Source organism: Prochlorococcus sp. MIT2308 (genome assembly GCF_059772345.1).
On the sequence record NZ_CM186283.1, the window covers coordinates 1,299,426 to 1,527,098 of the forward strand.

The window sequence follows — 227,673 nt, forward strand, 5'->3', positions numbered from 1 at the left end:
ATCGTCTGGAAGCCATTCATCATCCTTTCTGCGCTCCGAAACCTGAGGATATTGGTGCATCAAAAAACTTATGGAAAGACAAATTACCCAGATCAAATGCACAAGCGTATGATCTAGTTCTCAATGGACTAGAGATTGGTGGAGGATCTTTAAGAATTCACAACTCGGAACTTCAAAAAACTGTACTTGAAGTAATTGGCCTATCTAGGGATGAGGCAGAAGAGCAATTTGGTTTTTTAATTGATGCACTTTCAATGGGTGCTCCTCCACATGGTGGAATTGCATTTGGACTTGACAGAATAGTTATGCTTTTAGCCAATGAAGATTCAATTAGAGATACTATTGCCTTCCCAAAAACACAACAAGCTCGTTGTTCCATGGCTAAAGCTCCTGCAACGGTAGAAAACAAACAATTAGAAGACCTCCATATATCCTCGACTTGGATCGAACCTGATTAAATTGGTAGAAATTAGCAGCAAAAATATTATCCTAAAGAGAAAATATGTAAATTACTTGGCGTTTAGCTGGATCAAGGTAGCTTAAAGAATGATTGAAAAGTAAATGGCAAAATTTGTTTTCGTCACTGGTGGTGTAGTTTCAAGCATTGGCAAAGGAATTGTTGCCGCAAGTCTTGGCAGACTACTGAAGTCAAAAGGGTACAGTGTATCGATTTTGAAGCTTGACCCCTATCTAAACGTTGATCCTGGGACGATGAGCCCATTTCAACATGGAGAAGTTTTTGTAACTGAAGACGGTGCTGAAACTGATTTAGATCTTGGGCATTATGAGCGCTTTACAGATACTGCAATGTCAAGACTAAACAGTGTAACAACAGGTTCCATTTATCAAGCTGTTATAAATAAAGAAAGACGAGGTGACTATGAGGGAAGAACAGTTCAAGTTATCCCTCACATCACTCGTGAAATTCGCGAGAGAATTAATCGTGTAGCAGATAATAGTGGTGCAGATGTCGTAATTTCAGAAATTGGAGGAACAGTTGGAGATATCGAATCTCTACCTTTTCTTGAGGCAATAAGAGAATTTAAAGGGGATGTAAAAAGAAACGATGTTGTTTATGTTCACGTCACATTATTGCCTTACATTGGTACCTCTGGAGAAATTAAAACCAAGCCAACACAGCACTCTGTTAAAGAATTACGTTCTATAGGTATTCAGCCAGATATTTTAGTTTGTCGCAGTGATAGGCCTATTAATGATGATTTAAAAAATAAAATAGGTGGTTTCTGTGGAGTTAACTCTGATGCGGTTATAGCATCTCTTGATGCTGACAGTATTTACTCAGTACCATTAGCTCTCAAAGATGAAGGACTTTGTAAAGAAGTATTAGATCGCTTGGATCTGGATGATCATGAAAGTGATTTAAAAGACTGGGAACAATTAGTTCATAAATTGCGCAATCCAGGTCCTTCTGTCAAAGTCGCATTAGTTGGTAAATATGTACAATTAAATGATGCCTACTTATCAGTAGTTGAAGCATTACGTCATGCATGTATCTCGCAAGATGTATCACTAGATCTTCACTGGATCAATGCGGAAAACATCGAATCAGAGGGAGCAGAAAAACTACTTCAGGGAATGGACGCAATTGTCGTTCCTGGAGGTTTTGGTAACCGAGGCGTAAATGGGAAAATAGCTGCTATCAGATGGGCAAGGGAGCAAAGAGTCCCTTTTCTGGGACTTTGCTTAGGTATGCAATGTGCTGTCATTGAGTGGGCTCGCAATTTAGCTGGTTTAGAGGATGCATCTAGTGCCGAACTAAATCCAAATTCAAAACACCCTGTAATTCACTTACTGCCAGAGCAACAAGACGTAGTTGATCTAGGAGGAACAATGAGATTAGGAGTATATCCTTGTAGACTTCAAACCAACACAACAGGGCAAAGTTTATATAACGAAGAAGTTGTTTACGAAAGGCATAGACATCGTTATGAGTTCAATAATTCATATAGGACTCTCCTAATGGAATCTGGTTATGTAATTAGTGGTACTTCACCTGATGGTCGGTTGGTAGAACTAATAGAATTAAAAAATCATCCTTTTTTTCTTGCATGTCAATATCATCCAGAATTTCTCTCAAGGCCAGGGAAACCACACCCTTTATTTAGTGGCTTGATTCAAGCGGCACAATTACGCGTACCATCCTCACCAAATGAGGCATTCAATCCACAATCAAAAATTACTGAAAAAAAATCTCTAGAACAGCAATAAATGGAACCATCTCTACCAGTAGTGGAATGTTTTCATTCTCTACAAGGCGAAGGAGAACATGCTGGTAGAAGCGCTTACTTCATTAGATTAGCTAGTTGTAAAGTTGGATGTCCTTGGTGTGATACGAAATATTCATGGAATTCCGAACTTCATCCACAAAAAAGTTTGATAGATTTATCAATTAACACAGCTAAAGCTCAAAAAGAAGGTGCGGCTTTTGTTGTAATCACTGGAGGTGAGCCATTACATCATAATTTAGATCATCTATGCAGAGAAATTAGGAAGTCTACACTCAACCTAGAAAAAAAATCTATTCCCATTCATCTCGAAACCAGTGGCGTAGATAGATTAAGTGGCAACCCAGATTGGATAACATTATCTCCTAAACGGCATTCTCCTCCACGCCTTGATAATCTCTTATCTTGCCAAGAATTAAAAGTTGTTGTACATAATGCTGATGATTTACTTTTTGCTAAAACAATGAATAATTTAATAAAAAACAATGGAAACATTAAGCCTCAATTATTTTTGCAAGCTGGATGGGACAATGAAGAGGGTCAAACACTCGCAATCAAATTTGTAAAAAATAATCCTGATTGGAGATTAAGCATGCAAACTCACAAATGGCTAGGTGTACTCTAACAATCTAGATAAATGAGATTTTGCTTCATTAGATTTAAAAAAAAATAATGATTGAACAGACTACAATTGCATTACTTTCCGGAGGAATCGATTCGGCTACAGCTGCTTGTATTGCTGTGGAAGCTGGGCAAAAAGTAATTGGTTTATCATTTGATTATGGCCAACGACATTTGAAAGAATTACAAGCAGCAGCAGATTTAGCAAAAGATTTAAATCTTGAAGATCATTTAACAATCAAGATTGATTTATCTTCTTGGGGTGGATCCTCCTTAACCGACACGTCACAAAAAATACCTACTAAAGGCATACAAAAAAATACCATTCCTAACACTTACGTTCCAGGTAGAAACACAATCTTTGTTGCTATTGGGTTAAGTCTTGCAGAGGCTCGTGGTGCAAATCGAATAGCATTAGGCATCAATGCAATGGATTATTCTGGATATCCAGATTGTAGACCGGATTATTTAGAGGCATATCAAGAATTAGCTAACTTATCCAGCAGAGTAGGGCGCGAGGGGAAAGGTATAAAACTATGGGCTCCACTACTAAATTGGGAAAAAACAACAATCTTTAAAGAGGCATTACGCTTACAAATTCCTATAGAAAAAACATGGAGTTGCTATCAAGGTAAAAGTAAACCATGTGGTATATGTGATAGTTGTCGTATTAGAGATAAAGCATTAAAAGAAATAGGTCGAGAAGATCTATGTAGTCAAGATATCTTGTGAATAAGATTAAACGACAACTATGTCAGTGGGAATCACCTGAGCTAGTAGCTCAAAAATTAATTCAAGAATGGGGAGAGGCTGGATTTATATGGCTTGATGGTGATGGGAGTGATTTAGGTCGATGGGTTACCTTAGGAATTAATCCTTTAAAGCAATTTTGTTCTAGAGAATTAGAAATTTCAAAAACGAATTCAAATCCTTTTCAAATTTTACGCGAATTACCGCCAGGGCATTGGACTGGTTGGCTGAGTTATGAAGCTGCATCATGGACAGAACCACAAAATCCATGGGAAACAAGTTCTATGGCAACTTTATGGATAGCCTCCCATGACCCTATATTAAAATTTGATCTACAAAAGCAAGAGCTATGGCTAGAAGGCCAAGATCAAAAACGCCTATCAATAATGAAAAATTTTCTAAACAGTACTTTTCATCAAAAGCTTTCCAAAATAGACACTGAAACTACAAAAAAAAAAGAAAGCAAGCATCGTATCCCACTAGGGTCCTGGGAATGGAAATTAACAAATCAAGAATATTCTGAAAGAGTTGATCAGATCAAAAAATGGATTGCTAACGGTGATATTTTTCAAGCCAATCTAACTACCTCTTGCCAAGCCCCATTACCAAAATCCATGCGTCCACTAGACGTATATTCAAAACTAAAAGAATGCTCTCCTTCTCCATTTGCAGGAGTAATTATCGGAGATCAATTAGCAAAAGGAGAAGCTATTATATCAACTTCGCCAGAACGATTTCTAAAAGCTTTACCTAGTGGTGAGGTAGAAACAAGACCAATCAAAGGGACTAGACCCAGAGATAAAGATCCAGAAAAAGATGCAGATTGGGCAGCAGAGCTTATTTGTAGCACAAAAGATCATGCTGAAAACGTAATGATTGTAGATCTATTAAGAAATGATCTTGGAAGAGTATGCCAACCTGGCTCAATCAAGGTCCCTCATCTACTTGTTTTAGAGAGCTATTCTCAAGTTCATCATCTAACTTCAGTTGTGAGAGGTAAGCTCATGACAAATAAAACTTGGGTAGACTTACTGGAAGCCTGCTGGCCAGGTGGCTCAATAACAGGAGCACCCAAGCTTAGAGCATGTAAAAGATTGTATGAACTTGAGCCAACAGCAAGAGGTCCTTATTGTGGGTCAATATTAAATATCAATTGGAATGGAGTCTTTGACAGCAATATTCTTATTCGATCTTTAATGGTTAAAGAATCCTCTATCACTGCTCATGCTGGATGTGGAATTGTTGCAGATTCAGATAGCAAAAAAGAAGCTGAAGAAATGAATTGGAAATTAATGCCACTTTTAAAAGCATTAACATGATTAACAATAAAAGCAAAAAATTAGGCTGGATTAATGGTCACTGGGGAATCTTCAATGATTTAAAAGTCCCAATTAATGATCGAGGACTGAACTTTGCGGATGGTATCTTTGAAACGATTTTAATTTTGAATGGGGAGCCACAGCTTCTAGATCAGCATTTAAATAGATGGGAAAAAAGTGCATGTATCTTAGAAATGAATTCACCACCATCCAAAGAATGGTTAATTTCACTCATTGAAGATGGAATTAATCGAGCACAATTAAATAATATAAATGGAGTCATTCGTATTAATTGGACTAGAGGACAATCTAAACAACGTGGAATTGATATCAGTCAAACAAGCCAGCATAGTTTTTGGTTGGAGATGGATTCTTATCAACCAAATTTTGAATCTATATCTACTATGATTAGTCAAACTGAAAGAAGGAATTCTTTTAGCCGTTTAAGTAATTGTAAAACATTTTTTTATAGCCAAGGAATTCAAGCACGCTTAGAAGCGAAAAATGCAGGCTTTAATGATGCAATATTATTAAATAGTCAAGGTGAAATATGTTGCTCCACTACAGCAAATATATTAGTGAAAAGAGGAAATCATTGGTTGACCCCACCATCTAATAGTGGTTGTCTACCTGGCATAATGCGTCAACGAGGAATTGATTTAAATATAATAAAAGAGAACATCATAGAGACCACACCTCAAGATAATGATGAATGGTTCTTAATTAATAGTTTGAGTTGTCGGCCAATTAAACAGATAAATAAAAAAAAGTTGAGGGTCAAAACAAATCCTAGAGACTTTTGGCTAAACCTATTGAAATCTACAGAGAGTGATTGTCGCTTTTAACTAGATTGGAATTGGAAACGTAACATCAGCAGGTGGAGGAGAACAAGCCTCTACTTGGAAATTAACAACAGACCCTATTACAACGATAGAGGGAGAGATGAAATTTTCGGCTTCTACTCGATCAAAAAGAGTCTCTAATGATGACTTTATAAAGCGTTGTCCAACAACAGTTCCCTGCTGAATCACGGCTGCAGGTGTAGTTGGATTCATTCCCCCAGCAATTAACTCTGTAGAGATAAACTTTAAATTATAAACACCCATATATATGACTAATCCATCACTGGATTGAGCTAGAGAGCGCCAATCAACTGCTGGACGCTTTTTATCAATTCCTTCATGTCCAGTCACAAAAGTTACTGAAGATCCAGCAAGCCTATGAGTAATAGGTATACCTAAATAAGCTGGAGCAGCGATGCCAGATGTAACTCCGGGGACAACTTGAACTGGCACACCTTTTTTAGCAAGATAGGCAGCTTCTTCCGCACCTCTACCGAATAAGAATGGATCACCTCCTTTTAATCGAACTATGCAAGAACAACTCTTAGCTAAATCAAAAAGAATACCATTCGTTTTTCTTTGAGGAACTGAATGGTGACCACGTCTCTTACCAACTGAGTGAAGTTGGCACTTTGCAGATACTAAGTTAAGCAACTCAACTGGAACTAAAGAGTCGTATACAAGAGCATCACATTGCCTAATTAATCTTTGTGCTTTAACTGTTAACAAATCAGGGTCGCCAGGGCCTGCTCCCACCAGATAAACAGTACCAAGCTGCTCTGTGGTCATGGCAAGTTTCCTAAGATATTAATAAGACCTCGATGAATCATTTCAATTTCAAGCAAAGATTTGAGCTGTTTTCCTTTACTATCAATTTCTACATTTTTATTTGGGGTTAAAAAATAAGGAATAGGAAAATAGTTCTTTTCAGCATACAAAATATCTTGGTTCCATCTGGTCCATGAATATAATGGAATGTCAAAGACATTTTCCAATGATTTTATGAAAACACTAGAGGTCTCTGAAGAAACAGGATGATGAATCAATGCAGGTTTATCAAAAGAACTATGATTATTTATCCAATCACCTATTAATGATAGCCATGGGTGAAAAGAACCTAAAAAAGGAAACAATTTAATATTTTTACCATCGTCCTGAAAACGTTTGAATATTTTTGGAACGTCATTACAGACATGAGTGCCAGGTAACAAAAACAGAGGAACCAATAACATTGATTTTTTACCAATATCAACTTGAGGTGGAACTTCTTGAGTCAAAGCCTCTATAGAAACAGATCTATTCTTAAATCTTTTTAATTGTTCTATTGTGGAAATGAGAGATGAATGAATTTCCCCACCCTTAGAGCCATGCACAAGTAAATGTAAATGATGATGAGTCTTCAGATCAGTTCTGTTCGGTAACAAAGACAACCCTTCACTAATACCTGTAAATGTATTATTAATTCCAGTTAACTCATCAAAAGCCAAATCATGACAAACCTGAGACGCTTCAGAAGTAATAGCTTCATTTGAGGAGGGAGTCCTTGTTGGAATACTATCAAGAACCAAAGAAGAAAAAGATTTAAAAGTACTTTTCATCGAGACCTATTTGTAGTGCAAGAAGTATGGAAAATGCTCAAAAATCAAACAATTAGGAGCATTGAAGAAAATGGAAGATAATACTAAAAAAAATTGAGACCAATTGAGACCGATCAATCAAAGCGATCATCTTGTTTTAGATTTAGATAAAATTAAAAAAATACTCAACGCAACGAACTTGCAAACAAAACTAAACTTTCAAAACAAACACACGAATGTCATATAAATACGAAGAATTTAAAACTTATTTAAGAAAAATAGGGAGTGGGCAATTTACAGGAAAAAGTCTAACTCGTGGAGAAACTAAAGCAGCTATCAAACTGATGCTGAAAGAAGAAGCAAGTGCAGCACAAATTGGTGGTTTCATGATTGCACATAGAATTAGACGTCCTATCCCGGAAGAATTAGCCGGGATGATTGATGCCTATATAGAACTAGGACCAAAAATTCAATCACCCAGTAATCAACGTCAACCTATATTTTTTGGGATGCCTTTTGATGGTCGAAAAAAAACTGCACCTCTATATCCTCTAACAACCTTACTATTACTAACGCAACAACAGCCTGTTATTTTGCATGGTGGTTCTCGTATGCCTGTGAAATACGGCGTTACTCATAACGAACTCTTTCAAGCCTTAGGATTAAATTTAACTGGTCTATCAATTTCTCAACTACAAAGTTTTTTCAACCATAACGAACTTGCTTTAATCCATCAGCCAGATCATTTTCCACTAGCTGAAAATTTAATACCTTATAGAGATCAAATAGGTAAACGACCACCGCTATCCAGTATGGAATTAATCTGGACATGTCATCAAGGAAAGCATCTACATATAAGTGGTTATGTTCATTCTCCAACTGAAGAAAGGCACTGGAAAACACTCGAGCTTATGGATGAAGAAAACATAATAACTGTTAAAGGACTTGAAGGTGGGATCGATCTTTCAATAAGTCGTTCATCAACAATTGGTCATTATAAAAATCAAAATGGAACAAGAGCGGTTTATCATCCCAAAGACTTTGAATATTCAGGACAAGATCTTGAATGGACCAACATCGAAGACTGGCAGAGATTTGCTTTCCAAGCTCTTAATGGAGAGGGCCCTTTAATTAAAGCACTAGAATGGAATGCTGGTATTTACTTTTTTTATGCTGGCTTAAGTTCTGATATTAAAGTTGGAATCAATAAAGCAAAGGAAGTAATCAATTCAGGATTTGCTTTAGAGCACTTAGAAAAATTAATTCAGTGGAGACAAGCAAATATTGATTCATAAGAAGACCTATTAAAAAGGCATTCAATGCAAAGTTTTTGCCATTAAATAGCGTAAAAAATGAACACCTCCTATTTGAATTTCCTCCGGAGCAGTAATTGTCCATCCATGACGTAAAAGCAATTTATAACTACATAAACTTGCCTCTGTTTTTAAATTTATAGGTCTATCTTTGAGAGTATCTTCTTCAATTTGATGTAATAAAGCTGTAGCGTGACCCTGCCGTGACGAACGCCCTCGGCAATAAAGTAATGCTAAGCGATTAGTTGGATATCTCAAAGCAAATGCTTCAATCGTCTTATTAACACAACTCACCCAACCAACTCCTTCCTTAAGAGGTTTATCTAAAATCCCAGGGAGATAAGCTAAGGAAGACCAAGCATCAATCTGTTTTTGGCTATATAAGGATTTATCACAAGTTCGAATAGCATCTTCATAAACTTCTCTCAAAGCCATTTCATCGGAACTCTCACAAGGTCGCAAATATCGATTTAGACTGTGTCTACCTAAAGATGTCAAATTCACTGACAATATGAGAGGGTGAATAAATTATGAGCTATTTGCTTTGAGAAGGCTAAAAATTCCAACACTTTTAGGAGCTTTTATAACACTTCTAGATGATCGATTAGGTGAAACTATTGTTTTACCTCTCTTACCTTTTTTATTAGAACAATTCACAACAAGCGCAACAACTCTTGGTTTCCTAACAGGAACTTATGCAATATCTCAGTTTGCTGCGGCCCCGTTAATTGGTGCCATGAGTGATCGTTTTGGACGTAAGCCTATCATGATCACATGTGTATCAGGTTCTGTAATTGGCATATGTTTATTTGCAATCACCGTGAGTCTAGATTGGGATAATTATTTACCTTTATGGGCCTCCACTTTACCTTTATCTTTACTATTTTTAGCAAGAATAATTGATGGCATAAGTGGAGGTACTGCATCTACTGCAACTACCATACTTGCAGATATATCAACTCCCGAAAATCGCGCAAAAACCTTTGGTTTGATTGGTGTAGCCTTTGGTTTGGGTTTTATTCTTGGCCCAGGATTAGGAACAGCCCTTGCTAAATTTAGTGTTACTTTACCGGTATGGGTCGCAAGCGGATTTGCAATATTTAATTTAATTTTTGTAATTTTATTTTTACCAGAAACACTGCCTAAAAATAAAAGAAATCTATTACCAAGAAAAAGAGATTTGAACCCAATTAGTCAGCTACTAATTGTATTTAAAAACCCCTTAGCTAGAAGACTTTGCTTATCATTTTTTGTCTTCTTTATGGCATTTAATGGTTTTACAGCTGTTTTAGTACTTTATTTAAAAGAAAAATTTGGATGGAGTCCTGAATTATGTAGTGCTGCTTTTATTGTAGTCGGAGTTATCGCGATGATTGTCCAAGGAGGACTCATCGGTCCTCTTGTAAAAAGATTTGGGGAATCGAGATTAACTTTTACTGGTATTGGATTTGTAATGGCAGGATGTATTCTTTTAACTCTCGCAAATACAGATACATCAATTCCTCTTGTATTCAGTGGCGTCGCAATACTTGCAATGGGAACTGGACTAGTAACGCCTAGTTTGAGAGCATTAATTTCGAGAAGACTAAGTTCTATAGGTCAAGGAGCAGTATTAGGCAATCTGCAAGGTTTACAAAGTCTAGGAACTTTTCTTGGAGCAATAGCAGCAGGGCGCTCATATGATCTTTTTGGACCGAGAAGCCCATTCTTTGGTACTATTTTGCTTCTATTAATTGTTATGTTTTTAATCTCAGGAAAAAGTCTTACTCAAAAAAAAGCAATTTCCTAGACTTATAGATGATCAAGATATTAAAATAATAATTAAAAATTGAATAAATTTGTTGTAGATATGACTACTCTAAAAATCAATAATGAAAATTATATAAATCGTGAACTAAGTTGGATTGATTTCAATAAACGTGTTTTAGAACTTGCCATAGAAGAAGAAACGCCATTACTAGAAAAAATTAAATTCAGTTCAATATTTAGTAATAATTTAGATGAATTTTTTATGGTTAGAGTCGCTTCATTAAAATCACAAGTTGAAGGAGGGATCTCAAAAAAAAGTCAAGATGGAAAATCACCTGAAGAACAACTTATTGAAATTCGAAATTATTTAGATCCAATTTTAAAGAAACAGCAATATAAAACTAAACAATATATAAAAAAAGACTTTAAAGAAAATAATTTATTCATACTCGAATATAAAGAATTAAATCAAAAACAAAAGATTTGGATAGACAACTATTTTACAACTGCCATTTTTCCAATACTTACCCCCTTAGCAGTTGACCCTGCTCATCCTTTCCCTTTTATAAGTAATCTAAGTTTAAACTTAGCTGCAATCATAGTAGATAGTGAATCAGATAAAGAACAATTTACACGTATAAAAATTCCAAAGGAGAGTATTTCTAGATTTATAAGTATTCCAATTGAACTCAATGAAAATGAATCAACAAAATATACAGGAATTGCCATTGAGCAAATTATTGCAAATAATCTATCTATGCTTTTCCCTGGAATGGATGTTAAAGAATATTCTTTCTTTCGCGTAACAAGAGATGCTGATTTAGAACTCCGAGATATTGAAGCTGATGATTTAATGAGTGCACTTCAAGAAGGTTTACGGAAGAGGCGCAAAGGAGGGGAAGTAGTAAGATTAGAAGTTTCTATAAATACACCAAAAATTATTCTTGATCTTTTACAAGAAGGAATGAACATTGACAAAGAAAATTTATATCAAATTGAGGGGCTACTAGCATTAGATGAATTAATAGAATTAACAAGATTTAATCTTCCTAAATTAAAATTTAAAGATCATCAAGGCGTTACTCATGATTTACTGAAAAATAGTCAATTGAGAGAACAAGAAGAATTAGATACTAGAAATAAAAGTAATTTTAAAAGTATATTCTCAATTGTTCGACGTAATGATTTACTAGTCCATCATCCTTATAATCTTTTTTCAACTTCAGTTGAAGAGTTTATTAATCAAGCCGCGGAAGATAAACAAGTCATGGGTATCAAAATGACCTTATATAGAATTTCCAAAGACTCATTAATTATAGATGCACTAATCAGAGCTGCTGAAAAGGGAAAGCAAGTAATGGCTCTAGTTGAATTAAAAGCAAGGTTTGATGAAGATAATAATATCCAATGGGCAAAACAATTAGAACAATCGGGTGTACATGTTGTCTATGGGGTAATTGGACTAAAAACTCACACAAAAATAGCTTTAATCATAAGAAAAGAAAAAAATAGATTAAGAACATACTTTCATATAGGAACTGGAAATTATAATTCAAAAACCTCTAGAACTTATACAGATTTTGGCTTACTATCTTGCCAACCAGAGCTTGGTCAAGATCTTATTGAATTATTTAATTACCTTACTGGATTTGCTAAACAACAATCTTATAGAAAATTATTAGTTGCACCAGTAACTCTTAGAAGTGGAATCGAAAAATTAATCGAAAGAGAGATCCATTATGCAAAAAATGGCTTACCAGCCAAGATAATAGCCAAAATGAATTCCTTGGTAGATCCAGAAATTATAAAATTACTTTATATAGCTTCACAGGAAGGAGTGAAAATTAAACTTATTATTAGAGGTATGTGTTGCCTATATCCTCAGAAAAAAGGCTTAAGCGAAAACATAACCGTCACAAGCATTATTGGTAGATTTTTAGAGCATTCAAGAATCTTCTGGTTTAATAATAATGGAAATGCAGAAGTATTTATTGGTAGTGCAGATTGGATGAGACGTAATTTAGATAGAAGAGTTGAAGCAGTTACGCCTATTGAAGACAATAAAATTAAAAGAGAAATTAAACATTTATTAGATTCTTATTTAGAAGTAAATAAAGACTCTTGGAATATGCAAAGTGATGGTAGCTACGCCAAAAATCAAATTTTGAATGATAAGAAAAAATATATTCAAGAAAAAATTATCAAGCTATACACAAAAGGAGAAAATTAAAAATTTCAAAGCTTTTCGAAAAACATTTAATCTATTTTTTCGATGCGCTTTATACCTAATTAGGCAAAAAGTCATAAATTTTTCGTTTCAATTAGTCAACTTCTCCTTATAAGTGCTACCTTCTTTATAAATCTAATTTCAAGAGGCCAGGGTGATGGGGATCCCGCTGGAATCTGCCAAAGAAGTTTCTGACGTTTCATCAGAGAATTCTAATTCGGCAAGCAAAAATCAAAAACTATCTACATCAACTGTTAGTAGTCAAAAATCACGAAGTTCTAGAAGGCAAAGTAATCGTCTAGCAACTGATGCAATAGGTTTCTATCTCACAAGTATTGGAAGAGTCCCACTTCTGACTCCTGCAGAAGAAATTGAACTTGCCCATCATGTACAACAAATGAAAGATTTGTTGAACCTTCCCCTTGAACAACGCACTACCCGTCAAAAGCACAAAATAAAAATGGGTAAGCGGGCAAGAGATCGCATGATGGCTGCAAATCTGAGACTCGTTGTAAGTGTTGCAAAAAAATATCAAAATCAAGGTTTAGAGTTACTTGATTTAGTTCAAGAAGGTGCAATTGGATTAGAGAGAGCTGTTGATAAATTTGATCCTGCAATGGGTTATAAATTCTCAACCTATGCATACTGGTGGATAAGACAAGGTATGACTCGTGCAATTGATAACAGTGCTCGAACTATTCGACTACCAATTCATATCAGCGAAAAACTCTCAAAAATGCGCCGTATATCGCGTGAATTATCTCATCGGTTTGGTAGGCAGCCAAATCGACTAGAGCTAGCAAACGCAATGGGAATCGAACCTCAAGACTTAGAAGATCTTGTGTCTCAAAGCGCGCCATGTGCGTCTCTTGATGCTCATGCTAGAGGCGAAGAGGATCGTAGCACTCTAGGAGAATTAATTCCCGACCCAAATTCTGATGAGCCCATGGAAGGGATGGATAGAAATATTCAAAAAGAACACCTTGGAGGATGGTTATCTCAATTAAATGAAAGAGAGCAAAAAATAATGAGACTTCGCTTTGGCCTTGATGGAGAAGAGCCACTGACCCTTGCTGAAATTGGAAGACAAATCAATGTGTCGAGAGAGCGTGTAAGACAACTTGAAGCAAAAGCTATTTTAAAATTGAGAGTAATGACTACTCGTCAAAACGCTGCCTAACCATTGCCTATTCAAATAGCTATTTTTGTTATTGCATTATGGATAATTATACTTTTATTGATTGCATATTTATGTAAAAGATTTTTTCCTAAAAAAGAAGAATTAAGTAGAAAAATTATTCATATTGGAACTGGGCCAGTCATTCTTTTAGCCTGGTTATTTGATATTCCAAAAAATATAGCTTTCCTAACTGCATTATTGATCACAATAGCCTTAGGTGTTAATTACCAATATCGTTTATTACCAGCTATTGAGGATATCGACAGAAAAAGTTTTGGAACAGTTGCATATGGTATCAGCATTACACTATTACTGTTACTGTTCTGGCCTCGCTATGCATCTTCCATTTCCATTGGGGTGCTATCAATGGCTTTTGGCGATGGATTAGCAGGTTTAATCGGTAGATCTATTAACTCTCCAAAATGGTCAATACTTGGTCAAACAAAATCGATTATTGGAACATTAACCATGGGAACAGTAGTAGCTATAACGACATCAATTATTTCTTCACTGAATAATTTAAGTATACAGCCTCTAGAAATAGTAGTCATTTCGCTGATAGCAACTTTTTTAGAACAAATAAGTCCTTGGGGTATTGATAATTTAACTGTTCCTATTGGAGTAACTTGTATAGGGATATGGTTCATAGGCATATAAAAAAACACCAAATTTATTTGACTGATTCAGCTAATTCCTCTAATAAAACCTCAGTTGTAGAAAAGTTTATGCATGCATCAGTAACACTTTGTCCATAAGTAAGTTTTGACAAATCTGGATTTAATTTCTGATTACCCTCAACGAGATGACTTTCAATCATTACACCCATTACATTCTTTGATCCAGCTTTTAACTGTGATGCAACTTCACGTAAAACTTCTGATTGTCTACGAAAATCTTTATTTGAGTTGCCATGACTACAATCAACCATCACTCTTCCAGGCATCTTAGATTGTGCCAATTCCTCTACAATTAAATTAATTGCCTCAAGATGATAATTAGTTCCATTTTTACCACCTCTTAGAACAAGATGACCATCTGGATTGCCTGTTGTGCTCACGATCGAAGCGTGACCATCATTATTAATTCCTAAAAAATGATGAGGTTTTGAAGCCGCTTGCATTGCATTAATCGCTATTGTTGCTGTCCCATCGGTGCCATTCTTATAACCAACTGGCATTGATAATCCAGATGCCATTTCACGATGAGTCTGACTCTCTGTCGTTCTTGCTCCGATGGCAGTCCAACTAATTAAATCAGCAATATATTGAGGAACAACTGGATCAAGTAATTCTGTTGCTGCGGGCATTCCTTTTTTGGCTAAATCAAGCAATAAACCTCTTGCTCTTCTCAAACCAGTATTAATATCATAAGAATCATCAAGATGAGGATCATTAATAAGTCCTTTCCAACCAACAGTTGTTCGAGGTTTCTCAAAATAAACACGCATGACAATTTCTAACTTCTGCTTATACTTATCCCTTAATGGAGCTAAACGATTTGCGTATTCAATAGCCGCATCAACGTCATGAACGGAACATGGTCCAACAATCACCAAAATTCTTTGATCAATACCATTAAGAATTGATTGAATATTTTTGCGAGTATTAGAAACTATTTCAGAGGCTGCCTTATCCAAAGGCAAATCTCTATGCAGTAATGCTGGTGACATTAATGGACGAGTCTCGACCACATTAAGGTCAGAGGTGCTATCCACCATTGAAAAATATGATGAGGTGGACATTTAAAGCGTGATCATAGATATAAGATTAGAGAAGTATCAGTCATAGGGGGGTAATAAGTTGCATTATTTGAATGATTGTTCAAGAAACATGCAGTTGTAAACAATGAAAACAAGAGGCTATCACTCAAATACATTCTTTATTGAGATTTAACAATGCTAAAAAGTTATTTATCACATGTTGCAGAAAGAGAAGCATTAGGGATCCCTCCGCTTCCTTTAGATGCAAAGCAGACTCAGGCTTTAACAGAGTTATTAGAAAAGCCAGACAAAGAAATCGATCACAACTTCTTACTTGATCTTCTTACCAATCGAATTCCCCCGGGAGTTGATCAAGCCTCTTATGTCAAAGCCACTTGGCTTAGTTCAATTGCTCAAGAAGAATCCAAAAGTTCATTAGTAAGTCCTTTAAAAGCAACTGAACTTTTGGGTACGATGATTGGTGGATATAATGTAGCTGCATTAATTGAAATACTCAAATCTAATAATAAAGAATTAGCAGCTTCAGCATGCTGTGGATTAAGTAATACTCTTTTAGTTTATGATGCTTTAAACGACATTTATGAATTAGCAAAAAAAAATATTTATGCAGAAAAAGTTATAAATAGTTGGTCCAATGGAGAATGGTTCACTAATAAACAACCTTTAGCTGAAGAAATAACTGTCACAGTATTTAAAGTTGAAGGAGAAACGAACACAGACGACCTCTCTCCCGCAACTCATGCCACGACCAGACCGGATATTCCTTTACATGCTCTGGCAATGCTAGAAACTCGTGATCCAAATGGTTTAAACACTATTAAAAAATTAAAAAAGAAAGGGCATGCTATTGCATATGTTGGCGATGTGGTTGGAACAGGAAGCTCGCGAAAATCAGCAATAAACTCAGTCCTTTGGCATACAGGACAAAACATACCCTTCGTACCAAATAAACGAGGGGGTGGAGTTGTAATAGGAGGCAAAATTGCTCCTATTTTTTTCAATACTGCTGAAGATTCAGGTGCACTTCCAATTGAATGTGATGTAAGCAAACTCAATACAGGAGATGTCATCACTATTTTTCCTTACAAAGGCGAAGTTAGAAAAAATCAGGATGAACCCAATGGAGGTGAACTTTTATCAAAATTTGATTTAAAACCACAAACCATTACTGATGAAGTGAGAGCAGGTGGGCGTATTCCTTTAATGATTGGAAGAGCTCTAACAGACAAAGTTAGAGCAAAATTAAAACTTTCTCCCTCCAGTCTTTTTATTCGTCCTGGCCAGCCAGCTGCATCAAAGCATGGATTTACACAAGCTCAAAAAATGGTTGGGAAAGCTTGCGGTTTAGCAGGAGTACTCCCTGGTACAAGTTGTGAACCAATAATGACAACAGTTGGGAGTCAAGACACTACTGGTCCAATGACTAGAGATGAAATGAAAGAATTAGCATGTTTAGGATTTTCTGCTGATTTAGTTATGCAGAGTTTCTGTCATACGGCTGCATATCCCAAACCCGTTGATATCAAAACTCAAAAAGAACTCCCTGATTTTTTTGCTGAGAGAGGAGGAATAGCATTAAAACCCGGTGATGGAATCATCCATAGTTGGCTAAATAGGATGCTTTTACCGGACACAGTGGGGACAGGTGGCGATAGTCATACTCGATTCCCATTGGGAATTTCATTTCCAGGAGGTTCTGGAGTCGTCGCATTTGCTGCAGCAATTGGTTCTATGCCCTTAGATATGCCGGAGTCAGTTCTTGTTCGTTTTAAAGGGTCTTTACAAACTGGCGTGACTCTAAGAGATGTAGTTAATGCCATTCCGTGGATGGCGATACAAGAAGGTCTTCTGACCGTGGAAAAAGCGAACAAAGTTAATGTGTTTAATGGAAAAATATTAGAAATTGAAGGTCTACCAAATCTAAAATTAGAACAAGCCTTTGAGTTAACGGATGCAAGTGCAGAAAGATCTTGTGCTGGATGTACTATTCAACTCTCTGAATCAACAATCAGTGAATATTTAAAAAGCAATATTGTTTTACTTAAAAATATGATTGCCAGAGGATATAAAGACGCAAGAACAATAAATAGAAGGATTAAAGACATGGAAGATTGGTTGAAAAAACCATATTTACTATCAGCCGACTCAAATGCTCAATACTCAGAAATCATCGATATAAACTTGAATGAACTCAAAGAACCTGTTTTAGCATGTCCTAATGATCCCGATAACGTCAAACTTTTAAGCGAAGTCGCAGGCACTCCCATTCAAGAAGTTTTTATTGGTTCGTGCATGACAAATATTGGGCATTATCGAGCTGCTGCAAAAATTCTTGAAGGTGAAGGAAAGATTTCAGCACGATTATGGGTATGTCCGCCAACAAGAATGGACGAAGAAATTCTAAAAAAAGAAGGATACTACGAGATATTTGAAAAAGCTGGAAGCAGAATGGAAATGCCTGGTTGTTCTCTATGTATGGGCAATCAAGCTCGTGTAGAAGATAATTCAACTGTTTTCTCAACAAGTACAAGAAATTTCAACAACAGATTAGGCAAAGGAGCTCAGGTGTTCCTAGGAAGTGCCGAGTTGGCTGCAGTTTGCGCATTATTAGGTCATATCCCTAGCACAGATGAATATCTTGAGATAGCTTCCAAAAAAGTTTCTCCTTTAACTGACGAAATATACAGATACTTAAACTTTAATGAAATACCAAACTTTATCGAAGACGGTCGTGTAATAACAAAAGAAGAAGAGGCCTCCATTTTACAAACATAAATTGAGTTAAATGATCAAAAGTAAAAGTCAAAATCCAATACAAAAAAAATCAACTCAAAGTATCAAAAGACTTCTTCAGAAGAAATGGCTAAATGTAATTCTTGCTCTAATTCTTACAGGGTTGGGAGCTGCGTTAACTGGAATATTATTTAAAACTGGAATCAATGCATTAGAAAATTATCGATCAAATCTTCTTGGATATTTACCTAGATGGATAGTCTTACCAATTTTAGGAGGATTAGGAGGATTAATCGCTGGATCAATCATTCAAAATTTTGCCCCTGCAGCTAAAGGAGCAGGAGTAAGTCACATCATTGCGTTTCTTCGCCATAAGCCAGTCCCTATGGGATTAAGAGTTGGTGTTGTAAAACTATTTACTGGAATAATTGCTATCGGCAGTGGATTCCCACTAGGACCAGAAGGCCCAGCAGTACAAATGGGAGGATCTGTCGCCTGGAAAATGGCCAAATGGCTAAAAGCCCCTATTTCATTTCGAAGAGTCATAGTTGCAGCGGGAGGAGGAGCTGGAATTGCTGCTATTTTTAGTGCACCTATTGGAGGCTTTATCTATGCAATTGAGGAACTTCTAAATTCAGCCAAACCAGTAGTTCTCTTACTAGTAATAGTAACAACATTCTGGGCTGATAGTTGCGCTGATATTTTGCAAGCGATTGGACTAGATCAAAAAGCTGGTGGATTCATTAATAATTTAGGTTTTCAATTAGAAAGAGCTTATACACCAGTAATCAAATTCTTTCCGATAGATTTTTTATACCTAATATTTTTAGGAGTCTTACTTGGATTCCTTGCAGAAATGTATTGCCAATACGTTTTAAAAATGCAACTATTAGGAAACAAATGGTTTAAAAATAAAACTGTTCAAAGAATGAGCTTATCTGGATTTTTACTTGGCTCAATATATTCAATACTTCCAGAAAGTTTTCATAATATCGAAGGATTACAAAAAATTATTGTCAATGAAAGTAATAGTTTTATGCTTGCAATAAGCATATTTTTAGTTTTATTTTTTGCGTCTGGTTTAGCAGCTGCCTCTGGAGCGCCAGGTGGTTTGTTTTATCCAATGCTCACCCTAGGAGGATCTATAGGATTGGCCAGCGGCATAGGAGTGGAAACATTAACGGGCCATGTGCCGACAACTTTTATTTTTGCAGGAATGGGCGGATTCGTATCTGGATGCTCAAGAACCCCATTAACGGCAATGTTTTTAGCTTTCGCATTAACTAAAAATCTTTTAATACTCAAGCCATTATTAATTACATGTATAGCTAGCTTTTTAACTGCCAGAATATTTAATGAACATTCAATTTATGAAAGACAGATTACAATTGAACAAGGAGAGTTGATATAGTACTTATCAAATTCTCTTTAAAAAAATATTAAAGTTTCTAGAATTATAGATCATACATCTAAGGCCTATCAATAATATCCAACCTAAGATATTTATTCGGCTATCAAATAATGGAATATCTGTCGCATGAAAACAAATAAGAATTAAAGTAGAAGTCCACCAAGCTCGATCAACTATTATATTCTCTTTTGAATTTAATCTATTAAATATTCTATAAAAACCGGAAATTATTAATAAGCTAAAAACAAATATATTAATCAAAAAAGAAACTAAAATACCATGACTAATTGCTAATTCTAAAGGCAAGTTATGGGAATGGCCATGAAATAAACCTGTTCTCAGGGGATAAATAATTGAAAAAGCTGCTGCTCCCCAACCTAACCATGGCTTTTCAAAAATTAAATTAACGGCAACTTTCCATTGGCCAATACGTGTTGCTTCAAAAGCTCTAGTGTCTACAAACTGCATATCATTTAATCTCATCCAAATAGAATCAGCAACAATACTTCTTGCAAATTGTTGAATTCCAAAATCAAAAATAGGTAAAACCGCAATTATCACTGGAATAACACAAATGAGCATTAATGGGATTAACCAACTCCATGATGCAGAACCAAAAACCAATGGTAGACCTAAAACGATTGCACCCCATGCGTTTCGAGAATCAGTTAAGATCATTGATGAAACAAAAGCAACTAAAAGTAGACAGGGAATAACTCGATTTTTTCCACAAATGAAAGGATGCAGAACGGAAGCCAAGCACAATGGCCATACACCCGCTAACCATGCAGCATTGATATTTGCATAGTCAAACAATCCAGACAATCTTCCTAATGGCTCTCCTCCAGGAGATATATACCAAATTATTAAACCATCAAAAATCTGCCAAGGACCCTCCCATCCAAACCATAGCTGACCAAAGCCAGTGATCAAAACAGGTAAACTTCCCCATACAAGACAAGAAGCGCATTTTATTCTTCTTTCAGGGGTCAACAAATATGGTTGCAAACCCCAAAAAAACCAAAAAAATGGCAACCAATTAAAAAGACCAAGCCAAGCTAGCCAACCGGTAGGAGAACGAAAACAACCAATTATCATCAAAAAAGTTACAAACACTAGCGGATAATTCCAATATTCCCTCCAATAGAAATCTCTTCTTTTTAGAGATTCATCAAAAAGAGCTACAAGCAAAAACACAAAAGAAAATAATGCACTAGAAGGCAAGCAAAAAACACCTAACTGAAAACAACTCCAGCCAATATTGTCTGAAAATTTATTTTTTTTAATTAAAGAAAACACCATTATTAATTATGTAAAAACAGCCGTTCTCCCTTTATAAACAATCACTTGTCGTCTTAAATGTAATCTTAAAGCTCTTGCTAATGCGACTCGCTCAAGATCTCGACCCTTTCTTATTAAATCTGTTACTTCATCGCGGTGACTCACATTAGATATAGTCTGTTCAATTATTGGACCAGCATCTAGATCCTCAGTAACGTAATGGGCTGTTGCGCCAATTAATTTTACTCCTCTTTCCCAAGCCTGATGATATGGTTGAGCACCTTTAAAAGCAGGAAGAAAAGAATGGTGAATATTGATGAAATGGGGAAACTTCTTTAAGAATGAACTACTTAAAATCTGCATATATTTAGCCAAAACTCCTAAATCAATTTTATATTCATTTAGCAAATCTAAAATCTTACTTTCTGAATCCGCTTTATTATTTTTATCTACTTTTATAAGCTTAAAAGGAATTGAAAAACTTGCGCAAAGTTCTTCCAAATCCGAATGATTTGAGATAACCAAAGGAATATTCATACATAATTCACCTGCCTTAACTCTCCATAAAAGATCAACCAAGCAGTGACTCTGCTTACTAACAAATATTGCAACATTCGGAAAATCTTCAGAGAAACTCAATACGGCTTTTCCATTCAACCTATTCTCAAGCAAAATTACTTCAGAATTTATTTCATCTTTATCAAGCATAAATCCATCTAAATCCCACTCTATACGACTGAGAAACAATTTTGCATCTGAATCTGTATGGTGATCAGCATGTCTAATATTCCCATTTTTACTTGCTATCCAAGTTGACAAATCACTTACAAGTCCAGGCTTATCAGGACAAATGAACTGCAAGATAACTGTTTTAATGCTCACTAAAGCGATATCCTTAAACTATTCTCTTTTTTAGACCACTCATTGAAAATTAACAAGCCAATTTCATAACATCTATGCAAACGAACAGCCAAAAAACAGACATAAAGCAAACCGAAATTTCAATTATTGGTTGTGGGATAGCAGGAATTACAACTGCGTTTTATCTAGGAAAAAAAGGTTATAAAGTAAATTTAATCGACCCAATTGTAAATTCAAAGATAAGTAATTTAAATCCTAAAAATGGAACACAAGCTAGTTTAGGTGTTCTAATGGGAAATATCTACAAAAAATCAAAAGGAAGAGCTTTCTCACTACGCAATAAGAGTATGAAGTTATGGAAAGAATGGCTTTCTGAAATAAACTATTCTGAATTTAATTTAAAATTAGAAAAACCATTAATTAAATTAGCAAGTTCTGAAAAAGAATATCAATCAATGATTCAAGTAATGAAGAATAAAAAAGAATTTGAATTTGAACTTTTAGATAAAAATTCTTTAGATTTTTGGAATTCTACATTTGAGACAAAGTTAATAGGAGGAGTAATATCTAATGAAGATGGTCGACTAAATCCAATAGAATTAATAAAAGTATTAATGCATAGTCTTGATCAAATCAAAATAAATAAAATAGAAAATACTGTTGTTAAAATAAGTAAAAATAATAAATTACATGAAAAAAAATGGAATATTAATTTAGGAAATAATAAATATATTAATCAAGATTTTGTAGTACTTTGCTCAGCATTAAATACTCAAAAACTAATAGGACCATTAGGTTATAAGATATCTTTAGAACCGATATTAGGACAAGTTGTTGAATTAGAATTAGAAGACAACGCTATTAATTGGAAAAATTGGCCTGGAATATTAAATTATCAATCTATAAACTTTATACACAATAAACCCAATCATCTACTTATGGGAGCAACTGTGGAGCGCGGCATCAGTCCAAGCCAACTTGAAAAACAAGTAATGTTAAAAATAAAAAATACTGCTCCCAAATGGATTCGAAATGCAAGAGTAAGCAATGAATGGAGTGGAATAAGAGCTAGACCAACAAACGAACCTAGTCCATTAATAAAAGAATTAGAAACTGGATTATTAATTAATACAGGACATTACAGAAACGGTATTTTGTTAGCTCCTGCATGCGCTGAATGGATTGGCCTTAAAATAGAGAACCAATAAATATAAATTTATTTTGTTTCAGTAAAGTCAGCGTCAATAACATCATCTCCATCAGGCTTATTATCAGTGCTTGAATCAGCCGCTTGTGAAGCAGAGTTTGCTTGTTGATAAACAGAAGCTCCTAATGAATACAATTCCTGTTGAAGCTCCTCTACTAAAGACTTCATGAGTTCATAATCATCTTTTTCAACAGCTTCTTTTAGCTTGATTCGTTTCTCTTCAACTTTAGTTTTCGCTTCTTCATCAACTTTGTCGCCAAGCTCACCGATTTGTTTTTCAGCTTGATAAACAAGTGTTTCAGCCTGATTTTTAATATCAATTTTTTCACGCTTATCTTTATCCGCAGAAGCATTAATTTCAGCATCTTTAACCATTTTATCAACTTCGCTATCCGACAAAGTTGAGGCACCAGTAATTGAGATGCTTTGTTCTTTACCGCTACCTTTATCTTTAGCGGTGACGCTTAGGATTCCATTAGCGTCAATATCAAAAGTCACTTCGATTTGAGGAACACCTCTGGGAGCAGGAGGAATTCCGTCTAAACGAAAAGTTCCAAGACTTTTGTTGTCGGAAGCCATCTCGCGTTCACCTTGTAAAACGTGAATTTCTACATTCGTTTGACCATCAACTGCAGTTGAATATGTTTCGGCTTTTTTAGTGGGAACAGTGGTGTTTCTTGAGATCATTTTTGTCATCACCCCACCTAAAGTTTCAACCCCAAGAGACAAAGGAGTTACATCAAGGAGCAAAATGTCTTTGACTTCACCAGCAAGAACTCCACCCTGAATAGCTGCTCCAACAGCTACGACTTCATCTGGATTAACTGTTTGGTTTGGGTCTTTCGTAGTGACTCTTTTTACCAACTCTTTCACTGCTGGCATTCGTGTAGAGCCTCCAACCATGACAATCTCATCTATTTCTCCAGTAGATAATTTTGCATCTTTTAGAGCTTGCTCGACTGGAACCCTGCAGCGATCGATAAGATTTGCTGCTAACTCTTCAAACTTTCCTCTGGTAAGTGTCAAATCTAGATGTTTAGGACCTTCAGGTGTGGCTGTTATAAAAGGAAGATTTATTTCGCTCTGAGTAGCATTTGATAATTCTATTTTCGCTTTTTCAGCTGCTTCAGTTAGACGTTGAAGGGCTTGTTTATCTTGTCGTAGATCTATACCTTCATTACTTTTGAATGTTGAGGCTAAATGGTCAACAATTGCACGATCGAAATCGTCTCCACCTAAATGAGTATCTCCAGAAGTAGAGAGAACCTCAAATACTCCGTCACCAACCTCTAAAACAGATACATCGAAAGTTCCACCACCCAAATCAAAAACTAATATTCTTTCGTTGCTTTTTTTATCTAAACCATAAGCCAAAGCAGCGGCGGTTGGCTCATTAATAATTCTAAGAACCTCTAAACCCGCAATTTTCCCCGCGTCTTTGGTTGCTTGTCTTTGTGAATCATTAAAGTACGCTGGAACAGTAATTACTGCTTGTGTTACTGTTTCACCCAAATATTTTCCTGCATCCTCAGAAAGTTTTCTCAAAACTTGAGCACTAACTTCTTCAGGAGAAAACTGTTTATCGAGTATCGGGCACTTTAATTTGACATTAGAACCTGCTTTTTCAACTCCATAACTGACTTCTTTGGATTCATCGTTTACTTCATCTACCCTTCGTCCAACAAATCTCTTTGAAGAATAAAAAGTATTTTCTGGATTCATTACCGCTTGGCGCTTCGCAATTTGTCCAACCAATTGATCTTGATTTTTTGTGTAAGCAACCACTGATGGAGTAGTTCTAAAACCCTCAGCGTTTGCGATTACAGTGGGCTTACCACCCTCCATGACAGCAACACAACTATTTGTAGTTCCAAGATCGATGCCGACTACCTTCCCCATTGGTGATTAACTCCTTTAATTTCTTTCTTTAAGTAACATCCTCGTCAGTTAGACCTGTTTGAGGCGAGGCGTGGTTCCCGAACAGTCTCTTATAAATTTCAAATCAACTTCTAAACGAAATGATTGCTATCACTGGAAAAACTAAACTAGTAGGACTTCTTGGACAGCCAGTAAATCACTCTCTTTCACCGATTATGCACAATGCGGCATATAAAGAAATGGGACTTGATTGGTGTTATTTAGCAATTCCTTGCGATAAAAAAAATATTGACGATTTAACTACAGCCCTAAGATTTGTAGATTGCAAAGGATTAAATGTAACTATTCCTCACAAGCAAGAAGTTCTTAAATCTTGCAATAAATTAACTAAAATTGCAAATGATATACAAGCAGTTAATACACTAATACCAGAAAAAAATAATCAATGGATAGGTGCAAACACTGACGTAGAAGGATTCTTGATACCATTAAAAAATCATAATTTAATGGATAAAAATGTTGTTGTCATGGGTTGTGGAGGCAGCGCAAGAGCTGTAGTTATGGGGTTAAATAGTTTAAATGTTAAAAACGTAAAAATAATTGGTAGAAATGAAATTTCATTAGATATTTTTGTAAAAAACATGCAAAACTTATTATCAAAAAACCATATATCAATTGAAGCTATTAATAATAAAGACATAAACATTAGATCACATATTAAAGAAGCCGATTTAATTGTTAATACAACTCCAATCGGAATGAATAGCCTAAACACTGAACAAAACAATATTCCTCTTGGCAATCAAATATGGGAAAGCCTCTCTAACAAGACTATTTTGTACGATTTGATTTATACTCCAAGACCAACCAATTGGTTAAAACTTGGGCAGAAAAAAAATTGTTTTACAATTGATGGTCTGGATATGCTTGTCGAGCAAGGTGCCTTATCAATAAAACTTTGGAGTGGTTTTAATAACGTGCCTACTCAAATAATGAAATCATCTGCAGAGAAACATTTAATCGTTTAATCTTAAAAAAATAAAATTTCTTATGCCTTCACCAGGAGCAAAAATATTAGGAGTTATTCTCTATATGATTCCTTGGGCTGATTCACTTACGTTTGGTAATCATTTATATATAAAGTATCCTTTTACTCAAATTACTCAAATACCTGCAATACCAATTATTTTAATAGAAAGATCAATACCTTTTGGAAATTTATTATTATTTTTAGCTATCTATATTGGACTAATAAGAAATAGTAAAATATCCTATTTTTTAAGTTTTAACGCACTGCAATCATTGTTAATTAATATTGGCATAATAATAGTCAGTTTTGTATTCGAAATTCTTTTTAGTCCTTTTCAAGACTCATTAATTATAAGAACCTTCTCTAGTACTTTATTCATTAGTCTTTTTTCAATGATTTGTTATTGTGTTTGGTCTTGCACACAAGGGAAGGAACCGGATCTGCCCATAATCAGCGAAGCAACAAAAATGCAATTGTGAAAAGTTACCACCTCGGTATAAAATCATAACTCCGTCGCTCTTAATGAGCCCAAAAGTCCTAGTCGGAAATTTTTTCCATGTCTGAAAAACCCTATTACGAAACTATGTACATTCTTCGTCCGGACATCCCGGAAGAAGAAGTAGACAGTCACATAAAAAAATATAGTGAAATTCTTGAGAAATCAGGAACTGAAGTATTAGATAGTCAAATGAGAGGGAAAAGAAGACTTGCTTATCCAATTGCTAAACATAAAGAGGGAGTATATGTGCAATTAAGTCATCAAGGCAATGGTCAGCAAGTTGCAACGTTAGAAAAAGCAATGAGGTTAAGTGAAGATGTTATTCGATACCTCACAGTTAAACAATTTGGTCCTTTGCCAACTCCAAAATCAACATCTAAAGAAGATGAACCTGAAAAATCTGAAACAGAAAAAGAAGAAGTAAAATCTACTGAAGTTAAAGCTGAATCACCTGTAGAAGAAGATAAGAAAGAAGAATCGAAAGAATAAAGATAAAGATAAGAGATAAATAAAATAAAAAATCTTACATTTTACTTGTTTATCCAAGACCAGATTCGACTGGGTAATCCCCATACATAAATAAATCCTTCAGCGGATTTGTGGTTGAATTTATCCTCACCTCCATAAGTAGACATATCTGAAACGTAAAGACTATTTTCTTGTGACTTTCGACCAATAACATCAGCATTACCCTTGAAAAGCCTCATCCTTACTATTCCATTGACATGCTTTTGAGAAAAATTAATAAATCCATCTAATGCCTCTTTTAGAGGACTAAACCAGAAACCTTTATAAACCAAGTCTGCCCATTGTCTTTCCAGATTGAATTTAGTATTTAATAAGTCAGCGGGTAAAGTTAAGCTTTCCATTTCTTGATGAGCTTTAATTAATAAAAGCAATCCTGGTGTTTCATAAATTTCTCGACTTTTAATTCCTACTACTCTGTCTTCAATAATATCCAAACGTCCAAAGCCATGTTTTCCTGCAAGGCTATTAGCTTTTTTTATAAGAGATACAGGATCCATCAATTCTCCATTAATTGCAACTGGGTAACCATTCTCAAAAAGAATGTCAACTATTTGAGCTGTATTAGGTGAATCAGCAATTGAGGAGGTAATACCAAAGACTTCATTGGATGGCATCTCAAATGGATCTTCCAGTGGCCCTGCTTCAATGCTTCTGCCCAAAAGATTCAGATCAATTGAGTAAGGATTTTTTTTACTAACAGGAGGGACTATTCCATATTTTTCTCCATAGGCAATCGTTTCTTCGCGGCTCATTCCCCATTCCCTCGCTGGTGTAAGCAATTGCAAATCAGGAGCTAAAGCTCCAATTGTTACATCAAAACGAACTTGATCATTACCTTTGCCCGTGCACCCATGAGCGACTCCATCAGCATTTACTTCCCTTGCAATTTCAACAAGTTTTTTTGCAATTAAAGGTCTAGCTAATGCTGTTGAAAGCGGATATTTACCTTGATATAGAGCATTAGACCTAATTGCTGGAAAAGCAAAATCTTCAATAAAAGGCTTTACTAAGTTGCCGACTAATGACTGCGATGCTCCGGCTGAAATAGCTTTTTTTTTGATTACATCCAACTCATCGCCCTGGCCAAGATCTGCCGCGAAAGCAATCACATGCTCAACTCCATACTCCCTCTTCAAATAGGGAATACAAACACTAGTATCTACTCCTCCTGAATAGGCCAAAACAACTTTTTTAGCTATTCCCATATGGTTCTCTCCTATAAGGAAATTCAATTCTTGTAATTAAATATAGAGAACTATTGGACAATATTTCTTATTTAGATTTTCAATGCTGATTCAAATATTTTCAAGGTGTAAAAAAATCGCAAAAAAAATACAAAATTCATTCCCAGGGCTGCTTAATAGATTTTCCTGATTGGCTTTCAGCAAAGAATCCTATGAGCCATACCGAAACAAAACCAAAAGAAGTTAACCCAAAAAAAATAAGTACATAAACTAACCAAGCATTAATATCATGACCGAAAATCAATAAATCTTGAACATCGTCATTTGTAGTAAAAATAAAAACAAGAGATGCGAACATTAAAATCACTTGAAAATTTAAGTTAAGTTAACGAATCTATTGAGAAAGATCTCCTAGCCCAAAAATAAACTAAAAGAACAATAGAAGGACCAAAAAGCAAAAACCATACTAAAAAATGATTTATGGAAAAAGGTTGAGGATGAATAAAACCAGCCACACGAAGAGAAATACTTACTAAGAAAGCCACGACCCAAGTACAAATCATCAGTGTCAGCTTTGAAGTCAGCATAAAGATTAGAAAATTAATCCATAATGCATTATGTTAATTCATCGATCAAAATCCTGATATGAGCGATCTAAAAAAAATCAATTTATCTAGTTTAGACGGTATTAATCCCGCACTAACCCGCTATGCCAGGCAAGAGCCTGCTCCTGTTCTACCTCTGCGAGAAGAACCCGATTTATTATCATGGCTAGAAACTAGTGGGAGATTAGTTTCTGATGAAGATTCGAATGATCAAGAAATAAGTACAGTAGAAGAAGAAGAACTTTCAGCTTTAATGGGAGAAAAAGAAGACTATAAAGCCGAAGAAGAACCAACAGATGAAGAGTGGGAAGATTAATTTACTAGCTTTAGTTTTGGAAAAATATAACAAGCCTTTAAATAAAAAAAAAATATCATTTTTTAATAATATTAATTCTCAAATATGTATTATGTTTGGAATAATTACATGTACATCTTTATTTTGTGATTTATATTTTGAAAATTATTCTTTGACTATTCCTTTTATAATTACAGCTCTAATATCATCATTTATTACTTGTATAAGTATTCCTATCTTAAAAAAAATAAAAATTCAGCAAATAATTAGAGAAGAAGGACCAAAGAAACATTATGTAAAACAAGGAACTCCTACTATGGGTGGAGTTTTTTTTATTCCTATAGCAATCATAATAGCTAATATTTTATTTTTAAAAAGTCAAGATTACAGAATTATTTTGACTTTGAGCTTACTCATTATATCTTTTATGTTAATAGGATTTATTGATGACTTAATAAGTTTGAAAAAAAAATTTAACACTGGTCTTACTTCAAATCAAAAATTAATTTTTCAATTTTTTATCAGTCTTATTTTTATTATTTTTTGCGAATCAAATAATTTTCTATCTAGTAATATTCAAATAGCAAATAGAATTATTAATATAGAAAATTTAATTTATCCTTTAGGAATATTTGTATTATTAGCAGAAAGCAATTCAACTAATTTGACTGATGGTTTAGATGGCTTACTAAGTGGATGTAGTGCATTAATTTTTACAGGTTTAGCAATAACTATTTTAGTAGAGAATCAAGCTTACGCTGAAACCCTTGCTCCTCTTTGCATAGTAATGGCTGGAAGTTCTATGGGTTTTCTTATTCTTAATAAACATCCTGCAAAATTATTTATGGGTGACTCAGGTTCTTTAGCTATTGGAGCATCTCTTGGTGGCATTGCACTGATATCGAATAATCTTTGGTCTCTGTTAGTTATGGGAGGAGTACTTGCAGCAGAATCAATTTCAGTAATAACTCAAGTAGGGATTTTTAAAATTTCTAAGAAAATAAAAGGGAAAGGGCATAAATTATTTTTGATGACTCCAATACATCACCATTTTGAGCTCAAAGGTAACAAAGAAACTCATATTGTGAGTAGCTTCTGGTTTGTTACATTATTATTAATAATAATCAATCTAGTATTTTTCGCTAAATCTTAATTCTTCAAATTGAACTGATGACGTATTTTACTTGGAAAGAAGAAGGGTTAACAAAGGACTGTGAAACTCTAGATTCCATGGCTGCTCGATTTGAAGAATCTGCAAGACTCATGAGAAAAATGTCAGCAGATGGCTTTAAAGTAGAAAAAAGAAACAAACGACAAATAATCACTCATATAGATTCAAAAATTTTTAATGATTGGGGCTTCGTTAGTGAAGAGCCACCATATCAACAACTTACATTAATCCTTGAAAAAGACATAAAATAAACCATTTATGTTTAAAAAATACTAAAGAGATTTAAAAATAGTAAAGGTTAATGACTTGTGAAAAATCGAAAATGTTTTAAACCATCTAAGACATCATCTTGATCATCAGAAAAGAAAACTCTTTGTTGGGTTCTCAATCCATCTAATGATGAATCATGATCAAAAGGAATAACATTAGTAGTCAATCCCCTTATTAATTCATCATCACCTTGTTGACTTGCTACAACAAGAACTTTGTCTAAAGATATGCCCCAACGTAAAGTCAAAAATCTTATTGCTTCCGCTCGTGATGCTCGTAAAGGAACAACGTCTAGGTACCAATGACATTTAAGGTGAGGAGTAGCGGCAAGTCCAGACTGCCTAAGTCTTTTTCGTACCAAAGGTAAAATTGCATGACTAGGTTCTTTTAATAAATAACTAACCTTAAAAGGACCTTGGAATTCAGTTAATTGAAGCTCTAGATACTCTTTTAAATCGAACAAAACCTTTTCTACGTCACTACGATTCCAATCAACAGATATTAAATCTTGCCAAAAAATATCTGATTTTTTTGTATCAGCGTAATAAATCTCAGTACCAGCTTGACATATCCAAACAGCAGGTATGGGTAGTTGTGTTTCTGCGTATCGATAACGGGCAGCTTTAATTGACCTACCGGTTAAAATTCCTAATTTGATATTTTTATTAAATGAATGATCTTTTAGTTTATTTCTCAATATTGATAAGCCTTTAGATTCCTCAAGATAATTATCTAAATCAAGAAATAATAGTTTATGACCAACAGGACTTGTTTCTTTAGTATTAACAAATGTCAAACGACGAGGTGCAAGAAATTTCAGACGCTTCTCCATCAATGCAATGTAATTACAAACATGAGCATCCCAACTAAAATGCCTGCTAACTCCTTCAATTCCATTGTTTCTCCAAGTGTTCCATAAAGAAGGATTTGAACCAGCAGTTTCTAACCCATCTCGAAAGGCTTCTAAATCAGTTACATCTACGAGTAGACCATTATCACAACGAGACAAAATATCCCTAGGACCTCCATCATCAGTAGTCACCATTGGCAAGCCACACGCAGCAGCTTCCAACAATGTCAAGCCAAACGGCTCAGTTAAAGCAGGATTAACAAACAATCCTTTTCTATTTGCAGTCCAACGATATATTGAGGGGATTTGCTCTCTTTTATGTTGTTTTGGAAAAGCAACTTTTCCATATAAATTATACTTATCAACCAATTCAAAAATTTGCTGAAATACTTCTCTTTGCTGTTTATCAAGCTGTCGTGCATCTTCTCGACAACCTAAAATTAAAATAAGATTATGTCTTTGCTGCAATATTGACGAACGGCCATAAGTCTCAATCAACGCAGGAATATTTTTTCTCCTTACTGCCCTTGAAATAGCTAAGAGTGGGGGAAGATTTAAATCTCTCAGAAAAGGTTTAAAAAGTTTATTTAATTCTTTTTCTTCTTTATCTAAAGCAGAATCTATTGAATGAAAACGATTCAGATCAACACCTGGTGGAATCACTACTACGTTTTTAGAGCTAAATCGCCCATAGCGAGCGTACTGTTCTTCAGCTTCCTGTTTAGTACTTGTTATGAGTAAGTTTGAATGAGCTAAAGCCAATTCCTCTGCGTCAATTCTTTTACTAATTGAGTAAGTTTGCTCTATTTGATCGTGATCTATTCCAGCAACCAATAATCTTCTGAGTTTTTCACGGCCTAATGAATGACCAGTAAAAACTAATGGCAAGCCTAATCTTCTGCTTACTAATGCTCCAACATAACCAGCGTCAGCATAATGAGCATGAATCCAATCAGGAAAGTTATTTTGTTTCCGTAATCTTTGAACCACTTGATCAGCTAAATCATCCAAATAAGGCCATAACAATTCTTTCCTGACGTAACGCTTAGGACCAAAAGGTAATCGAATAATTTCAGCACAACTTGATATCTTTTCTACGGGCTTTGAATAGTCAGAGGATACTTTCCTATCAACAATTAATCTGGTAATAAGTTCTACATGTTCAACTTCAGGTCTAGCTGCAAGTCCTTTTACTAACTCTAAAACATATAAAGTTTGCCCTCCAGTATCTGCGTCTCTGCCCAATTCAAGGTCATTTGATCGGATTAGACCGTGCAAATTTAAATGTAAAAGCCTTAAACCCAAACAAACCCTCATGTGAGTTGTTGGATAAATAATTGATTTTTTCCCCTTTAAACCTAAAGAAAGAATAATGATTTATTTAAATAAATATTAAAATTTCAAAGTGATTGCTATCACTTGATTTTAAAAATATTCATAAATCAAAATAAAAAAAAACAACTCTATACATTAAGGAATATATACAAAGCCCACTAAATATTCAACCGTTGATTGGAGGATGTAATTTCAAAACCTTTTTTAAATAATTACCTGTATGACTATTTGAATCTTTTGCTACTTCTTCTGGAGTACCCATAACAATAATTTCTCCTCCACGGTTACCTCCTTCTGGACCCATATCAATAATCCAATCTGAACATCTGATAACGTCCAAATTATGCTCAATTACAATAATTGAGTTTCCTTTATCTACCAGTCGCTGAATGACATCCATTAATTTATGAACATCATAAAAACTTAGACCAGTTGTAGGTTCATCAATTAAATAAAGAGTTTTACCAGTGGCTCTTCTAGATAATTCAGTAGCAAGTTTTACCCTTTGAGCTTCTCCTCCAGATAATGTTGGAGCAGGTTGTCCAAGCTTAATGTATCCAAGACCAACATCTAAAAGTGTTCTTAGTCTATCCGCGGCTTGAGGTATTGCTGAAAAAACGTCAACTGCTTGCTCAACTGTCATTTCTAATACATCTGAAATAGAAAAATTTTTATATTTAACTTGTAATGTCTCTCGATTAAATCGAGCTCCTTTGCATACATCGCATTGAACATAAACATCAGGAAGAAAATTCATCTCAATTACATTTACACCCTGACCACGACAAGCTTCACATCTTCCACCTTTAACATTAAAACTAAATTGCCCTGCTTGATATCCTCGAGCTTTTGCTTCATTAGAGGTAGCAAAAAGCTGACGTATAGGATCAAATGCGCCCGTATAAGTAGCCGTATTAGATCGCGGAGTTCTACCAATTGGGGATTGGTCAATAACAATAACCTTGTCAATAGATTTAATACCTTTCAGCTCTTTTAATCCTTTTGGAAAAGGAACTTTTAACCCTAAAGAGTGATTTAAAGCAGGGTGTAGTAATTCGTTTATCAGAGTACTTTTACCGCTTCCACTAACACCAGTAACAGCAACTAATCTACCTAATGGAAAATCTACTGAAACATTTTTTAGATTATTTTTATTACAATCAATTAATCGTAATTTTCTTTGAACTGAGTCTCTTCTACTAGCAGGGGTAGGTATTGATGAACGCCCACTAAGATAAGCACCAGTCAATGATTCTTTTGCATTCAACAAGCTATCGATAGATCCTTCTGCAATAATTTTTCCTCCATGGACACCAGCACCAGGACCTATATCCACCAAATAATCAGCTGCTCTTATGGTGTCTTCATCGTGTTCAACTACGACCAAAGTATTACCTAGATCACGTAGTTTTTTTAATGTAGATAATAATCGATCATTATCTCTTTGATGTAGTCCAATACTAGGTTCATCTAAAACATACAGAACTCCTGTTAAACCTGCACCTATTTGCGTAGCGAGTCTTATTCTTTGAGCTTCCCCACCAGACAAAGTCATTGCTGGTCTATCTAGAGTTAAATAATCAAGTCCAACATCTAAAAGGAATTGAAGACGTAATCGAATTTCTTTTAAAACTAATTCACCAATTTTCTTTTGTTTATAAGAAAGCAATTGATTTGAATTTTTAGTTTTCTCAAAACCCATTAATTCCTCAACATTCTTAAGTGTGGTTGAAACACTTGATGAAGTGAGATCAGTAATTGCAAATGGACCTAGTTTTACAGCAAGAGCCTCAGGACGTAATCTCTTGCCATGACAGCTTGCACAAGGAACTAATTCAAGATATTTTTCTAACTTTTGACGAACCGCTTCACCATTTGCATCCTGCAACTGTCTTTCTAAAATAGGTAAAATGCCTTCAAAAGGTCTTTTAAATCCAGAATCTTGTTTATATCTACTATCCACCTTTATTAAAATTGGCTCTTTACTACCGTTTAACAAAATATTTTTTTGCTCTTCTTTTAAATCTTTCCAAGGAGTTTTTATTTCAAAGCCAAATGCTTCACCTACTGAAAATAATAATGAAAAATAATATGAATTATCTTTATCACTCCATGGAGCAACAGCAGCGTATACCGGTAATGATGGATCAGGTACAACTCTCTCACAAGTGAATTTTTTCAAGTGACCAAGACCATGACAATCAGGACATGCTCCGTAAGGACTATTAAAGGAGAATAATCTTGGAGATAGTTCTTCAATTACGGCCCCATGAACTGGACAAGCAAAATTTTCAGAAAATAATCTTTCTCTATCAATACCTTTCGGAAGTTCTTCATTCTTTTTAGGTACTGCTTCAACTATTGCTAAGCCGTCTCCTCTTTTCAAAGTAGTGCTTAATGAATCAGTTAATCTCTCTTCGATCCCTTCTCTCGCAATTAACCTATCAACCACTACCTCAATAGAGTGAACTTGATTTTTATCTAATTCAATATTATCTGCCAATTCTCTAACTTCTTTGTTAATTCTTACTCGAACAAATCCCTCTGCAGCGAGTCCAGACAAAAGTTTTGAATGTGTTCCTTTTTTACCTCTAACAACTGGTGCAAGTAATTGATATCGAGTCCCTTCAGGAAGAGTCTTGATTTGATCAACCATCTCATCAATACTTTGAGGCTTAATTGGCCTAGAGCACTCAGGACAATGGGGTTCTCCCGCTCTTCCGAATAGCAAACGAAAATAATCCTGTATTTCCGTGACCGTTCCAACTGTTGAGCGAGGATTATGACTAGTAGATTTTTGATCAATAGAAATTGCTGGAGATAAACCTTCAATTGAATCAACATCTGGTTTATCAACCTGACCTAAAAATTGTCTTGCATAAGCTGACAGACTCTCAACATATCGCCTTTGGCCTTCAGCAAAAATCGTATCAAAAGCTAAAGAACTTTTACCACTTCCACTAACGCCTGTAAAAACGACCAATTTATTTCTTGGAATAGATAGATCAACATTTTTTAAATTGTGTTGCCTGGCACCACGAATAGTTATGACTTCTTCATTAGAAGAACCAATATTTAATGTATTTTGTTTTGAATTAGGTTTTGAACTTCCCATTAGGGAAAATTATTAATAGCTAATTGTATAAAAAAATATGCTCATCATGCAGCTTTGTGTTCCAGCAAGCTCGCCGCATAAGCATTAGCTCCTACAATTTCGCCACCAGCCAATTGAGCCAATTCTCTCTGCCTATCAGCGATTTCCTTTAAATCAATAACAGTTGATTTAGTCTTATCAGCGATAACAGTCTTTTTTAAAGAAAAATGATTATCAGCATATGCTGCAATTAATGGTTGATGAGTGACGCAAAAAACTTGCCGATGCATTGATAAGTCAGAAAGCAAATTCGCTACGTAACTACTAACTGATCCACTAACCCCCGAATCAATTTCATCAAAAATCAAGAGCTTAGATTGATCGAGAGAAGAAAAAATTGACTTTATTGCAAGAAGAACACGGGATTTCTCTCCCCCAGATGCTGTTTCAGCAAGAGGCGCTAGAGGAAGTCCTGGATTTGCTGAAAACATAAAATTAATTTTATCGATCCCGTTAATTGTTGGCTCACATTTTTCAAAAACAACTTTAAAACGAACATTAGGCATACCTAACTTTTTTAAAGTCACTATAAGTTTATCCTCAAGTTGCAAAGCAACATTTTTTCTAATGGAGGATAACTCTTTATTCGAATTATCTCTAATAATTCTTTTTTTGTGTTCTAAAGAAGAAAGCTGATTTATATTGATGGAATCATCATGTGAAGACAAGCAATTAATTAATTCATTTTTATAGCTAATAAGGTCTGGAATATTTCTATGATATTTTTTTTGATAGAATTTTAAAGTAGATAATCTAACTTGTAGATCATTTAAAAAAGTTGGATCAATGTCTAATGTTTTTTCATAATCATTAATCTGACAAATCAAGTCATTTAGATTATTCGTAATGCTATAAAAATTATCAAAAATAGGTTCAAGAGAAGAATCTATCTGAGACAATATTTTTAATTCGTTAATACAAAAATTAGCATGATCTAAAACAGATGGATATTCATCTAAACTTTCATTTAAACGAATCGATAAAGCTTTAACTCCCTCTTTTAATCTCACAAGATTTGATAAACGATTCTGATCAGTTTCTAACTTTGTTTGCTCATGAGGATCCTCTAATTTTAATTTATCTAAGTCTTCATAAATATACTCCATTTCCTCAAACTCTTTTTTTGAATCAGAGATTTTATCTCTTACTTCCTCTAGTCTTAAATTAGAGTCATGCCATATTTTCCAATCATTCTTAACTTTAGTAATGGATTCTTGAATTGCATTTAGACCTAAAGAATCAAGCAAGCTTAATTGATGTAATGAATCATTCAAAATATAAGTATCACCCTGTAGTGTAAAATCAAAAAGTAATGATCTCAATTCTGATATTTGATCTTTATTAACTAATACGCCATTAATTCTAAATCTAGATTTATATTTATTATCTTTGAAACGCCATTCCCTAGTAACAATTAATTCTTCATCAATATCAATTTCTTGATTATTTAACCAATTTTTTGTAGTTTTCAAAACAGAAAAAACACCCTCGATTGATGAAAAAACAGAACCTTTGGCTACCAATCGATTATCTGAAGTGATCTTTTTATGTGCCAATAAAGCATTTAACGTATCAAGAAATATTGATTTACCTGAACCTGTTTGCCCTGTAAAAACAGTAAATCCTTTATTAAAGTCGATCTCTAAATTTCCAAATAGAGCTATGTTATGAAAACGAAGGCTGTTTAGCATAAGTCAAAGCAATCAAAAAGACACAAACTAGGCGTAAAATGAACTAGAAGAGATGTAAAACATTGCCATACCAAAATGGCTGAAGAATTAAGCGATTTTATTGAAGCCTCAGGTCTACTTGAGTATGACCCTGTTGCTATTGACTCAATCTACAAAAAAAATCCAATTCGTCTACTCCGAAGACTTTGGCAGACACTTTTACCGATCGGTTTATTTTTACTTGGTGTTGGTTGGGAAAAATTAATTGGTTCTTTAGAAAAGGAAGAGAGAAAAACATATAGAGCAAAAGAATTTACCCAACTCCTTGTGGATTTGGGACCAGCATTCATAAAGGCTGGACAAGCACTGTCTACCAGACCAGATATCGTCCCTCAAGTAGTTCTAGAAGAGTTAGCCCAGCTTCAAGACCAGTTACCCGGATTCGACAGCAAGCTTGCCATGGCTTGTATTGAAGAAGATTTAAAAGAAAAAGTAAGCAATATTTTTATAAAAATTGATAAAAAACCAATTTCTGCCGCATCTCTCGGTCAAGTCCACAGAGCAATACTGAAAAGTGGAGAAAAAGTTGCTGTTAAAATTCAAAGGCCAGGACTAAGAGAACAAATCACATTAGATTTATACATAGTAAGAAATATAGCAATTTGGTTTAAAAATAATATCGGAATTATTAGAAGCGATCTAGTTGCATTAATCGACGAGCTAGGAAAAAGAATTTTCGAAGAAATGGATTATATAAACGAAGCTAATAATGCAGAAAAATTTAAGGAGTTGCACAGCAATAATAATAAAATTGCTGTTCCAAAAATCTACAGAAAAGCAACAAGCAGAAGAGTACTAACAATGGAATGGATAGACGGGACTAAATTAACGAATATAGAGGCAGTAAAAAAACTAGGAATCGATCCAAATGAAATGATAGAAATTGGCGTAAGTTGTAGTCTTCAACAACTAATTGAACATGGTTTTTTTCATGCGGATCCTCATCCAGGAAACATATTAGCTATGGAAGATGGGCGATTATGTTATTTAGATTTTGGGATGATGAGCAATATTACACAACAGTCAAGAGTTGGATTAATTAGGGCAGTTGTTCATTTAGTTAACAAAAGATTTGATAAACTATCTAATGACTTTGTACAGTTAGGATTTTTATCAGAAGAGGTCGATTTAAAACCTATTGCTCCTGCATTTGAAAGTGTTTTTAGCAGCGCTTTAGAAATAGGAGTAAATAAAATGGATTTCAAAGCAGTGACAGATGATATGTCTGGCATTATGTATAAATTTCCTTTTAAATTACCACCTTATTATGCATTAATTATTAGATCTTTAATAACTTTAGAGGGAATAGCACTTAGTGTTGACCCGAATTTTAAAATACTTGGAGCAGCATATCCTTACTTTGCAAGACGTCTAATGGAGGATGAAAATCCAGAACTGAGAAATAGTTTGAAAGAAATGCTATTTGATGAAAACAATCTAAAATTAGAAAGATTAGATGATCTTCTAAAAAGTGCTACTAAAGAAAAAAAGTTGAACAGTGAAAAGATTTTAGATCAAACTATTGATTTTTTATTTTCTAGTAAAGGTTTTATTCTTAGGAATGAATTGGTAAATATTTTTGCTACAAAAATCGACTCCATTGGATGGAAAACACTTATTAACCTAAATAATAAACTTCCATCAAAAATGCGATCAAAAACCATAGCAAGCTCATCTAAAATTGATACTAAAGAAATTTTTAATCTATCATCGATCAATAAAATGTTTAATACATCAAGAACAAAGCCAGGATTTAAAAGAAAATTATTATTTAAAAAATTACCAAAAATTCTAATAACTAAAGATACTTACAAGATGGGTTACGGTTTAATGAAAAAAACTTCTGAGAAAGGATTAGTTAGATTAGTAAAAGTTGCAGCTGGTGTAAAACAATAAATGAATTTAAATTACATAAATATTATACTTTTATCATTTTTATTTTTTATTCCTAGTGCAAAAAGCGCAGAGAATCTTTATCTCTATAAAGGAAATTTTAGTAGAACGATAAAGATAGAGGATTTAAATAACTTTACAAAAACAAAAAAACCAAGTAAAAAGTTAAAAAGTCTAATGAAAATTACAAATCAAAAGAATAAAGATCTGCACAAATTTTTAACTTATGAAATAGAAGTTCCTATAGAATCAAGCAGTAGATTACTGAATAGTAAAATAGGTGAAGTATTTTTGAGCAGATTATCTAAAATTATTTACCCCAATAAGATATCAAATATAAAAACAAGTACAAAAGCTATAAGATCTGGAATTATATTAAGTTCTTATAAAAATAATGAAAAAATTAATCTCATAGATTTTTTTAAAGAGTATCCAAATAAAAATGTTGCTTTAGACCTCAATGCATTAAAAAAAGGGCTCAAAAAAGTAGAATCATTAAAAGATTTAATTGATTTCTATTCAAATTCCCCTTTTCAAAAGCTAAAAGATGGAAGGTCTAGCATTTAGATTGTTTAAAAATACTTGTAAAGTAAGTGGCATTTTCTAAAAAATTTAAGAAACTGTTTTTCTCTAGTCCTAAAAAAAACAATTGGAATGGGCTGATAAATGCTTACAAACCTTGGCTACCAGTAACAAATAAAACTCCAATAATATCTTTAAATGAAGGGGGAACTCCTCTAATAGAAGTCAATTCAATAGCTAATCGAATTGGAAAAGGAGTAAAAGTATATGTGAAATATGACGGTCTCAATCCAACCGGATCATTCAAAGACAGAGGAATGACAATGGCTATTAGTAAAGCAAAAGAAAATGGTTGTGAAGCAGTAATTTGCGCAAGCACAGGTAACACATCTGCCTCTGCAGCTGCCTATGCGAGCAAAGGAGGAATGAAATCTTTTGTGATTATTCCAGACGGATATGTTGCGCAAGGAAAATTAGCTCAAGCATTAGTATATGGAGCAGAGATATTAGCCATTAAAGGAAATTTTGATAAAGCGTTAGAGATTGTAAGGGAATTGTCTGAAAAATATCCAATAACATTAGTAAATTCTGTAAATCCTTATAGATTGCAGGGACAAAAAACTGCGGCTTTTGAGATAATAGAAAATCTTGGAAATGCTCCTGATTGGTTATGTATTCCGATGGGAAATGCAGGGAATATAAGTGCATACTGGATGGGGTTTCAAGAGTTTTTTAGTGCTAATAAATCGAGGAAGCTCCCTCGGATGATGGGTTTTCAGGCAAGTGGATCTGCACCTTTAGTCGAAGGTAAAAGTATCAGCAATCCAGAAACAATTGCCACTGCAATAAGAATTGGAAATCCTGTTAACAAAGAAAAAGCATTAAAAGCAAAAGATTCAAGCAATGGTAGATTTTCTTCTGTTACTGATTCAGAAATAATTGAAGCTTATAAAATTCTTGGAAAAGAAGAAGGGATTTTCTGCGAACCGGCTAGTGCAGCTTCTGTCGCAGGCTTATTAAAAATTAAAAACGATGTTCCTAAGAACTCAACTATAGTCTGTGTATTAACAGGAAATGGCTTGAAAGATCCTGATTGCGCCATTAAAAATAACAACGCAATTTTTCATACTGGTGTAGATGCAGAAATAAGTTCAATTACAAAAAAAATAGGTTTTTAAGGATATTCAAATATCCAGTAAAGAAACTGTCTGTTGATTTTATCTGATTTTGCTTGTTTTGAATGTGGAAAAAGAAAGAAAATTTCTTTAATATTTTTTTTTCTTTTCCACAATCATTTTTATCAGTGGATAAATATGTTTTTATCCACTTTTAAAAAATCTTTTCCACAGCAAAAAATTCAGAAACACCTGATAGAATCATTGTTTTTTGAAAAAACCACAAAAACCACAAGACCTACTACTACTAATTCATTTTCATATCAAGGTTATAGAAATATACTAGTAGAAGAAATTTTTGTTTTTTTTAACGGTATTGCTTTTTTTAAATAGCTATGAAATTCTTATATCAACGGATTTTTTTGAAATTACGGAATGAAGCTAAGTTGTTCGCAATCAGATTTGAATATTGCTCTTCAGTTAGTTAGTAGGGCTATATCAAATCGACCGACACATCCAATTTTAGCAAATGTTTTGTTAGCAGCTGACGAAGTCACAGGGAAGTTACGCTTGACTGGCTTTGATTTAAGTTTAGGAATACAAACTTCAATATCAGCTTGCATAGATGAAAGTGGTGCTATTACTTTACCAGCTAAATTATTTGGGGAAATTGTTTCTAAATTATCAAATGATTCACCATTAGTTTTAACATCTGATGAGGTTAGTCAACAAGTTGAATTAACGAGTAAAAGTGGTACATATCAAGTAAGAGGAATGCTTTCTGATGATTTTCCTGATTTACCTTTAGTAGAGAGTAGTACTTCATTAAAATTAAATCCTTTATTATTATCTAATGCAATTAAATCTACATTATTTGCAAGTAGTACAGATGACGCTAAACAATTACTTACTGGTGTTAATCTTACTTTTGATGGTTATGGTATTGAGTCTGCGGCTACAGATGGACATCGACTGGCTGTATTAAATCTAAAAAATATTTTATCTCAAACAAAAGACATAAATAATTCTTCAGAATTTGATAAATTTTCTATAACATTACCATCTAAATCTTTAAGAGAAGTTGAAAAGTTTTTAAGTGCTTGTGATACTAGTCAACCTATTAATTTTTTTATTGACAAAGGACAAGTAGTTTTTATATCTCTTGATGAAATTATAACTATTAGAGCCCTAGAAGGTTCTTATCCAAATTATTCTCAATTACTACCTGATACTTTTTCTAATATATTAGAATTTGATAAAAAAGAATTTATCGCTTCATTAGAGAGAATAGCTGTTTTAGCTGATCAGCATAATAATGTTATTAAAATATCTACTGATAGTTCTGCTAAAATAATTAAAATTAGTACTGATGCTCAAGATATAGGAACTGGTTTTGAGTCTCTCCCAGTTTCTTTTAAAGGTGAATCATTTCAAATTGCATTCAATGTAAGATATTTATTAGATGGTCTTAAAGTCATAGATTCGAATCTTATTAGGTTGAGTTGCAATGGACCTACAACCCCAGCTGTATTTTCACCTATTAATAGTGATGTTAACTTTATATATTTAGTTATGCCAATTCAAATACGAAATTAATTTTGGATAAAAAAAATCAGTTATTATTAAGTGATCTATTAAAAAATAATGTTCGCTGTGAAAATGGTATTGACCATGGACCAGTAGTTAATCCATGGATGCATCCTCCTGTTCATCGTATATTAGGATTTATATCTCGTCCTTCTAATTTAAGACTTGAAAGAGAGGTTTGGAGGTTAGATCAAATAAAAGGATTAAATGAACAAGAAGTATTTGTAAAAGGACCTTGTTCTATTTCGGATAATCAAACTTTAGAACGTTTTCCTACTTTGCTAAATTCGAATGTTTTTAATAGAAATGGTCAAAGAATAGGTTTAATTGCAGATTTCCTTTTTGACTTTAAAAATGGAAAGATACAATACTATTTAGTTAGCAGAACAAATCCACTTATTCCAGGAACAAGTCGTTGGTTATTATCACTATCTAAAATTATTGATAAACAACCTGGTTCTATTTCTTGTGATATAGATTCGTTCGAAGATCTACCTATACAAAAAGCTAGTTTTAAAGAAGAATTTCTCAGCAAAAGCAGAAAATGGAAAACTCAATTTCAAGATCTTACATACAATGCTTCTGATAAACTTGAGGGATGGATTGATGATCAAATTACTGAAAGCGCATTCGACCCTATAGAAGACACTTCTAAAATTGATAGTGGTGGTGACTCATACGATGACTGGATTGATAATTTAGATATAGATAGTTCAGAAGAATTTAATAGAATGAATAAGCGATCAAGAAAAAACGATTTAGCCAATGATAAAGATCTTGATCCTTGGATTTGATCTATGACATCCTTTTCAGATAATAATGATTTTCAACAGTTAATTAATTTACCAAATTTTTTTGTTGAATACGATGTTCTATCTTCTCTAAGCCAAGAGGGGTTAAAGCAATCTGATTATGTTGAAATTTGTAGAAGACTAAAGCGACCACCAAATAGAAACGAGTTAGGAATGTTTGGTGTTATGTGGTCTGAACATTGTTGTTATCGAAATTCTCGTCCTTTACTTAAAAATTTTCCAATAACAGGGCCTAGAATACTTGTAGGTCCTGGAGAAAATGCAGGTGTTGTAGATATTGGTTGTAATCAAAAACTGGTATTTAAAATTGAAAGCCATAATCATCCATCTGCTGTAGAACCTTTTCAAGGTGCAGCAACAGGAGTAGGTGGTATTTTGAGAGATATTTTTACTATGGGAGCCAGACCAATAGCGATATTAAATGCTTTAAGATTTGGACCATTGGAAGATAAAAAAAATATCAGTTTATTAGAAGGTGTCGTAGCAGGTATCTCGCATTATGGGAATTGTGTAGGTGTTCCGACCGTAGGGGGTGAAGTTGGTTTTGATAGTAGTTATTCAGGTAATCCTTTAGTTAATGCAATGGCATTGGGTTTGATGGAAACAGATAACATAGTTTGTTCAGGAGCTAGTGGAATTGATTTTCCAGTTCTTTATGTAGGAAATACAACGGGTAGAGATGGAATGGGAGGAGCAAGTTTTGCTAGTTCGGAACTTTCAAAAACTTCTATAGATGATCGACCTGCTGTACAAGTGGGTGATCCTTTTCTTGAAAAAGGATTGATTGAAGCATGTTTAGAGGCGTTTAAAACAGGATATGTAATTGCTGCTCAGGATATGGGGGCTGCAGGTCTTACTTGTAGTTGTTCTGAAATGGCTTCAAAAGGAGAGGTAGGAATCGAATTAGATCTGGATCTTGTTCCAGCGAGAGAAAAAGGAATGACTGCATATGAATTTTTGTTGTCAGAGTCACAAGAACGAATGTTATTTGTAGTTAAACCTGGTTCAGAAAAAGAGTTAAGAAAATTATTTACGAGGTGGGGATTATATGTTGAAGTTGTAGGAAAAGTTTTAAAAGAAAAAGTTGTTAGAGTATTACATAAAGGCGAAGTTGTAGCAAATTTACCAGCATCTGCACTTGCTGATGATACACCTATAGAAAAACATTTATTATTAAAATCTACACCTGATTATTTAAAAGATCATTGGAAATGGACTGAAGATTTTTTACCTAATAATTTAAAAAATGGAACCATAAATATAAATAATAATCTATTTATTAGTTGGAATAATGTTTTATTAAATCTATTAAGTAGTCCTTCAATAGCATCAAAAAATTGGATATTTAAGCAATACGACTACCAAGTTCAATCCAATACAGTTGTTGCTCCTGGAGAAGCCGATGCAGCTGTTATAAGAATACGTTCTCAAAAAGATTTTAAAACGAAATCAAATCATAATAGAGGTATAGCATCATCAGTTGATTGTAATGATAGATGGGTGTATTTAGATCCTGAACGTGGAAGCATGGCTGCTGTTGTAGAGGCTGCTCGGAATTTAAGTTGTGTAGGAGCTGAGCCAATAGCGATTACTAATAATTTAAATTTTTCTTCTCCTGAAAAACCAGTGGGTTTTTGGCAACTATCAATGTCTTGTAAAGGTATAAGTAATGCTTGTAAAGTAATGAAGACTCCTGTTACAGGAGGCAATGTTTCCTTATATAATGATACAAAATTACCAAACGACACGGTTATACCAATACATCCCACACCCGTAATTGGTATGGTTGGTTTAATAGAAGATTTAAATAAAGTTTGTAAAAAATCTTGGATTAAAGAAAGTGATCAAATATGGATGTTAGGATTACCTTTAGAAACTAAAAGTAATCAAGATAATAGAATTTCATTATCTGCCTCATCTTATTTAGAATATATACATGGTCTTAAAACTGGAAGACCACCCGAAATAGATTTAGATTTAGAGAAACAAGTTCAATTATTTCTAAGAAATATAATTAAAAAAGATATGATTAATTCTGCACATGACTTAGGCGATGGAGGTTTAGTCGTAGCTTTAGCTGAATGTTGTATTTCTTCTGGACTTGGTGCCACTATTCAACTTCCTTTAAGTGAATCAAGATTAGATCGTTTGCTTTTTGCTGAAGGCGGAGCCAGAGTTTTAGTTAGTTGTTCATCTGAACAAACTTTAAAATTAAAAAATTACTATAAGAAGATATCCTTACAACAAGCTATAAATTTTTCAATATCATATTTAGGTACTGTAAATGATCAAAATAAATTATCAGTTTACCAAGCTAATAATTCGATTATAGATGTTGATATTCTTCATATAAAAAACACATATAAAAATGCTATTTTAAAAAAAATAGTTAAATAAAATCTCTTATGAATTATAATTTAAAAATTAAAATATCATCTATCTAACCAAGGAATATAATTATGTGTGGAATCGTAGGGGTTGTTTCTTCAGATCAATGCAATCAACAAATTTACGATAGTTTGTTATTGCTTCAGCATAGAGGTCAAGATTCCACAGGTATCGCAACGATGGATGGAAGTGTTTTTCATATTAATAAATCTAAAGGTCAAGTAAGAGAAGCTTATAGAACAAGAGATATGAGAAGCTTGATTGGAAAGGTTGGGTTAGGGCATGTTAGATACGCCACTAAAGGTGCTGCTCATCGAGAAGAGGAGGCGCAACCTTTTTATGTAAATGCTCCATATGGAATAATTCTTGTTCATAATGGCAATTTAACTAATACAAGGGAGTTAGAAAAAGAACTTTTTAAAGTTGACAGGAGGCATACAAATACTTCAAGTGATACTGAAATGTTGTTAAATGTTTTGGCAACAGAACTGAATAGTTCAATAAAAGGAAAAGATATAAACCCAGATGATCTTTTTACTGCTGTACATAGACTTCATGCAAGAGTAGAGGGATCATATGCTTCTATTGCTTTAATAGCAGGTTATGGTCTTTTAGCTTTTAGAGATCCTTTTGGGATTCGTCCCTTGGTAATTGGTAAAAGACTAAAAGAAAACAATAAACCCGAGTGGGTAATCGCTAGCGAATCATTAGTTATTGAAAATAATGATTATCAAATTGTTAGAGATGTTGAACCAGGAGAGGCGATTTTTATTACCTCTGAAGGTGAGTTTTTTTCTAAACAATGTTCAAATCATCCTCAATTATTTCCATGCTCATTTGAATATGTTTATTTAGCTAGACCTGATTCAATTATGAATGGTATTTCTGTATATGAGTCAAGGTTAAGGATGGGAGATCAGCTAGCAGAAACAATAAAAAAACAAATTTCATGCGGCGATGTAGATGTTGTAATGCCCATACCTGATTCTTCTAGACCTGCTGCTATGCAAGTAGCAAGACAGTTAGGAATTGAATATAGAGAGGGGTTTTTTAAAAATCGTTATGTTGGGAGAACTTTTATTATGCCTGGTCAATCATTACGAAAACGTTCTGTTCGTCAGAAGTTAAATGCAATGAGTACTGAATTTAAAAATAAAAATGTTTTGATAGTCGATGATTCCGTCGTTAGAGGAACAACTTCTCAGCAAATTGTTCAAATGGCAAGAAGTGCAGGCGCTAATAAGGTAACTTTTACTTCTGCTGCTCCACCAATTAGATACCCACATGTTTATGGAATTAACATGCCAAGTAGGAATGAATTGATTGCATATAATAGAAATATAAATGAAATAGAAGAGAATTTACTTATTGATAAAATGATTTATCAAGAAGTGGAAGATCTTACTAAGGCTATAATAAATAATTCTAATATTAAGGAATTAGATTTATCTTGTTTTACAGGAAAATATGTTACTGGAACAGTTACCGATGAATATTTACAGTGGGTTGAAAAAACCTCTCTATCTTAGTTTGTTTCAGGTATTATCATTGAAAAAATAGATTTTATAAATTCATTATCATTTAATTCTAGATTTAATCTTTTTTCTTTTTTATAGGAACTATTATCAATTTCATCTTTTTCTAATTTTTTATATCTATCTTTATTTGTTTTGATATAAACGGATTTATTCTTTATAAAACAATTAATTATTCTGTCATTTATTTTTTTATTGTCTTTTAAATTTATACCCATAGTTCCTAACTCTCCTTTTTGAGATACTTTTATTTCTTTTGTTTTGTGCTTAATGAAATAACCTTTGCTAGTTATTAAAACCAAGTCTTCAATCTGTTTTTCTGGAATATTTATAGCTTCAATGATATTTTCTCCTGGGAATAATTTTATTATATTGGTACCTTGAGCTAATTTTCCCATAAAGGGATAGTTTTTTTCCGTTATTTTTATTTTTATAATTCTGCCAATATTACTTATTATATATAAATAGCTATCTTCTTCACAAAGTAAACAAGATTTTAGTGTAATATTGCTTTTTAACTTTACAACCGTAGTCGATCTATTAGATATTTCGGTGATCTCATCAATTGAAACTCTTTTAAATTTTCCATCACTACTTATTAATCCTAAACTTATATTTTTTTGTTCTGGTAGCGGAATAAGATTAATTATTTCATCATTTTCTAATCCTGCAGGCAAAAAGTGTTCTAATGGACCAGGTTTTTGTCCTGCAAATTCCCATTTAAGAAGACCTATTTTACCTAGTCGACTTACAGCTAATATCTTTGGTTCATTAATAATAGGCCACATTAGCTTCGACGGTAGAATATCTTGCCTGTCTTGATTACTTTCTTTTAATTTTAATTTTTTAATTGTTATGGATGGGATTATTTTTATTTCATTATTTGATTGAATAATTATTTCAGAATCTATAGGTAATTGTTTTAGAGCATTTATTCTTTGAAGCTCTTTATTTGGTCTTTGATTCGCAAGTCTTTCTGCAATTAGTGCATCACCGCCTTCTATTAACTTTGTCTTTCTATCACCTCCAAACTTTTTTTTAAGTTCTTTAAGTTCTTTAATAAGTACTTTTAGCAATTTTTCTCTATCATTGATAATTGATTCAAGATTCTCTCTTTTATTTTTTAAGTCTTCTATCTCTTTTTTTAATGAATTCTTTTCAAGACTCGTAATCTTTTTTAATGGCATACTTAAGATTCCATCAGCTTGTCTTTCATTTATCTTTAGGTTATTAATTAAATTATTTTTAGCTTCAACTGCATCTTTAGATTTTTCAATTAAATTTATTATTTCTCTAAGATTATTAATTGCTTGGATTAGAGCTTCAACGATTTCTTGTCTATTTTTAATATTTTTTAGTAAAAATTTACTTCTAAGTAAAATAGTATTTTCTCTAAATTCTAAGAAATTATCTAATAATTTTCTTAATGTTAGTTGTACTGGTTGACCATTAACTAATGCAAGCAAAATAGCTCCAAAATTACTTTGTAAAGAAGTTTTTTGATATAAAAAATCTAGGATTTTTTCAGGATCAGAATCTCTTTTTATTTCTACAAGAATTCTCATTCCATCTCTATCACTTTCATCTCTAATATCAGCTATTCCAGAAATTTTTCCATTATTTACTAAGTCAGCTAATTTTTCAATCCAAGAAGCTTTGTTTAGTTGATATGGAAGTTCAGTAATGACAATGCCACTTCTTTTGTGTTTTCCTTTTCCAGGATTAATTTCTTCAATATGAGCAATACCTCTCATGGTTATACTTCCCCTTCCTTTTGCGTAAGTTTCTTTTATTCCATTACTTATTAAGATTTCTCCGCCTGTCGGAAAGTCGGGTCCTGGGATAAGTTCTAATAATTTTTTTTCGCTCAAGGAAGGGTTTTTTATGATCGCTATTAGACCTTCTATCACTTCGTTTAAATTATGAGGAGGAATGCTAGTAGCCATTCCAACTGCAATTCCAGCACTCCCATTTAAAAGTAAGAATGGTAATTGAGCTGGTAAAACATCTGGCTCTTGTTGAGACCCATCAAAATTGGGAGAAAAATCAACAGTTTCTTGATCTATTTCACTTAAAATTGCATCGTTAGATATTTGTGCTAGTCGAGTTTCTGTATATCTCATTGCAGCCGGTGGATCGTCATCAATTGATCCAAAGTTTCCGTGACCATCAAGAATTGGGTACCTTGAACTAAAAATTTGTACTTGTCTTACAAGAGCATCGTAAACGGCTTGATCACCATGGGGATGATATTTACCAAGAACGTCTCCAACTACACGAGCACATTTTCTATAAGGCCTATCAGGAGTCAGACCTAATTCGTGCATTGCAAAAAGAATTCTTCTTTGAACAGGCTTTAATCCGTCTCTCGCGTCTGGCAATGCTCTTCCAACGATTACGCTCATTGCGTATTCGAGATAAGAACGCTGCATTTCTTGATGCAACGATATTGGTTTCAGGCGTTCCTTGGCCATCTCTGAGTTTGTAAGAGGCCTAAATTTCTTTATTTAGGCTACTAACTAATCTGTTAAAAACCAGTTTTTTGTTAAACATTAATTTATTGGGTTTTTTCTTTGGCTTCTTTAACTGCTTTTTTCATTTCTTCCATTTTAAATAAAAGTTGTGCTGATTTTTGTAATTTCTTACCCCATAATTGCTTTGCTTGATAGTCTTTTGAAACATATTGAGGATTAGATTTTAAAGCATTTTTTGCCAAGTTCAATGATTCGACAGAGCTACTATTTGAAGAAAATAATGCTATTGCTAAAGCTAGCATTGGCTCTGCATTATTACTAATTTTTAGTGCTGATTTAAATTTTAATATAGCTTCTTTTGAATTATTTAATTCATATAAGACAAGACCTTCATTGTTAATAGATTGCCAAAAATTTGAATTAATTCTTGAAGATATTTTAAAAGCAACTAAAGCTGATTTATAATTATTTAGCATTATTTCTGCGTTGCCTAGTTGAAAATAACCTCTCTCATTTTTTGTATTGATGGATAAGCCTTTTTTTATATTAAATTTGGCTTTTTCTGGATTTTTTAAATCCATATATATATATGCTTTTCTGAAATATATACTTTCTTCTTTTGGTTTTAACTTAAGTGCTTTATTTAATGATGATAGTGCTTGATACTCTCTATTTGCTAGAACTTGCGCTTCTGCAAGACTTGTCCAGAGTTCAATTTCTTTAGGATTTAATTTAACGGCAAGTTTTAACAGTTTAATTGCTTCATTGTTTTGCCCAAACCGAATTAGTTGTATAGCTGTCTTACCTAATTGTATCGATGTAGATTTTAGTTCTTTTTGATTTGGCTCGTTAATTCTAGGAATAAATGCATTCGATGATCTAGTTATAATAGAGGATTCAAATATAACTAAACAAATTAGAAAATAATAAATTCTTGGAAAGTAATTTTTCATTTTTACTGATTATTTGAGATTGAATTTATATTTCTACGCCACATCCATGGTTTAATTCGTTTTAATGCTGATTTGTTTAAAGCTTCTTTCCACTTTGAATCACTCCAAGATAATGCATCCTTTCTGTTTATATTCATAATCCATTCAGATGGTTGTAGATCTGGTTCAGTGGTATTTGGGATATTTTTCTGATTCCATGGGCATACTTCCTGACAAATATCACAACCTGCAATCCAATTTCCCATATTGTTAATTATATTTTCTGGCAATTTTTTTTCTCTGTTTTCCAAGGTGTGATATGCCAAGCACTTATTTGCATTAACAACAAAGGGTTCTTCAATCGCTTTGGTTGGGCATGCATCAATACATTTTTCACATTCGCCGCATATTGGTTGTGAAGGTATGTCAGCTTCCAAAATTTCAGTAGATAAAAGATGACCTATGAACATCCAAGAGCCAATTTTAGAATTAATTATATTGCTATGTTTTCCAATCCACCCAATTCCAGCTTCTTCAGCCCATGCTTTGTCTAAAAAAGCATTCGTATCAACGCATATTTTCCATTTAGAGTCTGGTCTCTCTTTTTCTAAAAATAGAGCGATTTTTTTTAATTTTTTTTCAATAATTTTGTGATAATCGTTTCCCCATCCATATCTGGCAATGGATATGTCTTTAGGTGTTTTGTCAGTCTCAATATAGTAATTAAGTCCAACAGCAAGAATACTTTTTACTCCTTTAAGCATATTTTCAACATTCTTTCTTCTTGGGTTTTTCATCCATTCCATTTTTGCTTGATGTCCAGCTTGTAGCCATCTTTCTAAGGCTGCCGTTCGAAGGTTTAATCTTGAAGATCCTGGAACTTTTGCAATCCCTACTGCATCAAAGCCTTCTTTTAAAGCCTCCTCTTTAATTTTTTTTGTTAGAGCAATCGATTTCTTCGTTTTCACAAGCAGCTTTTTGAGAATAATTTTTTTACCTTTACTGAAAAGGTTTTCCAGGCAAATGCGACTTTATATGGGCCCTCAAATGCTTTCTTTTAATGTTTTATTTCTATTAATAGCTTAAATTATTTAATTAATGCACTGAATTTGGTTAGATTGTATATATATACATTGTTCGGACTCTCTTTATTTGGTGCAGTCCTCCTCTCCAAAGGAAGACCTGACTCTTGGCTCTAGGCTTCAGCAGGATCTTAAAAATGACCTCATAGCTGGTCTGTTGGTGGTTATTCCTTTAGCCACCACTATTTGGCTGTCTACGATTGTCAGCCGTTTTGTTTTGGCAATATTAACTTCGATACCAAAACAATTAAATCCCTTTATTACTCTTAATCCTTTATTGCAAGATCTAATTAATCTTGCGTTGGGCTTAACTGTCCCACTTTTGGGTATTTTATTGATAGGCTTAATGGCTAGGAACTTTGTAGGGAGATGGTTGCTTGAGTTTGGGGAAGGGACGCTTTCTCGAATACCTCTTGCGGGATCAGTTTATAAAACTCTCAAACAATTGTTAGAAACTTTTCTTAGAGATAATTCAACAAGATTCCGCAGAGTTGTTTTAGTTGAATATCCCCGTGAAGGCTTATTTAGTGTTGGTTTTGTCACAGGAATTGTTGGACCATCTCTTCAAACTGAACCAGATCAACCCTTATTAAGTGTTTTTATACCCACAGCTCCTAACCCTACAACTGGCTGGTACACCTTGGTTCCAGAAGGATCTGTTAAGGACTTAGATATATCTGTTGAAGATGCATTTAGAACAATTATTTCTGCTGGAATTGTAAATCCTGATGATAGGAACAATTCTACAAATACTTCTTTTTCTAGTTTGTTTTCTCAATTAAGAGCTTCATCTTCTTAAAGTATTTTTCAATTATAGATATGCAATTAAAATCAATTTCTAGAGAATTAGCTCTTTTGCTTCTCGGACAAATAAACAAAAAATATACTAAAAACCTCAATGTTGAAAGTCTACTTAGTCAAGCGATCGAATCTTTAACCCAGCATTGGCGTGAGCAACTAGATTTATGTGCGTCAAAATTAGAAAAAGCTAATCAGGAATTATTAGATAGTGAATTTCAAGAAGATGCAGGTTTGTTGAAAAATTGTCGTAATCATTTAAAAATTTGCCTAATTGACTCTGAGAGTATACTTAATTGTTTATCTGAAAGTATCGAATTACCAAGATTAATAGCTCTAGTTGATCAAAAAGAAATACGTGAGCTAGCTCTTAAGCGAGTTTATAAAGTTATTGATAAGCAAGAAGAGATTGATAAGAATCTTGATAGCGTCATGGAAGGTTGGCGTTTTAAAAGATTACCTAGAATTGATAGAGATATTTTGAGATTGGCATTGGTAGATTTGATTGATTTTAATACTCCTACCGCTGTTACATGTAATGAGGCTGTAAATCTAGCTAACCGATATAGCGATGAACAAGGCCGAAGAATGATTAATGGAGTTTTAAGAAATCTTCAAAATTCTAATTTAATACTTACCACGAAATGAAAGACGATTTTTCTCAGGAAGTAACAGCCTCTTTTGATAATGATAAAAGAGAGGATTCTCAACCTGCTGTAGATGAGTCTTTAGATTGGGCAAAACAAGCTTATTTACAACTTAAACAAAAACAAAAAGAGCAGAAAGAATTACTTCAAAAAGAAATTACTAAAAAAGACAAACCTAAATTAGATATTTTAGCTGTAGATAATTCTCAAGAAATTAAAGATTTAAGAGAAGAAGATGAGCCTGAACTAGGCGATTTTGATGATACTTTTACTTGGTCAGCGGAAATTTTAGCTGCACAAGGTAAAAAAATTAATCAATTTTCATTAGATGAAATTGATTGGCTTAGTAGGCTAAAACAAGGATTAGAAAAAACTCGTAAAGGTTTTGTTACAGATTTACTAGATAAATTAGGCGATGATCCACTGACGCCTGAAGTCCTTGATGATTTAGAAACTCTTTTACTTAGATCAGATGCGGGAGTTTCTGCTACTGATCAAATTTTAGATTCTTTAAGAAGGAAGTTAAACGAGGAAGTCGTTGAAGCTTCTGAAGGTTTGCGTTTTTTAAAAGAACAATTAGTTAATATTTTAGAAAAGCCAATAAAAGATAGTGGTGTTAATTTACTTTCTCCGAAAAAAGGTTTTTTGAATATTTGGATGTTAGTTGGTGTTAATGGTGTTGGTAAAACAACGACCCTTGGCAAATTAGCAAGTGTTGCAAAAAGAAGTGGTTTTTCTGCAATGATTGCTGCTGCAGATACTTTTAGAGCTGCAGCGGTTCAACAAGTAAAAGTATGGGGTACGAGAACAGGGGTTGAGGTAATTGCAAACGAATCTAAAAATGCTGATCCAGCATCGGTAGTTTTTGATGCTATTGGAGCATGTAAATCAAAGAATGTCGATTTATTATTGGTTGATACCGCAGGAAGATTACAAACGAAAAATAATTTAATGGAGGAATTAAAAAAAATTCGAAAAATTATTACCAAACTTGCTCCTACAGCAAATGTTGAATCTTTACTAGTTCTTGATTCTAGTCAAGGTCAAAATGGACTTAAGCAGGCTTTAGCGTTTGCTGAGTCAGCAGAATTAACTGGCGTAATACTTACAAAACTCGATGGATCTTCCAGAGGCGGAGTTGCGATGGCTGTTGCATCAGAAGCGAAACTTCCTGTCAGATTTATAGGTGCTGGCGAGAAGATTAGGGACTTACGACCATTTAACAGCTTTGAATTTATTGAGGCACTTTTAACTGTTCGATGAGGTCTAGAAATTTTTGGTACATGTTGCTAAATTTTAATTTCTTTGTTGCTGGAGAATAGTGAAAGAAAATTCTCCGATTTCAGAAAAAAAGTATTTTCATTCAATTAACTCTTTATCAAGTGATGCGTCTAAGTCGCTGACAGATTTAGTTAATAGTCTTTCTCAAGAGCAAGTCTTTAATCAAGACTTATTGCTTTCATTAAGCTTCGCTCTGCGTAGTTTCACTAATTTACAGCGCTTTCTTGAACTTATTCCACTTTTTGTGACTCAATTAGTTGGTGTCAAATGGGCAATTTTAATTCCTTTTCAAGATAACGGCAGTCTTTGGTGCGAACAATTGCAAATGTTTCCAACTGATCAAGATCCTGAACTGATTAGAAAATTATTTCTTTTAGAAGAAGGAAAAAAACCGGGTTTTGGGATGGAGGAAAAGAATATTGCAATATTGGATCGATTGGTTCAAAGATATTTTGATTCTTGTAATTTTATTGCTACACCAATAGTTTCTCGGGGCAGAAATAGAGGTCGATTGTACGTAATTGATAAAAAAGAGATTATTTTTGGCAGTAATGTTCATCGAAAACATATTCAAATAGTTGCTGATTTAACTGGAGTTGCGATAGAAAATGATGTCATATTTCAGGTAATTAGAAATCATGAAAAAGTTGATAGACAAATAAGTACTGGGGCTGAAATCCAATCACAATTATTACCTGATCAATGTCCAATAATTGATGGGGTTGAATTAGCTGCCTGTTGTAGGCCTGCCTTTCAAGTAGGTGGTGATTATTACGATTTTATGCCTACTCGTCCAGACTTGAATGCAGCTGCAAAATCTAGTGGTCGATGGGCTTTTGTAATTGGTGATGTTATGGGTAAAGGCGTACCTGCCGGATTGTTGATGACTATGTTGCGAGGAATGCTTCGAGCAGAAGTTTTAACAGGATTACCCCCTGATTCTATTTTGCATGATTTAAATCAATTAGCTCTTGAAGATCTAACGCAATCACATAGGTTTGTAACTTTGTTTTATTCGGATTTTGATGCGCAATCGAGAAAACTGCGTTTTGCTAATGCAGCACATAATCCTCCATTGCTTTGGAGTGCTAAGTCACAATCAATCAATCGATTGGATGCTCCTGGCCTATTAATAGGTCTTCAACCTGAAGCTGAATATGGATGTGGAGAGATTGTTCTTCAGCCTGGAGATGTTCTTCTTTATTACACCGATGGCGTTACTGATGCACCTGGTATATCAGGTGAACGTTTTGACGAAAATCGTTTGATAACTTTTTTAGATAAATTCGCTAGAGAGGGATTAGGTGCTAAAAAAATACTGAATAAACTTTTTGAAAGATTAGATGCGTTTGTTGGTGTGAGTGATCATCATCTTGAAGATGATGCATCAATGGTGGTTTTAAAAGTCAATGAAGATCAACGGTTCCTGAATTAACTTGGTAAACCTCCTGACAATTGCTAAGACTCTTGCTTTATTTGTATTAGTAATTTGGAAAATGCATTGAGCAAAACTTGGAGCGATAGATTTGACAAAGGACTAAATCCTTTTATAGAAAAATTTAATGCTTCAATTGAGTTTGATATTAATTTATTAGAGGAAGATTTGGATGGATCAATTGCTCATGCACGCATGCTTGGAATTCAAGGGATAATTACTAAGGAGGAGGCTACTAAATTAGAAAATGGTCTTCAACAAATTAGAAAGGAGGCATCTAATGGTTTGTTTCAACCTGTTATTTCTGATGAAGATGTACATTTTGCAGTAGAAAAAAAATTAATAGATTTGATAGGTCCACTTGGGAAAAAACTTCATACTGGTCGTAGTCGTAATGATCAAGTTGGAACAGATCTCAGATTATGGTTGAGAAAGCGTATTGATGAAATTGATATGGATTTGGAGCGTCTTCAGAAAGCTCTTTTTTTATTAGCAGAGCAAAATCTTCAAACACTTATTCCTGGCTATACGCATTTACAAAGAGCACAACCTTTGTCATTAGCGCATCACTTATTGGCATATGTTGAGATGGCACAAAGAGATAGAAATAGATTAATAGATGTAAGAAAACGAGTTAATATTTCACCATTGGGAGCAGCTGCTTTGGCAGGAACTTCTATTGCAATAGATAGAAAGATTACTTCTTCGGAATTACAATTTCAAGATATTTATTCTAATAGTTTAGATGCTGTCAGTGATAGAGATTTTGTCGTAGAGTTTTTAGGAGCCTCATCATTAATTATGGCTCATCTAAGTAGATTATCTGAGGAAGTTATTTTATGGGCGTCTGAAGAATTTGCATTTATTCAACTAACAGATCGATGTGCTACTGGTAGTAGTCTTATGCCCCAAAAAAAGAATCCTGACGTTCCAGAACTAGTTCGAGGAAAATCAGGGAGAGTCTTTGGGCATTTACAAGCGATGCTTACGATGATTAAAGGGTTACCGTTAGCATATAATAAAGATTTTCAGGAAGATAAAGAAGCAATCTTTGATAGCGTTAAAACTGTTAAGAATTCGTTAGTTGCAACATCAATTTTATTCGAAGAAGGTTTAATTTTTAGAAAAGAAATACTTAATCGAGCTGTTTTATCGGATTTTTCCAATGCTACAGATGTTGCCGATTATTTAGTGGCTAAAGAGATACCATTTCGAGAGGCTTATCAATTAGTTGGGCGAATTGTAAAGACTTCCATAGAGCAAGGAGTTTTATTAAAAGATATCCCTTTGGAAACATGGAAAACATTTCATAAATTTTTTGAAAAAGATATTTTTGAAAAGCTATTGCCTTCAAGTGTGGTTGAGTCACGTTTGAGTGATGGTGGGACTGGTTTTGAAAGAGTTCAAGAGCAGCTTGTTTTGTGGCGGGAAAAATTATTTAAGTAAAAAAATTGTTTTAAATCTATTTGAGGGCTTTCGGTATTAAAGTGGGCAATGATAACTCATTTTAGAGTTATTAATTTTGGCTATTCATAGCCTATTAGTTACATTTTATTTTCAGTCCAATTTTCAAGTGAGTATTTTTGTCGGCAACTTACCCTTCCGCGCTGAGCAGGAAGATGTCATTGAATTGTTTTCTCCTTTTGGGGAGGTGGCAAATTGTTCTTTACCTTTAGAACGAGATACAGGACGCAAAAGAGGTTTTGCTTTTGTTGAGATGGCTGATGAAGCAGTTGAAGCTTCAGCAATTGAATCTCTACAGGGTGCTGAGCTCATGGGCCGTCCTTTAAGAATCAACAAAGCTGAACCCAGAGGCAGTGCTCCCAGAAGAGGCGGCGGTGGCGGTTATGGCGGTGGCGGCTACGGCGGTGGCGGTTACGGCGGTGGCGGCCAAGGTGGCGGTTACGGCGGTGGCGGCTACGGCGGTGGCGGTCAAGGTGGCGGTTACGGCGGTGGCGGCTACGGCGGTGGCGGTCAAGGTGGCGGTTACGGCGGTGGCGGCTACGGTGGTGGCGGTCAAGGTGGCGGTTACGGCGGTGGCGGCTACGGCGGTGGCGGCCAAGCTGGCGGTTACGGCGGTGGCGGCTACGGCGGTGGCGGTCAAGGTGGCGGTTACGGCGGTGGCGGCTACGGCGGTGGCGGTCAAGATCAATCAGCTCAAGATAGACCTTCTGGAGCTAAAGGTTGGGAAGACCGTAGTCATGGAAATGCTTCTCAAGATGCTAATGGCTTTGATCAAGGTCGCAGTAGAAGAAGAAGAGGAGCTTCGCCTGAAGGGGCAGATGAGACAACTGCAGATTATGGCGGCGCAGAATCTTAAAGATTTTGTTCCTTTTTTTAATGCCCAGCATCTTCAAGTTGCTGGGCAATTTTTTTTAAAATAGAAACGTCAGCTTTATTATTTTGACATTTTTCGCTTAACTCTTGTCTCAATATTTTTGCATTTGGTATGTTTTCTATCAGGTTTAGGATGTGTTTAGCTATGTGCCAAAGACGTCCATCATTTTCTAAATGTTTTTGAGCAAAAGGGATAGTTTTTATTATTATTTTTGATCTAGAAAAATGTTCTTCTTGTTGTCCGAAAATCATCGAATCTATTTTAGTCCACATGAATGGACGTGAGTATGCTGCTCTCCCTATCATTGCTCCATCAAATACTTTGAGAGTTTTAATACAATCATCTATTTTATTTATTCCACCGTTAAGTTCGATAATTAATTCAGGCCTGTTTTTTTTTAATTTTTCAACTCTTTCATATTGAAGGGGTGGAATTGTTCGATTTTCTTTTGGATTTAATCCGTTTAGCCAAGCTTTTCTTGCATGAACAATAAATCTGTCTGCTCCTGCAATTGAACAAATATCAACAAATTGCATAAGGTATTCATCATTATCGAGGTTATCAATACCAAGTCTATGTTTCACTGTTATGGGGATATTGCATGATTTTTTCATTTTTTCTATGCAATTTGCGACTATTTTTGGTCTTCCCATTAGACAAGCCCCAAAGTTGCCAGATTTGACTTTTGAACTTGGGCATCCAATATTTAAATTAATTTCGTCATATCCCCAATCTTCTGCTATTTGAGCTGCCTCAGCTAAAACTTTCGGATTGTCTCCTCCCAGTTGTATGGCAATTGGATGCTCAATTTCATCAAAATCTAATAATTTATTTCTATGTTTACTGTAATGAAGTGCTTGCGCGACAATCATTTCTGTATAAAAAAGAGATTTTTTTGTGATTTGACGCATGAGAACACGAAAATGCCTATCTGTGCAATCCATCATTGGAGCAATACTTAATCTGTAATTAGCGAATTCATTTGTTTTGCAAGAGTTGGAAATCATTTTTTATGAATGAATTTTTTCAACTTTTAGAGAATATATTTTATTAATATTGGTTCAATTGAAAAATTTCTTTGAACCGTAGATTTTTAATGATTGGATTCTTGAATACTCTCTTTGGTTTTATTATCAAACCAAAAAGTGCTTTTGCTTCCTCTAAACCTATGGATAACTATAAAACTCTAACGGAAGCAGAATGGGAAACTCGTTTACCCAAAGAAGCTTTTTACGTTTTACGCAAGGAAGGAACCGAGAGACCATTCTCAAGTCCTTTAAATGATGAGAAAAGGAAAGGAGTTTTTCTTTGTGCAGGATGTGGACTCGCTTTATTTTCTTCAAAAACAAAGTTTGACAGTGGAACAGGTTGGCCAAGTTTTTTCGATCACTTACCGGATGCAATAGAGACAAAAACAGACTTCAAATTAATTGTCCCAAGAACTGAATATCACTGTCGACGATGTGGTGGGCATCAAGGGCATGTTTTTAATGATGGTCCAAGGCCAACTGGTAAGCGATATTGCAATAATGGTGTCGCTCTTGCGTTTGAAGTTGATTCGTAAATGATTTTCTTTTCTATTTAATAGGTGTGGGCTTCCGTAGCTTGTACAAAAAACCCTTTGCTATCAACATGGTTAATTAGCTGTTCGAATTATATGAATTCTGACGTGTCCTCTTCCGAACATGAATTATCACAAGATGATTCCAACGAAAACTCTGCAAGTTCTAATACGAATCATGAATCAACCCAGCAAGTTGAGGTTTCTGATAATCCGGAAGTAAAGCCTGAATTGAATACTGATTCAGTAGAAGCAACACACGAACAAATTTCAAATAACTCTGATTCAAATATTAAAGTTCCAGATACTGAAGCAAGATTGCAGCAATTAGAAAAAGAGCATGAAACTTTAAATAGCCAATATATGAGAATAGCTGCTGACTTTGATAACTTCCGAAAGCGTCAGACGCGTGATCAAGATGATCTAAAAATTCAACTTACATGCACTACTCTTAGTGAAATACTTCCTGTTGTTGATAATTTTGAAAGAGCAAGACAGCAATTAAACCCTGAGGGCGAAGAAGCGCAAGCATTGCATAGAAGTTATCAAGGACTTTATAAGCAACTAGTTGAAGTTCTTAAGCAACTAGGTGTTGCTCCCATGCGTGTCGTTGATCAGCCTTTTGATCCTTCTTTGCATGAGGCTGTTATGAGAGAGCCTAGTGATGAAAAGGCTGAGGATATTGTGATTGAAGAATTACAAAGGGGCTATCACTTGAATGGTCGTGTTTTAAGGCATGCTTTGGTCAAAGTTTCTATGGGACCAGGACCAAAAGCAGCTAATCAAGAGACTCCTGACAAGAGTGCTGAAAATCAAGAACAAAGTCAATCTTCAGAAGACTTACCCAAAGATGAGAATTAACTACATGATTATCGAAATGGAATTGAATTTGTTTAAATGAACTAATGGCTGATTTTTACGATCTATTGGGTGTCAGCAGAGATGCTGATGCTGACACTTTAAAAAGAGCTTATAGACAGCAAGCTCGGAAATATCACCCTGATGTGAACAAAGAACCAGGCGCAGAGGATAAGTTCAAAGAAATAGGTAAAGCATATGAAGTTTTAAGTGATTCTCAAAAGCGAGCTCGTTACGACCAATTTGGAGAAGCTGGAATTGGTGGGGCCGCTGGTATGCCGGACATGGGAGATATGGGCGGCTTTGCAGATTTGTTTGAGACTTTTTTTAATGGCTTTGGTGGCCCTGGTTCTCAAGGAGGTTCTCGCCCTCAAAGACGGGGACCTCAACAGGGAGATGATTTACGTTATGACCTAACGATTGATTTTGACAAAGCTATTTTTGGACAAGAAAAAGAGATCACGGTTCCTCATTTAGAAACTTGCGATATTTGCAGAGGGACTGGGGCTAAGAAAGGAATTGGTCCTGTTACTTGTTCTACATGTAGTGGTGCAGGTCAAGTAAGAAGAGCTACTCGTACACCCTTTGGAAGTTTTACCCAAGTCGCTGAATGTCCAACTTGTGGTGGCACGGGACAAGTGATAAAAGATCCTTGTAATACTTGTGGAGGGAAAGGGGTTAAACAAGTAAGAAAGAAATTAAAAATTAATATTCCTGCTGGAGTTGATAGCGGAACACGTTTAAGAGTTTCAGGAGAGGGTAATGCTGGATTAAAGGGCGGTCCCTCTGGAGATCTGTATGTCTTCTTAAAGGTTAGAAATCATCCTTCTTTAAAGAGAGATGGATTGACAATTTTATCTGATGTTAATATTAGTTACCTTCAGGCAATTTTAGGTGATACTATTGAAATAGATACTGTAGATGGCTCGACTAAATTACAAATTCCAGCAGGAACACAACCTAACTCTGTTTTGAATTTAGAAAACAAAGGAGTGCCAAAACTAGGTAATCCTGTTGCTAGAGGTAATCACCAAGTAACAGTAAAGATAAAATTACCTACAAAATTATCAGATTCTGAAAGAAATTTATTAGAAGAGTTAGCTGGGCATTACTCTGCACGGGGACCTCAACATCATTATCATAAAAGCGGTTTATTTAGTAAGTTGTTTGGAAAATAATAGTGGAAAAAAATAATGTTATTGATCATTATTTAGATTTGTGTGGCCTTACTTGTCCAGTCAATTTTGTTAAATGCTGTTTGGTGTTAGAAAACTTATCTTCTAATCAAATTTTAAAAGTAGACCTTGATATAGGCGAATCTGAAACTAGCGTGATTAATGGTTTACAAGAGAAGGGTTATAAAGTAAAGATATTGAATAAAGATTCTAAAAAAGTGACTTTAATAATATCGAGTGAAGAAAAATAAATCTAAGAATTTAAAAGGTATTGTTGTTGCACTTAAGGCAAATTTTTTAATTGTAGAAATTGACTATAAAGATTTTAAAGATGAGTTTTTTGATCAATTTCATAAAAAAATTAGACTTTTATGCACAAGAAGACGCAAATTAGATTATCACGGGCTATTTATAGATGTAGGTGACATAGTTTTTGTGGAGTCTGTAGACTATAAAAATAAAAGAGCAGTAATTTCTGAAGTTGAGCAGAGAAAAAGCTTTTTAAAACGTCCCGCCGTGGCAAACGTTACATTAGTTTCTATTTGTATCTCAGTTGATGAGCCTTTATTTGATATGGAGCAAGCAAGCCGTTTTTTATTAACAGCTGAATGTGTAAACATAAAGCCTTTGGTAGTTTTAACAAAAATAGATTTAATTACAAAAAATGATCTGATGTTATATATAAATCAATTAAAATCTTGGGGTTATGATTGTATACCAGTATCTATTCATACTTCTCAGGGTATTGATTCATTAATAGAACGATTTAGAAAAACAAAATTAACTGTTCTTGTTGGGCCATCTGGAGTAGGAAAGACAAGTTTAATTAATCAATTCATCCCAACCGTTTCATTACCAACATCATCTGTGTCCAAAAAATTAAAGAGAGGTACCCATACGACAAGACATGTCGAACTTTTTGCTATTGGAAATGGATCACTTCTTGCTGATACTCCAGGGTTTAATCGTCCAGAAATTATATGCGAGCCATCTGAGTTTGCTTATTTGTTTCCTGAGTTTCGAACTCAGTTAAGTAAGTCAAAATGCAAGTTCCGTAATTGTTTGCATAGAGATGAGCCTGGTTGTGTAATCAATAAAGATCTTGAAAGATATCCTTTTTATCGTGAGAATCTTGAGGAAATGATTAATCCTCATCTCCCATACCAGGCAGGTTAAGCTTGAATCCCCCGGTTAAATCTTCCATTCGCTCTTTCATAGTTGAAGTTGAAACTTCGTGAGCGGATTTCATAGCATCTAATATTGCTTCTTCGACTATTGCTCTTTCCTCAGAAAGAAGAGATTGATCAATTTCTACGCGTAAAGGTTTTTGATTTCCTGACATCCATATTTTTGCCCGATTGTCATTATTCGTTCCTTCTATTTCCATAACTTCAAGTTCCTCTTGAAGTTTCTGAGCATTCTGCTGAATTTGTTGAGCTTTTTTGAAAGCTTCAGTGAGTTGTCCAAAATTTGGTAGTCCGAATCCAGCCATGAGAATTTCCTATTGTTATTGATTTTAGGGTTTAAATTTAAAAGCCACATTGTTTGACTTCTGTTTCTAACAAGATTCCATAAGAATTAAACACCCTTTTTTGAATGTATTTGATCAACTCTCTGACGTCACAAGAAGAAGCATTGTTTGCATTAATTATAAAATTTGAATGTATTTTGGATATTTCAGCTCCACCACAACGAAACCCTTTTAGACCAAGTTCTTCAATTAATTTTGCAGCTTTTAAAGGTTCTGGATTTCGAAAAACACTTCCGCATGTTTGGGATTTATAAGGTTGAGTTCGTAATCTATGATTTAGGTTTTCATTAGTAACTTGTCGAATTATTTCTGTTTGACCTGACACCAACTTGAGTTGGGCTGATAAGACAATCAAGTTTTCATTTTGAAGCAGACTGTGTCGATAGCCAAAATTTAGATCCTTTCCTTTGATCATTCTGTATTCTCCTTTCAAAGACAATGTTGTAATACTTTCGAGATAGTCTGATATGCAATGTTCTTGTGCTCCTGCATTCATAACTACTGCTCCACCAATTGTGCCTGGTATCCCTACAGCCCACTCAAGTCCATGAAGTCCATTTGCAGCAGCTTTTCTGGCCAACGTAGGAAGCATTTCACCGCCAAGGACATCGATAATTCCATTGTTTTTATCAATATGTATGCCTTTGAAATTACGCATACATAAACTTAAACCTTTAATTCCTTTGTCGTTAATTAGAAGATTTGATCCAGCACCAAAAATGTTGCAGGGAATTTTTTTCTTATTTATCCAATTAATTAGATATTTAATTTCTTCGATATTTTTCGGTTGAGCAATCCATTCTGCAGGACCACCTATTCGCCAAGTAGTAAAATTTGATAATGAAATATTTTTTTCTAATTGAATACAATTCATTTATCAAGCAGCTAAATTATTTTTTATTGACTTATTATTGATTAATTTTAAAAATAGACTGGAACATATCATATTAATATCTCCTGCACCCATAATTAAAATCAAATCTTTTTCTAGAGTATTTTCTTTTATTAGTTTTAGCAGATCTTGATTATTATCTGGAGTATATATTTCTAGGTTTGGTTTTAATTTTCTTAACTCATTTCCAATAGTCTTATTATTTATTCCTTCGATTTGATCTTCTCCAGCAGAGTAGATAGGTGTTATTAAAACTAAATCGGATTTACTTAAACTTTCTGCAAATTTTTTTTGAAATTTTTTAGTTCTACTATACCTATGAGGTTGAAATATTGATACTATTCTTTCAGGTAGAATTTCGGAGAAATTATTTTTTGTATTTCTCATAGTAGAAGCAATTGATATTGCAGCATCAATTTCACTAGGGTGATGAGCATAATCTTCTACAATTAATCTGTTTTTCCATAAACCTCTATAGTCAAATCTTCTTGAGGGAAGTTGTAAATATTCAATTACTTTTTTTATATCTCTAAAAAGAATTCCAGCTACTCTACACGCAGCAATTGCACCTACTGCATTACTTAAATTGTGTATGCCGGGAATAGGTACATTGACTAGATCGATAAATTTTTCTTTTTCATAATATTCTGCAATAATTTCACATCCATTAGATTCTTTTGGAATTAGTGCAAAATCCATATCATTAGTTTCTTTAATTGAAAACCATTGAGAAGCTTTTATATTATTTTTGAGGTTTTGGCAGTCATAATTTGCAATTAAGTAATCAGAATTTTCTGCAAATTTTTTCATAGTTTTTATTACATCTTCTAGATCTTGATAATGATCAACATGCTCGAGCTCTACATTTGTGATAATGCCAATATTAGAATTAAAGTTCACTAATGATCCATCTGATTCATCTGCTTCTGCTACTAATATTTCACTATTACTAACGTTGTAATTTTTATTATATAGAGGAACAATACCACCAATTACAGCAGTGGGATCTTTTTTTAAAATTGAAAGAATAGTTGTTATGTAAGTACTTGTGGTTGTTTTACCGTGAGAACCTGAAATAACTATAGATTTCTTTTGATCGATTAAGAATTTTAGTATTTCTGAACGATGTTTTATTTGTAACTTACATTCTTTAGCTTTTTTTAATTCGAGATTTTCAGGACGGATTGCAGAGCTGATTACAACTAAAATATGTTTATTTTTTTTCTCAATAATCTTATCAATATTTGATTCTTTTTGAGTGTTAAATATAATTACATCATTATTAGCCAATTCTTTCAAAATATGGCTACTTTTTATGTCAGACCCTGATATGGAATATCCATTTTTAGCAAGAATCATTGCTAGGGCAGACATGCCAATGCCTCCAATTCCAATGAAATGGATATGAGGAGGTAAGACTCGTAACTTCTTCAATTTCACTTTGGTGTCGAGTGAAAGATAACTCTTCATCTTTCAAAAGGCACATTTTTTTAAGAATTCGAGTGATTTTGTACTTTTTTATTTGCTTAAGGCATCGTATTTTTCAAAATGCTCATCGTTCTGTATGATCAGCGCCCAGTAGCTTATGCGGTTTAACCGTTTTAGAAATGACTTTGCGTGTTGCGATTAATGGATTCGGAAGAATTGGACGCAATTTTATGCGTTGTTGGCTCAGTAGGGGTGCGAATACAAATATTGAGGTGGTTGGAATCAACGTTACTTCTGATCCAAAAACCTGTGCTCACCTACTTAAATACGACTCTATTCTCGGTGCAATAAATGATGCTGAAATCTCACATACCGACGATACATTTGAAATTAATGGTAAAACTATTAAATGTTATTCGGATAGAAACCCATTAAATCTTCCTTGGAAAGAGTGGGGTGTTGATCTAGTTATTGAGTCAACAGGTGTATTTAATACAGATGTTGGAGCTAGTAAGCATTTACAGGTAGGAGCTAAGAAAGTCATTCTTACTGCTCCTGGAAAAGGTGACGGTGTTGGAACATATGTGGTTGGTGTCAATGCTGATCAATATTCTCATGGAGATTTTGATATTCTCAGCAATGCAAGTTGCACTACAAACTGTCTAGCTCCAATAGTGAAAGTTTTAGATCAAAAGTTAGGAATAAATAAAGGTTTAATGACTACAATTCACAGCTACACCGGAGATCAAAGAATATTAGATAATGCCCATCGTGACTTGCGAAGAGCAAGAGCTGCCGCAATGAATTTGGTTCCTACGTCAACAGGTGCAGCTAAAGCTGTAGCTCTTGTTTATCCAGAAATGAAAGGAAAGCTTACAGGTATTGCTATGCGTGTACCAACACCGAATGTTTCTGCAGTTGATTTGGTTTTTGAATCAAGTCGTAAAACCAGTGCTGAAGAAGTAAATGCATTGTTGAAAACTGCCTCAGAGGGTGAAATGAAAGGAATAATCAAATATGGAGATTTGCCTTTGGTTTCCTCTGATTATGCTGGAACTAATGAATCAACTATTGTTGATGAAGCATTAACTATGTGTATAGATGACAACATGGTCAAAGTTTTAGCTTGGTATGACAACGAGTGGGGTTACAGCCAAAGGGTTGTTGACTTGGCTGAAATTGTTGCTCAAAAATGGAATTAAAACTTTAGCTCTATTGCTAAAAATGTTGAAATAGACTGGATTCCTCAGTATTAATTGGTTCTAAGTTATCCCAGGAAATATTTGGTTTACCTTCTTTTATAAACCCAATAATATGGGCAGAATCCAATTCTTTAGAAAAAGCTTCTGCCCATTCTCTAGGAAGAGTAACTATCAATTCATAGTCTTCCCCCCCCTTTAGCATCCATTCATCCCAAAGTGAATCTTTTGGCCAATCAGGGTCTCGAAGAATAGAACTTTTTGACAAAATTGCTTGGCAATTACTGCTTTGGCAAATTCCTCTTATTGATTCAATGAGTCCGTCGCTGCTATCGGTTCCTGCAGCTCTCCAACTCAATGATTTAGGTTTGCACTCTTTTAATGCTTTGAGTGCCTTTAAAGCCGGATAAGGGCGTTTGTGTGCGTTAATGGCTTTATTAGTAAGGTTTGAACTTATTGAGATTTCGCTTGGTAGTTGCTCTGATGTTAAAAGTGCTAAACCTAATCTACTCAATCCATGGAATCCAGTGTTGACAATATAATCCCCTGGTAAAGCATTTCCTCTATGCAATCTGGGAGGCTGCATTTCTCCAATTGCAGTAATTGAAATCATTTTTGTTTCTCCACAAGAGCAATCTCCACCAATTATTTCTCCTCCGAATTCTTGCATCGCTTCACGCATTCCTTCGTATAGGTGTTCTACCCATTGCCACCGTGTGTTTGCTGGTAAAACAAGTCCAACGCTAAAGGAAATTATGTTGTCTGAGCCACTGCAAATTAGATCAGAAATATTTGTGGTAATACATTTCCAGCCAATTTCTTTGGCATTAGATATTTCTTCAGAAAAATGAATTTTATCTACAAGTAAATCAGTATTAATCAATAAATTTTTATTAATTAAATTTATTTCTGCGACATCATCATCTATCTGAGCAGATCGCATAAATCTTTTTAAACGATTAAGTAATTCTATTTCACCTAAATCTTTAATTGTTGTTGTCACTTTGTTTAAAATTAAGCTTTGAGTTTTAGATTTTCTGAACCATTTAATACTTGAATTGAGATAATTTTGTCATCTACTCCAAGTTTACTCAAAATTTCAGAACCTTCTATTACGTAGCCGAAAGCTGCGTTTCTTCCATCAATAAGATTTCGCCCAGCTGGATTTAATTCAGCTTCATATAAGAAAAAGAAAAACTGAGATGAACCATCATTTAAATCTGTATCAGAGTGCGCCCATCCAAGTGTTCCTAAAGTTGCAAATGGAAGAACTGGGGTTTCAGTGTAAAGGCCTACTTCTTCAAAAGTTTCGCCATAAAGTGTATCTTCGAAATTAGGTGTTCTTATTTCTAATGGAACTTTTCTCAACTCATTATTATCAGGGTCTATGTATCCAATCGCTTCTCCTTTAGGATCTCCAGTTTGAAGAATAAAAAATTCTTCAGCTCTATTAATTGGTAAACCATCGTAAAAACCTTTCAAGGAAAGATCTATAAATGCACCAGCGGTTAGAGGAGCATTATATCCATCAATAATTGCGCTCATATTTCCTTTTGATGTTTTTATTTCTACATTTGCTCTACCTAAAAGTCTTGGTAGATTGTCATATTCACTAGGTATTTTATATGGAAATTCATTAGTGATTAAAAGAGATTCTAAATCATCAATTGTTTTTAAACTTTCACGTCGGACGTTAAGAAATGAGACTTTATCCTTTTCGTTTGTAATTTGTCCTAAGTCATCAAGTTCTTCTTTCAATTTTGAGAGCAGATTAACTGCTTTTTCTCTATTTTCCTCTGGTATTGAGTCAAGAATTTGATTTTTTCTATTGCTTACCAAGAATTGACTTCTCGAGGTGGCTTTGCTGATAGCTGACCATCTACTTCCTCGAAGATCGTCGCTGGTATCTTCCAGTTTGTTTTGTAATTCACGTAATTCTTTTTGGTCAATCGGTAAAGAATTTCTTAATATTGCATATGGATCTTTGAGTCGATTACCATTTGGAAGGCTTGCAGCAGCAGGTTCAATCCATGGAGAGCTCAAAGAAAATAGGATTGTTACCAGGGCAAGAATGCAAATCTTTTTTGCCATGTTAATTCTATGTTTTGCATGACTTTGGCACAGACTTATGATCGATTGGTATCTTTTGTGTGAATGATTTCAAGTAACGACTTTCGCACTGGCACTACGATCGAGTTAGACGGTGCAGTTTGGCGTGTAATCGAATTCTTACATGTCAAGCCTGGCAAGGGTTCTGCGTTTGTTAGGACTAAATTGAAAGCTGTTGTGAGCGGTAGTGTTGTTGAAAAGACTTTTAGAGCTGGCGAAATGGTTCCGCAAGCTCTTCTGGAAAAATCAAAGTTGCAACACACATACATGGATGGAGATGATTTTGTATTTATGGATATGACTTCTTATGAAGAAACACGCCTAACAGCTAAACAAATTGGTGAAAGTAGGAAATATCTAAAGGAGGGTATGGAGGTTAATGTAGTGTCTTGGAATGAAAAACCTCTTGAAGTTGAATTGCCCAACTCAGTTGTTTTAGAAATAAAAGAAACTGATCCAGGGGTAAAAGGTGACACTGCTTCGGGAGGTACAAAGCCTGCAATCTTGGAAACAGGAGCCCAAGTTATGGTCCCATTATTTATTTCAATTGGTGAGAAAATTCGAGTAGATACTCGAAATGACAGTTATCTAGGCCGAGAAACACAATGACAATGAATCTTGATCACGAAGAGCTACATCGCTTGTTGGCAACTTTAGCTGAGAGCGATATTCAAGAGTTTCGACTTGAGGGACAAGACTTTTACTTGGAGGTAAAACGTAATTTAGGAACTTCCTCGGATTCTATTATTTCTCAAAAGAAACAGGCATTAGAAGAGAGTGATTCACCACCACCTCAACGTAAAATTGAGGCTTCTGCAGTTCCAAGTACTCCTCCTCCTTCTGTCCCTGGCTCTCGCTCTGATTTGGTTGAAGTGACTGCTCCTATGGTTGGTACCTTTTATCGTGCACCAGGCCCAGAAGAACCCCCTTTTGTGGAAATTGGATCAAGAATTAGTGTTGGACAAGCTGTTTGTATTCTTGAGGCTATGAAATTAATGAATGAATTAGAGTCAGAGGTGAGTGGTGAAGTGATTGAAATTCTCGTTGAAAATGGAACACCAGTTGAGTTTGGTCAAGTTTTAATGAGATTAAAACCTGTATAAAAGTTTTACTTATCTAGAAAGAAGCCAGGCGTTATTAATTGCAGCAACCATACTTGCGTCTCTTGCCTTGAACTTACCTGCAATATCAAGAGCAGTTCCATGATCTGGAGATGTTCTCACAAAAGGTATTCCAAGAGTTGTATTAACAGCTTCATCAAAAGCAATCAGCTTGACTGGTATGAGACCTTGATCATGATATAAAGCAAGAATTCCATCAGGTGCATTATTTTCATTTGAGGCGCGATTCCATGCATCTGCTGATGAAATCCAACAGCTATCTGGAGGTATAGGTCCAATAACTTTGATGCCGGGATTGTCTATTTTCCACTCATTCAAGGTAGGAATTATTAATTTTTGTTCTTCTATTCCAATTTTTCCTTCTTCTCCTGCGTGAGGATTTAAGCCTGCTACATGGATTAATGGTTTTTTTGTGAACTTACGACAAAAATTCAACAAATCATCTAATTTATATCTAATTAACTCTTTGGTTAAATTATTATTTATTTTATTAAGAGAAATATGTGTTGTAGCTAATAAAGTATTAAACCTCCAACCATTATTTGGTGAAATTGCTGTAAATAGCATGGATGTCTTCTTATTAGTTAATTTACCTAATAATTCAGTTTGACCTGCAAATTCATGCCCTGCTTTATGCCATGCGATTTTTGAGATAGGTGCTGTAACCAGAGCTTTAGCTTTACCTTCCAGAATGATATTTGTCGCTTTGACAAGCCATTTAAAACTTGCTGATCCAGTGTTTTCATCAACTACTCCTGGAATAATTTCTTTTTCTAAAGGAATATCAATAATATCAAGTTCCTTAGGGTCAGTAATATTATGTATTCCCTTATTGATTAGCTGAATATATGTTTGATAAATATTTTTTTTACATCCTACAAGTAAAGGCTGTATATTTTGATTTAAGTATTTAGAGCCAAGCGCTTTTAGCGTTATTTCAGTTCCTATTCCTGCGGGATCACCCAAAGAAATAATAATAGTATTTTCGTTTATTTTTGGTGTTTGATTCCTTTTCATGTTGCGATGTGATTTTGATTTTTTATCTTACGTAAATCATTTAATAATGATAGGGCTTTTGATGAATCTAAGTATATTTTTGATATTCGAAATAGTTTATTGACTCAGGTAATTCATCAAAATTAAGTGTTTTATGAAAAGAATGGAAAGTAAAGATTATTATCACTTTAAAAACTATTCATTCATTTTTAATTTAGAGAAACAATTTTTTAGACCAGATTTGAAATCTGGATAAATCAGAGAATATCCTAGCTTTTTACACAAAAGCTTGTTATCAACTTTTCGATTTTCTTGCCAAAAAGATAGCGCCATTGGACTCATCTCTTTTTTTGCAATTTCAAAAGGAATTGCTAATGGAACAGATTTTTTGGCTATTTTTGCTGCGAAATTAATTACTTCAAGATTATTGCTTGGTAAGTTATCAGCTACATTTATCACTAATGGATTCTTCCCTTGAGCATAGAGATTTATTAAAAATAATACAGATCCAGCAATATCATCGACATGAATTCTTGAAAAAACTTGACCGGGCTTATCTATCATTTTTGTTGTTCCCTTAAATAGACTGTCAAAGGCAGACCTTCCAGGCCCGTAAATACCTGGCAATCTAAGAATTTGAAGAGGAAGCTTGGTTTCTATCCATTGTTTTTCACATGTAAATCTACGAATACTTCTTTCCTGTTGAGGATTAGGAGGAGTATTTTCATCTACCCATCCTCCTTTAGTATCCCCATATACTCCAGTAGTTGATAAATAGCCAACCCATTTTAAATTTTTTGAGTTTTGTAATTGAGTTTTGAGTTTAAGTAGAACTGGATCTTCACCATTCAATAAAGGAGGTATGCAACTCAATACATGTGTTGCTCCTTCGAGAATTTCATTTGATAATTGTTTTTCTGTATTGAATATGAAATCAGCTCCTTGGCTTTCTTTCCTTCTTCTGCTGCACAAAACCTTTACCCCTAAACGTCTTGCTAAAATTGCAATTCTTTGTCCACTAAAGCCGCCTCCAAATATGATTAATTTTGATTTAGGCGGTAGAGGATCAAACCTCTTGACAATATTCTGATTCATTAGTACAAATGTATTATGTTGTTATTTGGCAATGATTGCTTCTTCTTTTAAGCCTAGTCTGAATTCCATAAATGGTGCTAGCAAATTAAGGAACCATAAAAGATTATCTAGGCAGAATAAAAGTCAAAGCTTGATAAAGCCTTTGCTTGCATCAATTTGCTTTCTTCTTTGTATAGCTTTTGTTCCTGAGAGGTCTTCTAATTTAGTTTCTGTATGTGAGAAATATAATTCTTCAGTGGCCTGTCAAGTTTGGTAGAACCTTAGGCTATTTGCCAAGAATAACCTTCATTTACAGTAGATTTTGATTGCTCAATGTTTTCATGTCGTTTAGGTTGAGCCCATTGTAGAAGTCTTAAAGCCAGACGTATATCACCTTCTGTCCATGCTCTTATAGCCATTGAACGCCTTGGGTCATAAAAACGTTGTTTTCTATACCATTCAAAAGCATTATTGTCTGTTTTGCTCCCGTTGCAAGATAAGCAGGCTGGTACACAATTTTCAGTGATACTTAATCCACCTTTGCTTTGCGGTAAAACATGATCTATTGATTCTGAATTTTTTCCACAATATATACATCTGTTTCCAGTAAATTCATGTAATGATTTTCGCCATCTTCTATCACGTAGTTTTGGGCATAGATCTTCTAAGAAAACCGCATCCCTGTTGTGCATACGTATTAATTGATTAGTTTAATTTTGCCTTGATAGAGCAATAAGTCAATGTATCAGAAATAAACAGTTCTAACTTTATAAGATTTATTTTTTAATTGCGAATGATTTATTCTTTGCTTTTTGTCTTAATACAAAAAATTAACTAATCAGTAATTATATCGATCAATATATTTTCCTTTAGGATTTTTTTCTATGGTGTTGATTGATGTAGTTACTCCTTTTGCTGATTTTTTATCATTATTAATTCCCATGGAGCTAGATTCTCTTGTATATAGATCCCCTAAATAATTAATACAATCTTCATATTTCACAGGATTTTGAACTACTTGTTCAATAATCAAAGAGGCAGCCTGCTTTGGTGATGTTTTGAATAAACCTTGTTTTTTGCTTTTAATAAATTCATAGGCTGCTTCCCAGCTTGGTTCATGTGTGTTTCCCCCATTTCTCATAAAGCAATATATGTCTGCTCCGTTAGTTACTGCTCCATTAACTTTTAATCCTAAAGTAGTACTGCAGATTAAACAAATTATTGAAATTGGTAAGAAGTTTCGCGTTATCCTAATTGGCATGATTTTAAAAAGATTATCAATCTTAAATTATCTATTTTTCTTTCTTCTGTCGAGCTTTATTTCGTAATACCGTTTTCGCATTATTCATTAAATTTGTTGTTTTTTAGAATGAAACAAGATTTTATTTAAAGTTCCTTGAATTAAATATTGTGCTTCTGATATCAATTATCTTTTAAAGATCACTATGATAACTATCTTTTGATATGATTATTTAAATAAATTTATTTTATAAAAAATTTAATATTGAATTAAGTAAAAGTCAAAAAAAAGTATTCTAAAAAGTTAATTATCTTTTCAAGAATTCGTTATTCCATGCTAATCAAGATTACTTGCAATTATGTGCTGGTTTGATTTTCAAAGCACTTGGGCAAGAGAGAAGGGCTAGTGGAAGTGGTCTTCACGTTCTTCAGCTTATTAATCCTAGATTGTTATTTTATAGATTATTTAAATATTATTCGTTATTTAGTACTGAAATTGTTTTAGCAATACCGTTACCAATTGGTGCGTTTAATTTGCCTATTTTATCAAGAGTGCTTTCTAAAGCTGATATCACACTAATAATGTCTCTATCATTGACAAACCCTAAGTGACCAATCCTAAAGATTTTTCCTTTCAAATGGTCTTGACCTCCAGCAAGGAGTATGTCGAAGTCATTTTTTATTACTTGCCTTATAGTTTCTGCATCTATATTCTCAGGCTTAACAGCTGTTATTGCTGGGCTTCCAAAACTTTCTTTTGTAAATAAGTTTAAACCCATGGCTTTTATTCCTTCTTGCGTTGCTTTTTGATGACGAGCGTGGCGGGTGAAGATATTATTTATGCCTTCTTTTTGCATCATTGTGAGTGATGCCTCCAAAGCAAAATATAAATTTATTGCAGGAGTAAATGGATTACTATTTTTATTTGCTGTTTTTAAATATTGTTTTAAATCTAAATAAAATTTAGGTAAATTTGATTGACTATTTGCTTCCCATGCTCTTTTGCTCATAGCAACAAAACTAAGACCCGGTGGAATCATATAACCTTTTTGAGAACCCGAAGCTATTACATCAATTCCCCATTCATCCATTGGAATATTACATGCACCAAGGCTTGTTACACAATCAGCAATAGTAATAGCTTTACCATGATTTTTTACCAGGTTATTAATTGATTTAAGATCATTAATTACTCCTGTTGAAGTTTCTGAGTGAGTTAAAATTACAGCTTTAATTTTTTTATTAGTGTCTTCTTCGAGAAGTCTTTTGAATTGATTTGGATCAAGAGGTTCTCCCCAATCAGCTTTTACAATTTTTACATCTAGATCATATGCTTTTGCAACCTTTACCCATCTTTCACCAAATTTTCCATTATCTCCACAGATGACTTGATCACCTTTGCTTAAGGTATTAATTATTCCTGCCTCCATCGCAGCTGTACCACTTCCTGTAATTGTAAGAACGTCGGCTTTTGTTTGATGAAGCCATTTAAGTTGCTCAGTAGTTTTTTGAACAATTGTTTGAAAATCTCCACTTCTATGACCGATGGGGTGCTTACTCATAGAACTCAAAACACTTTCTGGTACCGGTGTTGGTCCAGGTATCATTAGATTGAGTTTGTCTTGCATTTACTTATTTAAATCTGGATTATTATTAGTTTAAAAAATTATTTATGGAATTTCTTTTATCGTCAGCTCTTCCAATAATTTGAATGAATTTACGCTTCCAGTTTGGGTAGTTGCGGCTGCAAAGTCTGCAACGAATGTTCTTATTGGCAATAAATTTAAAGAGACTGAGAGAATTGATTTACCAAATCAAGAAGAATCAATTTTGGTGCCTATTTGTTCTACAGCTGTACTTGATAATGGTAAGAAATCTTTAGCAATTAGTCATTGTCAATCAGGGCTGCCTTTGGACATCACAAGAGGAGTAGAAATTTGGGCTTTTATTCAATTCAGTAAAGCAAGTTTTAAATCTGGGAAGAGAGTTGAGGATGGTTTTCCTGATTGGCTTGATTTTCATGCCGGTTTTGGAGTAGGTAAATTTCAATCATCTGGCCTTCCATGCATATCCAATTTTGCACGTGATTTACTGTGTATAAATCTTTACCCTCTTTTGCCCAAAGGTAATTCAATAAAAGTAGAAATCGTTTTACCTCAAGGTAAAGATCGTGCTTTGAAGACGAGTAATGAAGCATTTGGAGTGGTAGATGGGTTGTCCCTCATCGGTACACAGGCTGAGGCTCAAATCAGTTCATCTCCAGATCAGTTGAAGCAATGCAAAGATATTTTGCATTACAAATGTTCTAAACCATCATTTGATGGATTTCTAGCTTTTGTGATTGGTGAAAATGGAATGGATCTAGCAATAAAATTTGGACTTCCAGCCAATCAAATTATCAAAACGGGTAATTGGGTAGGACCTCTTCTTGTTGCTGCTGCAGAAAATGGTGTAAGGAAACTTTTATTATTTGGATATCATGGAAAATTAGTAAAACTTTCTGGTGGTGTTTTTCATACCCATCATCATCTTGCTGATGCAAGAATTGAAATTCTCACGTCACTTGCAGTTAGAGAAGCTATTTCTTTCGATTTGATTAGGTTTCTAAGTCAATCAACGTCAGTGGAAAATGCGTTATTAACCCTTGAAGAGAACAGCCCAGAAGCGGTATCTTTGGTTTGGGGTAGGATGGCTAAAGAGATTGAAATTAAAAGTCGGGGCTATATAAATAGATACATGTCTTCATCGATGAGAGTAGGATGTGTTCTATTCGATCGTAAAAGACAAATTCGCTGGGCAGGTTTTGACGGTTTAAAACAAATAAATTCTCTAGGGTTAATGCTGAATAAATAGGCATGTATAGCCATATCCCTTTAATTTTTATTAGTCTATTTGATAAGAATGTTTTATAAGGATTTATTAGGTTGATATGGCTTCAAAGATTTCAGATGAGAAACGTAATCCAGCAATCGTAATTCTCGATTTTGGTTCTCAATATTCAGAATTAATTGCTCGAAGGATTAGAGAGACAGAGGTTTACTCATTAGTTATGAGTTACACAACATCTGCTTACCAATTACGTTCTCTTCAGCCAAAAGGCATTATTTTAAGCGGTGGCCCGGGTTCAGTTTATGAAGAAGATGCGCCATATTGTGATCAAGAGATTTTCAATTTAGGTATTCCTGTGCTTGGGGTTTGTTATGGAATGCAATTAATGGTTCATCAGTTAGGAGGATCTGTAAAACCTGCTACTGGTAAAGCTGAATACGGAAAGGCACCTTTAGAAGTTGATGATTCAACAGCTTTATTAACTAATGTCATAAGTGGATCCACAATGTGGATGAGTCATGGGGATTCAGTTCAGCAATTACCCCAGGGATTTGTCAGATTAGCTCATACTTCTAATACTTTAGAAGCAGCAATTGCTTGTCACGAAAAGAGCTTTTATGGAGTGCAATTCCATCCTGAAGTTGTTCACTCTACTCAGGGAATGGTGTTATTAAGAAACTTTGTGTACCATATTTGTTCATGTGAGCCAGATTGGACGACAAATTTATTTATAGATGAAGCTGTTTCTCAAGTTCAACAACAGGTAGGTGATAAAAAAGTTTTATTGGCTCTATCGGGTGGTGTTGATTCATCAACTCTTGCATTTTTATTAAACAAAGCAATAGGAGATCAATTGACGTGCATGTTTATTGATCAAGGTTTTATGAGAAAAGGTGAGCCAGAATTTTTAATGTCTTTATTTGATGAGAAGTTCAAAATTAATGTTGAATACATAAATGCCAGAGAAAGATTTATTTCAAAATTAAAAGGAGTAACTGATCCTGAGCATAAGCGTAAAATTATAGGTACAGAATTTATCAGGGTTTTTGAAGAGGAGAGTCTTCGTTTGGGCCCTTTTGATTACTTAGCTCAAGGCACTCTTTATCCAGATGTAATAGAAAGTTCTGGAACAAATATTGATCCTAAAACTGGTGAACGAATAGCTGTTAAAATAAAAAGTCATCATAACGTAGGAGGTTTGCCAAAAGATTTACAATTTAAATTGGTAGAGCCTTTGAGACGTTTATTCAAAGATGAAGTCAGAAAAGTTGGTAAATCATTGGGATTGCCAAATGAAATTGTTCGAAGACATCCATTCCCTGGTCCAGGGTTGGCTATAAGAATTTTAGGAGAGGTTACTCATGAAAAATTAAATTGTCTAAGGGATGCAGATTTAATTGTGAGAGAGGAGATTAATAAAGCTGGTTTATACAATGAGATATGGCAAGCTTTTGCTGTTTTATTGCCTGTTTATTCAGTTGGAGTAATGGGAGATCAAAGAACTTATGCATGGCCAATTGTTGTGCGTTGTGTTTCCAGTGAAGATGGAATGACGGCTGATTGGTCTCGTATACCATATGATGTTTTAGAGAAAATTTCTAACCGTATAGTTAACGAAGTTGAAGGAGTTAATAGAGTTGTTTTGGATATAACAAGCAAGCCTCCAGGAACTATTGAGTGGGAATAATTTGTCTACTAAAAGTAGATATAGTTTAAAAAATAGGGTTTGTCATAAGTTCACTTCCTAATATTATATGACGAAATAACAGGGATTTAACCCCCGTGTTTGTCACGGGTTGTTTTGTGACCTTGTCAGCATCTTCATGAAGAAATCGTAGAAAGATGGTTCTCTCTACAAATCAAATATTTTTTGCTCTTGAATGTAGTTAACTCTCCGTTTTACTAACCCAGAATTGATACATTTCGCTGAAAGTGTGGGGATGTTTTTCTTCAAACTTTGCCCAGTTTTGTAAGTTGATTTGCTGCTTATCTTCTGGGAAATATCTTTTATAGAGAGATTTAACTGGTTGTTGAAGTAAGAATCCAAGAAATTTTAATTCATTAGATTGGAGTGTTTCCAGTAGTTGTTTGATTGTGAATCTGTGTTCCTGTGTGTGAAAGCAAAGATCACGGCAGGAAGAGAGCGTATATAAATCACTACTCTTTAATAGAGAGTTAAGTTCTGGTATTTTTCCAGAAAAAACTGTTTCTCTGAAATCACGAATATCATCCTGATTTGGTTTAAGTTTTTTATGATTAATATATTTTCTTGCCGAAACAATATTTTGTCTTGATAACTCACTATATAAACCTAACTTTAGGAATCCATTGTTTTTTAAAATATCTATTAATGCTTTTAACCCCTTAGAGGGATTATTCATATGATGCAAAACACCTCCACATTCAATAATGTCAAATTTTATTTCTAGTAAATCAACTTCTAAGATGTCCATGTGAATTAGTTCAACATTATTAATTCCAAGTTCATTTATCTTCCTTTGAGCATAAGCAAGACTAGATAAACTTAAGTCTATAGCTGTTATTCGAGCATTTTTATATCTCTGTGCTTGTAAGATTTGCTGACCAGTTCCACATCCAGCAATCAGAACTTGTAATTGATTATCACATAAATTTTGACTGATATAATTAGGGTTGATTTCATTATTAATTGCTTGCACAATAGTTATCTTTTGATACTCTGAATGATTTCCATATCTCCATCTAGGATATGGATTTTCTTCATATTGAGATTTTACTCTTTGAGAAGTTTCATCATTAATTGATCCTAGTTTTTTGATATTTTTGCATAATTCAATCTCTTTTAGTGGTTCTGTTATTTGTAATTCAATTAGTTCTTTAAAACTTTGATTAGAAGAATAAAAAGATTTTAAAGATGGTATTTGATCAAGAAGTTTATATAGTGGAAAATAACAAGATAAAATTGCCAAATTTATTTCATTTAATTCGTTATTTTGACATCTGTTAATGATGCAATCAAGAGATACTTTTTCTTCTTTTGAGAGACAGTAAACATATTCGTTAAGAAAGCATTGTTCACCTAAGGCAATAATAAATTCCAATTGAGAGTAACCAATACTCTCTTTATTTTTTGTAATCTGCTTGCATATATTTTTTCTTAGTTTCGTTAGCAATTTTTCTAATTTTAGATCAGTAAATATAATTTTTTTGAGTGCATTCATGAACATTTTATCTTTAAAAATTAATCTATTTTTTAAGTAGTTTGAGTCTGAGAGTTCCAGATTATTTATTATTTTATTTCTATATAAAAAAATAAATGCTTTAAATAATTCCTTATGAGATAAATTATCTTTTTCTAAAAGAATATTTAATATATTTTTTAATTTTGATTTATTAAATTGTGAGAGGTTTGAATCTCTTAGAAGTTCCGTTGTGAATAAATAAATACGAGGATCATTTGGGTTCATTTCAATTACTCTTAGGTAACAACTAAAAGATTCTTTTGATCTACCAATATTTCTCAGTATGCTACCAAGATTCAAATAAGCATCTATGTATTGAGGATTAATTTCAATTGCTTTCCTAGTACAGATTTCTGCTTCTTGTAATTTTCCAAGATTTATCAATACGGTTCCTAGATTGAAATATGCTTCCGCGAAATCAGGATTAATTTTAATTGCTTTACGAGTGCAGATTTCTGCTTCATTTAATTTTCCAGAATCTATTAATATGGATCCTAGATTTGAATGCGCTTTTGCGAAACCAGGATTAATTTTAATTGCTTTACGAGTGCAGATTTCTGCTTCATGTACTTTGCCAATTTTGATCAATATGCTTCCTAGATTGGAATGCGCTTCCGCGTAATCAGGATTAATTTGAATTGCTTTGCGCGTATAGATTTCTGCTTCATTTAATTTGCCAAGATCTATCAATATGGTTCCCAGATTGAAATATGCTTCTGCGTAATCAGGATTAATTTTAATTGCTTCACGAGTGCAGATTTCTGCTTCATTTACTTTGCCAATTTTGATCAATATGCTTCCTAGATTTAAATGTGCATCTGCGTAATCAGGATTAATTTGAATTGCTTTGCGAGTGAAGATTTCAGCTTCTTGTAATTTGCTAAGATCTATTAAGATGATTCCATAATTTGAAAATACCCGGTGATCAAGAAAACCTTGATTAATAAAAAGTTGATAATATTTTGCTGCTTCTTGAATATTACCTTGTGAATGAAACTTAAATGCTTGATTCATTATTTGTTCTTTAGAAGGTTTTGAAGGAGTATTGGTATTAATAGTGATATTTTCTTTGATTTTTCCAATAGCAAATGGAACTGTGAATGTTTTTACCTCAGTAATCTTCTTCTTTCCTTCTCCTTCTTTACTAGAACTATTCATCTTCTCTTATTTTTCTCTTTTGCTTTTAGCATTTTACTACTAATTTCAATCCTTATTCATTCCTTCTTAAATCATGTATGACTGATAGAGCAAGACTAACTAATATTTTTAATGAACTTTCTACGATTATTAATCAAATCAACTTATAGAATAGAACTAATACTTTTTATTGCTGGACTTTTTTAGTTTGTCATGGGTTTGTCACGATAAAATAATCCCTGAGAACTCAGTTATAGCTTCATTATTTTTTCTAGGCCCTATTAAGTGGAAATAGTTCAGGGCTGCAAAACGTAGTCAGTCACTCAAAAACCCACTTCCACTTGTCACCTTGTCACCGTCTCTACAGAGAAATCGTACATAGTTTGTTTTCTCTATACTTGTTGTTTAAATATCTAGTATTTGTTGCTAAGAATCTATAAACGACTTCTCTAGATATTTTTTGATACTAAGTATTTAAAAAGGTACAAAAAAACCTGCTCGAAAGCAGGTCTGTTTGAAGATCAGTCGTAAGTGTTTCCTTACTCTAATTTTTTTAATCATCAAAATAAGAGCATGTGTAATTTACTAATTCTAAAACCTCTAAACAAAATGAAGAATTTTTGGGGACATTGAAATCCATACCCTCTGTTATTAATATCCAATCTTTATCACCTGCAATTTTTACATTTAGTTTTCCAGAATGGATTTGCATGAGTTCTCTTGATGCAGTTTTAAATTCATATCCACCCTCCAACATCACTCCTAATGTTTTTTTTGAACCATCTTTTAAAAAGATGTTCCGACTAATAACTTTACCTTCAAAATAAATATTTGCTAATTTATCAACATCTACATTTTGATAGTTATCCATTGAGAAATTCCTGAATCTAATTTTCTAATCACTAATCATAATCTATAGATGTTGAGTTTTATCTATGCACTTGTTATCCCAGTACTGATCTTGGGATTGCTTTATCTATTCATCATTGAAAATAATGGTCTTCCAGATTGGATGGAACGTGTCTCAAGAAATAGTGGTTCCGTTTGGACTTATGGAATTATTGCCATCGCCCTAGTTGGAATTCTTAGATATCTGATTCGATGACTAAGCAGCAGCATCAACACAAGCATTGAATTGATGTTCTACTAATTCCCAACCATTACTGATGAGTTCATTCCAAGTTTCATAAGAGGATTGATAGTCTAATTTTCTTGTGTTTTTAAGTCGTGTTGGGATACCTTCTTTCGTGCAAAACCAAAGTTGAGTGAAGACAGTCGGAAACGCTATTGCAGATTTCGGATCACGCATGAAAAGCAAGCATAAGTCTCTTGCTGGGGCAACTAACCATCCTGATGGTGTTGGTAATGCTTCTCTTACAGGTTCATTCATGTGATTGATATCTAGTGGTGGATTTCATTTCCTGCAAACATTCTGATGAAGTCAGTAGTCAGAGGGATCACGAAGGAGAGAAAAAAAAGCACCTGCTCACTGGTGCTTTGGTTGCTTGCAGCTGTGATCTATGCATTTTAATACAAATATACTACTTTTGTCTATGGGTGAATTAGTGACTTGTATAAGAAAAGGGCACTACTGCATCAGCATCTTTGTGTGTTTTTTGTTGCACAGAGCTGATTTTTGTTGCGATTGTTCTGCTTTCACCTTTCTAATTGTCGGATTTTCATTCCTTAGTTTTACCTCTAATCAAAACATAGGATTTTCTGATCCAATAACCAGCAATTCAGATACCTCTAGATGTGCTTTGAGGCTATGAAATCAAATTGTTCCTAATCAAAGATCGTCTTCACTATTTCCGAAAGGGTTGTATCTGATATCAAAAATCAAAACCACTGCTGTACTTAAAAGCAGTAAACCGAAAACAACTTGAGGAGGTGGAAATATCATTCTTACACTCTAGAAAAGGCACAAAAAAACCGCCCTGTTCTTTTCGGGCGGGTTAGTTGCAGAGACCTGGTGCAAGTGTTTCCTTGTTTCCACTGCGGAGGGTCTCTTACTCCTCACAGATAAATCATAAATGAACTTGTAAAAGAGGAAAAGTATCTTGAGGCGGGTTTACCGATTGGCACAGCCACTAAAAGAGCATCCAATTGGATGCTCTTTCGGCACAGAACTATGTGTGAGGAGTTGTTCTGTAACCCTATTCTTATACATCTGATACCAAGATGGCAATAACAAAAATAATCTCTTCAATATTGAGAAAATATTTGCTTGGTGTAAAAAAACAAAACATTTCACACCTCATTTGCGAATGCCAAATATTTGCTTAAAACAAGTTTTCCCTCAGCACCTTGTGTCAATGAAGTAGCAGAGTGAAATGGGTCTTCAAGTGTCTGTTCCCACTATGTTCTCTTTGTTGCTTTCTTGTCTTTCCACAGAGAGATCGTATATGGTTTGTTTTCTCCATACTTTGCTTGTAGACAAGATGTAAAGAAAAATTATTAAAAAGCTATAAGATGCCCTAATTAATTATTTATAAGTCTTTGTTTTTATTGACTATTTTAATGAGGCTATTAAAGATTTTTATCTCATATTTTCGCTAAAATTATATAAATAGTTTCTTTTATATATTGATTAGAATGAAAATAAGAAGTATTTCTTATATGAATAAAAGTATTTCTTTTTTAATGTTAATGGGGCAACAGGTTGTGATAGGAACATATGCTTTGTTTTAAAGATTAACTTCTTCAGAATTTATTAACTACTTCGTTACGTATTCAAAACTTTGTGATCGCAAAAACGCCTACCTCATAAAGAAGGGGGGGCGAGATTTTTGTCACCCCCCTTTGAGCTCTGTACCTATTTATCCAGCTAAACATTTTTTTTGAATAACCAATCATTTACTTAATAAAAAGTGCTGAAACACTTGATTTATAATTCTTTTAGGATTCAAATTCAATCGTTCAAAGTACTTTATTAGGTCTTATGGCAAAAACTGAAAATGATCTTGATATTTACTATGCAGTTGGGAATGCTAATACTTCTAGGCAGGAAACTGAGATTGGGGAAATCATAAAAAAAAGAAATTCTATGGGATGGAAATTAGTTTCTACTAGCACGGCAGTGGTTGATATCACTAACCAATTTTCTAGCTTGTATCTCTTTTGGGAGAAATAATATGAGTAAGAAAAAAGAGAAATTTAATGTGACGCAGGGTATGACTCTTTTGCTTCTAAAAAAACTTTCTTTACCTCCGAACTTGGTCTTTTTAATCATTCTTTTTATTACTAACCCAGCAAATAAAATTGGTTATGAGGAGTAGTAGGCATACAAAAACTTTTCGAAATCAAGTCTTTTTCTCCTTCACCTAAAGAATTAATCATATCTTCAACTTATTAAATACATGGATTAAGAAAGGCACCCTGCTGCATCAGCTTCCTTGAGTGCCTCTCTTTACTTACAGAACAATTTTGTTGAGGAGTGTTCTGCTTTCCTTTTTCTAATTAATTCGAAAAGTGGAAGCATCAGAAATTATTCCTAATTAAAGATCGTTTTGACTATTTCTAAGAGAGGGGGTTTATTTTTTTGAAGATCAAAGCTACTCCTGCACTTAAAAGTAGAAGTCAAATACTCCTTATGGGGGAAGTAGATCATCCGATTACTCAAGGAATATATCGGTTTTATCTCGATAAAAGGAATGTGTATAAAGAGAACAATACGCTTCAAATTAATCAGGGATTGCCTCGTTTAGATCATTACGTATACAAACCGCACGGAAGGATATTGATCGTCTTATTAAAATTTTGCTTTAAGACTGGTGTGAGATTTTGGTTACCCCCTTTAAGTTCAGCATCCACATAGATAACTGAACTTGTCACTCTGATTTACGACCATCTACTTGATCGGAAGTGATCTATTTCCTGGTTCATCTCTAATAAATCTAGATTTGGTTAATAGGGAATTAACTCCTGTTAACCAACGACCCAGTAATCTTTTTGCTTTCTGAGGATTAGTTAGAGAAGATAGCGAATTATTCTTTTTTACCTCAATATTTCAATTGAAAGTAATAGGGAATCAGATGAGGAAGTGTTCCAAGAGAGATTAACAGTACAGAAAACCAAAGAAAGATTGATGAAAGAGTATTTGACCCATTAGATCTGAAACTGCGGGTTGCTTGCATGATTAGACCTCCGTTGAATTTAATGTTTTTTAGTAATTCATTGAGCAGTTGCCAAACTGCAGACATTCATTCTCGTACTCAACTTCATCAAAATCAGTTTCATAATTAGAAATTAGATCACACCAATCATTCCCTTGGATAGGAACTCCACATGATTTCGAAAATGTTTTCTTTACGTCTTCGAGTGCATGTTTAAAAGGATTACCGCATGACATGGCTTGACCTCCTAATAGTGCTTTGATTTATATCTACTCCTATTGATTGAAAATATCTATAGGAAAAAAACCCTAAAGTATCAATCTTTATTCTTCCAAAAAGAAAGACCCCTCCTCTTAAGAGTGGCACTAGGGGTCTTCCTTTACTACAGAGCTGTTTGTGGGAGGAGTTGTTCTGTAATTTCTTTTTTTAATCTTAGTATTTTTTTAAATATTTTGAGAAATATAGATTAAATTATATTGATAAAAATAATTAGATTTCTTCTATTTTTTACACAATCGTACAGAAGAATTCAGGTAAAGTTGTTTAACTTTGAAATAGAGGTTGAAAGTAATTTTTTATCGAATTACTTTTTGGTAAAAGTAATGACTATAAACTTGTAGGTGTTGGCTGATAAAGGATCTTTCTTGTTGTCAATCTTTTGAGTTATTCTGGAATTTGATGGAAAATTGTATTTCAATTAAAAAAAATAATTATGGCGAGGGTTAAAAAAAAGCGTCATCATTTCAATAATAAATACCATTCATCTGATGTCATTTGAAGTTACTTACAACGGAGATATTCAATATATTAAGGTTTTCTACTCAACTGAAAAAACGAGATCAGGAAAGTACTATGGCGAATTTTATAAAAAAATGGATGCATTAGCGAGTGATCTGAAACGTCTTAAAGAGGAACTATGTGAGGACAGTGAAAAGGCAGCAAAAATTGCTAAAGATGCTGCAAACAAGGCACTTTCTGAAAGATTTGGTTCACTTCGATATGTTATTGATGAGCGTCATTGGGACGAAGATATGGTTGTCAGCAAGATTCTTGATGACCGAAAAGAAGAGATGTTGGCACTAGCGCAAAAGACTTTTAATAATGAAGTTCTTCTTGAGGAGGACGCGGCAGAGGAATATCAAATTCACTTGGATGAAGGATCAATAGAGGTTGATGGTGAGCGTGTAGAGACCTCGATAATGGATTTTTTTGATTCTGACAACTACCACGAGTTGAATGAGGCAAAATTAGAAAAATTGGAAAAACTTGATTGGTTTATTATCTGGTCCAGGACAGAAGCAGGTGAGTTTAGGACAGAGGGTGGACAGCACGAGGGTATTTATTCATCGAAGGAATTGAATATGAGCAATTGCTTGCTTACTTATAGAGATTTACCCCTTGTTATTCCTTCTAATGGTACGGACATCTTTAGTAATGAACTTGAAATCCATTTTATAGATGAGACCAGGGCATCTCTCTCCATAGGTGATGCTTAGCAAAATCAACAAGATTTGCTTAACTTATAGACATTCTTATTTAAGTCGGTAGGCAGAGATGAATGAATTACGTCTAAGAATTTATGAGCAGATAATAAATGAGTCACCAGGAGGGAAAACTTCCTTATTTAATAAAATCTGTGGAGTTACAATTTTTATTTCGATTTTTTTCGCAGTTATCACTACTGAAAACTCAATCGATTATAAATTTGGGTATCAGATAGACCTTTTGGATTGGATTATTGGTGGTTTGTTTTGCTTTGAATATTGTTGTCGTTTATGGGTCGCACCACTTGAAAAGAAATATGGAAAAGGATGGAAAGGCGTTTTACGTTATGTGGTTTCACCAATGGCAATTATTGATGTCATTGCAATTGTCCCATCCTTTATTGGTGTTCGTTCTGAATTAAAAATTCTTAGGATTATTCGTCTCTTGCGAATATTAAAAATTGGAAGGAGTGAAAAATTTAAGCAAAGCATCTATCACTTTAATTATGCAATTCGATCCAAGAGTCAAGAATTACAAATTTCGATTTTTTATACAGTTTTACTTTTATTGATCAGTAGTACGTTTATGTATCTTGCTGAATCTTCTATTCAACCAAGCTTGTTAGGTTCAATTCCAAGATGTCTTTGGTGGTCAATCACAACTGTCAGTGCTGTTGGTTATGGAGATTCCATACCAGTAACGGCTGTTGGAAAAACAATTGCCTCGATAACTTCTCTTATGGGTATTGCCGCAATCGCAATACCTACTGGAATACTTGCATCTGGATTTAGTGAATCAATTGGGGTACAAAATCAAAATAAAAATGAATTGCATGAAAATGAGGTTCCTAGTAATTCTTAATTAAATTGATCTTCACATCAAATACAGGAAAATTTTTTATTAAAGAAGGAGCAATAGATCTTATGGTCTCATTGAGTGCCACTGATGCAAATTCAGAAAAAAAATGGAAAGGTTTTTATAACTCGTTTTCAAAGGCTGAACTAGAAGCCGAGTGGCATGAGTATTGGAAAGATTGATTTAATCAGATAAAATCTTTTTATTGATGGGAAGAATATGGACGAAGCGTGGCTGCAAGAACTCAATAAAAGGAATCTTGTGGTTAAAGGAGAAGATTACTCTAGATGGGACTTCGCAACTGTTACTTTATCTTCTTCAGTTTTAGAAAAATTAAGTAAGGAAGAAAAAGCTAAATTTCATATGACTGAATTCAAACGAGCAACTAATGAAATTGAGCATTGGGCAAGAGTAGAGGAAATATGTGACTTTTTTGGTGTTGAAGATCCAGATTTGGCTGGAGATATATATGTAAGAAGGTTTAAAAATTTTAATATAGATGATGAGATTAAATGGCTAGAATTAAGAGATGTTAGCGAAGATATACCTGAAGGTTTCGGAGTTAAAGTTGATTGGGGTACGGCAAAATAAGCACATGAAAAAACGCATAATGATTAAAAACCAATACCATTTGTGTGAATTATTTGATAAAACACAAACCTGATCAATTACACCCAAAATTATTATATCTCCATTGGGATCTTTCTAGGATGAATTTTCATTCTCGAATTTATTAAATTTCTTTGTGCCTACTGCAATATCTCTGAAGAATTTTTCCGAACATTTAACATCCATGGTATGTAAGATGTCTTGTGTAATTTCAGTATTGCTTTTAGGAATAAATTTGCTTAATACTCGTATAATTCCATCTTGATTTTTATGAACACTGTTTTTATCCCACAACTGTTCTCCATACTGACTCTTTGGAATGGCAATCCATTCATGTGATATAGGATCTATATTTAGGCGGTAAAAAATAATTAGAAGAGCTAACTAAGAAAGAAAAATAAATTTAATAGTTTTTTAGGCGCATTTGATAATAAATTTCGGATCTTGTTCGCGGAAAATTGACTCCCGATCGATATGCGTATGCCTATTTAATACTTTTAAGAAAAATTTATTAACAAAAGTTGATTTATATCAATGTAGTTGTTAAGTGCAAGTATTTAATAAAAAAGGTAGTGGATGTGTTGTGATAAACCTTTTTCTTAGAGAGAATTACACGATGGGTTAAATGAATGCTGAAAAACTAAGAATCAAACAAATGGGATGAAAAACTTTGCACTCCCATTTGTTTGATCGATTGATAAGTGGGATATTCTTTTATCTGATGGACTGATCGCTACTTACCACCATTGCAGAAGCGAACTGAATCAGAAGCGCTTTTTCCACTAGCTTGAATCTCTTCAACACATTCGTTGAAGACTTGTGAGTCTTGCTTTATAGAGCACAAACTAAAGGCGATTGCAACCAGAGCAACAGCAGAAACTACATTAGAGCCTAGTTGAATAAGGCCATAGGCAAACATCGCTTTTCCTTTCCCACCGCACTTTTTTTTGTCTATTTTTTTTTCTTCAGTCATTAGGAAATAGTTAATTATTTAATTTAATAGATTTATTTGGCAAAAAAGTTGAAAAACAGTAGAGAATACCGCTCTAATTACCTTTTTGATTTTGGTTTTTTTTAAGTCAAAATAATCACAAAGAAACCGTCTTATAAAATAAGGCGGCTCCTTTGGAGTTCAGCGCAGGTGTTTCCTTGTTTCCACTGCGGAGGATCCCACTCCTCACAGTTCCATTGTTACGTATCTCTTGGCTAACTCATGTGCCAGCAGGTTGGTTCGCCGGCTGTTATATGTGAGAATTCGAAAATTAGTCATAAAAAAACACCCGACTTACTGTAAGAGGGGTGTTTTTTAACAGAACGATTGTGTGAGGAGTTGTCCTGTTAATTCATTGTTAATCTTCTGGTCATTTTTGTCACTTCTTAAAAACAAAATGTCTTAGATCATGAAGCTGCGTTGATTTGCGACCTACGAGATTGGTTAGTCTTCTGCGTTTTCAAATTGCTTTGCTAATCTAAAACCTTTTCTTATAATTAAATATATTCCATATAAACCAGCAATCAAAGGAAGGACTATTAGAGGGTTGGGACTATAGTTGGAATAATCTTTTACACCATCAACATATTCAATTCCTGAGCATTTTAAGTATAGAAAACTCGTAAAGATAATTCCCCAGCCAATTATTGAGAGAATGCCTCCTTTTTTATCACCTTCATAAAATCTATCTAAACCCCATCCCCAGCCAATAGCAAGGATTACTCCTCTTGTGACAGCATTTTTTTCTTGCTTACGTAGCATTTTTTTTGTTGGAATATGTTCGGAATGAACATAACTGAATTATTGTTGTTTTGCATGCACTGATTAAAAAGATACTTATTCCTGTAAACATTTGGGCATTTTTTGTAGAGAAATAAGCATTTAATCAAGTGGGGTAGCACCCCCTAGTCAAGCAACAATAGAGAATTAGAGAGAAATTGATTAAATAAATTTATCTGTGCCTAATAAGTTGACTTCGATTTCTTGTGGTTATGTTGACTTATCTTGTCATTTAGGGGTGGTCGACTTCAAGAAAAAAAGATAAATTAGTTCAATAGCTTATTACTTTTGACAGTTGCACAACAGACTGATTTGCAGTTAAGCCGACGGCTTCAGAAAGATAGTATAACCATCTCAGGAAAGGTTATTTTTATAAATCCTTTTCTATATTGGCGACGCTTTGACAACAATACTGATAGATGGTTAAGGGAGCCTGGCCAGCTAGGAGAAGAGCAAATCAGTCTTAATAGAGCGCGTTTTTATCCTGAAGTAGATTGGACTTTTCTGAAAGACGAAGAACGGATGATTAAAGATGCCGCAGTTGAAATGTTTTTAAAAACGCTTGAATTAATTGGTACTTTTCATCCTCAGCTTACTGCGGGGCAATTGCTAGAAGTTGAAAGAAAAATGGCAGTTACTAAAAAAAAGTCTTTTGAACATTGGGTAGAGAAATCCTTTAGAAAGAAAATTAATCAAGCTTCAAGAGAGCGTAATAGGTTTGCTAGAGAGCGTTTTGTAAGAGGTTGGCGAGAATGGTTAACTCTTGAAACTACTCATCAAGCTTTTCTTCCATTCGCGACAATAATTGTGATGTCAATCTTTGGTGGTTGGTCCATAGGTATTTCTAATAATAGTTGTACTCCTTACTTTCCAACGTCAGAAACAGGTATTCTTAAGTAGCTTTTGTTAAGCCATTATGGCTAAAGATCAATTAAGGGATTTCCATTTATTTGCAATGGAATCTGCTTTGCCTTTTGGCATGGGCATTGTTAATAATGCTAAAAATGGTGGATTTCAAAAAATAATGGATGTATTAAAATCGAAAGATCCATTTTTAGAATTCAAAGTTGATGGCAAAACTTCTGCAAAGACAGTAAGGGATAAGATTGATCAATTGATTCCTGGTTTAGGCTATCCAGTTGTTTCTGTTGATGTAACTGTTGAAGAGAATTCTCCTGATTATGAAAGCAATGATCAAGATTCTTTAGTTTCAACTTTAAATAGAATTGATAACGAATTAGATCTATTGAGGCATCATATTAGTAATGACTCAAAAAATTTAGATGATGAATAATTCTTGAATTCTAATAATGAAGAAAAAAGAAAACTTATATCTCAGTTCTAAAAAGCATGTGGGTGCTTTCAATCAACCCTTGATTTTCTTTTTGTTTACTTGCTTAATTTTTTTCGTAACAGGTGCTCGTCTATTTTGGATACAAATAATTAATGGCTCCTACTATAAAAAACTTTCAGAAGAAAATAGAATTAAGCTCATTTCTAACCCACCAATTAGAGGAAGGCTATTAGATCGTAATGGTGTAATTCTTGCCGATAATAAACTTTTTTATTCTTTATCTGTTCAACCTAGACTGTTAACTAATGTTGAATGGATTGATCTGAGGGATGCTTTATCTGATCTGTTGAATGTTTCTGCAAGTCAATTAGAGATTGCATTTAACAGAAGTAATTCCGAGACCCCTTATAAAAAAGTATTGTTGAGTGATTTATCCGTTGAGCAAGTTATAAGATTTAAAGAACAAGAGAGTAAATTGTATGGTGCTCAGATTGATATTGGTTTAGTTAGAAATTATCCTTATAAGTCTTTAGCCGCTCATGCTTTAGGTTACACACAATTGATAACTCAAGATGAGTTTTCGGAGCTTTCACAAAGAGGTTATAAATTTTCCGATCGAATTGGACGAAAAGGTATTGAAGCTGCTTTTGAACCTGAATTGAGAGGCAAATGGGGCGGAGAAATGCTTGAGATTGATGCAATGGGTACGGTTCAACGGAGCCTAGGGTTAAAGCTTCCTAAAGCTGGCAAGGATATCAAATTGACTCTTGATCTAGAGCTTCAACGGACTGCCGAAAAAGTTTTGTCCGATAAAGTCGGAGGAGCAATAGTAGCGCTTGATCCACGTACAGGTGCAATTAGAGCAATTGCTAGTCAACCTACTTTTGATCTGAATTTTTTTTCTCAGCCTTTTACTAATCAACAATATGACAACTTTTTTTTGTCATCGAACCGTCCTCTTTTGAGTAGAGCATTTAATGCATACGATCCAGGAAGTACATGGAAGCCCATAACGGCTATTGCCGGCATGGAAAGTGGTAAATTTCTTCCTAGTCAAAAATTAAATACCGTTCCATGTATTAAATATGGTAGTCATTGTTTTCCAGAATATAACAAGAGAGGTTTTGGGTGGATAGGATATGAGGATGCATTTAGAGTTTCGAGCAATACTTTTTTTTATCAAGTAGGTGTCGGGGTTGGCCCCTCAGCTTTATATGATGCAGCGATTAAACTTGGCTTCGATAATTATACTGGCATAGAAACTCTAATCGATGAAAATAAGGGCTTAGTAGGGAATAAGGAATGGGCTGATAAAGGTCGTGGTTGGGGAAAGCCTGGAGAGACTCCCTGGATCGTAGAGGATATGGCTAGTGCATCCATTGGTCAATCGGTTGTTCTGGTTACTCCATTGCAATTAGCACGAGCATATGCGTCTTTCGCAAATGGTGGTTATTTGATTACTCCTCATTTAGTTGATGGCAATATTAATTGGAGATCAGAAAAATATTTCCAAAAAGTAGATATTCAAGATACAACTTTTGAGACAATCCGTCGTGGACTTCGAAAAGTAGTAACTAGTGGTACTGCTATTGGAATAAATATAGATCCCTCTATAATCCCTCCAGTCGCTGGTAAAACTGGAACAGCTGAAGATAGCAGTGGAGGTGAAGATCATGCATGGTTTGCTGGATTTGCACCTTATGACTCTGGGAAAATAGTCATAGTTGCATTTGCTCAGAATACTCCTGGTGGTGGTTCAGTCCACGCTCTACCTATGGCAAAAAAAATGTTTCAGACATGGTATGAATTAAATTCTAACGAGCAATTGATTAGTGTTGGAGAAGAGTTAGAGAGTTAATTAGAATGATTTAGTTTTAGTAGTTGAGTTATGATTGCGTTAATTGATGTATCTTCAGCAATTTTTGACTTGTTGGTAGCTAACTGACGACCTAAAACCAAAGCTCCAAGATGGGTCAGCTGAATTCGCATTGAAAGCAATAACTCCATACACCCTCCTCCCGAAAAACTTGCAATTGCAATTGGACGTTCGTTAAATAAACTTCGAAAATCTTTTCCTTGCACAGAAAGCCAAGCTATTGCATTTGTAAGAATTGGAGGAATTGAACCATTATATTCTGGAGAACAAATGATCCAATGTGAATGGCTTTCCATTTGAGCATTGATCAAATGAAGATTATCTGGTGCTTTTTCTTTTGAATTATGACGTGGATTAAATATTGGTAAATCATTTTGTGATTCTGTCAAATCAAGTAATTCGCATGAGTAATTTAGTTCCTTGCCTGCTAGTAAAAATCTTTTGGCTAATTTCAGATTTTCACCATTGCTTGCAGCTATAATAAGAAGCTTTTTATTAGACATTGTGAATTAGGAAGGAAGTATAAATAAATGGATCAAGTCGTTTTTGTAATGGATCTAGTAGTTCGCTCCGGTTTTTCGATGATGAACTGCTGTTACTCCATCTTTTTTAAGGACTTTTCCATGTTTAATCTCAGCATATATCAGCCAATGATCCCCACACTCCATTCGTTGACTAACTGTACCCTCCAGCCAAGCTAAAGCTTCGTTTAACAAGGGTTGATTGCTTGGACTTAATTTGATCTCAAGATTGTTAAATCTATTATCTCCAGGTTTGAATGATTGGAGAAATTGTTTAAGGAGGCTTTGATGATTGTTTTGCTCTAAAATATTCAAAGCAAAATTATCACCAGTATGAAGTAAGTTTTCTACAGCTCTTTCTTTGGCCACTGCAATCGTAATACCAGGAGGAGAGAAGCTTGCTTGACTCACCCAGCTTGCAACCATTGCTCCGCTAATTTGATTACCTTCATCTCCTTTTTGAGCAGTCAATATACATAGTGATCCTACGACTCTTCCAAGTGCATTAATTGTTGGATCACTTTTACTTGTATTTAATCCAACATTAGCCTTTCTTTGTTGACGTAATTTCATATTAATTAATTGTTTACCAAATTGGATACCTGTTTCCTCAAGTTTTTTAATCATTAATGGATCAGGACTGAATTTGATTTTTATGGGTTCAAATCCAAATTTATAGCCCCCATCTTTTAATTTTTTTTCAAGTAAATCAAGAGCCTCTCCACTCCACCCATAACTTCCAAATACTCCAGCTGGCTTGTCTCTGTCTCCCTCAGCCAAAAGAGTACCTAGTGCTGAAACAATAGGGGTGGGTGCATGTCCTCCTAAAGTTGGTGATCCAATTAGATATCCATCGGCTTTACGAATTTCATTGATTAAACTACTTGAATCGGTGAATTCACAATTAATAATCTTAACTTTGACTCCTGTTTTACTAATTCCTCTAGCGATGGCATCAGCAATAGCTGCAGTGTTTCCATATGCACTAGCAAATAATAAAGCAACTCTTAAGTTGCTGTATTTTTGGCTTTCTCCCCAGCTTTGGTAGTTGTTTAATAAACTTCTCCAACTACCGCTGATTGCAGGTCCATGCCCAGGGGCTATCGTATCAATCTCAAAATCTTCGAATTTTTCGATAATACTATTAACTTGAGTAGACATTGGTGCCATTAAACAATCGAAGTAATGTCTTCTTTCCTCTTCCGTACTAATACTGTTTAATTCAGCCCATTTTTCTTCATATACATGCGCACCAAACAATTTGTCACTCATCAATAAACCAGTTTCCTTTTCAAAAACAATTAGTCCACCAGGCCAACGTGCTGTTGGCGCGGGAATGAGAGTGATCTCAAAGTTATTATCTAGTTTCAAAGTTTCTAGTTGTCTTATGATTTGTATATTTGGGAGGATTGCAACTTTCTCTGATACTTCTTTTGGATTTGTATCTTTAGATGGTTTTCGTAAATTCCAAATTTCCCTGAATAATTTTGCTCCGGGATTAGAACAAATAACCGTTAAATTTTTATACTTTACATTCATTCGTTTTACAAACGCTACTTTATTGGGATTGATGTGACCCATAACTAACTTTATCTCAACTAAATCTCTGCTAATTATTGTCTCGAACTCTTCTAAGAATTCTTTTTCAAATGTTAAACCAGGAGGGTGAACAAGAATATATTCTTGTGATTTTGAATCTTCATCTTGGTGAGACTTAAATAAAAAAGAATTTGTGCAACTACCTTTTTCAAGAGAATATTCAACTTCAAATCTGGTTCTTTTTGGATTTAGGCTTCTTAAACAAATTAAGTTCTCCTCAATAGGAATCTGGATCGTCTTTTTTATGAAAGTATTTAATCTTGTTGAAGAAATATTCTCTACTGCCATAGTTAATAATTACTACCAACTCTTCTGTGATGAACTGCTGTTTTACTTTGAGTATTTGATAAATTACCTTTCTCAACTGATGAATAGATGATCCAATGGTCTGTTGTCTCCATTCTTTGAATAACTTTACATGAAAGGAAAGCTAACGCATCAGATAGAACTGGTCCTCCAGCCGCAAGATCATTCATTAATTCAACTCCTTCAAATCGATTAGCACCTGGTGGAAAACGTTTTAAAAAGTGTCTGAAGAGGTGCAAATAATTATTTTCTTGAAGAATATTCAAAACAAAACGATTATTCACTTGTAATAATGATTCAATGGCTCTGTCTTTAGCTACTGCCACGGTGATTCCAGGGGGTTCAAAACTTGCTTGACTGACCCAGCTTGCGACCATCGCACCGTCTCGACTGTCTGCACCTGAATTCTCTTTAGCCGTAACAATGTAGAGCCCACCGCTTAAACAACCAAGCGCTTTGTTTAATTCTCCATCAAGGCTTTTTGTAGCAGCTAAATTTTTCTTTCTAGTAAGAATTTGACCTAAATCTGTACCAGCTTCTTCAAATTGTTGATAAACAGTTTTATTTGGTTCGTCACGAACTCGAAGTGGTTTAAATGCTTCTTTTTGTCCAAGCTTTCTTAATTGGTTAGTGATAAAGTCAATTGGCTCTTCATTACCGCCATAAGAATCATAAGTAGCTACCCACTGCTTTTGTTTTAATGACGCAAGTAATGTCCCAATATTACTTTGCAATTCCGAATCAGATTTGATTGGCCATGTTGGTACAACAACTGCGCTTGCATCACTAATTAGAGCACTTAATTCTTGAGTATCTGAAGCAATAAGATCAACTAATTGAACTTGAGCATTTGCCTTGCCTATGCCATGAGCAATTGCTTGACTAAGCCGATCGCAAAATCCATATTGGCTCAGATAACAAACCACGGCATAGTTATCTCCTTTACTTCTTTGCTTACTCCATTCTCTATAGTTATTCAGCCATAACTGCGTATTAAAATTAAGGATTGGTCCATGTCCAACACCAATAGTTTGCACGATTGGCAATGCATCAATTTTTTTTAATGCTTGAACTACGCTGCGGGCATTAGGACCCATTAGGCAGTCGTAATAAAATCGGAAATCTTCATTTAATAGATTTGGATTTTCGTCATACAATTTTTCTGAACAGTAATGCAAACCAAACGCGTCACAAGTATATAAAACTTGAGTACCGTGATCAAAAGAAAAAATAGTATCGGGCCAGTGTAGATTTGGCGCACTAATAAATTCAATTTTGTGCTCGACTCCGCTGATTGAATTAATTTCTAAATTTAGCTCCTCACCACTTTTGACTGCTCTTGACCTAAAAGGTTGATGGATTTGTTCTTCTAGAAATTTTATAGCTACTTTAGATGCGACGATTTCAATATTTGGGTTTAATTCAATTAAGTATTTAATAAGTCCAGAATGATCTGGCTCTGTGTGACTGACTATTAAATAATCAATTTCTGTTGGATTGATTTCTTGTCTTAGTTTTTCAAACCAAATATCTTTAAATTTTAAATGGCTTGTATCTATAAGTGCAGTTTTTTTGCCTCTTATTAAAAAACTATTGTATGTAGTTCCATTTCTAAGGCCAAATTCAATATCAAACCTGCTCCGATCCCAATCCAACGATCTTAAAGCGTGTGTGTCTTCAGCAATTTTTTCATATTGCAGTGAAAGTCTAGGAGTATCCTTTTTCTGATTTTCTAAAGCTGTCGATTCAGTAAAAATCATGTTCTTAAAGCCATTAATCAGAGAGAGCTAGAAAGCCGCAACAAATTAGATTGCTGAGTGAAAATACCTAGATCATTTTTTACCATAATAGGATATTGAGGTTTGTACGTGTGATACTGCTTCCCGTAAATATTATTTGTTTGCAATAGGTGTGGATCTCGACGGATTTTTTGAATATTTTCTCCTTCGAAGTCTCATGGGTTTCCATTTTGTTATTGTTTAAGGGCAAGTTGAGCCAATCTGACCATTTTTGTGATTGTTTTCAAAAACCTTTGTAGAAATAATTTTTAGTTATGAAAAAAAATTCCTCCACCTTAATGAATCCTCCATCTCTCTCAGGAGATGAAATAAGAGAAGCCTTTATAAACTTTTTTACCAAACATAATCATAAGAAACTTGCAAGTTCCTCTTTAATTCCAGATGATCCAACTGTTTTATTGACAATTGCGGGGATGTTACCTTTTAAGCCTATATTCTTAGGATTGAAAGAATCTCCTACTCCTAGAGCAACATCCAGTCAAAAATGTATTAGAACAAATGATATTGAAAATGTAGGTAGAACAGCTAGGCATCATACTTTTTTTGAGATGCTCGGTAATTTTTCATTTGGTGATTACTTTAAAAAAGAGGCAATTCAATGGGCCTGGGAATTAACTACTGATGTTTTTCGACTCAATCCAAAGAATATAGTCATTAGCGTTTTTGAAGAAGACCTAGAAGCAGAGCAAATATGGAAAGAAGTTGAAGGGGTTGATGCAAAGAGAATCATCAGAATGGGTGCTTCGGATAATTTTTGGTCATCGGGAGCTACAGGACCTTGTGGTCCGTGTTCAGAACTGTATTTTGATTTTAAACCCGAATTAGGAAGTGATGATATAGATCTTGAAGACGATAGTCGATTTATAGAATTTTATAATTTGGTTTTTATGCAATACAACCGAGACTTAAAGGGCACTCTTGAACCATTGGCGAATTGTCATATTGATACAGGAATGGGTTTAGAAAGAATGGCTCAAATTTTGCAAAAAAAATCTAATAACTATGAAACGGATCTTATTTTTCCTCTCATTGAGTCAGCGGCTTTATTAGCTAAAATTAATTATGAAACTACAAATAAAAAAAATCAAACATCATTAAAAATTATTGGAGATCATTGCAGAGCTGTCACACATTTAATTTGTGATGGTGTAACTGCTAGTAATCTTGGGCGAGGCTATATTCTTCGTCGTCTTATACGGCGTATGATTCGACATGGTCGACTGGTAGGGATTAATCAGTCGTTTTTACCTCAGCTAGCTGAAGTTACAATTGAGCTGATGAAAAATGCTTATCCTCAATTACTAGAGAAAAAGAAAATTATTCTTAATGAGTTAAAAATAGAAGAATCTCGTTTCCTTCAAACTCTTGAACGGGGAGAAAAACTTTTAGCAGAGATAACAGCTGATGAATGTGTTCTTATATCTGGTGCTCAGGCATTTGAGCTTTATGACACTTATGGTTTTCCTTTGGAATTAACAGAAGAGATCGCGAATGAAAAAGGTATTTCTGTTGATATTACTGGCTTTGAAGTTGAAATGGAGAGGCAACGCAAACGTGCAAAAGCAGCTTCTGTAAGTATTGATTTAACTGAAGAAGGTTCAATTGAAAGAGAAATTTCCTTGTTTGATGAAACAATATTTGATGGCTATGAAAAGTTACAAACCACTTCTATCGTGATAGGCATTTTTAAAAATAATGAATTAGTCAAACAAGCTTTTGAGGGTGATTTAGTTAAGATTATTGTAAATAGAACGCCTTTTTATGCTGAGTCGGGTGGGCAAATTGGAGATGAAGGCATAATAACGTCTCAAGATCTAGAGGTGTCTATAGAAAACGTTAGAAAAAAGAACAATATTTTTATTCATTCTGGAAGGATTAAAACAGGAGTTCTAACATTTAATTCATCTGTCCAGATGAATGTGACTCCATCTTTTCGTCAACGAACTACATCAAATCACACAGCTACACATCTATTACAATCAGCTTTAAAGTTATCGATTGACTCAAGTGTAAGTCAAAGAGGTTCGTTAGTTTCAAATGATCGATTGAGATTTGATTTTAATGCTCCAAAACCTTTAACAAACAAAGAACTTAATGATATGGAAGTACAGATAAATCAATGGATTAATGAAGATCATCCAATTCAAATTAAAACAATGCCAATTAAGGAGGCTATGGCTGCTGGTGCTTTGGCAATGTTCGGTGAGAAGTATGGTGATGTGGTACGTGTCGTGGATGTTCCAGGTGTCTCTATGGAGTTATGTGGAGGAACCCATGTAACTCGTACGTCACAACTAGGTACGTTTAAAATTATTAATGAGACAGGTATTGCTTCAGGTATTAGACGAATAGAGGCTATTGCTGGTCCATCAGTTTTAGATTATTTTAACGAACGTGATTTGGTAGTTAAGGAGTTAAGTAAATCATTCAAGGTTCAATCATATGAAATTGTTGAGAGAGTTTCATCTCTTCAACTGGAATTGAAAGATAAAACAAAAGAACTTATCAAACTTAAGAATGAACTCGCATTAGTGAAGGCATTGAGTTTGGCTAGTTATGCAAAATGTGTTGGTAAGAGTAAATTATTAATCAGACGTTTAGATGGTGTCGACGGATCTGGATTGCAATCTGCGGCTTCAAGTTTGATAGATCATTTAGGCAAGTACTCAGCTGTTGTTTTTGGAGGTATTCCAAATCAGGAGATCGATAATAAATTAGTTTTTGTTGCTGCATTTTCTTCTGATTTAGTTTTAGATGGTTTTCATGCAGGTAAATTTATCAGTGGGGTTGCAAAAATGTGTGGTGGAGGTGGAGGTGGTCGTCCAAATCTCGCTCAAGCTGGTGGTAGTCAACCTCAATCGTTGGATCTAGCTTTAGAAAAAGCTAATGAGGATTTGACTCAAAAATTGTCTTAATTTAGCTCTGTAGGTAAGTGCTTTGACGGAGACTTACCTCCACATGCTCTATTAATTTTTGTGCATCCTGGATTTTAAGATGTCCGCCTTGAATAGCTGATTCGCTTGATTTTCGTAATCGCTCTAATAATATTTCTGGATCATGTTCCAAGTATTCAAGAACATTTGATTTTGAATTTCCACGAATGACATGCTCAACTTTGTATGTTCCTTTTTCTGTGAATCTTATATGGACTGCATTCGTACTCCCAAATAAATTATGTAGATTTCCCATTACTTCTTGATAGGCGCCACCTAAGAAAAGACCAATTAGATATTTTTTGTCTTGATTAAATTCATGAAGAGGTAGCAAATTTTTAATTTTTCCATTGTCTATAAATTGATCAAGCTTTCCATCTGAATCGCATGTTAAATCTGCAAAGTGACCAAGTTTGTTCGGTTCTTTGTTAAGCCGATGGATTGGCATAATTGGAAAAACTTGATCAATGGCCCAAGTGTCTGGAGCGGATCTAAATACGGAAAGATTTGCGTAATATGTTATGGCTAAACTTTCACTTAATTTTTTTAGTTCTGTAGGTAGAAGTATATTTTTTGGTAACTGATTAACAATTGTTTTTGCACAGGCCCATGTCAACTGTTCAGCTTTTGCACGTTCAACTAAATCTATATAACCGAGACGAAAAGCCGCTAGTGCATCTGCTTTAAATTTAAGAGAATCATTCCATGCTTCTTGTAGTTTGGCTAAATCTTCTTCTTGCTTAAGTTCTAGAGACTGTATATGGATTAATGTTTCACGTAAATTTATGACAGAGAGACATTCTTTTTCGTCTTTTTTAGGAATGTCAGAAGGTAACGAATTTTTGCCTAAAATATTGAAGATTAAGATTGAAAAGTGACTAGCAATTGCTCTTCCACTCTCCGTAATCAAAGTAGGTAGTGGTATCTTTTTTGATTCACAACACTCTTTAATTGTTGCTACTACATCATTTGCGTAATTTTGAAGTGAGTAGTTAGTAGATGCTACTGAGGCTGTTTGACTTCCATCGTAATCAATACCTAAACCACCTCCAACATCTAAGTATCCCATAGGTGCCCCAAGATTAATTAATTCTGCATAAATTTGTCCTGCTTCTTGTAAGGCATCTTTTAAAACACCTATGTCGTTAATTTGACTCCCTAGATGAAAATGTAAAAGCTTTAATTCATTGAGAAGTTTTGCTTCTTTTAACCTTTTGATTGCTTTCAATATTTCTGGAATTGAAAGTCCAAATTTCGACTTGTCACCAATCGAGCTACTCCATCTTCCACAGCTTTGACTAGATAACTTTGCTCTAATTCCTATAAGTGGAGATGCTCCGAGTAAATGACTGGATTTGATTATAAGATCAACATCATTTGCTTGTTCTATAACTACTATCGGTTGACGTCCAAGCTGTCGTGCTAAAATAGCTGTTTCAATATAACGTTGATCTTTATAGCCATTACATATTAGTAAAGCTTTAGGATCCTCTAGTATTGATAAAGCAATTAGTAACTCTGGTTTGCTTCCAGCTTCTAAGCCAAAATTCCATTTGGAACCACAGGTGATTAATTCTTCAACAACGTGGCGCTGTTGATTACATTTGATTGGAAATACACCTTGGTATTTTCCTTGATATTGATAGTTATTAATTGCTTTTGCAAAAGCTTTATGTAAGTTTTTTAAGCAGTCTTCGAGAATATCGTCAAATCTTATTAACAGAGGAAATTTTAGTTTTCGACTTTCGAGTTCATCTAATAGTTCCATCAAATCATGCGATTTGTTTTTGGAACCGTCAGGACAAATACCAATATTCCCTTTTTCATTGATTGTGAAATAACCCTTTCCCCAGCGATCAATTCCATAGAGGTCTGAGCTGTTTTGGATAGTCCAAGAGAGAGATTGATTAGTATTTTTCACAGCCATTTATGCGATAACAAAGTTGCCAAGTTTGATCATTCACGATTAATACAATTAAATCTAAGAACAGTTTTATTAAGTGTCATGTTTTACTTGCCAAGAGGGTAGTTTTAGGAAGACTATGGCTTCATATTATTGAATACCGCAATGACTTTGGAAAGAACTTTTGTTGCTATCAAGCCAGATGGTGTACAAAGAGGTTTAATAGCTGAGATTCTTGGTCGTTTTGAAACCAAAGGATTCAAATTAGTAGGCCTAAAGCAACTCACACCAAGCAAAGAACTTGCTGAAAAACACTACGGTGTACATAAAGATCGTCCTTTCTTTTCAGGTTTAGTAGATTTCATAACAAGTGGTCCTGTTGTTGCAATGGTTTGGGAGGGTGAAGGAGTCATAGCAAGTGCGAGAAAATTGATTGGAGCAACAAAGCCTCTTGAGGCTGAACCTGGAACTATTAGAGGTGATTTAGCTGTGAATATTGGTCGTAATGTCATTCATGGTTCTGATGGTTCTGATACGGCAGTATTTGAAATTGATCTATGGTTCCAGAAAAATGAACTTGTTGATTGGACTCCATCAGATCAATTATGGAGAGTGGAATAAATTATTGGTGAAATTCACAATCTCTTGGTGAGTGGTTTTTAAAATCTGTCCCATCTGAATTGGGACAAAAAACTACTTTCCTCATTACTTAAAGAGCTCGAGCAAATAGATTTTCCAATTAATTCTGCAGTTATAGCCGCCAACAAAACTCCATTACGATGATGACCAGTAGCAAGCCAGAGTCCATTAATTGATGACATTCCCAGTAAAGGGCCTTCGTCTGGTGTGCACGGACGAAACCCCCACCATCTCTCCATATGAGGTAGCTGATTAAGTTCAGGAATAAGAGATTGAATTCCTTTTTGTAGCTCGCGTTGTCCTTTTGGAGTAAGTCCTTTTTGGAAGCCTGCCTCACGCTCACTGGTTGCCCCTACGATTATTAGGCCGTCATCTCTTGGAACTAAGTAAATGCCAGGTCCAAAAATAATCCTCTTTAGAATCTGTTTTGGTCCCTGAATAGATAACATCTGGCCTTTAACAGGAAAAATAGGGAGTGTTTGAAATATTTGTTTGCTCCAGGCTCCGCAGCAGAGAACTGCCTCTTCGCTTTTTAAATGATTGATATTTCCATTAATGTCTTTAATTTTGACTCCATGAAAAGTGTTCGAATCTTTCATGATTTCAATTACTTCAACTCCTTCTTGAAAGTGAACACCTAATTCAACACAAGCTTTTTCAAGTGCTCTCATTAAAAGTCTGCGATTATCGATTTGACCGTCCTGTCTAAAAAGTAAACCTAATTTCCATTTTTTTGAGAGTCCTGGAATTTCTTCAAGGAGCTCATTTCTGTTTAGTTTTTTACCAAATTTATATGTTGGATAGGATTCACAGTCTTTTAGGTTTTCAAATGGGACAACAATCCCACAAGTTTTGAGTCCACACGACATTTTGCTATTTGTCTCAATGCTCTCTATCCATTTCGGATGTCTTTGAAGACTAGTTTGACCAAGACTTAAAAGTTCACCTTGAAGTCCCTCAGCGTGAGGGGCCAGCATTCCAGCAGCTACAAAGCCTGCTGCTTCACTTCTGCTTCTACTCAAAATTTCGACGCGTTTGCCTTTTTGAGCAAGTTCATGGGCTATTGCAAGACCCATTAATCCTCCTCCCAGAATTAATAATGGTTTTTCGTTTACTTCACCCATTCCTTGGATTTGGAAAATGTTATTTTCAATGTTTTAGATTACGTTAGCTTCCATGACCGAGCTTTTTTTTCATAAGATTCACATATCTAGGTCAAATTAATGTCAGAATCCAATGTTTCTTGGGAAGTTGTAATCGGATTAGAGACGCATGTGCAGTTGGGAACTAAGAGCAAAATATTTACTAGTGCATCAACCAATTTTGGTGATGATCCAAATACTCATATTGACCCAGTGGTATGTGGCTTACCAGGCACTTTGCCAGTTCTAAATAAAAAGGTTCTGGAATATGCAGTAAAAGCAGCGATGGCTTTGAATTTAAATATTGCCTCTCACAGTAAATTTGATAGAAAGCAATATTTTTATCCAGACTTACCAAAAAATTATCAAATATCTCAATTTGATGAACCTATTGCAGAAGATGGGTGGATAGAGGTTGAAGTAGCCGAAAAAGGCAAAGAAACTTATGTCAAAAAAATAGGTATTGAAAGATTACACATGGAGGAGGATGCTGGAAAACTTGTTCACGTTGGTAGTGATCAGTTGTCAGGCTCCACCCATTCATTAGTTGATTACAACAGAGCAGGTGTAGCACTAGCTGAAATAGTTAGTAAACCTGATTTAAGAACAGGTAGAGAGGCTGCGGAGTATGCAGCTGAAATTAGAAGAATTATGCGTTATCTAGGAGTATCTGATGGGAATATGCAGGAGGGGTCTTTGCGATGTGATGTGAATATTTCAGTTCGACCAACTGTTAATGATCCATTTGGTACAAAAGTAGAAATCAAAAATATGAATTCATTTTCAGCTATTCAGAAAGCTTGTGAATATGAAATTAAGCGGCAAATTAAAGCTTATGAATCTGGAGAAGAAGTGAAACAAGAAACGAGGTTATGGGATGAAGGTAAGCAACTGACTAAAAGCATGAGATCAAAAGAAGGTAGTAGTGATTATCGTTATTTTCCTGATCCTGATTTAGGTCCGATTGAAGTAAGTTATGCATTAAAAGAAAAATGGCGCTCAGAATTACCAGAATTGCCAGCTGCAAAAAGGAATAGATACGCAGCAGATCTTGGCCTTTCTATTTATGATGCACGAGTTTTGACTGATGAATCTTCAATGGCTAAATATTTTGAAAAAGTTGTTAATGAAGGTGGAGCACCAAAATCTTCAGCAAATTGGATAACTGGAGATCTAGCAGCATTTATTAAATCTAATAGATTATCATTTGATCAATTATCGTTTAAGCCAAATGAATTAGCAGAAATGTTGCAAATGATTGATGCAGGAGAAATAAGTGGAAAAATTGCTAAAGAAATTTTGCCTGAACTATTACGTAAAGGTGGTTCTCCAAAACAATTAGTCAAAGAACGTGGTTTAGGTATGATTGGTGATCCGAAAGTTATTGAGGAAATTATTGATAAATTGATCCTTAATCATCCCAATGAGGTTGAATCTTTTAGAGCTGGGAAGAAGAAATTGCTAGGGTTTTTTGTAGGTCAATTAATGAAGGAAACAAAAGGGAAAGCGGATCCAAAACTCGCTAATCAAATATTAAATAAAAAATTACAGGTCTAAAAATTATATAATTCTTTTAACTGCTTCTTCCATGTATCATCATTATTAGAATTTGTAATTATATAATCTGCGAATTGTTTTTTAAAAGAGTTGTCCCATAACGCATCAATTCTTTGATTTGCTTCTTCAAAACTTAACTTATCCCTTGACTGAAGTCTTTTTAATTGAATAGTTCTAGGGCAATCTACATAACAAATTTCACTACATAAGTTTGTATAATTTTTTTCAAATAGAAGAGGAATAATCAAAATAACTACTGAATTTGATTTAAATTTTTCTAATTCTTCTTCAATTCTTCTTTTCACGAATGGATGTATTATGTCTTCTAGCCATTTTTTTTCAGCATCATTTTGAAAAACTATTTTTGCTAATGCTTTTCGATTAATAATTTGATCATCTTTACTCAAATTTTGAATTATTTTATTTCCATATCTCAACAAGACTTTTTTGAATATTTGACTTTCAGCTCTTAATGCTTCATGAGCATATATGTCAGCGTCTAAAATAGGCCATTGCTTTGTTTGAAATAGAAAATCTCCAATGATTGTTTTTCCACTGGCAATACCTCCAGTGATTCCAATTCTTCTTTGCTTGCCTTTCCATCTAAGACAAAGTTTATTTGTTTGTTTTTGGTCAGTCATTAATATTGATAGTAAGTGAAAAATGCTCTTCTGAATTTGAGTCTTTTGACATCTTCTGCATGGTCTCCAATATCTGGTGGTATTACTGCCCCTGATGGTTTTTTGGCAGCTGGCATATCCGCAGGATTGAAGCCTTCTGGGAAGAAAGATCTTGCTTTGCTGTATGCACCTGATGGTGCTTGTTGTAGTGGGACATTTACTCAATCAGTGACTCGTGCTTATTGCGTGGATCTGTGTATTGATCGCATTAACGCATCTGAGGGAAAAATACGTGCTGTAGTTATCAATTCTGGACACGCAAATGCTTGCACAGGTAGTAGAGGTAAAATTGATAGTGAGATTATTACAAATGAGCTTGCTCAACGACTGGGATTATCTAATGAAGAAGTTTTGATATGTTCTACGGGTGTAATTGGTGAGCCAATACCAGTAGAAAGAGTTAAAAGGCACTTGGATCGCCTTGTAAGCAGTTTAAATAAGGAGGCATACCTGGATGCGGCGAATGCAATTTTGACAACCGATCTTGAAGCCAAGCAAATTGCGTATCAAGCAGTGTTGGGAGGAAGAAGAATATCTATTGGTGGAATGGCCAAAGGCTCGGGTATGATTCATCCTTCAATGGCAACAATGTTGAGCTATATTACTTGTGATGTAGGCGTAAATCATATTCTATGGTCGGATATGATAAAGCGAGTTGCAGAATCATCCTTTAATTCCATTACAGTTGATGGAGATACGAGTACAAATGACACTTTTTTAGCTTTTTCTTCTGGCGCAGAATTAGATTCAAAATATTTAGCAATACTTGAAGAGGGACTACATTTAACAGCCCAACATTTAGCTAAGGCAATAGCTAGAGATGGAGAGGGTTCTAATTGTTTGCTGGAGATAAACGTTGAGGGTGCTCAAAGTGACTTAGATGCTCGTGTTATGGCTCGCGCAATTGCTTCATCTTCTTTAGTTAAAACTGCTATTCATGGTTCCGATCCTAATTGGGGAAGAATTATTGCTGCACTTGGTCGTGCAGGTATCTTTTTTAATATTAGTGAGGTCCAATTATGGATTGGACCTCATGAACTTTTTTCTAATGGAATACCTATTGATTTTGATAGACAAATAGTTAGCAATTTTATGAAAGCAAGATTAAAAGGGAAATATTTGAGTGATGATCTTATAAGTATTAGACTAAGAGTAGGAATAGGAAAAGGTTCTGGTACTGCTTGGGGGTGCGATTTGTCTGATCAATATGTGCGTATTAATGCCGATTATACAACGTAAGCTGAAAGTAATTGATATAAAAGGGATTTGAGGCTACTTGGTTTGCATGCTACCGCATTGCTACCACTTAATATACACATAGTTGGATCTGTTTGGGAAGATAGACGCGCTTCCTCTCTAGATAACTAAATAGTAGCGGCGTATGGGGGTAAATGGGTGGTGGTTGTATGAATAATGAGAGTGAAGAAATTTGCGGTGGATATTTAAATGCTTAACCAAAACCTGTCATATCTGTAAAGAGCGCTTTGTTCTCTGCTGATTCTGCAAACCCTAAAAGCAACTCATATCTAGTTTCTAACCCACTATTCAAATTTCCTAACCAATAGTTATAACCTTCTTGGTCATAGTCTCTACCAAGTACATTGACGTAAAGCGTTTCTACATACTTGGCGTTAGTAACGTTTGAACCATAGCGTTCTTTAAATTCATCAGAGACAAGGAATGATTGTGCAACCGCACGATCATCATTTTCTCCAGAAGTATATTTTCCAATCCAATACTTCAAACCATCAGCGTCAGGAAGTCGTTTAAATGCAGCGTTATAGAGACGGAACATTTTTGCATCATCAGTTTCTAAACCAGTGACTTGATCAAACGTACCTTTTATATCAACGATGGCACTGATGTCTCTAAAAGAACTTGTTGATGCTTCCCCTTTAAAGGTTAATAAGGGCAGTCCTGTGATGTCGTCATACCCAGAATCAGTTTTGATTTGATAGACACCATTACCTTTGTTGTAGAATTTATAATCACTAAAATTACCGCTATAAGTTTTAATAATATCTACCTTTGATTCTTCTACGGTTTGATCTGAGAATTGAATGTATTCAATATTTGAAAGAGTATCTGTTCCATGATTAGTATCTGTTCTTTGATCAGTAATTTTCAAAGAATTAGTTTCTCTTGTAAAGGAATAATCAGAAAACTTTCCAGAATAAACAGTAGTGTCGTTACCCGCTCCACCATCAATTATATCGTCTCCAGCAGAAGCAATAAATTTATCAGCACTATCTCCACCAGAAAGATCATCATTAGATTCATCACCTACAATATCATCGTCAATACTAATAATACTTTTTGAAAAAGGGTCATCATACCAAAGGTCTGGAAAATATTTTTCATATCCGTTTAATGAGGTAATAGATACACCATCTCTAGTCTCAATAAGTTCATCTACTTGCAAGAGATTCCAATCAGCAAGAGATACTGGTGCCGAATATTTTTTCCCCTTAAAACTCCCGTCTTTAAAAACTTGGATGGAAGATGTTATGGATGCCGACTTCAGAAGATTCCCTTCAAAAATAAAAGATCCAAGACTAACTTCTCTACCTATTTGAAGTCCAGGATTAGTTTCTTGTTTAGGATCCCAATCAACTGTAAATACAAGAGCCTGCTTGGAAAGTTCTATCTCACCACGAGTATTTTGATTTTTAAGTCTCCAATGCTCAGGTTGAACAAATCCTGCACTTAAAGCATCCGCAACATTATAAAAAACAACATCAGAATATCGTTTTGTAGATGCTACAGGAACACTGTCAGTGTAAAAATAATTAGTAAAGTAATAAGAATTATCGGATGCCAAGTTCTTACTCTTCGATGTGGCTAGTGGAAATTCATTTGTGCATACTATATATGATCTAGCTTATATATTTGATTTTTTTAATCCTTAAGGGATATCCCCATATCAAAAGCTCGAACATCTCTTAGTTGCTTTTCTACCCAATCAAGATCGTTGTGACTGGATTTCTTTGAGGTGATTGGTTGTTTCTTTTTCTCTTTCATTAGTAGTTGTTAGGTAAGTATCAATAGGGATGATCAAGATCGTCATTCAGGGACGATAGAGATCATCATGATTGAAGAGTTAATAGGTAGTAGGGAGAGATAAAAGAAAGTACTCACAGGATGTCCATTAAGGGGACATCAGTAGAGGTAATTGTTGTCTTAGTTGTCTTTCCTTCCCCCTTATACGGGACGGGTCAAAAATCTATCTTCCCCCCTTAAGAATGGTGGTTAAAGATTTATCTTTCCCCCTTAAGATGAGTGATCGAAAAATCTCTTGCTATGACAGGGGTGTCGATGTAGTGTTTTCTCTTTCTCCTGTATAGAGTGGCTATCGAAAAATCTGTTGCTATGACAGGTTTGTTGAGGAGAGAACTTTTATCTCCTCCCTTATACGGGACGGATCGCTCTAAACGTAGTCAGGACAGTGGATTTAAAGAATTAGTAATTGATGAGAGTGAAGCGCTCATACAGATCCGATCCATCTTAAATTTTCTTCTGCAGGACGAATGTTCCTACCTTTACCAAGGATCTCTGTTGACTCATCTGCTCTGTAATGAAAGGAGTGGTTCTGGATGTACTTCATGCTTGTGTCGGTGTTAGCAGCGATCACAGGGACAGGTACACCTGCTTTAAGACGCATGGTGATGTAGCTATGCCTGAAGCTATACCACGTAATACTCTTACCAGAATGAACGTCGACTTTCCTGAGGTTGTTGCTGTCATCTTTACCCCATACTCCTAAGTCAGATTCAACTAAAACTTCAGCAAGACTATCCTTCCAGATACGTTCGCTAAACGGTTGTGAGGTTTGTTGATTACAGAAGAGGAAGTCATCTGCTTTCTTGTGCTTAGACACCTTTCTCATCCCTTCTAGGTACCGTGCAATCGGTGCTGAGATTCTGTAATAGCGTCCAGTTTTACTGTTCTCTGGTGGAACATCAATTACTACCCATACCTTCCTTTCTTCTTTAGAGATACTGGTGTTTTCTGAGATGTGCTTCCATTTCATCTTGCGGAGAGCGCCGGGTCTAATCCCAGTATCCATCGAGATTCTCATTGCATAGTAGATCAGGTTTCGATGAATGATCTGACGCTTACCTCGCTCTGATGTATGTCCAAAGATCGGTTTTGTTTTCCATGTACCATCGCTATCTTTTTCCATTGAGTTGTCTTCTCCAACTAAGCGCGTTCTCCCTTTGATCCAGTAGTTACGTGCACCACGTTCGAGTTGCTCCCATTCTTTGTTGGAGAGATCATCACGACGATGGGATTGATCTTTAGGAAGTTTGACTTTAGGGATGCGAGGTAAAGAATCTTCTGCAACGTATCCATTCGCTACGGCGACTTCTTTAAAAGCGCGCTTAAGCATCGATAGCTCTTGCATGATGGTTGTTTGTACAGGAGCGCTTTTACCCATGTAGAGCGCTTGCTCTTTTCTCCATACCTCATAACCATTGAAGGCATTGCGTCTGAAGGCATGCACTTGCTTCTTATCGTTGTTGAGATAGCGACGTAACCAGTTGATTTGATGTGAGATTAAGCGGAAGCGATTCTGTGTGATCCCTTGATGAGGAATGGAACTGATCTTTCTTTTTTCCTGTGCAATGAACTGATCGCACATTGAACCGAAGGTGATTGAACGTATTGCTTCTCCTCTATCTGCTTTACCTTTTAGCTCGACGTATTTAGATATCCCAAGCATCCAAGCATCATCTTGTCCTGCAATGCTTTGAGTAGGTTTTGTTCCATTACCATCTTTGAGAACAATCCTATGTCTCGTCTTTGCATCACGATCGTAGAAGTATAGACACCAAGTTCCATTGCGTTGAGCGTCTCTAAAGACGTAAGCACTGGAATCAGATGGAATTTCTTTCTTATCTAGGCGATGCTTATGTAGTTCTGTAGTAGACATGATCTAGAAAACTTTGCTACCGCCTTGCTACCGCTCTTATTAGGTAGACAGAGATTGAGGCGATAATATCTATATGCTACCGCAGTGCTACCGTAAATGGGATATCCAAAAACTATTGCAATAACTAGAAATATACTATTATGTGCGCACTAATGCCGATTATACAACGTAGCTCAAGAGTCTTGTCATAGCAATCAATTTAAAGAACACAGAGTCCAGGGGTAACACTAAGGTAACAGTATTATCGTTCTATTTGAAGGGGGTATGGGGGGACTCTCGGTCCTCGCTCTATACGTAATACGCTTTCAAACATTTTTGTCAAAATTTGAGTAGCTATTAGACAACTGTTTCTATTAGTAGCTAAAAAAGAAGTCCACTATGTTTTTATCTTTTGTCTATATCAGTAACTTCTCCCTGTCCTGAGAGCACCGTTGATGAGCTAGGAATTAAAAACTGGCCAATCTGGACGTGTGAAGCAAGTTCTTTCGATTGGACATATGACGATAAGGAGACTTGCTTATTACTTGAGGGTGAAGTCACAGTTACTCCTGATGGAGGAGAACCTGTGAAGTTTGGAGCAGGTGACCTAGTTGTCTTCCCATCAGGAATGGACTGTCGATGGGATGTTCATAAAGCAGTCCGTAAACATTATCGTTTTGGTGATTGATTGATATGTTTAGCAGTTAAATGAATAATCTTCCCTTTTATGTCTTAAGCCGAGTAATCCTTTTTTGTTTTGTTGGCGTAGTTATTAGGCAGATGCTGGTTGTCTCTGGGATTCTTTGAATCTTTCAAGGTTTGTAGAAAACTTGGCAATCTAGTGTCGGATAGATATTTTCATTCAAAAAGTTCATCAGGCTAAATAAAAGACTGTCATTTCAGTTGATGATATGAAAACCAAAGTTTCAAAGTAAGATTATTGATCAAGTGATTGTTGTCTTTTCTTCTTCAACTGTTCTTCTAAAAGCTTTTGTTCTCTCTCTTGCTTCGGTGTCATAGGTATCTCGCTGTCGCCTAGATCTAATTCGAAGATTCCTCTTGCACCAAAGTGATTGGTGTCTGATTGTGATGGGGTAGGTAAGAGGAGTGTGGCGAAAAGGGCTAGTACTATGAAGCTATTCATTCTTTCTTGCCTTGTGATATTTTTTTCAAGTAAACAAATTTTAAAACATCAACAACAGCTGTCATTTTTAATGGCTTTTTCATTTGATTTTTCAAATGGAATATTTACTCCACAATTTTCAAAAATACCAAAATGTTTATCAAACTCACCTAAATAATCAAAATGTGGAGAAAATCTCGATTGACTTAGCATGCGATAAGTGTTTCCACATACGGGAAAAACTTTTTTAGATTCAATCGTATGATGTTTATCTAATAAAAATCTATTATGATTGTTTGCAATTGTTCCTTTATATATAACAGCTTGACCATAATCTTCACATGCATCTTCTAATTCATCAATATTGAATAAGCGATAAGTAGCCGAATGAAAATTGATTGATCCGAGACGTTTTAAAAGATTTTTGTCGCTGATAGTCAATTGACGATCACTAACAAGTCGTGGGTCTTTAAAGCCAACGTCCTTTGATATTCTTAAGAAATCATTCCAATAGAGCGATCCACTGAGGCATTCACCATAAAGGATTGGATCATTTTTAAGATCATTAGGAATTCGACGATCAGAATATATATCTGAGAAGTAAAACTCACCTCCTGGCTTTAGCAGTTTTTTGATACCTAATAAAACAGATTGTTTATCGGAGCTTAGATTCAGCACACAATTAGACACAATTAAATCAAAGCTTCTTGGCTCAAAATTTAATATCTCTAGTTTCTCAATATAACCTTGGTAAAAATGAAAATTTCTAAAGCCAAATTTTGTCGCATGATATTCTGAATAATTTTTAGCTATGTCTAACTGTTCTGATGTCATATCAATTCCAATTACCTCTCCAGACTCTCCAACTAATTGGGACAACAAATAAACATCTCGTCCGCTACCACAACCAATATCTAGGATACGAAGTCCATCGAGCAACGTGGGTGCAACTAGCCCACAACCGTAATATCTAGACAATACGTCTTGATGAATGTTGCTTAATGGCTCTTTAAATTGTTCAGGAATGTCATCAGAGTCACAGCAAGCTGATGTTTTTAAGTCTGACGAAGATTTTAAGGTTTTTCCGTAATAGTCTTTGACTACTTTAGTTGTTGAGGAATCATTTTCTTGAAAAGTGCTTTTCATTTTTCGAAAGGATTTTAAATGGTTAATTTTTAAATATTGGGCTTCTAAATTCCAATATCTTTGATTGATTTAATTGCGTGATCTTGCAATTTTTCATTGAGAGGTATAAATCCCATTTTAAGTGCTTTGTTCTTTGCTTCTTGAGATACTAAAAAATTTAATGTTGTTTTGATTTCGTCCAGTTTTTCACCATAGCCATTTTTATAGACCCATATCCATGTCAAAGTGGAAATTGGGTACGCGCCTTTTTCTTTTGGGTTTGGGCTTATTATTGGCAATTGTCTTTGAATGCCTAAGTTTTTCAAAGCTATACTTCCGCTTTTAACAGTAGGCAGCAGAAATTCGCCAGATAAATTTTCTATAGCTGCAGTTTGAATACTCTCATTGACGTAGGCACTACTAAGATAACCAATTGAGCCAGGGGTATTTTTGATCCTACCTGCTACTCCAGATGTTCCTTTAGCCCCAATACCAGTTGGCCATTGCACTATTTTTGCACTTCCTAACGTCCATTTATTAGAAAAGGAATTCATGGAATTTGAAAAAGCCAAAGTTGAACCTGAGGCATCTGAACGATGTACCCATATAATTTTTCCTTGAGAACAATTAATTTCACTCCAATCTTTGATAAGACCCATAGCAATTTTTACTAATTGCTCTTGAGAGAGCGTCAAATTGCAATGAGGTTTGTTATACCCAATAGCAATATTTCCTGCAACAATCGGAATTTGAACAACACCTCTTTTTATTTGACTCTTATTAGTTATATTTATTGGATAATCAGATGCTGCGAAATCTACAGTTTCATCAATAAGTGCTTTTAATGCAAAGCCTGATCCAACAGCTTGATAGTTGATTTTGGGTCCACCATGATTTCGTAGATCAGAGAAAAGTCTTGAATATAACATTGCAGGAAGTGAAGCACCAGCACCACTTAAACGCTGTGCCGCTTTGGCAAAATTATTACTTGAGATGCTAATAAGAGGAATTAATACTGTTAAACTAAAAATTTTTAGATTCATTAATTATAAATAATTTATTTATAGACGTAATAAACAAATGTAGAGTTAAATTAAAATTAAGACTTAATTTATTCCGAATTGGCACAAAAAATGAACGTATAAAATAATCTAAGTTCTAAAGGGATTAGATAATTTTAGATTTTGCTGCTAAAGCCTCACGCTTTGCTATCACAATAAGTACTTAGTTGAATAGATAAAAAATTATTGATATGACCTCTTTCTGATGTTAACCAAGTTTAGTCATCTCTCAGCAAGAGGCTAGAAATTTAATGACTGAAAGAGATGTGATTGTGATAATTCCAAAGGTCCAAGTCGAACTGCTATTTCTAGTGATCTTTAGGTAATCGTATGGATGGTATATCTGGGACAGTATTTTAACTGATGAATCCGTGAGTCACAGCAACCTCTGAAAAGACTCTTCTCATACACAACATCTCTTGATTGATAGTCGTTTGTTGTGGAATATCTTTTTTAAATTCAATTGCTCTTTCCTTTCTCCATGTTTTGTAGTTAAAGAAGGCATCACATTTGAGCTTATGGATTTGCTTTTTATCATCATTGATATACTCCTTAAGCCATCTACGATGGTTAGAACTAATGAATTTGATGGTGGGGTTTCATGCCTCACCTATTTTTTCATCTCCTCAACTTTCTTATTCCATTCCTTAAAGGAAGAACTGCAATCAGGTGGTTCTGGGTCTGGTCTAATTCTTTTCAGTTTTTTCCATCTGGTATAGAGGACACCCATTAACCAACTCTCAGATAATGATTTTGGTCCGTTCTTTAATGGGTTCGCTTGCTTCTTGTTGAAAAGTGCTGAATCAAGTAGTTCTTCCCTCCAGTTGATGTCTTCAGTCATTGATCTTTGCCCTCAACTTGTAGAAAGTTTCTTCACATCGACAAGTAACACCCTTGAAACCTTCTGGGAAAGATTTCATCCAAGTCGAAATTGCCAACTGAACAGGAAAAGTGCCTTTGAGATGAAATACAACCTCTTTCTTCTTTTCATCAATGAAGTGTGGAGGGAGACTCATCACACTTGACCTCTGTATTTCTTGTACTCATCTAATGAACTGGTAACTATTGATTTGTAGTCATCAGGGAATCTTTGCTTCATTATTGCTGGAATTTCCAAGCAATCTGGATAAGGATTATGCAAATAAAAAATAACTTCTTTCTCTTTCTTCAAGACAATGTAATCAGATAGTCCTCCTATATTTTTGTCGGTCATGCTGCTTCCTTCTCTCCAAAATTAGGAACCATCAATACGTCTTCGATCTTTTCTGAAAGAGGGTTATACATCCACTCGCCCATTTCACACAAAAGGTGAAACCTCCCCTCAGAGTTGAGGGATTTCATTTGCACGCAAGCATTTACCACACACTCATCCATTGCCATAATTATTTCTTTCTCCTTGCTCATACCTCTAACACCACATCTTGCTCAACAATAATTCTTCTAATGGTTGATAAAGCAAGTCCAGTTTGTTTCCTGATTGATCTGTAAGAACATCCTTCCTCTCTTAAACGCAAAACCAATGCTTCTTTTTCGTTATTGGTTTTTGGTCTCCCACCAAGATTTCCTCCTGTTTCTCTTCTGTGGTTAATGCTCTCTTGAGTTCTTTCTATAACCATCTGACGCTCTACTTCTCCTAGTCCAGATAAAAGACCAATAACGATTGGAGCAAACTTTCCAAGAGCACGAGTATTGATCATGCCATCGGTTGTACGAACATGGATTCCACGCTCTTGGAGGTCATGAAGAGTATTGATGCATTGCCTCTGATTTCTAAAACCTCTATCCAACTTGGTAAAAACAATTTCATCACCTTCTTCAAGTGTTCCTAATGCTGCATCGAATTGTGGTCTTGCTTTGTCTGCACTTGAAACCGTTTCTTGGAAAACAACAACACAACCTGCTTTCTTCAACTCTTCAATTTGAGCACTAATAGAGATCTGCTTATTCGTACTTTGGCGAGCATATCCAATGCACTTGTATTCAGGTCTATCTCTGAAAAGTGGTTTTTCTCTGGTGAACTTGGCCTCTATTTTCATCTGTTCCAGAAACTATGGTGTTTCTTATTAAATTTATTACGTCATTATTTTACCAACAAAACAGTGTTATTGGAACAATAAAATCCAATTAGAATTGAATTTTTAATATTTTAATTTGCACCACCCTAGTGTTTGATTATTGCCCCCTTTTTGGAACACTAATATTTCCCTTTATTTCCCAATATTGAAGAGATTGTTTTTGTTCTTGCCATGTTGGTATTGGTTGTATCACAATGGTTATACAGAACAACTCCTCACACATAGTTCTGTGCCGAAAGAGCATCCATTTGGGTGCTTTTTTAGTGCCTGTGCCAATCTTCAAACCAACCTGTTAAGGGTTTATTCTTAAATCTGCTCCGATAAGTTCGTGAAGTGAGGAGTTAGAGACCCTCCGCAGTGGAAACAAGGAAACACTTGCATCAGGTCTCTGCAATAATCCGCCCCCAACAGAACAGGGCGGTTTTTTTGTGCCTTTTTTAGAGTGGTCAGATGATCTTCTCACCTCCTCAAGTTGTTTTTGGACTTCTGCTTTTGAGTACAGCAGTGGTTTTGTCTTTTGATATCAGATACAACTCGTTCGGAACAGTGAGGACGATACCTAATTAGGAGTTTTTCCGGATGCAGACCCTTTGTGGAATTAATTAGAACAGGAAAAGCAGAACAACTCCTTACCAAATTCGTTCTGTAAATAAAGAGAGGGACTCAAGGTCGCTGATGCAGCAGAGTCCCTTTCTTTATGCCAAAAATAAGTAACTTGACTCAATAGACAAATATAGTACGTTTGTATTAGTTTAATACTCATCACAAACGCAAAAGGAGGATCCAGTGAGCAGGATCCTTTTTTTGTCTTCTACATGAGGAGGGCTATGGCATGGTCAAGGGAAGCAAGATTCGTCTCACCTGTCGAGGTTCTGGATAACCCTGAGGAATGGGATTACTTCACTGACTTGGAACTAATGAAGTCCAGAGGTAGTTCGATTTGTATGACATGTGAACACTTCACGTACACCTGCGATAAGTCATGCGTAACTCTTTTGACTTGTCCGCTTCATCAGCGTCTTATTCCTCAAGGTGAGCATCTAACTAAGCGTTGTAGAAACTGGCAAAGAAAAAGAGTCCTTGATATTGGATTTTCTCCTGAAATTGCCTAGCAACCTACAAAATTATTTCCTAAAAAACTAATGAACTTAACTACTAATGCTGATCGGGTAATGATGTTTTGCATCATCGCCTCAATCGCAATCCTTAATGCCGTCTCAACTCTTCTTTCCATATTTAAAAAAGGACTATTTGTTGATCAGAAATCCCTCCTGATGCAAAAGACCAATAAAGAATTGAGGGCAATGTTGATCGGCGTAGAAAGAATATCTAAATTAAATAAAAAACAATTAGTAGGTTTAGTCCTAGATAAATAAGTAGGGTTTCTCCCATAGATATTTTTAATAAGTAGGAGTAGAAATAAATCAAGAGTCAAAGCACTCTCGAAGTTATTAAAAAGGGGAAATGTGCATTGACTCCAAGGAGGCATCTCACTCCTCCTGAGTGGACAGAGAACACCTTTCTTGCGGTCTCTGCAATGGTCGGAACAACCCGAACCCCTGAATCATTTCAGGGGTTTTTATTTTTTATTTTTCTTGCGATTAAGATAAAAGATACTACTCCTGAAACGAGAATAATATCTACAACTAAGTGATAATTTATATCCATTATTTAGTAATAATACTTTGGTGCTTTTACGCTTAGTTTTTATCATTTTAATGGGTTATAAAAGATTCAGGAGTCATCGCACTTCAATAGGTCTGGAGTGATGGACTCAAAGGGGGAGACCAAAATCTCGCCCCCTTCTTCATGAGAATTTGCAGGAAAGCACTACCTCAACTGACCCTCAGTTTAGTGAACTTGTTTTTAGATTATGTAAACGAAAATCGGGCAATGCGGATTGTCCTTTATTCCAGAGTTAGGGACAGTCGGCAAATGCTGTCCCTTTTCTTGTCAATTCATTAAAAGTAAGTGTCTTCAATTTAATGAGAAAAAAAGAGCATATTGAAGATTTAATTAGTTCTTCTCTGACAGAGATTTTAGAAAGATCTATGACCCTTGATAAGGGAGATCAAATAGCAATTTATCGAGAGTTTAAAGAATGGATTCATGGAGACACCAAAGAGGAAGACATTTGGGTTATCGATCGTCCAATCAAATAATTAAATCCTCAATCCCTTTTCCACTAATAGAGAACACCATATTCTTCAAGATCTAATAACTCAAAACTGACATGTTTTCCATCTAAATCTTTTGCTAAATCTTCAAAATATCTACCGTCTTCATCATCAAATCCCAAATAATCTTTTTTGTAGACATCCTTGTATTTTTCAAACGTTACTTTCTGTTCCTTTGAAAGTCTATCGAAAAGAATCTGACTGATCAGAACGCTCGTTACTCCTGATAAAGATGGGTTTGCCACTTTACAAATTCCTCCATAGATCATCTCAAAGTGACCATTTCTGGAGTAGTGCATTCAGTTGGATATGAGATCACATTCTTTGCTGTAAATCCTGCACCTATTGCAACAAGTCCAATTACAAAGATCCATTTAGATCTCTCACTAGAGAACAGTCTGTTCATAAAATTGACCTATTGATGTGAAGTTTCCATCAACGATAACAATAATGTTTTTTATTCAATGACCTTCAAAACTCTTAAAAGTATTTGTCTTAGTTGTTTTACACTTCTACTTATTTTCTATCCGTCAAAAATAGATGCTCTATGGCCTGACTGGGTTGCAGTTCCAAAGAGTCAGTATGGAGAGCAGTTATGGGATAAGAACAGTGTTCAAAAAAATCAAGATGGATCCATACGAGTATCTAGCAAATTTATTCCTAAAAGCACTACTGATATTACTCAGGACATTTTGTATACGATGGATATCAACTGTTCCGAAAATTCTTTTAGAGATGTTGCAGTAGGTGCAAAGGAATTTAATGAGTTCAAAAATCAAGATTCAGAATGGAAAGATCCCAATGGAGATAAATTGATTTTGGGTGTTATCGATCAGGTGTGTACTTTTGGAAATTAGAGTCAAAAGAAGACTATAAACGTCTAACAAATTGCGATTATGTTGCGACGATATGCCTAATACGCACCTTTCCTCATCATCTGAAATCCCTTTAACTGGTTAGCTTGGGAAGCGAGTTCAAGACCTAATTTAAAAAACTGCGACTAAAATAAAACAAGTTGCGACTAACTTGTGACTAAAATCTTTTTAAAAGATTTAAATGTTGATAAGAAATTATAGAAAGATTAATAGTCTGAATTCAGAAGATGCGTATCAATGCCGATTACACAATTTAGAGTAAAAAGCAAGTGATAGCAGTAAGTTATAGAGATTAAAAAAGATTGATAATCATACTAAACGACATATTTAAGCCTATCTTCTGACTTTATAGGACCCCATGTGGGGAAGCTACTCCTAGCTCTATACGTAATCACCTTTCAGACATTTCTGGTAATTTTTTAAGGACGTAGAGATAGAGCTCAGCAATCTCTATCCCAAATCCCAAAGAAATAATTTGTATTGAGCTTGTGATCTAGCCTTGTAGGCTCAGGTCATTCTAGTTGTTCGAAACCTGTTTTCTCTGCTCTACAGATAGGACAAATCCAGCTGGCTGGCCTTCTTCAAACTTGGTACCTGGTGAGATTCCGTTATCAGGTTCACCAGCTTCTTCGTCGTATACATAAGGACAATCGGGACATTGATATTCCATTGATTTAGTCCTCTTAGAAATGAAAATAGGGAATTTCTTTTAAAGAGCGCATAGAAGTCTCAGGTTTAGAGCAGAACCCAAATTGCAAACACTCCATCTCAATATCATCAATGTATTCGTGTTGATGCTTGGGTAAATCAAATAATGATTCGCGCGCGCTCTTAAGCATGTGGACAAAAGGATTTCCGCAAGACATGATGGCTCCTCCTAAATAGTGGGACCCTGGTGTTTAATCAGGGTCTCGGGTGTTCCGACAATGCAGAGACCGCACGAAAGATGTGATTCTCTGTTCACAGAGTCAATAGCACTTATTTATTTCTTAGATCTTGAAGAGTGCTTTGGCTCTTGACTTATGTCTACTCCTATCTATTAGAAATCTCTATGAGGACAACCCACGTGTAGAAATACTTTGGTGTTCTTACCCATAGTAATTTCGATTCAGTAGTAGTAAAACAGTCTCAGGAGTCAATGCACTTCCTTAGGTCTGGAGTGATGGACTCAAAGGGGGCGACCAAAATCTCGCCCCCTTACTAATTTGGAGGCATATCTATGACTAGAAAAAGAGACAAGATCTGGACAGCAATTATTGCAACTAGGCAATGGTTCACCAAACTTTTTATAAGTGAGGCAGATGCTTTAGTGGATGACTTCGGAAATAATCCACCACCAGAGATAGGAACTCAATCTTATTCAGGTGATATCCATGACAAAGGAGATTGAAAACTATTAGCTTCTATCCCTCTACAAGTAATAATGAAAGCTCTCTTTTAAAATGAATGTGATGCTTTTAAAGACATCACCTCATTGGTCTAAAGATTATTTGAACCTAATGCCTATATCACTCAGAAATAATTCATATTGATGTGTGGTCATCCCTTGAGCTGATACTCTGATAGATCTGATGTCTTTATCAGATAAGTCAGCATTAAACTCAAATTCTTCTCCTCTCTTCTTCTCTTCAGTAATCATCTAATCTTCAATGTTCTTCTCACTACTCTGCTAGAGATGCTCAAGTCGTGATTCCTTGTTCTCATTAAAGGGGTACCCTCTGAGATCTTTAGTTTGAGTGTATTTGTCTTTGGTTTGAGTGATGTTTTGATCATGTGTTGTTTGTAGATTTAATGGGTTAGTTGGAAGAGAGCCTTTTTACCTGCTGTTTATATAGGTATTTACTTGGATGTAAAAAGGAAGTTTCTCCAATCGCTCACCCACCACCGTGGGAGACGGTTGGCGCCGCCTTATACGTCCTGTGTTTTACCTTCTTAAGTTGTCTTTTCACTTTGGAGAAGTTTATGTATCCGCCGTTCTAATTGCGTCTAACTAACAGGGTTGAAATTATAGGTATAACCTGAGTTGCCTTATGTCTCATTTCCAAGGCTTCAACCAACCAAATCACGAGCTACTTCTTTCGATATTCGCAGTGACCCATTTCTCTATTCTCGATGCCAATCGAGTGCGAGAAAGTGTAAATGCTTCTTTCTCTATAATAATGGCAAGTTATGTTTTGCTAGTGATAGAAAGGATTTTAAGCCTATAGGAAATCACGGCGTACCCTCATTCTTCTTTTGACCTAGGGGTTTTTCTTCCCTTGCAGACTTAAAGCTTTTCCTTCTCTTCTTGGATCAGCCGCGCCATGCCAACTTCCCTGATGCCATTTGATAACAGCTAACCCACTGCTAAACCGACTGTATTTAAGTTGATGACCTTGATTAGAAAGTGATTGATAGATATTGTTTTCCTCTGACGACCAGTCTCCACTCTTTTCAAGCACTGTGTAATTTGGTTGAACAGACAGTAATTTTTGACTTACGACTTCTTTTGGTGATAGCTGGAAATCTAGTGTTCCAATTAATGCATTTGCTATGTAATGGGGGATAAGCCAGCCACCAGGTGAACCAAGTGCTAATACTGGACGATTGTCTTTAAATACGATAACTGGAGTCATGGAACTCAATGGACGTTTATTGGGTCTGATTCGATTAGCTATTGGTTTACCTTTGACGTTTGCCACAAATGAGAAGTCAGTTAGTTGATTATTCAAGATCATGCCTCCAGATAAATTCCTTGTCCCGAAGACAGTTTCTACTGAACTTGTATATGAAGCGACATTCCCATACTTATCAACAACTACTAGGTGGGTTGTACCTCCGCCTGCTGTTCGAGGTTGACTAGCTAGATCTAAAAGTTCGCTACCCTTTGGATCTCCTGGCAAAGGGCGAAATGTTGCCTTGTTAGTTTTTATAGTGCTGGCTCTTTTTTTAATATAGTTGTCATCTAATAAACCCTTGATAGGGACAGGAAAATCAAGAGGATCTCCAATCCAGTGAGAGCGATCAGCATCTGCAAATCTTAAGGATTCGGCTAGAAGATGCCAATGTTTGATCGAGCTTTCGGAAACATTATTTTTTGATAGAAATTCATAGGTGCCAAGAGTTTGCAATAGTGCAACTCCGCCACCACTTGGAGGAGGGAAAGCACAAACGTTCCATGATTTATATTTTCTACATAGGGGCTTACGCTTGATGACTTTGTAATTAGCTAAATCTTCATTCGTTATTGACTTGATTTCATTTTTCCCATTGCTGATAAGTTTTAGATCATCTATAAGTTCGTTCGCTATATTTCCACGATAAAACTCATTAACACCTCCTTTGGAAATACGACTCAGTGTTGATGCTAATTTTTGGTTGCGAAATGGAATCTTTTTATTGGGGAGAGAGCCATTAGGGAGATATAAGGATTTAAAAGATTCACTATGGTTTATTCCTAATCTCTTTGCCAATGAGATGGATTTTAGAAAGCGAGGACTTGGGATGAATCCTTTCTTTGCAAGCTCAATACTTTTTTGAAAATTATCCTTCCAAGGTAAACGCCCAAATTGTCGGTGTCCCTTCCAAAGTAATGCTGTTGTACCTGGGACTCCAATTGCAGATGGACTTTTTGTTGCCTTTGGCCATGGCACAGCTTTTCCATCAGTTTCAATCCACATATCTTCTTTGACTTGATCTGAGGCAGTTTCTCGACCATCAAGTGCAGTTAGTGATCTTGTCGATTCATCCCAATACAAAAGAAAGGAACCACCTCCTAAACCAGAGCTTTGTGGTTCAACAACTGCAAGCACTGTTTGAGCCGCCACCACAGCATCCATTGCAGTTCCACCTTTCTTCAAAGTTTCAAGAGCTGCATCACTTGCTAATGGATTGGCAGTGACCACGACAGATTGACCACTAGCAGTTGATACTTTGATCTTTTTCTCATCAATACTTTCAGGGGCTGCGGGATTAACTTCCGCAATGATTGGTATGGGAAGAGTTAAAAGAAGAATGAATCCGAATTGTTTTAAAACTTGCACGCTAGGTAGACTTATGACCATCACAGTAAGGAATGAAAAGATTGGTATTTCGGTATGGCTTGAATATCTCCATAGGTTAAGTGCTGATCAGTTTATTTTCTTATACGCCTGTTGGTAATCCTTTTTGCAGTAGTCGAGAACATGCTCAAGGTACTTGTCGGTGTCTTCTTCGCACTTGGCTCGTTCAAGGATATAGAACATGATCTCATCAAATATTTCTGATCTCTTTGTTGATGATTTTTGAGAGGACAAGTCAATGAGAGCAGCTTCTAATTAAACATATACGAAGATGATTCAAGAATGGCTGAAAGGTCTGAGACCCCTGCGTGAGCCTTGGTAATTACTCAGATGAAACTTCCATCTCATCAGCTCAACGAGCCAATAGATCGCATTTGCAAACTTGAACAAATTCATGTTTAATCCTTTCTTTTGCTTTGTCCATCTCGTTAGGAAGAACCTTCAAACAATCGTGAATCAGAGCTATTGGTTGATGCCAATCCTGGAAAAAATGACTGGAGGACTGCTGTGTCATAGCTATGTACCAATGATGGAGCAAGAGCTTTCTCCATTGCTTTTTTTGGGATCAATTTCAATACGCTTTTTATAATCTTCAATGGCACCTAAATAATCTCCCAATTCAGTTTTGAAAATCCCGCTTCCAACTAACGATTCAAGATGTTTCAGATCGATATCTAATGCGTCGCTACAGTATTTAATAGCACTTTTAATATTACCCGAGGGTTCACTAGCTGATAAACGCATCAAAATGCGAAGAAGATTTCCTTTAAGGAATTCTCTTACTTGTAAACCCAATTTGCTTCAATAATTTTTGAGAATGGATTGCAATCCTGTGCCTGCCACATTGCCTCTTGTCTATTGTTGGCAATGATGGTTTCTTCGTGTGTCTTTCCTTTTGGGTTAACCATTGTCACGGCAAATCTCATGGCAGATAACCGATAGATATTTCATATCTAGTTAGCGCGAAGAACTCATTATTGGCAAGTTCGCTTTTTACAAATTCATAGAAAAAAAGCCATGAAGAAGGGGGCGAGATTTTGGTCGCCCCCTTTGAGTCAAGCACTCACCTGGCTGAACTAGATTTCCATCCTTTATTTAACTTTGACCCACAGGAGGTGCTGTGACTCCTAATACATTTCTAACAAACCTGGATTAAGTCAACATGAGAAAAAACTCCTGTTTAACCAACAACCCAATAATCTTTGTGCTTTCTGAGAATTAGTTTGAGAAGATCTAAAATCATTGTTTTTACCTTAATATTTCAACTGAAAGTAATAAGAAATGAGATGAGGAAGTGTCCCCATAGAAATCAAAAAGACTGAAAACCATAGAAAGATCGATGAAAGAGTATTAGAATCATTGGTTATGAAACTGCGAGTTGCATGCATGATTAGACCTCCTGTTAGTTCAATGTTTTTTAGTAGTCCATTGAGCAGTTGCCAAACTGCAAACATTCATTCTCGTAATCAACTTCATCAAAATCAGTTTCATAATTAGAAACCAGATCGCACCAATCACCACCTTGGCTAGGAACGCCACAAGATTTCGAGAATGTTTCCTTTACGTCTTCGATTGCATGTTTAAAAGGATTACCGCATGACATGGTTTGACCTCCTAATAGTGCTTTATTTATATCTACTCCTCTTAATTCAAAAAATCTATAGGACAAAAACCCTAAAGAATTACGCGTCTAGGAAGAGGAAATGATTCTGGCTTAGAGCAAAATCCATAAGTGAGACAATCCATTTCTTTTTCGTTTCTAATTTTCCATTGAGTGGGAGAATCAACCATCTCAATCAAAATATTTTTGAGCATATGGTTGAAGGGATTTCCGCAGGTCATAGCAAAAACTCCTAAATATACTTAATTTATTTCTACTTCAAATGAATATGAAAATCTATGTGGAGACCACACAAGTAATAAATCACAAAATAACGGCTCATAATGCAACATCTTTAAAACTCAATCCTTTTTTTATTTTGATTGGAGTTCTTTTAAATAGAATTTGAAGGTTAAATAAAGAAAATTCCTAAATTAGGAACATGACAAAAGTAAATCCTGAAGAATATGAAGTGGCTTGGGAATCAGTCATGGACTGTGTCGATGGTATGAAAGAAGAGTTTAGTTGGTCAAAAGATGTAATTGCCAAGATGCTTAGAGAACTTGCAGAGAAAGTAGAAAGCGAAAAAGATGTCTGACAAGGAACTGAACTCGCAATCACTCCACAACAAAAAGAATTTGTCGAGTTTCTTGATAACGGTTAAATATAAAGAAGAAAAATAAAAAGAAGTGATTATGTTTAAGACTTAATTCTGGTAGTAACTGCTTGCTCAGGTTAAGCAGAAGAGTGGCTCCCCTGAAAAGTAGGTTTTCTTATAGATGTTCGATATTCGTAAACTATTTCTTTGAATATTCTTAGTTTGTTTTTAGCAGAATATTTTTTGCACTTTCAAGATTTTCTAAGGATAATTTTGCTGTATTTAAGTCCCCTGAGTAGATGCAATTATTTCTAGGCATGATTGATAAATTTTTCCCCAGAATCTCTCTTCAAGCAGGTAATTGTTCCACCTTTAGAAGATATTAAAGAGGATTTTTGCTAATCATTGCTCTAACTCATTTTTAAGATGAACTTCAATACATTGTGTTATACATTGCATCCCTTCATCGCCTATTGAGCATGCCGTAATACATTCAAAATACTCATCAATAGCATCTCTTTCTATGACAACGTCTTGCTTGGAAAATAAATCTTTTATAGTCATAATTTTACTTCCTAATGGTTGGTGAAGCTAGCATTAAAGTTTTAAAAAATAATCATTTAATACTAAATATAAAGTACCTATTTAATTATTTAAGCTTTGAATGAGAATATAAACCTAAGTAATTATTCATGCCTTGTTGCGAAGAATACTTATGAGAATTTATGGCATTATAATTTCAACTTATAATAGGTGAATTATGTATTAGCAGTGAAATTATTTATATTTTGTTCTTGATATTCATGTTCCCATGCTTGAAAATAAATATTGCGGCTAACGGTACGAAAATTGAAAGAAGTCCAGCATGAGCTCAAAATTAATGTTCAGTAAAAAGATTAGTCAAAGATGATTGTTATAGATATCTTGCATCCATCTCGCTTTGAATACGGCCAAACCATGGGACAATACTAATTAAAAGATTTCCAATTAAATTAATTATCACTGCAGTATTGAACTGAGAAAAGTCAGAGACGGAACAGTTAGGAAATAAATCAATCGGCAGAAATAATTTTTCCCAAAATCAGAAAACAAAGCAATCTAAAAGTAATCTTTTAGAATGCTCTTTTACCGGTCGAAGTTATATAAGAAAATTCTTTAGAAAAGACTATCTGAAGTTGTGCGAGGAAATTTTAAAGGAGACAATGTTGAGAAGCCCATCCTTTTGGGTTCTCAACAAAGTTCAGACCTACTTTTGATGAGTTTGCGAGCAAAGGGACAGGATTTCGACGACTGTCCCCTTCTCTAACTAGAGCTTGAACGCAACATATCTTTAGTAGAAGTTACTCGCTCTTGCGTGTAATGAATATAAAAAGGATTTCTTGATTCATGATGTTCGGTTGTGGTAGTGGTAACCGTGGAATAAATTTTTCTCATGAATCAAAATGTTTCTTTTTTGATTGATCCTTTAATCTTTTGAACAAGCAGGCATTTGTCATAATCATTCCTTTGTAATCATCAGGAAAAGATTTCATCCATGTAGGAATTGAAATTTCCGAAGGCAATGGGTTTTCCAAGTAGAAAATCACTTCCTTCGATTCTTGAAGCACTATGTGTGGTGGTAGTTTCGTTTGTGTCATGTCTCGATCAATAACCGAAAAAGACTCTCAACAGCTTGAACAACAACATAGCCTCTTTTGTTTTATACAGCTTTAGTAGTTTTTTCCTTTTGGTGTAGATATCAGTAACTCCGTCTTATGTAAATCTTGTTTGGTTGCTTTAAACCCTACCAATTAATTTTGATTTCATGCTGTCCTGCGATACCTTCTAGATAACTTTGGAAGTGGCTTGATTAATTCACTAGTGGATTACTTCTCTCCCTTCTTCAACTGTTCTTCTAAAAGCTTTTGTTTTCTCTCTTCCCTAGGTGTCAAAGGTATCACGCTATCAACTAGATCTAATTAGAAGACTCCTCATGCACCAAATTGATTGGTGTCCGATTGTGATGGGGTAGGGAAAAGGAGTGAAGTGTTTAGAGCTAGTAGTAAGAAGCTTTTCATTGGTTAAACAAATCCGGTCATTTCAGAAAAGAGAGCTTTGTTCTCGTCTGCCTCAGCAAAACCTAAAAGCAGTTCATATCTCGTTTCAATTCCATTATTTAAATTACCCAACCAATAGTTGTAACCATCTTGGTCATAGTTCCTACCGAGAACATTTACATAGAGAGTCTCAACGTATTTAGCGTTTGTGACATCAGCTCCATAGCGTTCAGAGAATTCATCTGACACTAGAAATGATTGTGCAACCGCACGATCATCGTTCTCTCCGGAAGTGTATTTCTCAATCCAATACTTCAATCCATCTGCATCTGGCATGCGTTTAAATGCAGCATTATAGAGACGGAACATCTTTGCATCATCAGTTTCTAAGCCAGTGATTTGATCAAACGTTCCTTTGATATCAACAATGGCGCTTATGTTTCTAAAAGAACTTGTTGATGCCTCTCCGGTAAAGGTTAAGAGAGGAAGTCCAGTGATGTCGTCATACCCGGCATCAGTTTTGATTTGATAAACGCCATTACCTTTGTTGTAAAACTTGTAGTCACTAAAATTACCGCTATAAGTTTTAACAACGTCTACTTTTGATTCCTCTATCGTTTGATCTGTGAATTGAATGAATTCAATATTGGAAAGTGTATCTGTCCCATCACTACTACTTGTTCTTTGATCATCTAGGTCTATGGAGGTTGAGGTGCGTTTGAAAGAATAATTAGAAAATTTCCCGTTGAAAATGACGGTATCGGTTCCTTCTCCTCCATCAAATAGTTCATTGTTTGAACTACTGGTAAGTAAGTCATTACCTGAAGTTGACGATTTTATTTTGCTACCCATAAAAGGATGATTTTGACATTGGTAGAAGACCTCTACTGGTGTCTCACTGTTTAAGGTGATTTCTGTATAAGCACCAGTTGAACCAGCGATACCAACATTAGAAACGTTTTTTTGATAAGAATTTATTCTATTTGCATCAGTAAAAAATAAGATTCGATGATTGGTGTTACTGCTATCCGATTGATCGAATCTATATACAACGTTCTGTCTAAGAATTAATGAAGGGGATTCTTTCCCATCAATAAAATATCCTTTGGATGATCCTTGACCAAAATATGGGTGAGATGTGCTTTTAGCTTGTACCGTTACAAGCTTGGTTTCGACATTGGAATTACTACTTTCTGATTGATTAGAAGTGAATGATGGAGATTGCTCATAATAATTCGACATATTTCTAGGAAATAAAACAACCGATTTAAATCAAGTTTTTATTTTAGAAAAAGCAGCTCTTAAGCGTGAATTAGGTTGGTTCAAATAACCAGGACACTATTGCTGCTGGCTGTCCTTGTGCCGTTCCAAGTGATAATCGTAAGCTAATTAGCCTAGCAATTCTAAAAGCTACAACACTTCATGTTCTAACATTTAATTAGGAAAACCGTACCGGTTAACCAACTCAATGGCTAAGTAATACAGCCAAAATGATTTATACGTTGTGTGGGTTAGTCAATCACCTGCATGTGCTTAAAAAGGTTTTGCAAAGCGTCTTTTTAACACTCAACTAGAACTAGGGAAATTGCTCTGCATAGGCAATTTCCCTAGCTCGCTAAGAAGTTAACCAGATTTATTCTAATGAGCCATCACAATGCCTCTTTAAATTTTTCGCATGCACCTAATAATCATAATGTTGCACTGAGTGAGAAGTCTCTGCATGAAATACAAATGCAGCTCATGAATAAACAAGAACTTAGGCTTAGATATATACAGCTAATGAATGACGCACAAAAGATACTGGGTAGAGACGAGGCTATTGATTTGATCAAAGAGTCTGAGGTAATCTGGGAAAAACTTAGTGCTTAGATAGTTTTTTTATCTCTTGTTTTCTTAATTACTCTTTGCAGAGTCAATCATTTTGACTTTCTCGCTATCAGGACAACCTGGTCGCTCTTGAAGCGATTTGCATTGAGAATTGATATCTCTCCAGATTTCTCTAATCTCGATAAATTGTTCATCAGTGACTTGGAAATGACTCATGTTCTTTAATTTCTTTGTCTTTCAATTGATACGACGAATGCCAAAATCAGGAACTCTTATTTTATAAGTTTCTTTTATTAGGATACGTTTATTTATAACTAGTTTCTATTCCTATTCGCTTTAAGTAGTAAACCGAACATTGAAATCTCACAGTTAGTAATTAGGTGATAGATGATGTCTTTGTTATAAAATCGACTATGAAAAAAATTATTCCTTACCTTCTTTTTTCGGCAACTACTCTACACACACTCCTTGGTGTTTCCCCTGTGATGGCAATGGGTTGTGGCTCGCACTCAGACAAAGCCGAAGTTATTTGCGAAGAAGGAAGCACCGATTGTGAAGAGAAAATTTCTACTTCTACAACCAACTAAAACAATGTCAAAGCATATTCCAGAATTTTATGAATCCATTTTAGAAGCTTCCGAACGAGGTGATTTATGGGGGGTTAGTTCAGAACAAAACCATTGGACTCAATTAGAAATTGATCTTGATTCTTTTGTGCAAAGTTAGTAGCTGTTGCTCTTTCGATCTGAGAATTTAGAACATCCCATAAATCTAATACTTCCTATTGTTAGTTTGATCTTTGTCCCTCCTCTATTGTGCAAGCCAACGATTGATAATATTGGATGGTGTGCCAAGTATTTTTAATTTTCTTTTTGTGAGTGGAAATGGAAACTCTTTTTTTCTCATAGATAAGATTTTATTCCTTCCTTCAACATCCTTGTAAATTAAGTTCCAACTTGCACAACACTTCCCTGATTTAGGAGGGGATTGCCAAAAACTAATGACATCTTTTTTATTTATCATCTGCTTGTTCATGACATTCAAATAAGTTGGTTCAAAATCAACCCAACATTTTTCTTTTGGTTGTTGAACGTCAAATTCGTCATTAGTTCTTTGTATATTTTTTCCATTGTTGACGGGACATTCAAAAGTAATTCTCTCAACACCTTTGAAGCCTCCATCAAAGTCGCTAATCCCTTTTACAGGCTTCGCTTTAACGATGATGGGCTGAAAGAACCAAAAACATAAAATAATTAATTGGATTTTTTTCATTAAAAAAAAAGTGCTGACTCAAGACAGCCCATAAAATTTTGAATAGTGAATCGATATTAGTTATTTGGATTTTTCTATGGCAACTAATAATCCTCCAATTAAAGATAGGTTTCGTGCGACTGCTGCAAGTTGAAATGGTATCAAATGAAAAATTATTGTGGCTGGCACCAAGAAAATCAAAAGGAGTGAACAAGCGAGTTTGATCCGTTCTGTGAAGATCAACAGGACAGTACCACCAAGAAGTAAAGCTATTGCACCTACCATCATTACCATTGAAACTGGCTCGGGAAACCCTCTACTTGTTATGTATTCAGCTTGAGCAGCAAAGTTTGTTATTTTGCCTGGTATTGCATTTATAAAAATTGCACTTAGCAACAATCGCCCAATAAAGTTCAAAGAATAAAATCTTGTTAAATCCATAATCTTTTAGTAGCGAATACTATATAAATAACTTAAGAAACAATTTTTTACCACTACACAAAATTAGAAGACGGTCACTAGATAATCTAGAAAGTATAATTCAGGAATTTGGATTCCTGGGAATGTCTAATATGGCACTTAGATAGTTGACGATTGTGAACCTAATTGGATCCAATCCATCTCAAACTTTCCTCTGCTGGCTAAATCTTTCTACCTTTGCCAAGGATCTCAGTGGACTCATCAGCTCTGTAATTTTAAAGCTTGAGGGTTAATTGATTGTGTAGGAGGGGATTGTTTTGGTTCTTTTTCAACTTTGACTTTCTTCTTTTTCTGGAGCCATGTTTCTCAAGGATATTATTACCGATTTTAAAGAAGCCTGGTTTATTTCTTATCTCTTTTAGCTTTGCTCGTGCTGTCTTTGTACTAATAATTGGATCTATAATAGGCAGTGGATAAGTTTTCCCAAGAACGCATGATGAATCATTTTGACGAAATAGATCAATTTTCCATGGTTCATGGATGAATTTGCTTGGAAGAGATTGTAATTCTTTAACCCAAGTTCGAATAAATATTCCCTTCGGATCATGATCATATCCTTGTTTGATAGGGTTATAAATTCTAATTGTATTAATCGCTGTCGTACCCGATTGCATTTGGCATTGTGTCCAATGAATTCCTGGTTCGTAGTCAATAAATTTACGAGCTAGGCACAAACCACTTTCTTGCCATGGTAGCCATAGTTGGTAGCTAGCAAATGACATAAGCATTGCTCTCATTCGAAAATTAATCCATCCATGACTATTTAGGGATCTCATGCATGCATCTAAGAAAGGTATTCCAGTTAGACCCTGACTCCATGCTTCTAAAAAAATTGGATTTGATTTCCTGATACCACTCATGTATGGGTGGTACTCACGATTTTCTAATTCAGGCTCTGATTCAAGCTTTTGAATAAAATGACAATGCCAATGTAATCTTGAGTCAATTGCTCTGGATCCTCTATTATTAGTTTTTCTAATTGCTTGGACTACCTCTCTAATTGATAGACAACCCCAAGTTAAGTAAGGCGATAAGCGAGAACATCCATCAAATGCTTTTACAGGACTTGATAGAGAATATTGATAATTATCTATTTTGAATTTTAGAAACTCATTCAGTCTATGAATCCCTTGCTTTCTCCCTCCTTGAATTCGATGACTACATTTATCTAATTTTAAATTTAGACTTTTAGATGAAGGTAAACTATGACTTGGAATGTCAATAAAGTAATTTACTCTTTTGGGATAATTGATGAGTTTTTGTGACATATGTTGTTCCCATCTTTGAGACCAATTTTTACGTGTTTTAATACCTCTAAAAACACCAAATTGTCTGTATTCATACCAATTTATGTTTTTGTCTTTTGTTAAACGCCTCAGGGCTTGATCACGTTGAAATGTCCATTCATTGCCGGTTTCTTCATGACTATAAATACCTCTAACATGAAATCTATCCGTAAATTCTTTAATTACATCTTTGATATTCCCAACTCTAATAATTAATTTCAAACCAATATCATTTAATGAGTTGTGTAAATCAATTAAACATTCTCGTACAAAATCCCATTGTCTTGAAGAATGATCAGGAAGTTTCCATAAATCTGGTTCAATAACAAAAATCGGAATTGTATTTCCGGTTTTTAGCGCCTCATTAAGGGCTTCGTTATCGTATGTTCTTAAGTCTTTTTTGAACCAAACTAAATTGATTGACTTCACTCTCTAAAATTAAACATGACTACGAACTTTTAATTAAATTTGAATTTTATCTAAAATATGACTTAGTCGTGAGTAATTAAGAATAAAAAACTTTTCGTTTATTGTGCTTTTCATATCGATTTAACAAGTAATGACCACGGTGCCTTTTTGACTTATTTAATGTCCCGTGATGGATACCAGTCAACCACTCATCATTTCATGGGCTGCTCAGATATTAACTTAACTCAATAAGTTACATTGGTATGAAGATAGCTATGCAGTTACCAAAGAATTTTGCGAGTGAACAACATAATCAATGTCTATCTTTAAGTGCTTAAAGCTGCAACACTTCATGTTCTAACATTTAATTTGGAAAACCGTACCGGTTAACCAACTCAATGGCTAAGTAATACAGCCAAAGTGATTTATACGTTGTGTGGGTTAGTCAATCACCTGCATGTGCTTAAAAAGGTTTTGCAAAGCGTCTTTTTAACACTCAACTAGAACTAGGGAAATTGCTCTGCATAGGCAATTTCCCTAGCTCGCTAAGAAGTTAACCAGATTTATTCTAATGAGCCATCACAATGCCTCTTTAAATTTTTTGCATGCACCTAAGAATCATAATGTTGCACTGAGTGAGAAGTCTCTGCATGAAATACAAATGCAGCTCATGAATAAACAAGAACTTAGGCTTAGATATATACAGCTAATGAATGACGCACAAAAGATACTGGGTAGAGACGAGGCTTTTGATTGGACTTATGACGATAAAGAGACTTGTTCATTACTTGATGGTGAAGTATCGGTAACTCCAGACGGAGGAGAACCTCTGAAGTTTGGTGCAGGTGACTTAGTTATCTTTCTGGCAGGCATAGACTGTAGATGGGATGTTCATAAGTTAGTCCGCAAGTATTATCGATTTGGTGATTAAAATAGGTAACCACTATCAATTCAGATGAAAAGCATGTCTAAAGTTATTGCAATTGGTATTGTCGCGATTTTTGTCCTAACTGCTTTTGCGGGATTGTTCGGAACTCTATTATCAAACTTAACAATCTCCTCATGAGTTATAAAATCATTAGACATGATAAAGAATCTGACGACATTACTCGGCAATCTTTCAACAGCTATGATGAGGCATACGATCTATTAGAAGAAATATATTCTGATGTTTGTTGTTCTGATGCTGATTATGGGGACCGTCCCTACTATGAAATTATTGAGGTATGAGAATGAAACTTATAGATAGGCATAAGCAGCTAATTGCTTGGTATCAAAAGAAGCTTGGTCTGACTGATTATGGATTACTTTGGGTTGTCTTTCTAAAAGGAGTATTTGTAGCTCTAGTACTCGAAAGATTGATTCTTTACTAGATGTTTAACCAAGATGCTCTTTTGGAATATTTGAGTTCACCTGAGGGGGTTAATACAATTATTGTTGGAATTATTTTGATTGGAGCTATTAACGCAATTTTTATAACTTACAGCATTAGGAGTACTTATGGAGCTGCTAAAAAAGAAAGAGAAAAACTAAAAATTCAACAAGCTAAAATCGACAAATTATCACCTAGAAAGGAATAGCATATATGCCTTTTTTTAGACTATGGAGAAGAACATCAAGAGGTAGACGTCTCAATACTAAACGTGTCATCTTATTTCCCGTAATTGTTTACTCAGTCTATATTTTCATTGATAGCTTTATGCCTGTTTTTATGATTGGATTTATAGTTTGGTTACTATATAGCTGGACTGGTAAACGGCGGTTTTGGTAATGAAACAACCAAGTTCATAGAGACTCATATAATGAAGATAATCTTTTTGATTGCTATTCTTTGTGGTCTTACTTTTCCGAGTGTGCGCATAACTATTGCAGCCCTATTAGAAGGCACGTCAGATTACCTATATAATTCAGCAAAAAAGGAAAAGACTTATATTCCTTATTGGCTAAAGAAATTTCGAGATGATTGATTATTTATTGTTTCTTACGTTTTCATATTTTTGTTTGATCTCATCCATAGTTAGTTCAAGTCCATGCTGCCTCTTATAAGCCAGTTGATAGTCCTTCTTGCAGTATTCGATAACATGTTCAAGGTACTTCTCAGTGTCTTCTTCGCAGTTGGCTCTTTCAAGTATGTAGAACATAATCTCATCTAATATTTCAGGTCTGTATTTCATTGAGTTTTAAGCGTTCAATTTCTTTTATTATCTCTTGTATCGAATCATCTAAGTGGAAACCTACAGAAGAAGAACGGGAAGTAATGGAAGCAGTTTGGATGCAGGTTAAATGTGCATGCGAGAAATTCAAAGAAGAAACTAATGCAAAAGATGAGCACATCAGAAAGATGCTCAAAGAGGTGGCTGATCGTTATTACTCCTAAATAATCTTGAAAGCACCAACAGGTACTTAAAAGTTCTTGCATGTCAGAGGTCTAAGCAACCTTTGGACACCATCCAATCTTTCTCTCGAGTTGCTGCATCCAACATTGACACTTTGAAGTCAAATGGTCTCCATGAGGGATAAGACTTTGATGTAGGCGACAAGTAAGAATCGCTTTGCAATGCCTGTCGCAGTAATAATTGAAATGTTGACATATCATGCAAACGCTAGCTGAACGTGTTTGGTTAAGAGTGTCTTCTTCGAGATAGTCCCACTCCTATGCTGGGTTGTAACGCTTCTGGGGTAAAACTTTTTGGGTGCGATACGAAGACATTGCCTTAATCCAATAGGTTCTGCTACCACTGAATTCCAATCTGATGCACGAAAAACGGCATAGGGTGAGGACGCTGGAGTCATGTGTTTATAGCAGTACACCTGTACTAGCAACGACATGGAGATGTTGTCAAGTATTCATTAACTGTTTTTGGAATATCTATTTGGTTAATTGTCCTTTTCGGTAGACTCAGGCGTTAATGATATGATTTTTTTGTTCAGTAATTGCTGCTATGAATTGATCAAAGAGACATCTTTCTAATTATCTTTTTGTCAATCTTTAGATTGTTCTTATGGCTTAATTCTTTCAAAGTTTGATGATTGTGAAATTCATAGTTCTTATGCAGTGAGATCAAAATTATCTAGTGATTGAATTTGGGATAGTTCCTTATCCTTCTATTTATCTATCTGCGAAACACTGTTTCCAAGAGTCTTTAGGATCGACATTGCGAAATGCTGTATTAATACCTCCTGCGGCTAAAACTGTATGTGCATCTGTTTTGACTAGTTTACCAAGGACTGAGACTTCAAGTCCTCGAAGCTTGACCTCGATAGAAGCTCTTAACCCTGCACCGCTACACCCAATTACTTAAACATTTGAAACTTGAGTTAAGTGCTTGTAATTCGTCATTTTTGTTTTGGTAATGAATTTATAACTCGAATGAAAGTAGCAAAGTACTGCCTGCTTGTGCGTACACTTAGAGTTTTTATATAGAGGTATTAATCATGTTTTTAAGCATACTCAAATAAGTCCTCAAATTAGATTATTAGTTTTAATGCGGACAGATTATTTCTTCAAGTTGAATTTGTTGGGTTTCTCTAAAGAAAGGACATAGCTTATTAGATGTTGTAGAGAGATGTTCCATTAGAACTACAAATTAATAGAGAAAATTACAGGGTAGAGCAGGCTTGATTAAGGATTAATTACATACGTATTCTGAGATCGGTTGTAATGGAATGGGAATAAGGAGCCAATGTAGTCCTGGCTTATAAGTCAATAGAAAAGTGTATTGATTTTGTTTTTGTGCTTTCTTCAGATTTTTACTTCATCTAGCTCTGGAAACAGCATGTTGATATAAGCCATTATGATTACAACCAATGGAGGCATATTTGTCTTGTCTTCTTTAGTGAGACGCTTTATCTCTGATAAAAAACTTTTAGCTTCTTGCTCGCTAATTTTGTGTTCTGAGTTCTTTTCTACTTGTTCAACGAGGGATTGGATTTGATTACTAGAATCCATGATTTTATATATCGCTCTATTTGAATAAAACGGATAAAATATATGACTACAAGCATAGATTAAGAAAACTTATCATCTTTTTATATTAGTTCTAAGACTTGGGCTATAGGTGATACTTAGTCGTTGTCTAGATGTCATAGGATATCTTTTGTTAACTAACTCAACTATTCCTGTAAAGAGAATTTTATCTTCATATATATCTGAGAAAAGGAGGAGTTTAGTGACAATAAGAAGTTTTTCTATAACTAAAAAGAGTCAAGAAATTTTGAGTAAATATTCAAGTGGCTTAACCAAACTATTTCCTTCTAGTAAAATAGCACCAGCAACTAATATGTTCTAATTTTATAAATTAATTAATTTTAAATAGTATTTAATCAGTCGATTTTCTTGATTTCTTATATATTTATAAGTATTGATTTTAAGTTATGACATGAGTGTAATTGATTGTTCATTATTTGAAGAAATATACTAATCTATTAAAGTAATTTAAAGTTAGATCTGAATTTATTATCAAAGTGGCACTATTATCTTGAAAAACAAAAAATATCTATTATATTATGATTGTCAAGTCTGGTTGAAATGCAAAAGCAGTATTTAAAAACAATACTTAATTTAACTTTTGATATTAAATTTATTATATTTATATTAATTCAATTCTTTCCAATACAAAAGTTGAACTCAGAAGAGTGGGAAGAAAAGAGGCAAAATAATAAATTTTTAGAAAATTCAAAAATAACAGATTCCCTTCAATGGCAAAAACTAGAAACAAATGAAGGAAAATATCAACAAAGGATAATATGGGATAAGATTGACACGAAAAATGACTTTAAAGGTGAAGACTATAATTCTAATAAAGACGGTAACAAGTTATTAGAGAATAGTGAAAATTCTAAAGATATAACTTTAGAAAATAAATTTAGATCTGTATCACGTAATTTAATCTATAAAGGAAATTTGTATCCGGAAATGAGTTTTTGGATACCTTCATCCTTTAAACATTCAAAAACATTTACTTATACAGTAACTGGACAGTTGCTGGGCAATCCAACTAATAGAGGTGTAAAGGACTATTGTACTTGGGACGAATTTTGGAAGTCTTGTGCCGACGGTCAATTTTTCTTTGAAGCTACACCTATTAACACAAAATATTTCTCATTAGGTCTTAACTACTCTCAGCAGGAGAGCTTTTTAGGAAATCATTCAGATGGGACTTGGAGTGATGCTGGTCAAGCTATTGGATTCCAACTAAAAACGAATTTAACTTCTTCACAGGGATTTTCAATAATTGGAAATAATCTCTACAATCCTTACGGGAAAGGTGGGCCGAACAATAAGCATCCTGAGGTGGGAGAAACTGTAGAGGCAGATCTAGGTAGATCGTATTTATTTTTATATTCTAAAGCCTGGGATCTAGGCAAATATTTAAATAGTGAATCTTCTTCGTTACTGAACCTAAATGCAGGATTTGGCAATGGAAGATATAAATCAGCGGAGGAAATTGAAGCAAATTGGATAAATTTAGGTAAGTATGAACCAATATTTTCTTTTGGAATAGCTTTAAATAAAAAAGTCTCTTTTTTTACTGAATATGCTGGACAATATGCTGGGGTAGGAATTAGTTTGAGTCCTTTTAAATCTCCACTGACTGCAACGTTCATGCTTAGGGATTTTCAAGGATCTAATCAAGGTATAGTTAATTGCCAAGATGGCAATGTCGAAAACTGTCGTGCAACAATTGATACTCGTTTGGTTTTTCACTTTTAACTGATTTGAACAAATTTCAATAAGCTCAATATTTTGGTCAAGTGACTATCCCTTATTAAAAAGCTAAAATATCTCTCAATTGCATAACTATTCAAGCAAGGTTTTTTTGTAGATGCTCCTCTTGATTTTTGCTCATTAGTTTTTGCATCTCAATTTTTGAATGAATTGATTTTTACAACATAGGTTAAACTTGTCTAAATAATTCAAAGAATAAAAGTTGTACATACAAGATATTGAAGGATTAAAATATGATTCTAAGATCGTTTGAATGATCCGAGCTTAAAGACTAGTGAATATAATCAATTAGGTATTTGTTGAGATTTTATGGTTTAGTTGAATGAGTGTATAAAGATTTTGTACGTTTTCAAGCTAGTAAGAATCAAATAATAATTAAAATTCATGCAGCATATGTATCAATATCTAATAGTTTAGCAATATCATGATCTACAGCATCTCCTTCTTCTTTACGTTTCACGAATTTATCAAAGTCAATTACATTCAAATTTCTACGCTTGAGCTCAGCACTTTTATTAAAGTAATCGAGTGAAACTAGAAATATAGGAATGACGCAGAATGGAATAACTAAGATGTATAACTCAAAAGACATTAGCATTGATAATGATAACTTAAGCTTTACTCAAATAGACAATGATTGCAAGTGGGTTGCAACTAATTTGCTGTTTTCCTTATATGTTACCTAGGTCTAAGAGATGTAATTATTTTGTAGTTATTCAATTGACATCGAGTTTCTTGAATCAAGATATCTATAGTGATCCTAAGTTAATTAATGAGCTTTCATGCAGCTTGATCTTCCATACGACCATATCTATATCTCATTATGTCTATTACTTTTTCTTTTGTGTTCCAGGTTTTAATGCGATCTTTTATGGTAAGTAGTTGTGATTCGGTTAATTCAAGACGTGCTTTCCCAAGATTTTTCATTTAGTTAAATGCTTGTAGCTGTAATGATGATTTGTAGGCAAAGTAAACAGAAAAGGGTAACCATAGAGTCTTACAAATATGAATGTATTAATCGATTCTCACATGTCTATATATCTTGTCAATCGCCAGTCTGAAATAATCAACAATAACTCTTGTGGGTCATGCATAGTATCGATGATTCATAAATAGTATTGCTTTAAGCTTACTCATATCACATGCTTTAATTTTTTATTTACCGCAATTTAAATTATGCAACTTTTGGATCTTCTTTTTCATGTAATACTTTTTTGACCTTAGAATACTTTCTGCCAATTTTATATTGCCTATGGAATAGATTTAATTGGTTACTGTCATCATTCGTAGCTTTAGTTTTTATCTCTGCTACTGGTTTAGTAATTTGACTCCAGACAAAAAGCATCGCAAGTGCAGAAACAAGCAATGGAAGATACGCTTTGATTAGGCTAACGACTACTAGAGTCGCTATAAAACAAAGAGAAAAGATAGCCCATTTAGGAACTTTATTATCTGTTAACGTTTTCTTTTTTGATTTTGAAGAAGGAATAATTGGCAGATCAGGAGTCATTCGTTATTAAATTGTATGAGTATTGGATTGGAGGATGTAGTGATTGGTTTTATCTGGTGTGGCAATATATGTACTTCAAAGCAGCTTTACTTTATAGGTATTTTGTTATTCGATTGAGATAGCCTAAAATTTTCGTTCCTTCGTGAAATTGGTGATACGGCGATTAATAATGACACAGTGATTTTAGTTTAACTAGATAATTTTTAACAAATTCAATCAAGATTGTAAATGTTTCTGGATAGATTACCAATACAATTAATTATTTTACTGCCTTTTATAGCTATGTTTGTTTTTATATGAAACTTATAATTCTCTTTTTGATTGTTGGCTTGGTGTATGTATTATTTTATTTCGCATTTTAGTTCTGCTAGTGCTTCATTAGGAAGACCTAGGAAGGTATCTAAGATTTTATTTCCAGTTTTAGGTATTACGCAAATACCTACTAGCTTTGTTTTGCCATTGTTTTGAAGAACTTGACCTTCTCCTTCATGTAATTGACTTTTTACCTTTCCTGTTTTTAGTAAGGTGTTAACTATTAACCCAGGAAATTCAATAATAGCTCCAATGCTAAAAAGAAATTGGGATTCAAATTTTAATAACACTTCTCCAGAATTCTTATCAATAGTACCTGCTAGATGATCCATAGACATTTCGATCTTTAAACCTGGTGGTAATGGGAGAGATAAAAATTTTGTTGTTCTTGAAGTAAGAGGAGGTATTAAAAATGTTTTAGATGAAAAGCTTATATTAAGAAGATTATTTTTCTTGCTAGGAAATAATGTCGCTTTGCCACCACCACCACAAGCATTATAGATAAATGGTGGATACGAGCCAATTGTCAATCGACATCCATCTAAGCTCTTCATTTGCATAAAGTAATCAAATACTAGGTTTTATTGATTGTAATAGATATAAATTCGTTTCACTAATCTCACAACAGCTACTCTGAGTTGTTATTGATACTGCAACAATAACAAAATTTGTTTGCAATTGCTGCCTACTCGTTAAAATGAATCTTAACTACCTTAGCTAGATCTTTTTGGCTAATTCTTAGAGAGCATTAATTTGAGATCAAGGAACGAGTTATCAAATATTTTTCACTTAAATCATTATGTTCATTTGGTCATTCCAATTATTATTATGAACCTAGTAAACTATAATAATGAATTAAATAGGTTAACTGATGTCTGAAAATTTGACCCCAGATTGGTCCTCAGAGTTTGAACATTACAAGAAACTATCCAGAGAAGTAGTTACCAAAGAAGACATAATTAATTTTTTTAATCAGAATCAGAAAGCTTTTTATCTAGATAACTTCTCTTCTAGCTGGGGCAATATGATGGAGGAATATGCGGTTAAAGAGAGTGTGAGTTTAGATCAATTAAACAAACTTGAGGAAATGCAATGGCAGGAAATGCCTGAATCATTAAAATTATTTGCCTATGATTTTTGTATCAAGAATGGGTTTTGTTTTACTGGTACATCTAGTTAATGTGAGGATTAAATTAACATAGTTAGAATAAAATAATAATTTATAATTCCTTGATAAAATTAGTTAACTATCCTGTAATTACTATAGTAATACATAGGTCTAATTATTATTCTATTTAAGATCTTCATGAGAAAAGAAAATGGATGATGTTTCCTTTTAGAATTTTTTCAATTAACTTTTCACAATTAATAAAAATCAGTGATTAATATTTCCTTTTCTTTTGTCTTTTAGTCTCTCTCGATTGGAAAGCCAAGATTTAAAGTTTTCATCCTCTACTTTTTCTCTCCACTCTTTGGAGGATATGGGTAGTTTTGTTTTTTTCTTTTGCCTTTTATTATTCAAAGTAAAATATAAATTTAAATAAGCAGCTATTAATATAAGAATAAGGAAAATGGAATTGATATTCATTTTAGACTTTTTACTTTCCTCACCAAAGGATAATCAATCTAATGCAATAAGTATATAGTGTAAAACGATTGGGTCGTTTTAAGATTGAGAAAGGATCTATTTATTGATTTACACAAAACCTGTTTTTTTAATAAATAGTTCATTTTTTCAGTTGATTCAAATAAATCAAAGAGAATATAATATCCTCATTTTCCTCTTATATGCAGTGACCCTAACTAATAATTCAAGCGAGTGGTAACTGGCATCATCATTGCTTAGAACATTTATACACTCTGTAGACATGGGTTTAATCTTAGATATTTATCTCCTCAACATTGTTAAATTTAGCCTAGGCTAATGCTTTCTCATTATCTTTGATCGGGTAGAATTGATCACAATTGAATAATGCTATACACCTAATAGGTAGACGTTTAAAATGCGAGTCATATAGTCTTAATATTTTCTAAGAACCGATGTTTTCTCCTATGACATCTCTAACAACGTAGGCAATTGACCTTCTAGAGAAGGATATCAGACTAAAAAAAGTCATAAAGCTTTAATCCTTTTCACTATCTCTTCAACCTTATAAAAATAAAATCCGCGACGATATTGATTTCATTAAATGCTTCTCATATCTCTACTTTTTGAGATTCTTTGTAAACAATTGGTTTGTATAGTATTGAATGACCTGGGAGAGTAAAAAATTTTTTCTGAGATAAACCATGATTCGGGAAAGCTGAGAGAAGCAACAGTTGAAACATTAATTGAATATGATTAGAAAGTATATTAATTACTACTCTATGCTGCTGCTTAATTCGATTCTTAAAAAAAATATCAACCGTATTTATAGCTGTTGATGGAAGTGATTAATAAGATTACCCTCAGAGACTAATTGTTTATTGATTTAAATCAATTGCCGACACTTTTTTTTTTTTTCTATATAATTCAATTGAATGATATTAATTTGATAATAACATTCAAGGTTGATTTTTAAAAAGCAATTATCCGGTTCTATAAAAGCAATTTATGAATATTATTAAAAAAAAATTATTTATATTAATAACTATAGGATTTTTATCCCTTATTTTCTTACATGTATCATCTCTTCAAGCGATAGAGTTTGATTTAACAGCAGCCCAAAATTCCGTAGGTAAGAGATTTGCCAGTAAATTTTGCGAAGTAAAGGAAAAGGGCTTTTCTACAGAATCTTCAAGTGAGTTTGCATTAAATAATACTTACTTAAAATTTGTAGCTTTTCCTGATGATGATAAATTTATTGAGGATCTATGGGAATTTACTGTAGAGAGGATTCGAAACGATTGTGGGAACTATTTAAGTGAGAGTGAAGAAAATAATTTAAGAGATTTCTTTCAAGAAGAAGGAGAAATTGCTAGTAGCCGTGACTTATACCTTCCAAATTGATGAACAAAGTTTATGATTTTATAGTTATAGGCGCAGGTATATCTGCTTGTACGTTTGCATCATTTTTAAACAAAAGATTTTCTGATGCTTCCATAATGTTAATTGAACATGGCAGGAGAATTGGTGGTAGAGCTACAACAAGAAAATCTAGGAAAAATCAAATTCTTGAATTTGATCATGGATTACCATCTATTATTTTTAGCAAACAAATATCACAAGATATACTTAAATTAATTGCACCATTAATAACTTCAAGAAAATTGGTAGACATATCAAATGATATTTTAACGATCAATCAATTTGGTGAGATAAGGAATGAATCTAATAATTATCGATATTACAGGAGTTTACCTTTTATGATAAATTTCTCTCAGGAAATACTTGATCAATCTATTAACCCTAAAAAAATAAATTTTTTATTTGAAACACTGACTAAATCAATTAAACGCATTAATAATTTATGGGAGATAAAAGTTAATCAAGGGAGGTTTATCAAATCTAAAAATCTTATTCTATCAAGTTCTTTAATAGCACATCCTAGATGCCTAGATATTTTGCAGATTAATTCTGTACCACTGAGGGATGCTTTCACCCCAGGTGAAGACAAGGTCGTTGATTGTGTATTACGAGAAATAAGAAAACAAAATTACATAAGTCGAAAAATTTATATTTTCCATATTTCCAATTCTGCAGTAGTTAAAAACTTTAATCATCAATATTTACATGTACGCTTTTCAAAAGTGATTATGGATAATTTAAATTTTGAAAGAATTATTTTTCAAAGGCAATCTGATGGTTCTATGATTCTTGCTTTGCACTGCTTCTATATTAATAATTTAATAAATATTAATCCTGAGAGTGTTGCTAATTCATTGAGATCAGTTTTTGAGAATCATCCGAGATTTTTAGACTTATTTTTACAGGCAAGACTTATAGATAAAATGGATTGGAGAGCTTCTCAACCTCTTAACCCCCTACTCCCTAAGCATTTACAATGGTCCCAAAATAGTCAAATTGGTTTTTGTGGAGATTGGTTTGATTTGAATAGTTCTTCAGGATTAGAGACAGCTATGAAGAGTGCAATCAGATTGGCTCAATTGATTAATTGAATCAATTTTCTTTAAATCTTTTTTAGTCATGATTCGAAAATTTCGAAATTACTGATGATTTTTAAAATATTTTAGAATAATCATTTTTCGAAGAAAATATGATTTCTGACTTGCTTTATTTATGAGTAGTAGATATATATGATTTGTATTAATTTTTACTATGATTACGGTCGTTTTTCTGCTTTTTCTAGGTCTGGCGGGTTGGACCTTCTCAACATTAATGAGTAAAGGAAAGCATCAAGAGGAGATTACGAAAGAGTTGGGAAATATTTTAGAGAGCTTAAAGTTGCTTACTTCTTCTATGACTGCACTTGTAAAACTTTTGATGAAGGATTCTATTTCATCTGCTAAGGAGGAGGACTTTAAACCGATCAGTTCTAATGTTGTAGATTTATTAAAGCTCGAAAAGAATGTAAAAGAAGAAGAAGCTGCTTAATCGCTTTACCTGAATATTTAAGCATCGATCCAAGTTGGTCTTTTTATTTGAGTAACAGTCTCAGCTTCTTCTAACCCATGAAGGTGCTCCCGAGAACCATTCTCCTAGGTCATCATGGCTTGGATCGTATGTTGAATGAGGTTCTTCTGAACATAGATCTAGTCCATTAAGTAATTTATCTATTGGATTAGATAGATGTTTGTTTCGTTGGAGAAGTGAGGCTTTTGTAAGCCAATTAGACACATTTTGATTCTTTGCCGCATATTTATTGATGTAAATTCTTTCTTGAAGAGTGACTTTATCGCCCGTAGCAAGTCTATTTAATATTTCTTGTATTCGAAGACGAGAAGATGTGGTCAACATGATTCATTATCTATCTTATTCTTTCTAGCTTGAAATATATGAAGTGCAAGTTGGGTTGGTTTAAATTTATAATATATTTGTATTTCTATAAATTCTTTCTAATGTCTATTGAGCCTTAATATTCTTTATATTTTAAAATATAAAGAATAATTTTTAAGGTTAATTAATCACGCAAAAATTTCTTTGAAAATGTTATTGCCAGTCAATTGTATGAAAATTGTTTTAAGGTTTCTATTTTGATTATTTGTAGTGTACTTTCTTCTGTTGCTTCAAGATCAACCAAAGGAGCCATCCCATCTTCAAATGCTTCTTTCCATCGAGGAGCACAAAGACACCAGCGATCGCCTTCTTTTAAACCTGGAAATCCTACTTGAGGCGTAGAGAGATCATTCCCCTGAGCTTTGCTGTATGTAAGAAATCGCTCAGTTATAACAGCACAGACCGTATGCATTCCTCTATCAGATAAATCTGTTCTACATGTCCCATCTCGATACCATCCTGTCATAGGACTGCAACTACAAGACTTGAGTTCAGTACCTAAAACATTTTTCTGCGACATGAGGTGTTGTTACTTATGTTATCTGTAATATAGGTATTTACTTCTGAATATTTCTAATTTTCATTTTTATGTCAATTTTCCGGAGACATTCCAATAAAGTCCAATTAAAACGGATGAGTTTTCTGTAAGTATTTTGTGAGTTCTGCTGAAATTCAAAATCATTAATTTATTGAGTTTGGCATTACTGTTGTGTGAATTAGAGAGATGATTGAAACCTGAATTTAAAATTTTTTATCTTCTGTTTTTCGACTGACGAGACTTGCTATTTCTTTCTTTGTTAGTACAATTGTATTATCTATACGTCACTCTTCATGGAAATTTTATCTATTCTTTTGATTTTGCAAAGTGTACTTTTAGTTACTTCAGGAATTTCTTCTACTCCTTTATCAAATTAAATTTCCGTTAAACCTCTTAATTTTTTTCAGGTAAGTTCGTTCGGTATTCCGCTCTCAATCAGCTTGTTGATTTGGTTATGGTTATTTTTTCACTATTTCCATGAACTCAGGCGCAGAACGTTTTAACGGATTGATGGCTATGTTGGGCATAGTTGCGGGTATTGGGGCTTACGCAACTACTGGTCAGATAATACCAGGAATTTTTTAACCAAAAAAAATCAGTTAATAGATAAGATTAATCTATCAACTGAGGACAATTTAAAAAGATGGTTGAGAACAATTACGATGGTAATCAGTTTTTATCCGACTTTTTCGAGGTATCTAATGCAGGCGCATTCATACCATCATAATCAGGACCAACCATTAGTCCTACGATTGCAAACAAAGCAATAAACGCGATACCAATAATAGGTGCAGTTGGAGCGGGAGTAGATAGCAAACCGCCGAAGATTAGTTGACTCATCTGAGTAGAGATAGGATTATTGTTTTAGCGACTTATTCCTCTTAACGCGTCATAGAAGACTATTTCTACTTTATTTATTTATTTTTCATCTCTATGAATTTATAATATATTTGGATTATTTATCATTTACTTCCTAAGTCATAAACGATTTAGCTTCTGACCTAGCCACAAAGGTTAAATTACTAACTACACAATTAATTTTCGTTTTTCAGAGAAATGTAACCGAATTTACCGACATACAGAATTTTTTGGCTATTATTTAATCATGTTTATTTAAGGAGGTGATCCATTGTCGCATCTACCAATCGGTCAAGAGTCAATGGAAATGAGACGATTTGTCAGTTCTATTGCTCCTGCCTTGAAGGGTTTTATTATTAATAGATTTATATAGTTACCTTCATCTATTAATTAACTTGCCAGGTACTATGTGCCTGGCTTTTTTATTAATCAATTTTTCCTCAAGATCTATCTTGCAATGATATTTGCTCAGGCTTAAGACTTTTTACTTATCTCTTGATATATATTTTATAAAAGCTAGAGTGAAGTATAAAAGTAAATTTTTTATTTCAATGTACAATAAAGAAAAAATTGAAGTTGCAGAACAAAGGATACTCGAGTTGAAAACTTTAATTAATCACTGGAAGACAAGCAATATTTCATCTAGAAGAGCTACTGTGGATTTTGTAGAGTCAATTCTTACTGAAAGCCAGGAGACCCAAGCAGCCTGATTCGATATACTTTGTGCTCATCAAAATATTGATGTTATCTGTTTATATCTCAGCTATCCTCTTATGTATTGAGCACAAAAATTATTTATAATAAAATTTTATGGTAAATAAACAAAAATTAATTATAATGCTAAATAATTTTCAAAAAAATGAAAATTTCTCTAAATTTAAACTTAAAAGAATTTTTTTGGAAAACTTTAAATAAAGTAAGTAATAGCTTTAGTAATTTAACAGTTAATAATCTTGGCAATGGTTATATCAAATGTTCTTGGAAGATTAGCCCGGTTGATAATTTCAGGATTGATTTTAGTAGAAGTTTTTTTTATGCAATTAGATTATTTGATATTAGTAATAATAGCAATAAAGATAATTCAACTTGTATTATGAAAGAGATTCAGGTAAGTAAATTTCAATCTTCTATTTCATTCCCTATTCCTATAAATAAAGGTAAGTATTATTTTGAGTTTGGCTATCGTAAGAAAAATGGTGAATGGAGAAAGCTTTCACACAATTACCTTAATTTGGGATATAGGATAAAAAAAATAACCAAATCTTTCGACAATGGCAATTGGTTTGATTCTGAAATCATAGTTGGGAATACAGATCAAAGTCTTCATGAAAAGACTTATCAACTTGCATTAAATTCACAAATTGGTGGCTCTGAGAATATTTCTCATAAAAAAGAAGATTTTTAATTTTTAAATTTAATTGATGAGGATAAATTTTTTTATTAAATTTTAATTTAATTTACCTTTATCAATTTCTAGATTTAAACTATAAAACAAGTAAAATTTTGGAATAATGTCAAGGGACTGGCCTCTGTTAAAAACTTTAAGATATCATGCTTTTAGCAATATTGATATTGCTCAGATTTTTAATTATTTAGAAACTTTAGATTACGATTTAAATAAAACCAATTATCTTGGTTTGATCATTTCTAAAAATGAAAGATTAGCAAAATATTTTTTTCTCAGAGACCAATTAAGATTTGGAATCAATTCTTCAGATAAGACTTTATACATAAATGAAATTTTTGACCAATGCATAGATTGGAATGAGTTTTGGCGATTACTTGTAATAAAAAAAGGTTTTTGCTGTATTCGTTTATCAGGAGATTTACGAAGCAAAACAAGATTTGCTTTTTTATATGGTCCAAATATTCTTTCAGGCTCTTCAGAAGCTTTTTGCGATTCTATTTATGAAGATCAAAATTATTGATCATGCTGTTTTTAATTATCAACAATTTTTTTATATATCTTTTTTGTCGCAATTTTAATGCTTCTCGTCTTTTTTATTTTTTTGTTTTAATCTTGTAAAAGATTAAATCTTATTTTGTCTACTTATCTAATTACAGGCGCCAATAGAGGTATTGGTTTAGAACTTGTTCGTCAATTGAAAGCTAGAGGAGAAGATATAATTGCTACTTGTAGATCGGCATCTTCAGAATTGAATGCCTTGTCAGTAAGAGTTGAGACAAATATTGATATCACTTCTGGAGATTCCGTTACTAAGCTTAGAGAGAATTTATGTGATACTAAAATTGATGTTTTGATTCAAAATGCTGGAATCGCAGAATTTACTTCTCTTGAAAATTTAGATCCTCAAAGTATCCTTCATCAATTTGAGGTCAATGCTTTAAGTCCTCTTTGTTGTGTACAAGCTATGCTAAGTCGTCTAAGTGATTCCGCAAAAATAGCTTTAATAAGTAGTCGTATGGGTTCAATAGAAGATAATAGTTCTGGAGGTTCTTATGGATATAGGATGTCTAAAGTTGCTTTGTGTATGGCTGGTAAATCTTTAGCTGTTGATTTAAAGCCCAAAGGTATTTCGGTGGCAATTTTACATCCAGGTTTAGTAAGTACTCGAATGACTGGCTTTACTTCAAATGGTATTCAGCCTGAACAATCTGTCAAAGGACTGATTCAACGAATTGATGAGCTTACACTTGAGAATACTGGGACTTTTTGGCATTCCAATGGTGAGATTTTACCTTGGTAAAAGAATTTTCTTATATTTATATTTATATTTTACCTAAAGTTTTTTCTTAAATTTTTAATAAAGCTAATACCAACTCCTGGAATATTTAACAGTTCCTCATCGGATGCTGAGATAATTGATTCTGGCGTCATGTAACCAGCTTTATAGAAATTATTGCAGTTTTTTGTTCCTATCCCTGGAATAGATGTTATGTTTTCGAATCTATCTGATAATTTTTTTTCGTGTTTATTGAAAATGTTAAAAATCTTAGAAAGTTTTCTTTTTGTATTTAATAAAATCTTTTCGATGAACATTTATATGTCCAGATGATCTTATTAAATATGCATTAGAAAAAACTTCTTGCAAGGATAAATATTTTCTTTTGATGACTAATTTATGAATTATGGCAGAAGAAAGTATAAAAAAATACAAAATGAAAAATATATATATGTATTTCTTATGACTTTAATCATTTATTATTAGTATCGCTTGATTGATCTTCGCTTGGCTACTTGACTTTGTGATTAAATCCTGCAAATTATTTTTAGATATAGATTCCTTACCTTTGTTCATAACTATATGTGGTCAAAAAGGTGGAGTAGCTAAAACTTGTACCTCAATTCATTTGGCAAGTGTTTGGAATTCTCAAGGGAAAAACGTTTGTCTAGTTGATGCTGATAGAAATCGATCGGCTCTTGCTTATGGATCTAGAGGTAATCTTAAATTCAACATAGTCCCTGTAGAAGCAGCTGCTAAGGCTACGAGGTTATCAGAAATTGTGATTACTGATGGTCAAGCGAGTACTGATGAAGAAGAGCTAAAACATTTAGCAGCTGGTTCTGATCTTGTTCTTTTGCCCACTGCCCCAAAAGCTAGATCGGTTGAATTAACTGTCGAATTAGCATCTTTATTAAAACAGTTAAATATTCCTCATGCAGTTTTATTAGTTAAGGTTGATTGTCGCCAAAAGCGAATTGCGAATGAAGCCAGACAGGCTTTAGAAAAATTTGATTTAACGGTCTTAGAAGGTGAGATTCCTTTGTTATCTGCTTTTGATAAAGCAGAAAATCAGGGCGCCGCCGTAATTGATGCAGTAGATGATAAAGGTCGATCCGATCCCAGGCGAATGTCGGGTTGGTCGGCCTATTGCTCCATCGCTAAACAAATTCAATGCCAGATTTCGAAGCACTTGTCAGACATCAACAAACCAGTCGAAGACCAGCTACTGAGCGCTTAAAAGTAGTTGAAAAACTGCCTATCTCTACTCAATCACCTACTACTGATGGGAAAAATTTGAGTACTTTATTTTTTGGGTTCTTTGGAGGTATATCTGGATCAATAATTGGAACAGGTTTAATGCTGTATCTTTCAAATAAAGGTTTAATAGACTTGAAATTACTTTTTTAAATTTTGATTTTTTTCATAATTTTGAATGTATGTAATTTATATATTTGATTTATGTGTTTTTTTCGCTATTTGTACCATGTCATAAAAAGTTTTAGATTGTTTTAGTAGATGATGATAATCTCCAAAGGCATTAATTCTTCCGTCTTTAAATTCATAAATACAATCTGATCTTTCAATCGTAGATAATCTGTGAGCAATCGTTACTATTGTGCATCGTCTACCTATAATTTCAATTGCATCCATTACCTCTGCTTCTGTTCTGTTGTCTAAAGCGCTAGTAGCCTCATCTAAAACTAATAATTTTGATTGCCTATAAAAAGCTCTTGCTATGGCCAATCTTTGTCTTTGTCCTCCAGATAGCCTGATGCCATTTTCACCAATTGATGTATTTAGACCCATTGGCATATCTGATACTAATTCTGCTAATTGAGCTGCCTTCAGTGCATCCCAGACTCTTTTAAGATCTATTAATTCTTTATCTAATCCATATGCGATATTTTCAATAATATTGCTATTTAACAAAGTAATTGATTGTGGAACATAAGAGCAGCAATCCTGCCAAGCTGGAACTTCTGTATCGTTAACTTTAATCCCATCTAATAAAAGTTGTCCATCTGTTGGTCTAAGTAGACATAGTAGTTGGTTGGCTGTGGTGGTTTTTCCGCTTCCTGTTTCTCCAACAAAAGCTATTCTTGACCCAATGGGGATAGTAAGATTTATGTCTTTTAAGGTGTATTCCTTGCTATTGGGATATTTGTAACTCAGTTTTTCAAGCTTGATGTGATTCCTGGGTTCAATGCCTTTTTTTGTGGGAACTCCTATTGATCTTTTCGTTAGTCGACTTGATGGAAGTTCTATTAATTTCAGGATCTCTTCTAAATCAGGAATTGATGCACGCATAGAAGTTAATGCTCTAAAGGAATCTTGTAATGGAGGAGTTAGTTTTAAGGCAGCTACTGCAATTGTTGCTAAAAATGGAACTATCTCAATAAGTATTGAAGTGTTTTGCCCAGTTATATAAGGGAAAAGACCAATTGCAAAAATCAATGTAATACCAAATGGCTCTATTAATGATCTAGGAAATTCAGGTAAAACTTCAGCTTTCCAAATAAAAGGGAAAGAGGTTTTACCTGCTAATTTATATCTCTTTTCAAAATATGATTCTGAGCCAGTGAGGTGTACATCTATAATTGTCCTCATTGACTCAGTGAGAATATTGTTTGTTTCTTTCTCTAATTTGATTCTTTGACGAGAAGAATATCTTATAAAAGGTGTTACAAATAACGAAATAAAGATATAAAAAATTAAGAGACTAATAATTAAATAAAGAGCTATCGACTTTGCTATGAGTAGAACAGCAATACATATAAACGCAATCACACATAAACCACTAGAAATTTGAAGGATTGGCCTTACTAAAAATTCTGAGACTCTAGATATATTTATTAGAACTTTTGATGATAAATCAGATTTTTTCTTGTCCAAGAAAAATTCATATGGTTGAGATAGCAATTTTTTCTGTGCTAATTCTGATAAGTCTCGCCAAACTGCTACTCTTAGTCTTTCTTGGGCTGCTTTAAGAAATAATTTAGAAAATGATGCCAGCCAATTCATTCCTATGTATACAACCACTAAAATAATGACTCTTGTTTTCGGGTCTTCAGGGATAAAAGTTTGAAATGGTAAGGGTGGTTGATTGGGTTTGCCTATAAAAACAGTAAATAATCTAGAAACAATTCCAACTACAATTACATCTATTAAGCCAGTTAAGGCTGCTACAGGAATTAATTTCAATAGAGACCTTCTTCTTCTAACCGGCAGTGCCCTTAGAAGGCGCATCAATAGAAGATATGTTTTGCTTGTACCGATCATTTAATAAAATTACTTACTTTTGAGAAATTGTTTATCCCGATTCAGCCAGTTCCTTGGGTGTTTGGTTTTCAGCCTTTTAGAGTAAAGCTTTGAAGTTTACAAAGAGAATGGTGAGAAAGTATTTTTTTGAGATGATGAAATTTTTTTAATTTAAGAATTTTTACAATATAATTTATATTTAAAACCAAATTAATATCTTTTATTGGCTATTAACCTAACGAAGAAGATTAATATAATAAGTGGTAATAAATAAATCATAATCATAAACCCAGACAAAAAGATAATTAGACCCAAAGAGATGAAAAATCCTATTAGTATAATTCTCAGAAACCTTTTGATTTGATTCAACCAAAATATACCTTGAGCTTTTTCTAGATTGATTTTCAGCTTTTTGCGTCTAAGATATAGTTCTCTTAGTTCTTTTTGATGCCAGGTAATTGATTCTTCTAATTTTGTTTTGTATATATTTTTTCCAACCTGTTCTATAAAATTATTCGATCTTGAGAATGTGGATCGCAATTTTACAATTTGTGCCTCCATAAGGGCTTTGCTACTTTCTGATATTTTTTTATCTATCTCTATAATCTTACTATTGATTTGATCGTGTAAAGAAAAATTCTCATTTGAATTATATTGTACAATTTCACAACTACTGTTTTGATTGTATTTAAAAAATTTTAAAAAAAAGTTTTCTCTCAACATTTGAATGACTATTATCTAAGATAGATTTCAATGCGTATATTATAACCATGATTTCTATAGTTTTTAACGGGAGCTACATTTCAAAAAAAAATACAGGTATTGGAGTCGTTTCTAAGGATTTACTGAATTCTTTTTCACCCCATAAAGTCACTACGCTTATTCCAAAAGGTATCGGTATCAAAGGTGATATTTATATACCTAATAACTTATCTCCAGGTTCAGGCATCAAAAGTCATTTTAGAAGATTGTATTGGCTTCAAAATTCTGTACCAAAATTAATGAATAATTTAAATGCTGAATATTTTTTATCACCATTATTGGAAGCGCCATTATTTACTAATATTAAATCTGTTGTTTTGGCTCATGATTTAATACCAATAAGGTACCCTACGATATCATTTTTAACTTTATACCATTTAATTTATATTCCTTTGATTTTAAAACAATCAAAGATAATTTTATGTAATTCTGTTTCTACTGCTCATGATTTAAATAAATATTATAATGTACCTATGCATAAATTATTTCCAATTAAATTAGGATTTGATCATGAAAAGTTTTATCCAATAAAAAAACAACGAAAAAAATTTTTTCTTATTATTGGTAGGCATAATCCACATAAAAATTTGCGTAGGCTTATCCAAGCATTTGCATATGCAAAAATAAATGATTATAAGCTTGTTTTTGTAGGGCCTTTTGATAAGAGATATACACCAAGTCTTGTAAAATTAATTGATAAATATAATCTACAACATTTGTGTGTTTGGAAAGGCTGGATTGATGATGATGAAAAATTATCGTTATTAAACGAATGCCATGCACTCATCATTGTGAGTCTTTGGGAAGGATTTGGCCTTCCAGCTCTTGAGGCAATGGCTTGTGGAACACCAGTTATTGCATCTGACAGAGGAGCTCTACCTGAGATACTTGGAGATTATGGTTATTTAGTGAATCCATGCAATATTCAATCAATTTCTTTGGCTATGAAGGCAGTTATTGATGATAGAAAATGTTTCGAACATGCTCTTCAAGAGGGCCCGGAAAGAGCTGAATCTTTTAGTTGGTTTGATACTGCTAGAACAATCGAAAAGATTATTCAAGAACTTGATTAACCTTTATTTCTTAAAGTTATTATTTAGCAATCCAACTGGTGTTAAAGAAAACATTGATATCATCAAATATCGAGAGAATTTTATGATTTGATTTCATTATTATTTAGATTCAAAAAATTATTACGTTATTGATTGGTTCCTTTCCCTGATAGTCTATCAATCTTAATTTATTACTGCTATTATGGTTTTTCTGAGAATATTTTAGAAATGCCTAGTCGAAAATCAAAAAAAAAAGTAACTTCTAATATAACTCAAGCAGTTGAAGAAAACAAAACAACACCAAGAACTGCAAAAATTGTTCTCTTTGTATTTGGAGTAGGCCCTCTAATTCTTATGTGTTTATTTTTATTCTCGAATGGATTTTTCAACTCTCCTTGATAATTTGATTAATCTATGAAAGACGGTACGAAAATTTTTTCGGCTATAAAAATCAGTCCCTAGGAATTTCTATAGCTTTTGTCTTCTTTTTATAACATCATTTGTTTATTGATCGATATATCAACAATTTTTTTTTTGGTTACAGCTAAAGTTAGTTTTTACTTTTCGCTCAATGCAACTCTATCTAGTTGATTGTCAGTTCACTGATATAGATAATCAAATTGCTGCTTATAAACAGTTTGTAGAATTTTGGGAAAATGGAGAGATGTCTAAACAAGATAAATTTGATGGGTTTGAAATGCTTTTTCGTGTCCATGCACCTGGTGAGGGTCGCGTTGTGATTCTCTGCAATGCAAATGGTGATAAGGAACTTTTTCAACATTTTGCCCCATGGAGAGCTCAATTTGGTATAGATATGGAAATTACTCCGGTTATTAGCTGTCAAAATGTTGTGGATTATCACAAGGACTTATTTGCAAAAATGTCTTAAATCTACCCAACAAATCTATAGCTATATAATTCTTGACTCTAATTTATAAATAGATAATAATTTGAAAAAAATTGACTTATTTTTTAGAGAGTGCGTTTCCAGATGCCCATATATTTTTGAAGCCGGCTTTATCCTTGAGTAATCGGATAGGAAGTGTAACCAATATTGCTAATGCGATTAAAGCAAAAGAGTCGGTTGTAAATCTAGCAACGCCCCAATCGGATGAAGCTAAAGCAAAAAGAGGTAAATGCATGGATTCAATTATTTTATAAGATATTATCAGAATATTTATTATCAATTTAATTACTTATTAAAAATTATTGTAAGTAATAAAGATATAAGACGTTTATTAAACAAAAAATTACTTAATAATTTATAGAAGCTTAATTACATTTTTTTTAAAAGATAATAGTATTATTTTAATTTCTTTATTTGTTAATAGATGGATTTATATATTCTATTGGATTGTTTTTAATTATTTCTTTTTTAGTCTGGTAATTAAGGCTTTATAGAAATAGATCTTTAGCTTTTACATAGGGATTTAGGAGTGGGACTTTTAGCTGTAATGCATAAGTGTTTCTTGGGGCTAAGTTTGTAATTTGAAAAGATTTATCTAGGCTAATCACAAGCAATACAATCCAATCATTTTCTGGATCTATTCATCGCCTAGCCCATTTGTATGAATTTAGACTTCTCAAATTTTTTTGCAGTGGATACAATCAAGATTCATTCAATTAAAAATTAATGCTTCAAAAGATCTTCAGCTTTTTAGCCTGCATGGCTTTCGCCTTGATGAGCTATTCGCCGATTGCTATTGCAGTTGATGAGAAGCCTCCTGTAGATGTACAAGAACTTTTCACAAGCACAAAACCAATTTACGGAGAATCTTTCACATACCCTGAAGGTAAAGGTGAAATGAGGCTTTATAAAGTTGATGTTCAACCAGGTGGCGTCGTCCCTCTTCATTTTCATGAGGCACCATTAACTGGTTATATCGATGAAGGTCAATTAACACTGAAGACAAAGAAAGGTAAGAGTACAACTTTCATGGAGGGAGATTCTTTTGTTTTATCTGCTGATACTCCTCCTCATACCATGGCTAATAATGGAAAAGTACCATCAGTTATGTGGGTTGTTGTCGCAGCCACTGAGGGAGTTCCTACTCTCACGAATGTTGAAGGATAATTAGTTTGGTTGACAGCCGTTTTCTATCGGAACCAGTGGGGCTGACTCAGGTCAGTCTTTTTGATGGCTTCAAGAACCTTGCGCCTACTTGAAGAAAACCTTCTAGTCTTTAGGAATCAATAGATGAATACACCTTTAAGCAACCTTTGTGTCTCAGTTTGTGGTCTCAATATGTTAGTGTCATTAGCTGGTTGATTGTTTATTGATTCCTCAATAAGGGTTTATGACTTCTACTACAAAAATTGAAGAAATTGACGATAATTTTAATCCGCTTTCTCAGCATTTAACTTCAGAAGTTATTCGTTCTCGCCTTTTGAAGGAAAACGTTTCTTTTTTCGCTAATGACAATATTGCTGAACATATTGAACCTGGTGAGATAGAGGATTTAGAAGTTGAAGTTGCAGCAAGAATAAGAGATTTATTAAAAAGTTTAATTATTGATATTGATAATGATCACAACACATTAGAGACGGCAGAAAGGGTCGCTCGGATGTATATCAATGAAGTCTTTAAGGGCAGATATCATAAACAACCAAAAGTTACAAGTTTCCCAAATGTAAAAAATTTAGATGAGATATACACTGTCGGACCTATGACTATTAGGTCTGCCTGTTCTCACCATTTTGTACCAATTATTGGAAATTGTTGGATTGGAATTAAACCTGGGAAAAGAGTAATTGGTTTATCCAAGTTTTCTCGAGTTGCAGATTGGGTTTTTTCTAGGCCACATATTCAAGAAGAAGCTGTGATGATTCTTGCTGATGAAATAGAACGCCTATGCGAGCCACAAGGATTAGGAATCATAGTTAAAGCAGATCACTATTGTATGAAATTAAGAGGTGTCAAAGAATCACATTGCAGCATGGTTAATTCGGTTGTAAGAGGTGATTTCAGACACGATCCAAGCTTAAAACAAGAATTCTTTGAACTCGTAAGACAACAGGAAACAGCCTTGTCTAGATAGTTAAATTTAATTTCTTATTGTCAATACTTTGCTTTCTCTTGGGCTGACTGAGGTAATTCCTTTTTATGGTTATTTGTCCTAACATCAATATTTACTGGATTTACGAAATATAAGACTCGCTCTGCTGGAATAAGAGTGAGGCCCTCGCAGGCCTCGTGGATCACTTGGGTAATAAGGTTGACCTAACCCCATCTCCTAAAAGATCAAGCAGCAACAGGGGCTGTTTGACGGGAGAAACTAACGATGTTGTTAGCAGTTATGGTTTTGCTCTGACCGAGCAGGCTTCAGTCATTCGCCTGATACCCCGTCGAAGCCATTGCAGCCCCATTGATGGAGCTGAGCGGAATCGAACCGCTGTCCGAGATACTGGTGTGAATCACCTAGTCCATTGGAAAATAGACACTTACATTCTGGCAGATCTTTTGGAATTAATCGATTAGTGTTCAAAGAACTTTTGTATCCTTTCTAAATAATTTATAAGCAATGAAACTTGTTGCATCTATTTCTCAAGGTCTTGAAAAAGAGGGTGCAAAAGAGTTGATAGAACTTGGAGCTAAATCAGTTAAAGCTTCAAGAAGGCATATATTATTCGAAGCTGATATGGCTTGTTTATACAGAATACATTTGAGATCTCGATTGTCTTTTAGATTTCTAAGAGAGATTTCTAGATTTCCTTGTAATGGCCCGCATGAACTGTATAGCGGTGTTCAAAGGTCAATTGATTGGGAAAATTGGCTTCAGCCTAAGCAAAGTTTTCGAGTAGATGTCACTGGATTTGGAGAAGGATTATCACATACTCATTTCACTGCTTTGCAAGTGAAAAATGCAATTATTGATTTACAAAGAGAACGATGGGGTTTACGTTCAAGCATCGATTTAAATCATCCAGATATTTGTTTTCATTTGCACTTGTCAAATGATCAAGCCTTTTTGAGTGTTGATGGATGTAATTCGAGTCTTCACAAAAGAGGTTACAGACCAGCTGTTGGAATGGCTCCAATAAAGGAAACATTAGCTGCTGGTTTAATTCGAATGACTGAATGGGATGGATCTATTAATTTGGTAGATCCATTATGTGGTTCTGGAACATTTTTGATTGAAGCAGTAAGTATGTTGCTTGGAATTCCATCTGGGTTGGATAGACAATTTTTATTTCAGAATTGGCCGGATTTTGATATCTCTATATGGGATAAAGAATTAAAAATGGCACAGAAGATGAAACCCTTAAATAAGAAATTACCTAAAATAATTGGGTGCGAAGTTGATGAAATGATTTACATTTCCGCTACTGATAACATAAGAAAAGCTGGCTTGGAAAATTATATAGAAATTATCAACTGCCCTTTTCAAGAATTTCAATTACCCCCTGGGATAGGACTTTTAATTTGTAATCCTCCCTATGGGAAAAGAATAGGGAATGAAAATGAACTAGCTAAGCTTTATCAACAACTAGGTCAATATTGCAAACAAAAAGCCTCTGGCTGGGATCTATGGTTACTTAATGGGAATCCACACCTAAGTAAACATTTGGGGATGAAAGCATGTCAACGTTTTCAAGTAAATAATGGTTCTATCGATTGTCGATGGTTGAATTATAAAATTAATTAGTTTAATTTTTTCCTAAAACAGCTTTTGTGGTTTTTGCAATTCCTTCCAAAGTTTCTGGCAGGTAAGGACCTTTTGCTAGATATCCACCAATTCTGAGACTCATCCCAGCAAATACAAGATTTATGAGCACTAAAATTAAAATTGTTGATTTGTTTTCTAATTCAAATAAGTCTCTTAGCCAATATCCAAGAAATAATTCAGAACCAAGTAAGGCAAATAACATCAGCACCCCTCCACTAGCCAAGAAAATCAACCCACTTATAAGTCGACGTTTTTCCCTGTCCATTTCTTGCAGCGCAATGCGAACATGAAGGTCCATTACGGAACTTGCCAAAGCAGTAACTCTTGCTGCAGCTCCTATTCCTTTTTTGCGTTCTGAGTTGGTCATTAATTTCTTCTGCCTCCCCCAAGCAGTATGCCAAATAAAACTCCAATTCCAGCAGCAATTCCTATGGCTAAGAGGGGCCTTTTTCTTACTGGTGTCTCAATTCGTGGTCTTAGCGTACTGTTTAATTCGTCTAGAAGGTTTTCAAGCTGTTTCTCGAGAGGTTCCAAAGTCTCTGCTAGCCCTCTAGTTGTGTCAGTTGCAGAATGAAAAATTTCTTCCAGTTGTTCTTGTACTCCAAAACTGTTTTTCCCTGAGTGTATTGATATGACATTGATTAAATCTTCGAGACTTCCTTTAGTTGCTTCTAAAGTTTGTTTGGCTAAATCTGGCCATCGTTCTTGAATTTTTGGCAATAAATTATCAAATTGTTCATTGAACCATTGCTCTGGAGACTTTTCAGAAATAGCTTGTTCAGCCTCGACTGAATTTGATGTAGCAGAAGACGAGGAATTCACTGATTCCATAAACCTAAAGGTTTATTAAAGAATAGAGAGATATTGCACTAATCGAAACCCCTTAATCGGTTCAATTTTGAAAGTTCCTTTAAAAAGTATCTTTTTTTTAAGTTTTACTATGTTTGAACTCCATAATTTCATGAGAATTTTTCGTCGTCTTTGCTTACAAATATTGCTATTCGAATACGTATAGTGCTAAACGTCATGCATATCTTCTAAACATCCCATGGGCGTCGGAATCTCATCAATGGTTTTTGCTTCTAATACAATCCCTACTGACTTTGGACTAGTCTTAGCCGCAATAGCAGGCGCTGGAAGTCTTCTTTTAATTGCTCTAAGGTTTGTACCTGAGGCAAAAAGCTAAAAGGTTTGTCGTTCTGCAATTTATATTTTGGAGATTTTCTCCTGATATGTTTTTGTGGGAAATTATTTATTAGCTTTGAATTATTTTAAAACTTGAATACTTTTGGTAATGAAAAATTTTTTAGGTGGGTTTTATTAAGACATACCGGAGCACCGGATGATGAAGCTGGTATTCACTTTGATTTTCTTTTAGAAGATAAAGATTTTTGTAGAACTTGGCGCCTGAATAAAATCCCATTATTGGATGGACCTTATGTATCTTCCGTATATATCGCTCCTCATAATCTTTATTGGCTAGATATTGAAGAAAAGGTTGTGTCTGGTAATCGGGGATTTGCAACTAGAATTAAAAAAGGAATTGTTTTGGAATCTCTACCATCTGTTGAGAATAGTTTCATAAATTTATCGCTAGAGTGGGGAAGGGTTGAATCTAATTTGGTAATAGATGAAAATGGTTTCAAAATTTTTAGCAAAAGATATTAATTATTTCTTGTAAATCAGAAAGGCTTGAGTTTTTCTCATATTTCGCTAACGTCATTCTTATTGTGGATGCATTCTATTGGTCCATATCAACCACGTAGATTTGTCTCATTTCAAGTCCTTTGGTGGATCGATGTCGATTCCACTTGAAAAGGGCTTTACAGTTGTAACAGGTCCAAATGGTTCAGGTAAAAGCAATATTCTTGATGGAGTTTTATTTTGTTTAGGCCTTGCAAATAGTCGAGGTATGAGAGCTGACAGATTACCCGACTTAGTTAATAGTGGCGTATTAAAAGCTGGAAAATCCTCGGAAACAAAAGTAACTGTTAAATTTGATTTAACTGATTGGCAGCCCGATGATGCCGAAGAAGGAATAGAGCCTACTGAGGAAGGGCCTTGGATTAAGCCTAATCAAAAAGAATGGACAGTATCAAGAAAATTAAAGGTTATGCCAGGAGGATCATATGCTTCCACCTATAGCGCAGACGGTCAGACTTGTAACTTACAGCAATTACAAACCCAATTAAGGCGCTTAAGGATCGATCCTGAGGGGAGCAATGTCGTTATGCAGGGAGATGTTACTCGAATTGTTTCTATGAGTAATAAAGATCGTAGAGTGCTTATAGACGAACTTGCTGGTGTAGCACTATTTGATGCTCGTATTGATCAAACTCGTACAAAGTTAGATGATGTTTATGAAAGGCAAGAACGTTGTCGCATTGTTGAACAGGAACTTATTCTTTCCAAACAGCGTTTGCAAAAAGATTGTGAGAAAGCAAGTTTATATAAAGATCTGAAAAATCAATTATTAATTGGCAGAAAGCAAGAGTTAGTTTTATCGTATGAAAATGCAAAAAAGGGGTTGGAAAAATTAGATTTCGATCATCAGGAATTAATTAAAAAAGAAAAATTAGATGCAGAAAAGTTACTTAAAAATGAAAATGATTTAAGTAAATGTATAGAAAAATTAGATATTTTACAAAAAAATGTCAAAGAACTTGGTGAAGATCAATTGCTAGAAGTTCAAGGTAAACTAGCAGGAATTGAATCTCAACATAGAGAGCTAGAAAGACAAGGTCTTGCTCATAAAAATGAAGGACAAAAATTACAGGAATCTAGAAATAATCTTATCCAGAGAAAGAAAGATTATCAAACTGATTTACAAATTAAGTTGAATGAGATTAATCCTAAAGATTTAGAGGAAGCTGACTTGAGATGTAAAGAAGCTGAGGCTTGGGTTGAATCTTCTAGAAGGAAGCTTTCAGATGTAGCAGGTCGTTCTGGTGCATGGATAGAAAAACATCAGAGAGCTAGAAATGAACTTCAAAAAATCCGATTGGAATTAGATCCTAAAAGACTAGAGAAACAAAATATTGAAGAAAGTTTATTGCAATTAAATGTTATTTTAAAAGAATTAGAAACTGATCAGAAAACTGATGAATTCTCAAATGATAAAGTACATATAGAAATAAATAATCTGAATAAGGAATGGGATAATGTTTTAAGTTCAATATCAATGAAGAAAAAAGAGTTTCAAGAATTAATTTCTGAGAAAGGCATACAAGAGCGCACTAAATATAGATTAGAGAAGGAACAAGTAAAGCTTCAAAATGATATTGCTCGTTTAGAAAGTAGGAAAGAAATTATATCCGAAAGCCGAGGGACAAATGCAATAACTTTATTATTAAAATCTGGGATAGAAGGTATACATGGACCTGTTGCGAATTTAGGTGAAGTTGAAGATCGTTATCGAATTGCTCTAGAGGTCGCTGCTGGAGCAAGACTTGCGCAAGTTGTTGTTGATAACGATCAAATTGCTGCAAAATCAATTGATCTTTTAAAACGAAAAAGAGCTGGAAGATTAACTTTTCTACCTCTTAATAAGATTTTAAAAATCTCTCAAAATAGGTCCGATGTATTTCAGAGATCTGTTCACCTTAGTCTCAATAAAAATACTGGCTTAATTGCTAAGGCTATTGACTTGGTTCAATTTGATTCAATATATAAAGATGTTTTTTTGTATGTATTTGGTGAGACAATTGTTTTTAGTGACTTGTCATCAGCTCGTGATCAAATTGGCATAAAAAGAGCTGTCACTTTAGAAGGTGAATTGTTAGAAAAGAGTGGAGCAATGACTGGTGGAAGTTTAAATAATAGAGCCTTGGGTTTGAGTTTTGGAAGAGCAAAAGATAGTGATGATTGTGATGTATTGAAGATTAGATTATTAGAAATTGGCGAGACCTTAGTCAATTGTCAAAAAAACGAAAGTCAACTCATCCATAAGCTAGATAATCTAAGGACTGATCTAAGTACATTAGAACAAAAGAAAGCAGCACTTGATGCCGAAAGAGAAACTTCTAAAAGATCAAATTCGCCTTTATTAGAACGCCAAAGTAATCGCTCAAAAAGGATTGACGATCTGAAAAAATCTAAAAAAGAAAAGCTATTTCAATTAGAATCAATTAATTCAAGTATTAAACCTTTAGAGGTCGTTTTATCAGAAATTGAGAATGAAGAGAAAATAATAGAAAAATCAAGTGACGCATCTGTTTGGTCTGAATTACAAAATGATCTAGAAGATGCTGATAAAAATCTACTTAATTTTAGAAATAAAAGAGATGAGATTTCAAATAAGCAATCCCAAAACAAGCTCGCGATTGATCGATTAAATGATCAAGAGGCTTCTTTAATAAGCGAAGAAAAACGTTTAAAGGATTCCATAGATAATCTTGCCTCTGCTCATACCGCTTGGCGTGAGCAAAGCAATCTACTCAACACTAATCGGCAAGATTTGATCAATCAACAGAAAGATTTAGAAATTCGCTTTGGTGAACAACGAAAAGAAAGAGATTGTGTAGAAGCTGATGTAGCTAAAAAAAGGTTGAATTTACAAGATATGCAATGGAGTCTTCAACGTTTAAGGGAAGATCAAAAAAACTTGAAGGAAGAAATGCGTATGGAAACCATTCGATGTAGTGAATTAGAGAAAAAGCTTCCCAACCCAGTGCCCGTGATCTCAGATGAAATTAGAGATCATGGTCTAGAGGCTTTACTGTCTCACTTGAATGCTTTGCAGAAAAGGATGGAAGAATTGGAACCTGTGAATATGCTTGCCCTGGAGGAATTGGCCAAATTAGAAGAGAGACTTAGTGAACTTGAAAACAGACTTCAAGTACTCACCGATGAAAGGGCAGAGTTATTGCTCAGAATAGAGACTGTTTCAACCTTGCGTCAGGAAGCCTTTATGGAGGCTTTTCAGGCAGTTGATATGCATTTTCGTGACATTTTTTCAAGTCTCTCTGAAGGTGATGGACATTTGCAATTGGAGAATCTTGATCAACCTTTGGAAGGTGGTTTGACTTTGGTTGCTCATCCAAAAGGTAAACCTGTAAGACGGCTTGCGGCTATGTCAGGAGGAGAAAAGTCATTAACTGCTTTGAGTTTTCTTTTTGCCTTGCAACGTTTTAGACCTTCCCCTTTTTATGCTCTCGACGAGGTAGATAGTTTTTTGGATGGAGTTAACGTAGAAAGGTTAGCCGCTTTAATCTCCAAGCAAGCTGAGCATGCACAATTTCTTGTCGTAAGTCATAGAAGACCTATGATTGGAGCCTCAATGAGGACTATTGGAGTTACGCAAGCGAGGGGAAATCATACTCAAGTTGTTGGGTTGCCAATCGCAGCTTGATTGAATTTACTAAGATGGTCCAAAATGGTTTTACCAATCTCATTACTGCATATTTGAGTTGACCAACACTCAAGCCCAACAAGAATCACCATCAGCTGTTCCAAGTGACAGATTATGGCTTCGTTCTGAGTTGATGGGGACTCAGGTTATTACTCGTGATACTGGACGAAGGCTAGGCCTAGTAGGAGAAGTGGTTGTTGATATTGATCGTAGAGAGGTTGTTGCTTTGGGTCTACGAGATAATCCATTAACACGTTTTTTACCTGGTTTGCCTAGATGGCTGCCTCTTGATCAGATCCGTCAAGTAGGGGATGTGATTTTGGTAGATACAATAGACTCCTTAAGTGAAAACTTTGTTCCCGAAAAATTTAATAAAGTTATTAATTGCCAGGTAATTACTGAATCAGGAGATCAGCTGGGAAGAGTACTTGGATTTTCTTTTGATATTGAAACAGGAGAATTACTTACTTTAGTTATGGGAGCATTAGGCGTTCCTTTATTAGGCGAGGGAGTTTTAAGTACTTGGGAAATGCCTGTTGATGAAATAGTGAGTAGTGGCCCAGATCGAATAATTGTTTATGAGGGAGCTGAAGAGAAATTAAAACAATTAAATAGCGGTTTTCTTGAAAAGCTTGGTGTAGGCAATTCGGGATGGGAAGAAAGCGAAAGAGATAGGTATAGAGTTAATCTAGTCCCAGTTGAAAATCAATTAACTTCTGGCGATAGTGAAAATGATGATCAACGTCTTCTAGAGCAATCCCAAGAGGAAATCTTTGAAGAAGAAGAGATGGAATATGTAGAATTAAAAGATTCAGAAGAACAACAATATGACCAAGAATTAAGATATCTTGATCAATCTAATCAATCATCAATTTACTCCGAAATTGATGCAGATGATGTTGGCTATAATCAATCACAATTAAACAATAAGAATGACAATTTTCAAGGTAATATAGCTTCTCCAAAAATTAAAAATAGATCAAAAATTACAAGAGAAAAAGAACCTATAGACGTAGAACCCGTTGATGAATTATCTATCAAAGAATCTAAAGATTCTAAATCCAATGATAAAGAACTTTTAGATATTGAAGATCCATGGTAATTATTTTAAAAGTTTCTTTTCTTCTAAAAGATTAATAATTTGCTGACAAAATTTTTTTGTCGCCCCTTTGTTGCCTCTGAGTGCTTGTAGATCTTGTTTTTGACCAGAAAGCCTTGAAGGAGTATTCAGCCAATCAATAGTTTCTTTAGCTATTTGTGATGGTGTTATATTGCCGATTCTTTCAGGGACAATCATCCTTTCTGCAGAAATATTTGGCCAAGCCAGGAAACCTCTATTTTTTAGTTTTACCAGGCTAATTAGTAATCCTATGAACCATTTCAAAATTGGCAATCTAGCTATTAAGCCTAGGAAACCATCCCATGCGTCCATTACTAAAATATGCTGCGTTGGTACAACGACTATCATCGGAATATTTAATGATCCTAGCTCGGCAGTATTAGCCCCTACAGTCGTTAGGGCAATATCACATTGGCTAAGATCACTATATGCTGGATGCTTTTCTTGTATAAAAATTACTGTAGAATTAGTGGTAATTAATATTCCTCTTTCTTCTTTATCATTGGCTTTATTAATTGATTTGATACCAGACGTATATTGCTTAGAAATTGGATTTTTGCTACTACCAAAGTAATTAATTTCATCTAAGTTTGTGGTAGGAGCGATAGGTATTAAAAACTTACATTCTGGCATTAACTCGGATATTTTATCTGCCACATCAAGAAAAAAAGGTATTCCAATTTTTAATTTCGCGCTTTTTGAACCTGGCATGAGTGCAATCCACTTGCCAGCAGGGAGGGGGTTATCAATTTTTGCAGTTTCATTTAAGTCAGCTGTGAGGTCTCCAATTACAGAGCAACGATTTTGAATTTGTTTAGGTACTTTTTCAACAATCTTTTCTGACATTGCGAGGATACGATTATTCCAAAAAGGCCATCTCACAATCCACTCTGCATATGTCATATTCAAATATTTCAATCTTGCTGATAGTAGAACGCTCCAAAATTGATCTCCTCCTAAAAAAATTACTAACCCTTGGGAAGGCCATGAACCAAATTTTTTAGGTTGAATAAGAAGCTTTAAGAAATTATTTGCCTTTATTATTTTTTCAAATAGAAACCAATCTTTTGCAACAACAGCTTCATAACCAGTGGCATTTGGGCATGGAACCAATACCAAATTTAAAGATATCGGAGAATTATTTGCTTTTGGTCTTAACGCTATTTGCCTATGAAGTTCTTGGGCTATTGGTTTAACCCATGTAGATAGTTCGCCTGGTCCATTTGAGATGAAAATAATTGCTAAAGAATTATTACTCATTTAAAGATGAGCATCAGCTTTAATAATGCGGATGGCGAGACTTGAACTCGCAAGGCCGAAGCCACATGTTCCTTAGACATGCGCGTATACCAATTCCGCCACATCCGCAAGTTAACTCAGTTAAGCACTAAGTAACCATGATCATAATGCTAAACCTATTAAGCTTCTACCTAATTGGTTTTAATCTTGGGTACCAATACTGATACTATCCGGCTGAGGACCTAATAATTTTGAATGCCCATAGGCAAATTGCTAATAGCTAATCGTGGCGAAATAGCTTTAAGAATTCTCCGGAGTTGTCGTGAAATGGGGATAGCAACGGTCGCTGTTTACAGTACGGTTGATAAAAATGCTTTACATGTTCAATTAGCTGATGAGGCTGTATGCGTTGGAGATTCGCCTAGCAGTAAGAGTTATCTAAATATCCCGAATATATTAGCTGCAGCGACCTCGAGAGGTGTAGATGCTATTCACCCAGGGTATGGTTTTTTAGCCGAGAATGATCGATTTGCAGAGATTTGTGGGGATCACGGGCTTATTTTTGTTGGTCCATCACCCCATGCAATTCGTTCTATGGGGGACAAGTCAACGGCTAAAACGACCATGCAAAAGGTGGGAGTTCCTACCGTACCTGGAAGTGAAGGTTTACTTGATAGTGTTTCAGCTGCATCCAAGCTTGCTTCTGAAATGGGATATCCAGTCATGATTAAAGCAACTGCAGGAGGTGGTGGAAGAGGCATGCGTTTAGTAGGACATTCAGATGAATTGGAGAATCTTTTTAAAGCTGCACAAGGGGAAGCAGAAGCTGCATTTGGAAATCCAGGTTTGTATATGGAGAAATTTATTGATCTCCCAAGACATGTTGAGGTACAGATTCTTGCTGATCGTTTTGGTAACGTTGTTCACCTCGGAGAGAGAGATTGCTCGATTCAAAGACGGCATCAGAAATTATTAGAGGAATCACCAAGTCCAGCTTTAGATGATCACTTAAGAATCAAGATGGGAGAAGCAGCTGTTGCAGCTGCAAAAAGTATCAATTATGAGGGTGCTGGGACAGTGGAATTCCTGCTTGATCGCCATGGAAACTTCTACTTTATGGAGATGAATACTCGAATACAAGTGGAGCATCCTGTAACGGAATTAGTTACTGGTATGGATCTAATAGCAGAACAATTACGTATTGCAGGCGGAGAAAAATTACAATTTAGTCAGTCAAATATTAAGCTAGAGGGCCATGCAATTGAATGCAGAATTAATGCTGAAGATCCTAGTCATAATTTCAGACCATCTCCTGGCAAAATCACAGGCTGGTTGCCACCTGGTGGCCCAGGTGTAAGAGTAGATAGTCATGTGTACACGGGTTACGACATTCCTCCTTTTTATGATTCTTTAATAGGAAAATTAATAGTCTGGGGAAGAGATAGAGAAGCTGCACTTAAACGAATGGAAAGAGCTTTAAACGAATGTGCAGTAACAGGAATTACAACTACTATTGATTTTCATTTAAAATTACTTAAGAGAAAAGAATTTGTAAAAGGGGATGTTCATACAAAGTTTGTTGAACAAGAAATGTTATAAATAGCTTTAAGTTCAAAATATAATTTGAGTTAGTAAACCTTGTTGGCCAAGAAATAATTCACGAAAGAGACTTAAGAGCCCCACCCAAATAATTGGAGTAACATCTACCCCTCCTATAGGAGCAACAATTTTTCTAGTAGCTATCAATATGGGTTCAGTTGGTAAGAAGATAATTGGCCACAAACCATTTCTTAAATCTATTTTTGGATACCAAGTCAAAATAATTCTGAGAAGGAATGCAAGGGTTAGCAAACCTATTAAAAAACCCATTAAAAAATGCAGGATTGGAAGACTTTTAATTAATAGAGGCATCACAAAGCTCAAAGCATTATTGAATAGATGGTATAAATCATCTTTTATTGCGTAAGATTACTCGGTCTTGCATAAGAATTAGCTGAAATGGCTTTTCATTTATTAAATTTGTTCCTAAGTGCTGGAGCTTCCAGTCAAGCTGCAACAAGTTCTGCTGTGGGGATGATAGGCAGTTTTCTTGCGGCTGGTGCCTTGGTAGTTGCACCTGCAGCAGCTGCATTGATTTGGGTTAGCCAAAAAGATGCATTGAGTAGATAGCCCTAGCAATCACCTGTTTATGCCATAGACTGATAGTAATAAGGGTTGTTTTCAACCTGAAAATCTTTATTTAAGAGGGCAAACTTGGTCAATGCCAGTCTAAATTGGGCCAGCATTGTTGGCATAGTTCTTGCTGTGTGCGGAGCTGGCTTATATTTTCTCAGATCTTTTAAGCCAGCATTGGCAAGAGATTACGATGTATTTTTTGCCGCTATAGGTTTGCTCTGTGGCGGAATACTTTTTTTTCAAGGATGGCGTTTAGATCCTATCCTTCAGTTTGGACAATTTTTGCTTGCAGGTACTACTGTCTTCTTTGCTTATGAGAGTGTTCGACTAAGAGGGATTGCAACCGATCAAGCACGCAGATCTTCATATTTTGATGATGAACTTGAGTTGCCAAGATCTTCTAGGGGAGGTTTGTCTGATGCAGGCTCTGATAGAGATTATGATCGATTTGAGGAATCTCAACCTATCAATAGAAGATTTTCAGGTAGGGATGAGTATCAAGAAGAGTATGCAGACGATGAAAGTTATGGAAGACGTCCATCTAGGGCTGTCATACCTGAGCAGGCTGTAAGTAGAAGGCCAAGAGATATCGATTCTTCAAGAATTAATTCTCGAGGAGCTGAGAGAGAAAGGAGAATGGAAAGGTTTAATAATCCAGACTCTTCTTCAGCAAGATCTTCAAATTTTGGAGAAAGGCGAATTAGCCGTCAAGAGAGCAGAAGAGGAACTCGTCCGTCTGCCAGTAGAGAAACTTCAAGTAATAGAAGAAATGATATATCTAACACCTCCCAACGGTCTTCATCATCGATAAACACTAATGATTTAACAAGATCTACCTACAGATCTAGCAGAGATCCAAAGACTAATAAAAATATTGAAGACGCGGCTTTTTCTAGTGTTGATAAGGCTGTAAAAAGAACTAGTAGAAGACCTGAACAAAATTCTGGTGCAAAACCTGCTTCCAATAAAAGATCATCTTCAAAAGGTTCCTATTCATCATCTACAAGAAAGTCGAGACCTAGAGATAACAATTCAAGATTTGATGATTAAGCAAAAAATTATTATTTACTAATTATTCCAGCCCATTCTAAAAAAGATATCTTGCTAATAGCTTCTACAATTAAAACTGCCATTAAACCAATCATTGCAAATCTTCCATTTATTCTTTCTGCGTATCCACTCCATCCAAATTCAGGAATATCATTTGTGGTTGCACTAGGTAAAAGATCTTTCGTTTCTGAATCAGTTTGCTCTGGCTCAGTTGATTGAATATCTTGAGTTGTTTCAGTATTTGAGTTCATAGAAATAAACTAGTTCTCAGTAAATTGGTAACTTGTAGCGGGCAACAATCGCCAACCGGCATTCTCAGTTATTTCAAGTACATTTTCATGATAGTTCTTCAAGGTTGGCCTATGTCCAACGCTAATGCAAGCCATCTCGCGATGGTTAAGAAGTTCATAAAGATGTTTCTCTGTGTTGACGTCTAACGCACTGGTTGCTTCATCTAAAACAACATATTTAGGTGAATTTAACAAAAGTCTTGCAAAAGCTAACCTTTGTTGTTCTCCAAGAGATAAAAGCCTTTGCCAATCTTGTTTAATATCTAGGTCAGGGTACCTTTGAATAATTTGAGGTAACTTGACTTCATTTAGAACTGCTTTTAAATGATCATCGCTGAATCTGTTTTTATCTAATGGGTAGCAAAGCTGCTCTCTCAAAGAGCCAAGAGTCATATATGGTTTTTGCGGAATAAATAGTAAATCACCATTTGAGGGTGTTTCTATGATGCCGGATTGAATTGCCCAGAGACCACTAATAGCTCGAAGTAAAGATGTTTTACCGCATCCAGAGGGTCCTACGACAAGTAAACTTTGACCTGATTCGATACTTAGATTTAAGCCATTAATTAGGAAATTCTCTTTCCCAGGGGTTTTAATACTTACATTCTTTAGAACAATAGAATCGTTGGTTTTAATTTCTGCTTTGAAGTCAGCAAACTGGTTATTTCTGATCTCATTCATGTTTGATTGAAATCCTTCAAGTCTGCCTATCGAAGCTGAGAATCTAGCCAAAGCCTCTATTTTGTAAATGATAAAAAATAGTGATCCCTCGAGAAGGTTATAGTTTAAATTGGCCTGTTGAAAACTTCCATAGTCCATTTGCCCACTAAGAATTGGCCCTGAAAGAATAATGAAAGGAATAAAAACACTTCCGTATATTCCAGAGCGTTGGAGCACTCTTAATAATGCTTCCCATATTATTAAAAGATTAAAGTTATCAACCACAGACTTCAGTCTTCTACTAACTTCTTTTTCTTCTTGATTCTCACCAGAATAAAAAGCTATTGATTCTGCGTTGTTTCTTACGTGAACAAGACCATAACGAAAATCAGCTTCAAATCGTAATTGATCATAATTTAATTTGAACAATTTTCTACTGGCAAAAAGTAGTAAAGATGAAACTAATGTGGCGTAAACTATCAGAGCAAGTGTTAGCTCTTTACTGATACTCAGCAAAATAAAAATGTTTAGTGAAAATACTAATAATGAATCAAAAATATTCAGTGATAGGTCAATTGTTTGAGCAGTAAAGTCTCTGGCATCTTCTGTGATTCTTTGATCTGGGTTATCTACATTCGTTTCAGATTCATCGTTGGGATTTAATATGTAATATGTTCTATCGTCTAAGTAATCATTTATCAGGCTTTTAGATAACCACTCTCTCCATAAAAGCTGAAGCTTTGCTGAAAAATAAAATTGGAAGCTTCTTATTGGAAGAGCTGCAATAAAACAAATACCAAGAATCCACAAGTTTTTATAACTTTCTTGTTCATCTTTCTGTATTAATGCATTAGTAATATCCCTGACAAGAAAAGTGATTCCAGCGTTAATTCCGTTTACAGACAATAACATTAAAATGATTACGCCTAGTAAAAGCCAAGGCAGCCATCTTCTCTGCCTTAACTGACCACGAACTGTGATGAATGAAAAAATTCCTAATGCAAATAAACTTGAAATTATTATTCCTGAAGGACCTTCCCAAATGACCTTTAAGGAATTTTGAACACCTCCTAAAAACTGATTTGTTATCTCTGGAACTACGTTGCTTAGCAGGCTCATCAAACCTGTAAGTAAAAATAGAACTGTACCTCCTACACAAAATAATAAAGCAATTAATAAATAGACAAATAGCCAGCCATTGTTTTTTGTATATGGTAAAAAATATGGTTGAGTAAGCTTTCTTAATTTAATAAGTTGGCTTATTAGTCCTTTTTGAGCTTTCGAAATTGATGAGGTCATATTAATTAGATTATTTCAAAGTCAAAAAATACTTGATTAGTAATAAGGCTAACTTATTTTTTAAAGTTAAATTTGAGACTTTTTGAGAGCAGAAACTCATCAAAGTCATTTATTGCTATATCTTAGCTAAAACCCAAATATGTTTTTATTGTCATTGGTATTGGTAGCGAAGAAATAAGCTGCATATCAAAAGAGTGAACAGCTGGGATAGTTTGATCTAAAGCCCAAATAACCAAAAAAGGGGCATTCAAAATTATCTGCCATTGCCATTTGTAAGTTAAAATTGCCCATATTTTTTTTAAAATAGTTTGCTGTTTATCACTACGTTTTGACCAAAAATCTTGTAAATTGGTTCTTACTGTATTGATAAGGCTGTTTTTATCTGCAGCAGTTTGGGAATCCATTTGACGCTATTAATTAAATATCTTATAGCGCATATATGGGTGAAGTTGAGTCGATAACTAAGCCAGTAATGTAATCGTGTGAATAGCTAGAAAATCATGAAAATTGAGGATTTACCCTGGCGGCCAACTTAATTCCCTTCCGCCAATGAGGTGGATATGCAAGTGAAAAACTGTTTGGCCTGCACCCTCTCCAGTATTGATAACTGTTCTCCAACTTTCTAAACCAACAGCATTAGCAATTTCAGTTCCTTTTAAAAGTAAATGGCCTAGTAATTCTTGATCTTCTTTTTTTATCTCTTTGAGGCTTTTAATGGGTTTTCTTGGAATTATTAAAATATGAGTAGGAGCTTGAGGAGTTATGTCTTTAAAAGCTAAGCATTTTTCGTCACTAAAAACCTCATCACAAGGTATTTCACCGCTAAGTATTTTATCGAAAATTGTTGCCATTAAATTAGAAGCGATGTTTGTGCTAAGAATCTAATGTGATTCTTTGTAGTTTGAATTGATATGAGTCTTTCAATCGGATTTTTTTATGACATCTTGTTCGTTGAACTTATTTTCTGTTAATTGTTTTTTTAGCTCATCTTGATCAGTAACTTTATCAACAAATAAAACTCCATTTAGATGGTCAATCTCATGCTGAACGCATCGTGCCATGAGACCCTCAGCATTCATTTTTTTTGGTCTACCCATCTCATCTCTATAACTAAATTTAATCGAAGAGGGCCTTACTACATTGAGATAAACACCAGGTATACTTAGACAACCTTCTTCATAAGTATCTAAGCTTGCACTAGATGAAATTATTTCTGGATTTATAAAAATATTTGGAGGGGTATGTGGATCTTCAAAATTTAAATCAATTACAATTATCCTTTTTTGCACTCCAACTTGAGGTGCTGCTAAACCAATTCCTTTCGCTGAATACATGGTTATGAGCATATCTTTCGCAAGTTTTCTAATTGAATCGTCAACCTTTACTATGCGATTAGCAGGAGTCCTTAAGGTCTCTTCACCAAGCATATAAATCTTTAAAGGAGGATTTTTTACAGCTTCTTTGGAGACTGTATTTAGAGGTTTCTTTTTTTCTGCATTTTTTGCAAGTTGAGCAAAACTTCCAGCCAAAGGAATATCAAAAGAACATCAATTGTTACTTTACTTTGTTTTCACTGATATGAGCGAATTAATTATCGACTCTCAACATGAACTAAAAACTAAACAATGACAATTTTGGATGCTGAAAAAGTTTATGGAGAAGCCCCCATATTTAAAGAGCCTCGGATCATAGGTGACTGGGTTTTATGGTTAGAACAAAGACCAAAAGAAAAGGGCAGAACTACAGCTTTAATTAGACCTTGGAGACAAAAAGATTTATCACCTCAAGAATTAACACCTTATCCAAGTGATCTAAGAACAAAAATTCATGGTTATGGTGGTGCCCCTTTAACAGCAACCTTAAATGGATCAGATCTAATAATAACTTGGGTAGACAATAAAGATAACTGCTTATGGATGAGAACTTGGTCTTCTGAAGATGTAAATGAAAAATCTTTTTCTTTTAAATTAATACCAAAAATACAATCAATTTGTCTTTCAAAAAAACATAATTATTTTCTTGCGGGTGGGGTGATTGACCTTCAAAAAAATATTTGGATTGGATTGATGGAAGATGAAGAAGGAGATCATATAGTTTCTTATTCTTTAGAAAAAATTGACCAATATCCAAAATTTATTTATTCATCTAAGTCCCTCATAGGCTATCTTGCGCTCAATTGTAAAGATAGAAAATTAGCATGGGTTGAATGGGAAAACACTTCAATGCCTTGGGATTTAAATGAATTAAAATTAGCTCAATTGGATGAGAAAGGAAATATAATTAATACAGTAACTTTTAATAAAGAATATTTAAATCTGACAAAAAGAATATCATTTTTTAATCCTATTTGGTCTGATAAAGGGGATCTTTTTGTTGCTGAAGATAGTAGTGGATGGTGGAATATAACAAAGATTAAAACTGACACTAATAATAATTCAATTACTGTTTTTCAGAATCAATGGACCATCAAGGCTGAAATGGGTTTTCCACAATGGGTCCTTGGGATGTCGAGCTTTTCATGTGTCGGTGATGATGTTGTTGGGGTTTTTGCTCAAGAAGGAATTTGGACTTTAGCTTTATTTCAAAAAAATGGTTTCATCAAAATTATTGACCAACCTTTTATCGAGTTCTCAGGTCTTCATTCGTTTCAAAATCGACTTGTCGCAATTGCTAGCAGTTCAGAAATAAGTGAAGGTATTTTTGAAATAGATTTATTGAGTCACAGTTGGGACCATACTCCTGCCTCTTCATTTAGTTTGGACCCAAAGCAAATAAGTATTGGCGAATCTTTTTGGTTTTCCGGTTCAAATGAAGAGAGTGTGCATGCTTGGTATTATCCACCTCTTAATAAAGAAATATTGTTACCTCCATTATTAGTGAAAAGTCATAGCGGTCCTACTGGCATGGCTCGTTGTGGATTGGATCTAGAGGTGCAATTTTGGACATCGAGAGGTTGGGCCGTTGTTGATGTTAATTACGGAGGTTCTTCTGGTTTCGGTAGGGAATATAGAGATCGATTGAAAGGGAATTGGGGTGTAATCGATGTTTTGGATTGTGCTAAGGCAGCTAAGTCATTGATTGCTTCTGGCAAGGCTGATAAGGAACGTATTGCGATTGTAGGGAGTAGTGCATCGGGTTATACAGCTTTAAATTGCTTGGTATCAACTGACATTTTTAATATTGGAGCATGTAAATATGCTGTAACTGATTTGATTGGTATGGCTAATTCAACTCATAGATTTGAAGAGTTTTATTTAGACTATTTGATAGGAAATATCGAAACTGATTATGAAAAATATGTTCAAAGATCGCCAATTAAAAATGTTAATTTTATTAATAGGCCATTGATTTTGTTTCATGGGTTAAAAGATAAAGTTATACTTTCTGATCAATCTATTGAAATTAAGGATCAATTAACAAAACGTGAAATACCAGTTGAAATTTATTTATTTAAGAACGAAGGTCATGGATTTAAGGATGGGAAAATAAAAGTTGAAGTTTTAAAAAAAACAGAGGCTTTTTTTAGACAATATATAAATCTCAATATTTAGGAATTTTTTCTTAAAAAAGAAATTACTGATTTGAGTTCTTCAGTAAGAGAATCAATTTCTGATGGAGTTGATGTAAAACTCAAGCTTGCTCTGGCTGTGCTTTTTATCCCATAGAAGCGATGCAGTGGTTGGCAGCAATGATGACCACTTCTTATGCAAATGTTATTAGTATCAAGCAACTCAGCCACATCATTGGAGTGTATGCCCTTTATATAAAAGGTAGCTAATGGTCCTCTATCAGCTTGAATTAAAGGGCTAGGTCCAAGAATTGTTAAATCATCTATTTCCTCTAATTTTTCAAAAAGATATTTTGTTAATTCTTTCTCATAATTATTGATTTCGTTCAATCCAATTGATTGTAAATAATTAAGTGCGGTTCCCATTCCAATTGCTTCTCCTATGGCTGGAGTTCCCGCTTCGAATTTATGTGGTAAGTCTGCCCATGTGCTTTTATCCTTAAAAACTTCATTTATCATTTCTCCTCCACCAAGGAAGGGAGGAATTTTCTCCAAAATTTCTTCTCTACCCCATAAAAAACCTATTCCTGTAGGACCGCAAAGTTTATGAGAAGATCCTGCCAGAAAATCAATACCTAGTTTTTTTATATCTACGGGCTTATGAGCAAGACTTTGACAGGCATCTAAAAGAACCAAGCTACCTTTTTTATGTGCAAGTTCAGTAATTTCCTCGATAGGATTACAACAACCTAATGTATTACTTACATGAACAAGACTGACTATTTTGGTTTTATCACTCAATTTCTTTTTAAAATCATCAAGATCTAATTCTCCATTTTTGTCGATATTGATATAAATTAGCTTGCATTTTTTCGCGTTTGCAATTAATTGCCAAGGCACTATATTACTATGATGTTCCATTAAACTTATCAATATTTCGTCGCTTTCTTTAAGTTCGTAATTTCCCCATGCATAAGCTGCAAGGTTGATGGCTTCGGTAGCATTTCTAGTGAAAATAATTTCTTTTTCATTATTGCTATTAATAAAATTTGCTGTTAACTTTCGTGAATGTTCGAATTTTTGTGTTGCGATTGCACTCAGCTGATGAGCACCTCGATGAACATTAGCGTTTTCGAAGCTGTAGTATTTTTTTAAAGAATCAATTACTGCTTGTGGCTTTTGACTAGTAGCAGCATGGTCTAAATATACTAAATTGTTTTTATTCCCAGCAAATAGTGGAAAATCATTTCTACTTTTTTCAGCAATCTTTTTTACTAAATTGTTCACTTTTTTATATCTCGTATTAATTTATCAATTAAATTCCATTTTCCAGCACTTTTACGAAAGTGTGAAATCACTTCATCACAATATCCTTTTAATAACAAAGAATTAGCATCTTGATTATCAATACCTCTACTAAGTAGATAAAATAACTCCTCATCTTGAAGTTGGCTTACAGTTGCTCCATGAGTACACCTGACATCATCAGCAACTATCTCAAGTTCTGGTTTGGTATCTATCCTGGCGCGCTTGGAAAGTAATAAATTTCTACTGAGCTGAGCAGCTTCTGTTTTTTGTGCTTTTTGCGGAACATCAATCGAACCATTGAAAATGCAATGGGAATATTCAGAAGCGATGGCTTTTTGTAATTGGTCAAGCTTTCCATTTGGGCCATCAAATCTAATTAAAGAATGTGTTGCTATTTGCTCTTTTGATTTAGTGACTTGAAGCCCTCTTATATTTGTGGAAGCTTCTCCTTTGCTTTGAATTATTCTTGGTTCAAATCGAGCATAATCCCAACCATGATGAATTGAATTAAGAGAATATTTACTCTCCTCTGCTTGTTCTACAGCTAAAGTACAAATTGAGGAGGATTCTTTTTCTTCACCAAAAGAAATTAACCCATGAGTTAGCTCTACGTTTGGTTCTAGTTTTATTTCAATTAAATGATTATGTGCTGAATTATTGTTACCTAGAAAAATTTGCAAAAGATCTAATGTTGCTCCCTCTTCTATAAGCAGAAAGATTCTAGTCGAGGTTGATTTTTTATCTATTGATGGAATTACAATTTCTAATGATTTATTGAAATTACTTTTAACCTTTAAAGCTAAAATCTCCAAACTAGATGCCTGATTTAGATAAACTGAAACGTCATTCTTTATGTTAGTTGACTTAACTATTTTGCCAAGATTATCTTCAATTTCTCTGTCATTTAGCTTTTCAATTCCATCAGGTAAATTAATATTTTGAACTGGATTTTCATTAGGACTAATTATAATTCTTTCTCTGTTTTTATCCTTCTCGGGGAAGTTAGATTCAACTTTACTATCTTCTTTATTAATGATTGTTGGTAAAGATAAAAAAGTATTTAGTCTATTTAAATTGGATAATCTCCACGCTTCATCCTCTTTAGAAGGCATTCCTTTCTCTAGGAGGAATGCTCGTCCTATTAATTGTTCGTTTTTTAAATAACCTTGAGTTAGTGGAAGAGAGTCCAGCCAATCTTGGCAAATAATTGATGATTTCATTTTGCCATCTGATTGTCTTTGGCATTTTGGTCAATGAAGTCATATCCTGATTTCTCAAGGTCAATTGCTAGTTCTTTTGTGCCGGTTTTTATTATTTTTCCATCAGCCATTATATGTACAAAGTCAGGAGTAATCTCATTGAGTAGTCTTTGATAGTGGGTTATTAAAATTGTCGCCGAATTTGGTTGCGAGAGTTTATTGATCCCAGATGCAACAATTCTGAGAGCATCGATATCAAGACCTGAGTCAGTTTCGTCGAGTATTGATATAACTGGCTCAATAAGAGCCATTTGAAGAATTTCATTACGTTTTTTCTCCCCGCCTGAGAACCCTTCATTCACGCTTCTTTGTAGAAAGGCTGGATCCATTTCAACTATTTGCAATCTTTCTTTTACTAGATCTTCGAATTCAAAAGTGTCTAATTCACTTTTATTTAATTCTTTTCTTCTTGAATTGGTGGCAACTCTTAAGAATTCTAGATTACTAACACCAGGAATCTCTACTGGGTATTGGAAACCAAGAAAAATTCCAATTCTTGCTCTTTCCTCAGGAGCGAGATCAAGAATATTCTTACCTTTAAATTGGATGGATCCAGAAAGAACTTTATAAGATGGATGGCCAGCTATGACTTTAGAAAGTGTACTTTTTCCACTCCCATTGCGACCCATGATTGCATGGATTTCTCCTTCCTTGACTAACAGATTAACTCCATGAAGTATCTCCTGATCTTCAACACTGGCATGAAGATCTTTAATAGATAATATTGTTTCTGAAGTTGATGAAATCACTAAATTAGATGGGAAGTTGTAGAGAGTAGAGGTAAAATTTTAGTTGATTTTTATCCAACCGAACCCTCCAATTTTAAAGCCAAAAGTTTATCTGCTTCAGATGCAAATTCCATAGGTAATTCATTGAAAACATCACTACAAAATCCACTGATTAACATTGAGACTGATTCTTCGAAATCAATTCCTCTACTTTGCAAGTAAAACAGTTGATCCTCTGAAATTCTACAAGTACTGGCTTCATGTTCAATATTGGATTGAGGTTGCTTGGATTGAATATATGGATATGTATTTGCGCTGGCTTTATCACCGATCAACATTGAGTCACATTGGCTGTAATTGCGCGAACCTTCAGCATTTGGGCTTATTGAGACAAGACCTCGATAGCTATTCTTAGATTGTCCTGCACTAATACCTTTACTTACGATCTTTGATTTTGTATTTTTCCCTATGTGAATCATTTTTGTCCCAGTGTCCGCTTTTTGCAGGTTATTAGTTAATGCAATTGAATAAAATTCACCAATTGAGTTATCTCCTTGTAATACGCAACTTGGGTATTTCCATGTGATGGCAGATCCAGTTTCGACTTGAGACCAGCTGATTTTGCTTTTTTCCCCTCGACATTCTCCTCTTTTTGTGACGAAGTTATATATTCCTCCTATACCCTCTTCATTACCTGCATACCAATTTTGTACCGTTGAGTATTTGATAGATGCATTATCGAGTGCGACAAGCTCAACAACAGCAGCATGAAGTGTATTGGTATCAAACATGGGGGCTGTACAGCCCTCTAGATAACTAACGGAGGAAGATTCTTCTGCGATAATTAAAGTCCTTTCGAATTGCCCAGTGTCTCCAGAATTTATTCGAAAATAAGATGATAATTCCATTGGGCATTCGACACCTTTAGGTATGTAAACAAATGAACCATCACTGAAAACCGCAGAATTCAGGGCTGCAAAAAAGTTGTCATTTATAGGAACAACTGTTCCTATGTATTTTTCAATTAAATCTGGATATTCACTAACAGCCTCACTAATAGAGCAGAATATTACTCCATGTTCGGAGAGCTTTTCTTTGTATGTAGTCGCGATGGAAACGCTGTCGAAAACAGCATCTACGGCTACATTAGATAATCTTTTTTGTTCACTTAATGGTATTCCTAGCTTTTCAAAAGTTTCAAGCAATTTAGGATCAACTTCATCTAAACTTTTTTTCTTTATATCTTGTTTCGGAGCTGCATAATAAACTAGATCTTGATAGTCTACTTTAGAATAAGATAGGCCGGACCAGTCAGGTTCTTTCATCTTCAACCATTGTTCATAAGCTCGCAAACGAAATTTCAATAAAAAATCCGGCTCATTTTTTTTTGCTGAAATTAGCCTAATTACATCTTCATTCAAACCTTTTGGGATTTTTTCAGTTTCAATTTCAGTTATAAAACCATACTTATAAGGTTGAGAAACAATTTCTTCGACAGTATTAGATTGGTTCATTTTATTTTGATTAAATCAAGTCGTAGTAGTTTTTATTTATGAAAAGTTTGGCTTTTAAAGATCTAAGATAATCTTCAATTATGACATTTGAGGTTCGTCATTGGATCAGAGTGTTTTGATAGTTGGATCTCAAATGTCATTCTAAGTCAAATCAAGAGGGAAAACCCAGTGTTACGAAAGTAGTTTCAATGTCCTAATACCTTACGCCAAAATACTTGCGATCGTTTCAAGTTGTGATTGTGCTGGAATAGGCTTTTAATCTATTTCCAATTCCTAAAAGATTTTTCAATGTATACAAATAGTTCTGTAAACCCCTATTAAAACAATTGATTTCATTCTTAAATTCCTCATTTGAGTTGGTAATAGTCATTGAATGAATATCTTTATTCTGTTTATAGGTGCAAAAAAATAAGATAAAATCATTCAAAAGATAAATATTCTTTTAAACTTTAGGGGTAAGAGATCGTCCCCCTGCCATATGATTCAATCTGATTTTGTCGATAGTTTTCCAAATAGTCCCTTAAGTAAAGAGGATATAAATTTGATCGCATTGACTAATCTTTCAGTTAGTGAAAAGCATCATTTAAGGATGCTTGCACACTGCCTGAATTGCTTTAAATCAATGAATAAAGATCACTCAGGCGGTTTGCTCCCTGTGAAGGAGGAATGGCTTGAATGGTGCTTAAAAAATCCAATCATGCTTAAAGATGACGAGTTCGTGCACGTTATGTTTGAGCAATTTTCTGGAGCAGCTATCCAACTGGAAAGGTTGTCAAATGATTTGAAAATTCCTCCATTGGATTTGACGTTAAAAAATTTAATCGACGCTTATGAAGATTGACATCGCTCTGGTTAATCCATAAGAAAAAATTTCTTTGAGAAAGATGATCCCAAAGAAAAAAGTCTTTGAAATTTGAAGAATCAGAATTTATTTTTTTTGATTGAATTGGAATTTATTTCGTTTGTTTGGAATTCGTGGATTGATAAGCAACTCCTATTTTTTAGTTATAGCAATGCTTTTTCTCTGAAGATCCTAATTTTTGCTCTCTGCTTGGAGTCAGTAGATGCTGACCACACCAACGAGAAGAGCACATTTCATCACATACTTATCGCACTGATCCCAAACAAAAAATGGAGGTTTATGGGCGTGACTATTGATCAAGAATCCCTGTCACGTTTAACACTTCGTCAGCTTCGTCTTAAAGCGAGTAAACTAGGTATTCCTCTTTACAGTAGAAAATCAAAGGCTGATTTAGTAAAAGGTGTTTTTCTATATGAGGAAAAAAAAGAGTTAGAAAAACAGTTGATAAACAATAAGGTCGAACCATCTAACGAAGCAACCTATTCAAGTTCATCTGAGACTAAAGTTGTTTTTCTACCTCGTGATCCCGAATGGGCATATGTCTTTTGGGAGATATCAGATACAGATCGTGCGAATGCTCAAAATGAAGGCGCTAATAGGCTTTCTTTGCGCTTAGCTGATGTGACCAATACAAATAACGGAGAAGCTAATCCTGGAACTCTTCAAGAAGTTGTTGTTGATAGTCACAGTACTGAATGGTATTTACCCATTCCATTAGGTGGGAGAGACTATATGGTCGAACTCGGTTATCGAATTGGTCATAAATGGATGTCACTTGCTTATTCATCTTCAGCCAAAGTCCCCTCACTACATCCTAGTGAACAAATTCTTGATCAATTTGTTCCTTTTAGTTTGGAAGCTCCAGCGTCTACAACTGAACCTAAGATAGAAAATTTTGCATTAGAAAAACCCGATAGTGGTTTGCATGAGCGCTTGTATCAATCAGCAACCACAAAGTTCAGAACACGAAGAGTTGGCTCAGAAGAATTTCAAGAGGGTGTTCTAGGAGATATCAATTCAAATAACGAATCTGGTTCTGGTCTTTGGGCCAGTGGTTTGAATGAATCTGGTATTGGAGGAGTTCCGCAAACTCGCTCCTTTTGGTTGGTTGCTGATGCGGAATTAATTGTTTATGGAGCTACAGATCCTTCAGCTAAATTGTTTATCGAAGATGAAGAGGTCCCATTGGCAAATGATGGAACTTTTAGATTGCAAGTTCCATTTAGAGATGGTATTCAGAACTATTCAATCAAAGCAATAGATAAAGATGGAATAGATTCAAGGAACATAACAATGAAATTCGAAAGAGTTACCCCGGTTGATAATACGAATCCAAATTCCAAGGCTGAATCAGAATGGTTTTAAATTTAATCCCAATTCATTGATGGTTCGTTTAATTGTTGCTTTTACTCCATTAGTAGGTGCTATTGCTTTTCCCTTATTAATTCCTACTACTATTGAACGTTTAGGACTTGGTCCGGGTGTTTTAAGTGCGTTGATTTTAAGTACCCTTTGGTTTATCGCAATGCTTCGTACCTCTGAAATGCCTCACTGAATTAAAATTTGTCATTTCGATTCCCTATTCATCCTCTATATCATTTACTAATCTATTCCCAAAGTGTTTTCTACAGAATTTAGCCAACTTACAATTAAGTTAAACTCACCTTTCCCTGACCAGAAACCAGGTACCTCTGGATTAAGGAAAAGTACTTTGCAATTCGAGAAGACTCACTATCTTGAGAGTTTTATTGAGTCAATCTTGTGTTCCCTGCCTGGGGTGCGAGGAGGTGTTTTGGTTGTAGGAGGTGATGGAAGATACGGCAACAAAAGAGCTATTGATATCATTATTCGGATGGCAGCCGCACATGGTATTCAGAAAGTTATAACAACTGTAGATGGGATTTTGTCTACCCCCGCTGCTTCTAATTTGATTCGCATCAATAAAGCAATAGGTGGAATTATTTTGTCTGCTAGTCATAACCCAGGTGGAGTTGAAGGTGATTTTGGAGTCAAGCTAAATGGGTCAAATGGTGGACCGGCTCCCGAATCTTTAACTGATCAAATTTATAATTACTCAAAAAATCTTACAGAATATAAGATTGTACAATGTGAATCAAATAATTCTTTTTCAACTGGTAAATATAAATTAGCGTCAATGATTGTTGAGATCATTGACGGAGTAGAAGATTACTTAGATTTAATGAAAAAAATATTTGACTTTGATTTAATTAGTTCCTATATCAACAAAGATTTTCCTATCGTTTTTGATGCATTAAATGCTGTTACTGGGCCATATGCAAAGCGTCTGTTTGTTGATCATTTAGGCGCCAATTCAGAGACAGTAAGGAATGGAAAACCTTTGGAAGATTTTGGAGGTCTTCATCCTGATCCAAACTTGACTTATGCAAAAGATCTTGCAGATTTGCTTTTAAAAGGAAATTTATTTTCCTTCGGAGCAGCATGTGACGGAGATGGCGATAGAAATATGATTTTAGGACGTGGTTGCTTTGTAAATCCTAGTGATAGTCTTGCAATTTTGGCTGCGAATTACGATTGTGTACCAGGCTATGCCAAAGGTTTAGCTGGTGTTGCTCGTTCCATGCCGACGAGTTCAGCTGTAGATGTTGTGGCAAAACATTTAGGGATAAATTGCTTTGAAACCCCTACTGGATGGAAATTCTTTGGTAATCTTTTGGACGCTAATAAAATTACTCTGTGTGGAGAGGAGAGCTTTGGGACTGGAAGTGATCATGTAAGAGAGAAAGATGGATTGTGGGCTGTTCTCTTTTGGTTGCAGATACTTGCGTCCAAGAAAAAGTCTGTTTCTGAGATCATGAGAAATCATTGGCTATTTTTTGGTCGTCATTATTATTCTCGTCATGATTATGAATCTATTCCATCTGAAGTGGCACATACTCTTTATTCCAGATTGAGTAATTTGCTTCCCACTCTGAAAGATAAATCTTTTGCTGGAAGAACAATTAAAAATGCTGATGATTTTAGCTATACAGATCCAGTGGATGGTTCAATAACGCTTAACCAGGGTTTGAGAATTTTATTAGATGATGGTAGTCGAGTGTTAGTGCGACTTTCTGGCACGGGCACTCAAGGAGCTACTTTGAGAGTCTACTTTGAAAGCTTTGTTCCCAGTAATGGTGATATCAATCAAGATCCGCAGTTAGCCTTGGACCCTTTAATTAAAAGTATTGACTCCCTAGCTCAGATTTCGAAACTAACAGGTATGTCAACTCCTACAGTTATTACCTAGATCAAAAATCTTCCAACTGGAAATCATCAAAACAACTTTATAAGTTTTTTTTTGCTTTTAGAGTAATAAAAATGTTTGTTTATTAGCTTTGGCCAAAGATCTGTTTGCTTTTAATGGTGAACAGCTAATACAGAATAATGCTCCTTTAGCTGATCGCTTGCGGCCTCAAACACTTGATGAATTTGTTGGTCAAGATCATATTCTTGCTCAAGGGCGTTTGTTGAGACGTTCAATTATTGCTGATAAAGTAGGCAATTTGTTGCTTTATGGACCACCGGGAGTTGGTAAGACTACTTTGGCTAGGATTATCGCTTCAAACACTCTATCTCACTTCAGTGTCATAAATGCTGCCCTGGCTGGCATCAAGGATTTAAAGTCTGAGATTGACTCTGCAATAGATAGATTAAATAAATATGGTAAACGCACGATTTTATTTATTGATGAGGTTCATAGATTTAATACTGCTCAACAAGATGCGTTATTACCTTGGGTTGAAAATGGAACTTTGACACTAATTGGTGCAACTACGGAGAATCCATATTTTGAAGTAAATAAAGCTTTGGTAAGCAGATCTAGATTATTTCGTTTAAATAGTCTTAACGTAAAAGCACTACATCAATTATTGCAACGAGCTTTGAGCGATAAGGAAAGGGGTTATGGGTTGAAATTAATTAATATAGCCAGTGTTGCTAAGGACCATTTAGTTGATGTGTGTAATGGCGATGCACGCGTTCTGCTTAATGCTCTTGAACTTGCTGTAGAGAGCACCATTGCAAATCAAGATGGTTCAATCAGTATTGATCTAAAGATTGCTGAGGATTCAATTCAAGAAAGAGCGGTTTTATACGACAAAAAAGGTGATGCTCATTTCGATACTATAAGCGCTTTTATTAAGTCATTACGGGGTTCTGATCCTGATGCGGCATTATTTTGGCTTGCTCGAATGATGGAAGCAGGAGAAAATCCACGATTTATTTTTAGACGTATGCTAATCGCTGCGGGAGAGGATATTGGTCTTGCTGACCCTAATGCAATTGTCATTGTTGAGTCATGCGCCGCTGCTTTTGATCGAATAGGTTTACCAGAAGGTATTTACCCGCTGGCGCAAGCAACTTTGTACTTGGCTTCAACTGAGAAGAGCAATAGCGTGAAGGCTATTTTTAAAGCAGTTCAGAAAGTGAAAGATTCCCATAAGCAAAACATTCCTTCTCATCTTAAAGATGCAAATAGAGATAAAGAAGCTTTCGGAGATGGCATGGGCTACAAATATCCCCATTCTTTTTCAAAAAATTGGGTTCCTCAACAATATTTGCCGGATAGCTTAGTAAATGAGATTTTTTGGGAGCCAACTGAATGTGGATGGGAAGGGCAAAGACGGTCCCTTTTGAATGAGAGAAGATCTGAGCAGTTAGCTTCTTTAGGTGAAGTTGAGCACCAAAATCCTTTAACTATTACATCTGGAAAAGTTGATAATGATTTGGAGAAATGGTTATTTCGCCAATCTTCGCAAGAGGGGGAACGATTGAGTAACTTGGCAACTAAATTATGGTCAGGTGTTGCCTGGAAAAAAAATCATAGAGTTTTAGTCTTAACTCCTAGTTCTTTGCTTTGGTCGTTAAAGCCTTTAAGAGAGACTTCTGAAGGTGGCGTTTTCTTAGCTGTATCAGAAGATAAGCATCCAAGGTTATTAGCTGAATTAGAGATTTTGGCTCTAATGGAGCGGCCTGTTTTAATTGATTCAAAAGTTGAATCAATTAAAAAATTAGAAGATAACCTTAAATTTGAGGTAATAGGAGGAAGGATCCCTTGGAAAGATTTCTCTGAAACAAATTTTTCTAAATTGTGGCCTATTCTGGCTGAAAAATGTACAGCGAACGCGGAATTAAGTTTGATTATAAGCAATCCATGTTCTGGCCCTGCTTTTGCTTTACGGGAAAAATTAGAAGTTTATAGCAATAATAAAAATTCTGACTTTCTATTATTAAATAATTTAATTTCCACAGAAGAGAAGTGGTTAAAGAAACAAGAAAATAAAAAGAATTTTATTTCACAATTGGAAAAATTAGGCTGGAATGTTTTTTTAGAGGAGTGGACTGAGTATGTATATCAACAAATTGATACTTCTATAATAAAAAGGTGGCTTACTCAAGGCAGTGATTATCGTGAAATTATTCTAAAAGATTATGAGGGAAAAAAATTGAATCGATTGAAAGAATTATTTAAAAGATTGAATGGACGGACTATAAAACAGAAACTTATACATACTAAGTTTCTTGCTAAAATGTAATTAATTAAGGCAAAGTATTGGTTCTTTATTTATCAAATCTTCATCTAATGCAATTGCAAAGGTCCATTGATCATGACTTTGCCCGTAAACTTTTACTTTATGTCCAAATTTTTTATTGTAGGCAAATTGTGATTTATTTTTCCAAATCCATTGATTTAAATTTGTCGCTATCTTTCCACTCTGCCATTTGATTGCAGCTTCTTTGACGACCCATCTTTTAAGCACTAGTTCTCTAGCTTGGAAAGGGTTTAAATGTTCTATTTCGCAATTCTCATATTGAGTGAAAAAACGTTTTGACAATTTTTCAGCTTGAAATTGTCTGTCCTTTCTTTCTATATCTACTCCAATTTTTTTTGAGGACCATCCGATTAATAAAGCATCATAACAGTGACTAATGCTGATATGACCCCATCCTTCCGCTAATAAAGGCGGTTTCCCAGGGTCGGCTTTGAGAGGTATATCGAGAGGGTCTAAGCCTGTCATGTTGGACATGACATTTCTGATGCAGCCTCTCGAGAAGTGGTAAATCATCCCCCTTTTTGGTTTTAACTTTTGAACCCATTTTTTTTCTTCGCTGCTTATTGGTAAAAGTTTTGATGACATCAAAAAAAGCCAAAGACCTAGTACGCTTTGATTGTTTATTTGAGTTGTATTCATGACTCTTTGTATAGGTGATTCTGCACCAGACTTTACTCTCCTTAATCAAGATGGTCTTGATATCAGTCTCTCATCATTTAAAGGTTCGAGAGTAGTAATTTATTTTTATCCAAAAGATAATACCCCTGGCTGCACTAAAGAAGCTTGCAGCTTTAGAGATAATTGGGAGCTTTTTAAATCAAACAATATTCACGTTTTAGGTATTAGTAAGGATGCCTCAAAGTCACATATCAAATTCATTGATAAGCATAAATTACCTTTTACACTTCTTACTGACAGTGACCCTTGCCCTGTTGCAACTTTATATGAAAGTTATGGCTTGAAGAAATTTATGGGTAGAGAGTATTATGGAATGATGAGACATACTTTTGTTATAGATAAAGACGGAAAAATTGAATTAATATACTTAAAAGTAAAATCAGAAAATATGGCTAATCAAATTTTAAATGATCTCAAATTGATTTGATTCTGGTATATATCAATCATTCCCTCTAGAACTAGATTTGGGCAATGATTGATATTAATATTTGTATTTTTAAGTTCATTTAATATTAATGGTGCATCACCTCCGCACATCCATATTGGTAATTTTGTATCTGCAAAAATTTTAATAATTAACCCTACTAATGAATTTATTGAACCTTTTATCATTGCATTATCAGTCTCATGTTGAAATATTCCAGATGGTATTTTTTTAACAATAGGAGCTTCTAGATTTAATGTTCCAGTGGCCATCGAAGATAATTGAAGACTGAAGCCAGGAATTAGTTGACCTCCTGCAAATTCTCCTTTATTTGTTATTTTTGTGACGCTTAAGATTGTACCTGCATCTATAATAATTAAATCTTTTTCTTTGCTTTTTGAAGATAAGTGCTTTTTGAAAGCACTCCATGAAGCAAGAGCTCTATCAATTCCTAAATTAGATGGAAGATTACTTAGTGGTACTTTATCTAAAATTATTTTTTTTGAAGGAGTTAATTTAATATTCTCAGGGATTGTACCTACTGAGGCCCAAGTTAATTGAGAGTAATCTTTATTTGCAAATTCTATTGGATTTGGTGGGGTATGAAAATATTCCCAAGTTTTGTTTACCTTGCTTGCCCAATGCCATCTCGTATTACCAATCATTAAATAATTTTCATCTGCGTACATGAGTTTATTCTTTGTTATTGAGTATTTAAATGGATCCCGCACTCTTCACTGAGGCCCCCAAATCTTGTTGACCTTCCTTTGACATTACTATTTTCTGCTTCACTAGAATGCCAATCTCCTACAGTTGAATAGCCTTTTTCAAATAATGGATGTTGAGGTAATTTGTTTTTCTCCATGTAATAGAAAATATCTTTTTTAGTCCAGTTAAGAAGTGGTCGGAGAGTTAATCGTTCTCGAATAAAATCAATATTAGACATTGATTGTCTGTTCTTGGTTTGGCCTTTTCTTACTCCGCTTGCCCAGCAATGAACATTTAGGTTTGAGAAAGTCTTTTCAAGAGGATCAACTTTCCGAATTTGATGATATTTTTCAAGATCTTTTTGTAATCCTGTTTCCCAAAGACGACCATATAAAGCCTCCATTCTTGCTGGGGATATGGGACTTTGAGCAACTACTAAATTTAATTCGAATAGTTTTGTTAATTCTTCTGCGTAGCTATAAGTTTCTTTTGGAAGATAGCCTGTGTCAATCCAAATAACCTTTGGCTTTTGATTAGATTTTAATGCCACTGTCATATGAAGTAAGACAGCAGATTGGATCCCAAAACTGGTTGTTAGAACAAATCTCTCATCAAATTGTTCAAAGCCCCATTCAAGTTGAGCTTGAGCGGACAGTTGCGCTAGGTCTTTGCTCGTCTCATGAATTGATTTCATCAGGGAAGGTTGAGGCAATTGAGCGGCTTTTCTCAAATCATTGGTGTAATTGTCTTTAGATTCTTTCTTCATGTTTGAGTTTTGTATGCCGAATTAGTAAAAGTTTGTTTAGGGTCTATGAAATCATCTTAGATCTAGTCCCTATGGACTTGAACAATTTGAAATCAGATCCAATTGTTGTTGTTGGTGGCGGCTTCGGAGGACTCTCTACTGTCCAAGCATTATTAGCTCGCTCGGATGGAACACCAATCATTTTGATTGATCAAAGCCCAAGATTTCTTTTTAAGCCATTGCTTTATGAATTATTAAGCGGTGAGCTTGAATTATGGGAGGTCGCACCGCAATTTTCTGCCTTAGCCGCAGAATTAGGATTTATTTTTTTACAAGAGCATGTAGTCAAAGTTAATGAACTTGAAAGAAAGTTAATTACTTCATCAAAGAGGGAAGTTAAATACTCTCAACTTGTTATAAGTACAGGAGTAACAGCGGATTATTCTCTTCTTGAAGGTTTAAAAGAATATGCTTATGGTTTTTCTAATTTAAATGATCTCCTGAAAATTAAAGAGTTAATAACTTCTATCAATCATTCTCCTAACTTCACAAAGCCTTTAGTGATCGCTGGGGCAGGACCAACTGGTGTTGAACTTGCCTGTAAATTATCTGATTTAGTTAATAATAGAGTGGAAATATGTTTAATTGATAAAGGGAATAAAATCTTATCTAAATCCAAATCTTTTAATAGAGCAAAAGCAATAGAGGCAATTTCTGAGAGAAATATTAAGGTATACTTAGAACATAATATTGAATCTATAAATGAAAGGATTATAAAAATATCAACTCTTGAGAACGAAAAAAAGAATTCCCTTGAAATTAATTATTCTGCCTTCGTATGGACTGCTGGATTAAGACCTTTTAGCTTACCAATAGTGGATCAGCTTTTAGAAGAAAATAAGAAGATTAAAGTAAATCAATTTCTACAAATAAACGAATATCAGAATATTTTTTTCTTAGGAGATATCGTATTTAGTGAGAAGTATTCTTTTCCTTCATCAGCTCAAGTAGCTATGCAGCAAGGTTATCTAACAGCTCAGAATATTTTTTCCCTTAGAATGGGAAATCAACTTAAATCATTTCAATTTGAAGATCTTGGAGAAATGTTGAGTCTAGGTATTGGTAATGCATCAATTACTGGATATGGAATCACTTTGGCAGGACCGATTGCTTTTAAAGTAAGGCATTATGCATATTTGATGAGAATGCCAGGTTTCTCTGTTTCTTTAAAATCCGCAGGATCCAGGCTATTAAGTAAAAAATAACTAATCGTTTATTTTTTCAATATCCTTAGTTCCTTTTCACAGTATTCTTAAAATCAATATTTGGACAGCGTCAGGTGAACAGGTTATTAATTAAAGAATATGAATGAGATATTAACTGTTTTAGAAAATTCCAAAGCTGTCATAACTTTGGCAGTATTGATTATTGCAGTTTTTTTGTTCGTGAGCAGTGCTTTGGCTCCAGAACTGACGGGGCTTTTGAGCGTTGCATTATTAATGGCTACGGGAGTTCTTTCCCCTCAAAAAGCATTGGCTGGTTTTGGAAGCCCTGCTTTGATTACTTTGATGGGTTTATTTGCGGTTTCTGCTGCACTTTTTAAAAGTGGCGCCCTTGATCGTTTAAGAGAGTTAATTGCCTCGGAAAGTATTCGTACTCCACGCAGATTGATAGCTTTGCTTGGATTAGTTGTAGCTCCTGTTTCAGGTGTTGTTCCAAATACTCCTGTAGTAGCTTCACTTTTGCCAGTAATTGAAGCGTGGTGCATTAAACGAAAACTATCTCCCTCGCGCGTATTGCTACCCTTATCTTTTGCTACGGTTCTGGGTGGAACTTTAACTCTTTTAGGTAGTTCAGTAAATTTGTTAGTCAGTGATATCAGTGATCAACTTGGCTACGGTGCTTTTGATCTATTTACATTTACGGCAATAGGGGTACCTATATGGCTTTTTGGGACGGCATATATGTTGTTAGCCCCACAATCTCTATTACCTGACAGAGGGCGCATTAGTTCTGAATATGGAGGGAGTTCGGATCAAACGAGTTATTTTACTGAAGTCACTATTCCGTCTGATTCTGAACTTGTTGGACATTCATTGAGAAATAGCCGCTTACAAAGAAGATTTGATGTGGATGTTTTAGAAATACAGCGTGAGAATGAAATACTTTTACCACCCCTAGCTGATCGAATTATTCAATCTGGCGATCGTTTGTTGATAAGAATTACTCGGTCAGATCTCTTGCGATTAAAACAAGAACATACTGTTCAGTTAAATAAAAACTTAAATATTGAAAAAAATTTTTTTCTATCCAATATCGATGAAAACCAACAAACTGTAGAAGTTCTTTTGCCAGCAGGGTCAACTTTAGCCGGTGCGAGTTTGCGTGAATTGCGATTTAGGCAAAGACACAATGCTACTGTTTTGGCCTTAAGACGAGGTCAGCAAACTGTTCAAGAACGCTTAGGTCAAGCAATTTTGAGAGAAGGAGACGTATTACTTCTACAAGCTCCGAGAGATTCAATTCGGGGATTACAAGATAGTAATGATCTTTTAGTTTTAGATCAATTTGAGAATGATCTACCCACTGTCACAAGAAAACCAATAGCAATTGGTATTGCCATCGCAATGTTGATAATTCCTTCAATCACTGATTTGCCTCTAGTAGCTTCTGTCTTAATGGCAGTAATTGCAATGGTCTGGGGTGGATGTTTAAGGCCAGCAGAGGTTCAAAGATCAATTCGACTTGATGTCATCCTTTTGCTTGGATCTCTTTCTAGTTTTAGTGTTGCAATGCAGACGACCGGTCTTGCGGATGCTTTTGCCAATATTTTGATTTTCATATTGCAAGATTTACCTACTTACACTTCTTTATTAGTTATTTTTCTTTCAACTACCATATTTACTCAATTTGTTAGTAACGCTGCGTCTGTGGCTCTTTTGGCGCCAATAGCTGTTCAATTGGCCCCAAGTTTGAACCTGCCTCCTTTGGCTTTATTAATAACAGTTCTTTTTGGCGCTAGTCAATCTTTTCTTACTCCTATGGGGTACCAGACAAATCTGATGGTATTTGGTCCTGGGCGTTATCAATTTTTAGATGTCACCAGATACGGAGCGGGATTGACAATCTTGATGACGTTTCTTGTTCCTTGGTTGATTTTATTAAAGTATAGTGTTTCTTAAATATGAGGAATATGATTATTAGCTTAGGTGAGATTTTAGATCTTTCTTCTGATTTTGATTGTTTAATCTTTTCAAAATTAGTATCTATCTATTATCAGAGGAAGTGAGTATCAGACAAGAAACTTACAGAAGGCTGACGGTTCCACAATTCACTGTGGTAACTGGTTTGCTTGTTATTACTTGTGGAACATTGTTGTTGTCGACACCTTTTTGTTCTAATGAAAATGTAGGTCTGTGGGAAGCCTTATTTACTGCAACTTCTGCTGTCACCGTTACAGGATTATCAATTATTGATGTAGGAATAGATTTGACTTTTTTTGGACAACTGATTTTGGCAATTATGTTATTAATTGGTGGCCTAGGCTTAATGGCAATTACTACATTTTTGCAGGGCTTTATTGTTAGCGGAACAGAATTGAAAACACGTCTTGATAGAGGGAAAACTTTAGATGAATTTGGGGTTGGCGGTGTTGGTAAAACCTTTAAAGGAATAGCGATTACAGCTACTATTCTTATTAGCTTTGGTGCTTCCATTTTATACTTTTTTGGTTTTAATAATATTGCTAACTCAAGCGAGAGGATATGGGCATCAGTGTTCCATAGCATTTCTGCTTATAACAATGCTGGATTTAGCTTATGGTCTACAAGTCTAGAAGCTTACAGAAGCAACTGGGTAGTGAACTTTGTTTTAATTATTTTGATTGTTTTAGGTGGTTTTGGTTGGAGAGTGACAAATGATATTTGGATAAATCGTAGATCTTTAAAATTAAGAAATCTAACCCTTCATACACGCTTAGTAATTAGATCCTCTTTCATATTAATTTCTCTGGGCTTTTTGGGTTTGATTTTTACGGAATCTTTGGCTAGGGGGAGTTTCTTTTCATTGATTAATTTTGATGATCGTATATTAACTGCTTTATTTACCTCTGTTAGTGCTCGAACGGCAGGCTTTACGAATTTGCCGATTTCAATTGATAGCGTTTCTGATTCAGGCCTTCTATTAATAATGTTTCTGATGTTTATTGGAGCAAGCCCAGGTGGTACTGGAGGAGGAATTAAGACCACAACTATTGCCGCATTAATGGCAGCAACAAGAGCAACCTTGCGTGGTCAAAATGAAATTATTATTCGTAATCGTCAAATATCTGACAAAGTCGTTCTTAAAGCTGTTGGCATAACAGTTGGTTCATTTTTATTTGTATTGATTATGGCTTTATTATTAAGCTTAAGTAATGGATTCAGTAGTGGAGAAAATTTTTCATTTTTAGAAATGCTTTTTACGTGTATTTCTGCTTTTGCAACTGTAGGTTTCGATCTAGGTGTTACCTCAGAGCTAGGACACCTAGGTCAATTAATACTTGTTATTGGGATGTTTGTTGGCAGACTAGGTATTCTTTTGTTTTTAAGCGCTATGTGGCAAGCTCTCTATAAAACCAAGCTTCAACATCGCAATCGAATTGGCTACCCCAGGGAGGATCTCTATGTTTAATGAGGACAAAAATCATGAGTGATTGGTGGCAATGGTCTCCCATAAAAGCAAATCAGAAACTTGGTTTTGCTGTAGTTGGAATTGGTCGTTTTGGAAGCGCTGTATGTAGAGAACTATTAAGAAATGGTGCTGAAGTTTTAGCTGTTGATTCATCAGAGAAGGCAATAGAGGAATTACGTCAACTAGAGCCAACAATTGAAGCAAGGGTTGTTGACTCAACTGATGAAGAGTCTATGAAAGAGGCAGGTGTTCTTGAAATGGGGACAGTAGTTGTAGGTATTAGTGAGCCAATTGAGGCAAGTATTACAACAACTCTTATTGCAAAAGACACAGAGGGAAGTTTGGTTAAGCAGGTTATTGCTCGAGCAACAAGTGATCTTCATGAAAAAATGTTGAAAAGGGTTGGTGCGGATCGGGTTGTATTTCCTTCAAGAATGCAAGGTGAAAGATTGGGTTTGGAATTGGTCAGACCTAATTTGATTGAAAGATTAGAATTAGATGATAAAACCGGGATTGATGAGATTAAAGTGCCTGAGGTATTTATAGGCCGTTCGTTACGAGATTTGAATCTTAGAAAAAATTATTTTGTAAACGTTTTAGCTGCTGGTCCTGCACAACTACTAACGGTTAATCCTCCAGCGAAATATATTTTGGAAAAAGATCATGTGCTTGTCGTTATGGGTTCAATGGAAGATCTTCAAAAGCTCCCTCAAACTTAATTTATGCGTGTATTGGGTTTAATGAGCGGTACGAGTGCTGATGGTATAGATGCAGTTTTAGTTGAATTTACAGGTGATCCGTCAAAGCCGAAATGGGAAATTTTGAATACCAGCTCTTATCAATATCCATCCTCGACTAAAGAAAAAATAATACAAGTTGGTCAAGGGTTGAAAATGAATAGTAAGGATTGGTTTGAACTGGCTGAAGAAATTACTGAACTAAATGCTTTTGCTGCAAGGACTTGTGATCCTGATTCAACTGCTGAGGTTATTGGATGTCACGGGCAAACTTTATTTCATAGAAGCGTAAAGAAATCTAAAAGAGGAGGAAGTCTTCAAATTCTTTTAGGACCATTACTTGCAAAGATTTTAGATCAAGTTGTTATTTTTGATTTTAGGTCCAAGGATATCGCTTCGGGGGGGCATGGTGCCCCATTGGTGGCGTTAGTGGATGAAGCGTTATTTGGAAGGGTGCATGGATGGCGAGGAGTGCTCAACCTTGGAGGAATAGCTAATCTTACTATTGTTCCTCCCAAGAGTGGAATTGATAAAACTTCTGAGTGTTTGGGCTGGGATTGCGGACCGGCCAACTCCTTAATTGATTTAGCTATAAAAGAAAGTACTAATTCATCTTTAGAGTTTGATAAGAATGGATCTTTAGCATCTCTTGGTATACCTAAATTAAATATTATCGAAAAGTGGTTGAGGGAACCTTTCTTTCATCTCGAACCTCCACGATCCACAGGTAGAGAGCAATTTGGTAGTCAAGATTTACAAAAAAGGAAAAAGCAATTGGGTGATTTATCAACAGAAGATTTAATATCAACACTAACTACATTTACAGTATCAATAATTTCTCAAGACTTAGAGAATCTTTTTAGGTCTAGAAAGATACGTTTAATCGAACTTTTGGTTGCTGGTGGTGGAACCAAAAATTTATTTTTAATGAAACAACTTCAGAAACAATGCTGCGGGGTTTGTGTTCGTCCAATAAATGAAATTGGTATTCCGTCTCAACATCGAGAAGCACTAGCTTTTGCAACTTTAACTTGGTGGAATATCTTAGGTAAAAAAGTTAATTCGAAGTTTATAACCGGAGCAAATAAATCTATTTTATATGGATTGAGAGTTGATCCTTGATGTTAATTAATTCAATAGCTAATTTCTTTTAAATCTTAATCTTTTTGGAATCCCTTTAAGTCTTTGTGTTTTTTGTTTTTCTAATGCATTGATAAAATTTTGTGTTTTATTTTTCTTAGTTTCTAATTCTTTTGGTACTGAACTTTCTTTCAACTCGTGATGCTTGACCCCTTCCTGAATTAAAACTTTGGCCATATTGCTGACAGTTCTAGATTCTTTTACGGCTAATTCTGACAATCTTTCACATAAATCTTCTGGTAGGACAACTTGTATGCGAGGCGATTTTTGCTTCCCGTTAGATGAGTTTTGACGAGTAGCCATGCGTACAAAGAACTACCAAGTAGTAAATAGTGTACACTTATACGTAAGGGTAGTATCCTTGTGTATGATACTTGCCAATCTGGACAGCTTTGTCTTGTCAACCTTTTGCTTAAATTTTTCGATTTAAAAGGAGTATTTCATGTCTCAGCCATCTCTTCCACAAACATCTAAACCTCTTTCTTCAAGTGTTGTTGCTGAAAAAAGGGTTGTAAAAAGACAAAGAAGGAAGAGTCGTAGTAACGGTAAGAATGGAGATGTTCTAATTTCTGCTGTTGTCAGCTCTTACTTATTGACACATTTACACCATGTTTTGCAAAGAGCGGAATATGGAGCTAGCAAAGAAGGAAGGTCATCTCACGCTGCGAACTTTGCTCAACTTCGTAAAGTCCTTTGTATGGATGCTAGAAGCATGAAAGACGCGTCTGCACTAGGTCTAAAGGAAAGTGATTTGGATATGTGCAATGAATCTCATGATTGCGAGACAAAAGCTGCATAATTGAATATTCTTTTAATTAGTGAATGTTTTTTTATGAGTGGCAATGCTTCGGAGCTTTATAAGCTTATAAATGCTGATCCAAAGAAAAAACAAGAACTTTTTCGTCAAGCCCTTCAAAACCCTAAGGGTGCTATGCAATCTATATGTGCTTTTGGGATTGAAATGAATTTGCCAGTTACTTCTGAAGAGGTAAAAGAATATTTGATTACCATTGATGATTTAGAGACTAAACAATGGCTGATAAAGGCTAGGGGAGGAATGTAATTAATTTTTGGAAGAAGTAGGGGTTATGAATGAATTTTTACCATTTTCATTAATTTCTCTACGTTCATAGCCACCTCCTCCTGCCATCGTCCAAAAAAACCAATAACTAGGAATTGCAAGAGCAGCGGCAAGTACTAAAGCAGTAATTTGTTCGAGTCTTAACATGGCCTACTTATGTAATGTAATTTAAATCAGTTGGAATCTTTTAAAGCTAAATGATTAAAGGTAATTCACTTGAGGTTTTGTTGTAGTGTTGCGACTTGAAAAGATTAGTAAGATATATCCAACTGGACAAGTCTTGAAAGATGTCAGTTGGGAAATTAGAAATGGAGAAAGAATCGGTTTAGTTGGAGTCAACGGAGCAGGTAAATCTACGCAATTAAAAATTATTGCTGGCTTAGAAGAGGCATCAGATGGATCGTTGATTACTGAAGGGGATCCGTCGATTGCATATTTAAAACAGGAATTTGATGTTGATTTTGCAAGAACTGTTAGAGAAGAGTTATTCGAGGCTTTTAAAGAAGCATCTGCTTTACTTCATGGTCAAAAACTAATTCAAAATAATATGGAATCTGAATTAGCCGCTAAAGATTCAGAGTATCTGGATTCATTAATTAAAGAATTAAGCTTTATTCAAAGCAAATTTGAATCAATAAATGGGTACGATTTAGAATCGAAAGTTGAAAAACTATTACCAACTATTGGTTTCAACCAAAACGATGGAGACAGATTAGTAGGAGATTTTTCTGGTGGCTGGCAGATGAGAATAGCTTTAGGAAAGATTCTCTTGCAAAGTCCTGATTTATTGTTATTGGATGAACCAACTAATCACCTAGATCTAGAAACTATTGAATGGTTAGAAACATATTTACTTAATCAGAAAGTTGCCATGGTAATTGTTAGCCATGATAGATCTTTTTTAGATAAAGTTTGTACAAGAATTGTGAATACAGAGCGAGGTCGATCTAAAAGTTATCTTGGAAACTATTCATCATATCTGCAACAAAGAAATTTTGAATTGGAATCAACAAAAGTTGCATATGAGAAACAGCAGAAGGATATGCAAATTCAAAAGGAATATATTGAAAGATTTCGAGCAAGTGCTACTAGAAGTACACAGGCTAAAAGTAGAGAAAAGTTATTAGATAAAGTTGAAAAGATAGAAGCTCCTGAGAAGAGATTGAAAGGACCTAATTTTAAATTTATGGACGCGCCAAGGTCGGGTAAGGATATATTAAGTATTAAAGATTTAACGCATAGTTATGACGAACATATTTTATTTTTGGGAGCTTTTTTGGAGGTAAAGCCAGGTGAAAGAATAGCATTTATAGGACCAAATGGTTCTGGAAAATCTACTTTGCTACGACTAATTATGGGTTTGGAGGAACCTGAAGAAGGATCTATTTCAATAGGTAAATATAACATTATTCCCAGTTATTTTGAACAGAACCAGGCTGAAGCTCTTGAACTAGAAATGACGGTAATTGATACAATTTCACAATCAGTACCGAACTGGACTCAAACAGAGGTTAGATCATTATTAGGTAGCTTTGGCTTAATTAATGATTCAGTTTTCAAGGAGGTAAGCCAAATAAGTGGAGGTGAGAAAGCAAGGTTGGCTTTGGCATTAATGATTATAAAGCCATCAAATTTACTTATTCTTGACGAACCTACAAACCATTTAGATATACCTTCAAAGCAAATGCTGGAGCAAGCATTATCTAACTATAATGGTAGTGCATTAATAGTTTCTCATGATCGATATTTTATTTCCAAAGTTGCAAATAAAATTGTTGAAATAAGAGATGGTCAATTAATTAAATATGAAGGGGATTATCAATATTTTAAAGAGAAAAAAATTGAGGAAAAAAAGCAAAAAGAAAAAGAATTAAAACTTGCAGAACGTGAGAGAAAAAGATTGGCTAATCGAGAAAAACAGAGAAAGAAAAAACAGATTAAAAAGAAATAATTATTCTTAAAAATACTTTTTTTATGTTTTCAGATCAAAAATATCAATTGGTCTGATATATTTTATGGACTCCCTATTTTTTCTAAGTATTTTAATTTCTAAAGTTGACTTTAAATTACTCTGATTGATTTTTTTTACGACATCTGCTGGAGTTGAAATTTCTTCATTATTAATCGAGATTATTAGATCATTAACTTTTAATCCACCTTTTTCAGCAGGACCATTTGGCATCAAATATTTAATAACTGCTCCACTTTCTCTTTGGGAAAGAAAATTACTTTTTTGCCTGATATTGCTTGAAAGTGATACTCCGATAATTGGATGTTCTGCTCTTCCACCAGTGATTAAGTCTTGCGCGATTTTTCTAGCTCTATTTATTGGGATTGCAAAACCTAACCCTGCTCCTGGTCCTGAGCGAACGAGAGTATTTATGCCAATTACTTCTCCCAAAGAATTCAATAATGGACCTCCAGAATTACCGGGATTAATGGCTGCATCAGTTTGTATTAGATCTATTCTTTTATCTGATATCCCAAGCTGTGCAACATCTCTATTTAGATTACTAATTATTCCAAGGGTTACCGTATTCTCAAGTCCAAAAGGATTCCCAACTGCAATTGCCCAATCACCAACTTTTAGATTATCAGAATTACCCAATTGAGCAGTCGGCCATGGACCTTTTGCCTCAAGTTTAATAACTGCAAGATCCGTTAAAGAATCTTCCCCGACGACTTTACCAATCACTCGTCGTCCATCTGATAAACCAACTATCAGTTGGTCAGTTTTTTCTATTACGTGTGCATTGGTCAAGACAAGACCTTCTTCAGAAAAAATTACTCCACTACCTTGACCTCTTTCAATTCGAGATCGAGGAACTTGAAGTCCTCTTAGACCAAAGAAACGTTCAAAATATTGATCATTTAAAATTCCTTGTGGTAAAAACATTTCATTAGAAGACAACACTTTGCGCTCTGTTTCTATAGTGACGACTGCATTTCCAATGAGGTGTAATGCTTTTGAGACGAAAGATTGTTTGTTTAGATTTTGTGGGGTTACTTGTAAAGTTTCACGAGAATAGACCGGAGTATTAAATCGTAAATTACAAACAATAAGTACAAATAGAACAAGAATTTTGAAATATTTTTGTTTTTCTAATTTCAGGTATCCTATTACAAGTTTCGTTGCATCTAATCCATGCATGATCTTCGGAAAGGGATTAGTTTTTAACTTGAAGACTTATGATAGCCAATTTAGAAGTTCAAAGTCCCACTAATTTGATTACCGTAGATTTTTACTAAAGAACTGCTATTCAAACTTTATTTCCTTTAGAATATTAATCTGCTTTATTGTGTAAAAGTCTATGAAACTAAATTGAGTTCAAGACTTGGTTTTAATGATTTATTCAGTTTTTTGATTTCTCATTTTGCAAATGTTGAGCAATTTCTTACCTTTTCTTTATGGCCTTTCAGTTTTTATTTTGTTGATAGTAGCGGCAAGAATAATGCTGAACGGGTTTTTCTCAGGTCAATCATTAAATACTCAAAATTCATTTTCACAAAAAAGACGTGACGATAGAACTGGTTTGGTTACTGTGCACCCAGAGCTGTTAAACGAAGATGGCTGCATCACTGATGAAGATTTGCTCACAGTTCGTTTTTCAAAGGACACTGATCATCCACAATCATCTGAAAAGCCTTCTGAATAATTTTCATTAGATTTTTTGGTTTGACATTAAATAGTTCTCAATGAGGTTTTAATTTTGGAACAACGAACCCGCATAGTCGCTGCAGTTTTGAAAAATATGAAGTTACCTCCTAGGTTTCGTCTCAGATTATTAAAGGAAGATCCAGTGAGGCTTGAGCTAAGTCTCACCCCATCTTATGGCAAAGATCCTATTCAAGTTGGGTTGGTAGAGTCACTTGATTTGGTTGCGAGACGGGACAGAGAAGGAAGAATGCCCAGAGATCTACAAGGAACATGGGATTGGACAGTACGCCATGGCGAAGTTAGTACCGGTGGATGGAATCCCTATTTGAAAGAAGCTCTGCAAACTATGTTTGAAACTGGATTGCCAGCAATTATTTATGAGGAACTAACCGGCGAGGACTATCATCCGGTTGATGGAGCCAAACATGTTCGATAGGTTATTAATTTTAAAAAATAAATTAATTTCAATAGTTAAGTTTTCTGTTTTCTCATTTGGAGCATTTCTTTAGTATTATTGGTTTGATTTTGATTTACAAATGAAAGATAACTTCGAGCCTCGTTATGGGTTTGTCAACTTTGCGGAAATATGGAATGGCCGTTTGGCCATGATGGGTATATTAATAGGATTGACGACAGAGTTGTTAACTGGCCAGGGAATTTTAACTCAGATAGGAATTGGCTGAAAAAACTAATTTTTAGTTTTTTATTTTTCATAGTTTGACTAATTTTAAAACACACAAACAATCTCTACCTACATATAGTGTCAAAGAATTAAATGAATCTATTGGTTTATTATTATCTAGGGGATTCGCACCGAAATTTATACTTCAGGCGACTGTTTCTAAATCTCAAATAAAAAAAGGTCATTTATGGTTGACTTTGACTGATGGAAAGGCAAGCGTAGATGCAGTTGCATGGTCATCAACAATCAAGTCTTTAAAATTTCTACCCAAGGAGGACGATGGAGTTGTTATTGTTGGAAAATTAAATTTTTGGGAATCCCAAGCAAGATTATCTGTACAAGTTTTTGATATTCGAGCAAGTATTTCTACTATTCTCAAGAAGTTCGAAATAGTTAAATCCAAGCTTATTAAAGAAGGTTTGATAGATGATTTATTAAAAAGAAAATTACCAAAATATCCAAATTCTATTGGAATTCTTACAAGTGTTCCAAGCTCTGCATTAGCCGATATGCTTAGAACTGCTAAGGAAAGATGGCCTTTGACAAAACTGTACATAATTCCTATTCCAGTTCAAGGTAATAATGAATCTGAACTAAAGACAATTTTAAGTAAATTGAGGAAAAATAAATTAGCTTTAGATGCGATAGTTATTGGCAGAGGAGGAGGTAATAGAGAAGATTTAATGTTGTTTGATGCTGAAATTATTGCTAGAGAGATTGCAAAATTTCCTATCCCTGTAATTACAGGAATAGGCCACGAAGATGATCTAACAGTTTCTGATCTTGTTTCAGACCATAGATCTGCTACTCCAACTGCTGCAATTGTTGATCTCTTACCTTCAAGAGACATTGAAAAAAATAAATTTTTACAAAATAAGAAAACTCTCAATAACTATTTTAAAATTCGTGTTCAGAACAAAAAAAATTTTTTAAATACAAAAAAATCTTTTTTTCTATCTCATTCTCCTCAGCTATTAATAAAAAATCAAAGAGCAAAACTAAAGTATATATATCAGCTTTTCGAAGCATTGTCCCCTGATAAATTGTTGAAAAGAGGTTTTGCTTTAATTAATGATGAGGAAGGTAATTCGATTTATAGTGTACAAAGTGTGAAGGCAAAAGATAAGCTCGTAGTTAAATTTTTGGATGGGGAAATCACTGCAGAGGTTAAAAGTATCAATTATAGTAAAATATAAATTATTAAATAATACCTTTTGATCATATTTAATATGAAGATGAGGGTACTAAAAAATTATCAATGTCAAAAAAAGTTGCCAGCATTAAAACTATAGAAGCTTTTAAAAAAGATATTAAAAAATTAAGTTATGAAGAATCTATCTCTGAATTGGAATCCATTTTAACAAATATACAGGATGACAATATTTCACTAGACAAAATTCAAATTAATTATGTCAAAGGTCACTTACTTCTTAAACATTGCGAGGAACTGCTGCAAGTTGTTGAGCAAGAGATTAATGAAATTAATTCTACGTTTATAAAACTAGACTAATTTTATATACCTATATCCTCCGATTTAATATCAATTGTTGCTGCACTTGCTGGTATGTTTTCAAGAATATCCTTTCTATTGTTAATATTTGCCCCACATATTGGACAAATATTCTGATTGTTTAAAAAGCTTGAGCCACAAGAATCACATTTTTGTATTTTTGATTGGATTCTTTTCCAAGAAAACCATCCTACCCCTGCTAATAATAGTGGTATTAATGTAATTAAAATGAATATTCCGCCTGCTAAATCAATAATGAGTTTTCCAGCTGGTGTAGGAAAAATGAGAAGTACAATACAGACCATCCAAATTAATGAAGATGGCTTGTTCATGAGTATTTAAGATATCTACTTATATATTGTAATTTAAATTTTGATGCTTGTTTAATTGATGTTTAAACGTATCGATTGCGACGCATGCTTGCAATTACAACGCTCCAACACTGACCAAAATAAATAATGACTCCTACCATCCAAACCCAAAGAGTCAATACTAAGACTCCTCCGATGAATCCATAAGCTTGAAACCTTGACCCCAAAGAGAGGATACTTCTACTAACCGCTAAATTTAAAATAGTTAGTAAGGTTCCAATCATAAAAGCTCCTGGTATTAGTGGTTTCAAAGGAACTCTTCTACTAGGAAGTAAGCCCTGCAAAAGTAGAGCCATAGTTGAAAAACCTATTAATGGAAGTATGAATTGCCCCACTTGAAGAACCGGTATTTTTGACATCGCATTTTCAATCCAAGGTGTCGTATTTGCTAATTCTTCCAAAACGGCGCCAGGGATCATTCGAATATTTGCACTGATTTGATCTATGACCATTAAAAAACCTACCAAGAGAACCACAAAAAAAGCTTCTATTCGGTTTCGGATAAATCTAAATGCTTGAATTTTAAGTGGATCAGGTTTTGATTTAACTGGTAGAACGTCCTCCCATAATCTATCTGCTCCTCTTTGTAATGTTAGATAGGCATTGCCTGCAGTGATCATTAAGAACATTGCTCCAAGTATTCCAGCTCCAAATCCTTGATTAACTAATTTTACTAAAGTTGAATCAACTAGACCAACAACTGAAGGAGGTAAAACTTGAGCAGCCAAAGCAATAATTTGTTGATCTAAGCCTTGCTGTTTTCCTAAAAACCATGAAGCAACTGATAGAGATATCAGTAATATTGGGAAAAATGACTGCAGAGTGTAGTAAGCAAATGCTGCACTTAAATCGACACAATCACATTTAGACCATCTTTCATAAGCTTTCCAAAGGCTACTAAAAAACCATCTTGTTTTTTTACTGTAGTTCAAGACCACTTTGGTTTTTGAGTGTTTATGTTTACTAATACGGTACTTGGTAGGGAGGAGATTTTTCTTGGTTGAATCGGTAGATTTAAATTCATAGATTGCTTTAGTGGGATATATTTTATTGTTGATTGAAAAATAAAAAGGTTATATTGCATTAACTTTCTTGAATTAGTGCTGTAGCCCAGGGCAGCATCTTGAGCAATTGATCTTTAGATGATGCTGTTAGTAATGGGAAATTCACAGAAGTAAGATCTGTCCCAGGGCTAATATCTTTTGGATTGGTTCCCAACCAATTAATGAGACAATTAAGTTCCTCGAGGATTAACCACGCAGCCGCAATATCCCAGATTTTTGGTGTTGCCTCCAAAGCAGCAATTGTTTGACCCACAGCAACGCTAGTCATATTTAAACTTGAAACCCCCAATAATCTTATTTTCCCTGGGAAAGACTGCTCTGGTTTCATTTGTAAAACCTTAATGGACCGGCTACAAAGTGAAATGCAGTCACTATTTTTTTTGAAACGAGATTCAGACTTCAGTGGTTTTTTATTGAGCCAAACTCCCTTCCCTCTTATGGCAAAAATTCTTTTTTTTAGAGCTGGTATGTCAAGAAAGGCAGTCTCAGGTTCCCCATTGGTGAAACGCGCTATGGATATTGCCCAGTATGGTATGCCTGCTGCAAAATTAGTCGTGCCATCAAGCGGATCAACTACCCAATATTCATTTGAACTAGGAATTGACTTCTTGCCTTCTTCACTAAGGACGCCCTCACCTGGAGCAATTTTTGCTAGACCTTTAACTATTGTTTTATCACTCCACCTATCACACTCTGTAATCAGTGTTCCATCGGGTTTTATGTCAGAGTTGATTTGACCAAAATCTTGAAGCTGGCGTCTTCCCACCTCATCAACTAGGTGATGAATTGACATTAATTGAGAATTGCTCAGAGGGGTAGATATCAGGTTTTGACTCATTGTAATTCAGTTAAAAGCTATAGCTGACATAAAGGAATTAAGTTCGATTCGTAGAGATTTGATTTATTATCTAAATCTCTATAATTTTCTTGATTGACTTTTATATCACATGGTTTGATGTTATCTAAACCAGTTTGACTACTTAAATCAGCTAATAAAGTGTTATAGGTAGTTACAGAAATAATATAACGAACCTCGGAATCGGTTAAATCTCTTTGGTTATTTACAACTTCTCGCTGTGTCGTAATACCTGATTTGTACCTAAGCTTGGCAAGTCTTAGAGATTCTCTTGCAGATAAAACTTCTACATAAGAAGCAGATATATTTAGTTTGGCCGATTCTAATTTGAAGAAAACTTCTTCAACTTCTTTTCTGATTTGAGCTCTTTGTAAAGCAAAATTTAGCTTTGCTTCTTTTGCTTTGCTTTTATTGTATTTGTATAAAGATTTTGAATTACCTCCATCAAAAATAAACCATGTAGCATTGAGACCAATTGTATTAGAAAGATTAGAGGATCTATTACTAGTGTTTGGAGAAACTTGATTTAACTCACCTTTTGCAAATGAAGAGGTAAATGTATTTACTAAGCTTAATTTTGGTTGGCTAGCAGCTAAAGCAGCGTTGGCATTGCTATTATTGATTGAAATATCTAAGAGGATACTGTCAAGTTCTTCACGTGAATCATAAGCTGCAATAATACTATCTTCTAATGATAAGTCCCATACACCTAATACTTGGGTTTTTGAACCAATCAAAGGTGTGACATCCACTGGAAAATTAAGTATTTCAGCAAGAGATCTTTGACCAATTTTTTGCTCTCCTGATTTAATGTTTAATAATTGTTGATCTCTGGCTAATTGTGTTTTAGCTTCGAGAACTTCTAATTTTGTACCAATACCAGATTCAAATCTGATCTCTGCATCTCTTAATCCAAGTGTTGATGATTCAATAGATTTATTTGCAACTTTTATTTCTTCATTTGCCTTTTGAAGATTAAAGTAGCGCTTTTTAGCTTCTAATTTTAAATCTCTTAGAATTATAGAGTAGGTGTATTTTGACTTTTCAAAACTATCTCTAGCTGATGCTATTTCGGGAACTCTTGCAGGATTAATTAAATCCCATTTAATTTGTGCATTAATAGTTGAGCTCCATTGTTTACTAGTAGTATCTTTTATTAAATTTGACTCATTGTAATTATTAGAGGAAAAGTATTGAGGAAGGCCATTCGCTGTTAGGCTTAATGTTGGGTACCAGGAAGATAACGAACTTTTTAATATTGATTTTGCTTGATCAACTTTTTCTAAGTAAATTTTTATAGTTCGATTATTGTTTATTAGAATAGTTTCTAACTGATTGAGATTTACATTTTTATAGGTTTTTACTAATACTTCACGGGGCCTAGATGGCCTAAAAAGATCTTTAGGTGAAGTTAATTCATGTAATAACCCTTGTGTTTTTTGGCTTTGATTTTTACTTAATTCTTCTTGAAACCTTATTTTAGAAACTATTTTTTGCGAACTTGTGGCCCATAAAGGATTTATCACAGATATAAATAAACCGGCAAAGATTAGGAATTTTCTCTTCACTCTCCTCATAGTTATAAGAAAAACTGAGATGGATTCAATAAAGCAATTATGCTTTACAAAGTGCTTTGTTCACGATGTCGTCTGCATCATGGACAATCCTTATAGACACATTAAGTGACGAAGAGAGCTCTTGAAGAGTCATGTCATCAAGAAAGATTTTTTCCCCTTGTTTTAACATGACTGACGGTAGAAGTAATTCATCGCCTAATTCTTTTCCTTGCAGGCCTTTTACCAGATCTAGACCTGTTAGAAGTCCTGTCACTATTTGTTCTTGACCCCAATAAGGACTTGGAATTCCGTAAAGATGAAGTGTGAAATTATTTATTTTATTGAGTCTCTTACAAGGTTTCTGTAATTCATTTTCAACTAGTTTGCCAACAACCCAGCTGCATGTTCTCTTTTCATGAATTTTTATGGGAAGATTTCTTGTCGCTTCATCCATTGCTTTAAGAAAACTGCGAATACTTCCTACTCCATTCTCTTTTTGAGGTAAATCTTCATAAGAATTGAGCTTAGGTAACGGTTTCTTTGCTATCAAATACCATTCATCAGATAACCAGGCAAAACGGGAGCCCGTTGATTTGTAAAATTTCTTCTGCAATGGCTCAATTTGACTGATGACTTTTGTAGCACAAACAGAATTCACAGGTATTAGCCCATCATTACTTGGTCGGAATCTTGTTAACCCAACTGGAACTATTGCTGCTGAGAGGACTACAGGAAAATCTCCTTGTGCAAAACAAAATAGATCATTAATGGTTTTTGTTAAAGCTTTCCCGTCATTTAATTCAGGGCAAACAACAATTTGAGCATGAATTTGTATTCTCTTTTCTGAGAACCAAGCCAACTGATCTAAAAGTTCAATAGCTTTAGGATTCCTAAGTAATTTCGACCTTAAAGAAGGTTCTGTTGCATGCACTGAGACAAATAAAGGAGTAAGTCTTTGTTGATCAATTCTTAACCAGTCTTGCTCGGAAAGATTTGTAAGTGTTAAATAAGAGCCATATAAAAAACTTAGCCTGTAGTCATCATCTTTAAGGTATAAGCTTTCTCTTTTCCCTAAAGGCTGTTGGTCAATAAAACAAAATGGACACTGATTATTACATTGTTTTAATCCATCAAATAAAGCCTCAGTAAAAGCAAGTCCTAACCCATCGTCATAATCTTTTTCAATATCAATTGTATGTGTTATTCCTTTGTCATCTAATATTTTTAGTTGAATATTTTCTTCGGCAATCAGAAATTTGTAATCAATAAGATCTCTTGGTTTTACACCATTAATACTAATTAATTGATCTCCCGCTTCAAATCCAAGCTCCTCTCCTATTGAACCCTCTTCGACAGAGGAAACAACAGCAGGTTTTATTTTGTTTTTGTTTACCATTACTGTATTCATCTATGCTCCTAAACAAGAGAAATCACTTTTATAGTTTTCGGGTAGCATGAAAAAAATTAATTGATCTTGAACAATTAATTTATTTTTAATATAAGTAAATTTTCAACAAAAAGTACTCTAGAAGCTTTTTTGAATCATCTCTTTTTCTAATGATTAAGAAACGAGACCTTGAAAAGCATTGCGATCATTAAAATAAAAATGTTTTTCAGAATTTTTCTTTTAACTTTCTTCTTTGTATTCTGAAGACATTTTGGTTTGGGTATCGACTTAAAGGTAAATTCATAGAAGGTTGAGCTGAAAACCAACTCAGTTTTATTAATTCTGATTTACTCAAACAAAACCACCAATCCCATAAATAAAGAAACGTCCTATCTCTCAAAGTCAAGGACATTGCAGTTTTGGGCTAGCACAATGGTTGTCCTGCCGGTTTTTGTTCAGGCTCCATGGGTTCATGTGTTTCCTTTTTCAGCTTTTTTATTTAGTTTCCTCATATTTTTTCTTGGATTTTATTTACTCAAATTTTGTAGTAATAGATGGTCCTCTGTAGGTTCTCTATTGGTTGGTGTTAGTTGGAGCTGGTTAGGAGGATGTCTCTTTTGGGGATGGTTAAGAGCTCATCCTGTGTGGCATTTGCCTGTTGAATCAATAGCTTTCCCAATAGCAATAAGTCTTTTAAAGACTCGATGGGAAATAGGAGCTAGTTTCTATTTAGCATCATTACTAGGCACTGCTTTTACAGATGTGATGATTGTTTTGACAGGTGTCATGAAGGCTTGGCCCGAAGTTGTTGACGCCCCTTTTTCAGAAGCCTCCAAAATGTTGAGTTTCACAGCGGAACAATTATTGGAACCTTTTTCTTTATTTGCAATTTTAGTTGCAGCACTTTTAATAATTTTGATTGCAAATTGGATGAATCAAAAATCAAAAAGTGAGCCATTATCTTCCGATGCTTGGCTTGTATCTAGTGCGGCTTTGACAACAACCTTATGGGTTGATGGATTATTTTTTGCGACTACATTAATTCAGCCTCAATTGAGTGGATTGATCTGAAAATTAATACTTTATGGACTTAAATACTGGATTTAATAAAAATGATATTTACTCAACTAATTGGGATGTGATTGTTATTGGAGCAGGCGCTGCGGGTTTGATGTCCTCTCTTGAATTACCATCAAATTTGAAAACCTTACTGTTAAATCGCAATACTAGTAAACGCTCTTCAAGTAGATGGGCACAAGGAGGAATGGCTGCTGTTACTCGAATTGAAGATAGCGTGGATGTTCATGCATTGGACACAATGAAAGCGGGGGCTGGCCTTTGTGACCCTGAAGCAGTTCAAATGTTTGTTGAAAGTGCTCCGAGGTTAGTAGATAGACTTTTGAAACTAGGCATGGAATTTGATAGAACCTCTGGAAAATTATCTACAACTCTTGAGGCTGCTCATACTCATAGAAGAGTGCTTCATGTCAAAGATAGAACTGGAAAGGCATTGGTTGATGTCCTTAATGAGCAGGTTGAACAAAAAGAAAATGTTTTGCATCAAAGAGGAATAAGAGTTACTCAGATTTGGGTTGAGAAGGGAAGGTGTTTAGGGGTACAAGTTTTAGATGGACCAGCTTTACGTTGGATCAAATCAAAGGCAGTTGTTTTAGCTACTGGTGGCGGTGGCCATTTATTTGCTAATACAACAAATCCAACTCAAGCAGCAGGTGAGGGAATTGCTTTGGCGTGGAGGGCTGGAGCTCTAATAGAAGATCTCGAATTTTTTCAGTTTCACCCGACTGCTCTGAAATTGAATGATGCGCCCTCGTTTTTAATTTCTGAGGCATTAAGAGGAGAGGGTGCGGTTTTAGTGGACTCATTCGGAAAGAGCCCTGTCGACCATCTTGAAGGGAAAGATCTTGCATCAAGGGATCAAGTCAGCAGGGCATTGTTTAAAGCTATGCAAAAGCAAAAAGTTGATCACATTGGTCTCGATGTGCAATCTATTGATGTTGAGGATATAGAAGCACGCTTTCCGTCTATTTTTCAAAGGTGTAGAGAGCTTGGCCTAGAGCCTTTAAAAGAAGTAATTCCCGTTGCTCCATCTGCGCATTATTGGATGGGCGGTGTCGCTACAAACTTGAAGGCACAAACCAATATTAAAGGACTTTTTGCGATAGGTGAAGTGGCGTGTACAGGACTTCATGGTGCAAATAGGCTTGCAAGCAATTCATTAATGGAATGTTTGGTTTTTGCAAATCAAATGAGGAATATCGAATTAAATGATTTTGAAACTCCAGTTATATCAATAAGTAATGCAAGTTTTAAGAAAGAAAACCTTCGCTTTTCTAGAAATGATGGAACTAATTATTTAACCAAAGAAATCGAAAAACTCAGACAATTATGTTGGCGAGAAGCTGGAGTGGATCGATCGCAAAAAGGAATGTTTGCCGCTCTTTCAAAAGTTAAACGGGATCATGAAAATCTCTTAAACGAGCCTTTATTAAATTTAGTTTTTTCGCAGTCAAAAGATGAAATTAATGGATTTGATGAAATTTCTAGGAGAGATCTTAACTTGCTTCTCGATTTAAGTAATCGACAAAAATCTAGCTCGCTTATGTTGGAGGCTTGCTTATTTCGTAAAGAGAGTAGAGGAGGGCATTTTAGAGATGATTACCCTACTTCAGTTCCTTTTTGGAAATGTCATACACGTCAAGTAAAAGGAAAGAATATTCATACAAGACCAGTTAGCGAATTTACTGTTATGACTAAAAATCTTTAGTGTTCTTGTAATTACTTAGTTCGGCTAATTCTTTAAGGCTTTTCACTCCTGAATCAATTGAGCCATTAATTTCCCAAGAAGGGAAACCTGTTATACCTTTAGCCTCGCAAAGTTCTCTTTGGTTATTAAACCCATCTTTTGCACATTCAACTAAATTTAATTTTTCCGAAGCTTCTTTTCCAAACATTTCTTTTTGATCATGGCAATGTGGACACCAATATGCGTTGTACATCACCGCTCCTTCTTTTGTAAGATGTTCTGCGAGTTTTATTTTCTCAGGAGAACTTATCGCTATTACAGCAGGTGGGGTACCTTGGATATTATTTGAGACTTCCTGGGTAGTTGGATCAACTGATGATGACCAAATTAGGCCTGCCATAAGAACGGCTACTGACATAATAAAACCCCTGAAAAATAACTTTCCATAATCTTCCCATCCGCCTCCAAACACATTTAATAATAGAAGTGAAACTGATATAAGACAAGAAAGAAGACAGAAAAAGCAGAAAGCTTTAATTTTAAATATCATAATTGAGATTAAAATTAAGCTAAAAATAAAAGTCGATGTAGATATATAAAAAGAGCCCCACCATGCGATTTTTGAGACACTATTTTTCTTATTTTTTAGAATCGGTATTAACGGGAATATTGCCATTAACAATATTAAAAAATAACTGATTAAACCCATTAAAGATAATGGAATAGAATAATTATTTGCTTGAATCAAAGTTCCCCAAGGGCTATTTAAAACTTTATCGCACCCCCCTAATCCACCTGGACAGTTTAAATTTCCTATTAATCCCCATTTGTTCAATGTTATTGATCCTGTATCAATAATTCCTACAGTTGATAATATTGCTATACCAACTCTCGCCCACTTTGAACCCAAATCTTGGCGTCGTCGACTTTTTAGTCTTGAGGATCCCATGAAGGTGGAATATGAATAGATAAAGTTATTTATTTATCTTAAAGAGTAATTCATTTAAAGGCTGAATAATCTAAACCATGTTCAATGTTCTTTATATTTTTAGAACCATTTAAATATTTGAATCGGTATTAAATATAAACTGCTTTAATTGATAAATACTAATAATAGGGATTTATTGATTCAGATTAATTTAATAGCTTTAAGGGCTTTTTGAATCAAGAATGCTGCGGAAAGACCTGCCCCAACAAAAACTAAGTAAAATAGAATTCCCATTTGATTTAAATTTCTCAAATAATAATAGAACATCAGTGCTTTATCTTTTGAATTTATTAATTTTAATCTTGAATATATTGTTTCCCATTTATCAGGCATTGCTCTGCTCGTTGTAATTCACGACCAATGTAAATGGCATGATCTAAATGACTAAGGGGGAATGGACCATGACCCTCTGAGATTTGAATACCTAATTGCTTGGCACTCTTTCCTCTATAAATATTGCTTGGTTGATTTCTACTTTTTGTTTTACAACCAATTGTCTCACCTGACTCTGGATCAATAGCTCGGCCTTTTTGATCAATATCATTTAAATAATGTTCAAGTATTAACTCATTTGTTTTTGGTTCAATTTTTATTAAGAAATAACCATTTGGGTCAAGCTTTATTTGTCGCTTGGATAATTTATCATCTAAAGTCTTTATTGATTTAATTAAGTCTTCTTGACGATCTGGATTTTTCATTTCTTTAATTTAAAAATTAAAAAGAAGATACAGAAGTAATCTGATATCATTAAATTTTTAGCTTTTTCTTCAAAAATTTATCCTGAAATAAAGCTTTTTAAGATTAAAAATATAAGTAGATTTACAAAAATAAAAGATAAATAAACAACGCCTGGATTTTTTAGCCCTGCTGGTGCTGTTAGTTCATAGCCAAATAGAGTAATAACACCTTGAGTCCCTTTATCTTTATAACTAAAAATCCCTTTAGCAAAGAAAGGTTTTTCTTCATTAGGCTCAACTTCATCTTTCTCAGTGGAAAGCGATTTATCTGTCTCAGGTGAATCTAGTAAATTGTTGTCTGTCATTAAGATTAAGTCTGTAATTTGTCTGAAGTTACTATGTATTTGATAGCTTTGGCTCTTCAAACTTAAAAGGTACTTCATTGTTTGTAGCGTTTATTTGATCAATCATTAATTTATTGGCTTTTGGAAGCCATTCTCTAATTAATGAGTCCATAGGTGAGTTGTACCATCTATGAAGACTTGCATTGGGTTTAGAAATAAAACCTCTTCGTTTTTTGTGACTCCCGCCCGCTCCAGGATCAAAATATTTGATTTGATTTGCTATTGCCCACTCAATTGGGGAGTAATAACAAGCTTCAAAATGTAAATTATCTATATTTTCTTCTGAACCCCAATATCTCCCCCAAAGCATATTTTCGTTTTTAACACATAGTGACATTCCAATAGTTTTATCAATTCCTTCTTTTTTTGCTTCAAATAAAACAATATTTTCTTTGAGATCTGCTGATGTAAGTTCAGTGAAAAATGACTCAGTCAGGTATTTACTCCCCCATACTCCCCATCTTGAACAATGAAGCTCATAAAAATAATGCATTTTTTTTAAATTTATTACATTTATTTGTGATCCACTAACAGGCTCAACTTTTACCCCACATTTTTTTATGCTTTCTCTTTCTCTCTTGATATTTCTACGTTGATTAGAATTAAACTTTTTTAAAAAATCAGAAAAACTATTTTCGTCATTCAATTTTAATAAACTTTGTTGGTTGATCCATTTAGCGCAATCTAGAGATTCAGCTATTTTCATCCATTTAGGATCTACATATAAAAAATTACAACTTAAAATGCTATTTTGTTTAGCAAATCTATCAATTTCAGAGAATAATATATTTGTGAGATCTATATTATTAACCCCTTCTGCAAAAAGAAAGCGATAACCTTCTATTGGACTTAGTGGACTCATTCCTATTAGCTTTGGATAATATTGAAGTCCCATGTCTTGAGCTAATTGAACAAAGGGATGATCAAATATAAATTCTCCATAACTATGAGATTTAAGATATAGAGGTGCACATGCAATTAAATTATTTTCACTCCAAGCAGAAAGAAATAATGGTTGCCATCCATATTTTGCACTAACACTTCTTGATTTTTCTAATGCATTTAACCAATCCCACTTATAAAAAGGAGTTGAATTTTCTTTTAAGAAATTATTCCAAATGATTTTAGGAATCTCTTGGATTGATGAATGCCATTTAATTTTGATATTGTTCATTTCTTTTATATTAAATCTATATTCAAGATAAATTATTTCTAAAATATCTGATAAGTAATTCATTATTACCAAGCTTTTTATTTTCTTTTAGAATCCAGTTATTTTTTTTATTCATGATTGTATTTAGGTTTCTTAAGTCAGATGAAACCCAGCAGTATCTCCCCCCTAAAAGATCAGGAGTAATAGTAATTTGTAATTCATCTATTAGATCCTCTAAAAGAAAAGCTGAAATAAGATTTGCGCCTCCTAGTAATACAATTTTCGCAATTCCTTTCTGATATAAATCAGAAAGAGAATCACGCCATGTAGATTTTAAATTTATTTTTTTATTGAATCCATTAGGAAGCATAATCTCATTTTTCTTATCTTGCTTTTGGATTAACCATTTTTGAAGTGGTTGTTTAAAAAAAAGCCAATTAGCTGGAAAATCTATTTGATTGCTGGCTATGAGAGCAATTGGCTGTTCATTCTTTCCTTCTGAAATCCTTTGCTTTAATAAGTATTTATTTTTAATGACACAAATTGATTGATGATCCCTCAGCGTTTGCCCTCCCATCAAAATCCCATCTGACCAAGCAAGTGATTCTTCTAAAACTAAACGATCACCAGACTGACCTAATTGTGTTTTTCCTCCTTCAGGATATGCGATACGTCCATCAATACTAGAAGCTAAAACTAATTTAACCCAATTTTTTTTCAACTATCTCAGCAAACCAATCTGATTTTTTGAGTCTTTAGTATCAATCTTTGATTCAGGTACGTTTGCATAAACCTCAGCTGCATTATTTGGACTCTCTTGTAGTTTTATCTTATATAAATTTGCCCCAATCGCATTGATTGGATTTGTTAATTTATCTGAAATATGCAATGCAATATTTTCAGCTGTAGGAACACAATTTGCAAAATAAGGAATATCTTTATTTAAAAAGGTATGATCAAAAGGCTCTACAACCAAATCATTAATTAAACTATTTAATGCAGATAAATCACATATCATTCCGGTTCTAGGATTAATCTTTCCTTTTACAGTTATATCTACTAAATAATTGTGACCATGTCCATTTGGCCTGGCACATTTTCCGAAAATTTTTTCGTTTTCGGTTTGAGGTAGATCTTCTCTGGCTAAGCGATGAGCAGCTGAAAAGTGTGTTTGAACTGTTAAATAAGCATCCATAGCATTTCCTTGATAATCAGCCCAGAGTTTTGGGCTTTCGTAAAGGCGAAGGGACTTTAGTGGTAAGTGAGATTGAAGGCGTTCCCATATAATACGAACTAAACTTTCAGTTGTGGGAAGGCAACCTTCGGGTTTAGAAAGGTCAAACTCTGGCCATGTGTCATTTAAAAAACGAAAGTCAAGTTGACTTGTTACTTCCTTTTTTATGGCATGTTTTACATCTGAGAGGTTTAAGACCATGCCATATTTATTGAGATCCCCTTCCATGGTTACGATTAACTCGTAATTATGTCCGTGGCCAGGAGATATTGAGCATGGGCCAAACAAAGCTGAATTATCATCATCAGATAATTCAGGAAGCTTGTATAGGTGGCTTGCGCTAAAGCATGCTCGCCTTGTAATTACACAGCTTCTCCCCTCTCCATGTGGGAAATTAGATGTGATTGCTTCCATAAATTTTTCACATCAGATCACATCCTAATAACTTTTAGTTACTTCTGTCTTTATGTCCTTCAAATCAACCCCTAAAACTCTTAAAGAAAAGTTAGGTGGTCGAAATATATTTTTGATAGGAATGATGGGCTCCGGCAAAAGTCAAACGGGACCAGCTCTAGCCAAAATGATCAATTATGCGTTTGTCGATACTGATGATGTTATAGAAAAAGCTTCTAAGCAGTCTATTTCATCTATTTTTGAAAAAGATGGAGAGAAAGTTTTTAGGGATGTTGAAAAAAAAGTTTTAAAAGAAATTAGTCAACATCATTCTCTTGTAATCGCTACTGGAGGTGGTTTAGTTACATTGCCTGAAAACTGGGGCATTCTTCATCAAGGAATAGTTATTTGGCTAGATCTTGATTTAAAACGTTCACTTAAAAGATTGGAAAATGATAAAAAGAAACGCCCATTACTAACTGGGAATGATTTAGCTAAAAATTTTAGTCAGATTTATGAATCTAGAAAACCAATATATTGTGAATCAGATTTGAGAATAGAAGTTGAGGACCAATCTTCATATGAGGTTGCAACTATGATTACTGAACATTTGCCAAGCATTCTTATTGACCCGGAGAATCAAGCCGAACGGCATACCACTGAATTGTAAAACCTGTTTTGATTTCCAGGTCGCAAGCTGTATCAAGCAAATGTTGAGCAGCTTCTGCTATTGAAGACTTACATGCAAGATCTAATGGTAATGATTCGAATTTATTTAACCAAGATTGAATCCATAAAAGAGTTTCTTCTTTATTCAGGAATTGTTCACTTTCGCCTGGAACCAAAACAACATAATTATCCATTTCTCTTATTAGAGGATCAGACATGAGACTGAAATTTTTCTTTTTTTTGATTTCTATTGTAATTCTTTTTTCTTACTCAGGTTTTACGCTTGCTGAAACTTTTCTGGAGAAAAATAATTTTCAACCATCTAAGCTTTCTGAACGCAAATTAATTTGGCCTGATTGGCGCTTTCCTTCTTCTATTAGGCGCCCAAAATTAAAAGATGATTTAATTTACCCTGATTGGTTTGAAGGGGTATGGGATGTTACTAGTGAGATAGTAAGTGATAAGAATCAAGAACCTATTAATCACTCAGCTAATTTCATTCAAAATAACTCGGGTAATGTAGTTGCTGACCGTGAATACAACACTAAGTCTTATGCATTGAGCACAAAGAGTGGTGGCTTTTTATCAGTAAAGAATGATCCTAAATCACCCAATCGTCAGTTTGCTAAATTAACTGAAGATAGGTATTTAGAGACGAAGATTATAGGAAGGCTTCAAGAACAAATAGATAAAAATATTTTTATTACTGATGAATTGATTTTACAAATTTTGCATACACCAGAATTGAGCAGGGTTAGCCAGGTCGAGACATTAACTGAGTTTAAAAAATGTGGATCTAACCAAAACAATGAGATAAATCCAAGTGATTTTAATATTTGTGGAGAACAATTTCAGGCAATTTACAACCAACCTGGACAAAATATTATTTCTTTGCCGATTAAAACAGAGAAATCTAAATTAATACTTAGAAAGACTAATCATGATTAGTTGATGGTAATTGATCTTCAATTAAGTCTCTCCAGTGAAAAAGATTTTGAAGACTTGGATCGTTTATATATAATGGACAGCCTTTGCCTTTTAGACTTTCTCCAGATGAATTTGGGAATTTGAGAAGTGATAGGTGTGATGCTACAGAAATATCAGCAATAGAAAGCTTTTTCCCAATAAGAAAGTTTTCTTGATCAATTAAATTTGATAAATATTGAAGATTTTGTTTTAGAGATTCTTTCTCTTTCTGGTTTATTAATCCAGAGATCTGATTAACAATCTTTGCAGGAATATTCATAAGAAGTGTTTGCATAGAATCCGAGATTTTGTTGGCAAATAAAGAGGAAATCAATAGTGGATTCTTCGTAAGCTCTTCCAAAAAGACAATTTTTATAGATTTTGCCAAAGTTGTATCTGCCCAATTCTCAATGATCTGGGCCTGAGAAGCTTCTTTTAGACCCTCTGGAATTAATTTTGGCACTGTTTCAATTTTCTCTAAGTGTCGTATTATTGAACTTGAGTCATAGATTGTTTTTTCCTTATCAAAAAGCACGGGTAATTTTTTCTGCCCTGTTTTTTGAAAGACATCTATTTGCCCTATGGCTGGAGTGATCTCTACGGTTCGATATTCAAGCTTTTTTGCAGCCAAAGCCATTCTTACTTTCAAGCAATAAGGTGAATGCCTAAATTGATGAAGTACCAACATTCTATTTTTCTTCAAATGGTTAGCAGATTAGCTATTAATTCAGTCTTTTGGTGGTAAAAAATGGGTGAGTTTTTTTCTAATGTTTCTCGGTATCCCAAATATCTCATCACAATAGTTTTGGGGGTTTTTGCTGCTGCAATTTCTCCATTAATTAAACGAGGTAGTAATCCGATCACAGCGATTGCTCTTGTTGGGGCACTGTTAAGTGGACTTTTGACAATAATATTCTTATTAAAGGCTATGGCTTTCCCTGCACCAATTACTTAGTTATGGCTAATTCAAGAAGGGTAGAAAAATTAGCAGCTTTACTAAAAAGAGAAGTTAGTGAACTTTTAGTTAATGGGGTTAGAGATGAAAGAATTCATCAAGCTATGATCACCATTACCTCTGTCGAGGTCTCCGGTGACTTACAGCATGCAAGAATTTTTATAAGTCTTTTTGGCGAAGAGAAAAAAAAAGCTGAAGTACTTATTGGTTTGGAGGAAGCAAAGCGATTTATTCGTGCTGAGCTTGCTCGAAGGCTTCAAATGAGACGGTCCCCTGAGCTTGTTTTTAAAATTGATAAAGGTATGACAAAAGGTCCTGCAGTTTTAGATCTTCTAAATTCATTAGAAATGGAGCGTAAAAGTAAAGATATAGGTAAGGGCTTATAGATTAATAAATATTTTTGATGAATAAGTCTGATCTTAGAAGACAAGTTGCTGAATTATTCATAGTTAGAGCAAGTGGATTTAACCTTGATTCTCAACGTTTATATCCTAAATTAGAAGAATCTAATTCAAATCTTAAGAGACTTTTAGAAGAAGGTGTTGGTGGAGTTATTCTTTTAGGAGGAACTATAAAAGAATTAGAAATTCGATGCAATGTATTAAAAAAATGGTCAGGTAAACCTCTTCTTTTATGCGCTGACATTGAGGAAGGTGTTGGCCAAAGATTTTATGGAGGAACCCAGTTTATTCCTCCAATGGGTATCGCTCAGATTTATAAAAAAGATCATAAGTTAGCAATTTCTATTTCTGAGAAAATCGGTTATTTTACTGGTAAAGAAGCAAAACATATTGGTTTGAATTGGTTATTAGCACCAGTTTGTGATATCAATAACAATTCAAATAATCCGGTTATAAATCTAAGAGCTTGGGGAGAAGAACCTGAAACAGTAAAAAGTTTAACTTGTGCTTTTCATAGGGGTGTTTCTAGATCAAAAATACTGACTTGTGCGAAACATTTTCCTGGACATGGAAATTCCGAAGTTGACTCTCACTTGGATTTGCCAGAGATACAGAATGATTTAAATAAATTAGAGAAATTTGAGTTGATTCCATTTAAGTCTTTAATCAATCAAGGAATAAATAGTATCATGATTGGACATTTGCTTTTGTCAAAGATTGATCCTATTTATCCTGCAACGCTCTCAAAAAGATTGGTTACTGATTTATTACGTACAAAATTAAAATACGATGGTTTGGTCGTCAGCGATGCGTTAGTTATGAATGCAATATCTAATAAATATAGTAGTGGTATCGCTGCAGTCTTGGCTTTTGATGCAGGGATTGATTTGATTATGATGCCAAAAGATATCAATGAGGCTATTGACTCTCTTACAGATGCTTTTTATTCAGAAAAAATTTCTTTAGAAAGGCTACATCTATCTAGAGAAAGAAGAAAGAAACAACTTGATTTAATTAGTAATGCAAGTGATTTAGAACAAGAGGAATTGAGGAATGATGATATTAAGAATAAATTTTCATTGAATGCCTATAAATTTAGTAAATCTATAATAAAAAATTCAATTTTTATCAGAGAAGAAAGTATTATAAAAGCTGAAGTTAATGATATTAATCTTATACAAATTGATAATTTCGATCAAATATCTAATAAATTATTTCCTGCATTAGATCTACCTAGGGCAGTAGGGTTTAAAAATCTAATTATACATCCATTTGGTATCAGTCCATGGCAAAAAACTAATAAAAAATACTTACAACTGGAGCTTTTTGATAATAGTAAAATTCTTATTCAGCTTTTTGTAAGAGGTAAACCATTTATCGGTTTAGATTATAACAACGATCATTGGGTAGATGCGATAAAAAATTTAGAAATAGAGAAAAGATTATCTGGTGTTATAATATATGGATGTCCATATTTGTATGATAGAATCAAGAAAGCTATTCATAATTCTATTCCTTTAGCTTATAGTCCTAGTCAAATAGAGGAAGCACAAAAACAAATTTTAACTCGTATTTTGCAATCAAAAATTGTTCAAAAAAAAATTGATAAAACATTAAATAATGAATTTACTGATTAAAAATTGCTTAATCAACAATTTAGTATTCAAGAAAAACCTTATTAATATTTAAATAACTGGATAGTTATTCTTTAGACTTCCTAGAAAGAAGCATACAGAAATGGCTTTAACCAAAAGGAAGATAATTATTACTCGAGCACAAGAACAGACTTCAGAGGCTCGTGAAATCTTTCTAAAAAATGGAGCTGAGGTATTTGATCTTCCTTCCTTGGTGATTGGACCTCCAGCTGACTGGACTCCTTTAGATGATGCCTTAAAGGAAATTAATACCTTTGACTGGTTAGTATTTTCTAGCGCAAATGGTGTTCGAAATGTTGAAGATAGAATGAAACAAATCGACTTATCTTTGTCAAAAATTTCTAACACTATTCAAATCGCCGCTGTCGGAAGAAAAACAGCTTCTTTGTTATCAGATATGGATGCAAAGATTAGTTTTGTTCCTCCTCACTTTGTTGCAGATAGCTTGGTTGAGTATTTCCCTCAGAATCCCAAAGGTTTAAAATTATTTATTCCCAGAGTGCAAACTGGAGGCAGATCAGTATTGTCTGACTCGTTTAAATCACAAGGAGCAAAGGTTACAGAAGTAGCTGCTTATGAATCTTCTTGCCCTAAAGATATACCTCGAAAGACTATTGACGCTTTGAATAGTGGGGAAATAGATATTATTGCTTTTACTAGTGGTAAAACAGTAATAAATAGTGTCCGCTTATTTAATAAATACTTTGGTGAAAGTTGGTTGAAATTAATTGAAAAGATTAAAATTGTTTCGATTGGACCTCAAACAACGATTAGCTGCAAAAAACTAATTAGAAAACCTGATAAAGAGGCTTCCCCTCATGATCTAGAAGGCTTGTTGAAAGCTTGTTTAGAACTAAATTTTAATTGAATTTATGATGATTTTTCAACGAGCTCTTTAAACCCATCAAGATTTTTTTGTAATTCTTTTGTGACCATTCCTCCAAGAATATTTGCTTTCATTAGATTTGCTAAAACTTGAGGTAATTCATAAGATATTTTTAATTTAACTACAGTTTTAGCAATTTCTTCATTGTAAAATCTTACTGACCCCTTAGTAGGTAAACCTCCAACTGATTTCCATTCCAATTTTTCTGCTTCTACTCTTTCAGTGATTTGAGCTTTCCATTTAAAACGAAAGCCATTGGCTGCAAGCGTCCACTCCGTTAAATCAGGAAGTGTCGAGGTTTTTTCGTCGACTGTTTTAACCGACTCGATCCAAGTCATCCACAAAGGCATCGAATCTAAGTCACTCCAAAACTTCCAGACCAGTTCAACTGGAGCATTAATTTCACTTATCACGGTGTGATCAAGCCACTTTCCCATTTCTTAAGCAACCGATGAATTTTTTGCTAGTGAAACAGACTTTGAGAGCATTGCTGAGGCAGCAAGATGTCCGCTCATTGTTGCTCCTTCCATAGAGTCAATGTAGTCCTGTTTTGTGTAACTGCCTGCCAAGAAGAAATTACTAAAAGAGGTTTTCTGATCTGGCCTATATGGCTCCATTCCAGGTGCCTCTCTGTAGAGAGAATGTGAGACTTTTACCACATTGCTCCATAAAAGAGTCAAGCTTCTAGAAGAAGGGAAAAGGGCCCTGACCTGTAGATCTGTATGTTTGACAATTTCGTCTGAAGACTTTGTAATCCAAGGATCACCGGGGGTTAACACACATTGAAGAAGCGAACCCTGTCCATCTTTTTTATAGTCTTCTGGGCTTGATAAAGCTAAATCTGCAAAACAACTAAAATCAGCATCGGCTGTATATAACAAATTGTCTAAACCAGATGGATTTTTTAGGTTTCTTTTAGCTTGTTCATTGTTGACTTCGGTTACCCAGCCATTATATCTAAGTTGTACTGTTGCCACTGGTACTGCATCGAGCTTGAAAAGTGAGTCGAACTCTTTAAAACGTCTCCATGATCTAGGAATGATTCTCTTAATACCAGATACATCACAAGCAGCCAAATATTTGTCTGCTTGAATTTTTTTCTCTCCTTCGGGGGTTTGAAGAGTTAATCCAGTCACAGATGGTTGGTCGGAATCCTCTGAATGAATTTCTTTAACAATATTCTCTAGGTGAAGTCTTCCGCCTCTTTGTTCGATGTAATTGAGTATTGGTTTGGTGAGCCATTTGTGGGGTGAGCCCTTTAATAGGTTTAGCTTGGAGGCCTCTGTTTTTGAAGCAAACATCATAAAGATGGTAAGCATGCATCTTGCTGAGATGGCTTCGCAATCAATAAATCCCAGAGCATATGCAATAGGATTCCACATCCTTTCGATACTATTTAAGCTTCCTCCATGGTTAAGAAACCATTGTTGAAAACTTATAGAATCTAGTGAACGTATTGTTTTCATCGCACCCTCGTAGTCAATAAGCCCTCTTACAATTGGACTTGTTCCAAGAGCAAGAGCATTTCTTAGTTTGTCAATCCAATTTAATTGAGGTGTAGTGAAGAAGGCTTTTAAGCCGTTAAAAGGAGCTCCTGCAAAAAATCGAAAATCAAGTGATTTAATGTCAGCGCCCTTATTCACAAAAAGGTGAGTGTGATCTTTTGGTAAAAGATTTTCCAAGGCCCCTACTTTTCTCATTAAGGCAAACAGATTGGCATAGTTAAAAAAGAAAACATGTAAGCCCATCTCTATATGATTGCCATCGGAATCTTCCCAGCTTCCAACTTTGCCTCCCATAAATGGTTTTGCTTCATATAGGTCGACCTCATGTCCTTCATCAACAAGGTCAACTGCAGCAGTCAAGCCTGCTAAACCTGCACCTATTATTGCGATTTTCACTCGTTTAATTAGATGGATACACTAACTCTATGAATAAAAACTCTTTTTTGGCACTTTTAAAATCGAATATAATTAATAGAGTGTCATTAAAGTTTAGAAAAAAACAATGAGTGAATCAAACGCACCGCCTAAAACTCATAAAGCTCAAGATGGTAAGGGAGTACTAATAACCACTCCTGCATTAGATCAGTTGTCTAGACTTTGCAAAGAACAAGGCCCAGGCAAACTTTTGAGAGTAGGAGTACGTTCGGGAGGATGCAGTGGTATGAGTTACACAATGGACTTTGTATCTACTGATGATATTCAAAAAGATGATGAAGTTTATGAATATTCAGTATCTGGTAGTTCGTTTAAAGTTATTTGTGATCCAAAGAGTCTTTTATACATATATGGCATGCAGTTAGATTTCAGTACAGATTTAATTGGTGGAGGCTTTAACTTTACTAATCCCAATGCATCACAAACTTGTGGCTGTGGAAGTTCCTTTGCAGTTTAACTTTGACTAAAGAATTTTTAAATTAAGAATGGATCAATCAGAGCAAAGCCTTTTTGAAAAGGCCCTTAAACGCTATAAAGCTGGTGCGGCAGCAGAGGAATTGATTGAAGATTTTCAGACAATAGCTTCTACTACACCAAACAATGCTGCAGCATGGACATGCTTGTCTTGGTTGCAATTGTTATGTGATTTGCCGCAGGAAGCTTTGCGATCCGCGCGGTATGCAGTGAAACTTAATGGCCAAGATCCACAGTCAAGAATAAATTTGAGTCTTGCACTATTAGAAACTAACTCTAAGGGGGTTAGAGATCATATTGATTATGTAAAAAGAGCTATGTTCGTTCTTCCTGAATTAGAAAAAGAATTAAAAGAATCATTTGAAGATGGTCTTTCAAGAAAACCTAATTGGAAAACGTTACTTAAAATCAAAAATTGGTTAGACCTTTGATGCTTTACAGGGTTTCCTTTAGACAATTTAATTTAATATTGCTTGAAAAGCATCATTAATAGTGGGAAAACTGAATTTAAATTTGAGCTTATTCAATCTTTGATTCCTTACATTTTGTCCCTCTAAAACCACACGAGCTCCATCTCCTAAAATTAACTTCAATATCGGTCCCGGCACTGCTAGAAGACTTGGTCTACCAAGTACTTGACCAAGTGAAGAAGAAAACTCATTCATTCTCACAGGATTTGGTGCAACCCCATTGATGACACCTGACCAAGCAGAATTTTTGATACTTTCGCTAATTAGATTACAAAAATCTGTTCTGTGTATCCAGCTCATCCATTGCTTTCCATCTCCTATGGGCCCTCCTAGACCAGCTCTAAAAATGGGAAGCATTTTCCCAAGTGCTCCGCCATCCTTAGCTAACACGATGCCTATTCTTACAATTACAAGTCTTGTCGATCTTGGTTTGTTTTTTGCAATAGATTCCCATTCATTGCATAAACTCGCTAAGAAATCATCACCAGAAATGCTCTCTTCTGTGAATTTAGTTTGAGGATGAGAGCCATAAAAACCAATTGCCGATGCATTGATAAGAACTTTCGGGGGGTTTTTTTGATTGCGTAGGTTTTCAATAAGATTTTTTGTAGTCTCTATGCGACTGTTTTTAATTTCCTTACATTGGTTTTCAGTCCATCTTTTCTCAGCAATTGGTTCGCCAGCAAGATTTATAACCCCTTCGCAGCTTTTCAACGAGTTTTGAATTTCTTCTTTACTCCAAGAAGAAGAATCAGCGGGATTCATTTGTATGACATTGATACTTTGATCATTAGTTATTGCTTTAAGTCTCTCTTTAGATTGTCTAGATAAGACTGTGAGGCTGTGTCCTTCTTTGATTAGCAACGGAATTAATTCTCTACCGACAAAACCAGTACATCCGGTAAGTAGTAATTTCATGATTTCACTAATTAGATTGAATCAGCTTAGAGGTATTTTGATTAAGTTATGGTGTTGATCAATCAAGAATATTTGCTTTATGGAGTTTGCAATTAATTAATGACATGATTTTTACCATTTTGTTTTAACTGCTATTCTTTATTTGAACATTTGAATTAAGTCATTAGCCTTTTTTACTAATTATTTGAAATGTCAGAACAAACCGGAAAAGAAGATGATTCACAATCTCCTCCAAAGATAAAAAAGAAATTAAAAAAAGGAGATCTTGTAAAAGTTGATCGTGAAAAATACTCTAATAGCTTAGAGTCTAAATCAAGTGATACTAATTTACCTGAATATATTTTTCAAGGACCTGGAGAAGTATTGATGATTAAAGGTGACTATTGTCAAATTAGGTGGAGAAGACCAGTCCCTGATGTTTGGATAAGTTCTGATCATGTAGTCTCATATTAATAAATTAATACAAATCGAAATTATAATATAAGCCATTCTTTTTTATTACTTTGTAAAAACTTTCTTTTTTTCTTCGCAAGAGCGATCATTGCTTTTCCATCATGGAGATAATTGTCTACATAGCCCATTGTGTATCGTTCTAATTCATTAACTCCATCCTCAACATGTGAAAAGCAATGATAGAGCTCCAAGCTGAAATTGCTAATAAATGATGGACTTGCAAAAGATGTGTAAATATTTTTAACCTTAGTTATTTTATTTCTACTTTTCTCAAGATATAGGCAGAAAGAATCCATTAATATTTGATCATATGGATCAGCTGATAAATCTCTTATTTTGGATGCTAAAGGATTAATTATTTCTCCTAATAATCTATCAATAGGTAGATATACATTCTGGAACCAATTTTTTATATCTTCAGATTTAGTATTATTAATAGTCTCTCTTTTATTTTTACTCTGGTTATAAACTTTTGAAACATTAGCATTATCTAAATTAAGATCTTTATGTTGTTTCCTTAATATTTGCCATGCTGAGTTGATTTCGAGCATAACTGCTGAATCACCCCCTTTATCGGGATGATGTATTTTAACAAGTTTTCTATATGCTTTTTTAATATCTTCTAGTTTTGCGCTGGGATGAACTTTTAATATTTGATATGGGTCTTTGCTCATTCTTAAATACTTATTTCATTTTTAGAGGTACTCATTCCCTTTTACTGGGTTTGAGGGGATGGATGTAAACATAGTAGTTGAGAGATATCTTTCACCAAAACTAGGCAAAATAACAACTAAGCGCTTATTGGTAAATTCAGGATGATTTCCTACTTTTAAAGCAGCAGCTACTGCAGCACCACTGCTGACACCACTAAGCAATCCTTCCTCCTTGGCAAGTCTTCTTCCTATGTCCATTGCTTCATTGTCATTGATTCTTATGACTTCATCAATTTGATTCATATCTAATACATTAGGGATGAAACCAGCACCAATGCCTTGTATCGCATGAGACCCAGGATTTCCTCCTGAGAGCACAGGGCTTGAAGAAGGTTCAACAGCAAAAACTTTGATTTTTGGATTTTGTTGTTTTAAAAATCGTGCACAACCTGTGATTGTTCCTCCTGTTCCCACTCCAGCAATTAATGCATCAAGCTTGCCCTCACAATCTTCCCAAATTTCTTCAGCGGTAGTTTTCTCATGAATATCAGGATTGGACAAATTATCGAATTGCTGCAGCAAATAAGCATTAGGTATTGAAGCAACTAATTCCTTCGCTAAATGAATAGCTCCTTGAATTCCCTCTTTGCCAGGCGTTAGTTGAAGTTCTGCTCCAAATGCTCTCAACATTGAGCGTCGTTCAGTACTCATTGTGTCAGGCATTGTAAGTATCAGCCGATAACCCTTTGCTGCTGCCACCATAGCTAAGGCAATTCCTGTGTTTCCGCTTGTTGGTTCGATAAGAACGGTATAGCCAGGTTTGATGGTGCCTTCTTTTTCTGCTGATTTGACCATTGCGCCAGCTATGCGGTCTTTTACGGATGCTGTCGGGTTGAAACTTTCTAATTTAGCTACGATTTCAGCCCTACAATTAAATTCACCTGGTAATCGATTCAATTTGACCAAGGGTGTTTGGCCAACTAAAGAAGTTATGTCATTTGCAATTGGCATGATTTTATTTTAGAAACAGGGATCAGTTACGTGGCAAAAGTTATTTAATAATTCAAGTCTTTTTTAATAATGCTTGAAAATTTGTTATTCAAAAGCTTTATTGGTCTTTTAGAGATATAAATAGGTGGAATATTTTTTTGATATTGACCGAGAGCATATCCCACAATTATCGGCCTCCAATTGTATGGATTTTTCTTTTTTGGACCATAGCTTGTGGAATAGCATTTGTCTCTTTGGGAAATTTGCCTTTAAGAGATTTCGATGAAGCAACTGTTGCAAGAGTTGCATTGGAGTTAAACCAAAAAAGTGGACTAGAACGTTTGCTTCCCTCTATCTGGGACCAACCTTATTTGAATAAACCGCCT

The 227,673-nt window shown here is 34.5% G+C and carries 247 protein-coding genes and 1 tRNA gene (2 of these 248 running past the window's edge); 128 read left to right on the forward strand and 120 right to left on the reverse strand.

All coding sequences use genetic code 11. The features are described from left to right. From aspS to AC6EIW_RS07550, 6 genes are all read left to right on the forward strand, one after another. Positions 1-458 carry the 3' end of an aspartate--tRNA ligase gene (aspS, locus tag AC6EIW_RS07525; RefSeq protein ID WP_498520055.1) on the forward strand. It extends 1,363 nt beyond the left edge of the window, so the window shows 458 of its 1,821 coding nt (coding positions 1,364-1,821); the start codon falls outside the window, past its left edge; it ends in the stop codon at positions 456-458. A 103-nt stretch (positions 459-561) separates the two neighbouring features. Continuing rightward, a complete protein-coding gene (gene pyrG / locus AC6EIW_RS07530; RefSeq protein ID WP_498520056.1) occupies positions 562-2,229 on the forward strand; it encodes a CTP synthase in 1,668 nt (555 codons plus the stop codon). Then, positions 2,230-2,871 carry a 7-carboxy-7-deazaguanine synthase QueE gene (locus AC6EIW_RS07535; protein ID WP_498520057.1) on the forward strand — a complete coding sequence of 214 codons (642 nt, stop codon included), beginning with the start codon at positions 2,230-2,232 and terminating at the stop codon, positions 2,869-2,871. Positions 2,872-2,918: 47 nt separating this feature from the next. Then, positions 2,919-3,599, forward strand: a complete 681-nt coding sequence (gene queC / locus AC6EIW_RS07540) for a 7-cyano-7-deazaguanine synthase QueC (protein ID WP_498520058.1) — start codon at positions 2,919-2,921, stop codon at positions 3,597-3,599. Next, entirely contained in the window at positions 3,596-4,936 is a 1,341-nt protein-coding gene (locus AC6EIW_RS07545; RefSeq protein WP_498520059.1) for an anthranilate synthase component I family protein, read from the forward strand. Before queC ends, AC6EIW_RS07545 begins: the two co-directional genes overlap by 4 nt. Next, positions 4,933-5,781, forward strand: coding sequence for an aminotransferase class IV (locus tag AC6EIW_RS07550; RefSeq protein WP_498520060.1), 849 nt, complete (start codon positions 4,933-4,935; stop codon positions 5,779-5,781). Before AC6EIW_RS07545 ends, AC6EIW_RS07550 begins: the two co-directional genes overlap by 4 nt. Here AC6EIW_RS07550 and cobA read toward each other — a convergent pair whose 3' ends face one another. Next, positions 5,782-6,567 (reverse strand): uroporphyrinogen-III C-methyltransferase, encoded by a 786-nt coding sequence (gene cobA / locus AC6EIW_RS07555; protein ID WP_498520061.1) that lies wholly within the window; start codon positions 6,565-6,567, stop codon positions 5,782-5,784. It abuts the gene before it with no gap. Beyond that, the gene (locus AC6EIW_RS07560) at positions 6,564-7,376 is read right to left on the reverse strand and encodes a CbiX/SirB N-terminal domain-containing protein (RefSeq protein ID WP_498520062.1); all 813 of its coding nucleotides are present in this window, start codon (positions 7,374-7,376) and stop codon (positions 6,564-6,566) included. The genes cobA and AC6EIW_RS07560 overlap by 4 nt, the downstream gene beginning before the upstream one ends. Before the next feature lie 215 nt (positions 7,377-7,591). Between AC6EIW_RS07560 and AC6EIW_RS07565 the strand changes: the two genes are divergently transcribed. After that, positions 7,592-8,650 carry an anthranilate phosphoribosyltransferase family protein gene (locus AC6EIW_RS07565; RefSeq protein WP_498520063.1) on the forward strand — a complete coding sequence of 353 codons (1,059 nt, stop codon included), beginning with the start codon at positions 7,592-7,594 and terminating at the stop codon, positions 8,648-8,650. Positions 8,651-8,671: 21 nt separating this feature from the next. Here AC6EIW_RS07565 and AC6EIW_RS07570 read toward each other — a convergent pair whose 3' ends face one another. Beyond that, on the reverse strand, positions 8,672-9,103 hold the full coding sequence (locus tag AC6EIW_RS07570; RefSeq protein ID WP_498492989.1) for a GNAT family N-acetyltransferase: 432 nt from the start codon (positions 9,101-9,103) through the stop codon (positions 8,672-8,674). 109 nt (positions 9,104-9,212) lie between these two features. Between AC6EIW_RS07570 and AC6EIW_RS07575 the strand changes: the two genes are divergently transcribed. The 4 genes from AC6EIW_RS07575 (at position 9,213) to AC6EIW_RS07590 (ending at position 14,481) form a co-directional block, all read left to right on the forward strand. After that, entirely contained in the window at positions 9,213-10,457 is a 1,245-nt protein-coding gene (locus tag AC6EIW_RS07575) for an MFS transporter (RefSeq protein WP_498520064.1), read from the forward strand. A gap of 60 nt (positions 10,458-10,517) precedes the next feature. After that, positions 10,518-12,647, forward strand: coding sequence for a polyphosphate kinase 1 (gene ppk1, locus AC6EIW_RS07580; RefSeq protein ID WP_498521627.1), 2,130 nt, complete (start codon positions 10,518-10,520; stop codon positions 12,645-12,647). Between the two features lie 154 nt (positions 12,648-12,801). After that, positions 12,802-13,824, forward strand: a complete 1,023-nt coding sequence (locus AC6EIW_RS07585; RefSeq protein WP_498520065.1) for an RpoD/SigA family RNA polymerase sigma factor — start codon at positions 12,802-12,804, stop codon at positions 13,822-13,824. A gap of 3 nt (positions 13,825-13,827) precedes the next feature. Beyond that, the gene (locus AC6EIW_RS07590) at positions 13,828-14,481 is read left to right on the forward strand and encodes a diacylglycerol/polyprenol kinase family protein (RefSeq protein ID WP_498520066.1); all 654 of its coding nucleotides are present in this window, start codon (positions 13,828-13,830) and stop codon (positions 14,479-14,481) included. 13 nt (positions 14,482-14,494) lie between these two features. Here AC6EIW_RS07590 and AC6EIW_RS07595 read toward each other — a convergent pair whose 3' ends face one another. Further along, complete coding sequence (locus AC6EIW_RS07595) at positions 14,495-15,565, reverse strand: 3-deoxy-7-phosphoheptulonate synthase (RefSeq protein ID WP_498520067.1); 1,071 nt, start codon at positions 15,563-15,565, stop codon at positions 14,495-14,497. 153 nt (positions 15,566-15,718) lie between these two features. Between AC6EIW_RS07595 and acnB the strand changes: the two genes are divergently transcribed. Together acnB and AC6EIW_RS07605 are read left to right on the forward strand one after the other, a co-directional pair. Further along, on the forward strand, positions 15,719-18,319 hold the full coding sequence (gene acnB / locus AC6EIW_RS07600) for a bifunctional aconitate hydratase 2/2-methylisocitrate dehydratase (RefSeq protein WP_498520068.1): 2,601 nt from the start codon (positions 15,719-15,721) through the stop codon (positions 18,317-18,319). Positions 18,320-18,329: 10 nt separating this feature from the next. After that, a complete protein-coding gene (locus AC6EIW_RS07605; RefSeq protein ID WP_498520069.1) occupies positions 18,330-19,688 on the forward strand; it encodes a ClC family H(+)/Cl(-) exchange transporter in 1,359 nt (452 codons plus the stop codon). A 6-nt stretch (positions 19,689-19,694) separates the two neighbouring features. Here the strand turns inward: AC6EIW_RS07605 and AC6EIW_RS07610 are convergent, their stop codons facing one another. Together AC6EIW_RS07610 and purU are read right to left on the reverse strand one after the other, a co-directional pair. Further along, positions 19,695-20,990, reverse strand: a complete 1,296-nt coding sequence (locus tag AC6EIW_RS07610) for an O-antigen ligase family protein (protein WP_498520070.1) — start codon at positions 20,988-20,990, stop codon at positions 19,695-19,697. 6 nt (positions 20,991-20,996) lie between these two features. Further along, positions 20,997-21,851: a formyltetrahydrofolate deformylase gene (gene purU, locus AC6EIW_RS07615; protein WP_498520071.1), complete on the reverse strand. Its 855-nt coding sequence runs from the start codon at positions 21,849-21,851 to the stop codon at positions 20,997-20,999. 74 nt (positions 21,852-21,925) lie between these two features. On the opposite strand from purU, the gene AC6EIW_RS07620 reads away from it, so the two are divergent. After that, positions 21,926-23,038 carry an NAD(P)/FAD-dependent oxidoreductase gene (locus AC6EIW_RS07620; protein ID WP_498520072.1) on the forward strand — a complete coding sequence of 371 codons (1,113 nt, stop codon included), beginning with the start codon at positions 21,926-21,928 and terminating at the stop codon, positions 23,036-23,038. Between the two features lie 8 nt (positions 23,039-23,046). Here AC6EIW_RS07620 and dnaK read toward each other — a convergent pair whose 3' ends face one another. Further along, complete coding sequence (gene dnaK, locus AC6EIW_RS07625) at positions 23,047-24,936, reverse strand: molecular chaperone DnaK (RefSeq protein WP_498520073.1); 1,890 nt, start codon at positions 24,934-24,936, stop codon at positions 23,047-23,049. 119 nt (positions 24,937-25,055) lie between these two features. Here dnaK and AC6EIW_RS07630 point away from each other — a divergent pair, with 119 nt between their 5' ends. The 3 genes from AC6EIW_RS07630 (at position 25,056) to rpsF (ending at position 26,933) form a co-directional block, all read left to right on the forward strand. Beyond that, complete coding sequence (locus AC6EIW_RS07630) at positions 25,056-25,943, forward strand: shikimate dehydrogenase (RefSeq protein ID WP_498520074.1); 888 nt, start codon at positions 25,056-25,058, stop codon at positions 25,941-25,943. Positions 25,944-25,965: 22 nt separating this feature from the next. Beyond that, the gene (locus AC6EIW_RS07635) at positions 25,966-26,424 is read left to right on the forward strand and encodes a Tic20 family protein (RefSeq protein WP_498520075.1); all 459 of its coding nucleotides are present in this window, start codon (positions 25,966-25,968) and stop codon (positions 26,422-26,424) included. Positions 26,425-26,501: 77 nt separating this feature from the next. Beyond that, the gene (gene rpsF / locus AC6EIW_RS07640; RefSeq protein ID WP_498520076.1) at positions 26,502-26,933 is read left to right on the forward strand and encodes a 30S ribosomal protein S6; all 432 of its coding nucleotides are present in this window, start codon (positions 26,502-26,504) and stop codon (positions 26,931-26,933) included. A gap of 41 nt (positions 26,934-26,974) precedes the next feature. Here rpsF and AC6EIW_RS07645 read toward each other — a convergent pair whose 3' ends face one another. Then, complete coding sequence (locus tag AC6EIW_RS07645; protein ID WP_498520077.1) at positions 26,975-28,177, reverse strand: argininosuccinate synthase; 1,203 nt, start codon at positions 28,175-28,177, stop codon at positions 26,975-26,977. A gap of 136 nt (positions 28,178-28,313) precedes the next feature. Continuing rightward, entirely contained in the window at positions 28,314-28,514 is a 201-nt protein-coding gene (locus AC6EIW_RS07650; protein ID WP_498520078.1) for a cytochrome B6, read from the reverse strand. Between the two features lie 287 nt (positions 28,515-28,801). Here AC6EIW_RS07650 and AC6EIW_RS07655 point away from each other — a divergent pair, with 287 nt between their 5' ends. From AC6EIW_RS07655 to AC6EIW_RS07665, 3 genes are read left to right on the forward strand one after another with little or no spacing between them, the layout of a single operon-like run. Continuing rightward, a complete protein-coding gene (locus AC6EIW_RS07655) occupies positions 28,802-29,077 on the forward strand; it encodes a DUF3134 domain-containing protein (protein ID WP_498520079.1) in 276 nt (91 codons plus the stop codon). Beyond that, positions 29,058-30,209: a phospho-N-acetylmuramoyl-pentapeptide-transferase gene (mraY, locus tag AC6EIW_RS07660; protein WP_498520080.1), complete on the forward strand. Its 1,152-nt coding sequence runs from the start codon at positions 29,058-29,060 to the stop codon at positions 30,207-30,209. Before AC6EIW_RS07655 ends, mraY begins: the two co-directional genes overlap by 20 nt. 17 nt (positions 30,210-30,226) lie before the next feature. After that, positions 30,227-30,478, forward strand: coding sequence for a hypothetical protein (locus AC6EIW_RS07665; protein ID WP_498520081.1), 252 nt, complete (start codon positions 30,227-30,229; stop codon positions 30,476-30,478). A 47-nt stretch (positions 30,479-30,525) separates the two neighbouring features. On the opposite strand, the gene AC6EIW_RS07670 is transcribed toward AC6EIW_RS07665, so the two are convergent. From AC6EIW_RS07670 to AC6EIW_RS07680, 3 genes are all read right to left on the reverse strand, one after another. After that, positions 30,526-32,652 carry an HAD family hydrolase gene (locus AC6EIW_RS07670; RefSeq protein ID WP_498521628.1) on the reverse strand — a complete coding sequence of 709 codons (2,127 nt, stop codon included), beginning with the start codon at positions 32,650-32,652 and terminating at the stop codon, positions 30,526-30,528. Between the two features lie 196 nt (positions 32,653-32,848). Next, positions 32,849-35,797, reverse strand: a complete 2,949-nt coding sequence (uvrA, locus tag AC6EIW_RS07675; protein ID WP_498520082.1) for an excinuclease ABC subunit UvrA — start codon at positions 35,795-35,797, stop codon at positions 32,849-32,851. Positions 35,798-35,841: 44 nt separating this feature from the next. Continuing rightward, positions 35,842-37,527 carry a DNA repair protein RecN gene (locus AC6EIW_RS07680; RefSeq protein ID WP_498520083.1) on the reverse strand — a complete coding sequence of 562 codons (1,686 nt, stop codon included), beginning with the start codon at positions 37,525-37,527 and terminating at the stop codon, positions 35,842-35,844. Positions 37,528-37,602: 75 nt separating this feature from the next. Between AC6EIW_RS07680 and AC6EIW_RS07685 the strand changes: the two genes are divergently transcribed. From AC6EIW_RS07685 to purF, 7 genes are all read left to right on the forward strand, one after another. Beyond that, on the forward strand, positions 37,603-39,462 hold the full coding sequence (locus AC6EIW_RS07685; RefSeq protein WP_498520084.1) for an ABC1 kinase family protein: 1,860 nt from the start codon (positions 37,603-37,605) through the stop codon (positions 39,460-39,462). Further along, positions 39,463-40,026 carry an alpha/beta hydrolase gene (locus tag AC6EIW_RS07690; protein WP_498520085.1) on the forward strand — a complete coding sequence of 188 codons (564 nt, stop codon included), beginning with the start codon at positions 39,463-39,465 and terminating at the stop codon, positions 40,024-40,026. 26 nt (positions 40,027-40,052) lie between these two features. Beyond that, the gene (gene thrC, locus AC6EIW_RS07695; protein ID WP_498520086.1) at positions 40,053-41,159 is read left to right on the forward strand and encodes a threonine synthase; all 1,107 of its coding nucleotides are present in this window, start codon (positions 40,053-40,055) and stop codon (positions 41,157-41,159) included. Between the two features lie 372 nt (positions 41,160-41,531). Then, entirely contained in the window at positions 41,532-42,692 is a 1,161-nt protein-coding gene (dnaN, locus tag AC6EIW_RS07700; protein WP_498520087.1) for a DNA polymerase III subunit beta, read from the forward strand. Positions 42,693-42,694: 2 nt separating this feature from the next. After that, positions 42,695-43,477, forward strand: a complete 783-nt coding sequence (locus AC6EIW_RS07705) for a PRC-barrel domain-containing protein (RefSeq protein ID WP_498520088.1) — start codon at positions 42,695-42,697, stop codon at positions 43,475-43,477. Positions 43,478-43,480: 3 nt separating this feature from the next. Continuing rightward, a complete protein-coding gene (gene purL, locus AC6EIW_RS07710; protein WP_498520089.1) occupies positions 43,481-45,892 on the forward strand; it encodes a phosphoribosylformylglycinamidine synthase subunit PurL in 2,412 nt (803 codons plus the stop codon). 62 nt (positions 45,893-45,954) lie between these two features. Next, positions 45,955-47,412: an amidophosphoribosyltransferase gene (purF, locus tag AC6EIW_RS07715; RefSeq protein WP_498520090.1), complete on the forward strand. Its 1,458-nt coding sequence runs from the start codon at positions 45,955-45,957 to the stop codon at positions 47,410-47,412. Here purF and AC6EIW_RS07720 read toward each other — a convergent pair. From AC6EIW_RS07720 to queG, 3 genes are all read right to left on the reverse strand, one after another. Then, positions 47,409-49,892, reverse strand: a complete 2,484-nt coding sequence (locus AC6EIW_RS07720; protein WP_498520091.1) for a DNA gyrase/topoisomerase IV subunit A — start codon at positions 49,890-49,892, stop codon at positions 47,409-47,411. The genes purF and AC6EIW_RS07720 overlap by 4 nt on opposite strands. A gap of 83 nt (positions 49,893-49,975) precedes the next feature. Further along, positions 49,976-50,845, reverse strand: a complete 870-nt coding sequence (locus AC6EIW_RS07725) for a tetratricopeptide repeat protein (protein WP_498520092.1) — start codon at positions 50,843-50,845, stop codon at positions 49,976-49,978. Positions 50,846-50,847: 2 nt separating this feature from the next. Further along, a complete protein-coding gene (gene queG, locus AC6EIW_RS07730; protein ID WP_498520093.1) occupies positions 50,848-51,792 on the reverse strand; it encodes a tRNA epoxyqueuosine(34) reductase QueG in 945 nt (314 codons plus the stop codon). Between the two features lie 187 nt (positions 51,793-51,979). On the opposite strand from queG, the gene AC6EIW_RS07735 reads away from it, so the two are divergent. From AC6EIW_RS07735 to AC6EIW_RS07760, 6 genes are all read left to right on the forward strand, one after another. Continuing rightward, a complete protein-coding gene (locus tag AC6EIW_RS07735) occupies positions 51,980-52,705 on the forward strand; it encodes a DUF502 domain-containing protein (RefSeq protein ID WP_498461761.1) in 726 nt (241 codons plus the stop codon). Positions 52,706-52,725: 20 nt separating this feature from the next. Then, complete coding sequence (gene nusB / locus AC6EIW_RS07740; protein ID WP_498520094.1) at positions 52,726-53,352, forward strand: transcription antitermination factor NusB; 627 nt, start codon at positions 52,726-52,728, stop codon at positions 53,350-53,352. Further along, positions 53,349-54,614: a signal recognition particle-docking protein FtsY gene (gene ftsY / locus AC6EIW_RS07745; protein ID WP_498520095.1), complete on the forward strand. Its 1,266-nt coding sequence runs from the start codon at positions 53,349-53,351 to the stop codon at positions 54,612-54,614. Before nusB ends, ftsY begins: the two co-directional genes overlap by 4 nt. 103 nt (positions 54,615-54,717) lie before the next feature. Beyond that, a complete protein-coding gene (locus AC6EIW_RS07750; protein WP_498521629.1) occupies positions 54,718-56,067 on the forward strand; it encodes a PP2C family protein-serine/threonine phosphatase in 1,350 nt (449 codons plus the stop codon). A 54-nt stretch (positions 56,068-56,121) separates the two neighbouring features. Further along, positions 56,122-57,513 (forward strand): argininosuccinate lyase, encoded by a 1,392-nt coding sequence (argH, locus tag AC6EIW_RS07755; RefSeq protein ID WP_498520096.1) that lies wholly within the window; start codon positions 56,122-56,124, stop codon positions 57,511-57,513. Between the two features lie 127 nt (positions 57,514-57,640). Next, a complete protein-coding gene (locus tag AC6EIW_RS07760; RefSeq protein WP_498521630.1) occupies positions 57,641-58,387 on the forward strand; it encodes an RNA recognition motif domain-containing protein in 747 nt (248 codons plus the stop codon). A 17-nt stretch (positions 58,388-58,404) separates the two neighbouring features. Here the strand turns inward: AC6EIW_RS07760 and dusA are convergent, their stop codons facing one another. Then, the gene (gene dusA, locus AC6EIW_RS07765; protein ID WP_498520097.1) at positions 58,405-59,412 is read right to left on the reverse strand and encodes a tRNA dihydrouridine(20/20a) synthase DusA; all 1,008 of its coding nucleotides are present in this window, start codon (positions 59,410-59,412) and stop codon (positions 58,405-58,407) included. 89 nt (positions 59,413-59,501) lie between these two features. Here dusA and msrB point away from each other — a divergent pair, with 89 nt between their 5' ends. The 5 genes from msrB (at position 59,502) to rsgA (ending at position 63,175) form a co-directional block, all read left to right on the forward strand. Next, positions 59,502-59,969: a peptide-methionine (R)-S-oxide reductase MsrB gene (msrB, locus tag AC6EIW_RS07770; protein WP_498521631.1), complete on the forward strand. Its 468-nt coding sequence runs from the start codon at positions 59,502-59,504 to the stop codon at positions 59,967-59,969. Between the two features lie 93 nt (positions 59,970-60,062). Continuing rightward, complete coding sequence (grpE, locus tag AC6EIW_RS07775) at positions 60,063-60,827, forward strand: nucleotide exchange factor GrpE (protein WP_498520098.1); 765 nt, start codon at positions 60,063-60,065, stop codon at positions 60,825-60,827. A gap of 44 nt (positions 60,828-60,871) precedes the next feature. Then, positions 60,872-62,002 carry a molecular chaperone DnaJ gene (dnaJ, locus tag AC6EIW_RS07780; RefSeq protein ID WP_498520099.1) on the forward strand — a complete coding sequence of 377 codons (1,131 nt, stop codon included), beginning with the start codon at positions 60,872-60,874 and terminating at the stop codon, positions 62,000-62,002. 2 nt (positions 62,003-62,004) lie between these two features. Further along, entirely contained in the window at positions 62,005-62,250 is a 246-nt protein-coding gene (locus AC6EIW_RS07785) for a sulfurtransferase TusA family protein (protein ID WP_498520100.1), read from the forward strand. Continuing rightward, a complete protein-coding gene (rsgA, locus tag AC6EIW_RS07790; protein WP_498520101.1) occupies positions 62,237-63,175 on the forward strand; it encodes a ribosome small subunit-dependent GTPase A in 939 nt (312 codons plus the stop codon). Before AC6EIW_RS07785 ends, rsgA begins: the two co-directional genes overlap by 14 nt. Here rsgA and AC6EIW_RS07795 read toward each other — a convergent pair. Genes AC6EIW_RS07795 through murC form a run of 3 tightly spaced genes read right to left on the reverse strand, consistent with a single transcriptional unit; the run spans position 63,144 to position 65,862 of the window. Continuing rightward, positions 63,144-63,491: a YbaB/EbfC family nucleoid-associated protein gene (locus AC6EIW_RS07795; RefSeq protein ID WP_498461772.1), complete on the reverse strand. Its 348-nt coding sequence runs from the start codon at positions 63,489-63,491 to the stop codon at positions 63,144-63,146. The two genes, rsgA and AC6EIW_RS07795, sit on opposite strands and share 32 nt — an antisense overlap. 37 nt (positions 63,492-63,528) lie before the next feature. Further along, a complete protein-coding gene (murB, locus tag AC6EIW_RS07800) occupies positions 63,529-64,404 on the reverse strand; it encodes a UDP-N-acetylmuramate dehydrogenase (RefSeq protein WP_498520102.1) in 876 nt (291 codons plus the stop codon). Positions 64,405-64,407: 3 nt separating this feature from the next. Beyond that, positions 64,408-65,862 (reverse strand): UDP-N-acetylmuramate--L-alanine ligase, encoded by a 1,455-nt coding sequence (gene murC, locus AC6EIW_RS07805; protein ID WP_498520103.1) that lies wholly within the window; start codon positions 65,860-65,862, stop codon positions 64,408-64,410. 167 nt (positions 65,863-66,029) lie between these two features. Between murC and gap the strand changes: the two genes are divergently transcribed. Further along, positions 66,030-67,052, forward strand: coding sequence for a type I glyceraldehyde-3-phosphate dehydrogenase (gap, locus tag AC6EIW_RS07810; RefSeq protein ID WP_498520104.1), 1,023 nt, complete (start codon positions 66,030-66,032; stop codon positions 67,050-67,052). Between the two features lie 16 nt (positions 67,053-67,068). Here the strand turns inward: gap and thiL are convergent, their stop codons facing one another. Both thiL and AC6EIW_RS07820 read right to left on the reverse strand, forming a co-directional pair. After that, positions 67,069-68,052 (reverse strand): thiamine-phosphate kinase, encoded by a 984-nt coding sequence (thiL, locus tag AC6EIW_RS07815; RefSeq protein ID WP_498520105.1) that lies wholly within the window; start codon positions 68,050-68,052, stop codon positions 67,069-67,071. A gap of 11 nt (positions 68,053-68,063) precedes the next feature. Continuing rightward, a complete protein-coding gene (locus AC6EIW_RS07820) occupies positions 68,064-69,140 on the reverse strand; it encodes a peptidylprolyl isomerase (RefSeq protein WP_498520106.1) in 1,077 nt (358 codons plus the stop codon). Positions 69,141-69,203: 63 nt separating this feature from the next. On the opposite strand from AC6EIW_RS07820, the gene efp reads away from it, so the two are divergent. Then, the gene (gene efp, locus AC6EIW_RS07825; RefSeq protein WP_036906095.1) at positions 69,204-69,767 is read left to right on the forward strand and encodes an elongation factor P; all 564 of its coding nucleotides are present in this window, start codon (positions 69,204-69,206) and stop codon (positions 69,765-69,767) included. Then, positions 69,764-70,261 (forward strand): acetyl-CoA carboxylase biotin carboxyl carrier protein, encoded by a 498-nt coding sequence (gene accB / locus AC6EIW_RS07830; RefSeq protein WP_498520107.1) that lies wholly within the window; start codon positions 69,764-69,766, stop codon positions 70,259-70,261. Before efp ends, accB begins: the two co-directional genes overlap by 4 nt. A gap of 9 nt (positions 70,262-70,270) precedes the next feature. On the opposite strand, the gene pdxA is transcribed toward accB, so the two are convergent. The 5 genes from pdxA to AC6EIW_RS07855 form a co-directional block, all read right to left on the reverse strand. Continuing rightward, complete coding sequence (pdxA, locus tag AC6EIW_RS07835; protein ID WP_498520108.1) at positions 70,271-71,296, reverse strand: 4-hydroxythreonine-4-phosphate dehydrogenase PdxA; 1,026 nt, start codon at positions 71,294-71,296, stop codon at positions 70,271-70,273. A gap of 174 nt (positions 71,297-71,470) precedes the next feature. Continuing rightward, positions 71,471-72,370, reverse strand: coding sequence for an SDR family oxidoreductase (locus AC6EIW_RS07840; RefSeq protein WP_498520109.1), 900 nt, complete (start codon positions 72,368-72,370; stop codon positions 71,471-71,473). Positions 72,371-72,630: 260 nt separating this feature from the next. Beyond that, positions 72,631-73,041, reverse strand: a complete 411-nt coding sequence (locus AC6EIW_RS07845) for an HNH endonuclease (RefSeq protein WP_498520110.1) — start codon at positions 73,039-73,041, stop codon at positions 72,631-72,633. Positions 73,042-73,187: 146 nt separating this feature from the next. Beyond that, positions 73,188-73,610, reverse strand: a complete 423-nt coding sequence (locus AC6EIW_RS07850) for a DUF6554 family protein (RefSeq protein WP_498520111.1) — start codon at positions 73,608-73,610, stop codon at positions 73,188-73,190. Positions 73,611-74,061: 451 nt separating this feature from the next. Then, positions 74,062-75,216 carry a pyridoxal-phosphate-dependent aminotransferase family protein gene (locus AC6EIW_RS07855; RefSeq protein WP_498520112.1) on the reverse strand — a complete coding sequence of 385 codons (1,155 nt, stop codon included), beginning with the start codon at positions 75,214-75,216 and terminating at the stop codon, positions 74,062-74,064. Positions 75,217-75,295: 79 nt separating this feature from the next. On the opposite strand from AC6EIW_RS07855, the gene cbiD reads away from it, so the two are divergent. Further along, on the forward strand, positions 75,296-76,441 hold the full coding sequence (gene cbiD, locus AC6EIW_RS07860; protein WP_498520113.1) for a cobalt-precorrin-5B (C(1))-methyltransferase CbiD: 1,146 nt from the start codon (positions 75,296-75,298) through the stop codon (positions 76,439-76,441). Positions 76,442-76,517: 76 nt separating this feature from the next. Further along, positions 76,518-78,104, forward strand: coding sequence for a glutamine-hydrolyzing GMP synthase (guaA, locus tag AC6EIW_RS07865; protein WP_498520114.1), 1,587 nt, complete (start codon positions 76,518-76,520; stop codon positions 78,102-78,104). Positions 78,105-78,303: 199 nt separating this feature from the next. Here guaA and AC6EIW_RS07870 read toward each other — a convergent pair whose 3' ends face one another. Next, positions 78,304-80,796, reverse strand: a complete 2,493-nt coding sequence (locus tag AC6EIW_RS07870) for a tetratricopeptide repeat protein (protein WP_498520115.1) — start codon at positions 80,794-80,796, stop codon at positions 78,304-78,306. 532 nt (positions 80,797-81,328) lie between these two features. Beyond that, positions 81,329-81,646, reverse strand: coding sequence for a pyrimidine/purine nucleoside phosphorylase (gene ppnP / locus AC6EIW_RS07875; protein WP_498520116.1), 318 nt, complete (start codon positions 81,644-81,646; stop codon positions 81,329-81,331). A gap of 48 nt (positions 81,647-81,694) precedes the next feature. Here ppnP and AC6EIW_RS07880 point away from each other — a divergent pair, with 48 nt between their 5' ends. Next, positions 81,695-81,880 (forward strand): hypothetical protein, encoded by a 186-nt coding sequence (locus AC6EIW_RS07880; RefSeq protein WP_269609227.1) that lies wholly within the window; start codon positions 81,695-81,697, stop codon positions 81,878-81,880. Here the strand turns inward: AC6EIW_RS07880 and AC6EIW_RS07885 are convergent, their stop codons facing one another. Further along, positions 81,881-82,165 carry a DUF1651 domain-containing protein gene (locus AC6EIW_RS07885; protein ID WP_498520117.1) on the reverse strand — a complete coding sequence of 95 codons (285 nt, stop codon included), beginning with the start codon at positions 82,163-82,165 and terminating at the stop codon, positions 81,881-81,883. Positions 82,166-83,716: 1,551 nt separating this feature from the next. Here AC6EIW_RS07885 and AC6EIW_RS07890 point away from each other — a divergent pair. Beyond that, positions 83,717-83,908, forward strand: coding sequence for a hypothetical protein (locus AC6EIW_RS07890; RefSeq protein ID WP_498520118.1), 192 nt, complete (start codon positions 83,717-83,719; stop codon positions 83,906-83,908). Positions 83,909-84,940: 1,032 nt separating this feature from the next. Here the strand turns inward: AC6EIW_RS07890 and AC6EIW_RS07895 are convergent. Continuing rightward, positions 84,941-85,126: a hypothetical protein gene (locus AC6EIW_RS07895; protein ID WP_498520119.1), complete on the reverse strand. Its 186-nt coding sequence runs from the start codon at positions 85,124-85,126 to the stop codon at positions 84,941-84,943. A 531-nt stretch (positions 85,127-85,657) separates the two neighbouring features. Between AC6EIW_RS07895 and AC6EIW_RS07900 the strand changes: the two genes are divergently transcribed. Genes AC6EIW_RS07900 through AC6EIW_RS07915 form a run of 4 tightly spaced genes read left to right on the forward strand, consistent with a single transcriptional unit; the run spans position 85,658 to position 87,821 of the window. Continuing rightward, a complete protein-coding gene (locus AC6EIW_RS07900) occupies positions 85,658-86,386 on the forward strand; it encodes a hypothetical protein (RefSeq protein ID WP_498520120.1) in 729 nt (242 codons plus the stop codon). 58 nt (positions 86,387-86,444) lie between these two features. Next, complete coding sequence (locus AC6EIW_RS07905) at positions 86,445-87,236, forward strand: potassium channel family protein (protein ID WP_498520121.1); 792 nt, start codon at positions 86,445-86,447, stop codon at positions 87,234-87,236. A 5-nt stretch (positions 87,237-87,241) separates the two neighbouring features. Continuing rightward, on the forward strand, positions 87,242-87,412 hold the full coding sequence (locus AC6EIW_RS07910) for a hypothetical protein (RefSeq protein ID WP_498520122.1): 171 nt from the start codon (positions 87,242-87,244) through the stop codon (positions 87,410-87,412). A 37-nt stretch (positions 87,413-87,449) separates the two neighbouring features. Further along, entirely contained in the window at positions 87,450-87,821 is a 372-nt protein-coding gene (locus AC6EIW_RS07915) for a hypothetical protein (protein ID WP_498520123.1), read from the forward strand. Positions 87,822-87,935: 114 nt separating this feature from the next. Here AC6EIW_RS07915 and AC6EIW_RS07920 read toward each other — a convergent pair whose 3' ends face one another. The 3 genes from AC6EIW_RS07920 to AC6EIW_RS07930 form a co-directional block, all read right to left on the reverse strand. Then, positions 87,936-88,133 (reverse strand): hypothetical protein, encoded by a 198-nt coding sequence (locus AC6EIW_RS07920; RefSeq protein ID WP_498520124.1) that lies wholly within the window; start codon positions 88,131-88,133, stop codon positions 87,936-87,938. A gap of 439 nt (positions 88,134-88,572) precedes the next feature. Beyond that, the gene (locus tag AC6EIW_RS07925; RefSeq protein ID WP_498520125.1) at positions 88,573-88,812 is read right to left on the reverse strand and encodes a hypothetical protein; all 240 of its coding nucleotides are present in this window, start codon (positions 88,810-88,812) and stop codon (positions 88,573-88,575) included. Positions 88,813-89,274: 462 nt separating this feature from the next. Further along, the gene (locus tag AC6EIW_RS07930) at positions 89,275-89,592 is read right to left on the reverse strand and encodes a hypothetical protein (protein WP_498461816.1); all 318 of its coding nucleotides are present in this window, start codon (positions 89,590-89,592) and stop codon (positions 89,275-89,277) included. A 306-nt stretch (positions 89,593-89,898) separates the two neighbouring features. Here AC6EIW_RS07930 and AC6EIW_RS07935 point away from each other — a divergent pair, with 306 nt between their 5' ends. The 3 genes from AC6EIW_RS07935 to mrdA are packed head-to-tail and all read left to right on the forward strand — an operon-like array spanning position 89,899 to position 92,762. Next, positions 89,899-90,510, forward strand: coding sequence for a DUF8672 family protein (locus tag AC6EIW_RS07935; protein WP_498520126.1), 612 nt, complete (start codon positions 89,899-89,901; stop codon positions 90,508-90,510). 16 nt (positions 90,511-90,526) lie between these two features. Then, complete coding sequence (locus tag AC6EIW_RS07940) at positions 90,527-90,904, forward strand: hypothetical protein (RefSeq protein ID WP_498520127.1); 378 nt, start codon at positions 90,527-90,529, stop codon at positions 90,902-90,904. A gap of 16 nt (positions 90,905-90,920) precedes the next feature. Next, positions 90,921-92,762: a penicillin-binding protein 2 gene (gene mrdA, locus AC6EIW_RS07945; protein WP_498520128.1), complete on the forward strand. Its 1,842-nt coding sequence runs from the start codon at positions 90,921-90,923 to the stop codon at positions 92,760-92,762. Here the strand turns inward: mrdA and AC6EIW_RS07950 are convergent. The 3 genes from AC6EIW_RS07950 to AC6EIW_RS07960 are packed head-to-tail and all read right to left on the reverse strand — an operon-like array spanning position 92,759 to position 96,966. Continuing rightward, entirely contained in the window at positions 92,759-93,283 is a 525-nt protein-coding gene (locus tag AC6EIW_RS07950) for an NAD(P)H-dependent oxidoreductase (protein WP_498520129.1), read from the reverse strand. The two genes, mrdA and AC6EIW_RS07950, sit on opposite strands and share 4 nt — an antisense overlap. Before the next feature lie 54 nt (positions 93,284-93,337). Beyond that, complete coding sequence (locus AC6EIW_RS07955; RefSeq protein WP_498520130.1) at positions 93,338-95,188, reverse strand: flavin reductase; 1,851 nt, start codon at positions 95,186-95,188, stop codon at positions 93,338-93,340. 2 nt (positions 95,189-95,190) lie between these two features. Beyond that, positions 95,191-96,966 carry a flavin reductase gene (locus AC6EIW_RS07960; protein ID WP_498520131.1) on the reverse strand — a complete coding sequence of 592 codons (1,776 nt, stop codon included), beginning with the start codon at positions 96,964-96,966 and terminating at the stop codon, positions 95,191-95,193. Positions 96,967-97,259: 293 nt separating this feature from the next. Here AC6EIW_RS07960 and alaS point away from each other — a divergent pair, with 293 nt between their 5' ends. Next, positions 97,260-99,920 (forward strand): alanine--tRNA ligase, encoded by a 2,661-nt coding sequence (gene alaS, locus AC6EIW_RS07965; RefSeq protein ID WP_498520132.1) that lies wholly within the window; start codon positions 97,260-97,262, stop codon positions 99,918-99,920. Position 99,921: 1 nt separating this feature from the next. Here the strand turns inward: alaS and speA are convergent, their stop codons facing one another. Then, positions 99,922-101,865 (reverse strand): biosynthetic arginine decarboxylase, encoded by a 1,944-nt coding sequence (gene speA / locus AC6EIW_RS07970; protein ID WP_498520133.1) that lies wholly within the window; start codon positions 101,863-101,865, stop codon positions 99,922-99,924. Positions 101,866-102,006: 141 nt separating this feature from the next. Between speA and ndk the strand changes: the two genes are divergently transcribed. Next, the gene (gene ndk, locus AC6EIW_RS07975) at positions 102,007-102,462 is read left to right on the forward strand and encodes a nucleoside-diphosphate kinase (RefSeq protein WP_498520134.1); all 456 of its coding nucleotides are present in this window, start codon (positions 102,007-102,009) and stop codon (positions 102,460-102,462) included. A 38-nt stretch (positions 102,463-102,500) separates the two neighbouring features. Here ndk and thiO read toward each other — a convergent pair whose 3' ends face one another. Beyond that, entirely contained in the window at positions 102,501-103,604 is a 1,104-nt protein-coding gene (thiO, locus tag AC6EIW_RS07980; RefSeq protein WP_498520135.1) for a glycine oxidase ThiO, read from the reverse strand. 99 nt (positions 103,605-103,703) lie between these two features. Here thiO and gatB point away from each other — a divergent pair, with 99 nt between their 5' ends. Continuing rightward, positions 103,704-105,179, forward strand: coding sequence for an Asp-tRNA(Asn)/Glu-tRNA(Gln) amidotransferase subunit GatB (gatB, locus tag AC6EIW_RS07985; protein WP_498520136.1), 1,476 nt, complete (start codon positions 103,704-103,706; stop codon positions 105,177-105,179). Here the strand turns inward: gatB and coaE are convergent. Next, the gene (coaE, locus tag AC6EIW_RS07990) at positions 105,176-105,820 is read right to left on the reverse strand and encodes a dephospho-CoA kinase (protein WP_498520137.1); all 645 of its coding nucleotides are present in this window, start codon (positions 105,818-105,820) and stop codon (positions 105,176-105,178) included. The two genes, gatB and coaE, sit on opposite strands and share 4 nt — an antisense overlap. Positions 105,821-105,835: 15 nt before the next feature. Here coaE and argJ point away from each other — a divergent pair, with 15 nt between their 5' ends. Then, on the forward strand, positions 105,836-107,098 hold the full coding sequence (gene argJ / locus AC6EIW_RS07995) for a bifunctional glutamate N-acetyltransferase/amino-acid acetyltransferase ArgJ (protein ID WP_498520138.1): 1,263 nt from the start codon (positions 105,836-105,838) through the stop codon (positions 107,096-107,098). A 211-nt stretch (positions 107,099-107,309) separates the two neighbouring features. Here the strand turns inward: argJ and AC6EIW_RS08000 are convergent, their stop codons facing one another. The 3 genes from AC6EIW_RS08000 to AC6EIW_RS08010 all read right to left on the reverse strand — a co-directional run bounded on the left by AC6EIW_RS08000 (position 107,310) and on the right by AC6EIW_RS08010 (position 110,792). Continuing rightward, the gene (locus AC6EIW_RS08000) at positions 107,310-108,680 is read right to left on the reverse strand and encodes a DUF4214 domain-containing protein (RefSeq protein ID WP_498520139.1); all 1,371 of its coding nucleotides are present in this window, start codon (positions 108,678-108,680) and stop codon (positions 107,310-107,312) included. A gap of 77 nt (positions 108,681-108,757) precedes the next feature. Next, positions 108,758-108,880: a hypothetical protein gene (locus tag AC6EIW_RS08005; RefSeq protein ID WP_498520140.1), complete on the reverse strand. Its 123-nt coding sequence runs from the start codon at positions 108,878-108,880 to the stop codon at positions 108,758-108,760. A 463-nt stretch (positions 108,881-109,343) separates the two neighbouring features. Continuing rightward, a complete protein-coding gene (locus AC6EIW_RS08010; RefSeq protein ID WP_498520141.1) occupies positions 109,344-110,792 on the reverse strand; it encodes a site-specific integrase in 1,449 nt (482 codons plus the stop codon). A 391-nt stretch (positions 110,793-111,183) separates the two neighbouring features. Between AC6EIW_RS08010 and AC6EIW_RS08015 the strand changes: the two genes are divergently transcribed. Next, on the forward strand, positions 111,184-111,459 hold the full coding sequence (locus AC6EIW_RS08015) for a cupin domain-containing protein (RefSeq protein ID WP_498520142.1): 276 nt from the start codon (positions 111,184-111,186) through the stop codon (positions 111,457-111,459). A gap of 249 nt (positions 111,460-111,708) precedes the next feature. Here the strand turns inward: AC6EIW_RS08015 and AC6EIW_RS08020 are convergent, their stop codons facing one another. The 8 genes from AC6EIW_RS08020 to AC6EIW_RS08055 form a co-directional block, all read right to left on the reverse strand. Then, on the reverse strand, positions 111,709-111,915 hold the full coding sequence (locus AC6EIW_RS08020) for a hypothetical protein (protein WP_498520143.1): 207 nt from the start codon (positions 111,913-111,915) through the stop codon (positions 111,709-111,711). Between the two features lie 48 nt (positions 111,916-111,963). Beyond that, positions 111,964-113,040: a methyltransferase domain-containing protein gene (locus tag AC6EIW_RS08025; RefSeq protein ID WP_498520144.1), complete on the reverse strand. Its 1,077-nt coding sequence runs from the start codon at positions 113,038-113,040 to the stop codon at positions 111,964-111,966. Between the two features lie 44 nt (positions 113,041-113,084). Continuing rightward, on the reverse strand, positions 113,085-114,062 hold the full coding sequence (locus AC6EIW_RS08030; protein WP_498520145.1) for a phosphate ABC transporter substrate-binding protein PstS: 978 nt from the start codon (positions 114,060-114,062) through the stop codon (positions 113,085-113,087). A gap of 628 nt (positions 114,063-114,690) precedes the next feature. Further along, positions 114,691-114,921, reverse strand: coding sequence for a hypothetical protein (locus tag AC6EIW_RS08035; RefSeq protein WP_498520146.1), 231 nt, complete (start codon positions 114,919-114,921; stop codon positions 114,691-114,693). Then, on the reverse strand, positions 114,914-115,096 hold the full coding sequence (locus AC6EIW_RS08040) for a hypothetical protein (RefSeq protein WP_498506437.1): 183 nt from the start codon (positions 115,094-115,096) through the stop codon (positions 114,914-114,916). Before AC6EIW_RS08040 ends, AC6EIW_RS08035 begins: the two co-directional genes overlap by 8 nt. Then, the gene (locus tag AC6EIW_RS08045) at positions 115,096-115,293 is read right to left on the reverse strand and encodes a hypothetical protein (RefSeq protein ID WP_498520147.1); all 198 of its coding nucleotides are present in this window, start codon (positions 115,291-115,293) and stop codon (positions 115,096-115,098) included. The genes AC6EIW_RS08040 and AC6EIW_RS08045 overlap by 1 nt, the downstream gene beginning before the upstream one ends. Then, positions 115,290-115,484, reverse strand: a complete 195-nt coding sequence (locus AC6EIW_RS08050) for a hypothetical protein (protein WP_498520148.1) — start codon at positions 115,482-115,484, stop codon at positions 115,290-115,292. Before AC6EIW_RS08050 ends, AC6EIW_RS08045 begins: the two co-directional genes overlap by 4 nt. Then, positions 115,481-116,116 (reverse strand): recombinase family protein, encoded by a 636-nt coding sequence (locus AC6EIW_RS08055; protein WP_498520149.1) that lies wholly within the window; start codon positions 116,114-116,116, stop codon positions 115,481-115,483. Before AC6EIW_RS08055 ends, AC6EIW_RS08050 begins: the two co-directional genes overlap by 4 nt. 866 nt (positions 116,117-116,982) lie before the next feature. Here AC6EIW_RS08055 and AC6EIW_RS08060 point away from each other — a divergent pair. The 3 genes from AC6EIW_RS08060 to AC6EIW_RS08070 all read left to right on the forward strand — a co-directional run bounded on the left by AC6EIW_RS08060 (position 116,983) and on the right by AC6EIW_RS08070 (position 118,317). Then, a complete protein-coding gene (locus AC6EIW_RS08060; protein ID WP_498520150.1) occupies positions 116,983-117,267 on the forward strand; it encodes a galactose oxidase in 285 nt (94 codons plus the stop codon). A 30-nt stretch (positions 117,268-117,297) separates the two neighbouring features. Further along, a complete protein-coding gene (locus AC6EIW_RS08065) occupies positions 117,298-117,531 on the forward strand; it encodes a hypothetical protein (protein ID WP_498520151.1) in 234 nt (77 codons plus the stop codon). A gap of 609 nt (positions 117,532-118,140) precedes the next feature. After that, positions 118,141-118,317 carry a hypothetical protein gene (locus AC6EIW_RS08070; protein ID WP_498520152.1) on the forward strand — a complete coding sequence of 59 codons (177 nt, stop codon included), beginning with the start codon at positions 118,141-118,143 and terminating at the stop codon, positions 118,315-118,317. A 23-nt stretch (positions 118,318-118,340) separates the two neighbouring features. On the opposite strand, the gene AC6EIW_RS08075 is transcribed toward AC6EIW_RS08070, so the two are convergent. Together AC6EIW_RS08075 and AC6EIW_RS08080 are read right to left on the reverse strand one after the other, a co-directional pair. After that, positions 118,341-118,577, reverse strand: coding sequence for a hypothetical protein (locus AC6EIW_RS08075; RefSeq protein ID WP_498520153.1), 237 nt, complete (start codon positions 118,575-118,577; stop codon positions 118,341-118,343). Positions 118,578-118,597: 20 nt separating this feature from the next. Next, positions 118,598-118,738 (reverse strand): hypothetical protein, encoded by a 141-nt coding sequence (locus AC6EIW_RS08080; protein ID WP_498520154.1) that lies wholly within the window; start codon positions 118,736-118,738, stop codon positions 118,598-118,600. 58 nt (positions 118,739-118,796) lie between these two features. Here AC6EIW_RS08080 and AC6EIW_RS08085 point away from each other — a divergent pair, with 58 nt between their 5' ends. Further along, positions 118,797-119,189 carry a hypothetical protein gene (locus tag AC6EIW_RS08085; RefSeq protein ID WP_498520155.1) on the forward strand — a complete coding sequence of 131 codons (393 nt, stop codon included), beginning with the start codon at positions 118,797-118,799 and terminating at the stop codon, positions 119,187-119,189. A 535-nt stretch (positions 119,190-119,724) separates the two neighbouring features. Here AC6EIW_RS08085 and AC6EIW_RS08090 read toward each other — a convergent pair. Beyond that, entirely contained in the window at positions 119,725-119,877 is a 153-nt protein-coding gene (locus tag AC6EIW_RS08090; protein ID WP_498520156.1) for a rubredoxin, read from the reverse strand. 549 nt (positions 119,878-120,426) lie between these two features. Here AC6EIW_RS08090 and AC6EIW_RS08095 point away from each other — a divergent pair. Then, the gene (locus tag AC6EIW_RS08095) at positions 120,427-120,597 is read left to right on the forward strand and encodes a hypothetical protein (RefSeq protein WP_498520157.1); all 171 of its coding nucleotides are present in this window, start codon (positions 120,427-120,429) and stop codon (positions 120,595-120,597) included. A gap of 96 nt (positions 120,598-120,693) precedes the next feature. On the opposite strand, the gene AC6EIW_RS08100 is transcribed toward AC6EIW_RS08095, so the two are convergent. From AC6EIW_RS08100 to AC6EIW_RS08130, 7 genes are all read right to left on the reverse strand, one after another. Next, positions 120,694-120,846, reverse strand: a complete 153-nt coding sequence (locus AC6EIW_RS08100; RefSeq protein WP_498520158.1) for a hypothetical protein — start codon at positions 120,844-120,846, stop codon at positions 120,694-120,696. 601 nt (positions 120,847-121,447) lie between these two features. Further along, complete coding sequence (ggt, locus tag AC6EIW_RS08105) at positions 121,448-123,250, reverse strand: gamma-glutamyltransferase (RefSeq protein WP_498520159.1); 1,803 nt, start codon at positions 123,248-123,250, stop codon at positions 121,448-121,450. Positions 123,251-123,599: 349 nt separating this feature from the next. Beyond that, positions 123,600-123,761 (reverse strand): hypothetical protein, encoded by a 162-nt coding sequence (locus tag AC6EIW_RS08110; RefSeq protein ID WP_498520160.1) that lies wholly within the window; start codon positions 123,759-123,761, stop codon positions 123,600-123,602. A 2-nt stretch (positions 123,762-123,763) separates the two neighbouring features. Then, complete coding sequence (locus AC6EIW_RS08115; protein WP_498520161.1) at positions 123,764-123,991, reverse strand: tetratricopeptide repeat protein; 228 nt, start codon at positions 123,989-123,991, stop codon at positions 123,764-123,766. 35 nt (positions 123,992-124,026) lie between these two features. Next, a complete protein-coding gene (locus AC6EIW_RS08120; protein ID WP_498520162.1) occupies positions 124,027-124,155 on the reverse strand; it encodes a hypothetical protein in 129 nt (42 codons plus the stop codon). Positions 124,156-124,664: 509 nt separating this feature from the next. Further along, positions 124,665-124,916, reverse strand: coding sequence for a hypothetical protein (locus AC6EIW_RS08125; RefSeq protein ID WP_498520163.1), 252 nt, complete (start codon positions 124,914-124,916; stop codon positions 124,665-124,667). A 5-nt stretch (positions 124,917-124,921) separates the two neighbouring features. Then, positions 124,922-125,089: a hypothetical protein gene (locus tag AC6EIW_RS08130; RefSeq protein WP_498520164.1), complete on the reverse strand. Its 168-nt coding sequence runs from the start codon at positions 125,087-125,089 to the stop codon at positions 124,922-124,924. Between the two features lie 200 nt (positions 125,090-125,289). Between AC6EIW_RS08130 and AC6EIW_RS08135 the strand changes: the two genes are divergently transcribed. After that, positions 125,290-125,445, forward strand: a complete 156-nt coding sequence (locus AC6EIW_RS08135) for a hypothetical protein (protein ID WP_498520165.1) — start codon at positions 125,290-125,292, stop codon at positions 125,443-125,445. A 402-nt stretch (positions 125,446-125,847) separates the two neighbouring features. Here AC6EIW_RS08135 and AC6EIW_RS08140 read toward each other — a convergent pair whose 3' ends face one another. The 3 genes from AC6EIW_RS08140 to AC6EIW_RS08150 form a co-directional block, all read right to left on the reverse strand. After that, positions 125,848-126,009: a DUF8642 family protein gene (locus tag AC6EIW_RS08140; protein WP_498520166.1), complete on the reverse strand. Its 162-nt coding sequence runs from the start codon at positions 126,007-126,009 to the stop codon at positions 125,848-125,850. A gap of 866 nt (positions 126,010-126,875) precedes the next feature. Next, positions 126,876-127,082, reverse strand: a complete 207-nt coding sequence (locus tag AC6EIW_RS08145) for a hypothetical protein (RefSeq protein WP_498520167.1) — start codon at positions 127,080-127,082, stop codon at positions 126,876-126,878. A gap of 423 nt (positions 127,083-127,505) precedes the next feature. Continuing rightward, positions 127,506-128,723: a DUF4214 domain-containing protein gene (locus tag AC6EIW_RS08150; protein WP_498520168.1), complete on the reverse strand. Its 1,218-nt coding sequence runs from the start codon at positions 128,721-128,723 to the stop codon at positions 127,506-127,508. A gap of 399 nt (positions 128,724-129,122) precedes the next feature. Between AC6EIW_RS08150 and AC6EIW_RS08155 the strand changes: the two genes are divergently transcribed. Beyond that, on the forward strand, positions 129,123-129,350 hold the full coding sequence (locus tag AC6EIW_RS08155; RefSeq protein WP_498520169.1) for a hypothetical protein: 228 nt from the start codon (positions 129,123-129,125) through the stop codon (positions 129,348-129,350). Positions 129,351-129,374: 24 nt separating this feature from the next. Here AC6EIW_RS08155 and AC6EIW_RS08160 read toward each other — a convergent pair whose 3' ends face one another. Next, positions 129,375-129,524 (reverse strand): hypothetical protein, encoded by a 150-nt coding sequence (locus AC6EIW_RS08160; protein WP_498520170.1) that lies wholly within the window; start codon positions 129,522-129,524, stop codon positions 129,375-129,377. 282 nt (positions 129,525-129,806) lie between these two features. Here AC6EIW_RS08160 and AC6EIW_RS08165 point away from each other — a divergent pair, with 282 nt between their 5' ends. Then, on the forward strand, positions 129,807-130,034 hold the full coding sequence (locus tag AC6EIW_RS08165) for a hypothetical protein (protein ID WP_498520171.1): 228 nt from the start codon (positions 129,807-129,809) through the stop codon (positions 130,032-130,034). 84 nt (positions 130,035-130,118) lie between these two features. Here the strand turns inward: AC6EIW_RS08165 and AC6EIW_RS08170 are convergent, their stop codons facing one another. From AC6EIW_RS08170 to AC6EIW_RS08180, 3 genes are all read right to left on the reverse strand, one after another. Beyond that, positions 130,119-130,580, reverse strand: a complete 462-nt coding sequence (locus AC6EIW_RS08170) for a hypothetical protein (protein ID WP_498520172.1) — start codon at positions 130,578-130,580, stop codon at positions 130,119-130,121. A gap of 60 nt (positions 130,581-130,640) precedes the next feature. Next, positions 130,641-131,000, reverse strand: coding sequence for a DoxX family protein (locus AC6EIW_RS08175; RefSeq protein ID WP_498520173.1), 360 nt, complete (start codon positions 130,998-131,000; stop codon positions 130,641-130,643). 254 nt (positions 131,001-131,254) lie between these two features. Continuing rightward, a complete protein-coding gene (locus tag AC6EIW_RS08180) occupies positions 131,255-132,754 on the reverse strand; it encodes an FAD-binding domain-containing protein (protein ID WP_498520174.1) in 1,500 nt (499 codons plus the stop codon). 550 nt (positions 132,755-133,304) lie between these two features. Between AC6EIW_RS08180 and AC6EIW_RS08185 the strand changes: the two genes are divergently transcribed. The 4 genes from AC6EIW_RS08185 (at position 133,305) to AC6EIW_RS08200 (ending at position 134,313) form a co-directional block, all read left to right on the forward strand. Next, a complete protein-coding gene (locus AC6EIW_RS08185) occupies positions 133,305-133,664 on the forward strand; it encodes a cupin domain-containing protein (RefSeq protein WP_498520175.1) in 360 nt (119 codons plus the stop codon). Between the two features lie 131 nt (positions 133,665-133,795). Then, positions 133,796-133,963 (forward strand): hypothetical protein, encoded by a 168-nt coding sequence (locus tag AC6EIW_RS08190; RefSeq protein WP_498520176.1) that lies wholly within the window; start codon positions 133,796-133,798, stop codon positions 133,961-133,963. 2 nt (positions 133,964-133,965) lie between these two features. Continuing rightward, on the forward strand, positions 133,966-134,106 hold the full coding sequence (locus AC6EIW_RS08195; protein ID WP_498520177.1) for a hypothetical protein: 141 nt from the start codon (positions 133,966-133,968) through the stop codon (positions 134,104-134,106). Further along, positions 134,107-134,313 carry a hypothetical protein gene (locus tag AC6EIW_RS08200; RefSeq protein ID WP_498520178.1) on the forward strand — a complete coding sequence of 69 codons (207 nt, stop codon included), beginning with the start codon at positions 134,107-134,109 and terminating at the stop codon, positions 134,311-134,313. Between the two features lie 387 nt (positions 134,314-134,700). On the opposite strand, the gene AC6EIW_RS08205 is transcribed toward AC6EIW_RS08200, so the two are convergent. Beyond that, positions 134,701-134,907 carry a hypothetical protein gene (locus AC6EIW_RS08205; RefSeq protein WP_498520179.1) on the reverse strand — a complete coding sequence of 69 codons (207 nt, stop codon included), beginning with the start codon at positions 134,905-134,907 and terminating at the stop codon, positions 134,701-134,703. On the opposite strand from AC6EIW_RS08205, the gene AC6EIW_RS08210 reads away from it, so the two are divergent. Beyond that, positions 134,907-135,110 carry a hypothetical protein gene (locus tag AC6EIW_RS08210; RefSeq protein ID WP_498520180.1) on the forward strand — a complete coding sequence of 68 codons (204 nt, stop codon included), beginning with the start codon at positions 134,907-134,909 and terminating at the stop codon, positions 135,108-135,110. The two genes, AC6EIW_RS08205 and AC6EIW_RS08210, sit on opposite strands and share 1 nt — an antisense overlap. Positions 135,111-135,325: 215 nt before the next feature. Here the strand turns inward: AC6EIW_RS08210 and AC6EIW_RS08215 are convergent, their stop codons facing one another. Then, positions 135,326-135,526, reverse strand: coding sequence for a hypothetical protein (locus AC6EIW_RS08215; protein WP_498520181.1), 201 nt, complete (start codon positions 135,524-135,526; stop codon positions 135,326-135,328). 281 nt (positions 135,527-135,807) lie between these two features. On the opposite strand from AC6EIW_RS08215, the gene AC6EIW_RS08220 reads away from it, so the two are divergent. Next, the gene (locus AC6EIW_RS08220; protein ID WP_498520182.1) at positions 135,808-136,035 is read left to right on the forward strand and encodes a hypothetical protein; all 228 of its coding nucleotides are present in this window, start codon (positions 135,808-135,810) and stop codon (positions 136,033-136,035) included. Positions 136,036-136,475: 440 nt separating this feature from the next. Here AC6EIW_RS08220 and AC6EIW_RS08225 read toward each other — a convergent pair whose 3' ends face one another. Then, positions 136,476-136,682, reverse strand: a complete 207-nt coding sequence (locus tag AC6EIW_RS08225) for a hypothetical protein (protein WP_498520183.1) — start codon at positions 136,680-136,682, stop codon at positions 136,476-136,478. Positions 136,683-137,354: 672 nt separating this feature from the next. On the opposite strand from AC6EIW_RS08225, the gene AC6EIW_RS08230 reads away from it, so the two are divergent. Next, positions 137,355-138,446 carry a hypothetical protein gene (locus AC6EIW_RS08230; RefSeq protein WP_498520184.1) on the forward strand — a complete coding sequence of 364 codons (1,092 nt, stop codon included), beginning with the start codon at positions 137,355-137,357 and terminating at the stop codon, positions 138,444-138,446. Between the two features lie 397 nt (positions 138,447-138,843). Here the strand turns inward: AC6EIW_RS08230 and AC6EIW_RS08235 are convergent, their stop codons facing one another. From AC6EIW_RS08235 to AC6EIW_RS08250, 4 genes are all read right to left on the reverse strand, one after another. Continuing rightward, a complete protein-coding gene (locus AC6EIW_RS08235; protein WP_498520185.1) occupies positions 138,844-139,053 on the reverse strand; it encodes a hypothetical protein in 210 nt (69 codons plus the stop codon). 188 nt (positions 139,054-139,241) lie between these two features. Next, positions 139,242-139,388 (reverse strand): hypothetical protein, encoded by a 147-nt coding sequence (locus tag AC6EIW_RS08240; RefSeq protein ID WP_498520186.1) that lies wholly within the window; start codon positions 139,386-139,388, stop codon positions 139,242-139,244. Positions 139,389-139,635: 247 nt separating this feature from the next. Continuing rightward, the gene (locus tag AC6EIW_RS08245; RefSeq protein WP_498520187.1) at positions 139,636-139,971 is read right to left on the reverse strand and encodes a hypothetical protein; all 336 of its coding nucleotides are present in this window, start codon (positions 139,969-139,971) and stop codon (positions 139,636-139,638) included. A 341-nt stretch (positions 139,972-140,312) separates the two neighbouring features. Then, positions 140,313-140,837 (reverse strand): hypothetical protein, encoded by a 525-nt coding sequence (locus tag AC6EIW_RS08250; RefSeq protein WP_498520188.1) that lies wholly within the window; start codon positions 140,835-140,837, stop codon positions 140,313-140,315. Positions 140,838-141,154: 317 nt separating this feature from the next. On the opposite strand from AC6EIW_RS08250, the gene AC6EIW_RS08255 reads away from it, so the two are divergent. Next, positions 141,155-141,463: a hypothetical protein gene (locus tag AC6EIW_RS08255; RefSeq protein WP_498520189.1), complete on the forward strand. Its 309-nt coding sequence runs from the start codon at positions 141,155-141,157 to the stop codon at positions 141,461-141,463. A gap of 195 nt (positions 141,464-141,658) precedes the next feature. On the opposite strand, the gene AC6EIW_RS08260 is transcribed toward AC6EIW_RS08255, so the two are convergent. Then, a complete protein-coding gene (locus AC6EIW_RS08260; RefSeq protein WP_498520190.1) occupies positions 141,659-141,871 on the reverse strand; it encodes a hypothetical protein in 213 nt (70 codons plus the stop codon). A gap of 1,005 nt (positions 141,872-142,876) precedes the next feature. Between AC6EIW_RS08260 and AC6EIW_RS08265 the strand changes: the two genes are divergently transcribed. The 3 genes from AC6EIW_RS08265 to AC6EIW_RS08275 all read left to right on the forward strand — a co-directional run bounded on the left by AC6EIW_RS08265 (position 142,877) and on the right by AC6EIW_RS08275 (position 144,817). After that, positions 142,877-143,272: a hypothetical protein gene (locus AC6EIW_RS08265; protein WP_498520191.1), complete on the forward strand. Its 396-nt coding sequence runs from the start codon at positions 142,877-142,879 to the stop codon at positions 143,270-143,272. Beyond that, a complete protein-coding gene (locus AC6EIW_RS08270) occupies positions 143,272-144,381 on the forward strand; it encodes an NAD(P)-binding protein (RefSeq protein WP_498520192.1) in 1,110 nt (369 codons plus the stop codon). The genes AC6EIW_RS08265 and AC6EIW_RS08270 overlap by 1 nt, the downstream gene beginning before the upstream one ends. Positions 144,382-144,541: 160 nt before the next feature. Beyond that, positions 144,542-144,817, forward strand: a complete 276-nt coding sequence (locus AC6EIW_RS08275) for a hypothetical protein (protein ID WP_498520193.1) — start codon at positions 144,542-144,544, stop codon at positions 144,815-144,817. Between the two features lie 60 nt (positions 144,818-144,877). On the opposite strand, the gene AC6EIW_RS08280 is transcribed toward AC6EIW_RS08275, so the two are convergent. Together AC6EIW_RS08280 and AC6EIW_RS08285 are read right to left on the reverse strand one after the other, a co-directional pair. After that, entirely contained in the window at positions 144,878-145,180 is a 303-nt protein-coding gene (locus AC6EIW_RS08280) for a DUF8638 family protein (protein ID WP_498520194.1), read from the reverse strand. 202 nt (positions 145,181-145,382) lie between these two features. Next, positions 145,383-145,739 carry a DUF2237 family protein gene (locus AC6EIW_RS08285; protein ID WP_498520195.1) on the reverse strand — a complete coding sequence of 119 codons (357 nt, stop codon included), beginning with the start codon at positions 145,737-145,739 and terminating at the stop codon, positions 145,383-145,385. Between the two features lie 495 nt (positions 145,740-146,234). Here AC6EIW_RS08285 and AC6EIW_RS08290 point away from each other — a divergent pair, with 495 nt between their 5' ends. After that, positions 146,235-146,342: a high light inducible protein gene (locus tag AC6EIW_RS08290; RefSeq protein ID WP_498490915.1), complete on the forward strand. Its 108-nt coding sequence runs from the start codon at positions 146,235-146,237 to the stop codon at positions 146,340-146,342. A gap of 84 nt (positions 146,343-146,426) precedes the next feature. On the opposite strand, the gene AC6EIW_RS08295 is transcribed toward AC6EIW_RS08290, so the two are convergent. Continuing rightward, positions 146,427-146,597: a hypothetical protein gene (locus AC6EIW_RS08295; RefSeq protein ID WP_498520196.1), complete on the reverse strand. Its 171-nt coding sequence runs from the start codon at positions 146,595-146,597 to the stop codon at positions 146,427-146,429. A gap of 569 nt (positions 146,598-147,166) precedes the next feature. Between AC6EIW_RS08295 and AC6EIW_RS08300 the strand changes: the two genes are divergently transcribed. The 4 genes from AC6EIW_RS08300 (at position 147,167) to AC6EIW_RS08315 (ending at position 149,323) form a co-directional block, all read left to right on the forward strand. Further along, on the forward strand, positions 147,167-147,325 hold the full coding sequence (locus AC6EIW_RS08300) for a hypothetical protein (protein ID WP_498520197.1): 159 nt from the start codon (positions 147,167-147,169) through the stop codon (positions 147,323-147,325). Positions 147,326-147,474: 149 nt separating this feature from the next. Next, the gene (locus tag AC6EIW_RS08305; RefSeq protein ID WP_498520198.1) at positions 147,475-148,020 is read left to right on the forward strand and encodes a DUF4912 domain-containing protein; all 546 of its coding nucleotides are present in this window, start codon (positions 147,475-147,477) and stop codon (positions 148,018-148,020) included. Between the two features lie 106 nt (positions 148,021-148,126). Further along, entirely contained in the window at positions 148,127-148,543 is a 417-nt protein-coding gene (locus tag AC6EIW_RS08310; protein ID WP_498520199.1) for a hypothetical protein, read from the forward strand. Between the two features lie 114 nt (positions 148,544-148,657). Next, positions 148,658-149,323 carry an SDR family oxidoreductase gene (locus AC6EIW_RS08315; protein ID WP_498520200.1) on the forward strand — a complete coding sequence of 222 codons (666 nt, stop codon included), beginning with the start codon at positions 148,658-148,660 and terminating at the stop codon, positions 149,321-149,323. 29 nt (positions 149,324-149,352) lie between these two features. On the opposite strand, the gene AC6EIW_RS08320 is transcribed toward AC6EIW_RS08315, so the two are convergent. Further along, positions 149,353-149,616 carry a helix-hairpin-helix domain-containing protein gene (locus tag AC6EIW_RS08320; protein WP_498520201.1) on the reverse strand — a complete coding sequence of 88 codons (264 nt, stop codon included), beginning with the start codon at positions 149,614-149,616 and terminating at the stop codon, positions 149,353-149,355. Between the two features lie 251 nt (positions 149,617-149,867). Here AC6EIW_RS08320 and AC6EIW_RS08325 point away from each other — a divergent pair, with 251 nt between their 5' ends. Both AC6EIW_RS08325 and AC6EIW_RS08330 read left to right on the forward strand, forming a co-directional pair. Further along, a complete protein-coding gene (locus AC6EIW_RS08325; RefSeq protein ID WP_498521632.1) occupies positions 149,868-150,539 on the forward strand; it encodes a nucleotide-binding protein in 672 nt (223 codons plus the stop codon). Beyond that, positions 150,473-150,709, forward strand: coding sequence for a hypothetical protein (locus AC6EIW_RS08330; RefSeq protein ID WP_498520202.1), 237 nt, complete (start codon positions 150,473-150,475; stop codon positions 150,707-150,709). The genes AC6EIW_RS08325 and AC6EIW_RS08330 overlap by 67 nt, the downstream gene beginning before the upstream one ends. A 36-nt stretch (positions 150,710-150,745) precedes the next feature. Here AC6EIW_RS08330 and AC6EIW_RS08335 read toward each other — a convergent pair whose 3' ends face one another. After that, a complete protein-coding gene (locus tag AC6EIW_RS08335; protein WP_498520203.1) occupies positions 150,746-152,581 on the reverse strand; it encodes an ABC transporter ATP-binding protein in 1,836 nt (611 codons plus the stop codon). Between the two features lie 749 nt (positions 152,582-153,330). On the opposite strand from AC6EIW_RS08335, the gene AC6EIW_RS08340 reads away from it, so the two are divergent. The 3 genes from AC6EIW_RS08340 to AC6EIW_RS08350 all read left to right on the forward strand — a co-directional run bounded on the left by AC6EIW_RS08340 (position 153,331) and on the right by AC6EIW_RS08350 (position 155,263). Next, entirely contained in the window at positions 153,331-154,395 is a 1,065-nt protein-coding gene (locus AC6EIW_RS08340) for a glycosyltransferase family 4 protein (RefSeq protein WP_498520204.1), read from the forward strand. A 207-nt stretch (positions 154,396-154,602) separates the two neighbouring features. Continuing rightward, on the forward strand, positions 154,603-154,773 hold the full coding sequence (locus tag AC6EIW_RS08345) for a hypothetical protein (protein ID WP_498520205.1): 171 nt from the start codon (positions 154,603-154,605) through the stop codon (positions 154,771-154,773). A 172-nt stretch (positions 154,774-154,945) separates the two neighbouring features. Further along, positions 154,946-155,263 (forward strand): DUF3303 domain-containing protein, encoded by a 318-nt coding sequence (locus tag AC6EIW_RS08350; protein WP_498461940.1) that lies wholly within the window; start codon positions 154,946-154,948, stop codon positions 155,261-155,263. A 76-nt stretch (positions 155,264-155,339) separates the two neighbouring features. On the opposite strand, the gene AC6EIW_RS08355 is transcribed toward AC6EIW_RS08350, so the two are convergent. Then, positions 155,340-155,516 (reverse strand): hypothetical protein, encoded by a 177-nt coding sequence (locus AC6EIW_RS08355; RefSeq protein ID WP_498520206.1) that lies wholly within the window; start codon positions 155,514-155,516, stop codon positions 155,340-155,342. A 524-nt stretch (positions 155,517-156,040) separates the two neighbouring features. On the opposite strand from AC6EIW_RS08355, the gene AC6EIW_RS08360 reads away from it, so the two are divergent. The 3 genes from AC6EIW_RS08360 to AC6EIW_RS08370 all read left to right on the forward strand — a co-directional run bounded on the left by AC6EIW_RS08360 (position 156,041) and on the right by AC6EIW_RS08370 (position 159,020). Then, the gene (locus AC6EIW_RS08360; protein ID WP_498520207.1) at positions 156,041-156,448 is read left to right on the forward strand and encodes a cupin domain-containing protein; all 408 of its coding nucleotides are present in this window, start codon (positions 156,041-156,043) and stop codon (positions 156,446-156,448) included. Positions 156,449-156,671: 223 nt separating this feature from the next. Continuing rightward, complete coding sequence (gene folE / locus AC6EIW_RS08365) at positions 156,672-157,412, forward strand: GTP cyclohydrolase I (protein WP_498520208.1); 741 nt, start codon at positions 156,672-156,674, stop codon at positions 157,410-157,412. A gap of 483 nt (positions 157,413-157,895) precedes the next feature. Further along, the gene (locus tag AC6EIW_RS08370) at positions 157,896-159,020 is read left to right on the forward strand and encodes a THUMP domain-containing class I SAM-dependent RNA methyltransferase (RefSeq protein ID WP_498520209.1); all 1,125 of its coding nucleotides are present in this window, start codon (positions 157,896-157,898) and stop codon (positions 159,018-159,020) included. Between the two features lies 1 nt (position 159,021). On the opposite strand, the gene AC6EIW_RS08375 is transcribed toward AC6EIW_RS08370, so the two are convergent. Together AC6EIW_RS08375 and AC6EIW_RS08380 are read right to left on the reverse strand one after the other, a co-directional pair. Further along, positions 159,022-159,408, reverse strand: coding sequence for a phage holin family protein (locus AC6EIW_RS08375; protein ID WP_498520210.1), 387 nt, complete (start codon positions 159,406-159,408; stop codon positions 159,022-159,024). Further along, positions 159,408-159,863: an ElaB/YgaM/YqjD family protein gene (locus AC6EIW_RS08380; RefSeq protein WP_498520211.1), complete on the reverse strand. Its 456-nt coding sequence runs from the start codon at positions 159,861-159,863 to the stop codon at positions 159,408-159,410. Before AC6EIW_RS08380 ends, AC6EIW_RS08375 begins: the two co-directional genes overlap by 1 nt. 226 nt (positions 159,864-160,089) lie before the next feature. Between AC6EIW_RS08380 and AC6EIW_RS08385 the strand changes: the two genes are divergently transcribed. From AC6EIW_RS08385 to AC6EIW_RS08400, 4 genes are all read left to right on the forward strand, one after another. Continuing rightward, a complete protein-coding gene (locus AC6EIW_RS08385; protein ID WP_011294050.1) occupies positions 160,090-160,227 on the forward strand; it encodes a hypothetical protein in 138 nt (45 codons plus the stop codon). Between the two features lie 92 nt (positions 160,228-160,319). Beyond that, positions 160,320-160,709: a hypothetical protein gene (locus AC6EIW_RS08390; RefSeq protein ID WP_498520212.1), complete on the forward strand. Its 390-nt coding sequence runs from the start codon at positions 160,320-160,322 to the stop codon at positions 160,707-160,709. Positions 160,710-160,785: 76 nt separating this feature from the next. Further along, on the forward strand, positions 160,786-164,391 hold the full coding sequence (gene smc / locus AC6EIW_RS08395; protein WP_498520213.1) for a chromosome segregation protein SMC: 3,606 nt from the start codon (positions 160,786-160,788) through the stop codon (positions 164,389-164,391). 58 nt (positions 164,392-164,449) lie between these two features. Next, complete coding sequence (locus AC6EIW_RS08400) at positions 164,450-165,493, forward strand: PRC-barrel domain-containing protein (protein WP_498520214.1); 1,044 nt, start codon at positions 164,450-164,452, stop codon at positions 165,491-165,493. Here AC6EIW_RS08400 and AC6EIW_RS08405 read toward each other — a convergent pair whose 3' ends face one another. Together AC6EIW_RS08405 and AC6EIW_RS08410 are read right to left on the reverse strand one after the other, a co-directional pair. Next, the gene (locus AC6EIW_RS08405; RefSeq protein ID WP_498520215.1) at positions 165,494-166,771 is read right to left on the reverse strand and encodes a glycosyltransferase family protein; all 1,278 of its coding nucleotides are present in this window, start codon (positions 166,769-166,771) and stop codon (positions 165,494-165,496) included. 26 nt (positions 166,772-166,797) lie between these two features. Then, a tRNA-Leu gene (locus AC6EIW_RS08410) sits at positions 166,798-166,879 on the reverse strand. Between the two features lie 126 nt (positions 166,880-167,005). Here AC6EIW_RS08410 and accC point away from each other — a divergent pair. Beyond that, positions 167,006-168,349 carry an acetyl-CoA carboxylase biotin carboxylase subunit gene (gene accC / locus AC6EIW_RS08415; protein WP_498520216.1) on the forward strand — a complete coding sequence of 448 codons (1,344 nt, stop codon included), beginning with the start codon at positions 167,006-167,008 and terminating at the stop codon, positions 168,347-168,349. Positions 168,350-168,361: 12 nt separating this feature from the next. Here accC and AC6EIW_RS08420 read toward each other — a convergent pair whose 3' ends face one another. After that, a complete protein-coding gene (locus AC6EIW_RS08420; RefSeq protein ID WP_498520217.1) occupies positions 168,362-168,661 on the reverse strand; it encodes a YggT family protein in 300 nt (99 codons plus the stop codon). An 87-nt stretch (positions 168,662-168,748) separates the two neighbouring features. Here AC6EIW_RS08420 and psbX point away from each other — a divergent pair, with 87 nt between their 5' ends. Both psbX and AC6EIW_RS08430 read left to right on the forward strand, forming a co-directional pair. Continuing rightward, positions 168,749-168,919, forward strand: coding sequence for a photosystem II reaction center protein PsbX (gene psbX / locus AC6EIW_RS08425; protein ID WP_498520218.1), 171 nt, complete (start codon positions 168,749-168,751; stop codon positions 168,917-168,919). Between the two features lie 84 nt (positions 168,920-169,003). After that, positions 169,004-169,975, forward strand: coding sequence for a Ycf66 family protein (locus AC6EIW_RS08430; RefSeq protein WP_498520219.1), 972 nt, complete (start codon positions 169,004-169,006; stop codon positions 169,973-169,975). Between the two features lie 11 nt (positions 169,976-169,986). Here AC6EIW_RS08430 and AC6EIW_RS08435 read toward each other — a convergent pair whose 3' ends face one another. The 5 genes from AC6EIW_RS08435 to def form a co-directional block, all read right to left on the reverse strand. After that, complete coding sequence (locus AC6EIW_RS08435) at positions 169,987-170,226, reverse strand: CAB/ELIP/HLIP family chlorophyll-binding protein (RefSeq protein WP_498520220.1); 240 nt, start codon at positions 170,224-170,226, stop codon at positions 169,987-169,989. Positions 170,227-170,235: 9 nt separating this feature from the next. Next, on the reverse strand, positions 170,236-172,224 hold the full coding sequence (locus AC6EIW_RS08440; protein WP_498520221.1) for an ABC transporter ATP-binding protein/permease: 1,989 nt from the start codon (positions 172,222-172,224) through the stop codon (positions 170,236-170,238). A gap of 122 nt (positions 172,225-172,346) precedes the next feature. After that, positions 172,347-172,628, reverse strand: a complete 282-nt coding sequence (locus AC6EIW_RS08445; protein WP_498520222.1) for a hypothetical protein — start codon at positions 172,626-172,628, stop codon at positions 172,347-172,349. A gap of 111 nt (positions 172,629-172,739) precedes the next feature. Continuing rightward, positions 172,740-173,075 (reverse strand): histidine triad nucleotide-binding protein, encoded by a 336-nt coding sequence (locus AC6EIW_RS08450; protein WP_498461958.1) that lies wholly within the window; start codon positions 173,073-173,075, stop codon positions 172,740-172,742. Between the two features lie 69 nt (positions 173,076-173,144). Continuing rightward, positions 173,145-173,753, reverse strand: coding sequence for a peptide deformylase (def, locus tag AC6EIW_RS08455; protein ID WP_498520223.1), 609 nt, complete (start codon positions 173,751-173,753; stop codon positions 173,145-173,147). A 96-nt stretch (positions 173,754-173,849) separates the two neighbouring features. Here def and AC6EIW_RS08460 point away from each other — a divergent pair, with 96 nt between their 5' ends. After that, entirely contained in the window at positions 173,850-175,775 is a 1,926-nt protein-coding gene (locus AC6EIW_RS08460) for an alpha/beta hydrolase family protein (protein ID WP_498520224.1), read from the forward strand. Here AC6EIW_RS08460 and AC6EIW_RS08465 read toward each other — a convergent pair. Genes AC6EIW_RS08465 through sufB form a run of 4 tightly spaced genes read right to left on the reverse strand, consistent with a single transcriptional unit; the run spans position 175,772 to position 180,541 of the window. Further along, positions 175,772-177,019: an aminotransferase class V-fold PLP-dependent enzyme gene (locus AC6EIW_RS08465; RefSeq protein ID WP_498520225.1), complete on the reverse strand. Its 1,248-nt coding sequence runs from the start codon at positions 177,017-177,019 to the stop codon at positions 175,772-175,774. The genes AC6EIW_RS08460 and AC6EIW_RS08465 overlap by 4 nt on opposite strands. Continuing rightward, positions 177,016-178,260: a Fe-S cluster assembly protein SufD gene (gene sufD, locus AC6EIW_RS08470; RefSeq protein WP_498520226.1), complete on the reverse strand. Its 1,245-nt coding sequence runs from the start codon at positions 178,258-178,260 to the stop codon at positions 177,016-177,018. The genes AC6EIW_RS08465 and sufD overlap by 4 nt, the downstream gene beginning before the upstream one ends. Then, the gene (gene sufC / locus AC6EIW_RS08475) at positions 178,257-179,048 is read right to left on the reverse strand and encodes a Fe-S cluster assembly ATPase SufC (protein ID WP_498520227.1); all 792 of its coding nucleotides are present in this window, start codon (positions 179,046-179,048) and stop codon (positions 178,257-178,259) included. The genes sufD and sufC overlap by 4 nt, the downstream gene beginning before the upstream one ends. Positions 179,049-179,098: 50 nt before the next feature. Next, positions 179,099-180,541 carry a Fe-S cluster assembly protein SufB gene (gene sufB / locus AC6EIW_RS08480; RefSeq protein WP_498520228.1) on the reverse strand — a complete coding sequence of 481 codons (1,443 nt, stop codon included), beginning with the start codon at positions 180,539-180,541 and terminating at the stop codon, positions 179,099-179,101. Between the two features lie 478 nt (positions 180,542-181,019). On the opposite strand from sufB, the gene AC6EIW_RS08485 reads away from it, so the two are divergent. The 5 genes from AC6EIW_RS08485 (at position 181,020) to AC6EIW_RS08505 (ending at position 186,958) form a co-directional block, all read left to right on the forward strand. Further along, positions 181,020-181,382: an NDH complex assembly factor CRR9 gene (locus AC6EIW_RS08485; RefSeq protein ID WP_498520229.1), complete on the forward strand. Its 363-nt coding sequence runs from the start codon at positions 181,020-181,022 to the stop codon at positions 181,380-181,382. Positions 181,383-181,688: 306 nt separating this feature from the next. Then, positions 181,689-182,768: a DUF4912 domain-containing protein gene (locus AC6EIW_RS08490; RefSeq protein ID WP_498521633.1), complete on the forward strand. Its 1,080-nt coding sequence runs from the start codon at positions 181,689-181,691 to the stop codon at positions 182,766-182,768. Between the two features lie 19 nt (positions 182,769-182,787). Beyond that, positions 182,788-182,958, forward strand: coding sequence for a DUF8677 family protein (locus AC6EIW_RS08495; protein ID WP_011294071.1), 171 nt, complete (start codon positions 182,788-182,790; stop codon positions 182,956-182,958). Positions 182,959-183,021: 63 nt separating this feature from the next. After that, positions 183,022-184,671, forward strand: coding sequence for an alpha-D-glucose phosphate-specific phosphoglucomutase (locus tag AC6EIW_RS08500; protein ID WP_498520230.1), 1,650 nt, complete (start codon positions 183,022-183,024; stop codon positions 184,669-184,671). Between the two features lie 88 nt (positions 184,672-184,759). Continuing rightward, positions 184,760-186,958, forward strand: a complete 2,199-nt coding sequence (locus AC6EIW_RS08505) for an AAA family ATPase (RefSeq protein ID WP_498520231.1) — start codon at positions 184,760-184,762, stop codon at positions 186,956-186,958. On the opposite strand, the gene AC6EIW_RS08510 is transcribed toward AC6EIW_RS08505, so the two are convergent. Next, positions 186,959-187,615: a 4'-phosphopantetheinyl transferase family protein gene (locus tag AC6EIW_RS08510; RefSeq protein WP_498520232.1), complete on the reverse strand. Its 657-nt coding sequence runs from the start codon at positions 187,613-187,615 to the stop codon at positions 186,959-186,961. On the opposite strand from AC6EIW_RS08510, the gene bcp reads away from it, so the two are divergent. Continuing rightward, positions 187,614-188,081 carry a thioredoxin-dependent thiol peroxidase gene (gene bcp / locus AC6EIW_RS08515; protein ID WP_498520233.1) on the forward strand — a complete coding sequence of 156 codons (468 nt, stop codon included), beginning with the start codon at positions 187,614-187,616 and terminating at the stop codon, positions 188,079-188,081. The two genes, AC6EIW_RS08510 and bcp, sit on opposite strands and share 2 nt — an antisense overlap. Here bcp and AC6EIW_RS08520 read toward each other — a convergent pair. Both AC6EIW_RS08520 and AC6EIW_RS08525 read right to left on the reverse strand, forming a co-directional pair. Then, a complete protein-coding gene (locus tag AC6EIW_RS08520) occupies positions 188,051-188,767 on the reverse strand; it encodes a type III pantothenate kinase (protein WP_498520234.1) in 717 nt (238 codons plus the stop codon). The two genes, bcp and AC6EIW_RS08520, sit on opposite strands and share 31 nt — an antisense overlap. Positions 188,768-188,781: 14 nt before the next feature. Beyond that, positions 188,782-189,552 (reverse strand): phosphoadenylyl-sulfate reductase, encoded by a 771-nt coding sequence (locus AC6EIW_RS08525; protein ID WP_498520235.1) that lies wholly within the window; start codon positions 189,550-189,552, stop codon positions 188,782-188,784. A gap of 71 nt (positions 189,553-189,623) precedes the next feature. Here AC6EIW_RS08525 and AC6EIW_RS08530 point away from each other — a divergent pair, with 71 nt between their 5' ends. From AC6EIW_RS08530 to AC6EIW_RS08550, 5 genes are all read left to right on the forward strand, one after another. After that, positions 189,624-190,796, forward strand: coding sequence for an NAD(P)/FAD-dependent oxidoreductase (locus AC6EIW_RS08530; protein ID WP_498520236.1), 1,173 nt, complete (start codon positions 189,624-189,626; stop codon positions 190,794-190,796). Between the two features lie 99 nt (positions 190,797-190,895). After that, entirely contained in the window at positions 190,896-192,713 is a 1,818-nt protein-coding gene (locus tag AC6EIW_RS08535) for an SLC13 family permease (RefSeq protein WP_498520237.1), read from the forward strand. A gap of 103 nt (positions 192,714-192,816) precedes the next feature. After that, a complete protein-coding gene (locus tag AC6EIW_RS08540; RefSeq protein ID WP_498520238.1) occupies positions 192,817-194,202 on the forward strand; it encodes a TrkH family potassium uptake protein in 1,386 nt (461 codons plus the stop codon). A 14-nt stretch (positions 194,203-194,216) separates the two neighbouring features. Then, positions 194,217-194,921 (forward strand): potassium channel family protein, encoded by a 705-nt coding sequence (locus tag AC6EIW_RS08545; RefSeq protein WP_498521634.1) that lies wholly within the window; start codon positions 194,217-194,219, stop codon positions 194,919-194,921. A 3-nt stretch (positions 194,922-194,924) separates the two neighbouring features. Further along, positions 194,925-196,061 carry an anhydro-N-acetylmuramic acid kinase gene (locus tag AC6EIW_RS08550; protein ID WP_498520239.1) on the forward strand — a complete coding sequence of 379 codons (1,137 nt, stop codon included), beginning with the start codon at positions 194,925-194,927 and terminating at the stop codon, positions 196,059-196,061. 18 nt (positions 196,062-196,079) lie between these two features. Here the strand turns inward: AC6EIW_RS08550 and AC6EIW_RS08555 are convergent, their stop codons facing one another. Next, positions 196,080-196,382, reverse strand: a complete 303-nt coding sequence (locus AC6EIW_RS08555; RefSeq protein ID WP_498520240.1) for a ribbon-helix-helix domain-containing protein — start codon at positions 196,380-196,382, stop codon at positions 196,080-196,082. Between the two features lie 139 nt (positions 196,383-196,521). Between AC6EIW_RS08555 and AC6EIW_RS08560 the strand changes: the two genes are divergently transcribed. After that, on the forward strand, positions 196,522-196,878 hold the full coding sequence (locus AC6EIW_RS08560) for a DUF8682 family protein (protein WP_498520241.1): 357 nt from the start codon (positions 196,522-196,524) through the stop codon (positions 196,876-196,878). A gap of 33 nt (positions 196,879-196,911) precedes the next feature. Beyond that, positions 196,912-197,142, forward strand: a complete 231-nt coding sequence (locus AC6EIW_RS08565; protein ID WP_498520242.1) for a DUF8665 family protein — start codon at positions 196,912-196,914, stop codon at positions 197,140-197,142. Here AC6EIW_RS08565 and AC6EIW_RS08570 read toward each other — a convergent pair whose 3' ends face one another. After that, entirely contained in the window at positions 197,143-197,307 is a 165-nt protein-coding gene (locus tag AC6EIW_RS08570) for a hypothetical protein (RefSeq protein ID WP_498520243.1), read from the reverse strand. Positions 197,308-197,392: 85 nt separating this feature from the next. On the opposite strand from AC6EIW_RS08570, the gene abc-f reads away from it, so the two are divergent. Next, positions 197,393-199,111, forward strand: a complete 1,719-nt coding sequence (gene abc-f / locus AC6EIW_RS08575) for a ribosomal protection-like ABC-F family protein (protein WP_498520244.1) — start codon at positions 197,393-197,395, stop codon at positions 199,109-199,111. A gap of 21 nt (positions 199,112-199,132) precedes the next feature. Here the strand turns inward: abc-f and AC6EIW_RS08580 are convergent, their stop codons facing one another. Beyond that, positions 199,133-200,311: a trypsin-like peptidase domain-containing protein gene (locus tag AC6EIW_RS08580; RefSeq protein WP_498520245.1), complete on the reverse strand. Its 1,179-nt coding sequence runs from the start codon at positions 200,309-200,311 to the stop codon at positions 199,133-199,135. 229 nt (positions 200,312-200,540) lie between these two features. Here AC6EIW_RS08580 and AC6EIW_RS08585 point away from each other — a divergent pair, with 229 nt between their 5' ends. From AC6EIW_RS08585 to xseB, 5 genes are all read left to right on the forward strand, one after another. Beyond that, complete coding sequence (locus AC6EIW_RS08585; RefSeq protein WP_498461983.1) at positions 200,541-200,816, forward strand: DUF2973 domain-containing protein; 276 nt, start codon at positions 200,541-200,543, stop codon at positions 200,814-200,816. A 54-nt stretch (positions 200,817-200,870) separates the two neighbouring features. Beyond that, positions 200,871-201,254: a DUF8663 family protein gene (locus AC6EIW_RS08590; protein ID WP_498461984.1), complete on the forward strand. Its 384-nt coding sequence runs from the start codon at positions 200,871-200,873 to the stop codon at positions 201,252-201,254. 100 nt (positions 201,255-201,354) lie between these two features. After that, on the forward strand, positions 201,355-201,501 hold the full coding sequence (locus AC6EIW_RS08595; protein ID WP_498510531.1) for a CAB/ELIP/HLIP family chlorophyll-binding protein: 147 nt from the start codon (positions 201,355-201,357) through the stop codon (positions 201,499-201,501). 34 nt (positions 201,502-201,535) lie between these two features. Beyond that, a complete protein-coding gene (gene xseA / locus AC6EIW_RS08600) occupies positions 201,536-202,696 on the forward strand; it encodes an exodeoxyribonuclease VII large subunit (protein WP_498520246.1) in 1,161 nt (386 codons plus the stop codon). Positions 202,697-202,758: 62 nt separating this feature from the next. Next, on the forward strand, positions 202,759-203,010 hold the full coding sequence (gene xseB, locus AC6EIW_RS08605) for an exodeoxyribonuclease VII small subunit (RefSeq protein ID WP_498520247.1): 252 nt from the start codon (positions 202,759-202,761) through the stop codon (positions 203,008-203,010). A 2-nt stretch (positions 203,011-203,012) separates the two neighbouring features. Here xseB and AC6EIW_RS08610 read toward each other — a convergent pair whose 3' ends face one another. From AC6EIW_RS08610 to AC6EIW_RS08630, 5 genes are all read right to left on the reverse strand, one after another. Continuing rightward, the gene (locus AC6EIW_RS08610) at positions 203,013-203,342 is read right to left on the reverse strand and encodes a hypothetical protein (RefSeq protein WP_498520248.1); all 330 of its coding nucleotides are present in this window, start codon (positions 203,340-203,342) and stop codon (positions 203,013-203,015) included. A 62-nt stretch (positions 203,343-203,404) separates the two neighbouring features. After that, the gene (locus tag AC6EIW_RS08615; protein ID WP_498520249.1) at positions 203,405-204,319 is read right to left on the reverse strand and encodes a YihY/virulence factor BrkB family protein; all 915 of its coding nucleotides are present in this window, start codon (positions 204,317-204,319) and stop codon (positions 203,405-203,407) included. A 145-nt stretch (positions 204,320-204,464) separates the two neighbouring features. Beyond that, positions 204,465-205,283 (reverse strand): inositol monophosphatase family protein, encoded by an 819-nt coding sequence (locus tag AC6EIW_RS08620; RefSeq protein WP_498520250.1) that lies wholly within the window; start codon positions 205,281-205,283, stop codon positions 204,465-204,467. A 17-nt stretch (positions 205,284-205,300) separates the two neighbouring features. Then, entirely contained in the window at positions 205,301-206,827 is a 1,527-nt protein-coding gene (locus AC6EIW_RS08625) for a TolC family protein (protein ID WP_498520251.1), read from the reverse strand. An 88-nt stretch (positions 206,828-206,915) separates the two neighbouring features. Next, a complete protein-coding gene (locus AC6EIW_RS08630; protein WP_498520252.1) occupies positions 206,916-208,265 on the reverse strand; it encodes a TIGR03279 family radical SAM protein in 1,350 nt (449 codons plus the stop codon). Between the two features lie 411 nt (positions 208,266-208,676). Here AC6EIW_RS08630 and AC6EIW_RS08635 point away from each other — a divergent pair, with 411 nt between their 5' ends. Both AC6EIW_RS08635 and nadB read left to right on the forward strand, forming a co-directional pair. Further along, entirely contained in the window at positions 208,677-209,315 is a 639-nt protein-coding gene (locus AC6EIW_RS08635; RefSeq protein WP_498461992.1) for a DUF3120 domain-containing protein, read from the forward strand. A gap of 13 nt (positions 209,316-209,328) precedes the next feature. Next, on the forward strand, positions 209,329-211,029 hold the full coding sequence (gene nadB / locus AC6EIW_RS08640; RefSeq protein ID WP_498520253.1) for an L-aspartate oxidase: 1,701 nt from the start codon (positions 209,329-209,331) through the stop codon (positions 211,027-211,029). On the opposite strand, the gene AC6EIW_RS08645 is transcribed toward nadB, so the two are convergent. The 7 genes from AC6EIW_RS08645 to AC6EIW_RS08675 all read right to left on the reverse strand — a co-directional run bounded on the left by AC6EIW_RS08645 (position 211,016) and on the right by AC6EIW_RS08675 (position 215,878). After that, positions 211,016-211,957 carry a vitamin K epoxide reductase family protein gene (locus AC6EIW_RS08645; RefSeq protein WP_498520254.1) on the reverse strand — a complete coding sequence of 314 codons (942 nt, stop codon included), beginning with the start codon at positions 211,955-211,957 and terminating at the stop codon, positions 211,016-211,018. The two genes, nadB and AC6EIW_RS08645, sit on opposite strands and share 14 nt — an antisense overlap. Positions 211,958-212,137: 180 nt before the next feature. Then, positions 212,138-212,329, reverse strand: a complete 192-nt coding sequence (gene petL, locus AC6EIW_RS08650; protein WP_498520255.1) for a cytochrome b6-f complex subunit PetL — start codon at positions 212,327-212,329, stop codon at positions 212,138-212,140. Continuing rightward, positions 212,293-212,694: a DUF4346 domain-containing protein gene (locus AC6EIW_RS08655; protein ID WP_498520256.1), complete on the reverse strand. Its 402-nt coding sequence runs from the start codon at positions 212,692-212,694 to the stop codon at positions 212,293-212,295. The genes petL and AC6EIW_RS08655 overlap by 37 nt, the downstream gene beginning before the upstream one ends. Before the next feature lie 77 nt (positions 212,695-212,771). Continuing rightward, complete coding sequence (locus AC6EIW_RS08660; RefSeq protein ID WP_498520257.1) at positions 212,772-213,038, reverse strand: hypothetical protein; 267 nt, start codon at positions 213,036-213,038, stop codon at positions 212,772-212,774. A gap of 31 nt (positions 213,039-213,069) precedes the next feature. Then, complete coding sequence (locus tag AC6EIW_RS08665) at positions 213,070-214,251, reverse strand: GNAT family N-acetyltransferase (RefSeq protein ID WP_498520258.1); 1,182 nt, start codon at positions 214,249-214,251, stop codon at positions 213,070-213,072. Between the two features lie 22 nt (positions 214,252-214,273). Then, positions 214,274-214,951 (reverse strand): RibD family protein, encoded by a 678-nt coding sequence (locus tag AC6EIW_RS08670; RefSeq protein WP_498520259.1) that lies wholly within the window; start codon positions 214,949-214,951, stop codon positions 214,274-214,276. Beyond that, positions 214,952-215,878 (reverse strand): 6-pyruvoyl trahydropterin synthase family protein, encoded by a 927-nt coding sequence (locus AC6EIW_RS08675; protein ID WP_498520260.1) that lies wholly within the window; start codon positions 215,876-215,878, stop codon positions 214,952-214,954. A gap of 52 nt (positions 215,879-215,930) precedes the next feature. On the opposite strand from AC6EIW_RS08675, the gene AC6EIW_RS08680 reads away from it, so the two are divergent. After that, the gene (locus tag AC6EIW_RS08680; RefSeq protein ID WP_498520261.1) at positions 215,931-216,527 is read left to right on the forward strand and encodes a shikimate kinase; all 597 of its coding nucleotides are present in this window, start codon (positions 215,931-215,933) and stop codon (positions 216,525-216,527) included. Here the strand turns inward: AC6EIW_RS08680 and AC6EIW_RS08685 are convergent. Then, on the reverse strand, positions 216,481-216,744 hold the full coding sequence (locus tag AC6EIW_RS08685; RefSeq protein ID WP_498520262.1) for a CRR7 family NDH-1 assembly protein: 264 nt from the start codon (positions 216,742-216,744) through the stop codon (positions 216,481-216,483). The genes AC6EIW_RS08680 and AC6EIW_RS08685 overlap by 47 nt on opposite strands. A 22-nt stretch (positions 216,745-216,766) precedes the next feature. Here AC6EIW_RS08685 and AC6EIW_RS08690 point away from each other — a divergent pair, with 22 nt between their 5' ends. Continuing rightward, on the forward strand, positions 216,767-217,474 hold the full coding sequence (locus tag AC6EIW_RS08690) for a DUF6816 family protein (RefSeq protein ID WP_498520263.1): 708 nt from the start codon (positions 216,767-216,769) through the stop codon (positions 217,472-217,474). Here the strand turns inward: AC6EIW_RS08690 and AC6EIW_RS08695 are convergent. Beyond that, positions 217,461-218,180, reverse strand: a complete 720-nt coding sequence (locus AC6EIW_RS08695) for a glutathione S-transferase family protein (RefSeq protein WP_498520264.1) — start codon at positions 218,178-218,180, stop codon at positions 217,461-217,463. The genes AC6EIW_RS08690 and AC6EIW_RS08695 overlap by 14 nt on opposite strands. Before the next feature lie 60 nt (positions 218,181-218,240). On the opposite strand from AC6EIW_RS08695, the gene AC6EIW_RS08700 reads away from it, so the two are divergent. From AC6EIW_RS08700 to AC6EIW_RS08715, 4 genes are all read left to right on the forward strand, one after another. Further along, positions 218,241-218,447, forward strand: coding sequence for a DUF751 family protein (locus AC6EIW_RS08700; RefSeq protein ID WP_498520265.1), 207 nt, complete (start codon positions 218,241-218,243; stop codon positions 218,445-218,447). A 2-nt stretch (positions 218,448-218,449) separates the two neighbouring features. After that, positions 218,450-218,833 carry a 30S ribosome-binding factor RbfA gene (gene rbfA, locus AC6EIW_RS08705; RefSeq protein ID WP_498520266.1) on the forward strand — a complete coding sequence of 128 codons (384 nt, stop codon included), beginning with the start codon at positions 218,450-218,452 and terminating at the stop codon, positions 218,831-218,833. A gap of 17 nt (positions 218,834-218,850) precedes the next feature. Further along, positions 218,851-220,485 carry a glycoside hydrolase family 3 N-terminal domain-containing protein gene (locus tag AC6EIW_RS08710; protein ID WP_498520267.1) on the forward strand — a complete coding sequence of 545 codons (1,635 nt, stop codon included), beginning with the start codon at positions 218,851-218,853 and terminating at the stop codon, positions 220,483-220,485. A gap of 100 nt (positions 220,486-220,585) precedes the next feature. Continuing rightward, on the forward strand, positions 220,586-221,371 hold the full coding sequence (locus AC6EIW_RS08715) for a uroporphyrinogen-III synthase (protein WP_498520268.1): 786 nt from the start codon (positions 220,586-220,588) through the stop codon (positions 221,369-221,371). 2 nt (positions 221,372-221,373) lie between these two features. Here the strand turns inward: AC6EIW_RS08715 and AC6EIW_RS08720 are convergent, their stop codons facing one another. Together AC6EIW_RS08720 and zds are read right to left on the reverse strand one after the other, a co-directional pair. Then, positions 221,374-221,826 carry an SRPBCC family protein gene (locus AC6EIW_RS08720; protein ID WP_498520269.1) on the reverse strand — a complete coding sequence of 151 codons (453 nt, stop codon included), beginning with the start codon at positions 221,824-221,826 and terminating at the stop codon, positions 221,374-221,376. A 3-nt stretch (positions 221,827-221,829) separates the two neighbouring features. After that, positions 221,830-223,290, reverse strand: a complete 1,461-nt coding sequence (gene zds / locus AC6EIW_RS08725; protein ID WP_498520270.1) for a 9,9'-di-cis-zeta-carotene desaturase — start codon at positions 223,288-223,290, stop codon at positions 221,830-221,832. A 106-nt stretch (positions 223,291-223,396) separates the two neighbouring features. On the opposite strand from zds, the gene AC6EIW_RS08730 reads away from it, so the two are divergent. Continuing rightward, the gene (locus tag AC6EIW_RS08730) at positions 223,397-223,786 is read left to right on the forward strand and encodes a HesB/IscA family protein (RefSeq protein WP_498520271.1); all 390 of its coding nucleotides are present in this window, start codon (positions 223,397-223,399) and stop codon (positions 223,784-223,786) included. Between the two features lie 28 nt (positions 223,787-223,814). Next, a complete protein-coding gene (locus AC6EIW_RS08735) occupies positions 223,815-224,234 on the forward strand; it encodes a tetratricopeptide repeat protein (protein ID WP_498520272.1) in 420 nt (139 codons plus the stop codon). 27 nt (positions 224,235-224,261) lie between these two features. Here AC6EIW_RS08735 and AC6EIW_RS08740 read toward each other — a convergent pair whose 3' ends face one another. After that, positions 224,262-225,191, reverse strand: coding sequence for a TIGR01777 family oxidoreductase (locus AC6EIW_RS08740; RefSeq protein ID WP_498520273.1), 930 nt, complete (start codon positions 225,189-225,191; stop codon positions 224,262-224,264). Between the two features lie 189 nt (positions 225,192-225,380). On the opposite strand from AC6EIW_RS08740, the gene AC6EIW_RS08745 reads away from it, so the two are divergent. Further along, positions 225,381-225,644 carry an NAD(P)H-quinone oxidoreductase subunit O gene (locus AC6EIW_RS08745; RefSeq protein WP_498520274.1) on the forward strand — a complete coding sequence of 88 codons (264 nt, stop codon included), beginning with the start codon at positions 225,381-225,383 and terminating at the stop codon, positions 225,642-225,644. A 20-nt stretch (positions 225,645-225,664) separates the two neighbouring features. Here the strand turns inward: AC6EIW_RS08745 and AC6EIW_RS08750 are convergent, their stop codons facing one another. Both AC6EIW_RS08750 and cysK read right to left on the reverse strand, forming a co-directional pair. Then, entirely contained in the window at positions 225,665-226,318 is a 654-nt protein-coding gene (locus tag AC6EIW_RS08750; protein ID WP_498520275.1) for a J domain-containing protein, read from the reverse strand. 21 nt (positions 226,319-226,339) lie between these two features. Further along, on the reverse strand, positions 226,340-227,308 hold the full coding sequence (cysK, locus tag AC6EIW_RS08755; RefSeq protein ID WP_498520276.1) for a cysteine synthase A: 969 nt from the start codon (positions 227,306-227,308) through the stop codon (positions 226,340-226,342). 143 nt (positions 227,309-227,451) lie between these two features. Here cysK and AC6EIW_RS08760 point away from each other — a divergent pair, with 143 nt between their 5' ends. Continuing rightward, positions 227,452-227,673, forward strand: partial view of an ArnT family glycosyltransferase gene (locus tag AC6EIW_RS08760; RefSeq protein WP_498520277.1) — the 5' portion only. Its footprint extends 1,344 nt past the window's final position; the window shows 222 of its 1,566 coding nt (coding positions 1-222); the start codon lies at positions 227,452-227,454; its stop codon lies off the right edge, out of view.

Bases quoted from the DNA above. Each gene is read 5' to 3' on its own strand.
- AC6EIW_RS07605 (WP_498520069.1), top strand. From the start codon at position 18,330: ATGATCAAAAGTAAAAGTCAAAATCCAATACAAAAAAAATCAACTCAA.
- sufD (WP_498520226.1), bottom strand. From the start codon at position 178,260: ATGAAATCATCAATTATTTGCCAAGATTGGCTGGACTCTCTTCCACTA.
- AC6EIW_RS08055 (WP_498520149.1), bottom strand. From the start codon at position 116,116: ATGAAAATAGAGGCCAAGTTCACCAGAGAAAAACCACTTTTCAGAGAT.
- AC6EIW_RS08195 (WP_498520177.1), top strand. From the start codon at position 133,966: ATGAAACTTATAGATAGGCATAAGCAGCTAATTGCTTGGTATCAAAAG.
- dnaK (WP_498520073.1), bottom strand. From the start codon at position 24,936: ATGGGGAAGGTAGTCGGCATCGATCTTGGAACTACAAATAGTTGTGTT.
- AC6EIW_RS08445 (WP_498520222.1), bottom strand. From the start codon at position 172,628: ATGGATTCCCAAACTGCTGCAGATAAAAACAGCCTTATCAATACAGTA.
- AC6EIW_RS08095 (WP_498520157.1), top strand. From the start codon at position 120,427: ATGACTAGAAAAAGAGACAAGATCTGGACAGCAATTATTGCAACTAGG.
- pdxA (WP_498520108.1), bottom strand. From the start codon at position 71,296: ATGAAAAGGAATCAAACACCAAAAATAAACGAAAATACTATTATTATT.
- AC6EIW_RS08190 (WP_498520176.1), top strand. From the start codon at position 133,796: ATGAGTTATAAAATCATTAGACATGATAAAGAATCTGACGACATTACT.
- AC6EIW_RS08720 (WP_498520269.1), bottom strand. From the start codon at position 221,826: ATGGGAAAGTGGCTTGATCACACCGTGATAAGTGAAATTAATGCTCCA.
- AC6EIW_RS08435 (WP_498520220.1), bottom strand. From the start codon at position 170,226: ATGAACTCAAATACTGAAACAACTCAAGATATTCAATCAACTGAGCCA.
- AC6EIW_RS08450 (WP_498461958.1), bottom strand. From the start codon at position 173,075: ATGGCAACAATTTTCGATAAAATACTTAGCGGTGAAATACCTTGTGAT.
- AC6EIW_RS08080 (WP_498520154.1), bottom strand. From the start codon at position 118,738: ATGAACAGACTGTTCTCTAGTGAGAGATCTAAATGGATCTTTGTAATT.
- AC6EIW_RS08130 (WP_498520164.1), bottom strand. From the start codon at position 125,089: ATGACCTGCGGAAATCCCTTCAACCATATGCTCAAAAATATTTTGATT.
- AC6EIW_RS07915 (WP_498520123.1), top strand. From the start codon at position 87,450: ATGGACGAAGCGTGGCTGCAAGAACTCAATAAAAGGAATCTTGTGGTT.
- AC6EIW_RS07550 (WP_498520060.1), top strand. From the start codon at position 4,933: ATGATTAACAATAAAAGCAAAAAATTAGGCTGGATTAATGGTCACTGG.
- sufB (WP_498520228.1), bottom strand. From the start codon at position 180,541: ATGAACCAATCTAATACTGTCGAAGAAATTGTTTCTCAACCTTATAAG.
- ftsY (WP_498520095.1), top strand. From the start codon at position 53,349: ATGAAAGACGATTTTTCTCAGGAAGTAACAGCCTCTTTTGATAATGAT.
- AC6EIW_RS08340 (WP_498520204.1), top strand. From the start codon at position 153,331: ATGATTTCTATAGTTTTTAACGGGAGCTACATTTCAAAAAAAAATACA.
- AC6EIW_RS08665 (WP_498520258.1), bottom strand. From the start codon at position 214,251: ATGAACAATATCAAAATTAAATGGCATTCATCAATCCAAGAGATTCCT.
- AC6EIW_RS08635 (WP_498461992.1), top strand. From the start codon at position 208,677: ATGGTTGTCCTGCCGGTTTTTGTTCAGGCTCCATGGGTTCATGTGTTT.
- AC6EIW_RS07895 (WP_498520119.1), bottom strand. From the start codon at position 85,126: ATGTCATGCGGTAATCCTTTTAAACATGCACTCGAAGACGTAAAGAAA.
- AC6EIW_RS08420 (WP_498520217.1), bottom strand. From the start codon at position 168,661: ATGCCTCTATTAATTAAAAGTCTTCCAATCCTGCATTTTTTAATGGGT.
- AC6EIW_RS08560 (WP_498520241.1), top strand. From the start codon at position 196,522: ATGTCTCAGCCATCTCTTCCACAAACATCTAAACCTCTTTCTTCAAGT.
- AC6EIW_RS08535 (WP_498520237.1), top strand. From the start codon at position 190,896: ATGAATGAGATATTAACTGTTTTAGAAAATTCCAAAGCTGTCATAACT.
- mraY (WP_498520080.1), top strand. From the start codon at position 29,058: ATGAAGAGTGGGAAGATTAATTTACTAGCTTTAGTTTTGGAAAAATAT.
- AC6EIW_RS08710 (WP_498520267.1), top strand. From the start codon at position 218,851: ATGAATAAGTCTGATCTTAGAAGACAAGTTGCTGAATTATTCATAGTT.
- AC6EIW_RS08295 (WP_498520196.1), bottom strand. From the start codon at position 146,597: ATGAGTCAACTAATCTTCGGCGGTTTGCTATCTACTCCCGCTCCAACT.
- AC6EIW_RS07620 (WP_498520072.1), top strand. From the start codon at position 21,926: ATGCAAACGAACAGCCAAAAAACAGACATAAAGCAAACCGAAATTTCA.
- ppk1 (WP_498521627.1), top strand. From the start codon at position 10,518: ATGACTACTCTAAAAATCAATAATGAAAATTATATAAATCGTGAACTA.
- AC6EIW_RS08240 (WP_498520186.1), bottom strand. From the start codon at position 139,388: ATGAAAAATCTTGGGAAAGCACGTCTTGAATTAACCGAATCACAACTA.
- AC6EIW_RS08150 (WP_498520168.1), bottom strand. From the start codon at position 128,723: ATGTCGAATTATTATGAGCAATCTCCATCATTCACTTCTAATCAATCA.
- AC6EIW_RS08265 (WP_498520191.1), top strand. From the start codon at position 142,877: ATGAATATTATTAAAAAAAAATTATTTATATTAATAACTATAGGATTT.
- purF (WP_498520090.1), top strand. From the start codon at position 45,955: ATGTGTGGAATCGTAGGGGTTGTTTCTTCAGATCAATGCAATCAACAA.
- acnB (WP_498520068.1), top strand. From the start codon at position 15,719: ATGCTAAAAAGTTATTTATCACATGTTGCAGAAAGAGAAGCATTAGGG.
- AC6EIW_RS08715 (WP_498520268.1), top strand. From the start codon at position 220,586: ATGGCTTTAACCAAAAGGAAGATAATTATTACTCGAGCACAAGAACAG.
- cobA (WP_498520061.1), bottom strand. From the start codon at position 6,567: ATGACCACAGAGCAGCTTGGTACTGTTTATCTGGTGGGAGCAGGCCCT.
- queC (WP_498520058.1), top strand. From the start codon at position 2,919: ATGATTGAACAGACTACAATTGCATTACTTTCCGGAGGAATCGATTCG.
- accC (WP_498520216.1), top strand. From the start codon at position 167,006: ATGCCCATAGGCAAATTGCTAATAGCTAATCGTGGCGAAATAGCTTTA.
- AC6EIW_RS07595 (WP_498520067.1), bottom strand. From the start codon at position 15,565: ATGTCCACCTCATCATATTTTTCAATGGTGGATAGCACCTCTGACCTT.
- AC6EIW_RS07680 (WP_498520083.1), bottom strand. From the start codon at position 37,527: ATGCTAAACAGCCTTCGTTTTCATAACATAGCTCTATTTGGAAATTTA.
- AC6EIW_RS08510 (WP_498520232.1), bottom strand. From the start codon at position 187,615: ATGAATACAACTCAAATAAACAATCAAAGCGTACTAGGTCTTTGGCTT.
- AC6EIW_RS08565 (WP_498520242.1), top strand. From the start codon at position 196,912: ATGAGTGGCAATGCTTCGGAGCTTTATAAGCTTATAAATGCTGATCCA.
- guaA (WP_498520114.1), top strand. From the start codon at position 76,518: ATGGCTTCAAAGATTTCAGATGAGAAACGTAATCCAGCAATCGTAATT.
- xseB (WP_498520247.1), top strand. From the start codon at position 202,759: ATGTCAAAAAAAGTTGCCAGCATTAAAACTATAGAAGCTTTTAAAAAA.
- AC6EIW_RS07635 (WP_498520075.1), top strand. From the start codon at position 25,966: ATGCCTTCACCAGGAGCAAAAATATTAGGAGTTATTCTCTATATGATT.
- AC6EIW_RS08040 (WP_498506437.1), bottom strand. From the start codon at position 115,096: ATGAGTCTCCCTCCACACTTCATTGATGAAAAGAAGAAAGAGGTTGTA.
- AC6EIW_RS08065 (WP_498520151.1), top strand. From the start codon at position 117,298: ATGAACTTAACTACTAATGCTGATCGGGTAATGATGTTTTGCATCATC.
- AC6EIW_RS08035 (WP_498520146.1), bottom strand. From the start codon at position 114,921: ATGACTGAAGACATCAACTGGAGGGAAGAACTACTTGATTCAGCACTT.
- AC6EIW_RS07560 (WP_498520062.1), bottom strand. From the start codon at position 7,376: ATGAAAAGTACTTTTAAATCTTTTTCTTCTTTGGTTCTTGATAGTATT.
- AC6EIW_RS08045 (WP_498520147.1), bottom strand. From the start codon at position 115,293: ATGACCGACAAAAATATAGGAGGACTATCTGATTACATTGTCTTGAAG.
- AC6EIW_RS08060 (WP_498520150.1), top strand. From the start codon at position 116,983: ATGGCATGGTCAAGGGAAGCAAGATTCGTCTCACCTGTCGAGGTTCTG.
- AC6EIW_RS08370 (WP_498520209.1), top strand. From the start codon at position 157,896: ATGAAACTTGTTGCATCTATTTCTCAAGGTCTTGAAAAAGAGGGTGCA.
- AC6EIW_RS08745 (WP_498520274.1), top strand. From the start codon at position 225,381: ATGTCAGAACAAACCGGAAAAGAAGATGATTCACAATCTCCTCCAAAG.
- AC6EIW_RS08175 (WP_498520173.1), bottom strand. From the start codon at position 131,000: ATGGATTTAACAAGATTTTATTCTTTGAACTTTATTGGGCGATTGTTG.
- AC6EIW_RS08280 (WP_498520194.1), bottom strand. From the start codon at position 145,180: ATGTTGACCACATCTTCTCGTCTTCGAATACAAGAAATATTAAATAGA.
- mrdA (WP_498520128.1), top strand. From the start codon at position 90,921: ATGAAGAAAAAAGAAAACTTATATCTCAGTTCTAAAAAGCATGTGGGT.
- AC6EIW_RS07655 (WP_498520079.1), top strand. From the start codon at position 28,802: ATGAGCGATCTAAAAAAAATCAATTTATCTAGTTTAGACGGTATTAAT.
- AC6EIW_RS07855 (WP_498520112.1), bottom strand. From the start codon at position 75,216: ATGCAAGACAAACTCAATCTAATGATACCTGGACCAACACCGGTACCA.
- AC6EIW_RS08115 (WP_498520161.1), bottom strand. From the start codon at position 123,991: ATGCGTTTATCAGCTAGTGAACCCTCGGGTAATATTAAAAGTGCTATT.
- ggt (WP_498520159.1), bottom strand. From the start codon at position 123,250: ATGGTCATAAGTCTACCTAGCGTGCAAGTTTTAAAACAATTCGGATTC.
- AC6EIW_RS08070 (WP_498520152.1), top strand. From the start codon at position 118,141: ATGAGAAAAAAAGAGCATATTGAAGATTTAATTAGTTCTTCTCTGACA.
- rpsF (WP_498520076.1), top strand. From the start codon at position 26,502: ATGTCTGAAAAACCCTATTACGAAACTATGTACATTCTTCGTCCGGAC.
- AC6EIW_RS07845 (WP_498520110.1), bottom strand. From the start codon at position 73,041: ATGCACAACAGGGATGCGGTTTTCTTAGAAGATCTATGCCCAAAACTA.
- AC6EIW_RS07720 (WP_498520091.1), bottom strand. From the start codon at position 49,892: ATGGCCAAGGAACGCCTGAAACCAATATCGTTGCATCAAGAAATGCAG.
- AC6EIW_RS08010 (WP_498520141.1), bottom strand. From the start codon at position 110,792: ATGTCTACTACAGAACTACATAAGCATCGCCTAGATAAGAAAGAAATT.
- AC6EIW_RS08620 (WP_498520250.1), bottom strand. From the start codon at position 205,283: ATGAGTCAAAACCTGATATCTACCCCTCTGAGCAATTCTCAATTAATG.
- ndk (WP_498520134.1), top strand. From the start codon at position 102,007: ATGACTTTGGAAAGAACTTTTGTTGCTATCAAGCCAGATGGTGTACAA.
- AC6EIW_RS08645 (WP_498520254.1), bottom strand. From the start codon at position 211,957: ATGGGATCCTCAAGACTAAAAAGTCGACGACGCCAAGATTTGGGTTCA.
- AC6EIW_RS07940 (WP_498520127.1), top strand. From the start codon at position 90,527: ATGGCTAAAGATCAATTAAGGGATTTCCATTTATTTGCAATGGAATCT.
- AC6EIW_RS08250 (WP_498520188.1), bottom strand. From the start codon at position 140,837: ATGAAGAGCTTAGATGGATGTCGATTGACAATTGGCTCGTATCCACCA.
- AC6EIW_RS08320 (WP_498520201.1), bottom strand. From the start codon at position 149,616: ATGTTCATCGAAAAGATTTTATTAAATACAAAAAGAAAACTTTCTAAG.
- AC6EIW_RS08285 (WP_498520195.1), bottom strand. From the start codon at position 145,739: ATGTCGCAGAAAAATGTTTTAGGTACTGAACTCAAGTCTTGTAGTTGC.
- ppnP (WP_498520116.1), bottom strand. From the start codon at position 81,646: ATGGATAACTATCAAAATGTAGATGTTGATAAATTAGCAAATATTTAT.
- AC6EIW_RS07610 (WP_498520070.1), bottom strand. From the start codon at position 20,990: ATGGTGTTTTCTTTAATTAAAAAAAATAAATTTTCAGACAATATTGGC.
- AC6EIW_RS08680 (WP_498520261.1), top strand. From the start codon at position 215,931: ATGTCCTTCAAATCAACCCCTAAAACTCTTAAAGAAAAGTTAGGTGGT.
- gap (WP_498520104.1), top strand. From the start codon at position 66,030: ATGACTTTGCGTGTTGCGATTAATGGATTCGGAAGAATTGGACGCAAT.
- AC6EIW_RS08170 (WP_498520172.1), bottom strand. From the start codon at position 130,580: ATGAAAAAAATCCAATTAATTATTTTATGTTTTTGGTTCTTTCAGCCC.
- AC6EIW_RS08310 (WP_498520199.1), top strand. From the start codon at position 148,127: ATGTCAAGGGACTGGCCTCTGTTAAAAACTTTAAGATATCATGCTTTT.
- AC6EIW_RS08025 (WP_498520144.1), bottom strand. From the start codon at position 113,040: ATGAAAAGCACTTTTCAAGAAAATGATTCCTCAACAACTAAAGTAGTC.
- AC6EIW_RS08555 (WP_498520240.1), bottom strand. From the start codon at position 196,382: ATGGCTACTCGTCAAAACTCATCTAACGGGAAGCAAAAATCGCCTCGC.
- AC6EIW_RS08685 (WP_498520262.1), bottom strand. From the start codon at position 216,744: ATGTCTGATCCTCTAATAAGAGAAATGGATAATTATGTTGTTTTGGTT.
- AC6EIW_RS08695 (WP_498520264.1), bottom strand. From the start codon at position 218,180: ATGTTGGTACTTCATCAATTTAGGCATTCACCTTATTGCTTGAAAGTA.
- AC6EIW_RS08225 (WP_498520183.1), bottom strand. From the start codon at position 136,682: ATGGATTCTAGTAATCAAATCCAATCCCTCGTTGAACAAGTAGAAAAG.
- AC6EIW_RS07585 (WP_498520065.1), top strand. From the start codon at position 12,802: ATGGGGATCCCGCTGGAATCTGCCAAAGAAGTTTCTGACGTTTCATCA.
- alaS (WP_498520132.1), top strand. From the start codon at position 97,260: ATGAAAAAAAATTCCTCCACCTTAATGAATCCTCCATCTCTCTCAGGA.
- AC6EIW_RS08290 (WP_498490915.1), top strand. From the start codon at position 146,235: ATGAACTCAGGCGCAGAACGTTTTAACGGATTGATGGCTATGTTGGGC.
- AC6EIW_RS08655 (WP_498520256.1), bottom strand. From the start codon at position 212,694: ATGAAAAATCCAGATCGTCAAGAAGACTTAATTAAATCAATAAAGACT.
- uvrA (WP_498520082.1), bottom strand. From the start codon at position 35,797: ATGGGAAGTTCAAAACCTAATTCAAAACAAAATACATTAAATATTGGT.
- AC6EIW_RS08385 (WP_011294050.1), top strand. From the start codon at position 160,090: ATGGGCGTCGGAATCTCATCAATGGTTTTTGCTTCTAATACAATCCCT.
- AC6EIW_RS08595 (WP_498510531.1), top strand. From the start codon at position 201,355: ATGAAAGATAACTTCGAGCCTCGTTATGGGTTTGTCAACTTTGCGGAA.
- AC6EIW_RS08740 (WP_498520273.1), bottom strand. From the start codon at position 225,191: ATGAAATTACTACTTACCGGATGTACTGGTTTTGTCGGTAGAGAATTA.
- AC6EIW_RS08750 (WP_498520275.1), bottom strand. From the start codon at position 226,318: ATGAGCAAAGACCCATATCAAATATTAAAAGTTCATCCCAGCGCAAAA.
- dnaJ (WP_498520099.1), top strand. From the start codon at position 60,872: ATGGCTGATTTTTACGATCTATTGGGTGTCAGCAGAGATGCTGATGCT.
- AC6EIW_RS07905 (WP_498520121.1), top strand. From the start codon at position 86,445: ATGAATGAATTACGTCTAAGAATTTATGAGCAGATAATAAATGAGTCA.
- AC6EIW_RS08360 (WP_498520207.1), top strand. From the start codon at position 156,041: ATGGCTTTCGCCTTGATGAGCTATTCGCCGATTGCTATTGCAGTTGAT.
- cysK (WP_498520276.1), bottom strand. From the start codon at position 227,308: ATGCCAATTGCAAATGACATAACTTCTTTAGTTGGCCAAACACCCTTG.
- accB (WP_498520107.1), top strand. From the start codon at position 69,764: ATGACAATGAATCTTGATCACGAAGAGCTACATCGCTTGTTGGCAACT.
- AC6EIW_RS07840 (WP_498520109.1), bottom strand. From the start codon at position 72,370: ATGAATCAGAATATTGTCAAGAGGTTTGATCCTCTACCGCCTAAATCA.
- AC6EIW_RS08345 (WP_498520205.1), top strand. From the start codon at position 154,603: ATGCCTAGTCGAAAATCAAAAAAAAAAGTAACTTCTAATATAACTCAA.
- AC6EIW_RS08530 (WP_498520236.1), top strand. From the start codon at position 189,624: ATGGACTTGAACAATTTGAAATCAGATCCAATTGTTGTTGTTGGTGGC.
- AC6EIW_RS07645 (WP_498520077.1), bottom strand. From the start codon at position 28,177: ATGGGAATAGCTAAAAAAGTTGTTTTGGCCTATTCAGGAGGAGTAGAT.
- AC6EIW_RS08730 (WP_498520271.1), top strand. From the start codon at position 223,397: ATGAGTGAATCAAACGCACCGCCTAAAACTCATAAAGCTCAAGATGGT.
- AC6EIW_RS08145 (WP_498520167.1), bottom strand. From the start codon at position 127,082: ATGACACAAACGAAACTACCACCACACATAGTGCTTCAAGAATCGAAG.
- AC6EIW_RS08255 (WP_498520189.1), top strand. From the start codon at position 141,155: ATGTCTGAAAATTTGACCCCAGATTGGTCCTCAGAGTTTGAACATTAC.
- murB (WP_498520102.1), bottom strand. From the start codon at position 64,404: ATGAATTGTATTCAATTAGAAAAAAATATTTCATTATCAAATTTTACT.
- AC6EIW_RS08245 (WP_498520187.1), bottom strand. From the start codon at position 139,971: ATGACTCCTGATCTGCCAATTATTCCTTCTTCAAAATCAAAAAAGAAA.
- dusA (WP_498520097.1), bottom strand. From the start codon at position 59,412: ATGATTTCCAACTCTTGCAAAACAAATGAATTCGCTAATTACAGATTA.
- thiO (WP_498520135.1), bottom strand. From the start codon at position 103,604: ATGGGTGAAGTAAACGAAAAACCATTATTAATTCTGGGAGGAGGATTA.
- AC6EIW_RS08700 (WP_498520265.1), top strand. From the start codon at position 218,241: ATGGGTGAGTTTTTTTCTAATGTTTCTCGGTATCCCAAATATCTCATC.
- rbfA (WP_498520266.1), top strand. From the start codon at position 218,450: ATGGCTAATTCAAGAAGGGTAGAAAAATTAGCAGCTTTACTAAAAAGA.
- AC6EIW_RS07870 (WP_498520115.1), bottom strand. From the start codon at position 80,796: ATGAATAGTTCTAGTAAAGAAGGAGAAGGAAAGAAGAAGATTACTGAG.
- AC6EIW_RS08155 (WP_498520169.1), top strand. From the start codon at position 129,123: ATGAGCCATCACAATGCCTCTTTAAATTTTTCGCATGCACCTAATAAT.
- AC6EIW_RS07570 (WP_498492989.1), bottom strand. From the start codon at position 9,103: ATGGCTTTGAGAGAAGTTTATGAAGATGCTATTCGAACTTGTGATAAA.
- AC6EIW_RS07725 (WP_498520092.1), bottom strand. From the start codon at position 50,845: ATGAAAAATTACTTTCCAAGAATTTATTATTTTCTAATTTGTTTAGTT.
- AC6EIW_RS08120 (WP_498520162.1), bottom strand. From the start codon at position 124,155: ATGGTTAACCCAAAAGGAAAGACACACGAAGAAACCATCATTGCCAAC.
- AC6EIW_RS07960 (WP_498520131.1), bottom strand. From the start codon at position 96,966: ATGATTTTTACTGAATCGACAGCTTTAGAAAATCAGAAAAAGGATACT.
- AC6EIW_RS08495 (WP_011294071.1), top strand. From the start codon at position 182,788: ATGGTTCGTTTAATTGTTGCTTTTACTCCATTAGTAGGTGCTATTGCT.
- AC6EIW_RS08545 (WP_498521634.1), top strand. From the start codon at position 194,217: ATGAGTGATTGGTGGCAATGGTCTCCCATAAAAGCAAATCAGAAACTT.
- AC6EIW_RS07630 (WP_498520074.1), top strand. From the start codon at position 25,056: ATGATTGCTATCACTGGAAAAACTAAACTAGTAGGACTTCTTGGACAG.
- msrB (WP_498521631.1), top strand. From the start codon at position 59,502: ATGATTGGATTCTTGAATACTCTCTTTGGTTTTATTATCAAACCAAAA.
- AC6EIW_RS07820 (WP_498520106.1), bottom strand. From the start codon at position 69,140: ATGGCAAAAAAGATTTGCATTCTTGCCCTGGTAACAATCCTATTTTCT.
- AC6EIW_RS07535 (WP_498520057.1), top strand. From the start codon at position 2,230: ATGGAACCATCTCTACCAGTAGTGGAATGTTTTCATTCTCTACAAGGC.
- AC6EIW_RS08630 (WP_498520252.1), bottom strand. From the start codon at position 208,265: ATGAATACAGTAATGGTAAACAAAAACAAAATAAAACCTGCTGTTGTT.
- AC6EIW_RS08520 (WP_498520234.1), bottom strand. From the start codon at position 188,767: ATGTACGCAGATGAAAATTATTTAATGATTGGTAATACGAGATGGCAT.
- AC6EIW_RS08215 (WP_498520181.1), bottom strand. From the start codon at position 135,526: ATGACTCCAGCGTCCTCACCCTATGCCGTTTTTCGTGCATCAGATTGG.
- psbX (WP_498520218.1), top strand. From the start codon at position 168,749: ATGGCTTTTCATTTATTAAATTTGTTCCTAAGTGCTGGAGCTTCCAGT.
- AC6EIW_RS08440 (WP_498520221.1), bottom strand. From the start codon at position 172,224: ATGACCTCATCAATTTCGAAAGCTCAAAAAGGACTAATAAGCCAACTT.
- AC6EIW_RS07950 (WP_498520129.1), bottom strand. From the start codon at position 93,283: ATGTCTAATAAAAAGCTTCTTATTATAGCTGCAAGCAATGGTGAAAAT.
- AC6EIW_RS08030 (WP_498520145.1), bottom strand. From the start codon at position 114,062: ATGAATCTAAAAATTTTTAGTTTAACAGTATTAATTCCTCTTATTAGC.
- AC6EIW_RS08610 (WP_498520248.1), bottom strand. From the start codon at position 203,342: ATGAACAAGCCATCTTCATTAATTTGGATGGTCTGTATTGTACTTCTC.
- AC6EIW_RS07685 (WP_498520084.1), top strand. From the start codon at position 37,603: ATGGCTGAAGAATTAAGCGATTTTATTGAAGCCTCAGGTCTACTTGAG.
- AC6EIW_RS07955 (WP_498520130.1), bottom strand. From the start codon at position 95,188: ATGGCAGTAGAGAATATTTCTTCAACAAGATTAAATACTTTCATAAAA.
- AC6EIW_RS07565 (WP_498520063.1), top strand. From the start codon at position 7,592: ATGTCATATAAATACGAAGAATTTAAAACTTATTTAAGAAAAATAGGG.
- AC6EIW_RS08735 (WP_498520272.1), top strand. From the start codon at position 223,815: ATGGATCAATCAGAGCAAAGCCTTTTTGAAAAGGCCCTTAAACGCTAT.
- AC6EIW_RS08270 (WP_498520192.1), top strand. From the start codon at position 143,272: ATGAACAAAGTTTATGATTTTATAGTTATAGGCGCAGGTATATCTGCT.
- nadB (WP_498520253.1), top strand. From the start codon at position 209,329: ATGGACTTAAATACTGGATTTAATAAAAATGATATTTACTCAACTAAT.
- AC6EIW_RS08350 (WP_498461940.1), top strand. From the start codon at position 154,946: ATGCAACTCTATCTAGTTGATTGTCAGTTCACTGATATAGATAATCAA.
- AC6EIW_RS07665 (WP_498520081.1), top strand. From the start codon at position 30,227: ATGACGTATTTTACTTGGAAAGAAGAAGGGTTAACAAAGGACTGTGAA.
- AC6EIW_RS07690 (WP_498520085.1), top strand. From the start codon at position 39,463: ATGAATTTAAATTACATAAATATTATACTTTTATCATTTTTATTTTTT.
- AC6EIW_RS08235 (WP_498520185.1), bottom strand. From the start codon at position 139,053: ATGTCTTTTGAGTTATACATCTTAGTTATTCCATTCTGCGTCATTCCT.
- AC6EIW_RS08660 (WP_498520257.1), bottom strand. From the start codon at position 213,038: ATGACAGACAACAATTTACTAGATTCACCTGAGACAGATAAATCGCTT.
- purL (WP_498520089.1), top strand. From the start codon at position 43,481: ATGACATCCTTTTCAGATAATAATGATTTTCAACAGTTAATTAATTTA.
- AC6EIW_RS07880 (WP_269609227.1), top strand. From the start codon at position 81,695: ATGTTGAGTTTTATCTATGCACTTGTTATCCCAGTACTGATCTTGGGA.
- AC6EIW_RS08020 (WP_498520143.1), bottom strand. From the start codon at position 111,915: ATGAATAGCTTCATAGTACTAGCCCTTTTCGCCACACTCCTCTTACCT.
- AC6EIW_RS08005 (WP_498520140.1), bottom strand. From the start codon at position 108,880: ATGAAAGAGAAAAAGAAACAACCAATCACCTCAAAGAAATCCAGTCAC.
- coaE (WP_498520137.1), bottom strand. From the start codon at position 105,820: ATGACTGACCAAAAACAAACAAATAAACTTTGTCTTAGATGGAAAGGC.
- AC6EIW_RS07650 (WP_498520078.1), bottom strand. From the start codon at position 28,514: ATGTTCGCATCTCTTGTTTTTATTTTTACTACAAATGACGATGTTCAA.
- AC6EIW_RS08375 (WP_498520210.1), bottom strand. From the start codon at position 159,408: ATGACCAACTCAGAACGCAAAAAAGGAATAGGAGCTGCAGCAAGAGTT.
- petL (WP_498520255.1), bottom strand. From the start codon at position 212,329: ATGCCTGATAAATGGGAAACAATATATTCAAGATTAAAATTAATAAAT.
- AC6EIW_RS08570 (WP_498520243.1), bottom strand. From the start codon at position 197,307: ATGTTAAGACTCGAACAAATTACTGCTTTAGTACTTGCCGCTGCTCTT.
- AC6EIW_RS08585 (WP_498461983.1), top strand. From the start codon at position 200,541: ATGTTGAGCAATTTCTTACCTTTTCTTTATGGCCTTTCAGTTTTTATT.
- AC6EIW_RS08205 (WP_498520179.1), bottom strand. From the start codon at position 134,907: ATGAAATACAGACCTGAAATATTAGATGAGATTATGTTCTACATACTT.
- AC6EIW_RS08160 (WP_498520170.1), bottom strand. From the start codon at position 129,524: ATGAGTCATTTCCAAGTCACTGATGAACAATTTATCGAGATTAGAGAA.
- AC6EIW_RS08330 (WP_498520202.1), top strand. From the start codon at position 150,473: ATGCCAGATTTCGAAGCACTTGTCAGACATCAACAAACCAGTCGAAGA.
- AC6EIW_RS07885 (WP_498520117.1), bottom strand. From the start codon at position 82,165: ATGAATGAACCTGTAAGAGAAGCATTACCAACACCATCAGGATGGTTA.
- AC6EIW_RS08185 (WP_498520175.1), top strand. From the start codon at position 133,305: ATGAGCCATCACAATGCCTCTTTAAATTTTTTGCATGCACCTAAGAAT.
- AC6EIW_RS07795 (WP_498461772.1), bottom strand. From the start codon at position 63,491: ATGGCTGGATTCGGACTACCAAATTTTGGACAACTCACTGAAGCTTTC.
- AC6EIW_RS08050 (WP_498520148.1), bottom strand. From the start codon at position 115,484: ATGAGCAAGGAGAAAGAAATAATTATGGCAATGGATGAGTGTGTGGTA.
- AC6EIW_RS08405 (WP_498520215.1), bottom strand. From the start codon at position 166,771: ATGAGTAATAATTCTTTAGCAATTATTTTCATCTCAAATGGACCAGGC.
- AC6EIW_RS07925 (WP_498520125.1), bottom strand. From the start codon at position 88,812: ATGACTGAAGAAAAAAAAATAGACAAAAAAAAGTGCGGTGGGAAAGGA.
- AC6EIW_RS08090 (WP_498520156.1), bottom strand. From the start codon at position 119,877: ATGGAATATCAATGTCCCGATTGTCCTTATGTATACGACGAAGAAGCT.
- AC6EIW_RS08355 (WP_498520206.1), bottom strand. From the start codon at position 155,516: ATGCATTTACCTCTTTTTGCTTTAGCTTCATCCGATTGGGGCGTTGCT.
- AC6EIW_RS08260 (WP_498520190.1), bottom strand. From the start codon at position 141,871: ATGAATATCAATTCCATTTTCCTTATTCTTATATTAATAGCTGCTTAT.
- AC6EIW_RS07930 (WP_498461816.1), bottom strand. From the start codon at position 89,592: ATGCTACGTAAGCAAGAAAAAAATGCTGTCACAAGAGGAGTAATCCTT.
- AC6EIW_RS08110 (WP_498520160.1), bottom strand. From the start codon at position 123,761: ATGACACAGCAGTCCTCCAGTCATTTTTTCCAGGATTGGCATCAACCA.
- AC6EIW_RS08275 (WP_498520193.1), top strand. From the start codon at position 144,542: ATGATTACGGTCGTTTTTCTGCTTTTTCTAGGTCTGGCGGGTTGGACC.
- speA (WP_498520133.1), bottom strand. From the start codon at position 101,865: ATGGCTGTGAAAAATACTAATCAATCTCTCTCTTGGACTATCCAAAAC.
- nusB (WP_498520094.1), top strand. From the start codon at position 52,726: ATGCAATTAAAATCAATTTCTAGAGAATTAGCTCTTTTGCTTCTCGGA.
- AC6EIW_RS08485 (WP_498520229.1), top strand. From the start codon at position 181,020: ATGATTCAATCTGATTTTGTCGATAGTTTTCCAAATAGTCCCTTAAGT.
- AC6EIW_RS08305 (WP_498520198.1), top strand. From the start codon at position 147,475: ATGAAAATTTCTCTAAATTTAAACTTAAAAGAATTTTTTTGGAAAACT.
- AC6EIW_RS08335 (WP_498520203.1), bottom strand. From the start codon at position 152,581: ATGATCGGTACAAGCAAAACATATCTTCTATTGATGCGCCTTCTAAGG.
- AC6EIW_RS07900 (WP_498520120.1), top strand. From the start codon at position 85,658: ATGTCATTTGAAGTTACTTACAACGGAGATATTCAATATATTAAGGTT.
- AC6EIW_RS08300 (WP_498520197.1), top strand. From the start codon at position 147,167: ATGTACAATAAAGAAAAAATTGAAGTTGCAGAACAAAGGATACTCGAG.
- bcp (WP_498520233.1), top strand. From the start codon at position 187,614: ATGACTCTTTGTATAGGTGATTCTGCACCAGACTTTACTCTCCTTAAT.
- AC6EIW_RS08100 (WP_498520158.1), bottom strand. From the start codon at position 120,846: ATGATTACTGAAGAGAAGAAGAGAGGAGAAGAATTTGAGTTTAATGCT.
- grpE (WP_498520098.1), top strand. From the start codon at position 60,063: ATGAATTCTGACGTGTCCTCTTCCGAACATGAATTATCACAAGATGAT.
- AC6EIW_RS08140 (WP_498520166.1), bottom strand. From the start codon at position 126,009: ATGACTATAAAAGATTTATTTTCCAAGCAAGACGTTGTCATAGAAAGA.
- AC6EIW_RS08460 (WP_498520224.1), top strand. From the start codon at position 173,850: ATGACAATTTTGGATGCTGAAAAAGTTTATGGAGAAGCCCCCATATTT.
- AC6EIW_RS08580 (WP_498520245.1), bottom strand. From the start codon at position 200,311: ATGCATGGATTAGATGCAACGAAACTTGTAATAGGATACCTGAAATTA.
- AC6EIW_RS07890 (WP_498520118.1), top strand. From the start codon at position 83,717: ATGGCAAAAACTGAAAATGATCTTGATATTTACTATGCAGTTGGGAAT.
- AC6EIW_RS08200 (WP_498520178.1), top strand. From the start codon at position 134,107: ATGTTTAACCAAGATGCTCTTTTGGAATATTTGAGTTCACCTGAGGGG.
- pyrG (WP_498520056.1), top strand. From the start codon at position 562: ATGGCAAAATTTGTTTTCGTCACTGGTGGTGTAGTTTCAAGCATTGGC.
- efp (WP_036906095.1), top strand. From the start codon at position 69,204: ATGATTTCAAGTAACGACTTTCGCACTGGCACTACGATCGAGTTAGAC.
- folE (WP_498520208.1), top strand. From the start codon at position 156,672: ATGACTTCTACTACAAAAATTGAAGAAATTGACGATAATTTTAATCCG.
- AC6EIW_RS08550 (WP_498520239.1), top strand. From the start codon at position 194,925: ATGCGTGTATTGGGTTTAATGAGCGGTACGAGTGCTGATGGTATAGAT.
- AC6EIW_RS08085 (WP_498520155.1), top strand. From the start codon at position 118,797: ATGACCTTCAAAACTCTTAAAAGTATTTGTCTTAGTTGTTTTACACTT.
- AC6EIW_RS08525 (WP_498520235.1), bottom strand. From the start codon at position 189,552: ATGAAGAAAGAATCTAAAGACAATTACACCAATGATTTGAGAAAAGCC.
- AC6EIW_RS07850 (WP_498520111.1), bottom strand. From the start codon at position 73,610: ATGCCAATTAGGATAACGCGAAACTTCTTACCAATTTCAATAATTTGT.
- AC6EIW_RS08135 (WP_498520165.1), top strand. From the start codon at position 125,290: ATGACAAAAGTAAATCCTGAAGAATATGAAGTGGCTTGGGAATCAGTC.
- gatB (WP_498520136.1), top strand. From the start codon at position 103,704: ATGTCAGAATCCAATGTTTCTTGGGAAGTTGTAATCGGATTAGAGACG.
- AC6EIW_RS08675 (WP_498520260.1), bottom strand. From the start codon at position 215,878: ATGGAAGCAATCACATCTAATTTCCCACATGGAGAGGGGAGAAGCTGT.
- dnaN (WP_498520087.1), top strand. From the start codon at position 41,532: ATGAAGCTAAGTTGTTCGCAATCAGATTTGAATATTGCTCTTCAGTTA.